Here is a 230,686-nt window from a genome sequence, read left to right on the forward strand (position 1 = left end):
GTACGGCCCGAACACGGCGACCACGCCATGGGGCTTGTGCCGCAGCACGGCGGTGGCGTCGCCCAGAGGGCCGCTCTTCTCGCCGGTGCGTTCGCGATAGCTCTGAATCGAGATCGCGACCTTGTTGACCATGCTGGTCACTTCCGTCGCCGATTCCCACAGCGGCTTGCCGGTTTCCTCACCGATGCAACGGGCGATGTCGTCGGCACGGCTTTTCAGCGTGGCAGCGAAGGCTTCCAGCACAACGATGCGCTCTTCCAGCGTGCGCGTTGCCCAGTCCGGGAAGGCCTGACGAGCTGCGATTACAGCTGCGTCGACCTGTTCGGCCGTGGCGCCCTGGCCTTTCCAGATCACCTGTTGCGAGACCGGGTTCAGCGACTCAAACGCCTCCCCCTGCCCGGCCAGCCAGGCACCTGCGATATACAACGTGTTCATCACACACCCTCCCGGGCTGGAGACAGCGGCACCGCGCGCACCTGATCACCTGCGGTCAGGCGCAGGCGCTTGGCGGTCATCGGATCGACCACCAGCGTTCCGGCTGCGAATCGCGCAGGTGCAGCCGTGATGCGGCAGTCTTCGCGCTTGCGGTTGTGGATAAGGAACGGCGTCGCGTCATCGCCCGGCGTGCCCACCGCAAGGACCAGCGCCTGACTGTCGCGCACGGCGCGGATCTTGGTGGTCTCGCATTCAATCGCAGGCCCTGCGTCGAAGATGTCGACGTAACCCTGATAACTGAAGCCTTCGGCCTTGAGCATGGTCAGCGCGGGCTCGGTGCTGGTGTGCACGCGACCGATGACGTTGCGCGCCGCTTCCGACAGGAAGCAGCTGTACAGCGGGAATTTCGGCATCAGCTCGGCAATGAACGCACGGTTGCCCACGCCGGTCAGGTAATCGGCCTGACTGAATTCCATCTTGAAGAAGTGACGACCCAGGCTTTCCCAGAAAGGCGAATGGCCCTGCTCGTCCGACATGCCGCGCATTTCAGCGATGATCTTGGCGCCGAACAATTCAGGGAATTCGGCGATGAACAGCATCCGCGCTTTCGACAGCAGGCGGCCGTTAAGGCCGTTGCGGAAATCGGCGTGCAGGAACAACGAGCACAGCTCCGAATTGCCGGTCAGGTCGTTGGCCAGAAACAGCGTCGGGATTTCACGATAGATGTTCAGTTCTTGAGAGGCGCTGACCGTCAGGCCGACCCGGTAGTTGTACCAGGGCTCACGCAGCCCCACCGCCCCCGCGATGGCGGAGATGCCGACCACGCGCTCGTCATCGTCTTCAAGCACGAACAGGTAGTCGGTGTCGCCCCGCTCGGCGTCGCCACGAAAGGTTTTTTCGGCCCAGCCGACCCGGTGCGCCAGGCGCTCTTCATTGGCTGGCAGCGTGGTCAGGCCTGCGCCGGTGCTGCGCGCCAAATCGATCAGCGCCGGTAGGTCACTGCTGCGTACGGGACGAACGATCATGCTTTCTCCTCAAGCCGGTCTCGATCAGACACCGGCGAACTCGCTAACCTGCGACACGGCAACCGGTGGCGGTCGCCGATGACTCAACTGTCAAACCGGGACGACGCGCACGCTGGCGCCTTCACCCACACCCAATGCCTCGGCGGCCGTCAGGCTCAGGGTCACGGGCTTGCCGGGGACCCAGTCCAGTTCCAGCATCACGGCGCGGTAATCCTGCAATTGGTTGTTGGCGACCAGATAAGGACGCCCGCCTTTCACGGCGTCGCCGCTGTCCACGGTGTCGACTTTCACCGGCACCACGCGGCTTTGCGCAATGGAGCGAATCCCCGACACCCGTGCGTGCAGCGTCGGACCGCCGTCAAAGATGTCGATGTAGTGATCGGTTTCGAAGCCTTCGCGCATCAGGATGTCGAACGTGATCTGGGCGCGAGGATGCACTTGGCCCATGGCCTCTTGCGCTTCATCGGGCAGCAGCGGCACGTAGATCGGGTAATGGGGCATCAGCTCCGCGAGGAAGGTCCGGCTTTTCAAGCCACAGATGCGCTCGGCCTCGGCATAGTTGAGGTCGAAGAAGTTGCGACCGATGGCATCCCAGAACGGCGAGTCACCGTTTTCGTCGCTGTAACCGACGATCTCGGTCACCACCGAATCAGCGAAGCGCTCAGGGTGCGCCGCCACAAACAGCAGGCGGGCCCGGGAGTTGAGTTCCGACCACAGCGTGCCCACCAGTTCCGGCAGCACATAGAAGCTGGTCAACAGGCTGTTGCCGGTCAGGTCGTGGCACTGGGAAAGCACGTGAATCTTGTTGTGGATCTTCAGTTCGCGGGAAGCGTGAACGAAAGTTTCGTTGCGGAAACTGTAGAACGGCTCGGAGTAACCCGCTGACGCGACGATCCCGGAACAGCCCACCAGACGCCCGGATTCGGTGTCTTCCAGCACGAAGAAATAGGTTTCCTCGCCATTGAAACTGACCTCGGCGGCAAACGACGCTTCGGACGCGGCGATCTTGTCACCCAGACGGCCAGCATCATCCGGCAGGGACGTGACACCAATCGGGCTGTCTGCGGCGAGTCGTTGGACCTCGCTCAGATCAGCCATTTGCGCAGGGCGCATTACCAGCATGGTGTCACTCCTTGAGAAAAACAGGCCGGTGCAATCCGGCATGGGAAAGAAAAAACAAATCTCGAGCTGCCTTGACCTTGTAGGAGTGAGCTTGCTCGCGATGGCTGTGTATCAGACAACATGGATGTCTCTGACAAACCGCTATCGCGAGCAAGCTCACTCCTACAGGAAATCTCTAGCGCTGGTTATACCTGGGTCAGCTTGGCCACGGCACGTTCAAAACGATCCAGACCTTCGTTGATGTCCGCGTCTTCGATCACCAGGCTTGGCGCGAAACGCACCACGTCAGGACCGGCTTGCAGGATCATCACGCCTTCATGCTCGGCGGCGTTGAAGAAGTCCTTGGCCTTGCCCTTCCAGGCATCGGTCAGCACACACCCGATCAACAGGCCCATGCCGCGCACTTCGCTGAACACGCCGTATTGCTGGCCGATCTTCTCCAGGCGCGCCTTGAACAGTGCGTGCTTGGCATTCACGCCGTTGAGGACTTCAGGGGTGTTGACCACGTCGATCACGGCCTCGCCCACCGCACACGCCAGCGGGTTGCCGCCGTAAGTGGTGCCGTGAACGCCGACGGCCAGGTGCTTGGCCAGTTTTTCGGTGGTCAGCATCACCGCCATCGGGAAACCGCCGCCGATGCTCTTGGCGCTGGAAAGAATGTCCGGCACCACACCGTAATGCTGGTACGCGAACAGGTGACCGCTGCGACCCATGCCGCTTTGCACTTCGTCGAAGATCAGCAGCGCGTTGTGTTCGTCACACAATTTGCGCGCGCCTTGCAGGTATTCCAGCTCGGCGGGCAGCACGCCGCCTTCGCCCTGAATCGGCTCCAGCACGACCGCGCAGGTCTTGTCGCTGACCGCCGCTTTCAACGCGTCGAGGTCGTTGAACGGAACGTGGGTGATGCCGGTGATTTTCGGGCCGAAACCGTCGGAGTATTTCGGCTGACCGCCGACACTCACGGTGAACAGGGTACGACCGTGGAAGCTGTTCAGCGCGGCGATGATTTCGTACTTCTCGGTGCCGTACAGATCGTGGGCCACGCGACGGGCCAGTTTGAAGGCCGCTTCGTTGGCTTCGGCGCCGGAGTTACAGAAGAACACACGGTCGGCGAAGGTGGCGTCGACCAGCTTCTTGGCCAGACGCAGCGCCGGCTCGTTGGTGAACACGTTGGAGACATGCCACAGCTTGTTGGCTTGCTCGGTCAGGGCGCCGACCAGCGCCGGATGGGCGTGACCGAGCACGTTGACCGCGATGCCGCCAGAGAAATCGACCCGTTCACGACCCGCCTGATCCCAGACGCGGGAACCCTGGCCGCGCACGGGGATGAACGCCGCAGGGGCGTAGTTGGGGACCATCACCTGGTCAAAATCGGCACGTTGCACCGGAACTTGCTCAACGGACATCGGAGTCTCCTGAAGAGGAACGCCTGCCTGGGACTGGCGAGCGATGGAAGGATTGTAAGGACTGATTTCGGTCCGGCCTTGCCGCCAAGCGACAACTTCTTATAGCGCAAAACCGGCTTTTTCCGAGGCTTTCGGCAATGCGACAAATAGCGTCGGAAAGGCGCAGTTTAAACGTTGGTGAGCGGTTGTAGCAGCGCCACGTCGAATTGAATTGATCTCCTGCACGCGCTATCACCTGTGGGAGCCGGCTTGCTGGCGAATGACGTTAGATCAGACCCATCTTGATTGACTGACACGGCGCATTCGCCAGCAAGCCGGCTCCCACGGCCTTCGGCCAGAAGCAGTGGTGGGTGCAACCTGAACAGACATCTTGCAGCTCAACCGCGCTCGGCAGGCACCGAGGACAGTTCAAACGGGCTGCTGCTGCGTCGCTGGTTGCGGTCTTCGCGGGGGGTGGCGCCGAAGAAGTTGCGGTAGGCGCTGGAGAAGTGCGGGCCGGAGGAGAAACCGCAAGAGAGGCCGATCTGGATGATCGATTTGCTGGTCTGCATCAGCATCTGCCGGGCCTTGTTCAGGCGCAGCTCCAAGTAATACTGACTCGGTACGCGATTGAGGTATTGCTTGAAGATGCGCTCCAACTGGCGTCGGGACACGCACACGTGTTGGGCGATTTCGTCGGTGGTCAGCGGCTCTTCGATGTTGGCCTCCATCAACAACACGGCCTGGGTCAGCTTCGGATGGCTGGAACCCAGTCGGTTTTGCAACGGAATGCGTTGACGCTCGCCCCCTTCCCGGATGCGCTCGACCACCAGTTCTTCCGACACCGCACCGGCCAGCTCGGCACCATGGTCGCGGGCCAACACGGCCAGCAGCAGGTCCAGCACCGACATCCCGCCACACGCGGTCAAACGATCGCGGTCCCAATCGAACAGATGGCTGGTGGCGATGACTTTCGGGAAGCGCTCGGCGAAATCGTCCTGCCAGCGCCAGTGCACGGCCGCACGATAACCATCGAGCAAGCCCAGTTGCGCCAAGGGGTAAACACCCGCCGACAGCCCGCCGATCACACAGCCTGCCCGCACGAGCTGCTTGAGCGCCCCGGCCAAGGCGGAAGCCATGGGCGCAGGCGGTTCGTCGGCAATGAGGAAAACTTTCTGACAGCCTTCAAGGCGACCGCCCCACGGCTCACCCGGCAATTGCCAGCCTGTGCCGACGCCTTCAACGGTTGGCTCGGCTTGCATGAACGTCAGCTCATATACTACGTCGGGGTGAACGCGCTGAGCGACACGCAGGGCTTCCTCCGCCAGCGCCAGGGTCAAGGCTTTGGTGCTGGGCCAGATAAGAAATCCGATTCGATGGGCAGTCATGGCGTGCAATCCGAAACGTGTCGCTGTTAGGGGTCACACGCCGGGCGTGTGAAGTGAATCTGTTGCGTTCAGTTCATGGCAGCGGTCAAGGTGACGCGCAGCATGAACTGTTCCGAGACAAAACGCACCGTTCGAGACGGCACCAATCGTTACTTCAGGCTGCCCGAAAGAAACTGCTGAAGGCGCTCCGATTTCGGGTTGACCAGCACTTCGCGGGGGTCGCCGCTTTCTTCGACCAACCCCTTGTGCAGAAAGATCAATTGGTTCGACACCTCACGGGCAAAGCCCATTTCGTGGGTCACCACCACCATCGTGCGGCCTTCTTGCGCCAAGGCTTGCATGACTTTCAGCACGTCGCCCACCAGCTCCGGGTCGAGGGCCGAAGTGGGTTCGTCGAACAGCATGACTTCCGGCTCCATCGCCAACGCCCGGGCAATCGCCACGCGTTGCTGTTCGCCACCGGACATGTGCCCCGGAAAGGCGTCCTTTCTGTGAGCGACGCCCACTTTGTTCAGGTAGTGCTCGGCCTTTTCCAGCGCTTCTTTCTTCGGCACGCCCAAGACGTGAATCGGCGCTTCAATGATGTTTTCCAGCGCCGTCATGTGCGACCACAGGTTGAAATGCTGAAAGACCATCGACAGGCGCGAACGCATGCGTTGCAGCTGTTTCGGGTCCGCCGCCTTCAAGCCGCCGTCCTTGTTGGCCACCAGTTTCAGCTCTTCGTTGTTGAGCAGAATGCGGCCGGATTTCGGCTGTTCCAGCAGGTTGATGCAGCGCAAAAACGTGCTTTTGCCCGAGCCGCTGGAGCCGATGATGCTGATCACATCGCCCGCCTTCGCCGTCAGCGAAACGCCTTTGAGCACTTCGTGACTGCCGTAGCACTTGTGCAGGTCCTGGACTTCCAGTTTGTTCATGATGTCGGTTCTCACAAGTAATCAGTCACTGAGCAGGCGGCCGCTGCGCAACGGGGTGCGCCCTGCCACTTTGGCCATCCAGAAGCCCGGCTGGGCGTAACGCAGTTTTTCGATGGCGAACAGCACGCCGGCCGTGCCCGCGCAGACGGTGGTCACGCGGTCGGTCAGCGGGTCGATGACCTCAAACAACGGCTCGCCGGGCTCGACCCAAGCGCCCGCTGGACGCAGAAAGGTCAGCACGCCGGGATGCGGCGCGTAGATCATTTCGGTGCCTTCGAACGGCATGCCTTCACAGGCCTCATGGGCCGGCTGCGGCCACTCGCCGCTGATCAGGCCCTGCTCGCCCAGGAACGCCAGAATCCCCTCGGCGTACGCTTCGGCTTCGGCCTTGCCAGTGTTGGACTGGCCACCCAGCTCCAGGGTGGTGGACATGCAGGCCAACGGAATCTGCGCGTCGGGAAACTGCTTTGCCAACCGTAACCATGGCAACGAACAGGCTTCGTCGAACGAGCTGCCGCCGGAGTCTTCCGCCAGCAAGCCGACGCTGACACCCAGACGCGCGGACAGCGATCGCCATTGTGGCCAATGCTGCGGCAGGGCGTACATGTGCAGAGACGCGTCGGTGTCGCAGTGCAGATCGAGCACGATGTCGGCGTTGCACGCGTGACTCAACAGCGTGCGCTGCATGCCCGCCAACTCACTGCCCGCAGGCGGCAGTTCGGCCAGCACATCGGCCATGGCCTGACGAATCAGCCGGACGTTGGCATGAGGATCATCGCCCAGCTTGCCTGCCAGCCGCTCGGCCACCGGTTCGCTCAGCTCGGTGAAATCACGGTTGAAATTCTTGCCACTGCCGTATTCGAAGCGGCCCTGATGATTGCCTTGCAGCAATTGTCCCAGACCGATCGGGTTGGCCACCGGCACCAGTTCGATGACACCGTTCAGCCGACCTTGGTCTTCCAGTTGCGTCAGGCGCTTTTTCAGCTCCCACGCCGTGCGCATCCCTGGCAGTTCGTCGGCGTGCAGGCTGGCTTGAAGGTAGGCTTTGCGCTCGCCCCGACCGAAACGGAACACGCTCAAGGTGCGCTGTGTGCCCAGGTTGCCCCACGGCAAATCATGATCAATGCGTTGCATATCAGTGCTTCCTCGGTGCGAGGTAACTGAGCCAGCGGCGCTCGGCCAGCTTGAACAGTTTCACCAGAATGAAGGTCAGGCACAGGTAGAACACGCCCGCCGTGATGTACGCCTCGAACGGCAGATAGAACTGCGCGTTGACCGTGCGCGCCGCGCCGGTGATGTCGATCAGCGTGACGATGGACGCCAGACTTGTGGTCTGCAGCATCATGATCACTTCGTTGCTGTATTGCGGCAGCGCCCGGCGCAGAGCCGAAGGCAGCAGGATGCGGCGGTACATTTTGGCCTTGGACATGCCCATCGCCCGCGCCGCTTCGATCTCACCCGGTGGCGTGGATTTGAGGCTGCCCGCGATGATTTCAGCGGTGTAGGCGCTGGTGTTGATGGCGAAGGCCAGGCAGGCGCAAAAGGTCGCGCTCGACAGCCATGGCCAGAAAATGCTCTCGCGCACGGCTTCGAATTGCGCCAGACCGTAGTAGATCAAGAACAGTTGCACCAGCATCGGCGTGCCGCGAATGACGTAGGTGTAACCCCAGGCCAGCAGGTTGACCCAGGCGACTTTCGAGACCCGCATCAACCCCAGTGGCAAAGCCGCCAGCAGGCCGAAAAACAGCGACAGCGCCAGCAATTTGAGGGTGATCAACAGGCCACCGAAGTACAGCGGCAGGTTATCCCAGACGACGTTGTAATCGAAGATCATAGGTCAGCCACCCTGACGCCCGCCGAGTAGCGTTTTTCAATGTAACGCAGCACCAGCAGCGAGACGCTGGTGATCACCAGGTACATGGCTGCCACGGCAAGGAAAAAGGTAAAGGGTTCACGGGTGGCATCGGCCGCCTGCTTGGCCTTGAACATCATGTCTTGCAGACCCACCACGGAAATCAGCGCGGTGGCCTTGGTCAACACCAACCAGTTGTTGGTGAACCCCGGAATTGCCAGACGAATCATCTGCGGCACCAGAATGCGGAAAAACACCCGACCGCTGCTCATGCCATAGGCCATGCCAGCCTCGGCCTGCCCTTTGGGAATGGCCATGAACGCGCCGCGGAAAGTTTCGGAAAGGTAGGCACCGAAAATGAAACCCAGCGTGCCGATACCGGCCATCAGCGGGTTTAAATCGATGTAATCGTCGTGGCCGAGCAACGGCGCGACGCGGTTGAGCAAATCCTGACCGCCGTAGAAGATCAGCAGGATCAGCACCAGGTCAGGAATGCCGCGGATGACCGTGGAATACAGGTCACCCAGCCAGGCGAGCCAGCGCACCGGCGACAAGCGCAACGACACGCCGATCAGCCCGAGCACGATGGCCAGCGCCATGGAGCACAGGGCGAGTTGCAAGGTCAGCCATGCACCGTCGAGGATGACGGCTCCGTAGCCTTTCAACATGTTGTTGGGCCCTCGAACACGGGATAGAAAAATGGCGCGATCAGAAGGATGAGGACCCTGCCGATTGCGCCATTACGGACGAACGTCGACTTACTTGCCGTAAATGTCGAAGTTGAAGTACTTGTCCTGGATCGCCTTGTATTTACCGTTCTCACGGATCGCTGCGATGGCGGCGTTGATCTTGTCCAGATCGGCCTTGTCGCCCTTGCGAACAGCAATGCCCACGCCGTCGCCGAAGTAGTTGACGTCGGTGAACGCCGGGCCGACGAACGCGTAGCCTTTGCCCGATTCGGTGTTCAGGAAGCCGTCTTGCAACAGCGTGGCGTCGGCCACGGTGCCATCGAGACGACCGGCGCCGATGTCCAGATAGATTTCGTTCTGCGAGCTGTACGGCTTGATTTCAGCACCCAGCGGCGCGAGGACTTCCTTGGCGAAACGCTCGTGGATCGAGCCACGCTGCACGCCGATGTTCTTGCCCTTGAGTTCGGTCAGGCCGTCACTGACGACCGTGCCTTGCTTCATGACCAGACGGGCCGGGGTGTTGTAGTACTTATTGGTGAAGTCCACGGACTTCTTGCGGTCTTCGGTGATGGACATTGAGGACAGGATGGCGTCGATCTTGCGCACTTTCAGCGCCGGGATCAGGCCGTCGAACTCTTGCTCGACCCATACGCATTTGACTTTCATCTCTTCGCACAGCGCGTTGCCGATGTCGTAGTCGAAGCCGACGATGCTGCCGTCCGGCGCTTTCGAGGCGAATGGAGGGTACGCCGCTTCGATGCCGATCTTCAGGGGCTTTTCATCGGCGAACACAGGCTGTGCCAATACGGACAGCGCCAGCGCACCCAGCAGCATGAGCTTTTTCATTCGTGGAACTCCATCGGTATAACGCGACAAGTGGCAGTGAGCGAAGCGCTCAATGTGCAGAAGGAATAACTGAAATTGCGACGCGAGGTGCCGTCGGGTCTCAGGGCTCGACAGGCCTTCGGCGAGTGGTCGGCATTTTAGCGGCAGGCTGGAAGTCGATATTTCTTCAATGCGACAACTAGTTACAGAAGCACCGAGAAAGCCGATCAACTTGATTGACAGCCCAGAAAGTTTGTGTCTGAGCCAGTAGGGCAAACCTATCAACGAAGCAAATAACGCGCCCATTATTGGCAAAGCCTTCTAATCCGGCAAGTCTGGCGTGTCGAACGGTGGTTGCGCAGCGATGAATTGCACGGATTCCGGGGTGATAGGCCTCATTTCGGGGCGTGAGGTTACATGTGCAAGATGGACGGTAACAAATCGATATATATCTCAGTAAACATCTCGCGCCGAAACACCGCTTTCGCTGCCGTCGTAACCTCCGGCGTCTCCCACAGCAATCCAGACAACTCAAAACTCCGTGGCGAACGCAGGACCTGTGGGAGCTTCCGGAGGTTACGACGGTGGCGAAAGCGGTGTGTCAGACAGGACGCCTTCGCCACTGTCGTAACCTCCAGAAGCTCCCTCAGGGGCAAGGCGCTCAGGCTGAATTTATGAACGACTGAAAACAAAAACGCCCCGCCCGGTTTTCACCGGACGGGGCGCTTCACAACCGCAAGCGTCAGGCGACGTTCATGGTCTTGTGGGTCTCGACCAGGTGCGCCACCACACCCGGATCGGCCAGCGTGGAGATGTCGCCCAGCGCGTCGTACTCGCCCGTGGCGATCTTGCGCAGGATGCGGCGCATGATCTTGCCGGAGCGGGTTTTCGGCAGGCCCGGCGCCCACTGAATGACGTCAGGCGAGGCAATCGGGCCAATTTCCTTGCGCACCCAGTTGCGCAGTTCGATGCGCAAGGCTTCGTCTGGCACTTCGCCGCCGTTCAAGGTGACGTAGACGTAGATGCCTTGCCCTTTCAGGTCGTGCGGCACGCCGACGACTGCGGCTTCCGCGACTTTCGGGTGGGCAACCATCGCGCTTTCGATCTCGGCGGTGCCCATGCGGTGGCCGGACACGTTGAGTACGTCATCGACGCGACCCGTGATCCAGTAATAGCCGTCTTCATCGCGACGGGCGCCGTCACCGGTGAAGTACATGCCACGGAAGGTCTTGAAGTAGGTGTCGACGAAACGATCATGGTCGCCGTACAAGCTGCGGGACTGACCCGGCCACGAATCGAGGATCACCAGATTGCCTTCGGCCGCGCCTTCGATCAGGTTGCCGAGGTTATCGACCAGCGCCGGGATCACGCCGAAGAACGGCTTGGTCGCCGACCCCGGCTTCAACGCCGTCGCACCCGGCAACGGGCTGATCAGCACGCCGCCAGTTTCTGTCTGCCACCAGGTGTCGACGATCGGGCAGTTCTGTTTGCCGACGGTGTTGTAGTACCAGTTCCAGGCCTCCGGGTTGATCGGCTCGCCCACCGACCCCAGCAGCCGCAGGCTCGAACCGTCCGCGCCTTCAACAGCCTTGGTGCCTTCGGCCATCATGGCGCGAATGGCGGTCGGTGCGGTGTAAAGGATGTTGACCTTGTGCTTGTCGATGATCTGCGACATGCGGGTGATGTCTGGGTAGTTCGGCACCCCCTCGAACAGCAGCGTGGTCGCGCCATTGGCCAGCGGGCCGTAGACGATGTAGCTGTGACCGGTGACCCAGCCCACGTCGGCGGTGCACCAGTAGACTTCGTCTGGTTTGTAGTCGAATACGCGCTCGTGGGTCAGCGCCGCGTACAGCAGGTAGCCTGCTGTGGTGTGCAGCACGCCTTTCGGTTTGCCCGTGGAGCCTGAGGTGTAAAGGATGAACAGCGACTCTTCGGCGCCCATTTCTTTCGGGGCGCAGGTGGTCGAAGCCACTTCCAGCAGCGTGTGGTACCAGATGTCGCGATGGCGGTTCCACTCGATGTCGCCACCGGTGCGCTTGCACACGATGACTTTCTGCACGCTGCTGGTTTCAGGGTTGGTCAGCGCGCGATCAACGTTGGCCTTGAGCGCGGTGCGCTTGCCGCCACGCAAACCTTCGTCGGCGGTGATCACGACTTTTGATTTGCAGTCGATGATGCGACCGGCCAGAGCTTCCGGCGAGAAGCCACCGAACACCACCGAGTGGATCGCACCGATGCGGGCGCACGCCAGCATGGCAACCACGGCTTCCGGGATCATCGGCATGTAAATGGTCACGACGTCGCCACGGTGCACGTCCTGGCCGCGCAAGGCGTTGGCGAACTTGCACACTTCTTCATGCAGTTCGCGGTACGTGATGTTGCGGCTTTCGGAAGGGTCGTCGCCTTCCCAGATGATCGCGACCTGATCGCCACGCTCGGCGAGGTGACGGTCCAGGCAATTGTAGGAAACGTTCAGGGTGCCATCGGCAAACCATTTAATGTCGACGCGGTGATCGTCGAACGAGGTCTGTTTGACGGTGGTGAAGGGCTTGATCCAATCCAGGCGCTTGGCCTGCTCACGCCAGAAGCCATCCGGGTTGACCACCGACTGCTGGTACATGGCCTTGTAGGTCGCCTCGTCAGTCAGCGTATTGGCTGCCACTTCAGGGCGGACAGGGTACAGGGAAGCCGCACTCATCTTTCTTACCTCGGTGGAAATGTTGTTTTTGTATGAAACCGTTGTATCCGCCGAGGGCCGCAAACGCCATTCGACGATGGTCTTACCGGCCTTCAGCATAACGCCGAAACGCGCTCACGGGCCCGGTTTGTGGCAAATCTTCATCTAAGTCCTACGACCAAAGAACGAGAGGCTTAGTGCGTTGCGGCGCGAAAAGCGCGATTGTTACCAGAATGCTCAACAGTCTTTATCAAAAGGGTTTCTATATAACCCGAGCGCAGGCGCCTAGAATTCATTTCGCCAACACGGCAAACGATTGACAACTAACAGCCCCCCACACCGGCCTGTCAATCTGCAACTAAACCTGCAAACAACTGACTTCACACAAAATCCCACAAGGGTTTTGCGCACCCTGCCGAACGGCATTCCTGTCTGGCAGCGTTGACGAAGCAACTTAGAGGAAATACCTAAATGAAAGCTGCACTGGTTGTAATAGCTCTTTGTGGTTTCAGCGCCATGGCAATGGCAGAAGAATCAGGTGCGAAAGTGGCCGCGCAACAGCAACGGGTCGAGCACTACAGCTACTCCACCAAACTGGACATCGCCAAAGTCATTTCCGTGGACGAAGTGCCGAACGTCTGCAGCGTCGTGCCACAGCACATGACCTACGAGGACTCCAAGGGCCAGCGCCATGTCATGGAATACATGGTCATGGGCAACGGGTGCAGTAACGGTTGATCAATAACTGATTGAAAACTGTAGCAGCACGACTGGCAAGCCGTGCTGCAACCGATCATCGTTACTTCTGCCCTACTTCATACTGTTTTAACTTATTGGCAATCGTCGTATGTGAAACACCCAATCGTTTCCCTAATAAACGGCTGCTCGGGTGTGTCGCATAAAGTTGCTCCAATACCGCCTTTTCAAAACGCCCGACAATCTCTTCCAACCCGCCCTCTAACGAAAAGTCTCCCAAGGGTTGGCGCACGCCATAATCCGGCAAACGAATATGTTCCGCCTTCACCACCCCGCCCTCGCAGAGTGAAACCGCCTGAAACAATACGTTCTCCAACTGCCGCACATTGCCAGGCCAGTGATAGTGATTGAGGCGGTCGATCGCGGCGGGTGCAATGCGCGGTAGCGGGCAGCCGATCTGCCGACTGGCCTGATCAAGAAAGTGCTGCACCAGCGGCTGCAGGCCGTCGAGGCATTCGCGCAGCGGCGGGATGTGCAGAGACAGCACGTTGAGCCGGTGATAGAGGTCCTGCCGAAACTCGCCGCGTGCGCACAGTTCGGACAGATCCACCTGCGTCGCACAAATGACCCGCACGTCCAGAAACACCTCTTCATCACTTCCGACACGGCGAAAGCAGCCTTCTTGCAGGTAGCGCAACAGTTTCGCCTGCAACCGGGCACTCATTTCCGCGACGCCATCGAGAAATAATGTACCGCCTGCGGTCAGTTCGAGCAGCCCAAGCTTGCCCTCGGCCCGTGCCCCTTCGAACGCACCCGGCCCGTAGCCGAACAGCTCGGTCTCGGCCATGGACTCGGACAATCCCGCGCAGTTGAGCGCCATCATCGGCGACTGACCGCGAGGGCTCGCCAGATGACAGGCACGGGCCAGGAGTTCTTTGCCGGTGCCGGTTTCACCTTCTATTAATAACGGGGCATCGAGAGGCGCCATGCGCCGTGCCTCTCGCACGACCGCGGCCATCACCTTCGAACTCTGGAAGATGCTGTCGAAGCCCCGCAACTCCTGCTTGCGCACGTTATAGATGTGCTCGCCCACGCGATCCGCTCGGTGCAGCGTCAAGACCGCGCCCGCCATGGCTTCGCTGTCTTCGTGCTCGGATTGCAGGGGCGCAATGTCGGCCAGAAAGATATCGCCCTTCACCTTGACCCTCAGGCCATTGATCCGTGACCGGTTGGCACGGACCAGTTGCGGCAGGTCGAAATCTTCGGCGTAACGGGACAGCGGAATGCCGGGGACTTCATCGACGCGCACCCCGAGCAACTGCGCCGCCGCGCGATTGGCCGCAACGATGGACCCGCCCATGTCGATGGACAGGACCGGAAATTCCAGCGCGCCCAGCAACGCGTTCAACTCCATGTGCCGACGCTCGCTGGGCATCAATCCTACGCGCTTGACGCCGAATACCCCCGGAATCGTTTCGAACTTGGGCACCAGCGCCTGGAATTGCAGGTTGATCAGGTTCGGACAGCGCAAGTAGATCGCATCTCCATGCTCACCGCCCACCTCGCCACCCGAGACGTTGACGCCGTAAGAGACCAACAATTCGAGGATGTCGCGCAGGATTCCGACGCGGTTCTGGCAGTGCACTTTGATACGCATGGCAGGTCGACTCTTGTCATCAGGCTGACTTTTTTGTGATGCGCGAAGTTTATCGTCAAGAATACGTTACAGCGCAAGCGGCCAAGCGCCCTAGAAAGCGCAGATTTCGGGCTTTTCACATTCAGCTGTCAGGTTTTCTTTACGACGCCGCGCGTTCACTGACCTCCACTTCCTGTGCAACGCTGCGGCACACGGCCTGAAACCGGGTATCTATAGCCTTACGCGGGCCATCGACCTGCAACCGAACGCTCCATATAAGAACAAGCCATTCAGGAGAGCAGCATGAGCACGCAGTACGTCGCCCGTGAACCGGACGCCAGCGGCTTCATCGAATATCCCGACGCTGAACATCGGGTGTGGAACACCTTGATCACTCGCCAATTGAAGGTGATCGAAGGCCGCGCCTGCCAGGAATACCTCGACGGTATCGAACAGCTCAACCTGCCCCATGATCGAATCCCGCAACTGGCCGAGATCAACACCGTGCTGGCCGCCACCACTGGCTGGCAAGTCGCGCGGGTTCCGGCGCTCATCCCCTTTCAGACGTTCTTCGAACTGCTGGCCAGCAAGCGATTTCCCGTGGCCACCTTTATTCGCACTGAAGAAGAACTGGATTACCTGCAAGAGCCTGACATCTTTCACGAAGTCTTCGGACACTGCCCGCTCCTGACCAACCCCTGGTTTGCAGAATTTACCCACACCTACGGCAAGCTCGGTCTGGCAGCCAGCAAGGAGCAACGCGTGTATCTTGCCCGCCTTTACTGGATGACCATCGAATTCGGGTTGGTAGAGACTGCACAGGGGCGCAAGATTTATGGGGGTGGCATTCTCTCGTCGCCCAAGGAAACGGTGTACAGCCTGTCCTCGACGCCGGAACATCAGGCCTTCGACCCGATAGAAGCCATGCGCACGCCGTACCGCATCGACATCCTGCAACCGCTGTATTTCGTGTTGCCGGACTTGAAGCGCCTGTTCGACCTGGCCCACGAAGACATCATGGGCATGGTCCAGACGGCGACTTCCATGGGCCTGCATGCGCCGCGCTTTACGCCCAAACCGCAGACGCCCAAAGCACAACCTTCGAAAACAACAGCCGCCTGAAAAAGGACCCTTAGTATGACTGCTCTTAGCCAAGCCCACTGTGAAGCCTGCCGCGCCGACGCCCCGCAGGTCAGTGAAGCCGAATTGCCAGAATTGCTGCGTCAGATTCCGGACTGGAACATCGAAGTCCGTGATGGCGTGATGCAATTGGAAAAGGTCTATCTCTTCAAGAATTTCAAATTTGCGCTGGCGTTTACCAACGCGGTCGGCGAAATTGCCGAGGCCGAAGGTCACCACCCCGGTCTGCTGACCGAATGGGGCAAAGTGACCGTGACCTGGTGGAGCCATTCCATCAAAGGGCTGCACCGCAACGACTTCATCATGGCCGCCCGCACCGACGAGGTGGCCACAGGCGCCGAGGGCCGTAAGTAAATGCATTTTTCACAGATTCAGCGCGTACCCGATGATCCGATCCTGGGCCTGATCCAGGCTTATGCCAAAGACCCGAACCCGAACAAGTTCGACCTGGGCGTGGGCGTGTACAAGGACGCGCAAGGCCTGACCACCATTCCCCGTGCGGTCAAATTGGCCGAGCAGCGTCTGGTGGACTCGCAGCCGACCAAGACGTACATCGGCGGTCACGGCGAGCCACGCTTCGGCACGCTGATCTGTGAACTGGTGATGGGGGCCGATTCGCTGCTGATTCAGCAAAAACGCGTCGGCGCGACCCAGACGCCGGGCGGAACAGGCGCACTGCGTCTGTCCGCTGACTTCATCGCCAATTGCCTGCCAGGCAAGGGCATCTGGCTCAGCGATCCGACCTGGCCGATTCACGAAACCATCTATGCCTCCGCGGGCTTGAAGGTCAATCACTACCCGTACGTGGGCAGCGACAACCGCCTCAACGTGCCGGCCATGCTGGAAACCCTGAACACCGTGCCGGAAGGCGATGTCGTGCTGCTGCACGCCTGCTGCCACAACCCGACCGGTTTCGACCTCAGCCACGACGACTGGCATGAAGTGCTGAAAATCGTCAAACGCCGCAACCTGCTGCCGCTGATCGACTTCGCCTATCAGGGGTTTGGTGACGGTCTGGAAGAGGACGCTTGGGCCGTTCGCCTGTTCGCTGCCGAATTGCCCGAATTGCTGATCACCAGTTCTTGTTCGAAGAACTTCGGGCTATACCGCGAACGCACTGGCGCATTACTGGTGTGCGCGGACAACAGCGAAAAACTGGCCGACGTTCGCAGCCAGCTCTCCGCGACTGCCCGTAACCTGTGGTCCAACCCGCCCGATCACGGCGCGGCGGTGGTGGCTGAAATCCTCGGCGACCCGGAACTCAAGGCACTTTGGGCCGATGAAGTCGAAGCCATGCGCAGCCGCATCGCGCAACTGCGTCAGGGGCTGGTTGAAGCGCTGACACCGCTGGGCCTCGGTGAACGTTTCGCCCACATCGGTGTGCAACGCGGCATGTTCTCCTACACCGGGATGAGCGACGATCAGGTCGCCAGGCTGCGCAAGGAGCACAGCGTGTACATGGTTGCCGCAGGCCGGGCCAACGTGGCGGGGATCGATGCCACACGGTTGGACGCACTGGCAGCGGCGTTTGCGGCGGTGTGTAAGGACTGAGCGCTTGAAACCCGCTTGCGCGCTACTGCGCAAGCGGGCCCCCGCAGAAGACTTTTCTCAAAGTATTGGAAAGAATTAAACATCTGATTTAACACCATTGGCGAACTGTAAGAAAAAAACCACCAAAAAAGTCGATCATCAAAGCCTAATTTCCGATTGCCACAACAACCCGCTTTAACCAAACTGGTGCCTCTCCAATTCAGGGATCGAGAGAGCATATGCGTACATTGGTCATAGTCGCCCACCCCAACATCGCCACTTCCAGAGTTAATTCCAGCTGGCTGAATTCGCTGGTTAACGAGAAAAAATTCAAGATCAAGAACCTGATTGAGCTTTACCCGAACTACGCCTTTGATATAGATCAAGAACAGCAAGACTTGTCTGAGGCAGAGCGCATTATTCTGCAGTTCCCGTTATTCTGGTATTCATGCCCGGCGATTCTGAAAAAATGGATGGATGATGTCTTTACACCCGGGTTTGCCTATGCTCGGCACGGTGACAAGCTGAAAGGCAAGGAACTTATGCTGTGCATTTCCGTGGGAGCGCCGGAGGACGGCTATCGCGCCACCGGGTTCAATAATTTCACTCTGGATGAATTACTGCGTCCGTTTCAGCAAACGGCTAATTACATCAAAGCCAGGTTTCTTCCCCCCTTCATATTCTACCAATCGGTCTTCGCCACTGACGAACAGATCGCCGATTCGACCCGAGCGATGGTCAATCATGTGACCGGTGCCTGCGAGCCGCCAAGTATTACCTACGAAAAACTGCTGTTAAGTGCCGAGGCCATGAACATCGCCTTGGTGTCATGATGGACAGCCGAAACGCCACAATCCACCGCAGCCAGCCACCTGCACCGGTCTCACTGGCCCAAGAGTATGACAGTGCGTACTACTCGGATTGCTTCGTATACTCACTGGGGTCATTGTCCGGCAGTTCCGCGCTGACCCTCTACCGGCAGATGACTCACCTTGCACCCCCTTGGGTCAACCGGTTGCTGCACATCCGCGATCTGGCAACCGGAATACTGGGTATGACACCCACCCGTGGGTTCCAAGAGGTAGGATATCCAACTCGCACGTTCATTCAGCCCGGTGAAAAACTGGACTTCTTTGAAGTCGTTGCCAACATTGAACAAGAGCTAGTATTGAGGTTTGACGACCCACACTTCTTCGTATCGATCTCACTTTACATACAAAGAGAGCTAGAAGAAGACCGGCTTTATATCACATCGATAGTCACGCCTTATAGCCAGAGAGGGAAACTGTACATCACTCTTATCGCTCCATTCCATCGCAAAATCGCGAAAACGATGATAAGCACGCTGGCCTGATTTAATTTTTACTGGAGCACCCGATGAAACTGCTAACGCTCGCCGACCCGTACGTGTCGGCGTGGGCAGGTGCTATTCAGCGCCGGCCAAAACTCATTGTGTTTATCTGCCTTCTAAGTACTTTACTGATGGGCATGGAATTGTCTGATCTGAAAATCGCCACTAACTACAAGGTGTATTTCTCAGACAGCAATCCCGAAGTTCTAACCTACGAAAGCTTTCAGTCCACCTACACCAAAGGTGACAACTTCTTTTTTGTGTTGATCCCCAAAAATGGCACTGTATTTTCCGAGCGAACGCTACAGCTCGCACGCGAACTGACCCGCCGGGCATGGCAACTGCCCTACGCAAGCCGTGTCGATTCTGTGACCAACTTTCAGCATAGCCAGGCCAGCGGAGACGACGTCCAAGTAGCCGATCTGGTCACTCACACCCATGGACTGACATCTGGGCAGCTTGCCAAGCTACAGGGCATCGCGGTCAATGAACCCTTGCTAAATGGCTTGTTGCTGAGCCCTGACGCCAGTGCGATGGCGGTCAACGTCTCGCTCAAGTACCCGGAGGTGTCATTGCAGGAGGTGCCACAAGCGGCCGCAGCCGCCCAAAGCATGATCGATGCCTTGAGCGTCGAGTATCCTGACATCGAGATACTGCTGTCCGGCACCTCAATGCTGAACAACGCTTTTGCACAGGCCGGGCTGTACGATTTGCTGCATCTGACCCCCGCCATGTACCTGCTGCTGTTCGTCGCCATGTGGGTCATGAATCGCTCAGCGCTACAGGCGTCGTTGATCGGCGTGATCGTACTGTGTTCGTCGATCATAGCCATGGGCTATGCGGCCATGGCCGGCATCGAAATGTCGCCCATTTCATTTTCTGCTCCGGTCATCATCGCCACCATCGCGGTGGCCAGCGCCAATCACATCCTGCTCGCAGCTCGGCAAAACATGCTACTTGGCGTGCCTGTGCACAGAGCGGTGCGCGAGGGTCTGGCGGAGAATTTTTTTGCTATCACCCTGACCGCCGCTTCAACGCTGCTGGGCTTCTTGGCGGTCAATGCGTCTGAATCCCCTCCGCTGCGGCATCTGGGGGTGATTACTGCGGTGGGCATTGCCGCATCCTGGGTGCTGTTGATGACGCTGTTGCCTGCGCTGCTGAAACTGACAGGCATTTCACCCCGCTCCCTCGACCGGAGCACGCCGAAAACGATGGAGCGCTACGCGAATGTCATCGTTGGCCATCGCAAGAAAGTCGCAGCTATCACATTGATGACGCTGTGCCTGCTGGCCTCCGCCACCACGCAACTGCGCCTCAGCGACGACTGGTTCAAGTACGTACAGGAAGGCAACAGCTTTCGTGAGCAGTCAGACAGAATCATGCAGAAGTTCGGCCTTTCGCCGGTGGAGTTTTCGATTCCAGCCCAAGGGCCGGGAGGCGTCAGCGACCCTGCGTACCTGGCCCGTTTGCAAGCTTTCGTCCAGCACCTACAAGTCCAACCAAATGTGGTGCATGTCTACGCCATCCCGGACATCCTCAAACGTCTGAACATGAACATGCACGGTGACGATCCCCTGGCACGACGCCTGCCGGAAACCAGCGACACGGCTGCGCAGTTCCTGTTGCTGTACGAAATGTCGCTGCCTTACGGCCTGGACCTGAATGACCGGATCAACATCGACAAATCCGCGTCCCGAGTCACGGTGATGCTGGGCGATGTCACCACTGAACAATCACGCGCCTTCATTCGCGATGCCGAGGCGTGGCTTGCCAACGCAGGCAACGGTATGCAGGCCCGAGCCACCGGCTCCACGGTCATGGTATCGATGATCTCCCAGCGCAACCTCGACAGCCTGGCCGAGAGCACGGTGTCAGCGGTGCTCGCCATCTGCGTGGTAATCGCCCTGCTCTTGCGCAGTGCGCTGATGGGCGTGATCTGCCTGGTTTCCACCACGCTTCCGATCCTTGCCGCCTTTGGCGTCTGGGCATTAATCGAAGGCACCGTCGGCTTTTCCATCGCCGCCGTAGGCTCCATCTCCATCGGCATCATCATTGATGACACCGTGCATTTCCTGACCCGTTACACACGCGCCAAAGCGGTGCCCGGGACCAGCAGCGAGGAAGCCGCGCGGCTAGCGCTCACAGGGGTGGGGCCGACGATCCTGGCCAACACCGCGATCCTGATGCTGGGATTCTTCTCGCTATTTTTCTCGACCTTCAAATTGAACGTCGACATGGGCGTACTGACGTTCATGGCCATCGGTCTGTCGCTGGCTTCGTGTTTCTTGCTTGTCACCCCGCTGCTGGCAATGCAGCGCAACCGCGTACCCTCCCAAAAACCAGAGGTTCTGTCCCATGCTTGACCACGCGTTAACCCGCCTGTTGCCCATGCTGTTGATTGGCCTAACGTGCCAGGCAGTCGCAAACCCTCCATCTGCGGTCGATGAAGGCTACGCCATCGCCGCCCTGTATGACATCAGCGATGCCGGATTCAAAGACAGTCGTGTGAAGATGGAGATGATCCTGCACAACGCCGCAGCAGACTCAGTGTCGCGCCATCTGACGCTCAGCACCCTGGAAAAGTCCTCACCAAACACCGGCGACAAGACGCTGGTGGTGTTTTCCTCGCCCGCTGATGTACGCGACACCGCGCTGCTGAATCACCCCAAGATCACCAGCACCGACGACCAATGGCTATACCTGCCTTCGATCAAGCGGGTGAAGCGCATTTCCACTGAAAACAAATCTGGCCCGTTCGTGGGTTCCGAGTTCGCTTTCGAAGATTTCACCTCCCAGGAACTGGATAAATACAGCTACCGCTTCCTGCGCCGAGATCATCTTCAGGAGCGTGAAGTCAATGTAGTGGAGCGTGTGCCGCTGGATGTCAATTCCGGTTACAGCAAGCAAGTAGTGCACTTCGACATCGAACACCGCCAGCCGTTGAAGATCGAGTTTTTCGACCGCAAGCAGGCACCACTCAAAACGCTGGTGCTGAGTGACTACCGCGAATACGACGGCGTCTGGCGTTCGCTGGATCAAAGGATGACCAACCACCAGACGGGCAAGTCCACCGACCTGCTACTCACCGACTATGAGTTCGACATCGGTTTGAGCAGCAATGACTTCGACAGCACAGCCTTGAAGCGCCTGACGCGATGACGCGCCCCCTGCCCTTGATCGGCATCAGCCTGTGGAGCGCAGCCACGGCCGCCAGCCCCGGCAGTTGGCAGTTACAGACGCAGGGCCATGTTGAATTGCAGAACCGCTCGTTCACCCATCAGGCAAAAGCACCGCAGGACAACGATGAGCAGTTCAGCTACGCGCTAAGCCCGCAGCTCAAGGCCGTCTCGACGGATCGGCAGACTCGCCTGACGGCGACGGCGTTCTATCGCAACGATCAAAGGGATGACTGCCGAACCCACTGGGATATACGCGAGCTGAAACTGGATCGGCAATCAGGAGCAACGTCGCTGACCGCAGGCGTGGATCGAGTTTTCTGGGGCAAGGCCGAGTCGCAGAACCTGGTGGATGTCATCAACACCTCGGACAGCGTCGAGGGCGTATTCACCGATGAGAAACTGGGGCAACCCATGTTACGCGCACAGTATGCTCTGCCCGACGGCAACTTGGAGTTGTACTACCTGCCGTATTCGCGCAAGGCCACCTTCTCAGGCGCCGATGGCCGTCTGCGTACGCATCCGGGAATTGACGGTAGCAAGGCGCAGTACACGACATCGGCAAGGCAGTGGACGCCGGGATTCGCATTGCGCTGGGATACCCAGAACGGGGATCTGGAGACTGGCGTCAGCGCCTTCCACGGGCTGTCCCGCGATCCATCGTTTATCGCCCTGCCTGAGCCCGGCGCGCTGGGTTACGCACCGGTGTACGGAGCGATCAGCCAACTGGGGCTGGATGCGCAATACGCTGGCACCGCCACGCTGTACAAACTGGAGAGTATCTACCGCTGGCGTCAATTGGACCTGCACCTGCGCGAACGCAATTACCTGGCTTGGACCGCAGGCCTGGAGCACACGATTGGCGCTGTATTACTCGGAACGGGGGATCTGGGCCTGATCCTGGAATACAACCGCGATTCGCTGGGCCGCGCCTCAATCAACGCATTGCAAAACGACCTGGTAGTGGGGGCCCGCTACAGCCTCAACGACAGTGCCGATACTGATGCGCTGTTCACCGCCAGTCTTGACCAGACCTACGGCAGCCGCTTGTACGCATTCAAACTGGGGCGACGAATCGGGCAAGCCACGAGACTGAGCTTGGAGGCGTTCGTTCCGAAACTCGATGCCCCAAGGGAATTCATCCATGGATACCGCGCCGACGCCGTGATCACCACTTCACTGCGCCACTACTGGTAAATGGACTCAAAAAACAAGGACGACCATGATCGACAGAAAACGTAAGATCGACAAAAACACCGTACACAAGACCCACGAAGATGACGTACTGCTTTATGACATGCGTCATCTGCTGCCCGCCTGGCTGCCATTGAACGTGCTGCAACAGGCGGCAGACCTTCCTGCGGCGCGGGAGGCGTTGGACGAGGCCTATCGTATCGAGTCCGAACGCCTGGTGCTGCGAACGCTGCCCGACTTTATCGGCCAAGAGCACGCCGACAGCACTGAACTCGCCGAACAGCTCCAATATCTGTACGAACCTTGCTTTCAAGGACTGAAGCTCAAGAGTCAGTGGGTGCTGGAACACATCCAGGCGCAGCTGTGCGTGCTGACTGACCGCCCGTCGATGCCCGACATTCCCAGCCGTCAGCGTCTGCACGAGAGCCTCAAGGCTTTGGCTGGCTATCCCCAAGGCGGTCCGCTGTACTTCACGATGTTCAACGACACCTCGAACTACTTCTTCTATCGCAAGCATCACGAACACGTACCCGGAATGATGCTCATTGAAGTCGCGCGCCAAGCCATGTATGCCGAGTTCTACCAGCACAGCGGCTTCGCTCGTGGGGAAGTATCGATCTCGATCCTGGACCTGACCTCGCGGTTCTCACGGTTTACCGAATCGTCCTACCAAGTGGACCTGGTGGTATCGGATAACGGGGCGCCCATGGAGCACAAACCGCGCAAGGTCGACAAGCGCGCGCAACTGTTTCAGAACGCGGCACAGGTAGCAGACATTCACCTGTACGGCGAGATCATCAAAATGCCGGTGTTCAAACGAATACGTAATATCAGCATTGATCCCGACCATTGGTTTCGACCGCTCAAGGGCATTCGCAAAGAAGTGCTGGTGCGCCTTGCTTGCGGTCGTCACCTAACTGGCGAGATGGTGCTGCTGTCAATGAACAGTTTACAAATCCTCTGCGCCGCCCGCGCAGGCACGCCAGCACAATCGGTCAACGGCCACATTTACCTCTATTTGGAGAGCGATGGGCTGATGAGCTTGCCGGTGACAAGCATTCAGGACGTCGAGGGGCAGGACACCACCCTGCATTTGGCACTGGGGGAACTGAACTCCTCGCTGCGCTTCAACTGGCGTGAAGTGCTCAAGCAGTACAGCTATTTCTCCCACAGCAAGACCGAACACAGCAATTCAGGTGTAAATCTGTTTCACCGGGCATATACCGCACCGAGAACACAGGCATGAGCGGCGATTATCCGCTGGCGACGCGACCACTGACCCTCAAGAATGGCCTGACGCTGAAAAACCGCCTGTTCTTCGCCTCCATGGGCGTCGACCTGGCAGACGAATCCGGTCGCGTCACCCCTGCACTGATCGATTTCTACCGGGGCATCCTGAGCGGCGGCTGCGGCTTGGCGTTCCTCGGTAACACAACGGTCAGTGCCGAGTCTCGTCTGCAAGCGCGCGGCTTGGGACTGTTCGAACAGGGCCAGCAGGCCTCGCTCAAACCACTTCTCCAAATGGCTGCGCAACTGGAGGTACCGTTAGGCGTGCAACTTCAGCACTACGGCGGTCAGGGCGTGCTGACGGACTCTGATCAGGCATTGCTCACACCCAGCGCAATCCCGTGTGCCCGGACCGCTAGCCTATATCCGGATTACCGGGTTCAGGCAATGACCGAGGTGCAGATCGCGCAGGTAGTTGACGATTTCGGGAACTGCGCATGGCGCGCTTGGAGTGCCGGCGCACGAATCGTGCAATTGCAGGCCTCCAACGGGTATCTGCTGAGCAGCTTTCTCTCCCCCAGATTCAACCAGCGCACAGATCACTACGGGGGCAACGAAGAAAACCGCTCACGGCTGTTGCTGCAAATCATCCGGGCCATCCGTCTGCGCACAAGCGACAGCCTGGCCATCACAGTGAGGCTGGGCATTGATGATTTGCTGGGCGATCAGGGGTTGCAGTTCACCGAACTTGGCGAAACCGTACAGGCGCTCTGCAACAGCGGTATTTCAGCCTTGGAATGTTCGTTTGGAGTGGGTGAGTCGTTCGGCCGACTGCTGACCTATTCCCAGGACATTGATGACTATCTGCAATGTGCGGTCAAAACCATCAAGGCTAGCGCCACGGTACCGGTAGGTTACGCAGGATTCATCGCCAGCCTAGACAAGGCTGAGCGTTTGCTGGCCGATGGTGTCTGCGACCTGGCTGGCATGTCCAGGGCCCTGTTCGCTGACAACGCGCTAATTGCCAAGACGCTTCAGGGGCGCAGCAACGAAATCAACCGCTGCCTGTGGGATGGCAAATGCTTTGGCGACAAAAGCAATCCTCATTTGAGCCGGGTGCACTGCTGCGTGAACCCGGCCTATCTGCGACCTTCATTCAATTAAAGGATTTTTCGATGTACGACTTCACAGGGAAAGTGTGCCTGGTCACGGGCGGCACAAGCGGGATAGGCCTTCGGGTCAGCGAACGGCTGATCGATGCGGGCGCACAACTGATTGTTCTAGGGCGCGATGCGTCCAAGGGCCAGGAGGTAGCACAGCGCCTGGGCGAGCGGTGCTTGTTCGTGCCTTGCGACGTAGCAGACGCGGCGCAGGTCGAGGACGTATTCCAAACTATCGACCGGCGCTACGGACTGCTCGATTGTGCGTTCAACAATGCCGGGGTGACGGCGCGCCATGCCGAGGTAGTCGAGTCATGCGCTCAAGACTGGGATAGGGTCATGGCGATTAACATCAGCGGCACGTACAACTGCATGAAACAGGAATTGCGGCTGATGCAGGCCCAAGGGCGACACGGTGCCATCGTCAATACCTCGTCCAGCGCCGGGGTGTTGCCGCTGGCCGGGCAAGTGGCCTATTCAGTCAGCAAGCAGGCGATTAACACCATGACCCAAGTGGCATCTATCGAAAATGCCCGCTTTGCGGACGGCGGTTGTATTCGGGTAAACGCCGTGGCACCTGGCCCGATTCTAGGCGGCATGAATACCCAGGAACGCCTGCTGGCGTCGCCGCGCAACACCCAACGCAAAATCGACGTCACCTCCATGAAACGCTTTGGCCGAGCCGATGAGGTTGCTAACGCAGTGCTGTGGTTGCTCAGCGAACAGTCCTCTTACGTCACAGGGCACATTCTGTCAGTGGATGGTGGTTATGCCAGTGGCAAGTTCTGAGATGAAGACCGCATTCGTAACTGGGGTCAGCCAGGGCTTTGGTAAGGCAATGGCGGAAAAACTTCTCAGTGAAGGTTTCAGAGTCTTCGGCTGCTCGCGCACTGCGCCAGAGGGGTTGCAGGCCCATGAACGGTTTCATTGGGCAGCCGTCGACTTGAGTCAGCTACGCTCGGTAGAGTTGCTTGTGTGCAGCATGCTTGAGGGGCATGGACGAATCGAATTCGATCTCGTGTTTCTAAACGCCGGACGATTCGGCCCTCCGCCTCGTCCGGCCACCGAAGTCCTACGAGATGAGTTCGTCGACGTACTGAACCTGAACCTTTTGGCCAATAAGGTGTTGCTCGATCTGTTGCTCAAAGAGCACGGAATTGCACAATGCGTGTTCTCGGCGTCAATTGCCGGGGTGAGAATGCGCGCAGGGATGTTGAGCTATTCGGTGTCCAAGGCTGCCCTGAACGCGCTCGCACAGATTTATGCTCTTGAACATCCCTCCACCTTTTTTGCTGTGCTGGGGTTGTGCAACCTGCATACCCAACTGTTACGCGATGCGTTGGCCGGAGAGTACGTCGACAGCTTTTCCGAAGTAGCGGCGCTTCGCGAGCGGGCCCGTGACGAGCGCTACCTAGCGTTGCCTTCGTTGCGCGCCGAGCAGGTGTGGGGACTGTATCAGGTGGGGTTCGACCGGTGCCTGACCTCGGGTGTATTCCAGGATATTCGCGGGGTGTTGCTTAGGGGATGATGACAGGCCGGACTTCTCTGATCGCCGCAATTGCCTGCTTTGGCAGGCGCGCTTGCCCGCGACGGCAATTCTTCAGCCAGCCGATGTAGCACAGAAAGATCGCGATCGCGGGTAGGCGTACTCCTACGGGGCTCAGGGGCGCCTGATGATTTTGGTTGTAGCCTCGCATCGCCACTACATGACCAACGGCCATCAATTAAAAGTCTGTTTGTCATTTGTTGTGGGGTATCCTCCGTTTGCGTTTTTTGGACGCGCTGCCTGATCGGCAGCTCAGGGCAGTTCGCAGATGGGCCCACAACGCCTCCTACGGACTGAACACAGCAACTTGTGAGGAGCGACAGACGATGCATGAAATCCCAAACTTCCCCTTCCCAAGCCAAACCCAGCAAAGCGCAGCAGCCCGTCAGGAACTCGGTCAGCCGATCGAGATGAAAGCCGGTGCGAAACAGAGTGATAGCAAGAAAGCCCAAGGCCAACGCTAAGGGTTGAATGTTCAGCCCCTATGCAAGAGCGTCTTCCAGGCGTACTTCCATAAGGGCTGAATGCTCCGAGACCAGAACCCATGACTGAATTCAAAGACCCCCAGGCTCAGGCCCTCATCGGCGCCGCCGAGAAGATGATCGAAATCTGGGCACGCCTCACCCCGGAAAAACAGCAGGCTTTGCTGGCGCGCTTCGGCACCCAGGAAAACGCCCTCGCTGCCTTGATCACGACTCAGCTTGTGACACCTGCCGACAAATAATCCCAAGCATCGGCACTGCAAAATTCGCGCTTGATTCAGCGCAGCGTCAACCTTCGACTGCCCTGAACGGGAAACCCTCGTTATCATGTGGCATCGCTTGGCTTTCAAGCGTCTACGCTTCATCCAGTTTCTGCCCCCGCTGCACTTCCCCAGTCGTAACCGTGGATCTAGCCCCATGCCAGACGCTTCAAGCGCCGAAACACAACGTCCTATCAAAGTCACCTTGCAGGTCGTTTCCATCGTTTTGTTCACCTTTATCGGTTACCTGAACATCGGTATTCCGCTGGCCGTGCTGCCGGGCTACGTGCACACGGATTTGGGCTTTGGCGCGGTGACGGCCGGTCTGGTGATCAGTGTCCAGTACCTCGCGACCTTGCTCAGCCGTCCCTACGCCGGGCGCATCATTGATAACAAAGGCCCCAAGAAAGCCGTGATCATCGGCCTGTTCGGCTGCGGCCTGAGCGGCGTGTTCATGTTGCTGGCGGGTTGGCTCGATGCGTGGCCAATGGTGAGCTTGATCAGCCTGTTCGTAGGCCGTCTGGTGCTGGGCAGCGCCGAAAGTCTGGTCGGTTCGGGTTCCATCGGCTGGGGCATCGGCCGTGTGGGCGCGGCGAACACTGCCAAAGTGATTTCCTGGAACGGCATTGCCAGCTACGGCGCGCTGGCCATCGGCGCCCCGCTGGGCGTGTTGATGGTCAACGCGCTGGGACTGTGGAGCATGGGCGTCAGCATCATATTGCTGGCCGCGCTCGGCATTGCGCTGGCCTGGAAGAAGACACCGGCACCCATCGTGCACGGCGAGCGGATGCCATTCCTGCACGTGCTGGGTCGGGTGTTGCCCCACGGCACCGGCCTGGCGCTGGGCTCGATCGGCTTCGGCACCATCGCGACCTTCATTACCCTGTATTACGCCAGCCACACTTGGCCGAACGCGGTGTTGTGCCTGAGCCTGTTCGGCGCCTGTTTCATCGGGGCGCGGCTGCTGTTTGGCAACATGATCAACCGCATTGGTGGATTTCGCGTGGCGATTGCCTGCCTGTCGGTTGAAGCCCTGGGTTTGTTACTGCTGTGGCTGGCGCCAAACCCTAATCTGGCGTTGGCCGGTGCCGCGCTGACAGGGTTTGGTTTCTCGCTGGTGTTCCCGGCTCTAGGGGTAGAGGCCGTGAATCTGGTGCCCGCTTCCAGCCGAGGCGCGGCGGTTGGGGCTTATTCGCTGTTCATCGACCTGTCGCTGGGCATCACCGGACCGGTCGCTGGCGCCGTGGCGTCGGGCTTTGGCTTCGCGTCGATTTTTCTGTTCGCGGCGATGGCGTCGCTGGGCGGGTTGGGGTTGAGCATGTACCTGTACAAGCAGGCCAAGGTGATGCGGAACAAGGCCACCGACTTGTAGGAGCCGGCTTGCTGGCGAAGGCGTAGGAACAGCCCTGAAACCCTCTCGCGTAGGAGTGTCAGGAATCCCCGAGATCACCCGATCTGCTGGCGCTTCGCACCAGATCGCGAGCAAGCTTGCTCCTACGGCCTTCGGCCAGAATCAACAGCAGACCGCGTTCAGATCACGAGCAAACGGCTAAAAGTCGACCTTCCCCCGCCCCGCTTTGATCGACCCGCGTTTGGATTTGGATTCCAGGCGACGGGTTTTCGACCCCAGTGTCGGCTTGGTCGGGCGGCGCTTCTTCTCGACCTTTCCTGCGCTGACAATCAGCTCGCTCAACCGCTCCAGGGCGTCGGCACGGTTCTGTTCCTGCGTCCGGTATTGCTGAGCCTTGATGATGACGACGCCGTCGGCGGTGATTCGACTGTCACGCAGGGCCAGCAGCCGCTCCTTGTAGAACGGCGGCAATGACGACGCGTTGATGTCGAACCGCAGGTGCACCGCGCTGGACACCTTGTTGACGTTCTGCCCGCCCGCACCCTGTGCGCGAATGGCCGTCAATTCGACCTCGCTGTCGGGCAGGTGAACGTTGTTCGAGATGATCAGCATAGGATGCCTGGCTAGAGATTCATGTTGCGACTGTGGGAGCGAACTCATTCGCGAGAGGATCGTACAGCCGATGCATCCATGTCGTCTGTGCCTAAGTCTCGCGAATGAATTCGCTCCTACAGGGTTCAGCGGCGTACTGAAATCAGTGCACCGCCGTCAGCTACTTAATGATCGACGTCCTTTGAGCCATCGATTCGGCTTCGGCGTGGCGTTTGTTCTTGATGAGGTAGAACACCCACATCGCCACCAGCCACACCGGAATCGCATACACCGAGACCTGAATCCCCGGAATCATCAGCATGATCCCAAGGATCAGCACCACGAACGCCAGGCACACATAGTTACCGTACGGATACCACAGCGCCTTGAACAGCGGTTGCAGGCCCTTGCGCGCCATGTGCTGACGGAACTTGAGGTGCGAGTAACTGATCATTGCCCAGTTGATCACCAGCGTCGCGACCACCAGCGACATCAGCAACTCCAGCGCATTCTGCGGGATCAGGTAGTTGAGCAGCACGGCGATCACCGTCACCGCAGCCGACACCAGAATCGCCCGCACCGGTACGCCCCGGCCGTCGACCTTGGCCAGCGAACGCGGCGCATCGCCCTGCTCGGCCATGCCGAACAGCATCCGTGCGTTGCAGTAGGTGCCGCTGTTGTACACCGACAGTGCGGCGGTCAGCACCACGAAGTTGAGAATGTGCGCCGCCGTGTTGCTGCCCAGCATCGAGAACACGTGCACGAATGGGCTGCCGCTGTAGGCATCGCCAGACGCGTTCAGGTCCACGAGCAACGCATCCCACGGGGTCAGCGACAACAGCACGACCAGCGAACCGATGTAGAAAATCAGGATGCGGTAGATCACCTGATTGATCGCTTTCGGGATGATGACCTTCGGCTGATCGGCCTCAGCGGCGGTAAAGCCAAGCATTTCCAGGCCGCCGAACGAGAACATGATGAACGCCAGCGCCATCACCAGACCGCTGACACCGTTGGGGAAGAAGCCGCCGTGTTCCCAGAGGTTGCTCACCGATGCATGAGGGCCGCCGCTGCCGCTCACCAGCATGTAGCTGCCCAGGGCGATCATGCCCAGAATGGCCACGACCTTGATGATCGCGAACCAGAATTCGGCCTCACCGAACACTTTGACGTTGGCCAGGTTGATGACGTTGATCATCACGAAGAACACGGCCGCCGAGGCCCAGGACGGAATTTCCGGCCACCAGTACTGCACGTATTTGCCGACGGCGGTCAGCTCGGACATACCGACGAGGATGTACAGCACCCAGCAGTTCCAGCCGGACAGAAAGCCCGCGAAACCGCCCCAGTAAGTGTGTGCGAAATGGCTGAACGAACCGGCGACCGGCTCTTCGACGATCATTTCGCCCAGTTGACGCATGATCATGAAGGCGATGAAGCCGCACAGGGCATAGCCGAGAATCATCGACGGACCCGCCGACTTGAGCACCCCGGCCGATCCCAGGAACAGGCCAGTGCCGATGGCACCGCCCAAGGCAATCAGCTGGATATGGCGGTTTTTGAGACCACGCTTCAAATCTCCCGAATGGGACATGTTTTTACTCATTGAATAGTCACCTTGTTGTTCTTGTCTGTGACGGAATCGAACCCGACGCGCTCATGACGCGGCGGAATGAAACGGAGTGGGTAAACCCCGAATTGGCTGGCGTACATACGCCGATGAATCACAGAAAAAACGCGCGGCATTGTACACCCTCAACCGCGCAGGTGGCCGTCAAAAAGCAGTGCGTCCTATCAGGTATGGGGTTGAAATGCCCATTCCCTGCGGGGGCGAATTCATTCGCGAGAGGGCAGTACAGCCGATGCATGTCTATTGACCGAACGATCTTTCGCGAATGAATTCGCTCCCACAGGTAAACCGCGCGCGCCGGGAGAACTCGGTTGAGCAGGGAACGACAAACGGGCCGCAAAAAAAAACGCCAGTCACAGGGACTGGCGTTTTTTACTTCAAGCCACGATCACTCAGGCTTGCGGCGACCGAAGCCTGGACGCTGACCTGCACCGGCCGGGGCGCCGCGACGCTTGCCCGATGGGGTCTTGTCGTCGTCGACCAGCTTGATGCCGGGACGCGAGGTCTTCGGTTTGGCCGGGCGCTTGTTCATCTCGCTCGGACGTTCCGCGACTGGCGTGCCACGGCTGCTGTCGCCACGGCTGTCACCACGACCGCCTGCGGCCGGACGCGGCGTGCGGGCCGGACGACCGCTTTCGGCAGGCTTGCGCGCTGGACGTTCGCCGTCCGCCACACGTGGCTCGCGAGGTGCACGCTCAACCGGTGCAGCATCCTTGGCCGGACGCAACTGACGCACGCGCTCGCCTTTGCCCAATGGACGCGAAGACTGGCGCTGCAAACGCTCCAGCTTGTCCTTGGTCTTCGCGGTCATTTGCGGCATGGCGACGGGTTTCAGGCCAACTTCGGCGCTGAGAATGTCGACTTCCTGCTGACTCATTTCGCGCCAGCGGCCCATCGGCAAGTCAGAGTTCAGGAACACCGGACCAAAACGCACGCGCTTCAGGCGGCTGACCACCAAGCCCTGGGATTCCCACAGTCGACGCACTTCACGGTTGCGGCCTTCCATCACCACGCAGTGATACCAGTGGTTGAAGCCTTCACCGCCCGGCGCTTGCTGGATGTCGGTGAAACGGGCCGGGCCGTCTTCGAGGATCACGCCGTTCTTCAGACGCAGCAGCATGTCGTCATCGACTTCTCCACGGACGCGCACGGCGTACTCGCGGTCCATTTCGAAGGACGGGTGCATCAGGCGGTTGGCCAGCTCACCGTCAGTGGTGAACATCAGCAGACCGGTGGTGTTGATGTCGAGACGACCGATGTTGATCCAGCGGCCTTCTTTCGGGCGCGGCAGGCGGTCGAACACGGTCGGACGGCCTTCCGGGTCGTCACGGGTGCAGATTTCGCCGTCGGGCTTGTTGTACATGATGACGCGGCGGACCGTTTCGGCAGCTTCTTCGCGTTTGATCACGCGGCCGTCGACGGTGATGGCGTCGTGCAGATCGACGCGCTGACCGAGACTGGCCTGTACGCCGTTGACCTTGATGCGGCCTTCGCCGATCCAGGATTCGACGTCACGGCGCGAGCCCACGCCAATGCGCGCCAGCACCTTTTGCAGCTTTTCGCCTGCTGGGCCGATCTCTTTGTCCTGCTTGTCTTGTTCACTCATCTGGGCACCTCCCGGTGTGTCGAATCAGGGCGTGCGCGAGTGGGCACGGCCTGTTGCCCTGCTCCTGAACAGAAGCGCGGGGCGGAAACTGAAAACGCTTCGGCGAGTAGGGATCGCCAAAAGGTCGCGAATTATACGCTCATGGCGCGCGTTGCGCATCAGAGAGTAGATGAAATCCGTCGGCTCATTTCTTTTTCCGCCGACCGGAGGATTTGAGCGTTTTCAGGCGCGAGGCCGATTCGGCAAGGACCGAGCGTTTCTCGTCCTTGTCCATCTTTTTCCACGACTTGATCTCGCGCTTGCTGCGCCCGCAGCCGATGCAGATGTCGTCGTCGAATTTACAAATGCTGATGCAGGGGTCTTTGGTGCTCATGGGGGGTCCTGATTGACTCAAGCCTGTAGGAGCCGGCTTGCTGGCGAAAGCGGCGTATCAGACGAAAAATGCCGCACAGCCCTACCGCATTCGCCAGCAAGCCGGCTCCTACAATCGGACATCATTCACTCGCACTTTTGGGTGGGCCTTACGCCGCCAAATCGGCATAGAAGCGCGCTTGCCCGCCGCTACAAGATTAAGTCGTCAGCGAGGCTCGTCTTCATCCTGCGGCTCTTCTTCCCATTCAGACCCTTTATCCGGCTCATCGACCCATAAATCGTCGAAGTCAATTTTCAGGCCGGTTTCCATGGTGTCCAGTTCGGCCAGCAGGCTGCGGAAACTGGTTTCGTCTCTCGGTGCTTCCGGTTCGGCGTCAGGGTCCGGTTCCAGGCTGGCGTCGGCCAACGCCTGCAAGTGCGCCGGGACCGGGGCGTCGTCGAAGTCGAGGATCGGCTCGGCTTCCATTTCCCGCAGGTCGGCCAGAGGCGGCAGTTCGTCGAGATTCTTCAGGTTGAAGTGATCGAGAAACGCTTTGGTCGTGGCGAACATCGCCGGTTTACCCGGCACGTCGCGATACCCGACGATCCTGATCCACTCGCGCTCCAGCAGGGTTTTGACGATGTTGCTGTTGACCGCCACGCCCCGCACGTCCTCGATTTCGCCCCGGGTGATCGGCTGGCGGTAGGCGATCAACGCCAGGGTTTCGAGCAAGGCGCGGGAATAACGCTGCGGGCGCTCTTCCCACAAACGGCCCACCCACGGCGCGAACTTTTCGCGGATTTGCAGGCGATAGCCCGAGGCGACTTCCTTCAGTTCGAAGGCCCGGTTGTCGCAGGATTTGTTCAACAGCGTCAGCGCCTTCTTGAACACCGCAGGCTCCGGACGCTCGCTCTCTTCGAACAGCTCGTACAGCCGCTCCACGGATTGCGGCTTACCGGAGGCCAGCAGAAACGCCTCAAGCAATGGCGCAAGGTCGCGGGGTTCGTTCAGGTTCATCGATCAGCTCTTGCTCTTTATTCGGCTCGCGCCCGCACATGAATGACAGCGAACGGTTCGTTCTGCACCAGCTCGACCAGTTGCTCCTTGACCAGCTCCAGCACCGCCATAAACGTCACGACCACACCCAGACGCCCCTCCTCTGCCGTGAACAACTCGGCAAACGGCACGAATCCGGCGCCTTTCAGACGTTCCAGCACATCGCTCATGCGCTCCCGGGTAGACAGGGCTTCGCGGCTGACCTGATGGCTTTCGAACATGTCGCCGCGACGTAGCACGTCGGCCATGGACACCAGCAATTCTTCCAGCGCCACGTCCGGCAACAGTTTACGGGCGCGGGCTTCAGGGGCGTCGAGCTTGGGCACCACTACGTCGCGACCGACCCGGCTCAGCGTGTCGATGCCTTCAGCGGCGGCCTTGAAACGTTCGTACTCCTGCAAGCGTCGGATCAGCTCGGCGCGAGGGTCGTCCTCTTCCTCTTCGGCGGTTTCCGAGCGCGGCAGGAGCATGCGCGATTTGATTTCGGCCAGCATCGCGGCCATCACCAAATATTCAGCCGCTAATTCGAGGCGCACGGTTTTCATCAGCTCCACGTAACCCATGTACTGCCGAGTGATTTCGGCCACGGGAATGTCGAGGATGTTGATGTTCTGTTTGCGGATCAGGTACAGCAGCAGGTCCAGCGGGCCTTCGAAGGCTTCGAGAAAGACTTCCAGCGCATCAGGGGGAATATAGAGGTCGAGCGGCATCTGCGTGACCGCTTGCCCATAGACCATCGCAAACGGCAGCTCCTGCTGGGCGTCGGCCTGCGGGTCCAGCGTCTGGGCGTCGGTCACTCGACTTCGACCTCGAATGGCGTCGGATCGCCACAGCCCACACGCACGACTTGCGGCTCGTCTTCGGACAGGTTGATGACCGTGGACGCCGAAATGCCGCCCTCGCCGCCGTCGATGATCAGATCGACGTGGTGTTCGAGGACTTGGCGCATCTCGTAGGGATCGCTCATGGGCAGGTCTTCACCCGGCATGATCAGGCTGACGCTCATCAACGGCTCGTTGAGCTCCTGCAACAGCGCCTGCGCAATGGGGTGCTGCGGCACGCGCAGGCCGATGGTGCGGCGCTTGGGGTGCAGCAACAGGCGCGGCACTTCGCGGGTCGCGCCGAGGATGAACGTGTACGGGCCGGGGGTGTGGGCTTTCAGCAGCCGGAACGCAGCGGTGTCCACCTTGGCGAAGAGCCCCAGTTGCGACAGGTCGCAGCACATCAGGGTGAAATTGTGCTTGTCGTCCAGATTGCGCAGGCGTCGAATGCGGTCCAGCGCGCCTTTGTCGCCCATCTGGCAACCCAGCGCGTAGGACGAATCGGTCGGATACACCACCAGCCCGCCAGCCCGAATGATTTCCACGGCCTGTTTGATCAGGCGCGGTTGCGGGTTTTCCGGGTGGACCTGGAAAAATTGACTCACGGTATCTTCCTGTTCAGACGGCAGTAGGCTGGTCATGTTTGAATCGTCCCCATAGTGGCGGCAGATCCTCCGGCAACGGGCGGTAGACGCCTATCTCGGACCAGGCGCCAGGCGCATGAAAATCACTGCCGGCGCTGACCAGCAGACCGAATTCACGGGCCAGAATGGCCAGGCTGCCCACCTGTTCGGCGGGTTGCAGGCCGTTGACCACTTCTATCGCATGACCGCCAGCCTGGATGAAATCGGCGACCAGTTTGCGACGCTTGCTGCGGGTAAAGTCGTAATGCCACGGGTGCGCCAGACTGACCCACGCGCCCGCTGCGCGCAACGTCGCGACGGTGTCTTCGAGAGTGGGCCAGTGCTGTTTGACGTCGCCCAGCTTGCCAGCGCCCAGCCATTTGCGGAACGCTTCGGCGCGATCCTTCACGAAACCTTCATTGACCAGAAAGTCGGCAAAATGCGGACGGGCCGGTGCATTGCCGCTGTCACCCAGTGCTTGCTGCACCGCACGGGCACCTTCCAGCGCGCCGGGCATACCTTTCATCGCCAATTTGCGACTGATTTCTTCAGCGCGCAACCAGCGGCCAGTGTGCAATTGCTCAATAGCGTCGAGCAAAGGCCGGGCATCGACATTAAAGCCGTACCCGAGAATATGGATGGTGGCACCGCCCCAAGTGCAGGACAGCTCGATGCCGTTGATCAACTGCATATCGAGTGCACGCGCCGCCGTGCGGGCTTCTTCGAGGCCTTCGATGGTGTCGTGATCGGTCAGCGCGAGCACCCGGACGCCGTTCTCATGGGCACGGGCGACGAGTGCCGCAGGCGCTAGGGCGCCGTCGGAAGCGGTACTGTGGCAGTGCAGGTCGACATTCATAGGGGCGCTTTCGCAGTCATTGATGTTTGTTATTATGCCGCCACATCCAGCTTCTGGCTCTTACTGTGAAACAATTCATCGATTTCATCCCGCTTATCCTGTTTTTCATCGTCTACAAAATCAGTCCCCAAGCCGTCGATATCCTTGGCCACAGCATCATGGTCGGCGGGATTTTCAGCGCCACCGCCGTGCTGATCGCCAGCTCCATCGTCGTCTACGGCATCCTCTACATCCAGCAAGGCAAGCTTGAGAAGAGCCAATGGCTGACCCTCGCCGGGTGCCTGGTGTTCGGCAGCCTGACCCTCGCCTTTCACAGCGAGACCTTCCTTAAATGGAAGGCCCCGGTGGTCAACTGGATCTTCGCGCTGGTCTTCGCGGGCAGCCACTTCATCGGCGACCGCCTGCTGATCCAGCGGATCATGGGACACGCGCTGACCTTGCCTCAGTCAGTCTGGATCAAACTGAACATCGCGTGGATCGTGTTCTTTCTGTTCTGCGGCGCTGCGAATTTGTACGTCGCGTTCACGTACCAGGATTTCTGGGTCGACTTCAAAGTCTTCGGCAGCCTAGGCATGACCCTGCTGTTCCTGATCGGCCAGGGCATCTACCTGGCCCGTCATCTTCACGATGCCGACCCATCGACCCAGCCTTCCACAAAAAAGACAGAGGACTGACATGCTCTACGCCATCGTCGCAACGGACGTCGCCAACTCGCTGGAAAAACGCATTGAAGCGCGCCCTGCGCATCTGGAGCGCCTGACCGCGCTGAAAAACGAAGGCCGCATCGTGCTGGCAGGGCCGCTGCCTGCGGTCGACAGCAACGATCCCGGCGCTGCGGGTTTCACCGGCAGCCTGATCGTCGCCGAGTTCGCCTCCCTCAGCGCCGCACAGGCCTGGGCCGATGCTGATCCGTACATCAAGGCGGGTGTTTACGACCACGTCGTCGTCAAGCCGTTCAAGCAAGTCCTGCCTTAACCTCGCTTTACGACCGGGCCGCTCTTGGATGCCCGGTCGCGTTCATACACCCTTCGGCCAGAATCAAATGCCCGAGCCAGCCGACCATTCGGCAGAAGCACATACCTCGCCACCCGCCTCCCGCCTTCACTCCTGTTGCTCATTATTCGCATCCCGATGCCGATAGCCTGCCAAACGCCCAATAAAACCGGCGCAGTCATCAGGTGCCGCCCGAACAATCAGGAGTTCAGATGCGTCCACGTCAATGGTGTGTACTGGCGGTCGCGCTGACCGTTTCAGCGATCAGCGTCGAGATTCGCGCCGACGATACGAACGATGCCGTCAGCCAGACGCTGCCCTTGCCCAGCACAGCGAGTCAGCTGACCGACCTGCGTCAGCGTCTGGCCGACAGCGAAAAACAACGGGAAGCGTTGACCCTTCAATTGCAGAATGCCGACACTGAACGTGAAAGTATTCTGGTCGGACGTCTGCGTCAGGAGAACCAAAGGCTTAAACTGCAGCTCAAAGAAGCGCAGTCGGTCATGCCTGCGCGCGTACTGACCGAGCAACAACAATGGTTCGTCACAGGGGGCGGCGTTGCAATGATCGCCCTGCTGTGCGGTATCTTTGCCAGCGGCTGGCGTAGACAGCGTCGGCAATGGCTAAATTGAGTGAGTCATGAGCGAGCTGTTACTTATTGATGATGACCAGGAGCTGTGCGAGCTCCTGAGCAGTTGGTTGAGCCAGGAAGGCTTCGTGGTGCACGCTTGCCACGATGGCCAGAGCGCCCGCAAGGCGCTCGCCGAATCCTCCCCTGCCGCCGTGGTGCTGGACGTGATGCTGCCCGATGGCAGCGGTCTGGAGTTGCTCAAGCAATTGCGCACCGATCACCCCGACCTTCCTGTGCTGATGCTCTCGGCCCGCGGCGAGCCGCTGGACCGCATCCTCGGTCTGGAACTCGGTGCCGACGATTACCTGGCCAAGCCCTGCGATCCCCGTGAGCTCACCGCCCGCCTGCGCGCCGTGTTGCGCCGCAGTCACCCGACGGCGGTGTCTAGCCAGATCGAGCTGGGCGACCTGTGCTTCAGCCCGGCCCGGGGCGTAGTCACCATCGACGACCAGGAATTCACCCTGACCGTGTCTGAAGCGCGCCTGCTCGAAGCCTTGCTCGGCCAACCCGGCGAGCCGCTGGAAAAGCAGGAACTCGCGCAACTGGCGCTAGGCCGCAAGCTGACCCTCTACGACCGCAGCCTGGACATGCACGTCAGCAACCTGCGCAAAAAGATCGGGCCCCATGCCGACGGCAGACCGCGAATCGTGGCGTTGCGCAGCCGCGGCTATTACTACGCCCCCTAGCGGGAAAGCTGCGAGTTTTAAGCTGCAAGCTGCAAGTAAAAGCAGAAGCAGAGCCGTGCGCGGACAGCTTGTAGCTTGCAGCTCGAAACTCGCGGCGCCCCCCTTCCCTTGCATCTGAGTAAATACGCCGGGGCGCCGTCTTTACTCAGGCTTTACGCACGGCTGACCTCGCTTGACCTTGATCTCCCTAAACTGGCCACAACCGGCACAGAGCCGGATTCGAGACAAGGAGATACACCATGCGTAAGACTCTGATGGCTTTGATGTTCGCCGCTGCCCTGCCTGCCGTTGCGATGGCTGCTGCGCCTACCGACGGCGGTCACATGGGTGGCCCTGGCGGTCCAGGCTTTGACGGTCCTGGCATGCACCACCACAAAGGCCCGTTCGACAAACTCAACCTGACCCCGGAACAGCGTCAGCAAGTCGGCAAGCTGATGGGCGATCAATGGCACAGCCGTTCCGACATCACCCACAAGTACCTGGCCAAGCTGTCGCCCGCCGACCAGAAAGCGATGAAGGATGAGATCGCGGCCAAACAGGCAAAAACCCAGGCCGACGTTCGCGCCCTGCTGACCCCGGACCAGCAAAAGACGTTTGACCAAATGCAGAAAGATCGCGAACAACGTCGCGCTGATCGCGCCGAGTTCGAAGCCTGGAAAGCGCAAAAGGCGCAGAAGACGCAGTAACCCGCACCGCGGCGCTGCTTTACACTCCCCCAACCCGACACGCTCTCCCCGGCGTGTCGGGCTGTTTTCATTGCGGGATCGGACCGAGGGCTACACGTGCGTTCATTATTCTGGCGAATCCTGGCGAGCTTCTGGCTCGCGATCGCATTGGTGGCGGGTCTCTCGATCCTGCTGGGGCACATGCTCAATCAGGACGCCTGGATTCTCAGCCGCCACCCCGGCCTGCACAACCTGCCGGAGAAATGGACGACGCTGTACGAAGACCAGGGCGAAGGCCCGGCGCAGGACTTTCTGCAAAACCTCAAGCGCAAATACCATATTGACGTTCAGGTGCTGAACGACAGTGGCGAAGCGGTGATCCCCGGCACCTTCCCTCCCCGCGCAGCGGCCTTCGAAGCCCGTCAGAAGGACGACCCACGGCAATTGCCATGGCGCCGCCTGACCGCTGAATACACCAGCCCGAAAACCAGCGAAACCTACCTGCTGATCTACCGTATCCCGCATCCCGAATTGGACGCGTGGCATCGAGGCAGCCTGATCTGGCCGCTCAGTGCGCTGGGCATCGCGTTGGTGGTGCTGACCCTGTTCAGCCTGTTCGTCACGCTGTCGATCACCCGCCCCTTGAGCCGTTTGCGCGGTGCCGTGCATGACTTGGGACAGACGACGTACCAGCAGAACAGCCTCGCGCAGCTGGCCAACCGTCGCGATGAATTCGGCGTACTGGCCCATGACTTCAACCGCATGGGCGCACGCCTGCAAAGCCTGATCAGCAGCCAGCGTCAGTTGCTGCGTGACGTTTCCCACGAACTGCGCTCCCCGCTCGCACGCCTTCGCATCGCCTTGGCCCTCGCCGAGCGCGCCGGACCGGATGAACGGGAAAAGCTGTGGCCACGATTGACCCGCGAATGCGATCGGCTGGAAGAATTGATCAGCGAGATTCTGGCGCTGGCACGACTGGACGCTGACATGGGTAATGCCGCGCCGATCGATCTGCCGGGGCTGTTGCATCACCTGAAAGCCGAAACCGAGCTGGGCGGCACCGAGCAAGTGGTGACGGTGAAATCGCAACCGGGGGCGCAGTTGCAAGGCTGGCCCAACGTGCTGGAACGGGCGCTGGATAACCTTTTGCGCAACGCCCTGCGCTTCAACCCGGCGGGACAGCCCATCGAGCTGAGCGCGCGGACCTCCGAAGAAGGGTTGCGTATCAGCGTGCGCGATCACGGACCGGGAGTGAGCGCCGAGCACCTGTCGCAGTTGGGCGAGCCCTTCTACCGGGCGCCGAACCAGACCGCGCCGGGTTATGGCCTGGGCCTGGCCATCGCCAAACGCGCTGCGGAAAAGCATGGCGGAGTTCTGGTGTTCGAGAATCACCCGCAGGGCGGGTTTGTGGCGAGTATCGTGGTGCCGCGCGAACCGAACACCCCATAACTGACACGCCCTGCTTCTGGCCGAAGGCCGTGGGAGCCGGCTTGCTGGCGAAAGCGGGAGCTCAGTAACATCGGCGGTGGCTGACACACCGCTTTCGCCAGCAAGCCGGCTCCCACAGGATGTCTGGCGTTTACCCCTGCCACGCACTCACGAAATCCGCCACATCCGGCTTTTGCGCCTCACGAGGCGGGTTCTGAGGGGTGCCGAGGTACAGAAACGCGACCACCTCTTCATCCGCCGCCAGACCCAATCCTTTCGCCACGTACGCCGAATACGAGAGCTCGCCCGTGCGCCAGACCGCGCCCACACCCAACGCATACGCTGCCAGCAGCACGCCATGGGCCGCGCAACCTGCGGTGATCACCTGCTCTTTCTTGGGCACCTTGTAGTGATCGGTCAGCTTGGCGATCACCACGACCACCAGTGGCGCACGCAATGGGCCGAGACGCGCTTTCTCCAGCGCCTTTTCATCCGCCGCGCCATCGCTTTCAAGCAGCGACTGAGCCAGCAGCTCGCCCATGCGATTGCGTGCGTCACCTTCCACGGTCAGAAAACGATAGGGCCGCAAGCCGCCATGGTCAGGTGCCCGCAGGGCTGCGCCGAAGAGAATCTCGCGCTGTGCAGCGTCCGGGGCTGGCTCGACCAGCCGGGGAACAGACACGCGATTGAGCAATACGTCGAGCGCTTCCATTGAGTCGTCTCCTGAAAATTGATGGGGCATTGTAGTGCCGCAAACGCCTTCTTGAACTTCAATAACGAATGACAGTAGCAATTACTTACACGACACTCGGAAAAGCCCTCGTTTTACACGATTCGACTGCCGGGTAGAATGTGCGGCCTCCTCCTTCACAGATCAGAGCGACTGCATGGCGTTGCCGACCCTCCGCATCATCGGCTTCATTATCGGCATCTTCCTCATCACCCTGGCCATCGCCATGGTCGTGCCCATGGTGACGCTGGTGATCTTCGACCGAACCCGCGACATGCCCTCGTTTCTCTGGTCGAGCATGATCACCTTTATCGCCGGGTTGGCGCTCGTGGGCCAGGGGCGGCCCGAACACGTGCACTTGCGTCCACGGGACATGTACCTGCTCACCGTCAGCAGTTGGGTGGTTGTCTGCATATTTGCGGCGCTGCCGTTTCTGTTGACCCAGCACATCAGCTACACCGATTCGTTTTTTGAGAGCATGTCCGGCATCACGGCCACCGGCTCTACGGTGCTGAGCGGGCTGGACACCATGTCGCCGGGGATTCTGATCTGGCGCTCGCTGCTGCACTGGCTCGGGGGCATCGGCTTCATCGGGATGGCGGTGGCGATTCTGCCCTTGCTGCGCATCGGTGGCATGCGGCTGTTTCAGACCGAGTCGTCGGACCGTTCCGAAAAGGTCATGCCGCGCTCGCACATGGTCGCCAAGTTCATCGTGCTGGTGTACGTCGGCTTCACCGTAATCGGCAGCGTCGCGTTCTGGTGGGCAGGCATGAGCCTGTTCGACGCGATCAACCACGCGATGTCGGCGATTTCCACAGGCGGTTTTTCCACCTCCGACCTGTCCCTCGCCAAATGGCCACAACCCTCCGTGCACTGGGTGGCGATCGTGATGATGATCCTCGGCAGCCTGCCCTTCACCCTGTACGTCGCGACGTTGCGCGGGCACCGCAAGGCGTTGATCAAGGATGAGCAAGTACGAGGTTTCATCGGTCTGCTGCTGGTGACCTGGCTGGTGATGACGCTCTGGTATTGGGCCACCACCGACCTGCCGTGGTACGACGCCCTGCGCCATGTGGCGTTGAACGTCACGTCGGTGATCACCACCACGGGCTTCGCGCTGGGCGACTACAGCCTGTGGGGCAATTTTTCGCTGATGTTTTTCTTCTACATCGGCTTCATCGGCGGCTGCTCGGGCTCGACAGCGGGTGGCGTGAAGGTGTTCCGGTTTCAGGTCGCCTACATCCTGCTCAAGGCCAACCTCAATCAACTGATTCATCCTCGGGCGGTGATCAAGCAAAAGTACAACGGCCATCGCCTGGACGAAGAAATCGTGCGGTCGATCCTGACATTCTCGTTTTTCTTTACGTTCACCATCTGCCTGATCGCATTGCTCCTGTCGTTGCTGGGGCTGGACTGGATGACCGCACTCACCGGCGCGGCAAGTACCGTGTCAGGCGTGGGCCCGGGCTTGGGCGAAACCATCGGCCCGGCGGGCAACTTCGCGACCCTGCCGGATGCGGCGAAATGGATCTTGTCGTTGGGGATGCTGCTGGGGCGGCTGGAAATCATCACCGTGCTGGTGCTGTGCGTTCCGGCGTTTTGGCGGCATTGAAGCCTCGATTGGCCCCTGCAGGAGTGAGCTTGCTCGCGATTGCGTCCGCCCGCTCACGGCATCTGTGACTGACGCACCGCGATCGCGAGCAAGCTCACTCCTACAAAACATCGACCGTCAGGCGATGGACTTCCTGATCCGATACTCCCCCGGGGTTTCATCGAACCAACGCCGGAACGCCCGGAAGAAGTTGCTCGGATCGGCAAACCCCAGCAGATACGCGATCTTCAGCAGGGTCATCTGTGGTTGAGCCAGGTACTGCTCGGATAACTCTCGTCGGGTGTCATCCAGCAGGGTCTGAAAACTGGTGCCCTCCTCCTGCAAACGCCGCTGCAACGTGCGCTGGGACAGATGCAGGCTTTGCGCCACGGCCTCGCGTTTCGGCTCGCCTTGCGGCAGCAGCCGGCACAGCACTTGCCGCGCCTGATGGGTGACACGGTTGCTGGCGAAGCGGGCCAGAAACTCCCCGGCAAAGCGATCGTGCAGCTTGGCCATGGCCTCGTCGGCAGTGGGCAGTGGCGCTTCCATATCTGCCCGCTCGAACACCAGCGCATCGTACGGCGCGTTGAAGGTCAGGGGCGCATGGAAGAATTTCTTGTAGGGCTCGACGTTTTTCGGCTGGTCGCCCTGGATCAGCACTTGGCGGGGGTGCAGCGGACGTCCGGTCAACCACCCACAAAACGCGAGGGCAAAGGCCAGTGAGGCCTCAGCACTTTGCCGCGTTGGCGGCAGCAGGTCGCCATGCACCGTCAAAATCAGCGCGTAGCCTTCCGGCAGGAGTTTGAAACTCAGGTCGGCGCTGTCGGCAATGATGCGCTGATACTTCACCAGCCGCTCGAACCCCTCTTTCAGGGTGCGACTCGACATCAAGGCATAACCGGCGACGCTGAAGGACGCAGGCCGCACCACTCGGGCCATGTTCAGGCCCACCGCAGGATTGCCAGACAGCTCGACGGCCCGCGTCCAGAGCCGGGTCATGGAATCCTGCGGGAAACGCGCGTCCGGGTTTTCGAGATCGGCGTACACCAGCCCCAGTTCGGTGAACAAGGCGCGACAGTCCAGTCCGTCCATTTCGAGCGACTTGACGATCCCCATCGCCCAGCTTGAAGAAGTCGTTTTTTCCATGGCAGCACTTCTACTTCCAGACCAGCCACCCCCTGCGACTGATAGCGGAAGGATACTACGTTGGCACCCATTGTCACTGACTGTCCGGAGTGCTGGTCTAGACTGAGGGCATTAAATCGACAAGAGAAGACCGCAGTGGATAACGTGAAGACGTTTGAGGGGTTCGCCGACTTTTACCCGTATTACCTGCAAGAGCACCGGGACAGCACGTGCCGCCGTCTGCACTTCATCGGCACGACGCTGGTGCTGCTGATTCTGGCAACCGCCCTGCTGAGCGCCAGCTGGCTGCTGCTGTGGGTGCTGCCGTTGGCGGGTTACACCTTTGCCTGGGTCGGTCATTTCTTTTTCGAGAAGAATCGCCCGGCCACGTTCAAGCATCCGTTCTATAGCTTGCTGGGCGATTTCGTGATGTACAAAGACATGCTGATCGGCAGGGTTCCGTTTTAAGCACCGAGCGCCTTTTAAACGGTTTCGGCCGCTGGTTGGGCGTCCAGGGTTTTGGCCTTGACGTGCGCGTCGGCCAGGCGAAACAGCTCGATGGTGCCGTCCCAGTGCTCGATCAGCGCGGTGCAGGATTCAACCCAGTCGCCGCAGTTGAGGTATTCCACCCCGCCCACCTGACGGATTTCCGCGTGGTGGATGTGTCCGCAGACCACGCCGTCCAACCCGCGCTTCACGCATTCATGGGCGATGGCTTCTTCGAAGTCGCTGATGAAGTTCACGGCCGTCTTGACCTTGTGCTTCAGGTACGCCGACAACGACCAATAGCCTTTGCCGTACTTGGCGCGCCAGTGATTGAGCCAGCGGTTGAGGGTCAGCGTGAATTCGTAGGCGGAGTCGCCGAGAAATGCCAGCCAGCGGTGATAGCGAGTGATGACGTCGAACTGGTCGCCGTGGATCACCAGCAGACGACGGCCATCGGCGGTGACGTGTTCGGCCTCGTCCACCAACTGGATATTGCCGAGGATCAGCTTCGAGTAACGGCGCAGGAATTCATCATGGTTGCCGGTGACGTAGATTACCTCGGTGCCGCGCTTGCTCATGGTCAGCAGGCGGCGGATAACGTTGGTATGCGCCTGAGGCCAATACATGCCGCCGCGCAGTTTCCAGCCGTCGATAATATCGCCGACCAGATAAATCCTGTCGGCCTGATACTGTTTGAGGAACGCGGACAGGTGTTCTGCCTGACAATCCCGGGTTCCCAGGTGTACATCAGAAATCCACAAGGTCCGGACACGCTGCTTACGACTGGGTTTCACGTTCTCGGCAATGCTCATGGATAGCCTCCACTCGGGTTTTCACAAGGGTGGACCGAGTGGGTGAAATGAACATGACGAGCAGATTGAAATTTGATGACAGCGGCTACAGTGCCGCCCTACAGGCACGCCGCAAGACACCTGTAGGAGCGAATTCATTCGCGAATCGGTTTTACAAACGACGCATCTCCATCGGATGTAACGGCTCTCGCGAATGAATTCGCTCCCACAGAGACCCCATCCGACCAGTGTCAGGGCGCGGCCGACGTGTCACGTCAACACGAAATCCACCGGTTCGAGCATCGGCGGCAGGGGCGTCACGCCCAGGGCATCGAGGACGTCGCGTTCTATCACCCGAACCAGCGCGTCCAGCGGCAGGTCGTTTTCGTCGTAGCCGAACGGGTCTTCCAGTTCGTTGCCGATGGCGTCCAGGCCGAAGAAGGTGTAGCTGACGATGGCCATGAACAGCGGGGTCATCCAGCCCAGCGGCTCGGCCATGGCGAAGGGCAGCAGAATGCAGAACAGGTAAATCGTACGGTGGAGCAGCAAGGTGTACGGAAACGGCAGCGGCGTGGTCTTGATGCGGTCGCAGGTAGCGATGACGCGACTGAGCACGCTCAGGTGATTGGCCAGCAAGGTGTAGCGCCACTCGTTGATCTCACCGTTTTCACTGGCGTCCGAGCATTGCCGGCCGACCTCGCGCAGGATGCGGTCGCAATAATTAGCGCTGTCCACCGACGGCGGGCGGCTCAGCCAATGCTGCGTGACCTTCTCGACATCCTGACGGCGCAACGTCGCACAGAGGGCGTGGGCAAAGCCGCACAGGTCTCGCAGGATGCTGCCCCGTAGCGCTTCGTCCTTGAGCACTTGGGTTTCCCGAATGATGGAGCGGGTTTCGGTGATCACGTCCCCCCAGGCCTTGCGCGCCTCGTACCAGCGGTCGTAACAGGCGTTGTTGCGAAAGCTCATGAAGATCGACAGCGACAGGCCGAGCAAGGTGAACGGCGTGGCGCTGACTTTCGCAAAATAGTCCGGGTGCAGGCTCTCGATCAGCACGATGCCGGCCGCCAGAAACGTCACCAGCGCCGCTCGGGAGGCAATGCGCCGGGCAATCGAACCTTTGAGCGTCAGAAGAACGCTCCGCAGATTGGGATGCGGTCGAACAATCATGGATCAATCCGGGGGTGGCGTGGCACTGCGGTCATTGTGTCCAAGGTCGCGATCCGGGTCGATCCGGTCGCGAACACGCTGCTTCAGTACCTTGGCTTCGGGAAAACCGCCGTCAGTCTTGCGCTCCCAAATCTGCACATCATCGCAAGTGATGCGAAACACTCCGCCCGTTCCCGGCACCAGGGAGACCTTGCCCAGATCGTCGCCGAAGGTGCTCAGCAGCTCCTGCGCCAGCCACGCCGCACGCAACAGCCATTGGCATTGCGTGCAGTAGGTGATGGTGATTTCGGCCTTGTCGCCCATGAATCAGCCCAGCCCCGCCAACAAATCGCGGGCTGTCTGTTGCGGACCGTCATCGGACTCGGCGATGACCTCTTCCAGCAGGCGCCGCGCTTCGTCGATGCTGCCCTCGTCGATCAACACCTGAGCTTCGTTGATCTTGCTCAGCGGCGCTTCGTCCTCGATGTCCATCAGATCGAACTCGGTGTCGTCGGTCATGAAACTGTCGAGAAAGGCGTCGTCCATCAAATCGCTGTTGCTCTGCGCCACCGATTCGGGCTCGGATTCGGTCTCGAAGCGCAGCTCCATGTCTGGCGACCCATCCTCTTCGGCGAAGTCGCTGAGGAACTGCTCCTCCGGCATTTCGAAGACTTCCGGCAGCTGCTTGAGGTCCGAGGCGAACAAGGGGTCCAACTCGGGCTCGGCATCCGGCGCAGGTTTGCGCGGGGCCGGGGCGCTGTCGAAGGGATCGACCAGGTCCCAATCGGCGTCCATGGACAAGTCGTCCAGGTTGAGCTGGAAGTCGTCGATCGGTTCGGGGTTGAGCGCTGCAGCCGCATTTTCGTCCAACTGCGCAGGCGCTTTCTCATGATTGACGGCGGCAGCGGCAGCCGCTGCGACCACCGCCGCCCCCGCCACGGCCGGTACGACCGATGAGGTTTTCTCGACCGAGACAGGCGCCAAGGCCGGTTTGAGTTTCGGATAACGGGCGCGAATTTCCTGCAACTTCTGAGGCTCGATGCCCTGGTTCAACAAGATCTTTTCTTCTTCGTCGAACCCGGCCAGGTCGCCTTGCTCGCCAAGCAACTCCAGGATGCGCAGGCGCACGTCGGTGCGTTGCGGCTGCCGATCAAGGGCTTCGCGGAGAATGGCCTGAGCCTCGGCAAAACGGCCATAGGCGATGTAAATGCTGGCGCCGTCGAGGGCATCCGTCGCCGCACCGGCCAGCCGCTGGCCGCCCGACGCAGCCGGGGTGGTGGCCGTTGTGGCCGCTGGACGTGGCGTGACCGCAGGCACTTCAAACACCGGGGTGACCGTTCCCTGCGCAGGTTTGATGATCGGTTCGACAGGCTCAAACCCTGCTCCCGGCTGAGCCCCTGACTCGACCAGCCGATTCTTGAGCCGATTGCGGCGCACCGACCAACCCAGCGCCAACAACAACACCAACAGCAACAGGCCAGCCAAAATCGTCGTCCACGGCAGCTCATCGTCCTCGACCACCGGCGCGGGAGCGGGCGCCGGGGCTGGAGCGGGTGTCGCCGCCGGTTCGGTTTTCTGCACCGGCGCAGTGGCAACGGGCGCAGGCGGTGGCACGGGTCTGGCCGCCAATGCCTTCATTTCGGCCAGTTGGGTCTGCAATTCGATGATCTGTTTGTTTTTCGCCGCGTCGTCTTCGGAAACCTGCGCGACCTGGGTTTTCAGGTCCTCGACCGTCTTGGCCAGTTGCTGGTTTTCCATGGCGGTGGCGGTCAACTGCTCGCCTGCGCTCTGCTTCACGGCGGGTGCGTTTGGCGCGGACACCGAAACGGAGGTTGGCGCGTTCGCCGCCGGAGCTGCGGCAGTTGCTGCACCCGCTGGCGCAGCAACCTTGGGTTCGGCGGCGTTGTCGGGGAGCAGCAGGCTCTGGCCGACTTTCAACTGGCTGCGGGTGCCTTGAGGGAACGCCTGGGGGTTGAGCGCTTGAAGCGCAACGATCAGCTCGGCACTGGACGCCTTGCTGCCCGGCGCCTGAATCTGCCGTGCGATACCGGCCAGGGTGTCACCGGACACCACGGTGTAATGCTTGCCTTGCACCGCTTTCGGCGGGGCAACGGGCAGGCGCGACGCATCCGTTTTAGCGGCCGTCGCAGGCGAGTTGGTGCGGCTGCGCGTGGCAGCCAGGCCAGCGGGAGAGTTTGGAGGGTCCAGCAGCACGGTGTATTCGTGGAACTGATCGCCGTTGGGGCGCGACAGGCGCACGACGAAATCCAGATAAGGCTCGGTGACAGCCTTGCGTGACTCCACATGGACGATGGCACGGTTGCCTCGGATCACCGGGGTGAAATGCAGGTCATTGAGGAAGAACACCCGCTCCACGCCCGCCTTGGCGAACGCTTCGGTCGAGGCCAGGGTGACCACGATTTCTTCAGGACTCAGGCCACCCGCCTCGATCAGCTCAATGTCCGCGTTGAAGGGCTGACCCTGCGCGGAATGCAGCGTGATATCGCCCAGGCCCAATGCAGCGGCCGTGGCGCTGTGCAGCATGGACGCTGAGGCGATTGCCAGCGTCAGCAACCCCGTGCGAAGACCCGACTGAACGCGAAATGATCCGTAACTCCCGCGCCGACTACCGGCCTGAAAACTCTTCAGCATGCGAACCCTTATGAGGCAGGCTTCCCTGCAAATTTCGTTGTGCGGACACCATGTCCGGGCAGAATCAGTATGGGTGCAAATAGAACAGGATGTTTCGACAGGTTCAATGTATTTGTCGCTGGCGCAGGGCCATATCGTCAGGATTTTTCCAGATTGCCCAGAATTGTCGAGTGCACACGCATGCAGACCCGCAAATCTGCCTCGTCGATGCCCTCGAACAGCTCATGGCGCAGTGCGGTGGCAATGGTCTCGATTTTTTCGATCAACGGCCGGGCGGTGTCGCTCAACAGGATTTTCTTCGCACGGCGGTCTTCGACGACGGCCTGACGCTTGACCAGGCCCTGGCTTTCCAGGCTGTCGAGCAAACGCGCCAGTGTCGGCCCTTCCACACCCACGCTCTGTGCCAGCTCGCGCTGGGTAGGCGCCGCGTCCTTGAAACGCGCCAAATGCAGCAGCACCAGCCAGCGGGCCTGGGATAACCCGAGATCGGCCAATCGACGGTCCAGCTCCGCACGCCAGCCACGGGACAGATTGGCCAGTTGCATGCCAAAGCGGTGTTCTTCTGTTAACGGCATAGGTAACTCGATGGTTAAAGATGATTCCTAATTAATAGGCAGCTAACCATGGAGCATGGGACGAGGCAAGAGGCCGGATGTGGCGTTTCGTCGCACAGGGGAATGGGAACAAGCGTTCTATCGCAATGCTGCCGAGGCATGGATCGCAAAATGGCAGGAGCAAATTCATTCGCAAGGCGGCGGTGCGTCCGATCGAGATGCGCAAGGTGCACTGGCCCCTCGCGAATGAATTCGCTCCCACAGAGGGTGCGCACGCCTGAATATCGGCGTCCGGGTCAGACTTCGAATTCCGACTGCAACGCCGCGCGCACGCAGTACAGCACGCCTTCCGGCACCCGTCCTGTGAACAGTTCGGCAATCGCAGCCACGGGCGGCAGTTCGCCTTCGCCGTCGAGGAAGGCGTCCTGGATTTCGGTAAGCAGGTCTTCTGGCAGGTCCAGCGCCTGTTCCAGCGACAACTGCTGCTTGCCGATCGCTTCGGCCAGCATCGTGTAGACGTTTTTTTCCGAGCATTGCAGTTGGCCGGCGATCTGCATCGGCGTCATGCCCGCGCGGGCGAGGCTGATCAGCTCGTGACGCAGGTCGGTGACCACCCGTGGCGCCGGGGCCGCGCCGCCCAGCACTTCGAGGAACGCCTCGCCATAACGCTCCAGCTTGCGCGCACCCACGCCGCTGACCCGCGCCATCTCGGCCATGGTGCCGGGCTGGCTGCGGAGCATTTCCAGCAGGGTCGAGTCCGGGAAGATGACGTACGGTGGCACGCCATGTTCCTCCGCCAGCTTGCGGCGCAGCGCACGCAGGGCTTCCCATTGCTCGCGTTCTTCGCCACGCACCAACTGGCTCGCGGGGCTGCCGGACGCTTTCGCGGTGGTCTGGGGTTTGAGGTCGCGGCGCAACTCCAACGTGACTTCGCCGCGCAGCAGCGGGCGGCAGGTGTCGCTCAGGCGCAAGCCGCCGTAGCCTTCAAGGTCGGTGTCCGCGAGACCACGGGCCACCAGTTGACGGAACAGCGTGCGCCATTCGTTCTCACTGCGGCCCTTGCCGACGCCAAAAACAGCCAGTTTCTGATGCCCGAAGCTCTGAACCTTTTCGTTGTCCTTGCCCAGCAACACATCCACCAGATGACCGACGCCGTAACGCTGCCCCGTCCGATAGATCGCCGACAGTGCCTGACGGGCAGGTTCGGTGGCGTCCCAGGTCTGCACGTCGTCGACGCAGTTGTCGCAGTGGCCGCAGGGGTTGGGCATGTCTTCGTCGAAATAGGCCAACAGTGCCTGACGCCGACAGCGGGTTTCTTCGCACAGTGACAACATGGCATCGAGCTTGTGTTGCTCCACGCGCTTGTGGCGCTCGTCGCCTTCGGAGTTTTGCAGCATCTGCTTGAGCATCACCACGTCTTGCAGACCGTAGGCCATCCACGCGTCGGCGGGCAGACCGTCGCGCCCTGCCCGACCGGTTTCCTGATAGTAGGCTTCCAACGATTTGGGCAGGTCCATGTGCGCCACGAACCGGACGTTGGGCTTGTCGATGCCCATGCCGAACGCGATGGTCGCGACCATGATCAGGCCTTCTTCATTAAGGAAGCGGCGCTGATTCTCGGAGCGGGTCTCGATGGGCAGACCGGCGTGGTACGGCAACGCCGGATAGCCGTTGTCGCTCAGAAACGCGGCGGTTTCCTCGACTTTCTTGCGCGACAGGCAATAGACGATTCCGGCATCGCTGCGGCGCTCGGACAGGAACGCCAGCAGCTGTTTGCGCGGCTGTTCCTTGGGCACGATGCGGTAAAAGATGTTGGGACGGTCGAAGCTCGACAGGAAACGCTCGGCGTTCTGCAGGTGCAGGCGGGTGACGATTTCTTCGCGGGTGCGCTTGTCGGCGGTGGCGGTCAGGGCGATGCGCGGAACGTCCGGGAACAGCTCGGCCAGTTGCCCCAGTTGCAGGTATTCCGGGCGGAAATCATGACCCCATTGCGACACGCAGTGGGCTTCGTCGATGGCGAACAGGGCGATCTTGAGGTTTTGCAGAAACGCCAGCATGCGCGGCTGCACCAGACGTTCCGGGGCGAGGTAGAGCATTTTGACTTCGCCCAGCCGGATGCGGTTGGCCAGGTCCCGCTGCTGTTCCGCGCTGAGCGTGGAATTCAGCGCCGCCGCCGACACGCCTAGTTCTTCGAGGGTCGCCACCTGATCGTCCATCAGTGCGATCAGCGGCGACACCACCACCGCCAGGCCATCGCGCAGCAGCCCGGGCACCTGAAAGCACAGGGACTTGCCGCCACCGGTGGGCATCAAGACCAACGCATCACCACCGCTGGCCACGCGCTCGATAATGGCACCCTGGCGACCACGGAAGCTGTCGTAGCCGAAGATGTCTTTAAGTACGCGTTGAGCCTGGTCGAGCATAAATACCCCGGATGGTGCCACGACAGCGGGTGAAACATCGCTGTTGAAATCGCAAAGCGCGGCAGTATACCGGAGCGTTTGAGTAGATAGGACAGCGGTGACACGAGCGGTCGAAATTATCAAAAAGCCGATTCCACGCGGGCTGTGTAAAACGTCGCGAGCGAAGGCAAGACAAGGCAAAAACAGGCAGGAAAGCGGAGTCTAGGGTTTTCTAAATGAGCATTTCCTGCCTGTTTTTAACGCAGTATTGCCGAGCGCAGCAGTTTTACGCAGTCCGCGAAGGCCTCGGCGCTGGCATCTACAAGCCCCAGAGCCTAGAATTCAGCATCGTTTATTTCCAAGGTAGTCCGTCCATGTCCTTCGCTGAGCAATTACACCGCCTGCAAGCCTTCCTCGATGCCGATGAGCTGCATGACGAAGCGCTGGACTATGTAGCCGCCCACGGCTACCTGACCGCGCTCTCGATCTGTGCTGAAACCGTGCCTGACCGGGAGTGGATCGACGCGCTGTTCGCCGAGCCGCCGCACTACGCGGACAAGGCTCAGCACGAGGAAATCGAATCGACGCTGATCCTGCTCAAGGCGCACATCGCCCGTCAGCTGGCGTCGGATGAAGAATTCGAACTGCCCTGCGATCTGGACCTGGGCGATGACCCGGACGACTCCGAACTGCGCGGCTGGTGCATCGGTTTCATGGAAGGTGTCTTCCTACGTGAATCGGCATGGTTCGAGAACGACGAGGAAGAAGTCAGCGAGATGCTGTTGCCGATCATGGTCGGTTCGGGTCTGTTCGACGAGCAGGCCGAGTTCGCTGACATCGCGGCGGATGCGAACCTGATGGACGACATGATCGTGCAGATTCCTGAAGCGCTGACCGCGCTGTATCTGCTGCTGCATGCGCCGGACGAGAAACCGGCGATCCTCAAGCCGCGTCACCACTGAGTCGCGCCTATGGCGCCAGGCAGTTCCAGTCATTCCCCTTCCCGCACGAGTCGGTCCCGGCTCGTGCGGTTTCTGCTGCAGGGTGTCGGCTGGCTGAGTGTGGCGCTCGGCGTGATCGGGATTTTTCTTCCCGTCTTGCCGACGACGCCTTTTCTTCTCCTGGCGGCCGCCTGCTTCGCCCGCAGCTCTCCCCGTTTTTATCATTGGCTGGTCGATCACCCTCGGCTCGGTCCGTGGATTCGTGGGTATCTGGAGGGGGACGGGATTCCGCTGAAGGGCAAGGTCTATGCGATCGGTTTGATGTGGCTGAGCATCGGGTTTTCGTGCTGGCTGGTGCCGATGATTTGGGCGCGGGTCGGGATGGTGGTGTGCGCGGTGGGGGTGTCGGTTTATATCGCGAGGCAGAAGACGTTGAAGCGGTAAAGGCGGCGGTACGTCCGGTACATCTCCATCGCCTGAACCTCTTCGCGAATGAATTCGCTCCCACAGGGGTGTTGCGGCGCGTTTGAATCCTGTGAACGACACAATCCCGCCTCAGCAGCACCGCTACAGACTGCACAACCCTTGAACCCTGCGCAGTCTCCACTGTGGGAGCGAATTCATTCGCGAAGGCGGCGGTACGTCCGATGCATCTCCATCGCCTGCCCATCCGTTCGCGAATGAATTCGCCCCTACAGAGGTGTTGCAGCGTGGCTGAATGGTGCGGTGTTCAAGGCACACCGCAAGCCTTGCCGCCAATCCTCACATCCTGCCGATCACACCGTGTCCACTTTCAGCGAATGATCCCCCAGCATCCCGTTGATAATCGATGCCGTGTCCGCCCCGCCTGCAACAGCGCCTCCGGCCCCTGGCGTGACGCCGTAGTGTTGGGCGAGGTTCACGCCGGCGAGGTCGATGGTTTGCGTTGCCGCACCACCCGCAATGCTGCTGACGTCGATGGTCGAGACCAGCGATGACCCATTCCCGCTCACGCTGAAGTGCAGGAAGTTCTCCAGCGAGTTCGCATCCCCATGCTCGCCCTGCAACAGCTGCGAGAGGTCCAGTTTGTCGATGCCGAAGTTGAAATCGGTGATCGTGTCGTGCCCGGTGTTACCGGCCTGGTAAAGGAAAGTGTCGTGCCCCGGCCCGCCGGTCAGGGTGTTGTTGCCCGGGCCGCCAATGAGGGTGTCGTCGCCCGCCCCGCCGTTCAGCACGTCGTTGCCCAGCCCGCCATTCAACACGTTGTTACCCGAATCACCGGTCAGGTGGTCGTTGTAGTTCGAGCCGATCAGGTTCTGGATGTTCACCAGTGTGTCGGTGCCCGCCCCGCCTGTGTGCTGCGGCCCGGTTTCGGCGGTACTCACGGTCACGCCTGCCGTCGCCAGCGAGTAGTTGGCGGTGTTGTTGCCCGCGCCGCCGTCGAGCAGGTCGTTGCCCGGTCCGCTGAAGAGCGTGTCATTGCCGTTGTCGCCAAACAGCTCGTTGTTGCCCGGCCCCGCCACCAGCACGTCGTTGCCGTCGCCGCCGTGGAGTTCGCTGTTGGCCGCGCCGATCAACACGTCATCGCCTGTCGTGCCCAAGACGGTGTGACCGTCCTGATGGCTGATGTCGATGGGCGCCGTGCTGCTGCCGCCGTGGGCATCGGTGACGGTGTAGATGCTGTGGACATCCGGCGTGGTGTTGACCGCCGCCGTGTCGATGGACAAATGCAGCTCGTAGTTGCCCTGCAGGTCAGGGTCGGCCTGGTTGACCACGATCAGCCGATAGGTCCCGTCTTCGGTCGCGGTGAAGCTGCCGCCGTCGCTGAGGGTGTGGGCCGCGCCGTCTTCGAATTTCCAGGCCATGCCCAGCACGTCGTTGGTCAGGTTGTGATCGACGGTGACGGTTTCCCCCGCTTTCAGCTGCACGCTGTACAGGTCCTGAGCATTGGAGGGTGATGCGTTGACAGCCCCGAGATAGCCGCTGATCACCAACAGCGCCGTGGTGGCGGTGTTGCTGAAGAAGTCGCTGCGGCTGAGGTTTTTCAGCTGATTGACGTCGGTGTCGGAGGTGCCGCTGAAGTTAATGGTTTTCAGCGAACCGGCCTTGAAGTCCGCGCCGCGCAACGTCCAGCCCGTGGCGAAACTGCCGGGCGAAACGGTCAACGCACCGCCATTGCCAGGCTGGTCATTGGCCGCCAGCGCCGCGCCGGGAATCACGATGCTCGACCCACTGAGGTTGGTGATGACGTTGTCAGCCACGGCCACCGGTGCATCGTAGACCGGGGTGGGTGTCACTGGCGCACTGGCTTCGACGTGCACAACAAGATTGGCACCGGCCAGGTCGCCGTCGTAGTCGCTGAGCACGTAGTGAATGTTGTCCGTCGCAGACTGCGTCAGGCCCGCCGCCGGGGTGTAGCTGTAGTCGCCGGTGTTCATGTTGACCACCAGCGTGCCGTGTTGGCCGGTCACGGTGAGGGTGTTGCTCATGCCCTCGAAGCTGCCGTGGTTCGGGCCGCCGCTGACGGTCACGCCGCCCTGATGGCTGTACGCCTGAGGGTTGAATGTGTAGGTCGTGCCCTCGACGCTGATGGATTTGACGAAGCCCTGATCCGCGCCAAAGGTCCCGCCTTCCAGCAGGCTGCCCTGCACGCCACCCTGCACCGTGCCGCTGAGCACGGCGTTCAACTGGCCGAGGTCGGTAACGATCACCGCGCTGGTGTTGCTGCCCGTGGCGCCGTTGTAGGCGACGGGGTTCAGGTATTGGCTGCTGATGTCAGTGCCGACGCCAATCGCGAAAGCGTTGATGCCGTGACTGTCGAGGAAGTGGGTCCAGACGACTTCTTCGCTCGGGCTGATGCCGTCGCCGCGCCCCGGATTCGGCACATGGCTCGGATCGGAATGCTGTGGCGATACGGTCGGGTTGCCGTCCGAGAAGAAGTACGCCAGGTTCTGTGCCCCGGCGAGTGCGCCCTTCTGCACGAACGCGGTTTGCGCAGACGCCAGCGCCGCGTCGTAGTTGGTGCCGTTGCCGGCGGTGATCGCGTTGACCATGTTCTTGGCCGTGGCCACGTCGACCCACTGATCGCTGGCGATGTTGGCCTGGCTGTTGAACGTCACCAGTTGCACGCGCACGTCGCCGAGGGCTTCGTACTTGTCGAGCAGCGCGACGATGGCTTGTTTTTCCAGTCCCAGACGGGTCAGTCCGTTGACCCCTGAGGCCTCGTTCATGCTCGCCGAGTTGTCGACGATAAGCATCAGGTTGCTGTTGACCGGGTCAGTGGTGACGGTTTTTTCAAGGTTTGCGGCCTGAGGTTGGTCGTCCACGATGTTGACCACGATTTGCGCCGTCGACGACTGGCCCAGCGAGTCGGTCACGGTGTAGTTGAAGGCTTCGTGGGTGACGTTGGCCCCATCGTTGGCGGCAGGCGTGGTACTCGGCGGCGAGGTCAGGGTGTAGGTGTAGCTGCCATCTGTGTTCAGGTGCAGGACGCCGTATTGCCCTTGAACGGTGCCGTTCTGCGCGCCTTCAGCGGTGAAGGTCAGCGCACCGGTGCCGCCCTGCACCGAGTTGGCGACGCTGCCGCTGCCGGTTTCTGCGGTGGAACCGGGATTGCTGCCGGTCACGATGCCGGGCGCCAGATCCTGCCCGTCTTTGTGGGTGTCGAGGGCGCTTTCCTGCACAGTGACGTCGTTGTCGTTGCAGGCCACCGGTGGGCACGGGGCGGCCACGTTGATGTTGACGGTGACGGTGGTGGTGCTGGTGTCGCCGTCGGCATCGCGAATGGTGTAGGTGAACACATCCTGCTCACCTTGCGGCCCGACGTGGGACGGGTCGCTGTGGTAGGTCGCGTTGCCCTGGTTGTCGACAATCAGCGTGCCGTACGCCCCGGTGATCACGCTGTTCAGCCCGCCGATGACAGGCGTGGTGGTGTCGCCACCGGCCCGTACGCCGACGATCAACCCGTTGGGACCGGCGCCATCCGCACCCGCGGTATCGTTGAGCAGCAAGTTGCCGCTGGTTTCGCCCCCTGCCACGACGTTGCCGATGTCGCTGTGCGCTTGGGGTGTGTCGTCGAGGATCTTGACCACAAGGGTGCCGTCACGCACGTCGCCATTGGTGTCCACGGCGTGCACGGGGATTGGGTCGCTCAGCGAAGTGCCGTCGCCCTGGTTGTGATTTTCCGCCTCATTCAGCGTGTAGGTGTAAGTCACGTCGCCGGTGGTGGGGTCGTAATGCAGCACGGTCAGCGAGTTGCCCGAGGGCAGCGTGGTGGACTGCGGTGACGACAGCGGCACGCCGTGATCGACCACGACGATGCCGCCAATGATCAGGTTTTGCACGCCGTCCGGCGCGGTCACCTTGATCGTGCCGGTCTGGGTCAGCGCATCGTGATCCGGGTGCGAACCGCCCGGCAGGTTGGCTTCATCGACCGTGCAATCGCCGCCGCCAATCATCGGGCCGTCGTTGTGGTAGACGTTGACGGTGATCGTGGTGGTGCTGGTGTCGCCGTCCGCGTCACGAATGCTGTAGGTGAAGATGTCTTTCATGTCGCCATGCCCGCCCGAATTCGGGTTGGCCATATAGGACGCCTGCCCGCTGGCGTCCACGGTCAGGGTGCCGTACAGCCCCTGAATCACGGTTCCGACGCCACCGGTGACCGGCGTCGACGTGTCCTCGCCCGCGCGAACACCGATAATCAAGCCACCCGCCCCCGGACCATCGGCCCCGGCGTGGTCGTTGGCGAGGATGTTGCCGCTGGTTTCGCCGCCTTCTTTTACATAGCCAATGTCGGCGGTGGCTTGCGGCACGTCGTCGGTGACGTGGACGTTGATGTTGCCGTCGGCGGTGTCACCGTCATTGTCCACGGCATGCACGGCGATCTGTTCGTTGTTGACCGTGCCGTCGCCCTGATTGTGGGTTTCCGCACCATTGAGGGTGTAGCTGTAGGTGACCTCGCCGGTGGCCGGGTCGTAATGCAGCACTGTGAACGTGCTACCCGACGGCAAGGTGACGGATTGCGGCGACGTCAGCGGGTGGCCGTTTTCCACGACGTTGATGCCGCCGACGGTCAGGGTTTGCAGGCCATCCGGAGCGGTGATCTTGACCGTGCCGGTCTGGGTCAGCGCGGCGGCGTTCGGGTCAGTGCCGTCCGGCAGGTTGGCTTCGTTGAGGGTGCAGTCGCTGCCGCCGATGATCACGCCGTCGTTGTGGTAGACGTTGACGGTGACCGTGGTGGTGCTGGTGTCACCATCCGCATCGCGAATGGTGTAGGTGAAGATGTCCTTCACGTCGTCGTGGCCACCCGAATTCGGGTTGGCGACGTAGGACGCCTGGCCGCTCGCATCCACGGTCAGGGTGCCGTAGAGCCCTTGAATCACCGTACCAACGCCACCGAACACCGGGGCAGAGGTGTTATCGCCCGCGCGCACGCCGACAATCAAACCGCCCGACCCAGGGCCGTCGGCACCGGCCACGTCGTTCCCCAGAATGTTGCCGCTGGTTTCGCCGCCCTCCTTGACGTAGCCGATGTCCGGATTGGCCTGAGGCACGTCATCGAGCACGTGCACGTTGATGCTGCCGTTGGCGGCGTCGCCGTTGCTGTCCACCGCGTGCACGGGGATCTGCTCGTCATTGACGGTGCCCGCGCCCTGATTGTGGGTTTCGGGGCCTGTGAGCGTGTAGGTGTAGCTGGCCTCCCCGGTGCTCGGGTTGTAGCCGAGGATCGTGAGGGTGTTGCCGGATGGCAGGGTGATGGTTTGCGGCGAACTCATCGGTACGCCGTTGACCACCACGTCGACGCCACCGATGGTCAGGGTCAGCAGGCCGTCCGGGGCGCTGACCTTGATCACGCCGTTCTGGGTCAACGCGCCCGAATTCGGCGCGCTGCCGTCCGCAAGGTTGGCCTCGTTCAGCGTGACCTCGCTGGCGCCCAGCGCGACGCCATAGTTCACGGGCGGCGGAGGCGGCTCGTCAGGCGGTGGCTGATCCGGTGGCGGTTGGTCAGGCGGAGGCTGGTCAGGCGGAGGTTGATCCGGCGGTGGCTGGTCGGGTGGCGGTTGATCAGGCGGCAGCGTCACCACAGGCGGTTCGTCCGGTGGGGTGACGATCGGCGGCAGGTTGTCGCCTGGGCTGCCATCACCAAAGCGGCCGACTTCACCCTCAGGCACGAGAAAAGTGGTGGTAATGCCGGCCGTCGGGAAGCCCACGACCGGGTTCACCACGCCAGCGGTTTCGGTCAGCAGCACGAAGGTGTGTCCGCCGCCCAGCGCGGAAGGTGAACCGCCAGGGTTGGCGGTGCCTGCGGCGGGCGCGTCTGTCACTTGGCTCGGGTCGGCACCGGCTGCGATCAGCTGTTGCAGCTGCTGCACGTCGGCCAGTTGCGACTGGCTCGGGGCCGTGGCGTCGGGGGTGTCCACATGGGTGGCGTGATTGGCGAGGATTTCCTGCGTCAGCGGCATGCTGCTGTCCCGTCCGAGGGTCAGTTCGCCCCCCTTGGCCAAGTGCACCGCCACGGCACCGGTCGCGCCGGTTTCCAGCAATTCACCGGCGAACACCTTGTCGCCTTCGATCACCAATCGCTTGGTGCCGTTGCTGGCCACCGCAAAAACATCCCCCACGACTGTCCGAACCGTACCGATCAACTTGGCCATATCCACTCCCTTGCTGCATAAACCGGATCAAAAAATGTTACGAATCCAACAAAAACTGTTCGATCGGCGCACAGAAATGGCTTGGAGCTACTATCCACCGACAATTTTATGTCGCTGAATCTTTTCAAGTTTTTTGCTCGAAAAACCACTTGATCAACCGCCGTCAAATTTCCGTTGAAACTCCCTTCGCAACCATAAGACGCCCGTAAAACGTTGAATACAGGCAATTCCTGAATTTCACCTTCGCCTGAATTCATAAAATGACATAAGTTTTTTTTGGAATAAGGGATATGAAAAAAACGTCTGAGCATTTCCGAAAGTTGTTCTTAGCTGTGATGTTACAAACCTGATACGGTTTTAACAGCACCAATCGCCGGTTTTTTGGCGTACGCAGCACGACAATTATCCAGGGAGAGTTTCCATGCGCGATTTGACCCCGCTCTACAGTGCAGTTGTGTTGGCGGTGGCCTGCGCCCAAGCGCAAGCCATGTCGCTGAATCAAGCGATTCAGAACACCATCGACAATCACCCGGAAATTCACTCCAACGTGAACAACCGATTGTCCGCCGACGAGGACGTGAAAATTGCCAAGGGAGGCTATCTCCCGACCGTGGATCTGGTGGCGGCATACGGTCGTGAACACACCGACAGCCCCACCACCCGTTTCGTGGGTAACCACAACGAAGAAACCCTGAACTACACCCAATCCGAGCTGCGTCTGCGGCAGATGCTGTTCGACGGGTTTAACACCAAGAACGAAGTCGGACGCACCCAGGCCGTCGTCAACTCCCGTGCGTATTACTTGCGCGGCACCTCGGAAGACCTTGCCCTGCGGGCCATTGAGGTGTACCTGGAAGTGCTCAAGCGCCGTGAGCTGCTGGATCTGGCGAAGAACAATCTGCAAGCGCACCTGCGCATCAACGACCAGATCGGTCTGCGCACCAATCGCGGCATCGGCAGCAACGCTGACAGCGATCAGTCCAAGGCCCGCCGCGCCCTGGCCGAGAACAACTACTACACCGCACAGGTCGATCTGGCCGACGCCGAAGCCAACTTCTTCAGCGCCGTGGGCAAGACGCCCGACGAGCTGGAAGCCCCGCCGTCCATCAGAGGGGAAGTGCCCAAGAGCCTGACCGACGCCAAGCAAAGCATGCTGGTGAACAACTCCTACCTGAAATCCGCCCAGGCCGACGTCAACGCTGCCGAGAAACAGTACGAGGTTGCCAAGTCGCCCTTTTACCCGCGTTTCGATGGCGAACTGGCTGTCGGCGCAAACAACAACATCGCCGGTGAGGAAGGCCACGACAACGAATGGCGCGCCGCCGTGGTGATGAATTACAACCTGTTCAACGGCAATCGCGACAAGGCCCGCCTCAACTCGGACGCCTACAAGACCGGACAGGCAATGGACATTCGCAATAACGCACTGCGGATGATCAACGAGAACCTGTCGCTGGCCTGGAACGCCATGAACAACGCGCGCGTTCAGACTCCGATTGCCCGGGAATACGCCGAAACCACCACCAAAGTCCGCGCCGCGTATCAGGATCAGTTCGGCCTCGGCCAGCGCACCCTGCTCGACTTGCTGGACAGTGAAAACGAGCTGTACAACGCCGCCCGTCGCTACACCGAACTGCGTTACACCGAGGAATATTCGATGTACCGCGTACTGGCCACCGAAGGTGAGCTGTTGAGCAAGGCGCGTGTGGTTTTGCCCGCGGCTGCTGTTGCTCTGACGGAAGTCAAGAGCGAAGCCCGGCTGCCCGACCTGAAGTAGTGAAGTAGCGATGTAGTCAAGCGCGCAAGCGCTGGGAGAAGTCTGTGACCAGCATGGAACTGCCTGATTTAGAACCGGCTCAGCCGTTCGACCCCCGTTCGAACTTCGACGACCCGCTGCTGGATGGCCTGCTCATCCTCTGTCGGCTCCACGATTGCAACGCCAGCCGCAGCAGCCTCAGCGCTGGCCTGCCCCTGGCGCAGCAATCCCTGAGCGTCGATCTTCTCCCCCGCGCCGCTGCCCGCGCCGGTTTGCAAGCGCGCATTCTGCGCCGCGACCTCAACGCCATCGACGGCCTCAACCTCCCGGTTCTGCTGCTGCTCAAGGGCAACCGCTGCGCGATTCTCCGACGTTGGGAAGACGATGGACGCGCGCTGATTCTTCCGAGCGAAGCCGATGGCGGCGAGCAACGGGTCACCCGCGAAGAGCTGCAAACGCTCTACACCGGCCAAGCCCTGTTCGCCCGCCCTCGTCATGAGCTGGAAAACCTGCGCGCGCCGCTGGTGCCGAGGGTCAACGCCTGGTTTCGCGACACGATAAAGCTGTCTCGCGGGCTGTATGGCGATGCGATTCTGGCGAGCCTGCTGATCAACTTGCTCGGCCTGATGGTGCCGCTGTTCGTCATGCAGACCTACGACCGCGTCGTGCCCAATCAGGCGACCTCGACCTTGTGGGTGTTGGCCATCGGGCTGTTGATCGGCACCGGCTTCGAACTGACCTTGCGACTGGTGCGTGCGCACCTGCTGGATCAGGCCGGGAAGAAGACCGACGTGATCCTCTCCGCGACCCTGTTCGAGCGCATCACCGGCATGGCGATGAAAGCGCGTCCGGCCAGCATCGGCGGCTTCGCCCAGAGCATTCACGACTTTCAGGGTCTGCGGGAATTCCTCACCGCCGTCACCCTGACCAGCATTATCGACTTGCCGTTCGCCGTGTTGATGCTGGCGGTGATCGGTCTGCTCGGCGGCTGGCTGGTGGTGATTCCGTTGGTGGCGTTCCCGGTCACCATTCTGTTCGCGTGGATCATCCAGATCCGCCTGCGCGACACCGTTGAACGCAGCCTGGCGCTCGGCGCAGAACGGCAAGCGCTGTTGGTGGAAACCCTCGGCGGCCTGGAAACTCTCAAGGCCTGCGGCGCCGAGAGCGAACGCCAGCACAAATGGGAATCGACCCACGGCGCCCTCACCCGCCTCGACAGCCACGCCCGTGACCTTTCGGCGCTGGCCAGCAACGGCACGCTGTTCATCCAGCAGTTTTCGGGCATGGCGACCATCGTGGCCGGGGTCTACATCATCATCGCTGGCAACCTCAGCGTCGGTGCGCTGGTGGCCAGCTACATGCTCGGCAGCCGCGTGCTCGCACCGCTCGGGCAAATCGCCGGGTTGATCACGCGCTACCAGCAGGCGCAGGTCACGATGAAAAGCACCGACGCGCTGATGGCCCTGCCTCAAGAACGCGAGCAAGGCAAAAACCCGCTGCAGCACACGCTGCTCAAGGGCGACATTCAGGTGGTCAACGCCAGCTTTGCCTACGGCGGGCCGGGCACAGCGGCGGCGTTGCACGACGTCAGCATCAGCATCAAGCCCGGCGAGCGCATCGGCATCATTGGCCGTAGCGGTTCGGGCAAAAGCACGCTGGCCCGTTTGATGATGGGGTTCTACGCCCCGGACGCGGGCCAGTTGCTGCTGGACGGCCTGGACCTGCGCCAGGTGGACGTGGCGGATTTGCGTCAACAAGTGGGATACGTCGCCCATGATCTGCCGCTGCTGGCCGGGAGCCTGCGGGACAACCTGACCCTCGGCGCCCGCTACGTCACCGATGCGCGGATGCTCGAAGTGGCGGAGCTGACGGGCGCGACCGAACTGGCGCGCAATCATCCCATGGGCTTCGATCGGCCGGTCGGTGAGCGTGGGCAGTTGCTGTCCGGCGGGCAGCGGCAGGCGGTGCTGATGGCGCGAGCCTTATTGCTTGACCCACCGATCATGCTGCTCGACGAACCCACCAGCCACATGGACAACGCCAGCGAAGACGTCCTGCGGCAGAAGCTGTTCGACCGGATGCAGGGCAAGACGCTGCTGCTGGTCACCCACCGCATGTCGATGCTCAGTCTGGTGGATCGGCTGGTGGTGCTGGACAACGGCAAAGTCGTGGCCGACGGCCCCAAGGCGCTGGTCGTCGAAGCACTGCGCAAGGGCCGCGTCGGCCCGTCTTCGGTTTAAGGAGCGTCAACCATGTCTTCCGCTCACCGTTATTTTCATCCGGGCCGTCAGGTCGATCTTGAGTTCATGCCCGAGGTCGCCGGCGTCGCCGCGCAGGATTCATCCCGAGGCGCCCGAATCACCGTGTGGATCGCCGCCGCGCTGATCGTCACCGCGCTGGTCTGGGCTAAATTCGCGGTGCTCGAAGAAGTCACCATGGGCGAAGGCAAGGCGATTCCGTCGAGCAAGGTTCAGGTGATTCAGAACCTTGAAGGCGGCATCGTCACCGAGATTTTCGTCCGTGAAGGACAGATCGTGAACAAGGGCGACACCCTGCTGCGCCTGGATGACACGCGGTTTCTGTCGAACAAGGGCGAGAGCGAGGTCGATAAATACACGCTGATGGCGCAAGTGGATCGGCTGTCGGCGGAGTCCGAAGGGCGTCCGTTCAAGCCGTCGGCCGTGGTGCTGAGCAAGGCGCCACAAGTCGCGGCGGACGAGCAGGCGTTGTACGACTCGCGCCAGCGGCGTCTGGCCAGCGAGCAGCGCACGTTGCAGGAACAGTTGCGGCAGAAGATGCAGGAAGTCGCCGAGTTTCGCTCCAAGCAGGATCAGTACCGCAATCAGCTGGGGTTCATTCAGCAGGAGCTGAGCATGTCGGCGCCCCTGGTGAACAGCGGCGCGGTGTCGCCGGTGGAAATCATCCGGCTCAAGGGCAAAGCGTCCGAGGCGCGCGGGCAAATGGACGCGACCTCGCTGGCGATTCCCCGGGCTGAAGCGGCGATCAATGAGATCAAGAGCAAGATCCAGGAATCCCTCGACAGCTTCCGCTCGGACGCTACAAAAGACTTGAACGACAAACGCTCGGATCTGGCCAAAGCCAGCGCCACCAGCATCGCCATCGACGACCGCGTGACCCGCACCACCGTCACCTCTCCGGTCAAAGGCATCGTGAAAACGCTCAAGGTCAACACCATCGGCGGCGTGGTCCAGCCTGGCAGCGACATGGTGGAAATCGTGCCGCTGGACGACAACCTGCTGATCGAAGCCAAAGTCCGCCCGCAAGACGTCGCCTTCCTCCACCCCGGCCAGAAAGCCATGGTCAAGTTCAGCGCCTACGACTACACCATCTACGGCGGCCTGCCCGCCAAACTGGAACTCATCGGCGCCGACACCACCACCGACGACAAGGGCAACACCTTCTACCTGATCCAGGTCCGCACCGACCGCAACCACTTGGGCAGCAACGAGAAACCCCTGCTGATCATCCCCGGCATGGTCGCGACGGTGGACATCATCACGGGTGAGAAGAGCGTGATGGATTATTTGCTGAAGCCGGTGTTGAAGGCGCGGACTGAGGCGTTGCGGGAGCGGTGAGCGCGGGGTGTCAGACAGACCGCCTTCGCTGCCGTCGTAACCTCCGGCGTCTCCCACAGGATGAACTGCCCCCAAGAAGTTGGACACCCATCCAACCCCTGGGGGATCTATGATCAAGTACACCGAGCAGTTCAAGCTCACGGCGGTCACCGCCTACCTGAACGGCACCAACGGCTTCCGAACAGTGGCCAGACATTTTGGCATCGACTTCAGTCTCCTTCGACGCTGGGTCGCCAGTTATCGGACTGGCAACAGCATCAAGCCAATGTCGTATGCGCGGCGGTACAGCGAGGATTTCAAGCGCCAAGTCTTGACCTACATGCATGAGCATCGACTTTCGCTACGCCAGACCGCTGCGCATTTTGACCTTGGGCGGTCCTCCCTGATAGGCATCTGGCAACGCCAGTATTACAGTGACAGTCCTGTCACCCCTACTGCCATCCAGCCAGCCGACACGCCCATGAAAATCAAACCCGCCAAACCCACCGACACCAACGATGCACAAAAGCCACGAGAGCAGTTGATGGCTGAACTTGAGTACATGCGCATGGAGAACGCTGTCCTAAAGGAGCTCAAGGCCCTGCGCGAGGAAAAGGAGCGAACACGGGGGAAAAAGTCCTGATCGTCCGCAAACTCAAGCACCGATTCCCATTGCCCGACCTCCTTGAGCTGGTCGGGCTGGCACGCAGCACCTTCTATTACCAGGTCAAGGCTGAGCAGAAACCGGACCGGCATGCGGCGCTCAAGGAACGGGTGCAGCAGGAATATCACAAGCAGAGAGGGCTGTATGGCTATCGGCGTATTGCGCTTGCGCTCAGAAAGGAAGGAACGCTGGTCAACAAGAAGGTCATCGAACGGCTGATGGCCGAACAGGGTTTGCAATCGGTCGTACGGCCCAAGAAATACCGTTCCTACCGGGGGACTGTTGGCAAAATCGCCGCGAACCTGCTGGAGCGTAATTTTCATGCACCCCGGCCAAAACAGAAGTGGGTAACCGACGTCACCGAGTTCAAAGTGGGTCAGCAGAAGCTCTACTTGTCTCCTGTGATGGATTTGTACAACGGCGAAATCATCGCGTACGAAACAGCCAGTCGGCCTTACTACGAATTGGTGGGGAACATGCTCGACAAGGCGTTGGCTTGCTTGGGAGACGCGCCCAAACTGGTCGTTCATTCGGACCAGGGGTGGCACTACCAACAGCCACGCTATCGCCACGCACTCAGCGAAAAAGGCGTGAAGCAGAGCATGTCCCGCAAAGGCAATTGCCTGGATAATGCGGCGATGGAGAGTTTTTTCGGCACGCTGAAGTCAGAGTTTTTCTACCTGAAGCGTTTCGAGAGTGTGGAAGAATTGAAGGTCGGCCTGGATGAGTACATTCATTACTACAACCATGACCGCATCAAGCTGAGGCTCAATGGCATGAGTCCTGTTGAATACAGGACTCAGGCTGCGGCGTAAACTGTCCAACTTTTGGGGGGCAGTTCAGGATTGGCGAAACCCTGGACGCTCGCGGCTGGCACCTGAGCGTTGTTGATTCTGGCAGAGGGCTGCGGGACTGACTGGCACGGTCCAGGCTCTTGATTCTGGCCGAAGGCCGTAGGAGCTGGCTTGCCTGCGATCTGTTGCGAAGCGACAGCAGAATCAGAGACCTCTGTTGTATCTGACACACTGTCATCCAATTTTGCGACTGCTGCGCAGCCGATCGCAGGCAAGCCAGCTCCTTGTATCTCGACTCTGGCGTTTCATCGCGCCATAGTTCTCGACTGATCATCGAGGGAGAGCCGGGAAGCTGTTCAGCTCCTAAGGCCTCAGAGCTTACAAAGTAGATAGAGCTCCGGTTCTCCAACCTCACTCGAAAAGTCCGAACGGTATCCAGTGCGCGCCTTCGGCGTGAGCACGCATGTACAAGGCAGGACCGGGTGACGCGATGATCGTGTGCAATCGACTCTGGAGAGCGCCATGTCTGCTTTTGTTGGCATCGATATCGCCAAAAACTCATTTGATATCGCCACCCCGCTGGATAACGGGAAGTTCAGGACCAAAGCCAGGCTGGCCAATAATCCCAAGGGTTATCAGGTGCTGCTCGACTGGCTTACCACCCACTCCGAGCCCCATGCCTGGGTCGTGATGGAAGCCACCAGCGTCTACCACCAGGGCGTTGCTGATTGCCTTCACGCTCACGGATACCGGGTGTGCATCGTCAACCCTGCGATCCTCCACCAGTACGGCAAGGATGAGCTGCGCCGGGTCAAAACCGACAAGGCCGATGCAAAGCTGATCGCCCGCTATGCGCAAGACAAGCACACCAGACTGCGCGAGTGGGTGCCGGAGCCCGCGCCACGTCGGCGCTTGCGCGCGTTGGTGCGTCGACTGGAAGATTTGCAGGAAATTCAGCAGATGGAAAGCAATCGTCTGGATGTCGCCGAAGACAAGGTCAAAGCGTCGATCGAGTCGGTGATCAGCCACGTCAAGCAACAGATCGACGAGACCAGGAAAGCGATCAAAGACAATATTGACGACGATCCTGACCTGCGCCAGAAGCGCGATCTGATCGTGACCATCGACGGGCTGGGGGATACGACCGCAGCGCTGATCCTGGCCGAACTCGGCGACCCATTGGATTACAAGGGCCCCAAATCTATCGTTGCCTTTGCGGGCCTGGACCCACGTTGTGCTAGCTCGGGAGAGTCGGTAGGCCCGACCCATATATCCAAAACCGGCTCGAAAAGGCTGCGCGCCGGGCTTTACATGCCAGGCATGGCTGGCCTAAAGCACAACGCGGTGTTGCGAGAGCTAAAGACCCGGATGCGCGCCAATGGGAAAGCCCCAAAAGAGATCATCTGTGCAGCAATGCGAAAGCTGCTGCATCTGGTCTATGGCGTGCTGAAATCGGGCAAGCCGTTCGACGCAGAAATTGCGCTTGCCCGGTGATGGGCAAGACGGTATCTACGCCTTCGGCAGAATCAAAAGCCTGGACCGCGCCAGACCTACGCCTTCGGCCAGAATTAAAGGCCCGGAACGCACCTTTCCCACAGCGTCCGGCAGAATCAAAAGCGGCCAGATGTCAGCCGCGAGCATTGCGGACGCCGCCAATCCTGTGGGAGACGCCGGAGGTTACGACGGCAGCGAAGGCGGTCGAGCTGACACACCTCACGCAGCCCAAACACCGATCACCTCTTCTTATCCCCCTTCTCAAACGCCGCCTCCAGCGCATCGTTGATCGTGCGCAGCACTTTCACCCGCGCCCAGCGTTTGTCGTTGGCTTCGACCAGCGTCCACGGGGCGATTTCGGTGCTGGTGCGGTCGACCATGTCGCCCACGGCCTCACGGTATTGCGGCCATTTGCTGCGGTTGCGCCAGTCGTCGTCGGTGATCTTGTGGCGTTTGAAGGGGATCTTTTCCCGGGCCTTGAAGCGCTCCAACTGGGTCTGGTCGTCGATGGCCAACCAGAATTTAACGACGACGATGCCCGCGTCAGTGAGCTGTTCTTCGAAGTCGTTGATCTCGCTGTACGCCCTCAGCCAGTCATCCTGTGAGCAGAAACCCTCGACCCGTTCCACCAGCACCCGGCCATACCAGGAGCGATCGAACACGGTGAATTTTCCCCGCGCCGGTATCTGTCGCCAGAAACGCCACAGGTACGGTTGGGCCAATTCGTCCTGTGTCGGCGCGGCAATCGGCACGATGTGGTACTGCCGAGGATCGAGCGCCCCGGCCACGCGTTTGATCGCCCCGCCCTTGCCCGCCGCGTCGTTGCCTTCGAACACCGCGACCAGCGCGTGACGGCGCATGCGTTTGTCGCGCATCAGGCCAGACAACCGCGCCTGTTCGGTGATCAGTTGCTCGTCGTAGTCGTCCTTTTCCAGCGACAGGGTCATGTCCAGATTGTCCAGCAGGCTCAGTTCATCGGTGTTGCTCGGCAACGGCCCGATGTTGACCATGTTGGCGCTGCCTTCCGGGGTCTTCAGCGCGTTCTGCAAGCCTTCCAGCAGCAGGCGGCCAACGGTCAAGCTGCGGTAGTTCGCGTCCACCCCTTCGATCACGTGCCACGGCGCATAGTCGCGACTGGTGCGGCGCAACACCCGCTCGCCGAAGCGCACGAATTTGTCGTACGTCTGGGATTGTTGCCAGTCCAGCGGGCTGATGCGCCAGCTGTGCAGCGGGTCGTCCTTGAGGGTCTTGAGGCGCAGCTTCATCTGCTTTTTGGACAGGTGAAACCAGAACTTGAAGATCACTGCGCCCTCGTCGACGAGCATCTTTTCCAGACGTTCGGCGCCGTTGATCGCCTGGTCGAGCACGGGGTCTTTGAACTGCTTGTGCACCCGGCCCTGAATCATCTGGCTGTACCAGTTGCCGAAGAAAATGCCGATGCGGCCTTTCGGGGGTAGTTGGCGCCAGTAACGCCAGACCGGCGGGTGGGCCAGTTCTTCGTCGGTCTGTTGGTCGAAGGTGCGCACTTCGATGTAGCGCGGGTCCATCCAGTCGTTGAGCAGCTTGACGGTCTCGCCCTTGCCCGCGCCTTCGATGCCGTTGATCAACACGATGATCGGGCGCTTGGCCTGTTCGTGGAGTTCGTATTGGGCTTCCAGCAGGGCTTCGCGAAGGGCCGGGACCTGTGCGTCGTAGGTCTCGTCGTCGATGGTGTGGCCGATTTCAGCGGATTCGAACATGTAGGGCTCCTTTCCAGATCGCTCAAGACTAGCGGATCAGTACAAACGATGTGGGTTGTGACAATGAAACCCTGCCATGGGTCAATCGTCATGCAGCAAGATCGAGGGCGCAGTGGGTTAATATGCCGACCTTGCACCTGCCCACGCGTCCTTTAGTAGCCCAACCATGACCACCCTCCAGCACGCCCAGCTCGACTGGGATGAAAACGGCAACCCGATTTCCCGGGCCTTTGCCGACGTCTACTTTTCCAACGAATCAGGTTTGGCCGAGACGCGTCATGTGTTCCTGACCCAGAACGCGTTGCAGGAACGCTTCACCGCGCTGCCTGCGAACGGGCGTCTGGTGATTGGCGAGACCGGGTTTGGCACGGGGCTGAATTTTCTCTGCGCCTGGCAACTGTTCGATGCCTGCGCGGCCCCCGGTGCGCGGCTGCACTTCGTCAGCGTCGAAAAATTTCCGCTCAGCCGCGCCGACCTCGTGCGCGCCCTGAACCTGTGGCCCGAGCTGAAACCCTTCGCCGACCCACTGCTCGCACAGTACGTCGCGATTCACGAAGGCTTTCAACGGCTGGTGTTCGACGGCGGGCGCGTGACCCTCACCCTGTTGATCGGCGATGCGCTGGAGATGCTGCCGCAACTGGACGGGCCCATCGACGCGTGGTTTCTCGACGGTTTCGCGCCCGCGAAAAATCCGGAAATGTGGACCCCTGAACTGTTTGCCGAACTGGCACGTCTGGCCGCGCCGAACTCGACCATTGGCACGTTCACCAGCACGGGCTGGGTCCGTCGCGCCTTGAACGCGGCGGGTTTCAAGATGAAACGGGTGCCGGGCATCGGGCACAAATGGGAGGTTTTGCGCGGGGTGTTCGTGGGCTGGCCTGAAGCTGCTGCCGCTCCTGCGGCGGCGAAACCCTGGTTTGCTCGCCCCTCTTTCAAGCACGCGGAACGCAAGGCACTGGTGATCGGCGCGGGGCTGGCGGGCTGTGCCACGGCGTCAAGCCTTGCGGCTCGGGGTTGGCAGGTCAGCCTGCTGGAACGTCATGACGACCTGGCGCAAGAAGCGTCGGGCAATCCGCAGGGCGTGTTGTACCTGAAGCTCTCGGCCCACGGCACCGCATTGTCGCAGCTGATCCTCAGCAGCTTCGGCCACACCCGGCGTTTGCTGGAACGGCTTGAGCGAGGCGTCGATTGGGGCGATTGTGGCGTGCTGCAGTTGGCGTTCGACGCGAAGGAAGGCGAGCGACAGGCGCAATTGGCCGAGGCGTTTTCCCCCGGTTTGCTGCATGTGCTGAGTCAGTCTGACGCCGAAGCCGCTGCGGGCGTGGCGCTCCCCAGCGGCGGGCTGTTTTACCCGGAAGGCGGCTGGGTGCACCCGCCCGCGCTGTGTCGGCACCAGGCCAGCATGTCGAACATTCAATTGATGACGCACAACGACGTGGTCGACCTGCGCCGTGACGGTGATGTGTGGCAAGCGTGGGAGGGCCAGCACCTGCTGGATTCGGCCCCTGTCGTGGTGCTGGCCGGAGCTGCGGAGGTCAAACGCTTCCCGGCCAGCGCCGATCTGCCGCTCAAGCGCATTCGCGGGCAGATCACCCGATTGCCCGAAACCGCCGCCAGCCAGTCGCTGAAAACAGTGGTCTGCGCCGAAGGCTACGTCGCGCCGGGTCGCCTGGGCGAACACACCCTCGGCGCCAGCTTCGACTTCAACAGCGACGACCTCACCCCCACCACCGCTGAACACTTGGGCAATCTTGAGCTGCTGCGGGAAATCTCCGCCGACCTGACCGAGCGTTTGCAGGCTGAGCAATTGCCTGTCGACCAGCTGCAAGGTCGCGCCGCCTTCCGCTGCACCAGTCCCGATTACCTGCCCATCGTCGGGCCGCTGGCGGATCGCGAGGCGTTTTTCGAGGCCTACGCGGTCTTGCGCAAGGACGCCCGACAAATCCCCAAAACCGAATGCCCGTGGCTGGACGGGCTGTACGTCAACAGCGGCCACGGCTCACGAGGTCTGATCACCGCGCCGTTGTCCGGGGAATTGATCGCGGCGTGGCTGGACAACGAGCCGTTGCCGTTACCCCGCAGCGTGGCCGAGGCGTGTCACCCGAACCGGTTTGTGGTGAGGCAGTTGATCAGGGGGAAATGAGAGTGATGTGATGCTGGGCGTTCAACCCGGAGCGCCCCCCTGTCCATTGAACGCCTGGATCAACGTAGCCGTCGAAAGCACTAGGCGAAGAGGATCGTGGATCGACGGCACGAATCCCAGCTTGACACGGTAATACTCAGCCGCGACCTGATCCTTTGCGTCAACCACCACGAACGCCACCCCGGAGTGCCTCGACACGGCATGGACGCGACGGAAAACGTCAGACATGAGCCGTCGCCCCAAGCCCGTCCCCTGGACGGTGCAATCGACTGCCAACCGACTCAACAGCACCGCAGGCACCGGGTAGCGAGGCATCTTGCGTTTCTGCTCGTCGGGGAGATCACTCAGTGCGACTGAGGTATTCGCCAGCGCATAGTAGCCTTGCAAAGCCCCGTTTCCGACGTACATGAAGGTGCGTGACACATGACGTTTTTCGTCTTGGCCCGCGTGTTGGGAAATATAGGTATTTAACGAGGGATGACTTTTGCAATCGAATCCGATGCGATCCACCAATCGGTCAAAGCTGACAGTGATGAACTCCATGAAGACCTCCTAACGCACGTTCAGAAGGTCGCGAAGCTCATCTGTAGGTTCTGGGGGGTTATCCAACAGGTTAAAGGCGGTCTCGGCATCCAGTACAGTCATGCTGTCATCGAGTGTCGTGGTCTTTTCCTCATGAGCCATAGAACGAATTGCCAACGCCGCAACGATCTTTCTGAGTTCCGCCAGCTCCCGCTCGACATCAGAAAGATGCGGTGCTCGCGTAGAACGCGGCTTGGACTTCCCGCTCGCCCCATGAGCGCTTTTGGCAAAGCTGTTCCTGGCGTGCTGCTCAATCACGGCACTGGCACTCGAAAGCGCATCGCTGAATGGGAGCTGGTTCCCTTGGGACATTGACGTCTCTTTACCAGCGCCGATCCGCTGACGACGGGATTGAAAAGGTTTGCTCACGATGATGTCTCCCTACAAGACTGCAATGTACAACGTGCCGACTTGATAACAAACAACGGCATCGACGCCAAAAAGAGCATTGGTTCTTGATATTGCCGGAAACAGGTCCCATACGATGACGCCCCGAAATATCCGGCTTAGCGAGGGTTACACCAGCCCCTGGCAAAATCAGCTGGAAATGTATCTATTTCGCTACCCATCTCAACCCGGCAGCTGTTTACATCTCCCCCAGCCAACCCGGTATGCTCCCCCCATCCTTCAATCAGGTGCCTGTCAATGCTGCAAGTCCAAGGCGTGTTCAAGAGCTATGCCACGGCCCAAGGCCCGTTGGCAGTACTGCGCGGGGTGGATTTGCGGTTGGGCCAGGGCGAAAGTCTGGCGTTGATGGGCGAGTCTGGCAGTGGCAAGAGCACGCTATTGCACTTGGTGGCCGGTCTGGATCAGGCGGATCAGGGCAGCATCGAGATCGCGGGCAAGCGTCTGGATCAGATGAACGAAGCGCAACTGGCCAATTGGCGGCGCACTGAAATCGGTCTGGTGTTCCAGCAGTTCAACCTGATCGGCAGCCTCAAGGTCGAGGACAATCTTGCGTTTCAGGCGCGGCTGGCGGGGCGTCATGACGCGGTATGGCAGGCCGAGCTGGTCGAGCGACTGGGCCTTGGCGACTTGCTCAAACGTTACCCCGAGCAACTGTCCGGCGGCCAACAGCAGCGGGTCGCCATCGGTCGTGCCCTCGCCTCGCGTCCCGGCCTGTTGCTGGCAGACGAACCCACTGGCAGCCTTGATGAAAGCACCAGCGACGAAGTCCTGCAATTGCTGCTGGACCTGCTGGTCGACAGCCCCACCAGCCTGTTGATGGTCACTCACAGCCCGAGGGTCGCGGCGCGTCTGAACCGTCAGGTGGTGTTGCACTTGGGCCTACTCGCCGCTGAAGGCGAACGCTGATGCCGGTGTTTTTCTGGACGCTCAAGGCGCTGCTTAGCCATTGGCGGCGCCACCCCGTGCAGTTTTTCAGCGTGCTGACCGGCCTGTGGCTGGCGACCAGTTTGCTCACCGGCGTGCAGGCCCTGAACAGTCAGGCGCGAGAGAGTTACGCCAAGGCCAGTCAGTTGATCGGTGGCGAGCCGCAAAAAGTGCTGGTCGCGCCCAACGGCGCAAATTATTCCCAAGAGCTGTTCGTCAGCCTGCGCCGTGCGGGTTGGCCGGTGTCGCCTGCGTTGCGCGGTCGCATCACCCTGAAAGACATCCCCGATCAACGGCTGGTCTTGCTGGGCATCGAGCCGGTGACGCTGCCGGTCAACACGGCGCTGGCCGGGCAGACGCTGGACACCGCGCAGATCGTCGAATTTTTTACGCCGCCCGGCAGCACCTGGATTTCCCCGCAGACGATGCAAGCGCTGGGGCTGCATGAAGGCGACCGGCCGCTGAGTGAATCCGGCCAGACTCTTCCGCCGTTGCATGCGCAGCCGGACATGGCCCCCGGTCTGCTGCTGATGGACATCGGCTTCGTCCAACAACTGCTGAACCAGCCCGATCAGATCTCGCGGATGATCCTGCCCAGCGACTTCGCCGAAGACCCGCCGCCCCTGCCGGACGACATGAAAGGCGAGCTGGTGATCCGCAAAAGCGGCGAAGACAACGACCTTGGGCGTCTCACCGAAAGCTTTCACTTGAACCTCGACGCGCTGGGTTTTCTGTCGTTCGTGGTGGGCCTTTTCATTGTCCACGCGGCGATTGGCCTGGCGCTGGAGCAACGTCGGGGGCTGCTGCGCAACCTGCGAGCCTGCGGGGTCAGTGCCCGGGGGCTTATCGCCAGTCTGGTGATCGAACTAGGTGCGCTGGCGTTGCTGGGCGGGATTGCCGGGGTCATCAGCGGGTATTGGCTGGCGAGCCTGCTGCTGCCCGACGTCGCCGCAAGCTTGCGCGGGCTGTACGGCGCGGAGCTGGCCGGGCACCTGAATTTGAGCCTCTGGTGGTGGCTCAGTGGTTTGGGTGTCTCGCTGCTGGGCGCCTTTCTCGCCGGGGCCAGCAGCCTGTTGCGGGCAGCGCGCCTGCCGTTGCTGGCCTTGGCCAACGCGCAGGCCTGGCATGACACCCACGCGGGCTGGTTGAAGCGCCAAGGCTGGATCGCGGGCATATCGGCCGTGATTGCGCTGCTCGCCGCGCTGTTCGGCAACAGCCTGGCGGTGGGCTTCGTGTTGATGGCGAGCCTGCTGCTCAGTGCCGCGCTGGGCCTGCCGGTGCTGCTCAACGCCCTGCTTAATGTGTTACTCGGCAAAAGCCGCTCGGTGCTGGGCCAGTGGTTTCTCGCCGATTGTCGTCAGCAATTGCCGGCCTTGAGCCTGGCGCTGATGGCGCTGCTGTTGGCGATGGCGGCGAACATCGGCGCGGGCAGCATGACGTCGGGTTTCCGCCAGACCTTCACCCACTGGCTGGAGCAGCGCCTCAGCGCCGAGCTGTACATCAACCCGCAAACCCCCGCTCAGGCCGCGCCGTTGCAAAAATGGCTGAGCGAACAACCCCTGACCCGCGCCGTGCTGCCCAACTGGCAAGTGTCGCTGCAACTGCGCGGCTGGCCCGCCGAGCTGTACGGCGTGATCGACAATCCGCATTACCGTCAGCACTGGCCGCTGCTGGAGTCTTCCGGGGAGGACCCTTGGGGTCAATTGGCCAAGGACAACACGCTGATGCTCAGCGAACAGTTGGCGCGGCGGCTCAAGGTCAGCGTCGGCGATGAAGTGAAGCTCCCCGCGCCGGACGGCGACTGGCCGCTGAAAGTCGTCGGCATCTACGCCGATTACGGCAATCCCAAAGGCCACATGCTGGTCAACGCCAACCACCTCCTCGAACATTGGCCGGACCTGACGCCCAACCGTTTCAACCTGCGCATCGACACCCGTGCTATCCCGCAATTACTGCGGGTGTTGCACAACAAATTCACCATCGACGACAACCGCATCGTCGATCAGATCCAGCTCAAGGCGTGGTCGCGGCAGGTGTTCGAACGCACCTTTTCCGCGACCGCTGCGCTCAACAGCCTGACCCTGATGGTCGCAGGGGTAGCGCTGTTCATCAGCCTGCTGACCCAGAGCCAGAGCCGCCTCGGGCAACTCGCGCCGCTGTGGGCCTTGGGCGTGACGCGCAAGCAATTGATGCTGCTGAACCTGGCGCAAACCTGGCTGCTGGCGGTGCTCACACTGGTGCTGGCGATCCCGCTGGGGCTGTTGCTGGCGTGGTGCCTGGACGCGGTGATCAACGTGCAGGCGTTCGGCTGGCGGCTGCCGTTGCAAGTGTTCCCGATGCAGCTGCTGCGCCTGATGCTGCTGGCGATGCTCGCGACATTGCTCGCTTCCGCGTGGCCGTTGTATCGCCTGTACCGCACCCGCCCTGCTGATTTGCTGAGGACGTTCGCCAATGAAAATTAAGGCGATGGCCCTGCTGACGGTCGTGCTGTTGATGGCGGGCTGTGACGAAAAAACCGAGGAAGAAAAAGGCTTCGCAGGGCTGGCGGACGATGCGGCGAGCTATGCCCAAGTCACACCGGACAAGCATTTCGTGTTTCCGCTGGACCACGGCGCGCACAACGACTTCCGCATTGAATGGTGGTACGTCACCGCCAACCTCAAGGACGCCGACGGCCAGTCATTCGGCGTGCAATGGACGCTGTTTCGCAACGCCCTGCCCCGCTCGAAAACCGGGCCGCAGGACAACCACGGCTGGAACAACCGCAACCTGTGGATGGGCCACGCCGCCGTGACCTCGGAGGACGAGCACTACGCCGCCGAGCGTTACGCCCGAGGTGGTGTGGGTCAGGCGGGCGTAACACTGGCGCCGTTGTCGGCATGGATCGACGATTGGGGTTTGACCAGCCATGCCAGCGTCGAAGACCCACTGGCCGACATGCAACTGGAAGCCCGTGGGCCGCATTTCAGCTATCGCCTGCACCTGACGTCGAGCAAGCCGCTGGTGCTGCAAGGCCACCAGGGTTTCAGCCAGAAATCCGAACAGGGGCAGGCTTCGTATTACTACAGCCAGCCGTTCTTTCAGGCCGAAGGCAGCGTCGAGATTGACGGCCAGACGTATCAGGTCTCCGGCCCCGCCTGGCTGGACCGCGAATGGAGCAGCCAGCCGCTGACGCAAAACCAGACTGGCTGGGACTGGTTTTCCCTGCACCTGAAAGATGGCTCGGACGTGATGCTGTACCGCATGCGACAACGGCACAACGACCCTTACCTGACGGGCACCTGGATCAACGCCGATGGCAGCACGGAGCAATTGGCGGCGAAGGACATCGAGCTGGAACCTGAAGACACCACCGATGTGCAAGGCCGCGACATGCCCACCCGTTGGTCGGTGAAAATCCCCGGCAAGGGCGTGGACGTGATCGTTGAAGCGCTCAACTCACAAGCGTGGATGGACCTGCAGATTCCCTATTGGGAAGGCCCGGTGCGGGTGAGCGGGAGCCAGAAAGGCGTGGGGTATCTGGAGATGACGGGGTATTGAGCCTTGCGCACATGCAGCTTCTGCCCAGAGCGCAAATCGCTATTGATTCTGGCCGAAGGCCGTAGGAGCGTTGCTTGCTCGCGATCTGTTGCGAAGCGACAGCCAACCCTGTACACGCGGTGCTGACAGACACAACCGAGTTGCCTGATTTTACTGCCCCTTCGCGCCAGATCGTTGGCAAGCCAGCCTCCTACGCCTTCGGCAAAATCACAAGCAGTTCGGCGGTGATCCGGCAGTCTCAGCACCCCCCTTATAACCGATCGTTCTAAAACTCTCGCAATCCGCACCGGTCAGTCTTTGGGTAGCCGGACTTCCCCGGCCACATTCCCCAACGGAAAACCGGTAAGGACTTATGTGCGGATTAGCTGGTGAACTACGTTTCGACAATCAACCTGCGGATCTCGCCGCAGTAGAACGCATCACCCATCATCTGGCGCCCCGTGGCCCGGATGCCTGGGGTTTTCATAGTCAGGGGCCGATTGCCCTGGGCCATCGTCGCCTGAAAATCATGGACCTGTCCGACGGTTCGGCGCAGCCGATGATCGACAGCCATCTGGGCCTGTCACTGGCCTTCAACGGTGCGATTTATAACTTTCCGGAATTGCGCGCCGAGCTGGAAAGCCTCGGCTATCAATTCCATTCCGGTGGCGACACCGAAGTGCTGCTCAAGGGCTATCACGCCTGGGGCGCCGACATGCTCCCCAAGCTGAACGGCATGTTCGCCTTCGCCATCTGGGAGCGCGACAACAAGAGCCTGTTCATCGCCCGCGACCGGCTCGGCGTCAAGCCGCTGTACCTGTCGCGTACTGATAAACGCCTGCGTTTCGCCTCGACCCTGCCTGCCCTGCTCAAAGGCGGCGACATCAGCCCGATGCTCGACCCGGTCGCGCTGAACCATTACCTGAATTTCCACGCCGTGGTCCCTGCCCCGCGCACCCTGCTCGCTGGCGTCGAGAAGATTCCGCCGGCCACCTGGATGCGTGTGAGCGCCGACGGCAAGGTCGAACAAAAAGTCTGGTGGACGCTGCCTTACGGCCCTCACGCCGATGAAGCGAACCTGACCCTAGAAGACTGGCGCGACCGCGTGCTCGACAGCACACGTGAAGCCGTGGCCATCCGCCAACGTGCCGCTGTGGACGTCGGCGTGCTGCTGTCCGGCGGCGTCGATTCCAGCATGCTCGTGGGCCTGTTGCGCGAAGTTGGCGTAAAAGACCTTTCGACGTTCTCCATCGGCTTCCAGGATGCGGGCGGCGAGCGTGGCGACGAGTTCCAGTATTCGGACTTGATCGCCAAGCACTACGGCACGAACCACCATCAGTTGCGCATCAAGGAAAGCGAGATCATCGAGCAGTTGCCTGCCGCGTTTCGCGCCATGAGTGAGCCGATGGTCAGCCACGACTGCATCGCCTTTTACCTGCTGTCCCGCGAAGTCGCCAAGCACTGCAAGGTGGTGCAGAGCGGCCAGGGCGCGGACGAACTGTTCGCCGGGTATCACTGGTATCCGCAAGTCGATGGCGCCAGCGACCCGTATGCGGCCTATCGCGAAGCGTTCTTCGACCGCAGCTACGACGAGTACGCAGCCACGGTTGCCCCGCAATGGCTGACCCAGAACGACGCTGCCGGTGATTTCGTGCGCGAACACTTCGCCATGCCGGGCGCCGATGCGGGTGTGGATAAAGCCCTGCGGCTGGACAGCACCGTGATGCTGGTGGACGACCCGGTCAAACGCGTGGACAACATGACCATGGCCTGGGGGCTGGAAGCACGCACGCCGTTCCTCGACTACCGCCTCGTTGAGTTGTCGGCCCGCGTTCCTGCGCGCTTCAAGCTGCCAGACGGCGGTAAGCAAGTGTTGAAGGAAGCGGCGCGTCTGGTGATCCCTTCCGAGGTCATCGACCGCAAGAAAGGCTATTTCCCGGTGCCGGGCCTCAAGCATCTGGAGGGCGACACGCTGAACTGGGTGCGCGACCTGTTGCTCGACCCGAGTCAGGACCGTGGCCTGTTCAACCCGACCATGCTCGATACGCTGCTGACCAACCCCGACGGTCAATTGACCCCGCTGCGCGGCTCGAAGCTGTGGCAGCTCGCGGCCCTGAACCTGTGGCTCAGCGAACAAGGACTTTGACCGATGAAAGCCAACGCTTCGATCTACAACCAGCGCCTGTTGCGCGGTCAGGCGCCGTCCTACGAGCGTTTGCAGGCGCGCTTCGCCGAAGACGGTAGCTCCCTCAATGACGAGCCCCTGGCCTTGCATTGCGGCTGGGGCCGTCTGCTGATCGGCCACACCTACCCTGATCCTGCGGCACTGGCGAACGAACTGCTTAACGAAAAACCCGGCGAGCGCGACATCGCGTTGTACATCGCGGCGCCGCAGCAGGTGCTGGCGCAATCGCCACAGCAACTGTTCCTCGACCCGTCGGACACCCTGCGCCTGTGGTTCAGCGATTACCGCCCTTCGCAGCGGGTATTTCGTGGCTTCCGGATTCGTCGTGCGCAGAACCAGGCCGACTGGGACGCGATCAACAACCTCTACATCGCGCGCGGCATGTTGCCGATCGACCCGACCCTGCTGACCCCCCGTCATCAGGGTGGTCCGGTGTACTGGATCGCCGAGGACGAGACCACTAATGCGGTGATCGGCAGCGTCATGGGCCTGAATCATCATAAGGCCTTCAACGACCCGGAAAACGGCAGCAGCCTGTGGTGCCTGGCCGTCGATCCGCAATGCACCCGGCCTGGCGTCGGCGAAGTGCTGGTGCGTCATCTGATCGAGCATTTCCAGAGTCGCGGTCTGGCCTACCTGGACCTGTCGGTGCTGCACGACAACCAGCAGGCGAAAAACCTTTACGGCAAGCTCGGTTTCCGCAACCTGCCGACCTTCGCCATCAAGCGCAAGAACGGCATCAACGAAAAACTGTTCCTCGGCCCCGGCCCGCAGGCGGATTTCAATCCGTATGCGCGGATCATCGTCGAAGAAGCCCATCGTCGCGGCATTGAGGTGCAGGTGGACGACGCCGAAGCCGGGCTGTTCACGCTGATTCACGGTGGCCGTCGCATCCGTTGCCGTGAGTCGTTGAGTGATCTGACCACCGCCGTCAGCATGACCCTGTGCCAGGACAAGCGCCTGACCAATAAGGTACTGAAAGCGGCGGGCCTCGAACTGCCGGTGCAACAACTGGCGGGCAATGCTGACGAAAACCTGGCGTTTCTCGACGAGCACGAACGGATCGTGGTCAAGCCGGTGGATGGCGAGCAGGGTCAGGGCGTTGCGGTCGATTTGCGCACCATCGAAGACGTCCAGGCGGCGGTCGAACGTGCGCGGCAGTTCGACTCCCGCGTGTTGCTCGAAAGCTTCCACGATGGGTTCGACCTGCGCATTGTCGTCATCGGGTTTGACGTGGTGGCCGCCGCCATTCGTCGTCCTGCAGAAATCATGGGCGACGGGGGTCACACCATCGGCCAGTTGATCGAAGCCCAGAGTCGTCGTCGTGCTGCAGCGACCGGGGGCGAAAGCAAGATTCCGATGGACGACGAGACCCGGCGTACCGTCGAAGACGCCGGTTTCACCTTCGACAGCGTGCTGCCTGCCGATCAGCGCCTCGCGGTTCGCCGCACGGCCAATCTGCACACGGGCGGCTGCCTGGAAGACGTCACCGCCATCCTCCACCCGGTGTTGAAAGACGCCGCCATCCGCGCCGCCCGCGCCCTCGACATCCCGGTGGTGGGCCTTGACCTGATGGTCCCGGCTGCCGATCAACCGGACTACGTGTTCATCGAAGCCAACGAACGCTGCGGCCTGGCCAACCATGAGCCACAGCCGACCGCCGAACGCTTCGTCGATCTGCTGTTTCCCCATAGCCTGCCTGTTCACGGGTAGACGCAAATCCCTGTAGGAGTGAGCTTGCTCGCGATTACGGTCTTTCAGTGACGAGTTCGTAGCTGACACGCCCCTATCGCGAGCAAGCTCACTCCTACAGAGGGTGATGTATACCGCTTAATTGAGGAGCCCCACCATGACCACTGCAAAGAAAATCCATGAACCGGATCTGAATTACCTGCAGAAAGTCCTGCTGGAAATGCTCGCGATTCCAAGCCCCACCGGCTTCACTGACACCATCGTGCGCTATGTCGCCGAGCGTCTTGAAGAGTTGGGCATTCCCTTCGAACTCACCCGTCGCGGGACCATCCGTGCGACGTTAAGAGGCAAACAGAGCAGTCCCGACCGCGCGGTTTCCGCGCACCTGGACACCATCGGCGCCAGCGTGCGCGAGGTGAAAGACAATGGCCGGCTGGGCCTGGCGGCCGTCGGTTGCTGGTCGAGCCGATTTGCCGAGGGTAGCCGCGTCAGCGTGTTCACCGACACCGGTGTGATTCGCGGCAGCGTGTTGCCGTTGATGGCCTCGGGGCATGCCTTCAACACCGCCGTCGACACCATGCCGATCAGTTGGGATCACATCGAATTGCGTCTGGACGCCTACTGCGCGACTCGCGCTGATTGCGAATCGCTGGGCATTAACGTGGGTGATTTCGTTGCTTTCGATCCGTTGCCCGAGTTCACCGAAAGTGGCCATATCAGCGCTCGTCACCTTGACGACAAGGCGGGCGTCGCGGCACTGCTCGCGGCACTCAAGGCCATCGTTGACAGCGGCGCCGAGCCACCCATCGATTGCCACCCGCTGTTCACCATCACCGAAGAAACCGGCAGCGGCGCGGCGGGCAGTCTGCCGTGGGATGTCAGTGAATTCGTGGGGATCGACATCGCGCCGGTCGCGCCGGGCCAGCACTCCAGCGAACACGCGGTCAGCGTGGCCATGCAGGATTCTGGCGGGCCGTATGACTATCACCTGTCCCGGCATTTGCTGCGTCTGGGTCAGGAAAAAGAGCTGTCGGTGCGCCGCGACCTGTTCCGCTATTACTACAGCGACGCGCACTCGGCGATCACGGCAGGTTACGACACCCGCACCGCACTTCTGGCCTTTGGTTGCGACGCGACGCATGGGTATGAGCGTACGCACATTGACAGCCTCAATACGCTGAGCAAACTGCTGACGGCTTACATCCTCAGCCCACCGGTATTTGCGAGCGATGCGAAGCCGGCCAATGCGTCGCTGGAGAATTTCAGTCATCAGCTGGAGCACGACGCGCAGATGGAATCGGACACGCGCGTGCCTGCGGTGGATACGTTGGTGGGTCAGCGCTAGTGTCCGGTGTCAGGTACGGAATCTGTGCCTGAAATACCGTCGTCGCTGCCGTCGTGCCTCCGGCGTCTCCCACAGATGAATCGGCGTAACGAAATTTCGTGAACGCCACTGGACCTGTGGGAGACGCCGGAGGAACGACGGCAGCGACTGGGGCGGATCAGGCCGCGACAAATGGCCTGACACAGCGCATCAGACGAATCGGAAATCCGACCTGCGTCTGTAGCCTCATTCCCCCGACCACGCTAGCATCCCCGCCATCTGCCCTTCGCAACGACCGAGAACCCCATGCTAATCCCCTACGACCAACTCGAAGCCGACACCCTGACGCGTCTGATCGAGGACTTCGTGACCCGCGATGGCACCGACAATGGCGATGACACACCGCTGGAGACCCGCGTATTGCGAGTTCGCCACGCGTTGAGCAAAGGTCAGGCGGTGATCTTCTTCGACCTCGACAGCCAGCAATGCCAACTCATGCTCAAGCACGAAGTGCCCAAGGAGTATTTCGAAGACTGAGCACGACGCTGTCGTGAAGGGATGTCATCAGGAACCGGAGGGCGGCGTCGCCATCTGCTGCAAGCGCTGGGCAATGCGCCGATAGACCTCGGCACGGTGGATCTTCACGTGCTGCGGGGCATCGATCCCCAAGCGCACCTGATTGCCAGTGATCCCCAGAATCTGCACCGTGATGTCATCACCGATGGAGAAGGTTTCTCCTATTTCCCGCGTCAATACCAGCATCTTTCCTACTCCCTGGGTGGTAACCGAGGGGGCAGGTTGCCGCGCTGGATCCAATGCTTCAATGCGCCTGGAACAAATCAGTCTTGCCCTTCAGAGGGTGGCGGCGGTTGCTGACAGACGCGTCCTACAAACACGTCATTTCGGTCATGAAACCGTTCCGCGGGGGCCCAACAGGATGATCGTCGCGCCGATCACGCAGAACGCGAGGCCGAGCCAGTCCGAGGTCAATGGCCGCGCACGTTCGACCACTGTGAGCCAGGCGATCGAGGTGACGATGTAGATGCCGCCGTATGCCGCGTACGCGCGTCCGGCGTAGGCCGCTTCGACGCGAGTCAGCAACAGTGCGAAAAGGGTCAGGCTGATCAGCGCAGGAATCACCCATAGCGCGCTTTTCCCCTGACGCAACCACAGCCAGAAGCCGTAGCATCCGGCGATCTCGAACAAGGCGGCGAAGAAGAACCACAAGTAATTGAGCACGATGGAATCCCTTCAAGGGTGGCCGGAAAGATGCGCGCCACCCTATCAGATAAATCAGACGTGAACGTCAGCCAACGGACTTGGCCTTGGCGCGCATCTTGTCGGCCATATTGGCCATTTCGTCGTAAATCGCGTGGGGGTTTTGCTGCTTGATCTGCCAGGCCACGCGGCCTTGTTCGTGGGGCAGGATCATGAATTCGCCCTTGGCAACCTGATCGTAAATGTAGGCAGCAATGTCGCTGGCGGTGATCGGCGAGCTTTCTAGCAACTTGCCGACCTGGGCTTTCATCGCCGGGGTCGGGCCGCGGAACGAGTCCAGCAGATTGGTCTGGAAAAACGACGGGCACACCACATGAACGCCCACTTCCTGTTGACGCAGTTCCACCAACAGGCTCTCCGACAACGCCACCACGCCCGCCTTGGCCACGTTGTAATTGCTCATCGCCGGGCCTTGCATCAGCGCGGCCATCGACGCGATGTTGATGATCTTGCCCTTGCTTTGCTCCAGCAGCGGCAGGAACGCCTTGCAGCCTTTCACCACGCCCATGAGGTTGATCGCGATCTGCCAATCCCAATCCTCCAGCGACAGTTCACCAAAGAACCCGCCCGACGCCACGCCCGCGTTGTTGACGATGATGTCGATGCCACCAAACCGCTGCTCACAGGCCTGTGCGAAAGCGGTCAGTTGGCTGTAATCGCGCACATCGCAACGCTGAATGAAACCGTCGCCCCCCGCTTCACGCACCCGATTCAAGGTTTCTTGCAGGCCTGCGTCGCTGACGTCTGACAACGCCAGTTTCCAGCCTTCACGTGCCCAGCGCAGCGCGATTTCACGCCCCAGGCCGGAACCTGCGCCAGTGATCATGATGCGATTTTGCATAGCCATTGCCTTGTCGATTGCGGGGAAGTGGCCTCAGTGTAAACAGACACATTGTCCGACAACCCCTCCATTGACTGGCTGAATATGCGAGGCAAACCGGCGCCTCAGGCTGCGCCGCGTCGGCCCCGCCAGCGGGTGATGACGCATAGGTAAGCAGCAAGATTGACCACAACAACGATGACGCCCAGGCCGATCTGAATCTGCGGGGTCAGGCCTGCGGGGTAGATCAGCGGGATGAGGTAGTGGCCGATGAAATCCCCTTCGTACCCGGCAGCACCAGCTTTGAGCCGCAGGCTGTTTTCCAGCGGGGTCAGCGGGCAGTACAGGTGCAAAAACTCCACCGCCATGCCCCAGGCGACGGCTGGCAGGTGCAACACGACCCATACACGGCGGTGCAACACCAGAAGTGCACCGAACATGACGAACAGAATGAACGTTAGATGGAAGACGACCACGGCATCCGCCATCACCGAATAAAACATAGCTTGCTTCCTAATTAAGGGGTTTTGGCAACTTCGTGACCGGCGCTGAAAATGTTAGTTCCGCGCTTATTGCCAGTACATGAGGTTAGCCGGGATCGAATACACGGGTTTTAATATTCACCCTTTCACTTCAAGCGATTGATTTTTATCACAATTATAAAAATGTTATTTTTTATTTCCTCTCATCCGAACCTTTTGTTCCGGGCCAGAGTCGGATTATTCAAGCACTACAACTTTTCACGAAGTTGGCGAACGCTTGAACGGCATTGCCATTTACCAAGATCACAAGAAGGAACTCGTCATGGGCATCGGCACAATTCTGATCATCATCCTCATTCTCCTGTTGGTCGGCGGTCTTCCGGTCTTCCCTCACTCCAGAAGTTGGGGTTACGGGCCATCGGGGATCATCGGTACGATCCTGGTGATTCTGCTGATTCTGGTGTTGCTTGGCAGGATATAACCGCCCCGCCGCCAGCGAAAAACCCCACTCTTTGTAGTGGGGTTTTTTATTGGGCTTCGGGTCTGGGCTGCTGGGTTTTGTGTGTATATCCAAATGCGGTGGTGTTGCTGATTACGGTTCTGCCTAGGGGCAGAAGATTTCGCCTCCGGCGAGTTACTTGGAAAAGTCGGATTGCCGCACCACCCCCAAGTAACCAAGGGTGCCTGCTCCTGGTTTGGCTTCGACTTCGTCGAAGTCCCCTCACTCCGGCGACGCTCCGTGGGCCCGCCGCGAAGGGCCATCCATGGCCCAGCGCGGCTCTCGCGGCATCCATGCCGCTCGACCCACTCCGCGTCGCCTGCGTTCAGCCTGCACCCAAGTCGCGTTCGGCAGCGTCTGGAATTTCTCGGTACAAGATCAAAAGCCAAAGCCAAAGCCAAAGCCAAAGCCAAAGCCAAAGCCAAGCGACGCGTCTGGCTCTTTTAGGTTGAGCGCAATCCTGTGCAGCTCCGCCATCCCCCTGTAGGAGCGAATTCATTCGCGAGACGGCGGTACATCCGATACATCTCCATCGCCTGTCCCTTTTTTCGCGAATGAGTTCGCTCCTACAGTTGCTCTGCGGCGCTCCGAAGCCTTCATCAACACCGACCCACCGCTTTCGCTGCCGTCGTAACCTCCGGCGTCTCCCACAGGGATAGCGTCAAGATTCGAACTTAGCGTTCGCTTTCGATCTTGATCTTGATATTGATCTTGATCTTGATCTTGGGACGCGCCCTCACAGACACCGCAGAACGCGACTTGGGTGCAGGCCGAACGCAGGCGGCGCGGAGTGGGTCGAGCGGCATGGATGCCGCGAGAGCGCCGCTAGGACATGGATGTCCGTTCGGCGCGGGCCCACGGAGCGTCGCCGGAGTGAGGGTACTTCGACGAAGTCGAAGCCAAACCAGGAGCAGAGCCTTTTGGTTACTTTTTGGCTCTTGAAAAAGTGACCCGCCGTAAGGGCGGAACCCATATCAGCAACACCACCGAAATTGGATATACCCCCAATCTCAGCCAATAAAAAAACCCCACTACAAAGAGCGGGGTTTTTCATTTCAAACGCTAACTCGGATCAGTGAGAAACCGCCCCACTCGCCCCCAGACCGGTCTGCGAACGCACGAACTGCGGGAAGAACAACGCACGTTCACCCTCGGCCGCTTTCGACTTGTCAGTGATCGAGAAGAACCAGATCCCTACGAACGCAATGATGATCGAGAAGAACGCCGGGTACTCGTACGGGAAGATCGCCTTCTCGTGATGCAGAATCTGCACCCAGATGGTCGGGCCAAGGATCATCAGCACCACGGCACTGATCAAGCCCATCCAGCCGCCGATCATCGCGCCGCGAGTCGTCAGGTTTTTCCAGTACATCGAGAGCAACAACACAGGGAAGTTACAGCTCGCCGCGATGGAGAACGCCAGGCCGACCATGAACGCAATGTTCTGACTTTCGAACGCGATGCCCAGCACGATGGCGACGATCGCCAGCGCAACCGTAGTGATCTTCGACACGCGGATTTCATCTTTCTCGTTGGCTTTGCCCGCCTTGATCACGCTGGCATACAGGTCGTGAGACACCGCCGACGCACCGGCCAGGGTCAGACCGGCTACCACCGCCAGAATGGTCGCGAACGCCACCGCCGAGATGAAGCCCAGGAACAGGCTGCCACCGACCGCGTTGGCCAAGTGCACCGCCGCCATGTTGTTACCGCCCAACAGAGCGCCTGCGGCATCTTTGAACATCGGGTTGGTGCTGACCAGCAGGATCGCGCCGAAGCCGATGATGAAGGTCAGGATGTAGAAGTAGCCGATGAAGCCAGTCGCGTACAGAACCGATTTACGGGCTTCTTTCGCGTCGCTCACTGTGAAGAAGCGCATCAGGATGTGTGGCAGGCCAGCCGTACCGAACATCAGGGCCAGACCCAGGGAGAACGCCGAGATCGGATCTTTCACCAGACCGCCGGGGCTCATGATGGCCTCGCCTTTCGGGTGAACCTTCACGGCTTCGGAGAACAGCACGTTGAAGTCGAAGTTGACGTGTTTCATCACCATCAGCGCCATGAACGAGGCACCGGAGAGCAGCAAGACTGCTTTGATGATCTGCACCCAGGTGGTCGCCAGCATGCCGCCGAACAACACATACAGGCACATCAGGATACCGACCAGCACCACCGCGACGTTGTAGTCGAGGCCGAACAGCAGCTGGATCAGCTTGCCTGCACCGACCATTTGCGCGATCAGGTAGAACGCCACGACCACCAGCGAACCACAGGCGGACAGGGTACGGATTTCCTTCTGCTTCAGGCGGTAGGACGCCACGTCAGCGAAGGTGTACTTGCCCAGGTTACGCAGGCGTTCGGCGATCAGGAACAGGATGATCGGCCAGCCGACGAGGAAGCCGATCGAATAGATCAGGCCGTCGTAGCCGGACGCGTACACCAGGGCCGAGATACCCAGGAAGGACGCTGCCGACATGTAGTCACCGGCGATGGCCAGACCGTTCTGGAAACCGGTGATCTTGCCGCCCGCCGCGTAGTAGTCCGCCGCCGATTTGTTTTTCTTGGCCGCCCAGTAGGTCACGCAGAGCGTGGCGCCGACGAAGATCACGAACATGACGATCGCGGCAACGTTGAGCGGTTGTTTTTGCACGGCACCGGTCAGGGCATCCGCCGCCCAGAGAGTCGGTGCGAAGGCCGCCAGGCCCAAAGCTGCAAACAGGCGCCGGATCATTGTTGTGCCTCCTTCAGGATCGCGTTGTTCAGCTCATCGAACTCGCCGTTTGCACGACGAACGTAGATGGCGGTCAGCACGAAAGCGGAAAGGATCAGGCCCACGCCGATTGGCATTCCCCAGGTGATGGATGAAGTGGCGCTGAGTTTGGCGCCGAGAATCTGAGGCCCATACGCAATCAAAAGAATGAAAGCGGAATAGAGCCCAAGCATGATCGCCGAGAGGATCCAGGCGAATCGTTCCCTTTTCGAAACCAGCTCCTTGAAGCGCGGGCTGTTCTGAATCGAGAGGTAAATGCTGTCGTTCATTGTTTTTGTCCTCGCAGCACAGATGGATGTCACGTATTCCACTTTAGCTGGCTCTAGGCCGCGCTCCAGACGACCTTAGTATTAGAACGGCATTAGTAGATGTGCGCGGGGCTGCACTCTGGGATGCGGCGGAAAAATCAGAGGCATATTTGGCGGGAGAGCCACACGTGAATGCGGCTTTTGATTCTGGCCGAAGGCCGTAGGAGCGCAGCTTGCTCGCGATCTGGCGCGAAGCGGCAGCAAACCCGATGTACGCGGTGTGTCAGGCAAATGGGGGGCGTCAGGTTTTACTGCTGCTTAGCAGCAGATCGCGAGCAAGCTTGCTCCTACGCCCTGCGGGCAGAAGCGGTTGTAGGCAAGTCAAAAAACCGCCCGGCGAGAGATCGCCGGGCGGTTCGGGTCACGCATGAATCTTTTGCGGCAAATTACTTACCGGTCCACTCTTTGACGCGATCCGGGTGCTTGGCGACCCAGTCTTTCGCAGCCTGTTCTGGCTTGGCGCCGTCCTGAATGGCGAGCATGACTTCGCCGATCTCGTCCTTGCTGCTCCACTGGAATTTTTTCAGGAAGTCAGCGACGTCTGGCGCTTTAGTGGCCAGCTCTTTGCTGCCGACGCTGTCCACGGTCTCAGCTGCACCGTAAACGCCTTTTGGATCTTCCAGGAATTTCAGTTTCCACTTGGCGAACATCCAGTGCGGCACCCAACCGGTGACGGCGATGGATTCTTTCTTGTTCTCAGCGCGGGTCAGCTCGGCAATCATGCCAGCGCCGGAACTCGCCTGAAGTTTGTAGCCGTCCAGACCGTAGTCTTTGATGGCCTGGTCGGTCTTGATCATTACGCCCGAACCCGCGTCGATGCCGACGATTTTCTTCTTGAAGGACTCATCGGTCTTCAGGTCGGCAACCGAGTTGGCTTTCACGTACTCAGGCACGATCAGGCCGATCTTGGCGTCTTTGAAGTTAGGACCGTAGTCGGTGACCTTGTCCTTGTTCTTTTCCCAGTATTCGCCGTGTGTCACGGGCAGCCAGGCGGACAGCATCATGTCCAGTTTGCCGGTAGCAACGCCCTGCCACATGATCCCGGCGGCGACTGCCTGCAGTTTCACGGGGTAGCCCAGTTTCTGTTTGATCACTTCGGCTGCGACGTTGGTCGTCGCAACGCTGTCGGACCAGCCATCCACATAACCGATGCTCAGCTCGGGTTTGTCGGCGGCAATGGCCAGCGTGGAACTGATAGCAAGGGCCAGCGCGGCACCCGCACCCAGGATATTTCGCATCTTCATCGTTACTTCCCCGGTAGTCCTGCACCCGACGGCGGTCGGGTATCGTTAACGTTTTTTTAAGCTCGCAGCCCGCGCACGCATTTGGCGCACCGCTTAACTTTCACGCTTCAACCACTTGCCTTCGCAGCAGCACTCGCTGCATCGACGAGCCGATCATCAACCCCCACCGACCTTGTGCCTTTCCTGTCAACGACACTCAGACAGCGGGAAACGACATCACAGGGCCATCAACGACAAACAGGTCGTAAAAGAGGGCCCGGTCCGTCCGAAACTTGCATGCTTTAAAAGCAGCGGCGAGTTTCGAGCCTTGAACGGCAAGAAAAAGCAAAGCGGCGATGCCCCAACGTGTAGCGTGAGGCCTGCCGTTTTGAGGGCCCCCTGAGCTATGCTGCGGTCCTCTGCTCCTTCTCGGCCCCGCCATGCCCGTCCCCTTCCGCTCGCCTGTTTTGACGTATCTCCTCTCCTGTCTGATCGCGCTGATTGCCCTGTGCGGTTACTGGTACACCCTTGGCAAACCCGTCGTGCTGCCGGATGCCGCGACGCCGACGCACAAGCTGCAATGCGCGTCCTACACCCCTTTCGATAAAGACCAGTCGCCCTTCGATCAGCCGTTCACGCCCCGACCTGCTCGAATGGATGCCGACCTGGCGTTGCTCGCCACGCGCTTCGAGTGCATCCGTACCTATTCAATGACCGGCCTTGAAGCGATCCCTGAACTGGCGCGCAAGCACGGGCTGAAAGTGATGCTTGGCGCGTGGGTCAATGCCAGCCCCGAGGACACCGCGCACGAGATCAAGGCATTGATCACCGCCGCCAATGCCTACCCGGACGTTGTCACCGCTGTGATCGTCGGTAACGAAACGCTGTTACGCAAAGAAGTGACGGGACCTCAGTTGGCCAAACTGATTCGTCAGGTGAAAGCCGAGGTCAAACAGCCGGTGACCTACGCCGATGTGTGGGAATACTGGCTGCAATACCCGGAGATCGCGCCTGCCGTGGATTTCGTGACCATTCACCTGCTGCCGTATTGGGAAGACGACCCCAAGGGTATCGACGACGCGTTGACCCACGTCGCGCAGATTCGTCAGCGCTTCGGCGAAAAATTCGCCCCCAAGGACATCCTGATCGGTGAAACCGGCTGGCCCAGCGAGGGGCGTCAACGTGAGACAGCGTTGCCGAGCCGGGTCAACGAGGCGAAATTCATTCGCAGCTTCGTCGCCCTAGCCGAACAGCACGGCTGGCATTACAACCTGATCGAAGCCTTCGACCAACCCTGGAAGCGGGAAGCCGAGGGCGCGGTCGGGGGCTATTGGGGCTTGTTCGACGCCGACCGACAGGAGAAAGGCGTGCTCACGGGGCCGGTGTCGAACCTGCCGTATTGGCCGTTCTGGCTGGCGGTCAGCGGTGTGATCGGCCTGCTGGCGCTGTTTTTGGCAGGCCGCGTGACGCAGTCTCGCAGCGCGTTGATCGTCCCGCTGCTCGCCGTATTCGGCGGCGCGTGCATTGGTACATGGGGGGAAGTGGCGCGGGTGACCAGTCGCTTTGCCGGGGAATACCTGTGGGCCGTCGCCTTGATCCTGCTGAACCTGTTGGTCCTGATGCACGCGGCATTGGTGCTCTCGGCCCGGCAAGGGTGGCGCGGCCGAGGCTTCGCCTGGTTCGAGTCCCGCGCCGGGTGGTGGCTGAGCGCGGCAGGCTTCGCGGGCGCGGTGATGATGCTGGCGATGGTCTTCGACCCGCGCTACCGCAGCTTCGCCACCCCGACGTTGTGGCTGCCTGCCCTCTTTTATCTGCTGCGACCGGTCAAGGCGCCGCGCAGGGAAGCCACGTTGCTGGCTTGCATCATCGGGATCGGGATCGTGCCGCAGTTGATTCGCGAAGGGCTGAGCAACCCTCAGGCTCTGGGGTGGGCGGCGGTCAGCGTGCTGATGACCCTCGCGTTGTGGCGCAGTGTGCATCTCAGCGCGGCGAGCCCCGAGCCAGAGCGTGCGCGCGAGTGACGGGGTGAGGAACACATTGTGTTACCGCTGACGTCATTCCAAAACAGAATACGGGTAACACGGAAACAGAATAGTCCTTTCGGATTAACACCTAGGCAGAGCGTATTTTCCAAGCCATTGATTTTAAAGGGAATTAAAAAGTTGGCACGCTGCCTGCTATATCTCCTGCATAACAAGAACAAAATGTGAAAACCCAATAAAAATAAGATGAATCGGCTCTGACATAACAAGAACAACGGCACAGAGACGCAGCCAACAGATTTTTTTGGAGTAGATGTGCTTTACAGAGGCCTTGGCCTCGCAGCCCGACAGAGAACAATAAAACTACCGTCAGGTAGCGTCCAGAACGGGTTGGATCCTCGCCTCAGGCCATGGATCGAAGCAGATAAGCGCTCAAAAAAATACGTTTGCTCTTGTATCCCGGATGGGGATCACTGAAGACGCTGGAAAGGGAACGGTTGCCAAAAACAACAACAGACCGCCCTAAAACAATAAAAAAAGAGCACGTGCAACGATTTAAAGGGGAGCCTCGGCTCCCCTTTATGCTGTCTGAGATTTGAAAAAGAGTGATCACATGTGTGGGACCCGGCTTGCTGCGGGCCGCGATCGGACGAATGCGGTGCGTCATTCAGCATAAGAGGTGGCTGGACAAGCGTTTTCGCCAGCAAGCCGGCTCCTACAAATCAGCGTCGTCTTGCCCGCACCAGCCGCAGCCCCGCAATCACCACCGCGAACACCGCCAGACTCGCCGAATACAACACCAACGCCAGCATCCCCAGCAGCAACCCAATTCCCGCCAGCACCCGCCCCACCTTGCCCGGCACGCAAAACGCGATCACCGCCGTCACCAGCGCACCCCAGCCGAACACGCCGAAATGAATCAGCCATCCCAGGTCCGAGCGCACCACGCATTGCCACTGCAACGCATGGTCAGAACACTGCCCGACCCACTGCACATCCTCCATCAGTCCGTAGCGCAGGCCATAGCTCAGCGTCAGCCATAGCACCAAGGCAAACACCGACACGATCAGCGGGAAACGACGCGACACGGAACACCCCAAGGCAGGAAAACGACGCCCAGCATATCCGCAGTCGACCCGGGACATGAAACGCCCCACATTAAACGCATAACCTCACACGCCACTCGAGCCAGAACGTGTATTGTCGCCTAGGATTTGTTCGGGTTGGCGAGGGATTAAATGCAAATTGCCACTACGGCACTTTTTGCACGCCCCCCGTGTCATAGCCTGCGTATCTCAACAGCACTTCTTTCCCAAGGGATTCAGTCATGCTTCGTTTTTTACGCCTCGCCGCCCTTTCAGGCGGCTTGTTCTTGAGTGCGTCCGTGATGGCGGTCGACATCGATCCGTCCAGCTATGGCTTCCCTCTGACCAACCCGTTCGAAGCGACCATCGCCACGACGCCTCCTGATTTGCGGGCGAAGGTGCCAGACGACGCCGACATCGATCAGGATGATTACAGCCTGACGCTGCGACCGGATCGCGAATTCACCCTTCCCGACAACTTCTGGGCCGTGAAAAAACTGCGTTACCGCCTCGCCAAGCAAGACCATCCCGCGCCACTGATCTTCTTGATCGCAGGCACCGGCGCCCCTTACAACAGCACCCTCAACGAATACCTCAAGCGTCTCTATTACGGAGCCGGGTATAACGTCGTACAGCTGTCGTCGCCCACCAGCTACGACTTCATGAGCGCCGCCTCACGATTCGCGACGCCTGGGGTGACGTCTGAAGACGCCGAAGACCTGTACCGCGTCATGCAGGCGGTTCGCGCGCAGCAGAACAAGCTGCAAGTCACCGAGTATTACCTCAGCGGCTACAGCCTCGGCGCACTGGACGCGGCCTTCGTCAGCAAACTGGACGAGACCCGTCGCAGCTTCAACTTCAAGAAAGTGCTGTTGATCAACCCGCCGGTAAACCTCTACACCTCGATCACCAACCTGGACAAAATGGTCCAGACCGACGTGAAGGGCATCACCAACAGCACCACCTTCTATGAACTGGTGCTGCAAAAGCTCACCCGTTACTTCCGCGAAAAAGGCTACATCGACCTCAACGACGCGCTGCTCTACGACTTCCAGCAGTCCAAGCAGCACCTGTCCAACGAGCAGATGGCCATGCTGATTGGCACGTCGTTCCGCTTCTCGGCGGCCGACATCGCGTTCACGTCCGACCTGATCAACCGTCGCGGCCTGATCACCCCGCCGAAGACGCCGATCAGCGAAGGCACCAGCCTCACGCCGTTCCTCAAGCGAGCGCTGCAATGTGACTTCGACTGTTACGTGACCGAGCAAGTGATCCCGATGTGGCGCGCCCGCACCGACGGCGGCAGCCTGCTGCAACTGGTGGATCAGGTCAGCCTGTACGCGCTCAAGGATTATCTGAGCACCAGCAAGAAAATTTCCGTGATGCACAACGCCGATGACGTGATCCTCGGCCCGGGCGACCTCGGTTTCCTGCGCAAGACCTTTGGCGATCGCCTGACCGTTTACCCGTATGGCGGTCACTGCGGCAACATGAACTATCGCGTCAACAGCGACGCCATGCTGGAGTTTTTCCGTGGCTAAACGTCTATTGCTCACTGCCGCTCTGCTTTGTGCAGGCGCTGTTCATGCCGCTGATGCGCCGATCATTTCCCAAGCCCAGCCGGTCAAGCGGATCGAGAACCCGGACGGTTTCACCGAGCCGTTGAAGTCGCTGAAATTCAACCCCGGTCTGGACGCCCAGGAATTCGAGCGCTCGTCGCTGAACGCCCTCAACGTCTACGACCCGCTGGAGTCGTGGAACCGTCGGGTCTACCACTTCAACTATCGCTTCGATGAGTGGGTGTTCCTGCCGGTGGTCGACGGCTATAAATACATCACCCCAAGCTTCGTGCGCACCGGCGTCAGCAACTTTTTCAGCAACCTGGGCGACATCCCCAACCTGCTGAACAGCCTGTTGCAGTTCAAGGGCAAGCGCTCCCTGGACACCACGGGCCGTCTGATCATCAACACCACCATTGGTGTCGCGGGCTTGTGGGACGCCGCGACGTGGATGGGGCTGCCGAAACAGAGCGAAGACTTCGGTCAGACCCTGGGGTTCTATGGCGTTCCGGCAGGGCCGTACCTGGTGCTGCCGATTCTCGGGCCTTCGAACCTGCGTGACACCGGCGGCCTGGTGTTCGACTTCACTGCCGAATCGCAGATCAACTTCCTGAACGTGGCGCAGGTCAGTCAGGACCATCCGGAACTGTACCTGCTGCGCGCGATTGACCGCCGCTACACCACCAGCTTCCGCTACGGCCAGATGGACTCGCCGTTCGAGTACGAGAAAGTGCGGTACGTGTACACCGAAGCGCGGAAATTGCAGATTCAGGAGTAATGAGTGCCTTGCGCGGGGTCTGAAACGCGTCACTCTCTGACACGCTGGATGACCCCTGTGGGAGCGAATTCATTCGCGAAGGATTGATCAGACGCAAGAGATGCGTCGGCTGTACCGGCCTCTTCGCGAATGAATTCGCTCCCACAGGGATTCCGCATCGCCATACAAAGCGGCGCCTGGCACAGGTTCAACTGTGGAAGCGGACTCAGTGTCGCCACGCAATGCTTCGTCTGACGCGGACTGAACTGTGGGAGCGAATTCATTCGCGAATAGGTGTACCAGGCGATGGAGATGTAGCGGCTGTACGGCCCTCTTCGCGAATGAATTCGCTCCTACAGGGATTCCGCTTCGCCATACAAAGCGGTGTCTGGCACAGGTTCAACTGTGGAAGCGGACTCAGTGTCGCCACGCAATGCTTCGTCTGACGCGGACTGAACTGTGGGAGCGAATTCATTCGCGAGAGGCCCGTACAACCGACAGAAATCTATCGACTGTACCGACGTCTCGCGAATGAATTCGCTCCCACAGGAGATCCCGCGGACCACAAATCCATCTAACAACCCGATCAATTCCTCGCAAAAACGTCACCCATCCATCGTCTCAACCGGCATACCATAGGCGCCATTCCCACCCTCTTCCGGAGTGCGCCCCATGACTCAATTTCGCAAAGTGCTGTCCATGCAGACCGGTCAACCGACCTCGGACGGCGCGGGCGTCAAGCTGACGCGGGTCTTCGGCGGCCCTGGCGTCGAGCTGTTCGACCCCTTCCTGATGCTCGACGAATTTGGCTCGGACAAGGCTGACGATTACATCGCCGGTTTCCCACCGCACCCGCATCGCGGCTTCGAAACCGTGACTTACATGCTCGAAGGCCGCATGCGCCATGAAGACCACATGGGCAACGTCGGTCTGCTGCAAGGCGGCGGCGTGCAATGGATGACCGCTGCGCGTGGCGTGATCCACAGCGAGATGCCGGAACAGGAAGAAGGCATGATGCGCGGCTTCCAGCTGTGGCTGAACCTGCCGGGCAAATCGAAGATGGGCGACGCCGGTTACGAAGACATTCAGCCAGAACGCATCCCGCGCATCACCACGCAGAACGGGGTGGACGTGGTGGTGATCGCCGGTCAGTTCGACGACGGCCAGGTGCAGCAGGCAGGCGCGGTGCAGCGGCCCGACACCGAACCGCAGTATTTCGACTTCCACCTTCCAGCCGGCAAATCAATCAGCCCGAAAGTCCCTGAAGGCCACCGGGTGCTGTTGTACGTGTACGAAGGCGAAATCGAGATCGCCGGTTGCGCGCAAACGCTCGGTCAGAGCCGTCTGGCTCGGTTGTCAGAAAATGGCGAAGTGCAGCTCAATTCAGCGACCGGCGCGAAGGTGTTGCTGATCGCGGGCAAGCCACTGAATGAGCCAATCGTGCAATACGGCCCATTTGTGATGAACAGCCGCGAAGAGATCGAACAGGCTCTGCGGGATTTTCGGGATGACAAATTGACGGCATAAACAATCGCCCGATCACTACGCCCCTGTAGGAGCGCGCTTGCCCGCGATGGCGGTCTGCCTGTGACACATGCGCCTCTGACCCACCGCAATCGCGGGCAAGCGCGCTCCTACACCAGATCCCAGCCTATCGGATGAATCCGTCTTCACGCGATCCCCAAAAACCGCATCAGCTCCTCTTTCTGGGCCATCGCATCGCGGCGGCCCAGTTCGATCAATTCGCTGCAATATCCCGACTCGAACAGCAGATAACTCAACACCCCTGCCCCGCTGGTCTTGGTCGCGCCGGGCCCGCGCAGAAAGGTGCGCAGGGCAGGCGGCAGTTCGCGACGGTGGCGAGCGGCGATTTCGTCGAGGGGCTGGCTCGGGGAAATGACCAGCACCTCCACCGGCGCCAGCGACTGCACCGGCGTCGGCTGCTCGGACACCTGCGGCGACGGCTCGGGTGGCGAGGGCAACATGCGACTCAGCAAATTCAGCCGCTCCAGCAACTCAATGTCGCTCTCCAGGCTGTCAATGAACGTGCTGTTGAGCATGTGCCCGCTGATCTGCGCCAGACTTGGCTGCGCGCCGCTCACGACCCGGTGCACGGGCTTGTTCGCCCCCGGCCCGCGAGGGTTGCCGCTGACGCCCACCACCAGCACCCGATTGGCGCCCAGGTGCAGCGCCGGGCTGATCGGCGCCGATTGCCGCACCGCGCCATCGCCGAAATATTCGTGTTCAAGTTTGACCGGGGCGAACAGCAGCGGAATCGCCGAACTCGCCAGCAGATGATCGACCGTCAGCCGCGTTGGCACGCCGACGCGCCGGTGCCGCAGCCAAGAATCGATGGTGCCTTTGCCCTGATAGAACGTGACCGCCTGCCCCGACTCGTAGCCAAACGCCGTGACCGCAACGGCCCGCAAATGCCGACCTTCGATGGCCTCATCAATGCCTTCGAGGTTCAGGCGCTCGGTCAGCAAATCTTTCAACGGCGAGCTGTTGAGCAACGCCACGGGGATCTGCTTGCGACCGATGCCCAGCAGGCTTCGCCCGAAGAACCGGGTCGCCTGACGAATCACCCCGGACCAGTCGCTGCGCAACACCTGATGGCTGCGAAAGCTCTGCCAGAAGACCGTGAGTTCATGAATAGCCGTGCGAAATTGCGCAGCCCCGCTGGCGAGTTTCACCGCGTTGATGGCGCCCGCAGACGTGCCGACGATGACCGGAAACGGGTTCTTCGCGCCCGCAGGCAGCAGGTCGGCGATCCCTGCGAGCACGCCCACCTGATAGGCCGCCCGAGCGCCGCCGCCGGAAAGGATCAGCCCGGTGATCGACTCGCGACCGACCGGAACCGTTGAAGCGCTGTTGACTGTTTTTTGTTCTGCTGCGCTTGTCGTCATAAAACCTCAGCCCTAGGTATCAGCCCCGCTTTTTATACAGCTTCGGCTCACCGGGCGGCCTGCTCTTGAACCGCCGGTGTGCCCACAGATACTGCTCGGGGCAGGCCGTCACGGCCCGCTCGACCCATTGATTGATGCGCAGGCAATCGGCCTCGTCGCTCTCGCCGGGAAAATCGGTCAATGCCGGGTGAATCACCAGCTTGTACCCGCTGCCGTCCGCCAGACGCTCCTGAGTGAACGGCACCACCAAGGCGCGGCCGAGGGTGGCGAATTTGCTGGTGGCCGGCACGGTGGCGGCCTGAATGCCGAACAGCGGCACGAACAGGCTCTGCTTGACGCCGTAGTCCTGATCCGGCGCGTACCAGATCGCGCGGCCCTTGCGCAGTTGCTTGATCATGCCGCGCACGTCTTCGCGTTCGACGGCGATGGAATCCAGGTTGTGCCGCTCGCGGCCCCGGCGCTGAACGTAGTCGAACACCGGGTTCTTGTGCTCGCGGTACATCCCGTCGATAGTGTGCTGTTGACCCAGCAACGCTGCGCCGACTTCCAGCGTGGTGAAGTGCAGCGCCATGAGGATGACGCCCTGCCCTTGCTCATGAGGCTGCTTGAGGTGTTCAAGCCCTTCGATGTGCGCCAGTTTGGCCAGGCGCGTAGGGCTCCACCACCAGCTCATGGCCATTTCGAAAAAGGCGATCCCGGTGGAGGCAAAATTTTCCTTGAGCAGGCGTTTGCGCTCGGCTTTCGAATACTGCGGAAAACACAGTTCAAGGTTGCGCGCCGCGATGATGCGACGATCGGTGGCGAAGTAATACATGACCCCGCCGAGCGCCCGGCCTATCGCGACCAGCGCCCGAAACGGCAACTGCACCACCAGCCAGAGCATTCCCAGTCCCAGCCACAGGAGCCAGAAGCGGGGATGAAGAAATTGGGCTCGAAAACGCGGGCGTTCCATTACAGCTTCCGTCAGGACAAAGGCGGGCATTCTACATCGGTTCGAGCACTTCGGTGACGCTTCGTCGGTTGCGGCTCCCTTGCGACTCGCGGGCGTTCTCGTTATAAGTCTCGGCACTTTTAGCGACAAGCCGCTGTATGCCGACATGAGCCAAATCGAATTGCAAGACAAGGACCCCGTGTTCCAGCTGAAGGGCAGCATGCTGGCCATCACCGTGCTGGAACTGGCCCGTAACAACCTTGAAGCGCTGGATCGTCAGCTGGCCGCCAAGGTCGCTCAGGCGCCCAATTTCTTCAGCAATACGCCGCTGGTGCTGGCGCTGGACAAGCTGCCGCCCAACGAAGGCGCCGTCGATCTGCAAGCGATGATGCGCATCTGTCGCCATCACGGCCTGCGCACCCTGGCCATTCGCGCCAACCGCATCGAAGACATCGCCGCCGCCATTGCCATCGATTTGCCGGTCCTGCCGCCTTCCGGCGCGCGTGAAAGACCCCTCGATCCGACGGAAGGTGAAATAAAGAAAAAGCCCGAAGTGGTGGAAAAACCACCGGAGCCTTTGATCAAGCCGACCAAGATAATCACGGCTCCCGTGCGCGGCGGCCAGCAGATTTACGCGCAAGGTTCGGACCTGGTGGTGATTTCCTCGGTCAGTCCCGGTGCGGAACTTCTCGCCGATGGCAACATCCATGTGTATGGCCCGATGCGGGGCCGGGCACTGGCAGGCATCAAGGGCGACACCAAGGCCCGGATTTTCTGCCAGCAAATGGTGGCCGAACTGGTCTCCATCGCCGGGCAATACAAGGTTGCGGAAGACCTGCGACGTGACCCTCTCTGGGGGGCCGGGGTACAAGTCAGTCTGTCCGGTGACGTGTTGAACATCATCCGTCTTTAACGGATACTGCGCCATTTTCAAAGCCACTCTGATTCGTCGCGAAAACGATGCAAAGGGAAAGGAAAACCGGGAAATTCATTTGTTTTCTCGAAACATGAGCATCGCAAGACGCTCGTTTCTTTCTCTGTTCGAAAAACGCTGCGTGATGAGGGGCTATTCAGGGACTAGCCGTCCTACTTTTAGGGGTGATACACCTTGGCCAAGATTCTCGTGGTTACATCCGGCAAGGGTGGTGTGGGCAAGACCACCACCAGCGCCGCTATCGGTACCGGCCTCGCATTGCGCGGCCACAAAACGGTCATCGTCGACTTCGACGTCGGTCTGCGTAACCTCGACCTGATCATGGGTTGCGAGCGTCGCGTCGTGTATGACTTCGTCAACGTGGTCAATGGCGAAGCCAACCTGCAACAGGCGCTGATCAAGGACAAGAAGATCGAAGGTCTTTATGTCCTCGCCGCCAGCCAGACCCGTGACAAGGAAGCGCTGACCAAAGACGGCGTGGAAAAGGTCCTGATGGAGCTCAAGGAATCCTTCGAGTACATCGTCTGCGACTCCCCTGCCGGTATCGAAACGGGCGCTCACCTGGCGATGTACTTCGCCGATGAAGCGATCGTCGTGACCAACCCTGAAGTCTCCTCCGTCCGTGACTCGGACCGCATGCTGGGCCTGCTGGCCAGCAAGTCGCGCCGTGCCGAGCGCAACGAAGACCCGATCAAGGAGCACCTGCTCCTGACCCGCTATAACCCTGAGCGCGTGAGCAAGGGCGAAATGCTGGGCGTGGAAGACGTCAAGGAAATCCTGGCCGTCACCCTGCTCGGCGTGATTCCTGAATCCCAGGCTGTGCTCAAGGCTTCCAACCAGGGCGTGCCTGTCATCCTCGACGACCAGAGCGACGCCGGTCAGGCGTACAGCGATGCCGTCGACCGCCTGTTGGGCAAAGACCGTGAGCATCGCTTCCTGGACGTACAGAAAAAAGGATTTTTCGAACGCCTGTTCGGGGGTAACTAATGAACATTTTTGACTTCTTTCGTGCCAACAAAAAGCCCAGTACCGCATCGGTCGCGAAAGAGCGTCTACAGATCATCGTGGCGCATGAACGCGGCCAACGCAGTACCCCGGACTACCTGCCCGCTCTGCAAAAAGAGTTGGTGGAAGTGATCCGTAAATACGTCCAGATCGAGGACGACAAAGTGCAGGTTGCGCTCGACAACGAGGGCAGCTACTCGATTCTGGAGCTCAACATCACCCTGCCTGATCGTTGATCGAACAGGCGGTCGCCACGGCGGCTCGGTTGCCCTGATCCCTTCGCGGGATTGCGGTGAGCGAGCCGCCGTTGGCGTTTGTAAACACACCGATTTTTGCTCTGAGAGTGCCACGAGGCTGTTCGATGCCGCTGTCCAATGTCCACATTCTCCATCAGGACGATGCCGTTCTGGTGGTGAACAAGCCCACCCTGCTGCTGTCGGTCCCTGGTCGTGCGGACGACAACAAGGACTGCCTGATTACGCGCCTGCAGGAAAACGGCTACCCCGAAGCGCGCATTGTCCATCGTCTGGACTGGGAAACGTCCGGGATCATTCTGCTGGCCCGCGATGCGGACACCCATCGGGAGTTGTCTCGGCAATTTCATGACCGGGAAACCGAAAAGGCCTACACGGCACTGGCGTGGGGACAACCGGCGCTGGACAGCGGCAGCATCGACCTGCCGTTGCGCTACGACCCGCCGACCAAACCTCGACATGTGGTGGATCACGAACTCGGCAAACATGCGCTGACGTTCTGGAAGGTCTTGGAGCGCTATGACACACACTGCCGGGTGGAGCTGACACCGATTACCGGTCGGTCTCATCAGTTGCGCGTGCATATGTTATCGATCGGGCATCCGTTGTTGGGGGATGGGTTGTATGCACATCCCGAGGCATTGGCGGCGTACCCGCGGTTGTGCCTGCACGCGAGCATGTTGACGTTTACCCATCCGGTGACGAAAGAGCGGCTGCGGTTCGAGTGTCCAGCGCCGTTTTGAGGGGTTGGGATCTGCTGGCTTGAGATGGTTACTCTGACGCCCTTCGGGCCTGATCGCGAGCAAGCTCACTCCTACATTTGCTTAAACGCGCCATAGCCTGACAGACCGAGTTGTAAGCCTTAAGAGCCTGGCACCAAGGCCAAACGCCCGGTCCAGCAGATGCGGCGCGTTGCAAAAGATGTAGGAGTGAGCTTGCTCGCGATCAGGCCCCGAAGGGCATCAAAGTAAGCGTCTAGAGCCAACCATCTCGCCCCGGCCCGCATACGCCTGTAAACTCCCGCCATTGCTGTCTGGAGTAACTTATGCGCGAAGAGTTGAACCAAGGCCTGATCGATTTTCTCAAGGCGTCTCCCACCCCGTTTCACGCCACCGCCAGTCTGGTGCAACGTCTCGAAGGCGCCGGTTATCAGCGCCTCGACGAACGCGAGCCTTGGCACACCGAAACCGGTGGCCGCTACTACGTCACCCGTAACGACTCTTCCCTCGTGGCGTTCAAGCTGGGTCGCCTGTCGCCCCTGATCGGCGGGATTCGCCTCGTGGGCGCTCACACCGACAGCCCCTGCCTGCGGGTCAAACCCCAGCCCGAGTTGCAGCGTCAGGGTTTCTGGCAGTTGGGCGTCGAGGTCTACGGCGGTGCGCTGTTGGCCCCGTGGTTCGACCGTGATCTCTCGCTCGCGGGCCGTGTCACGTTCCGTCGCGACGGCAAAGTCGAAAGCCAACTGATTGATTTCAAGCTGCCCATCGCGATCATCCCTAACCTGGCGATTCACCTCAATCGCACCGCCAACGAAGGCTGGCAGATCAACCCGCAGAACGAATTGCCGCCGATCCTCGCCCAAGTGGCCGGTGACGAGCGCGCCGATTTCCGTGCCCTGCTGACCGATCAGCTCGCCCGCGAACACGGCCTTAACGCCGACGTTGTGCTCGATTACGAGCTGAGTTTTTACGACACCCAAAGCGCGGCGGTCATTGGCCTGAACGGCGATTTCATCGCCGGTGCGCGACTGGACAACCTGCTGTCGTGCTTCGCTGGCCTGCAAGCGCTGCTCAATGCCGATGGCGAAGAGACCTGCGTGCTGATCTGCACCGACCACGAAGAGGTCGGCTCGACCTCCGCGTGTGGCGCCGACGGCCCGATGCTGGAGCAAGTGCTGCAACGTCTGCTGCCAGAAGGCGACGACTACGTGCGCACGGTGCAGAAGTCGCTGCTGATTTCCGCCGACAACGCCCACGGCGTGCACCCGAACTACGCTGACAAGCACGACGGCAACCACGGCCCAAAACTCAACGCTGGCCCTGTGATCAAGGTCAACAGCAACCAGCGCTACGCGACCAACAGCGAAACCGCCGGTTTCTTCCGCCATCTGTGCATGGCCGAGGAAGTTCCGGTGCAAAGCTTCGTGGTGCGCAGCGACATGGCCTGTGGCTCGACCATCGGCCCGATCACCGCCGGGCATCTGGGCGTGCGCACCGTCGACATCGGCCTGCCGACGTTCGCCATGCACTCGATTCGTGAGCTGGCAGGCAGTCAGGACCTGGCGCACCTGGTCAAAGTGCTGACCGCGTTTTATGCGAGTGCCGAGTTGCCGTAACGCTACTAGGCGGGCGCTGCCCGACCTGATGGTGAATGCCTCTTGTGGGAGCCGGCTTGCTGGCGAAGGCGGAGTATCAGTCAGTTCATCTGTGACTGATCCAGGGCCTTCGCCAGCAAGCCGGCTCCTACAATGGGATCAACGACCCGTCCCTAATCGAGGTTGATGACCCGGTGACTGCCCCTTCCCGTTTTACCCTGTCGCACCTGTTGCTGATTGTCTTGCTGGCCCTGTTTCCCGTCGCGCTGACCCAGGCGGCCGGATTGCCCAGCCTGCTCGGTGGCCAGAAGGCCCAACCTCAAGCCCAGGAACCCTTGGGCCAGTCCCTCGACGAGGTCATCACCTCGCTGGAAAACGATCAGCAACGCAGCAAATTGCTGGACGATCTGAAGAAGCTTCGCGACGCCACCAAGAAAGCCCAACCCACTGCCGAGCAAGGCGTGCTGGGGCTGATCGGGAGCACGCTTCACGATTTCGAGAAGCAGTTCACCGGCGATGACAGCCCGCTCAGTCGCTGGGGCGACGAGGTGTCGCTGGCCGAGCAAGAGTTGATGGACCTGCTGCTGCCGGCCAATCAGTGGTGGCCGATCATGTTCAGCTTTGCGGTGGTGATTGCGCTGTGGAGCTTGCTGGCCGGCGCGCTGATCTGGCTCAGCCATCGGGTGAGGGTGCGCTTCGGGCTGTCGGAAGAACTGCCGCAACACCCGCGTCCGACCGATATGCTGCGCTTCGCCCTACGTAAACTGGGGCCGTGGCTGATTGCGTTGGTCATCACGGTTTACTTGAGCTATTCCCTGCCGCCGTCGCTGGGCCGGGATCTGGCGATGGTGCTGGCGTATGCGCTTGTTGTCGGCACGCTGTTTTCGGCGATCTGCGTGATTGCCTTCTCGCTGCTCGACGGCCCTCACCGGCATCAGGCGCTGTACATCCTTCGGCATCAGGCGTTTCGGCCGCTGTGGTGGATCGGCAGTTTTGCCGCCTTCGGTGAAGCGCTGAGCGATCCTCGTCTGGTGGCCAGTCTCGGTGCCCATCTGGCGCACACCACCGCGACCCTGGCCAACGTCATGGCGGCGATTTCCACGGGGCTGTTCATCGTCCGCTTCCGTCGGCCCATCGCGCATTTGATCCGCAATCAGCCGCTGTCCCGCCGCCTGAAACGCCGCGCCCTGAGCGACACCATCGAAATCCTTGGCAGCTTTTGGTACTTGCCTGCGCTGGTGCTGGTGGGCGTGTCGCTGTTCGCCACGTTCTTCTCGGCGGGCGACACCAGCACCGCGCTGCGCCAGTCGCTGATTTGCACGGTGTTGCTGGTCTTGTGCATGGTTATCAACGGCCTGGTGCGTCGCCATTCGCAAAAACCGGCCCACGGTCATCGACGCCATGCGCTGTATTCGGACCGCCTGAAAAGCTTAGGTTATACCGTGGCGCATCTGGTGGTCTGGCTGGTGTTCATCGAGTTGGGGCTGCGGGTCTGGGGCCTGTCGCTGATCCGTTTTTCCGAAGGCGACGGCCACGACATCAGCGTGCGCATCATCGGCCTGGCGACCACGCTGATCTTCGCCTGGCTGATCTGGATTCTCGCCGACACCGCGATTCATCACGCCCTCACCCGCTCGCGCAAAGGCCTGGCCAACGCCCGTGCGCAGACGATGATGCCGCTGATCCGCAACGTGCTGTTCGTGACCATTTTCATCATCGCGGTGATCGTCGCGCTGGCGAACATGGGGATGAACGTCACGCCGCTGCTGGCCGGTGCCGGTGTGATCGGTCTGGCCATCGGTTTCGGCGCACAGTCGCTGGTGGCGGACTTGATCACCGGCCTGTTCATCATCATCGAGGACTCCCTCGCCATCGACGATTACGTGGACGTCGGCGGGCATTTGGGCACCGTCGAAGGGCTGACCATTCGCACCGTGCGCCTGCGTGACATCGACGGCATCGTTCACACGATCCCGTTCAGCGAGATCAAGAGCATCCAGAACTACTCGCGGGAATTCGGCTACGCGATCTTCCGCATCGCGATTCCGTCGAACATGAACATCGACGATGCGCTGAAGATGATTCGCGACGTGGGCCAGAAAATGCGCACCGACCCGCTGCAACGCCGCAACATCTGGTCGCCACTGGAGATTCAGGGGGTGGAGAGTTTCGAGTCCGGCAACGCCATCCTCCGCGCGCGCTTCAAGACCGCACCGATCAAGCAATGGGAAGTGTCCCGGGCGTTCAACCTGTCGCTGAAACGCTACCTCGATGAAGCTGGCATGGACCTCGCGACACCGCGCCTGAATGTGCAGGTGAATACCAGCGGTGGGAGCGTGAGCGGGGTTCGCGGGAAGAAGGATGAAACGGCGGGTTAACCCCGCATAAAAAACACGAAACCCCTGTAGCAGTCCGGCTCGCCAGCGCCATCCGTGTGGTCGCTGCCGCCGACGAGTCGGACTGCTGCAGGGGTTTCGTGTTTATTGTTGAGCTTCAGATCAAGGCGTAACCGCTGCCGTGGTGTTGTCCTTGAACATCGCCGCAAAGCGCTGTTTGTTGGCGGCGTAGTAATCGGCGGTGACCTTCTCGGCCGAGCTGGAGCGCGCTTCCAGCATCATCTTTTGCAGGTCGTCCTTGGGGATCGAATAATGGGCGAAGAACTGCGCCACTTTCGGGTATTGATCGCTGAATCCCTTGCGGGCAAAGGCGTGGATCTGCTCGGCGCCGCCAAACAGGTGTTCAGGGTCATCCAGATAACGCAGCGGGTATTTGGAGAACATCCAGTGCGGGCTCCAGGCGTTGACCAGTGACCACTTGCCGCGTTTCAGATTGCGGTCCAGCTCGCTCAGCATGCCGCTTTCCGAAGAGGCGACCATCTTGTAGCCAACGATTTTCTTGTCGTTGAGCACCTTCTCGGTGAGCTTGTACTGACCGTTGCCCACTTCGGAGGTCAGAATCTTGCCGTCGAATTTCTCACTGATCCCCGGCTTGTTCAGGTCTGCCAGGCTGGAGACTTCGCTGGCCGGAACGATGTCCGGCACCGCCATGCCGATCCGACCTTCATACAGCACGCCCAGGTCTTCGATCTTGTCCTTGTACTTGTCGTAGAAAGCCTTGTGGGTGCCCGGCAGCCAGACCATCGGAATCATGTCGATGTTGCCATTGGCCATGGCCTGAAACTGGATGCCGATGTCGGCCATGACCAGTTTCACCGGCTGCTTGAGCTGGTCTTCCAGCACCAGCGTGGCCAGCTTGACGGTGATCTCGGTGTCCGACCAGTTGACCCAGCCGATGCGCACCGGCGGCTGATCGGCGGCGTGGCTGAACAGACTCACAGTCGTCAAGGCGACCCCTGCTAACCAACCAATACTTTTTTTCTTATACGGCGAATAAGCAACCATCGTGCATCTCCCCTGTTGTGTATGGGTGTTACTGGGTGTGGCAGTGAAATGAGTGAATCGCGCCAGTCTTCGGCCAGCTGTTGCGCCGATCTTATCCACACATTGCGTGGGGTAGCAAGCGAAATGTACACCAGCGTCTGCGTCGATTGACACCTGTGTACATTTCACATACTTTCGCGTCAAACCTAGCCTGATGTTCCCTTCCAGGAGCGCACCACCATGTCCAGCGATCCTCTGCTGCAGCCCTATAAAATCAAGAACCTCACCCTGCGCAACCGCATCATCACCACCTCCCACGAACCGGCGTATCCGGTGGATGGCATGCCCAAGGACCTGTATCGCGCTTACCACGTGGAGCGGGCCAAGGCTGGTGTGGCGCTGACCATGACCGCAGGGTCGGCGGCGGTGTCCCGCGACAGCCCGCCGGTGTTCAACAACGTGCTGGCGTACAAGGACGAGGTGGTGGGCTGGCTCAAAGACCTGACTGACGAATGCCATGAACACGGCGCGGCGGTCATGATCCAGCTGACCCACCTCGGGCGGCGTACCCGTTGGGACAAGGCCGACTGGCTGCCAGTGGTGTCGCCGTCCCATCGCCGCGAAGCCTCCCACCGCTCCTTCCCCAAGAAACTGGAAGACTGGGACATTCAGCGGATCATCAAGGATTACGTCGACGCCGCCGAACGCATGAAAGCGGCCGGCATGGACGGCCTTGAGCTTCAGGCGTACGGCCACTTGATGGACCAGTTCTGGTCGCCACTGACCAACGACCTGGACGGCGACTACGGCGGTTCGTTGGATAACCGCCTGCGTTTCACCTTCGACATCCTGCGTGGCATTCGCAAGCAATGCGGCGAAGACTTCCTGCTCGGCGTGCGTTACACCGGTGACGAAGATTTGCCAGGCGGGTTTGGCGCAGCCGACGGCATCGAGATTTCGAAACGCTTGAAAGACAGCGGCCTGGTGGACTTCCTCAACGTGGTCAAAGGCCACATCGACACCGACGCCGGGCTGACCGACGTGATCCCGATTCAAGGCATGCGCAACTCTCCGCACCTGGATTTCGCGGGCGAGATTCGTGCGGCCACGGGCTTCCCGACCTTTCACGCCGCGAAGATTCCCGACGTCGCCACCGCCCGCCACGCCATCGCCTCGGGCAAGATCGACATGGTGGGCATGACCCGCGCGCACATGACGGACCCGCACATCGTGCGCAAGATCATCGAGAAGCGCGAAGAAGAGATTCGCCCCTGCGTCGGCGCCAACTACTGCCTGGACCGCATCTACCAGGGCGGCGCGGCGTACTGCATTCACAACGCGGCCACCGGTCGCGAAACCACCATGCCCCACGAGGTTCCCAAGGCAGCGGTCAAACGCAAGGTCGTGGTCATCGGCGCAGGCCCCGGCGGGCTGGAAGCAGCGCGGGTCGCGGGCGAACGCGGGCATGACGTGACGGTGCTGGAAGCGGCGGATCAACCGGGCGGGCAGATTCGCCTGACCTCACTCAGCGAACGTCGTCGCGAGATGATCAGCATCATCGACTGGCGCATGGCCCAGTGCGAGCGGCTGGGGGTGAAATTCCAGTTCAATACCTGGGCCGAAGGGCAAACGGTGCTGGACCTGGAGCCGGACGTGGTGATCGTCGCCACCGGCGGCCTGCCTGACACCGAGGTGTTGAAAGAGGGCAACGAACTGGTGGTCTCGGCCTGGGACATCATTTCCGGTGACGCAAAGCCGGGCAAGAACGTGCTGATTTTCGACGACGCGGGCGACCATGCCGCATTGCAGGCTGCCGAAGTGATCGCCCAGAGCGGTGCGCGTCTGGAAGTCGTGACGCCGGACCGCTCGTTCTCCCCGGAAGTCATGGCCATGAACCTGGTGCCCTACATGCGCAGCCTGCAGGACCTGGACGTGGTGTTCACCGTGACTTATCGCGTGGAAGCCGTGCAACGTCGCGACGGCAAACTCGCCGCGATCTTCGGCAGCGACTACGGGAAGGTCAACAAAGAGCGCATCGTCGATCAAGTGGTGATCAACCACGGCACCTTGCCGATGGACGAGCTGTATTTCGAACTGCGTCCGCTGTCGAGCAACCAGGGCGCGGTGGAACAGCACGATTTGATCGCGGGCAAGGCACAGAACCTGGTGACCAACCCTGAAGGGCGTTTCCAGCTGTTCCGGATTGGCGATGCGGTGGCGGCGCGCAACACCCATGCGGCGATTTATGATGCGTTGCGGTTGGTGAAGGATTTGTAAGCGATAACCGTCGCAGCGGCCACCACGTTGCGACGGGAAAAAATGCGGTCTTCTGTAGGAGCGAATTCATTCGCGATGCGATCGTACAGTCGAGACATTTCTGGCGCCTGATCGATTCTTCGCGAATGAATTCGCTCCCGCAGGGGGGCGTGTTTCATTCAGATAAACAGGGCCATCCAGCGATGTGAACACCGCGCATTACATGCCTTTCCGTGCGATATCAGCCCCCGCCTGCACTGCGCGGCCTATCTGCTCTTCAAACCCTGCCTCGATCAAGCTCTGCAACCCCGCGGCCGTCACGCCTTTGTACGCCACCAACGCATCAATCATCCCTTGCGGATCGTGATTGGCCAGCAATTGACTCGCCGACACCACCACTCCTTTCGCCGCCTGTCGTGCGACGTCTTCAGGAATGCCTGCGATCACCGCTTGCCGCGTCAACGCCGTCATCAACAGCGCAGGAAACGCCGGCCCGGTGCCCGACAGCGCACTCAAATAATCGATGCCGTCTTCCGTCGGCACCCGACTGGCTGTGCCCACGCACTCCAACAGCCCCTGAATGAACGCCACCTCAACCGAGCCCAACGTTTGCGCGCAATGCCAAGGCGTGAACGACTGGCGGATTTCAATCGCCGCATTGGGCATCGCACGAACAATGACGGAGGCCCCGGTCGCGGCACTGATCGCCTGAGACGTGACACCCGCCATCAGCGAAATCACCCGCTTGCCAGCTGCCTGAATGTTCAGTGCCTTGAATTGCTCGGGGCGCACGGACAGGATCACCACATCGCTGGCCTCCACCAACGCCTGATTATCGGCCAGCACCCGCGCGCCGGTGTTCGCCAGCGGGTGATTACCCGAGCGGTTTGAGACGATCAATTGATCTGCCGGGATGAACCCCGTGTCGAGCAAGGCCTGCGCCAATCCTCCACCCAACCAGCCCGTGCCGCCGATGATGCCGATGCGTTCAGTTGCCATGGGCGGTCTCTTCGAAGGTCTCGGCGAGGGGTACGAATTCCCCCGGTTCTTTTTCGGCGTAACCGAAGGCGCCATAGAAACGGTCCAGCTCCCGTCGTTTCGGGGCCTTGCCGGTAAAGATCGCCACGTAATGCGGGATGCGTCGGAAACGCTCGGTGATGTCTTCGCTGGTCTTCATCGAGATGTAGCCGATCTGCGTCAGATAAATCGTTCGCGCTCGTGTGTCAGCGGCGTCGGGGTCGTAGCCGAAGCGGCGGAACATGGCCGCCAGTGCGTTGATACGTGAGTCGTCCGCAGCGGCGATTTCCGAGGCCACTTCCTCGGACTGCAAGGCCCAACTGCGCACCGCGAATTCGAATTGGGAATCGAACAGCTCGGGGTTCAGCCAGCATTCAAAAACGTTGAGGATCGCTTCGGTGATGTTTTCGGCATACCCTTCGGACTGCTTGACCATGCCGCCGGTGTTGTTGTCCTTCCAGCGGGCCAGCAAGGCGGCCAGCAATTGTTCGCGGTCCTGAAAGAACCAATAAAAGCTGGTGCGGGAGAGGTTCAGGCGCTTGGCCAGCGGCATGACGCGCACAGCGTCCACACCGGACTCCTTCAAGGCGTCGTAGGCAGCTTCCAGCCATCCTTCCGGCGAACCGCGCCAGCCGGAGTCCTGGGATTTGCCTCGTTCCTTGCCTGTTACCGACATCTGATGTCGCCTTTGTTCGATTGTGAGTGAATGAACTGTACGCCCCCGCTTCTTTGATGTACATCCGTGTACATTCGAATGACGCTGTGTCAATCACCCCGCATCTGGCGCGCTTATGCAGTCCGACTCTCCCCCTCCAGCAGCGCCGCTAAAAGAAGAGCCCTCGAAGAAGGTCAAAGGCTACCGACGCCTGATTCCTTCAATGACGGCGCTGCTGGTGTTCGAGGCTGTCGCCCGGCTCAGCAGCTTCACCCTCGCCGCGCAGGAATTGGGGGTGACGCAAGCGGCGGTCAGCAAGCAGATTCGCTTTCTCGAAGAAACCCTCGGCACGCGCCTGTTCCATCGCTTGCACCGGGCGATCAAGCTGACCAGCGAGGGCTACACGCTGTTTTCGGTGACGTCCGAATCTTTGCAACGGGTCGCGGGGGTGTTCGACAAGATTCACGAAGGCATCAGCGAGCAGGAAATCGTCCTCGCCAGCACTTCGGCATTTTCCCAGCTGCGGATTCTGCCGCGCCTGGGCACCTTGCGACGGGAGCAACCGAACCTGCATTTGCGGTTGGTCACCCACATGCTCACCCCGGATTTGCGCAGCGATGACATTGACCTGGCCGTGCGTTACGGCGACGGCAAATGGGACGACGGCACGTCGATTTTTCTGCTCGACGAAGAGGTGTTCCCAGTGTGTTCGCCGGGGTGGCTCGCGACCCACACCGCGCCAGTTTCGGCGGAAGACTTCATGCACGTGGAGCTGATCGACTCCGACGCCACGCTGGAAGGCTGGATGACCTGGAACGGCTGGTTCAAAGCCTTGGGCGATGAGCGTCCCCGCCTCAAATACGCCCTGCGTTGCAGTTCCTACACCGACACCATCCAGGCTGCATTGCAAGGGCATGGCGTGGCGCTGGGCTGGAACCGGCTGCTGGAACCGTTGCTGGCCCGAGGGGATTTGGTGCGACTGACGTCCTACGTGGTCAGGCCCAAGGATGCCTATTACGTGGTGGTGCCCAACGGACGCAAAGCCACGCCGTTGGTGCAGGGATTGGTGGAGTGGTTGCGCGGAGACGCCTGACACCTTGCCCTGTAGGAGCGCGCTTGCCCGCGATAGCGAACTGTCTCATACGCCTGTGTCAGCCCGCCTGCCGGGTTCGCCAGCAAGCCGGCTCCTACAGGTTTTGCGTGTGGCAGAGGTCTTGGGCTTGACCCAATTCCTGTGGGAGCAGCCGGAGCTGTGCGACGGCCGCGAAGGCGATGCATCAGACAAAGATTGGCGTCCGACTTTCCGATTGACCTCCCATAACTTCCAGCTATGCGAACCTGAAAATATAGCGCGTTGACGCTTTTTTCTGCCCTCTCGATACTGGGCTCATCGAACACATCCCCTTATAAGATCCAGCCTCTGAGGTGCAGTCATGAGCATTGCCGCCGTCGAATCACATCGCCAGTTAGTTGCCACGCGAACGCCCGGTCATGGCATGAACGGCGCGTTATTCGGTCGTGAAGACATCTTTGAGAACGATGTCCATATCTTCTTTAACCAGCACTGGATATTGGTCGGTGTGACGGCGGATATTCCCGAGCCGGGCGATGTTTCGACCATCGACATTGGCAAATCCTCGATCCTGCTGGTACGCGATGACGACGAGCAGATTCAGGCGTTTCGCAACGTCTGCCGCCATCGCGGGGCACGGTTGAAACCGGCGGGCAAGTCCACGGTGGGGATGTTGGTCTGCCCTTATCATCAATGGACGTACGACCTGGACGGCAGCCTCAAACATGCCGCGCACATGGGCAAAGACTTCAACGCCAACTGCAGAAGTTTGATTCCCGTTCATACCAAAGTGGTCGGCGCACATATATTCGTGTGTCTCGGCGAACAACCGCCGGAAGATATCGCGCACCTTGAACAGACCATGAGCCCGCGGTTCGCGCCGTACAACATGACCCACACCAAAATTGCCCATGAATCGGAAATCGTCGAGAACGGCAATTGGAAACTGGTGATCGAGAATAACCGCGAGTGTTATCACTGCGCGGGCACTCACCCGGAACTCACCGCTTCATTCCTGCCGGAAGACTTCGGTTTTTGCGCAGATGGCTTGAGCGAAGAATCCCTTAAAGCCCTGGACGAATACGAACAGCGCAACGCCGCCGCGAAGAAAAGCTGGGAGGACGAAGGCTTCGTCTGCGACGCCGTCGAGCATCTGGACGCGGACGCCGTGACGCAATTTCGTACGCAGCGTTTGGTGATCGCTGGCAATGGCGAATCGCAAACCCTCGACACCCGCGTCGCCTGCACCAAGCTGTTTGGCGACCTGACTCGCCGCGACCTGGGCGATGTGCACCTGTGGACCCACAACTCCTGGACTCACGTCATGAGCGATCACGCAGTGATTGCCTACATCATTCCACTGGAACCGGGCAAAACCCTGGTGCGCACCAAATGGCTGGTGAACGCCGACGCCGTGGAGGGCGTTGATTACAACGTCGACAGGCTGGTGGAGGTGTGGAACGCCACCAACCTGCAAGACGCCGATCTGGTGGCGATCACCCACAGCGGCACGCAAGACCCTGCGTATTCGCCCGGCCCGTTTTCGGCGTTCACCGAATCCTACGTCGATCAGTTTTCGCGCTGGTACGCCGCGCGGCTTGCGGCCCACGGTGTGTGAGGAATGATCATGACCCGATTCGAGACATTGCCTACCAACTTCGGTAACGCGTCTTCGCAGCAACGCTTCACCGACGCAGACACCTGGGGGGCGTACGGCGCGCAATGGAACAGCGGCGAGCAGAAAAACCTGCTGTGCTGCGACGTGCGCGACGAAACCCATGACGTGAAGACTTTTAGCTTTCGCTGCCCGGACTTCAACGCGCTGAGTTTCGAGCCGGGCCAATTCATCACGATTTCGCCGGTCATCGCCGGGCAGACCATCGCCCGTTGCTACACGCTGTCGTCATCGCCCACGCGGCCTTTCTCGTTCTCGATCACGGTCAAGCGTGTGCCAAACGGGGTGGTGTCGAACTGGCTGCACGACAACCTGCGAGCAGGCGATACGCTGGGGGCTTCAGGGCCAGCAGGCAGTTTTACTCCAGTCGGTCATCCCGCCGCCAAGTTGCTGTACCTGTCGGCGGGGTCGGGCGTGACGCCGTTGATGTCCATGACCCGCGCCGGTTTCGACCTGTCGGCGCAGCTGGATGTCGTGTTCGTGCACAGCGCGCGGACGCCCGTCGATATCGTCTTTCACGACGAACTGACCCGCATGCAGGCGTTGATGCCCGGACTGCGGGTGCTGAATGTGTGCGAGGGCTTGGGGGCCGACGTGGACTGGAAGGGTTCGGTCGGTCGCTTGAGTCTGGAACAGCTGAGTGAGGCTGTGCCGGATTTCAAGGAACGCGAGGTGTTCACCTGCGGGCCGAAGGGCTACATGGACGCGGTGAAGGCGCTGCTGAAAAACGGCGGTTACGATTTCGCCCATTACCACGAAGAGAGCTTCGACATTGCGGCGCTGGTGGAAGAGCCGTTGATCGAGGCCGCCCCAAGTGTCGAGCAGGGCGAGAAGCTGTTCACCGTCACCCTGTCCCGCTCCGGCAAGACCTTCAGCATGCCCGCGACGCAGACCGTGTTGTCAGCAGCGAAAAAGGCCGGGGCCATCGTGCCGTCGTCGTGCAGCCAGGGTGTGTGCGGCACCTGCAAAACTTCGTTGCTGCAAGGGACGGTGGAGATGAATCACAACGGCGGGATTCGCCAACGGGAAATCGACAAGGGATTGCGGCTGTTGTGTTGCAGCAAGCCGACGTCGGATCTTGTGATTGATTTGTAGGTCACTGGACGATCCCGTCGGGCCTGCATGGGTCCCTCTGTGGGAGCGAATTCATTCGCGAAAAATGTGTCAGGCGATAGAGATGTGTGGCCTGCACGGGCGAATCGCGAATGAATTCGCTCCCACAGGGGCTCTGCGTACACCTGCCAGACCCCACGCGTTCAGCGCTCCCCCACCACCGCGCTCACATGAATCGCATCGTGTCGCCAATACTCCAGGTCGCAATCGATCAGCCGTCCGCGCTGGTCATGGTTGACCCTGGCAATGCGCAACCCCGGGCTGCCGATTGACACCTTCAGCGCCGCCGCGGCCTCAACAGGTAACGCCGTCGGCACCATCTCGAATCGCACCTGGCCGTAACGAATGTCGTAATGGCGGGCGTAGAGTTCGGTCAGGGACTGGTTCAGGTCGAAGTCCAGAATTTGCGGAAAATACTCGGGATTGAGGCAGTGCTCGACGTACAGCACCAAGCGCTCATCGATGCGTCGGGCGCGGCAGATCTGGATCACACTCGACAAGGCTGGCAGTTGCAGCAACCCGCAAATCGCTGCGGACGCAGGCTGCAATCGGGCAGAAATCACTTGGGTCGCCGGCACCCTGCCCTGCGCTTCGACCATCGCGTGGAAGTGGCTGCGGCGCATCAAGTCGTACGCGAGACGCGGGGGCGAGATGAACCAGCCTCGGCGCTCTTCACGGTAAATCAGCCCTTGAGCTTCCAGCTGCACCAGCGCCTCGCGCAAGGTAATGCGCGTGGTGTCGAAGACTTCGCTGAGTTTGCGTTCGGCGGGCAACTTGCTGCCAGGCGGCAACAGACCGTGTTCGATCTGCTCTTGCAGGGCATTGCAGATGGTCGTCACCGCACGGGGCACATCTTGGCGCATTGCGTTACCTATCTGGACTAGACCAGCGCTAATCGGGGGCAAAGCGTACCGCTCAAGAGCCCGCTTCAATCACCCAGAGCCTAGGCAGCCTAGATGACTGTTCCGTGACATTCCAGCGCGATCCGCTTGAAAAATCAGGCATTTAAAAGACATTAACCTTTTCAGATCAGCCACTTGGCCATGGTCTACGCTTATTCCACAGCCGTACCCCCTGCCTGGCGTCATTCAAGCAAAAGACGGTCCAGACACGAAAGTGTCATGAGGCTCGCCTAACTTGGCTCAGGTATTGCTGACCTAGACCAAACCATTAGAGACACCCACCCGCAACCACCGCTTCCCCGACCCTTTCCCAATCGAGGTCGAGAAGTGACCAAAGGAGCTTCGAATGAAACACCTTTTGCTGGCATCACTCCTGGGTTCGGCCATTGCGCTGAGCACATCGGCCATGGCCGCGGACACCGACCTTAAAATGCTGGAAGCTGCGGCCAAGACCGAAGGCGCGATCAACAGTGTGGGGATGCCCGATGACTGGGCGAACTGGAAAGGCACCTGGACTGACCTGACCGCCAAGTACGGCCTGGTGCACATGGACACCGACATGAGCTCGGCGCAGGAAGTCGCCAAGTTCGATGCGGAGAAAGACAACGCCAGTGCCGACATCGGTGACGTGGGTGCCGCGTTCGGCCCTATCGCTGTCACAAAGGGTGTGACCCAACCGTACAAACCGACCACCTGGAGTCAAATCCCGGATTGGGCGAAAGACAAGGACGGTCACTGGGCACTGGCCTACACCGGCACCATCGCCTTTATCGTCAACAAGAAGCTGCTGCACGGCTCCGACGTGCCGAAGTCCTGGGCTGACCTGAAAACCGGCAAATACAAAGTCACCATCGGTGACGTCAGCACCGCCGCTCAAGCCGCCAACGGCGTACTGGCCGCCGCCATCGCGATGAAAGGCGACGAGACCAACATCGCCCCGGGCCTGCAACTGTTCACCGAACTGGCGAAACAGAAACGCCTGGGCATCAACAACCCGACCATCCAGACCATGGAAAAAGGCGAAGTGGAAGTGGGCGTGGTGTGGGACTTCAACGGTCTGAGCTACAAGGCCAAGATGGCCAATCCGGATGACTACGTGGTGCTGATCCCGTCCGATGGTTCGGTCAAATCCGGCTATACCACCATCATCAACAAATACGCCAAGCACCCGAACGCGGCCAAGCTGACCCGCGAATACATTTTCAGTGACGAAGGCCAGATCAACCTCGCGAAGGGCAACGCCCGTCCGATTCGCGCTGAGACCGGCCTGAAACTGCCGGAAGAAATCGCGAAAAACCTGATCCCGTCCGAGCAATACGTCAAGGCCAATCCGCAGCCGATCAAAAACGCAGACGCGTGGGAAAAAACCTCGAAAGCCTTGCCGCAGCAGTGGAACGAGCAGGTCATCGTAGAGCTGCAGTAAGCCCCCAGTGGCGCTTCAGGGATGAAGTGCCATGTGTAACGCCACACGTCCCCTGTAGGAGTGAGCTTGCTCGCGATGAGGTTCGTCCAGAGACCTCAACAGAGCCTGACCCACCGAGATCGCGAGCAAGCTCACTCCTACAGAAAATCGGTGTCAGGTCTGCTGTAGAAATACAGAACCCCAGCCCCCCCTCCCGGAGCGCGCATGAAACACAACGTCATCCTCATCCTGCTGGACGGCCTAAGTTACAGCGTGGCGCAGCATGCGATGGGGCATCTGTTGGCGTACCGGAATGCAGGTCGCGCCGCGCTCTATAAGCTGGAATGCGAGCTGCCTGCCCTGTCCCGCCCCCTTTACGAATGCATCCTGACCGGCGTCGCGCCTATCGACAGCGGCATCGTGCACAACCACGTTTCCCGCCTGTCCAACCAGCGCAGCGTCTTTCACTACGCCGCAGCCGCCGGGTTGAACACCGCCGCAGCGGCCTATCACTGGGTCAGTGAGCTGTACAACCGCAGCCCTTTCATTGCCTCTCGTGATCGCCACACCGACGACGTCGACCTGCCGATCCAGCACGGTCATTTCTATTACGTCGATCACTACCCCGACTCCCACCTGTTCGACGATGCCGAGCATCTGCGAACCGCGCATCAGCCGAATTTCCTGTTCATTCACCCGATGAACATCGACGACGCCGGGCACAAGCACGGCCTCGACACCCCGCAATACCGCAACAGCGCGCGCTCGGCCGACATCATCCTCGCCGAGTACCTGCAACGCTGGCTCGACGCGGGTTACCAGGTGCTGGTGACCGCCGACCACGGCATGAACAACGACCGCTCCCACAACGGCATCCTGCCGGAAGAACGCGAGGTGCCGCTGTTCGTCATCGGCGACGCGTTCAGCCTCGACCCCGGCGCGCAACCGAAACAGACCGAGATCTGCGGCACCGTCTGCGAGCTGCTCGGCGTGCCCCACGACAAACCCGTCTGCAGAGAGGTGCTCAAGTGAATTCACAGAGTCGCGGCAAATGGCTGGGGCTTTTGTGCCTGGTGCCGTTTGCGATTTTCTTCATCGCGTTCCAGATCGCGCCGCTGGCGTGGGTCGCGATCAACAGCCTGCATTCGGACGTCGGCTGGGGCGTCGACAACTTCGTCAAAGCCTTCAACTCGCGCTTCTACCGACAGGCCATGCAATACAGCCTGGAGATCAGTTTCTGGTCGAGCCTGATCGGCATCGTCATCGCGATTCTCGGCAGTTATTCGCTGCGCAAAGTCCCCTCGCGGTTGCGGGATTTCGTCAGTGCCTTCGCCAACATGACCAGCAACTTTTCCGGCGTACCACTGGCCTTCGCCTTCATCATTCTGCTGGGCTTCAACGGCGCACTGACGCTGATCCTGAAGCAGGCCGGGATCATCGATGACTTCAACCTGTATTCGAAGACCGGCCTGATCATCCTCTACACCTACTTCCAGATTCCCCTCGGCGTGTTGCTGCTGTACCCGGCGTTTGATGCGCTGCGTGACGACTGGCGCGAATCGGCGTCGTTGCTCGGCGCCAGCGGCTGGGATTTCTGGCGGCACATCGGCATTCCGGTGCTGACCCCCGCCCTGCTCGGCACCTTCGTGATCCTGCTCGCCAACGCCCTCGGCGCCTACGCGACGGTCTACGCGCTGACCACCGGCAACTTCAACGTGCTGCCGATTCGCATCGCTGCGATGGTGGCCGGTGACATCACCCTCGACCCGAACATGGCCAGTGCGCTGGCGATGATTCTGGTGGGCATGATGACCCTCGTGACCGTCGTCCATCAGTGGCTGTTGAAGAGGAGCTACCATGTCTCGCGCTGAACACGGCCCGGTCGGGCTCTACCACCGCGTGGTGGTGTACATTCTGTTTCTGATCCTGCTGGCGCCGTTGCTCGGCACGTTTGTGTATTCGATCGCCACCAGCTGGTCGGCGACCATTCTGCCCGCAGGTTTCACCTACAAATGGTACGTGGCGCTGTGGAGCGACCCGCGCTTTTTGATGGCCTTCGCGCAGTCGCTGCTGGTCTGCGTCGGCGCGTTGATCCTTTCGGTGGTGCTGGTTCTGCCGCTGTTGTTCGTGGTGCATTACCACTTCCCGAAACTCGACGCGCTGATGAACATCCTCATCCTGCTGCCCTTCGCGGTGCCACCGGTGGTGTCGTCGGTGGGGCTGTTGCAGCTCTACGGCTCGGGGCCGCTGGCGATGGTCGGCACGCCGTGGATTCTGATCGGTTGCTACTTCACCGTGGCCCTGCCGTTCATGTACCGGGCGATCACCAACAACCTGCAAGCGATCAATCTGGTGGACCTGATGGACGCCGCGCAGCTGCTTGGCGCCAGCACCTTTCAGGCGGCGTTTCTGGTGGTGCTGCCAAACCTGCGCAAGGGCCTGATGATCGCCCTGCTGCTGTCGTTCTCATTCCTGTTCGGCGAGTTCGTGTTCGCCAACCTGCTCGTCGGCACGCGTTACGAGACGTTGCAGGTGTACCTCAACAACATGCGCAACAGCAGCGGCCACTTCAACAGCGCGCTGGTGATCTCTTATTTCTTCTTCGTGCTGCTGCTGACCTGGGCGGCCAACCGACTGAACAAGGACAAAGACTGACATGAGCCTCGTCACTGTCGAAAACCTGCAAAAGAACTACGCCAGCACCGCTGTGTTCAGCGACATCAACTGCGTGATCAACCAGGGCGAATTCGTCACCCTGCTCGGCCCGTCCGGCTGCGGCAAGTCCACGCTCCTGCGCTGCATCGCCGGGCTGACGTCGGTTACCAGCGGGAAGATCTTTCTCGATGGCAAGAACATCGTCCCGGTGTCGCCGCAGAAGCGCGGCATCGGCATGGTGTTCCAGAGCTACGCGCTGTTCCCGAACATGAACGTGGAGCAGAACGTCGCCTTCGGGTTGCGCATGCAGAAGGTCAGCGCCGAAGAAACCCGGCAGCGCGTGGCTGAAGTGTTGAAACTGGTCGAGCTGAACGAACTGGCCAAGCGTTACCCGCACCAGATGTCGGGCGGGCAATGTCAGCGTGTGGCGTTGGCGCGCTCCCTGGTGACCCGCCCTCGCCTGCTGCTGCTCGATGAGCCGCTGTCTGCGCTCGATGCGCGGATTCGCAAACACCTGCGTGAACAGATTCGTGCGATCCAGCAGGAACTGGGCCTGACCACGATTTTCGTGACCCATGATCAGGAAGAAGCACTGACCATGTCCGACCGGATCTTCCTGATGAACCAGGGCCGGATCGTGCAAAGCGGCGACGCCGAAACCCTGTACACCGCCCCGGTCGACGCGTTCGCCGCAGGCTTCATCGGCAACTACAACCTGCTCGAAGCCGACGACGCCAGCCGCCTGATGCAACGCCCGATCAACAGCCGCGTGGCGATTCGTCCGGAGGCCATTCAACTGAGCCTCACTGGCGGGCTGGAAGGCGAAGTGCGGAGCCACAGTTTGCTGGGGAACGTGATTCGCTACCGCGTCGAAGCGCGCGGGGTGGAACTGGTGGTCGACGTGCTCAATCGCTCCGCCGACGACTTGCACCCGAACGGCCGCCGCGTCACCCTGAACATCGAAGCGTCGGCGCTCTGCGCCGTGTAAAGCAGCTGAGAGCTGCAAGCTGCAAGCTGCAAGCTGCAAGAAAAAGCGGAATCACCGCTGCTCTTACTTGCAGCTTGTAGCTCGAAACTTGCAGCTGCGCGCCGAACCCCGATAAACCCACACTGAAAAAAGGAGAGCGCGCATGGCCTTGGCCATCTTCGATCTGGACGAAACCCTGATTCACGGCGACTGCGCCAGCTTGTGGAGCGAGCAGATGGGGCGTCTGGGCTGGGTCGACACCGAGTGGTTCATGAAGAAAGACCATGAACTGATGGAGGCCTACAGCAAGGGCGATCTGGCGATGGAGGACTACATGGCCTTCAGCCTGGAGCCGATGATCGGGCGCACGCCTGAAGAGGTGGATTTCCTCGTCGGCCCTTGGGTCGAGGACTACATCGAACCGATCATTTTCAGCGACGCAACCCGCACCATCGCCGAACACCGGGCCAACGGCGACCGCATCCTGATCATCTCCGCCTCCGGCGTGCATCTGGTAAAAGCCATCGCCGAACGCATTGGCGTCGACGAAGTGCTGGCCATTGATCTGGACATCGCCCATGGCGTCTACAGCGGCAAGACCCGAGGCGTGCTGACCTACCGCGAAGGCAAAATCACGCGGTTGATGGAATGGCTGGATCAGGAAAGCGAAAACCTCGAAGGCGCGAGTTTCTACTCCGATTCGCGCAATGACCTGCCGCTGTTGCAGAAGGTGGATTTCCCCCACGTGGTCAATCCCGACTCGGTGCTCAAAGAAACAGCAGAAAAAGCGGGCTGGCCAATTCATCAGTGGAAATGACCCCTGTCGGGCTGTACTCGCGCAACGCGATACAGTCCGACAAGCGGTAGCAAAACCTGTCATTTATGACAGTAGGCAAGAATCACAATCCAGCGCTGAATGACTTCTGAGTATCCATCGACAGGAGTCAATCAGCATGAACAGCGTGCCCTTCTCCACCCCGTCCACGCCCAAACTGTTTCTGATCCACAACGCACTGAAAACCGCGAAAAAAAACGTGGAGATGCGCGTGTCGCTGGATGGAGACACCCTCATGCAAAAATCCATCGAGGTTGCGGAGTTGGAGCGAGGGTTTCCAATTGATTTGGGGAGCGATGCATCTGCACACACGCTGCACGAAATTCGCGTGCTGCTGGATGATGAGCTGTGCGTGCATACGTTTCTCAGAACAGGCGCATTGAAACGCGGAATCGAAGTTCGCCTACAGCCAATAGACCCAGGAAAAATCAACGCCAACGGCACCTATACGTTAGCGTTGATCGAACTGCAGATTCCCGGCGCGGTAGGGCCACTGCCAAGCCCTCCGGCCGATGCTGGGCAAACGCTATTGGGCATCAACCACGGGGCAGCGCTGGACAACTTCCCGCAGCATGGGCTGCAGCTCTACATCCCCGCCTGGCAGCAGATGAACACCGGCGACGGTGTGGCCGTGCGGCTGGACGGCAAGACTGTACAGACCGAGACGATCACTGCTTTGGAAGTGGGCCAGCGCGTCACCACGTTCGTCGAAGCCAGGCACCTGACGCAGGCGCCTTTCAAGCACACCCTTGAATACATCGTCACACGCTTGGGCCAGACGCCGGATCCGTCTGCGCCAACGAACATTCTGGTCGAACTCGATCGTCCCGGCGGCCAGGATCAGAACGGCAGCATTCCGGGCCATTCCGAGCTGACATTCTCCCTGCCCGCAAACATCATCAGTGACGGCGTGGATGCGGAAGCGGCGGAAAAAGGTGTGCCCATCACCATTGACCCTTATCCCAACATGGCTGAACTGGACGTGATCAAACTGTCCTGGGGCGGCCGTTTCATTACCCATACCGTCACTGAAGCCCAAGTGGACCAACCGGTAGTGCTCACCGCTACCAAAGAGGACATCCTCGCGGCGGGCGATTCCGGGCTCAATGGTCTTGCCGTCACCTATGAGCTGTATGACGTTGTCGATAATCGCTCTGAAGACTGGGCGGCTGAAACCCGGATCGTTGTCGATGCTGGCAACTCGCGCCTGAGCAGCCCCTTCATCAAAGAGGCCGTCAATAATGTGGTGGACCTCGATACGCTCGGAACACAACCCGCAACCGCGCAAATCGTCGCCATGTCCAAAAGCGGCGTGCTCAGCGATGAAATCAAGGAGCTGGAGGGACAATTTCAGGCATCGACTACTCCACAGTCATTGGGCAAAGAAACACTCAAGCATTTGTCGACCCTTGCCGCGGATTTCAACCCGGGCGACAAGATCGTGGTGACGATGCGAGGCACCACAACCGAGGGCACTGAGGTGAGCTATACGGCGCCTGAAAAAATCGTGGACAACTTGCCATTCATTTACGAAGTGACCATTCTCAATGCCCAAGTGCGCAAACTGGCAAAGACCCAGGCGATATTTTCCTACGTTGTGAAGCACGCCGCCGGAGGTGAGTCAAAATCCCGGGGCGCGTTCATCAGCATCGTCGGTGAGGCCACCCGTCTCCCAGCCCCCATCGCCAAGGATGCGGCCCAAGGAGCTATTGACCCGGACTTGCCAAGCACCCGCGTCGAGGTGCCATGGGACAACACACTGGTCGCCGGAGACATGGTGACCCTGAAATGGCTCGGCACGCGCCCGGACACCGGCATCTACGATCCCGCCATCGAGCCCTGGTTCATCAGCGGCGGCGATGTCGCCGCCAAAAAGCCGCTGGTCTTTGTCGTGCAGGGAACGCACCTCAAGGCCATTGAGGGGGGCACGCTGCAGCTGTATTACCTCTTCGAACAAGAAGCGAACGGCACGATCCTTACCCGCGAATCGAATCGCACCCAGACCTTGGCCGTAGGCGCGCCCCGCAACGAATTGCCTGCGCCGACTGTGGAGAATGTCGTCGATGGCGTGATGGACCCTGACTTGGGCAGTACCAAGATGGTTGTCCCCAATTACCCCGGCAAGGCGAAAGGCGATCAGATCAAAACCACGTGGAAAGGCAGCGCGAGCGGCATCCTTAACAATGGAATGCCGGTGAACGACAACAACCTGGCAGATCCCATCGGCTTCACGGTCCCTGGCAGCGCGATTAAGCCCAACGATCAAGGTACGGTGGACGCCTCTTATGAGGTGCTGCGCGCAGAAACCGGATCTGAAGAAGAGCGCAAGACCAGTTATTCGGATATCAACCGCTTCGACGTGGGCGAGGCGACCCTTGCTCCGCCAATCATCACCAAAGTGTCGGAAACAGGAGGTGACGAGATCCCCGAAGGAGCTACGCGGGTCGCCACCAACGTGACGCTCCAAGGCTCCGCAGCACCCGGGGAGCAGGTCGAAATCAGGGATGGCAGCGCGTCCAAGGGCAATGCCAAGGCCGACGCAGACGGCCTATGGGAAAAGGATTTGCCAGGGTTGAGTTTTACCCTCCATACCCTCACGGCCAAAGCGCTCTATCAGGAGGGTGAGGTATCAGCGGCGCGAACCTTTACGTTGACGCGAGGGTTCGTGCCGACTATCGACAGCCTGGCTGACTCGAACGGCAACCTCCCACAAGGAGGCTATACGGTCGATGGCACCGTCACCGCGAAGGGAAAAGTCAATGCGGGCAGACAGGGCAACCTACGAGATAACGGTCAACACAGATACATCGTCAAAGGCAATGATGCAAATGAGTGGACAGCCACTATCGATAAACTGGCAGTGGGGCCTCACGTTTTTAAGGTTACTGCCATGTACAGTGATGAACCTGAGTCCGCAGAATATACGTTCAACGTCGTGCAAGCGGTGGACCCGACCATCGCCAGCATCAAGGACTCCAAAGGCGTCGAAATCCCCGCCAACGCCACCACCTTCGATACCAGCGTGACGGTGACTGGCAAGGCCTCGCCCAACCAGACCGTCGATGTACTCGACGGCACGACCTCCAAAGGCAAACCCAAAGCCGATGCCAGCGGCAACTGGACTTTGACCATCACGGGTTTGAGCGCCGCGGCCCACGCCATCAAGGCCGTGGCGCAGTACGGCAGCAACCCGGCGTCGGCAGTGCGCAACTTCACGGTAGCCGCTGCGGTTACGCCCACCATCGCCAGCATCAAGGACTCCAAAGGCGTCGAAATCCCCGCCAACGCCACCACCTTCGATACCAGCGTGACGGTAACTGGCAAGGCCTCGCCCAACCAGACCGTCGATGTACTCGACGGCACCACCTCCAAAGGCAAACCCAAAGCCGATGCCAGCGGCAACTGGACCTTGAGCATCACCGGCCTGAGTGTCGCGGCTCACGCCATCAAGGCCGTGGCGCAGTACGGCAGCAACCCGGCGTCGGCGGTGCGCAACTTCACGGTAGCCGCTGCTGTTACGCCCACCATCGCCAGCATCAAGGACTCCAAAGGCGTCGAAATCCCCGCCAACGCCACCACCTTCGATACCAGCGTGACGGTAGCTGGCAAGGCCTCGCCCAACCAGACCGTCGATGTACTCGACGGCACCACCTCCAAAGGCAAACCCAAAGCCGATGCCAGCGGCAACTGGACCTTGAGCATCACCGGCCTGAGTGTCGCGGCTCACGCCATCAAGGCCGTGGCGCAGTACGGCAGCAACCCGGCGTCGGCGGTGCGCAACTTCACAGTCATTGCCGTCAAGGCGGTCGCCATTACCGACGTCAAGGACTCCAAGGGAACGAGCATCCCCGACGGCGGGACGACCACCGACACCAGCGTGACGATTTCAGGGACGGTGACGTACACATCCTGACCCAGAGGTGTCCTCAAGTGACAGAGCCCACGCCTCCGCGTGCCTCTGTCATCCGGGCACATCACGGTCTGCGCACGCCCGAAGGGATCAGAAACCTCGAAAGGACTCACACTATGAAACGCCATACGCGCACGTTGTCATTTCCGCCACTCGACCGTGATTATTCGATTCTGGCCTTACGCCCGCCGTTGATCGCCGGAATGGTCACCCCGGTCGAAAACGGCGACGGGGGCGTCAATCTTTCGATGGTCACCGACAACGATTTGGGCCTGTTGACGGCGATAGACCCTTGGCAGCGCATGGCTGAGGGGGATCATCTCGACATCTACTGGGAAAACCAGAGGGTCGCCAGCCGAGATGTCGAAGCGGCGGATGTCGATCAGCGTCTGATCTTTTTCCTGCCCTCCGAGCCCATCGTGCCGGATTGGGCCGAGAGGGTGTTCTATCGCCTGACCCGCGCAGGGTCATCGACGGCGGAAGACAGTGTGCCCCTGCGCCTTCGCGTCAAACTCGACCTACCGGCGGGTGTCGACAAAGATCCGCACCTTCCCGGGCACTCGGAACTCGCCGCCCCGCGCCTGCCACAAGATGTGATCGACAACGGCGTCGATGCCAGTTGGGCGGCCCGCGGGGTGCCGGCTGAAATTGCGGCGTATCCAGGACGCGCCGCCCACGACACGATCGAGCTGCAATGGGGTGACGCCACGCTGACACACCGCGTGACGGAAGCGGAAGCGGCGGGAACGGCTCCGATCGTGATCACCGTGGATCAGGCCGCGATCCTGGCCGGTGGCGACTCGCCCAACCTGCTCGTGCAGTACCAGGTGTTCGATGAGGTCTGGAACTTTTCAACAGAGTGGTCACTGCGTACGTACGTGGATGTGGAGGCGGATGCTCAGCGCCTGACCGCCCCCATCATCAATGAATCGGTCAACGGCATTATCGACCTCGGGCAATTGGGCAGCGCCGATGTCACGGTGCAGATCGAGGTGCGCGGCGCGCCGTTCGAGCGAAACGACACAGTGACCCTGACATGGAAAGGCACGACCAGTGCGGGTGTCGTGCGCGAATACCGCGATAGCTTGATCCTGACGAATATCCCCTCCGTCGTGGAAATCCCGGTCCCCAACGCTGAGATACGCGCCATTCGGGACGGCAGTGGGATGGCCACCTACGTGCTGACCAAAGCCAACGGCGATCCTCCGCAATCGTCCAAACGGGCCACCGCGCGGGTCACGGGCAAGATCCCGCTCCCGGCCCCGTGGGTCTATGAGGCCGTCGGCGACACCCTCGACCCGACGCTTGAACGCGTGCACGTGGAGATACCCGTCTACGACAAAATGGCCAGCGGTGACCTCATCGACGTCATCTGGCTGGGCACACGGCAAAACGGCACGCCCTATCTCTATGAGGCACAGCATTTCGTTTCGTCGGGAGAAGTCGGCGAACCGATTTACATCGCGGTGACCGAAGAGCACATCGCCCTTCTCGCCAATGGGACGCTGGACCTGAGCTATCAGGTCTCCAACGATGACCCGGACACCTTTAACGTGCGCGCGTCGGATCACCTGTATCTGGGCCTTCATCCGCGTCACGCTGAACTGCCTGCGCCCTCGGTGGACGAAGCGTCCGAGGGTGTACTCGACCCCGAAAAGATCACCGACTACGCCACCTACCGCATGCCTTATACCGGCACAGTCGCGGGGGATATTCTGACGTGGTACTGGCAGGGGGAATCCCTGGAGGGCAGCGCCAGCGACTGGCTGCCCATCACCAGCGCGATTGCCGGCAAGCCGTTCACGTTCAACATTCCGAGGACGCTGATCGAGCCCAACATCAACAACATCGTGAAGCTCTATTACAGCCTCCAGTTGGCCAGCACCGGCGCCTACCAATACTCGGCGGTGCTGGACCTGACCATCGGCAAGCTGATCGGCGATCTGCCTACGCCCCAAGTGCTGGAAGCGGCTGGCGGCACGTTGAACCCGATGCAGGCCCAGACCGGCGCAACGGTGCGCGTGCAGTACGCGAGCATGGACCCGCAGGACATCATCACGCTGTCCTGGCTCGGCACGCCGGGCGTTGGCTCGCCGCCCGATCAGCAAGCGGCCGGCAGTGCGAGCGGCCAAGTCGATTTTTCGGTGCCCGCCAGTGTCATCGGCGCGAACATCGGCCAGCGCGTCAGCGTGGCGTATCAGGTCAAACGCTACGTCACCGAGAAGCAGTCCGAGATCCTGCTGCTGAACATCTCCACCCTCCCGGACAGCGAATTGCCCACGCCGATCATCACCCAGGCCAATGCGCAGACAAAAGTCCTCAATCTAGCGACCTTTGCGGGCAACGCGACGACCACCGTGGCTGTCTGGCCGTTCATTGCGACCGGGCAGCGCGCCTGGTTGCGGCTCGAAGGAGAAACCGCCAGCGGAGGGCCGCATTCGATCGTACTGCTTAATGGCGAAGCGCTCACCAGCGCACAGGCCGGCGCCGGGCTTTCTCAATCGGTGCTGCGCGCCGAGCTGGAAAAATACGGGCAGGACACCGCGCTCAACGTGATCTGCAATGTGGCGTTCAGCGGCATCAACGATGAAGTCGCCGCCCTCCCCCTGCCCGTCATGAAGTACCTGTTCAAGCTGCACCACGACTGGGTCACGCCCGTCATCGTCAGCGTCAGGGATTCGAAAGGCGAAGTCGCCAACGACGGGACGACCTTCGACACGACGCTCGATCTCAGCGGCACCGGCACCTTCGACACCGAACTTGAGATTCTCGACGGCACCACGGCGCTGGTTACCGTTCGCACGGATGGCGACGGCAACTGGTCGGCATCCTTGACCGGGCTGCTCCCCAAAGGCTACTCAGTCACGGCCAAGGCACTGGATGGCAGTGGCCTTGTATCGCAACCGCGCACGTACGAAGTACTGGCGAATGTCACACCTGTCATTGAGCAGGTAGTGGATTCCCGTGGCCCAATCAGCAATGGCGGCGGCACGGTCGACACCGCGGTGACGATTTCCGGCAACGCCAGCCCGGACCAAGAGATCGATTTGCTGGAAGGGACCGAACCTCTTGGCCGGGCCAGAACCGACGCACTCGGGGCCTGGTCGCTACGGGTCGAAAACCTGAAGGCGGCCACTCACGTCTTCAAGGCCAAGGCACGGTATGGCACCGAGCCCGAATCAACTCCTTGGCGCCTTGTCGTAGCCGCCAATGTCACGCCCACCATCACCAGCGTCAAGGCGGGTAACGACGAAGTGCCGCCAGGCGGCTTCACGATTGCCACCCGCGTCGTGCTGACGGGCAAGGCGAGCGCTGGTTTCGACGTGCAGATTTTCGATGGCAGCGCCTCGCAGGGCAACGCAGCCGCTAATGCCTCGGGTGTGTGGACACTGACGCTCGACAATCTGGCGGTCGCAGCACACGCCATCAAGGCCAAGGCCTTGTACGGTGGTGGAGACGAGTCGGCGGTGCGGAGTTTCACCGTGGTCTCATCGGTCAGCCCGACGCTCACCAGCGTGAAAGACTCCAGAGGGGTCGAGGTCCCTGATAATACCTCCACCGTTGACAACAACTTCAGGCTCACTGGCACCGCCAGTGCCCACCTGCAGATCGAGGTATTCGATGGCACTGTTTCCCAAGGCAAGGCCACTGCGAATGACAAAGGGATCTGGGAGTTGCCGCTCAACGGGCTCGCCGTCACGACACACCGTATCAAGGCCAGAGCCTTATATGGCGAAGGCGAAGAATCCGCCGTGCGCACCTTCACCGTCATCGCCTCCGTCGCGCCCACCATCACCAGCGTCAAGGCGGGTAACGACGAAGTGCCGCCAGGCGGCTTCACGATTGCCACCCGCGTCGTGCTGACGGGCAAGGCGAGCGCTGGTTTCGACGTGCAGATTTTCGATGGCAGCGCCTCGCAGGGCAACGCAACCGCTAATGCCTCGGGTGTGTGGACGCTGACGCTCGACAATCTGGCGGTCGCAGCACACGCCATCAAGGCCAAGGCCTTGTACGGTGGTGGAGACGAGTCGGCGGTGCGGAGTTTCACCGTGGTCTCATCGGTCACCCCCAACATCACCAACGTCAAGGACTCCAGAGGTACGGAGATCCCTGACAACGGTTCGACGGTAGACACCAATTTGAGCCTGACTGGCACCGCCAGTGCCAGCCTTCAGGTAGATGTGCTTGATGGCAGCACTTCGCTGGGCAAAGCCACGGCCAATGCCAGCGGGGTCTGGGGGCTACAGCTCAACGGTCTCGCCGTCAGCGCGCACAGTGTCAAGGCCCGGGCATTGTACGGCGACGGGGCAGAGTCCCGTGCACGCACCTTCACCATCTTCCGCGCAGTGACCCCGAGGATCACCAGCGTCAAGACTACGGTTGAAATCCCTCAGGGGGGATTCACCGTCGACACCAAGGTGACGCTGAGGGGAACGGCCGGCGCCCGCGACAAAGTGGAGATTCTCGACGGCGGTGCCCTGCAAGGCCATACGTACGCAGAGTCCAATGGTCAATGGCAGTACATATTCAACGGGTTGTCGGTGGCAACGCATCGGATAAGAGCCAGAGCTCCACATGGTGCTGAATCCGCTGAGCGCACGTTCACTGTCGTTGCTGTTGTGACCCCGGTCATCACTGCGGTGCTCGACCCGGCAAACAATCCGGTGAGCAATGGCGGTGCCACCTTTGCCAACCGCGTGACCGTCTCGGGGCGGGCCTCGAGCAATCACCAGATCGAACTGCTCGATGGGGGCGACAGCAAAGGCCTCGCCTCGACCGACAGTAATGGCAATTGGTCACGCGAGGCCAGCGGTCTTGCCCTCGGAGGACGATCCCTGACGGCCAAAGGCTACTATGCCGACAACCCGGTGTCTTCGGCCTGGACATTCACGGTCAAAGAACTCACCGTTCCAACCCTGACCAGCGTGCGTGACTCCAAGGGTGAAGTCGGCGACACCACGACCGATACCACCGTGACTGCATCGGGCAAGGCCGCTGCCAATGAGCAGGTCGAAGTGTTCGATGGCGGCGACTCAAAAGGCAAGGTGTCAGTGAACGGAAACGGTGACTGGAGTCATGCGGTGCCAGGGCTGGCTTTGGGCGCGCACAGTCTCAAGGCGGTGGCGCAATATGGCAGCGGTGCGTCTTCGAATGTGCGGACGTTTACCGTAGTTTCGCAGATACCACCATTTGTGCTCGACCCTTCCATCGTGAGCTTGAACGGGCGGGTCTATCGCCTGGCCGGGTATGGCACCGAGCCGGTGAGTTGGCCTGGCGGGACGACCTATGCCCGCGTTCCCAGCAGCGGTGTCCCGCCGTACACCTACACGTCAAGTAACCCGAGCGTGGTTATCGTCAATGCAAACGGGACGATCTTTTCCAACGGAAATGGCAACGCCACGATCACCGTTCGCGATGCACAAGGGCGCTCGGGCTCGTATGGCGTCAACGTGAGTAATGTAATCGAGGTTGTCGGACTGGGACGCTCTACCTGGAAAGATGCAAACAGCGCCGCTGGCAGCCGAGGCAAGCGTATCCCCAGCCACGATGAACTCAATCAGATCGCCGCGATGTATCTGGGGCGATGGCCGATGGGAGGTGGGCTGTACTGGTCCACCACAGCTGGGGCCGGACTCTACACCAAACGCTGCAAGGACCTGGCGTCGGGTGGATGGGGAGATGTTGTATATATCGGGCTGGGCAGCGCCGGGAACCACGCTAACGTCGTCGCGATCTAGGGGATATAGCCCACTGCGTGCAGTGGGCTTTTTTTCATTACCAGCTATACCGCAACCCGACATTCGCCCCGAACGGCTGCTCGATCTTGTCGCCGTTCGAGTAATCGAAATCCGCATGCATTTGCAGACGGTCATTGAACGCCACGGCGACACCCGCTCCCAATTCGCCACGGGAACCCGAGAGGTCGTTGTTGAAGGTGTTGTTGTTGACCTGGACCTCGTTGTTCTTCGCGAACTCATGCACGCCCGCGACACGCACGTACGGCTGCACCACACTGCCACCCGCCATCGCGAAGTTACGCCCCGCAGTCACACCGACTTTACCCAACAGCGAGCGGGTGCGATCCCCTTGCGCTTCCATGCCGTTGTCCAGGCCATAATCCTTGCCCTGAATGACCACGGTGGACCACTGCGTGTACGGCTCGACGAAATAACCGTCGTTCAGTTTGATGTGGCGACCGAACTCCACCGAGCCGCCCAGCCCGACGTTGTCGTAATCGCCCTTGGCGCGGGTGCCATCGCTCATGCTGACTTTGGCGTCGTTACGGAAGCGGTTGAGCTTGAGTACCCCGTCGAAGTAGTAGCCGGTGTCCTGATCCAGCCAGGTGGTGTACGCCCCCACGTAGTAACTTTTCACCGTGCCAGACGTGCCACGGCTGACGTCCAGATCCGAGGTGCTGTGGCCTGCCAGCACACCAATCAGCCACTGACCGTCACCGATGGGCAGCGGTGCATCGGCGCCCAGCGAAAAGCCTTGCTGGGTCTGTTGATAACCCAGGCCCGAGGACTCATTCACGTCGTATTTATTGCCATAGGTGCGTGCCCAGCCACCCGCCTTGCCACCATTGAACCGCAATTCCCCCATGCGACTGCGCAGGGACGTCAGCTCGCCGTACCAGACCGTAGGTGCGGTGTTGAACAGCGCCAGTACAGAACGCGTGCCGGGGCTGATGGTTTTGGTGGTGGGGTCGAGGAACCAGTCTGATCCCCCGCTGCCGTTGGCGCTGGACGCCAGGTCATAGGAGTAGGTGCCGACATCCACCGGACGGCCGTTGGCCAGGGCAAACGTCGCATCGCCGCCCGCCGTGTGGACAAGGTTGAGGGCCTGCGGCGACACCGGATCGACCCCGGAACCGGCGACCTGCAAGGTATGGTTGCCCGTTGCAGAACCGGTCACGTTCAAGGTGTCGTGCTCGTTGGTGGCGAAGTCGGCATCCATGATGAACGTACCGTTGCCGGACAGCGTACCGACATTGAGTTGATAGAACTCATTGGCGGCGCCGAACTTCACTGCGCCATCGGTCATCACCAGCGAGTTGACGGTGTTGGAACCGGTCATGTTCCACACCGAAGGATCGCCGATGGTGACTTGGTCGACATTGACCAGATTGCCCGTAAACACCGACTCGTTCTGCAACGAGACGATGCCCTTGCCGTCGATGGACGTGATATCCCCCGTCAGGGCACTGGCGCTCAGGTTGACGTTGTTACTGCTGACATTGCCGTTGAGCACCGCCCCATTGACCAGTGACACCTGACCCGAAGCACTGGCCGAGGTGACAGCGCCTTTCATCGAGCTGCCATCGAGGGTGACGGTGTCACTGCCCTTGATAACGCCTTCCAGTGCCGAACCGTTGCTCAGCGCCACGATACCGGCTGGCGTAGCTGACGTGATATCGCCCGTCATGGCACTGGCGTCCAGACTGACGTTATCGATGCCGGTGACATTGCCGTTCAGTACCGAACGATTGCGCAATGCCAGAGTGCTGGTAGTCGAGGTTGCGGTGACGTTACCGGTAATGGAGCTCGCATCCAGATTGACCGAGTTGACGCCGCTGACGTCGCCAGTAATGGCCGAACCGTTGGCCATGGCCAGCGTGTTCGTGCTGGTCTGATCGGCCGTGAGATTGCCGGTCAGCCGGCCTTGATCGAAGCGCAGGTCCGCCGTACTGCCGTTGGAGATCGCCACGTTGCCCACTACGTCGCTGGCTTGCAACAACACGTTGGCCGTGGCGTTGTTGGTCACCTCCAGCGCGTTGCCGTTGCCACCGGTGAGCGTCGTGCCATTGAGCAGGTTGAGATTGGCCGTGACGGCATCGCGCTGACCGGTGATCTGGATGGCGGCACCGGTTCCGCCTTCGACATGGGTGCCCACCAGATCGATCGTGCCCGAGGCGCCGGGGCTCCCCCGGTAAAGAATACCGTTGAGCCCGCCGGCCACCGTGCTGTTGCGCAGGGTCAGGTTCGAATTGAGTGCCTGAACGCCAAAACTGGTGGCGCCGGTGCCTTCGATCGTGGTGCCCGTCGCGTCCAGCGTGCTTTTCACGGACAAGGACATGCCACCTGTCCCACCCGTGATTCGCCCGCCATTGATCATGAACGCGCTGCCGGGGCCACCCCCTTCCTGCAGACCCGAGGCGCCAATGCCGTTACTGCGAAGTGTAGCGTCGGTCATTGTGACCGAGGTGCCGCTCGCAAAGAATGCAGGTGTGGTGCTGGTTGAGGTGATGGTCGAGCCGACGATGTTGGCGACCGACCCGGTATGCAGATTGACTGATCGCGCCGAGCTGCCCGCGTTGAGATTCAGCGTGCTCGCGCCGCTGCCTCCCACATTAAGAATTTGGGCCCCGGAATTGACCGTCAGTGTCGCGCCCTCCGCCATGCTCCAGGTCTCGGGGGTGTCGCCCTGGTTGACGGTGACAGATTCGTCCGGCAGAAGCGGCCGGCCGTTCGCAGCGGCACTGATGCACAGCGCAAGCGAGATGAAGGTGGAAGGTTTGAAATAGCGGGAAAGCAACAAACGCGATGGCTTCATGATCAGCTCCATGGAATAAACGCCATTCCTGCGGAACTGCCTGAAGCGCCGTAGGAGAGGAGGCGCGAAGACTACCTTCTTCAAATCCACAACTATGTAGGACTCTTCCTTGCTTATTGAGCGTAGCTTCCTACCGCTAAAGTTGATTGCCTTTCATCTTATAAATATGTCGTTTATATAAAAAACAAGACCGCATGGATGCGGCCTTGTCGGAACGATCAATGTCCAAGACTTCAGATATCACCCAACACAGGGCTGGCCGACCGAGTGAAGTTCGGGGGGCATGTGCCTCCCGCGTTCACGGAAGACACCCGAATCAGTAATGATCCCTCCATTGGCGGAACAGTGTCCGAGGTGTACGTCAACTTCACAGAACCGTTACGGCCCGCTGGCTCGATGTGCGTACTGAACGGGGTGAACACCTCGGCGAAACCATTCGCGGCCTCGTCGGCGGTGATGGTTTTGTCATGCTCGATGGGGCTTCCCGCCGGCGTGGCGCCCAATCTGTCGGTGTAGGGTTGCCAACTGAATGTGAGTGTCTCCCCACCTGCCAGCAGCGGCGCGTTGCCCGGCACATTGACGTTGACGGCTTGGTCGGGACCGACGAAGGAATCGCAGTTGAGGATGAGCTCACCGTTGGGCAGCGTGACAGCATCCGGGAACTGCGGCTCGGCCAGAATGATCGGCAACGCGGCCGTGACGTCGACCAATGTGGGAATGCACATTTCGATGTTACCGGTGCCATCCGCCAGCCCTACGGTGTAGAACACCGGCACCTCGGAGCTGCTGGGCAAGTCCTTGATGTCGTCCCACGCAACCGAAAAGGTGTAGACATCCCCTGGCGTCCCCGAGACAGGCGAAAACGTACCCACCGGGTGATCCAGCGAATACCAGTAAAGGATGATTTGCTCTCCGGTGCCGATCGGGCTGTAGAGATCGAACGACACATCAACAGGCAGATTGGCGTCATCAGCGCCCAGCACGTTGTCGCGAGGATTGGGCCCTGTGCCACGGGCCGTGACTTGAGCCAGGCTTGGGTTGACCGGTTTTGGCCGATCGGGGTTGACCGGACCGGGCACAAAGAAGTCGACATCAATGGGAGTGACGGCCGAGCCGAAAGTCCGGTTGCCGCGTTTAACGACATAACTGATGGGCGTTGCGACTTTACCAGGCCCGGTGCCATAGGCAGGCGCCAGGATCACCGTGTAGGAGACGTTCAGAACGATGGGGTCCTGCGCACTGGTCATCTCATGGACCACCTGAACCGGAGAGGTGCCCCACGTCAGAATGAGCTGATCGCCTTCCAGCCAATTACCGTACAAAGGAATTTCGACCAGGTTTTCCCCTAACAACACATCGTCCAGATTCAACACCTTGTCGTTGTCGATCCGCGGGACCAACGGCGCAGCCAGCGGCACCACGGGCAACGGCTTAATGAAAAGACCGGTTTCGGCGTTATCGGAAACAGCGCCGCGGTTCCCGACTTTATCTACCAGACGGTAATACATGTAGATCATCCCGTCCCTCAAACCGTCGAACGCGTTCGTAGGCACTTTGACCGTTTGGCTGGCGTCCAGCCCGCTGACAAACACAGGATCTGTCGGTACCGTGTTTTCGTTGTGGACGTACAGCTCCAACGAGTCCCCCAACTGTTTATCGCGGTAGGGAGCAATGGTAACGTCGACCCCGCCATTGGCGGCCAGGTACTCGGCAGTGATGCCGTTCGAAACGATCGAGGCATCCGAGAACGTCAACGCCGAGGGGGACTGGTTGGCATTGGGTGGTGTCTTGTCGATGATGAACGTCGTGGTGTCGGAAAGCGTTCTGGTTCCGTTCCAGAGGTCTACGTAATAGCGAAGTTCGAATCGCCCCTCGTCGGCAAAGTTGCTGCTCGACAAGTTCAATTCAATGGGAAAGTCTCCCGGATGGCCAGCGCCAGGCACATCAATCGGATCTTGCGCATCTTGCCAATCACTGGAAGCAGCAGGTTTCCACTGAAACTGCAGGCGGTCCGAATCACCCCCTTCGGCGAATTCAGGCCACTCGGCAATCGTGATCGGCATGTCCTTTTCCTGGTCGTCCTTAGGGACCAACCCTGCAAAGCTCGGATCCCCCGCCCACCAGTCCGGCGGCAGCGGTGCAACCAGCGCAACGACCTCGGCCTCCCGCGCCTGGCGCACGTTCTGACTGATCGGCGCATTTGGCTTTTTACGGATTACCGCGCCCGCCAATGCATACCCGAGAAAATTGGATTTGTTCGATGCTGTGCTGCTCATGTCATTTCTCCTTGAATTGACGCACCCGGTCGAGCCCGGTATGCCTTGAGTCCCTGCTATCGATCTATCTACCGCCACGCTTCAGTGCTCGAAACAGACGCGCGAGAAAGCTACGGCTTTTACGACACAACTCGCATTCCCTTGGGGATCTTGCGGATGAAGAAACGCTCTGCAGCATCAGCGGAACGGGGCCGCAGATCTCTCCACTCGGCAACTGCCGATTGATCTTCACCAGCCCCTCGTAAGAGCCCCCTGACTGGCCGCTGAATTTGGTCAGGCGATAGCTCGCCAATGCCGAACCCTCGATGATGGGTTCGATGTGCGGGATGAACGGCTCGACCAGAATGTCCATGTAGCCGTCCGTGACGTTCTGCACGCTCACCGTCCTGGCAAACACCCCTTCGGTTCCGGCAATCGGATCGTTGCCGTTCAACGTGCGGTAGCCCTGCCAGTGCAGCGTGATCTGATCCTGATACTCAAAAAGGTTGCGCACGAACGCGACTCTGACGCGGATGCCGTTCCAGGGCTCGTGGGCGCAATGGATGTAGCCCTGAAGCGTGGCGTCCGGAAACTCCGGCTCGGGCAGATCACCTCCCGGCAGCGGCTTGAGCATGACGGTGGCCGCGGTTTCTCGGGAAAACGTCTGGGTTTCATTACCGGCAAGATCACGCACCTTGTAGGTGGCGTAGAAATTCCCGTCACGGTCAGGCGCGCGAATCACGCTGCCAGGCAACAGGATGCGAATGTCGTCGGCATCGATTTCTGCCTGGCTCACGGTTTTGCTGGCCACGACACTGTTCGTGGGCGGGTTGTCGACAGACCAATAAAGGTCGACGACATCGCCCTCCTCTGCGTCCAGGTACACCGGGCTTGGCAGCCTCAGCTCGACCTGATCGCCGTGACTGAGCAGGTACGCTTCATTGATCACGCCATCGGGCATGTCCACAGGCAACAACAAGGCAAGCAACTGCTGGTTGTAGCTGGGGGGACGGGTGTCGATCGTCACGGTGCGACGGGCCGACGACACAGCGGCGCCATTGTCACCGGTCACCACGTACCAGACTTGATACTCGCCATCCGGCTGCAAGAGGTTTTCGTCCACCCTCAGAGCGAAGGGAAAGTCTGCAGGATCCACGGGGCCGTCGAACCTCTGGGTTGCCACGGGGGCGCCCGGGGCAGCACCGCTCCAGAACAGCGTCACGATGTCCCATTCGCCCGGGCCTGCTTGCTCGGGCCAGAGCGGAACGAGCACATCGAGATCAGTGAGTTGCGTGCCGGTGGCGACCAGACCTTTCGGGTCATTCGGGTCGATGATCGCTGGCACTTGGGGTACGTCGAGTATGAGGAGAGGGTTACCCCCTCTTCGCCAACTCGGTGTGAGATTGCTCCGATCCTTGGTCATGCGGCTCCCATCCCTGTCCGACGGGTCGCCATCGCCAAACCGGCGATAACGACGCGACAAGGTTTTATTGAGAACCCTTTACCCCGTGTTGGCTACTGTCAGAAATGACAGGTTTGGCGACCGCCGGTCGGATCCAGCGGCGCCTGATGCACTGCTCTGATCGAGAGGGCTGGTCTCAGGCCAAGGTGCCATCGATCACGAGTACCACTTTCCCAGAGACCTGATTGGTCGCCAGTTCCGCGTAGGCCTCTTCCGCCTCGGTGATCGGAAAGGTCCGCGCCAGTTGTGGGTTGAGACGGCCTTCGGTGAACAGCGGCCAGACGTGTTGACCCAGATCGGCCAGCAAGTCGGCCTTGAACTGGTCGTCGCGGCTGCGCAGGGTCGAACCGAGGATCTGGATGCGTTTGCCGAGGATCAGCGCCAGGTCGAGTTCTGCCTTGCGCCCGCCCATCAACCCGATCAGCACCAGACGGCCATCGGTGCCCAGCACTTTGAGGTTCAGCGCGGCGTAATTGGCACCCACCGGGTCGAGGATCACGTTGAACGGTCCGAAGTCGTTGAGGCCGTCCAGGCTTTCGCCGCGGATCACCCCGCCCTGTGCCCCGAGGTCTTCGCAATACTTCAGCCGCTCGGCCGAGCCAACGCTGACCCAGCACGGGCTGCCGAACGCCTTGCACAGCTGAATGGCAGCTGAACCAACGCCACTTGCTCCGGCGTGCAGCAAGACTTTCTCGCCGGGCTTCAGACCCGCCAACTGGAACAGGTTGAGCCACGCGGTTGCATAGACTTCGGGAATGCCCGCCGCTTCATGCAGCGACATACCCTCCGGCACCGGCAAAACATGCCGTGCGTCGACCACCACTTCCTCGGCCATCGCACCGCCTGCAACCAGCGCACAGACGCGGTTTCCCACGGTCCAGGACGTGCCGGGGCCCACTTCGGCGATCACCCCGGAACACTCCATCCCGAGGATTTCAGTAACGCCTGGTGGCGGCGGATACAGACCCGCGCGCTGCAACAGATCGGCCCGATTGAGGCCGGCCGCGGCGACCTTTATGCGAACCTGGCCCACATCGAGCGTCGGCGATGGCTGTTCAACCCATTCCACATGACCTTCAACGCCTTGCAATGCTTTCACGGTGCCTCCATAGTGAGTCTTGACTGAGCTCGACGTGCCTCACGGCCGTTCGGGCTTTTTGCATTATGCGACCGGGTTTCGCATCAGGTTGTGTGAATACACCACGTGCGACGGCAGGACAAGGCAGCCGAACGCAGTGGTTTTCACGGAGCCTGTAGGGAACCGGCGACCTCAAAGACGGCCTAATATGCGTTATCAATTGTCCCCGCGTCGAATCAGCATGAAGCATTTTTTGCCCAGCACCACCCTTGCATTCCTCATTGGCCTGGCTGCATTGCCACTGTCGGCCAGTTCGTTCGCAGCCAACAGCTGGGACAATCTTCAGCCTGATCGCGATGAAGTCATCGCCAGCTTGAATGTCGTGGAGTTGCTTAAACGCCACCACTACAGCAAGCCGCCGCTGGACGACAAACGTTCGGAAATCATCTACCAGAGCTACCTGAAACTCCTCGATCCTGCGCGCAGCTATTTCCTCGCCAGCGACATCGCCGAGTTCGACAAATGGCGCTTTCAGTTCGACGACTTCCTCAAGAGCGGCGATCTGAACCCGGGATTCACTATCTACAAGCGTTATCTGGACCGCATCAAGTCGCGTCTGGATTTCGCGCTGGCCCAACTGGATAAAGGCGTCGACAAAATCGACCTGACCACCAACGAAACGTTGCTGGTCGATCGCAAAGACGCGCCATGGCCGAAAAACGAAGCCGAGCTCGACGACCTGTGGCGCAAACGCGTCAAGGATGAAGTCCTGCGCCTGAAGATCGCGGGCAAAGACCCGGCGAAGATTCAGGAAACCCTGACCAAGCGCTACAAGAATCAATTGGCGCGCCTCGGTCAGACCCGCAGCGAAGACATCTTCCAGGCGTACCTGAACACCTTCGCGATGTCCTACGACCCGCACACCAATTACCTGTCGCCTGACAGCGCGGAAAACTTCGACATCAACATGAGTCTGTCGCTGGAAGGCATCGGTGCCGTTCTGCAAAGCGACAACGACAACGTGAAGATCGTGCGTCTGGTACCCGCAGGCCCGGCAGCGAAAACCAAGCAGGTCGCGACGGCTGACAAGATCATCGGCGTTGCCCAGGGCGACAAAGAAATGGTCGACGTGATCGGCTGGCGTCTGGACGAAGTGGTCAAACTGATTCGCGGTCCGAAAGGCTCCGTCGTGCGTCTGGAAATCGTCCCGGCCAGCAATGCGCCGAACGACCAGACCACCAAGATCGTGTCGATCACCCGCGAAGCCGTGAAGCTCGAAGAGCAAGCGGCCAAGAAGTCGGTCCTGCACCTGAATCAGGACGGCAAGGATTACAAACTGGGCGTGATTGAGATCCCGGCCTTCTATCTGGACTTCAAGGCCTACCGTGCGGGCGATCCGGAGTACAAGAGCACGACCCGTGACGTGAAGAAACTGCTGACCGAATTGCAGTCCGAGAAAGTGGACGGCGTGGTCATCGACCTGCGTAACAACGGCGGGGGTTCGCTGCAGGAAGCCACCGAGCTGACCAGTCTGTTCATCGACAAAGGTCCGACCGTGCTGGTGCGTAACGCTGACGGTAAGGTCGACGTGCTGGAAGACGAAAACAGCGGCGCGTTCTACAAAGGCCCGATGGCGTTGCTGGTCAACCGCCTCTCGGCCTCGGCTTCGGAGATTTTCGCCGGTGCCATGCAGGACTATCACCGTGCGCTGATCATCGGCGGCCAGACTTTCGGCAAGGGCACCGTGCAGACCATTCAGCCGCTGAACCACGGCGAACTGAAACTGACGCTGGCGAAGTTCTACCGGGTGTCCGGTCAGAGCACGCAGCATCAGGGCGTCCTGCCTGACATCGCCTACCCGTCGATCATCGACACCAAGGAAATCGGCGAAAGCGCGCTGCCGGAAGCGATGACCTACGACACCATCAAGCCTGCGATCAAGCCGGCGGTGGACCCGTTCAAACCGTTCCTGGCCCAGCTGCAATCGCGTCACGACGTGCGTTCTGCCAAAGACGCCGAGTTCGTGTTCGTCGAACAGAAGCTCGCGCTGGCCAAGAAACTGATGAGCGAGAAGACCGTCAGCCTCAACGAAGCCGAACGTCGCGCCGAACACGCCGACATCGATGCCAAGCAGCTGGTGATGGAAAACACCCGTCGCAAGGCCAAGGGCGAAGAACCGCTCAAAGAGTTGAAGAAAGAAGACGAGGACGCACTGCCGGTGGACGACGACAAGACCAAACCGGAAGACGATGCGTACCTGGCTGAGACCGGCCGGATTCTCCTCGACTACCTCGGTTTGAGCGGGACAGTGGCGAAGAAGTGAGCAAAGCAGAACGGGCGTACGAACCTTCGCCCTCCCTGTAGGAGTGAGCTTGCTCGCGATTGCGTCAGGCCGGTTCGCTAAATGCATCAGGCAGACCGATATCGCGAGCAAGCTCACTCCTACAATCCAGTGGGATCATGAAAGACGACGGGGTGATGTCAAAGCGTCATCAAACAGTCATGAATCTGTCGTGAAATACGGGGCTCGGCGCCAGGCGTCGAGCCCCTTTTTCTTGCCCCGAGATTGCCATGACCGTGACCGAACAGCTGAGCGCCTTGAGTGCGATTTTGACTCACCGCGACTTGCACAGCCTGTTCCAACCGATTGTGTCGCTGTCGGATCGCCGGATCCTTGGCTACGAAGCCCTGACCCGCGGCCCGTCCAACAGCGCCCTGCACTCCCCCATCAGCCTGTTCGCCGTTGCCCGTCAGACCGGTCGCCTGAGCGAGCTGGAACTCGCCTGCCGCGAATCGGCGTGTCGACGTTTCAGCGAGCAGAAGCTGGAAGGCAAACTGTTCCTCAACATCTCGCCCGAATCCCTGCTGGAGCCTTCGCACCCCCGGGACGCACCTTGCAGCTGTTGCAACGCTACGGCATTCCGCCGAGTCAGGTGGTGATCGAGCTGACCGAACAAACGCCGACCGACGACTTTGGCCTCCTTTACAACGCGCTGTATCACTACCGCGACATGGGTTTTTCCATCGCGCTGGACGATCTGGGCGCGGGGTATTCCAGCCTGCGCCTGTGGTCCGAGCTGCGCCCGGATTACGTGAAGATCGACCGCCACTTCATCGACGGCATTCATCAGGACGCCGTGAAGCGCGAGTTCGTCGGCTCCATGCTGCAGATGGCCAAGGCCTCCCGCGCGCTGGTGATCGCCGAAGGCATTGAGTTGCAGGAAGAGCTGGAGGTGCTGATCGACATGGGGGTCGAGCTGGTGCAGGGCTATCTGCTGTGCCGCCCGCAAGAACACCCACCCCGCGACGCTCGCGCGCTGCTGCCGATGCTCGGTCCGAGCGCAGGGAGTTTCAGTGGCGCAGTGGGCGACCTCGATTTGCTGCTCAACACTCAACCTGTGGTGCTTGAATCCACGCCGATTGCTGATGTGTTGGAACTCTTTCGTCGCCATGGCGATCTGCACGCCCTGGCCATCGTGGATGAAGGTCATCGCCCCGTAGGCGTCGTCCATAGGAATGCGCTGTCGGACCTGCGTGTAACCACTCGCTCCTGATGGGGCCACTGATCGATGGCGAACGCCGCCCTGCCGGGCCGCGATGATCTAACTCGGCTTGACCTCTTCCGCGTATTCAAACTCAAAAACTCGCACGACTTCAGCGGCGTGCCAGGAAGCAGCAGCGATGCCGTCGGAGGGGCCGGTGAAGCGGCCGAGGCGTTCAGCGCATTCGAAGAAGCCGGTGCGCGGCAGACGGCTGGCGCCCTGGCTGATGACCAGCGAGCTGCGCAACGGCTGTTCGGCGCGGGCGTCGAGGGCGGCGAGGTGTTCGAGGGCGGCGGTCAGGGTTTGCATCGCCGGAGTCGGCAATTGCAGGCGTTCAAGCAAGGCGCGGTAGGTGACCAGATGGCGTTGGCGACGGGCGAGGTCCAGCTCACTCAGGAGCGCCTCCCAATGCTGACGACTGATGCGCACGCTCATGCTTCACCTCGCCAGCCCGGCACGCCCAATTCCCAGGCGAGACTGCGCTGTATGGCGGCGTCGGGCTCGCGGTTTCCGCTTTCGATCATTTCCAGATAAGAAGGGCTGATCCCCACCGCTCGGGCCAGTACGGCCAGCTCGACACCCTTGGCCTGGCGCAGTGACCCCAGTTGGTCGAACGAGGGCAAATCCGAATCGGCATCGGCGGACGCGGCAGACTGGTCGGACGAGGCTGCCTCCGGTGCACGGGACACGCCCGCCGCCTTCAACAGCGCCTGATACTCCGCCCATGGCAACACCGCGTATTCTGGCTCTCCATCGCGAGAAATAACCTGAAGATCCATAACCACCCCCTGTAGGACGAATAGCCGTTTCTTGTAATCTTTTTCTCTGTATTGGCGGCATCTTACCAGCGGATGAGGGGCAAAGGCGTACGGGGGATCGACAGAGTTTTCTCATGAACGACGTTTTGGGGGATTGAGATGCCGGTGAGCTGACTTGTGGGAGCGAATTCATCCGCGAATCGGTTTTACAGACGCCGCATCTCCATCGCCTGCACCCCTTCGCGAATGAATTCGCTCCCACAGGTGGATCGGACGGGAGCAGATCAGCTGTCAGTCTTTCTTTTCTTGCTCCAGCACTTTCGGCGTCGAGGGCAAACGCCCGACCACGGCGAGCTTTTCCGGGCTCTGCCGCTCACGCCAAGCGCGGAATGCGCTGAGTTCTGCTTCCAGGCTCTTCATCACCCACGCCAGGACCGCGATGTCGTCTAGCATGCCCAATCCCGGAATCCAGTCTGGAATGGCGTCCAACGGGCTCAAAAAATACATCAGCCCCGCCACCACCGACAAAATCGCCTTGCCACTGATGGCCCGGTACTCACCGCGCCAGTACGCCAGACACAGGGCCTGCAAGAGCTTGAGGTCGTCCTTGAGTTTGCCCAGCCGGTTGCCATCGCTCGCGGCCTTACCCGCCACCGCGAACAACAATGCGGGCAAACGACCTGCTGCCATCAACCGCTTGGCCATGGGCAGGTAACGAATGAAATTCCAGGGTGCTTTCATATTCACTCCAGCGATATCGATAAAAATCGACCAAATGGCCCATCGCGCTCGATGGAAGAACCCGACCTGTAAACGCTCTTCATCACGCACAAAAGGTTATCCACACAAATTGTGGATAACCTTGTGAACAGAGCCGGTTTACGGCGCTGAAACGCCCGTTTTATAGGGCTCTGCCTTAAATCGCGCGTTTTTTACTCACATAAATAAACGCAAAAAATCGTTGACTTGAGGGTTCGCCGAGGCTACCCACGACAGTTAAAAACCTGACGCATCGTTCAGCAAATGCCGACATTGCTCCATCTGCCAACGGTATTGGGACTGCCCTCTCCCTGCCCCGTTCGATTTATTTTCGGCAAAAACGAAAATGCCCCGTCGAGACGGGGCATTTCTGTTCAAGCGGCAATCGACGGATCGATTACTTCTTGGCAGCAGGCTTGGCAGGTTCGGCTGCCGGGGCAGCTTCTTCTTCCTCGTCCGCTGCGTCAGCGGCGTCGTTGCCAGCAGCAGCCGGGTCCTTGATGCCCAGCAGTTCCAGGTCAAAGACCAGAACCGAGTTGGCCGGGATCATCGGGCTTGGGCTTTGAGCGCCATAAGCCAGATCGCTCGGGATGTAGAGCTTGATCTTCTCGCCAACGTGCATCAGTTGCAGGCCTTCGACCCAGCCTGGAATCACACCGCTGACCGGCAGATCGATCGGGCTGCCGCGCTCGACAGAGCTGTCGAACACCTTGCCGTCAGTCAGCTTGCCTTCGTAGTGAACGGTCACGACATCAGTCGGCTTGGGTACTGGGCCATCGGCTTGCTTGATGACTTCGTACTGCAGGCCAGAAGCGGTAGTGGTCACTTCTTTACGCTTGCCGTTTTCTTCGAGGAATTTTTTGCCAGCGGCTGCCGACTCTTCGCTCATCTTGGCCATGCGTTCTTCAGCACGCTTTTGCAGCTCGCCGAAGGCCGCAACCAGCTCTTCGTCTTTCAGTTTCTGTTCTTTCTTGCCGACGGCATCTTCGATACCCAGCGCTACGGCTTTGGAATCCAGATCGTCCATGCCTTCTTGAGCCAGGCTCTTGCCCATGTTCAGGCCGATGCCGTAGGACGCTTTTTGTGCCGGGGTTTTCAGCTCAACGGTGCTGGCTTGCTTATCACAGCCCGCGAGTACCAGACCGACCAGGGCAATCGCCGCTGCCAACCGATGCTGTTTCATCCTGTTTCCTTGTTCATGCGCCGAAAGGGCAAACGAGTAAAGCCGCGAGCTTATCAGGCCGCCGCGATCAATGGCTACCGGCATGAGAGGGGGAAAAGGTCGATAAGTTCAGGTAACCAAAGGTTTTCTCGTTCTATCGAGAAAACGGTTCAGTTTTGGTTCAGGCGGTCTTGGGAAGCGTAATTGTCGGCACAGCCCTTTTGCGGTGTCCAGGGCCTACCGCCAGACTCAGCCACTGCTTGCCCAACCTGTGGGAGATTCTATGTTTGGGGGGCAACCCCCAAACGTTTCGTAGAGTCGTACTCTTCCCGTTTCTTCATCAGCGAGAAGGCCACCCCTGCGAGCTTCCTGCTCAATATCGTCAACGCTTCAGTTCTGGCTTTCCCCTCGCCTATTTTCTTCTCGTAATACGGTTTCCATGTCGCCGATCGGCAGGCGGCCATTGAAGCGTTGTAGCCTAGCCGGCGTACCTCGGGGTCGCCTTTCTTGCTTAGCCGGCGGCGACCGGATTTGTTCCCGGAATCCGACACCCGCAAATCCAGCCCCAGATAGGCGATGTACGCATCTACGTTTTTGAATTCGCCTCGAAGGAATGCCGCAAACAGCGCTGTGGCGGTCAGGAACCCGACGCCTTCGATGCCCTGGCAACGTTTGACCTGATCCATTTCACCGGACTTGATCAGCACTTGCTTGAGCTGTTTCTCGATATCTTTGATCAGATGGCTGAAGCGACGCATCAACTTCTCGAACCCCTTCCTGAGGTCTTTTTCATCCTTCCAGCCTTGGCGCAGTGACGTCTGGCTATTGACCAGCGAGGCCCTGCGATGCAGCAGATGCTTGAGCTGGGTGTGCAACTGGGGTGGCGGGCTCCACTGACGCAGCTCGTCACCTTCCTTTTCCAGATAGCGAGCCAGCAGATGTGCATCGCACGCATCTGTTTTGGCGCGCTTGCCCAGACTTTCTCGATATTTGCTTACGCGTGCCGCATCGACGACAAACACCAGGTGCCCCATGTCATGGGCCATTTCCACTAGGTCCAGATGGTAGGTATTGGTCGCCTCGAGGGCGATGGCACTGCCTTGAGGCAATGTCTTGAGCCAGTGGTGAATCGAAGTTCGCTCATTGACCAAACAATGAGTTTTATCCACACCACGCTGAGCGGTGACAAGTTCCGCCATCGCCACATCGACACCCACAATCGCCGCTGCATCAAGGATTGCCATGTCACACCCTCCGAGTTAGGGTTGAAGAGCTTGCTGGGGGTTCACCGTAAGCGCTGGCTTGCTTCTATCGTCGGTCCAGGCCGATGCATTCCATATCGGCGCTTGTAGGTGACAGGGTGGGGCTGGAAGTCTCCCAACGGTCTGTACTGGCTAGAGTCAGATTCGGCTTTCCGTCCCTCCCACCCCATCAAGTCTAAACATACAAGCCGGCTTGCTGGCGAAAGCGGTAGAGCTGGCGCTGACCATTTTGATAAATGGCCTCAGTACACGTCCCGAACGTAGCGCTTCTGCTCGGCCATCTGCCGCAGGTGCTCGACGGCCCGCTCTTCACTCATCCCACCCTGCGTCACGATGACGTCGCGCAAGGCGTGATCGACATCCTTGGCCATGTGCGTGGCATCACCGCAGACATAAAGGTGTGCCCCCTCCTGCAACCAGCGCCACAGCTCGGCGCCTTGTTGCCGAATGCGGTGCTGGACATAGATTTTTTCGGCCTGATCGCGGGAAAAAGCCAGGCTGAGTCGGGTCAGCAGCCCGTCCTTTTGCATCCCTTGCAGTTCATCGCGGTAGTAGAAATCGGTGGCCGCGTGCTGCTCGCCGAAGAACAGCCAGTTGGCGCCCCGATCCCCTCTCGCCTGCCGCTCTTGCAGGAAAGCCCGAAACGGCGCCACGCCGGTGCCCGGTCCGATCATGATCATCGGCACATCGCCGTCGCGGGGTGGGCGAAAGTGCTGCGTCGGTTGCAGGAAAATCGGCACCGGGCTGGCGTCCGCTCGATCGGCGAGAAAGGTCGAGGACACGCCTTTGCGTTGGCCGTACCGAACCGCAGACACCGTCAGATGGACCTCGTCGGGATGGGCTTTTGAACTGGAGGCGATGGAATACAGGCGCGGCTGCAAAGGTTTGAGCTGTTCCAGTAGCGCCTGCGCTGAGCACTGGATCGGATATTCGCGCAGCACATCTGCGAGCTGCCGCCCCCATAACCAGCTTTTCAGCTCGCCCCTGAGGGATTCACCGAGCAGGACCTTCAGTTCCTGACTGCCGCTGCGCTCGGCAATGAAATTCAGCATCTCCGGAGTGGGCCGGGCGATTTCCAGATGCTCGGTCAACGCGTGCCGCAGCGAAACCTCCCCGGCCTTGGCGACGTGCACCGCTTGCTCGCCCTTGAGCTGTGTGAGATCGAGCATTTCATCGACCAGCGCAGGGCAGTTGCGCGGCCACACACCCAAGGCATCGCCCGCTTCATAGGTCATGCCCGAATCCCCGAGCGTGAGCGCGAACTGGCGCGTGTCTTTGCTTGCGCCCTGCCCGTTCAAGCGCCGATTGATCGAGAGCCGGGCGTAATGAGGACGTGTGCGAGTCGGCTGATCGCTGATCGTTTCCTGCACCTCGGCAGCAGGCAGCTCCAGCTCCAGCGCCTGCTGCAATGCCTTGAACCACATTTCGCCCGACGCCTGAAAATCCCCGTCACAATCGACCCGGTTCACCAGCGGCGTTGCGCCCAGTTCCGACAAGCGCTGATCAAGATTCCGACCGTGCTGGCAGAAGCGGTCATAACTCGGATCGCCCAACGCCAACACGGCGTAGCGCAGCGATTCCAGTCGCTGTTGTTGCGCACTCAGGGCCTGCCAGAAACCTTGGCCGTTGTCTGGAGAGTCGCCGTCGCCGAAGGTGCTGCTGATCAGCGCGATGTTGCTGACTTCACCCAAGCGCTTCGCCGAAAAACTGTCCATCGCCGACACTTGAACCGGCACGCCTGCCGAGCGCAAACGTGAGCCGAAACCTTTGGCCAACGTCTCGGCATTGCCGGTCTGCGAGGCCCACAACAGGGTCAAGAGTGGCTCGCCCTCAGCCTCGTCCACGGCGTCATCTTCTGTCTGCGGCAGGTCGAGAAAGCGATGACCGATCAGCTCGACCTTTTTCAATGCAACCGCGCAGAACTTGAATTCCGGCTGCCGGGAAATCGGGTCGATGGCGTCGCTGGTCACAACGTTTATAGCGAGGTGTTCACCGTACACGTCATTCCAGTGAAACGGCGCGAAGCAATTGCCGGGACGCACGCGGTCGGTGATCACGGCGGGCAACACGGCGTGGCCTCTCGCTGAGCGGATTTCCACCGCATCCTTGTCGGCGATGCCCAACGCAGCGGCGTCGTCCGGGTGAATCTCGACGAAGGGGCCGGGGTTGAGTTTGTTCAGGGTCGCGACCTTGCCGGTCTTGGTCAGCGTGTGCCATTGGTGCTGCACGCGGCCCGTGTTGAGCACCATCGGAAAGGTATCGTTGGGCAGTTCGGCGGGCGGCATGTGCGGACGCGGCAGAAACACCGCCTTGCCGTTTTCGGTGGCAAACACAATGGCGGGACGCTGGCCGCTCTCGTCCTGTTTCAGCGTCTGACTGACGCCATCGTTTAGGTAACGATTCGGGTTGCGGGTGCCTGGGTCGTCCGGCGCGCAGGGCCATTGCAGTGGCTGTTGGCGCAAGCGCGCATAGCTGGCGCCACGAATGTCGTAGCCGGTTTTCGGGTTCCAGGCCTGTTTGATTTCCTCGAACACGTCTTCCGCCGAGGTGTAGCCGAAGGCGTCGGCAAAGCCCATTTCACAGGCCACGTGGGCGATGATTTGCCAGTCGGGCAAGGCCTCTCCCGGCGCATCGACGGCCTTTTGCGTGAGGTTCAGGTTGCGCTCGGAGTTGATCATCACCCCTTCGGATTCTGCCCATAGCGCGCCCGGCAGAAGAATGTCAGCGTAGCGGTTGGTTTCGGTGTCGAGGAAGGCGTCCTGAGTAATGACCAATTCGGCAGACTGCAACGCTTCGATCACCGTAGCGCGGTTGGCGACGCTGGCGACCGGGTTGGTGCAGATAATCCAGCAGGCTTTGATCGCGCCGTCGCGCATCTGCTCGAACATATCGATGGTGCCGCCGCCAACGGTCTGGCCGAGGCTACTCTGGGGGATCGACCACAGCGCTTCTATAAAGGAACGGTCCTGTTCAACGAGGACCGAGCGCTGTCCGGGAAGTCCCGGCCCCATGTAGCCCATTTCCCTACCGCCCATGGCATTGGGCTGGCCGGTCAGGGAGAACGGGCCACTGCCCGGCTGGCAAATCGCGCCGGTCGCCAAGTGCAGGTTGCACAACGCGTTGGTGTTCCAGGTGCCATGGGTGCTCTGGTTCAGGCCCATGGTCCAGCAGCTCATCCAGTCCGGCGCCAGGCCGATCATCGCAGCCGCCTGACGAATATCGGCCTCGGCCAGTCCCGTCATTCGCGCCACATGGGCGGGCGTGTAATCGGCCAGAAACGATGGCATCGCCTCCCAGCCCTGGGTATAGGACGCGATGAAGTCGGCATCAATATCGCCATTTTCGTACAGCAGGTGCAGCAGGCCGTTGAGCAACGCGAGGTCAGTCCCCGGCTTGATCTGCAAAAACAGGTCGGCTTTGTCCGCCGTGGCACTGCGACGGGGATCGACGACAATCAGCTTCGCCCCCGCCTTGACCCGATCCATCATGCGCAGGAACAGGATCGGGTGACAGTCGGCCATGTTCGCGCCGATCACGAAAAACAGGTCGGCCTTATCGAAATCGTCGTAGGAACCGGGCGGGCCATCGGCGCCCAGCGACAGCTTGTACCCGCTGCCCGCACTGGCCATGCACAGCCGTGAGTTGGACTCGATGTTGTGGGTGCGCACGAAACCCTTGGCCAGTTTGTTGGCCAGGTATTGCGCTTCAAGGGACATTTGCCCGGAGACATAAAAGGCCAGCGCGTCCGGACCGTCGCGATCGAGGATCGTGCGCAGGCGCTGAGCGGTTTCGCGGATCGCCACGTCGATGGGTGTGCGCACGGGGTCTTGGCGGCGCTCGTGACGCAGGTAAGCTGACTCCATGCGTCCGGATTCGGCAATCGCCTGGCCGCAGGTGGTGCCCTTGGTGCACAGGCGACCGTGGTTGGTGGGGTGGTCTTTGTCGCCGCTGACCTTGATCACGCGGTTATCTTCGACCTGCATGACGATGCCGCAGCCGACGCCGCAATAAGGACACACACTTCGCACGCTGCTGCTCGCCATCTGCACGTTTCCCGAGGCCAAAAAAAAGGCGCCCTGTCCTCCTCCGTCTTTAGAACGGGGAGTACACGGCGCCTTTGTCGTGAAGGACGGCAATCTGCGTTGATTGCCTTTGCAGGTGACATTGCAAGGGACAGGCCAGCGGGTTGAATATCGCCGGGAGGGGCGCAGGCGCTCGGCGATGGAGGCTTTGGGCGTGCTGCCGCGGGCACGGCGTGCTGCCACAGGTTGGGGCGATTGGGGCGAAATCGCACCGATTGCGTGCCGGTCGATCACCGTGTAGGAGCGTGGCTTGTCCCGCGATCGGCGACGCAGTCGACGTGAAAATTGGCGACTCTGTCCTGTCAGATACACCGTATTGGCCGGGTTTGCTGCCGCTGCGCGCCAGATCGCGGGACAAGCCGCGCTCCTACAACCGTCCCTGCGCCAGCGGTATGGCACACCCATTGCTACATCCCTTCCAAGTCCAGCCACACATGCGCGGCTGGCGGCTCTGGCGGGTCAACGACGATCTGCCGCCGGGCTCAGCACGTTGCCGGCGACACCGCTGTCGCGACAACCCATAAAGAACAGGCAAAGGCGCCTGGAACCGAGAGGTTCCGGGCGCCTTTTTTTGCGTTTGAAAAACCTGATTGGCTTAGGCCGGGAATCGATATGAACACTACTGTCGCCTCGCTTGATGATCTGCAAACCCTGATCGTGGTCGGCAACGGGATGGTCGGTCATCACTGCGTCGAGCAACTGATCGCCGCCGGTGCCCTCTCGCGCTATCGCGTTCACGTCTTCGGCGAGGAAGGCCAGCGCGCCTACGACCGCGTGCACCTGTCCGAGTATTTCGGCGGTCGGGATGCCGAGTCGCTGGCACTGAGCGACGCCTCGTTATATGAACAGCTCGGGCTGACCCTGCATCTGGGCGTGCCGGTGCTGGAGATTGACCGGGTGCGCCGCGAGGTGATCACCGCCCAAGGTTGCTTCGGCTACGACAAGCTGGTGCTGGCGACCGGGTCTTACCCTTTCGTGCCGCCCATCGAAGGCGCCGAGGGTCATTCGCGTCTGGTCTATCGCACGCTGGACGACCTGGACACCATTCGCGCCGCTGCCTGTCAGGCGAAGCGCGGGGTGGTGGTGGGCGGCGGCTTGCTCGGCCTCGAGGCCGCGAACGCGCTGAAATCCTTGGGTCTGGAAGCCCACGTCGTCGAATTCGCCCCGCGCCTGATGCCGGTGCAACTGGACGACTTCGGCGGCGCGGCCTTGAAAGCCCGCATCGAAGCTCTGGGCGTGGGTGTGCATCTTTCCCGCGCCACGCAGTCGATCAGCAAGGGTGAGCAGTACCGTTATCGGATGAATTTCGCAGGCGACGAATTTCTCGAAACCGACTTGATCGTATTTTCCGCAGGCATTCGTCCGCAAGACGCCCTCGCCCGCCACTGCGCGCTGGAACTCGGTCCACGGGGTGGCATCGCCATCGACGAACATTGCCGCACCAGCGATGCCGACATATTCGCCATCGGAGAATGCGCGGCCTGGAACGGCAGCGTGTTCGGCCTGGTCGCGCCGGGGTATCAGATGGCGCGCAATGTCGCCGCGCAATTGTGCGATCTGGACGCCGAGCCATTCTTCGGTGCCGACATGTCCACCAAGCTCAAGCTGCTGGGCGTAGACGTCGGTTCGATTGGTGACGCCCATGGCGCGCTGACCGGCGCACGCAGCTACCGCTTCATCGACGAAGCCACGGCCAGTTATCGTCGTCTGGTGGTTTCCGCCGATGGCAAACAGGTGCTCGGCGCCGTGCTGGTGGGCGACAACAGCTATTACGACACCCTGCTGCAATACGCGCAGAACGGCATCAAGCTGCCTGCCGACCCGTCGAGCCTGATCATGCCGCAAAGCGCAGGCGTGCCGACGCTGGGCGCCGACGCATTGCCCGCCACCGCGACCATCTGCTCCTGCCACAACGTCAGCAAGGCCGCGATCTGTTCGGCCATCGACGGCGGCTGCACCGACCTCGCCGGACTCAAAGCCTGCACCAAGGCGGCGACCGGGTGCGGCGGGTGTGCGGCGCTGCTGAAAAGTGTCTTCGAACACGAACTGACGGCCCGTGGCGTGGCCGTGGACAAGAGCCTGTGCGAACACTTCGCCTACACCCGGCAGGAGCTGTACGCCTTCGCACGGGTGGAAAACATCGAGACGTTCGAGCACATGCTAGCTCTCCACGGCAAAGGCCATCTTGGTTGCGACATCTGCAAGCCAGCGGTCGGCTCGATCCTTGCGTCTTGCTGGAACAAGCCGATCATGGACCCATCCCTGGTGCCGTTGCAGGACACCAACGACACGTTCATGGCCAACATGCAGAAGAACGGCACCTATTCGGTGGTCCCGCGCATCCCGGCGGGAGAAATCACCCCGGACGGTCTGCTGGCGATTGGTGCGGTGGCAAAGAAATACGACCTGTACACCAAAATCACCGGCGGCCAGCGCATCGACCTGTTTGGCGCGCAGCTGCATGAATTGCCGGACATCTGGGCCGAGCTGATCGCCGCCGGGTTCGAGACCGGGCATGCGTACGGCAAGTCGGCGCGCACCGTGAAGTCCTGCGTGGGCAGTACATGGTGTCGGTATGGCGTGCAGGACAGCGTGAGCATGGCGTTGCGCATCGAGGACCGTTACAAGGGCCTGCGCTCGCCGCACAAACTGAAGTTTGCCGTATCGGGTTGCACCCGCGAATGCGCCGAAGCCCAGAGCAAGGACATCGGCGTGATCGCCACCGAGAACGGCTGGAACCTGTACGTGTGTGGCAACGGCGGCATGCGCCCGCGTCACGCCGAGCTGTTCGCCACGGACCTGGATGACGAGACGCTGATTCGCTACATCGACCGGGTGTTGATGTTCTACATCCGCACTGCCGACAAGCTGCAACGCACGTCGGTCTGGCGCGAATCGCTTGAAGGCGGGCTGGATTACCTGAAAGCCGTGGTCATCGACGACAGCCTGGGGTTGGCCGTCGAGTTGGAGGAACAAATGCAGCTGGTGGTCGATCGTTATGAATGCGAATGGGCGAATGCGCTGAAGAGCCCGGAAAAGCTCAAGCGCTTTCGCACTTTCGTCAACGACAAGAGCGCCGATCCGGATATCCATTTCGTCAAGGAACGCAGCCAGCGTCGCCCGGCCCGCAGCCACGAACTCAACCTTATCCCTGTCGAGGAGATCGCACGATGAACCAGGTCCACGCGTCGATGAAAGACCTTTCGCACACCCAGGCCTGGCGCGCCGTCTGCGCTCGTCAGGATCTGGTGCTCAATTCCGGCGTCGTGGCGCTGATGGGCAACGTGCAAGTGGCGCTGCTGTACGTCGCCTCCATCAGCGGCACCCCGCAGTTGTTCGCCGTGGACAACCGCGACCCGGTGTCGGGCGTGAACGTGATCGGACGCGGATTGATCGGCAGCCTGGCCGGGGATCTGGTGATCGCCTCACCTTTATATAAGCAGCATTATCGGTTGGACGACGGCACATGCCTGGAAGACCCGGCGCTGAAGTTGCGGACGTGGCCGGTCAGATTGTCGGGGGATGTGGTGGAAGTGGATGTGGGGTAACGCAGCCTTTAGCCAGAATCAAACGCGAGCGTGTGCGCACATCGATCTGCTTCTGCCGAAGGCGTAGGAGCAAGCTTGCTCGCGATCTGCTGCGAAGCAGTAGCAAAATCGGACAACTTGGTTGTGTCAGACATACCGCGTCCAACGGTTTTGCTGCCGCTACGCGCCAGATCGTAGGCAAGCCAACTCCTACGAATCGAGGGCAGCACAGGTCGAGCATCGGCGTCTGGCGAGAGCCCGCTCTTCGGCCAGAATCAAGAACAGACCGAAGGGATTACCAAATCTCAGGCACAAAAAAAGCGACCCTAAGGTCGCTTTCTCTGTCGTTACGAGGAGTTCAAGGGCCTCGTAACTCAATATGGCGCAGCGGACGGGACTCGAACCCGCGACCCCCGGCGTGACAGGCCGGTATTCTAACCGACTGAACTACCGCTGCGCGTAACACCTTTCAACGAGTGGTGGGTGATGACGGGATCGAACCGCCGACCCTCTGCTTGTAAGGCAGATGCTCTCCCGGCTGAGCTAATCACCCTTGTCTCTCGGTGTGGCGCGCATTCTACGGAGCGATCAAACCTCTGGCAAGCACTTTTTCAAATAATTTTTATAATCCAACCAAAGGGTTACATCAGGGTTGGCCGCAGGGTCGCAGCAGCGAATAATGCCCCCCTTTGTATAAAGGAGAGCTGTCCCCCATGTGGTTCAAAAACCTGCTTGTCTATCGCCTGACCCAAGACCTGCCGTTTGACGCCGAGGCGCTGGAAACCGCATTGGCGACCAAGCCTGCACGCGCTTGTGCCAGCCAGGAGTTGACCACTTACGGTTTCATCGCCCCGTTCGGCAAGGGTGAAGACGCGCCATTGGTGCACGTCAGCGGCGATTTCCTGCTGATTTCCGCGCGCAAGGAAGAACGCATTCTCCCTGGCAGCGTGGTCAACGACGCGCTGAAAGAGAAAGTCGAAGAAATCGAGACCGAGCAAATGCGCAAGGTCTATAAAAAAGAGCGTGATCAGCTCAAGGACGAAATCATCCAGGCCTTCCTGCCGCGCGCCTTCATCCGCCGCTCGGCCACCTTCGCCGCCATCGCGCCGAAGCAAGGCGTGATCCTGGTCAACGCCTCCAGCCCGAAACGCGCCGAAGACCTGCTCTCTACCCTGCGTGAAGTGGTCGGTTCGCTGCCGGTGCGCCCGGTGACCGTGAAGACCGCGCCGACCGCCGTCATGACCGATTGGGTGAAGACCGGCCAGACCGCCGACAACTTCTTCGTCCTCGACGAATGCGAACTGCGCGACACCCACGAAGACGGCGGCATCGTGAAGTGCAAGCGTCAGGACCTGACCAGCGACGAAATCCAGCTGCACTTGAGCACTGGCAAGGTCGTCACCCAGCTGTCTCTTGCCTGGCAGGACAAACTGTCCTTCGTACTGGATGACAAACTGGGCATCAAGCGTCTGAAGTTCGAACAGCTTCTGCAAGATGAAGCGGAACAGGACGGCGGCGACGACGCCCTAGGCCAACTGGACGCCAGCTTCACCTTGATGATGCTGACCTTCGGCGAGTTCCTCCCGGAGCTGTTCGAGGCGTTGGGTGGTGAAGAGATTCCGCAAGGTATCTGACGGCCCGACGCGGTATAAAGCATCACCTGCTGCGCCGTCGCTCATCGACGGCGCAGTGCTGATCAACACTTATAAATAGAGAAACCTAAGGAGCAAGCCATGCGTGCCCTGGCTGCGTTGAGTCGTTTTGTCGGTAATACCTTCGCGTACTGGGTGCTGCTGTTCGCCGTGTTGGCGTTCCTGTTCCCGGGCTGGTTCATTGGGCTGAAAACCCTGATCGTCCCGCTGCTGGGGCTGGTCATGTTCGGCATGGGCCTGACCCTCAAGCTTGAAGACTTCTCCGAAGTCGTGCGCCATCCGTGGCGTGTGGCGTTGGGCGTGGTTGCGCATTTCGTGATCATGCCGGGTGTGGCGTGGTTGCTGTGTCAGGTGTTCCACCTGCCAGCGGAAATTGCCGTCGGCGTGATTCTGGTCGGTTGCTGCCCAAGCGGCACGTCGTCCAACGTCATGACCTGGCTGGCCAAGGGCGACCTGGCGCTGTCGGTGGCCATCGCCGCCGTCACCACCCTCCTCGCCCCGCTGTTGACGCCGGCGCTGATCTGGCTGCTGGCGTCCGCATGGCTGCCAGTGTCTTTCATGGATATGTTCTGGTCGATCCTGCAATTCGTGATGCTGCCGATCGTGCTCGGCGTCGTTGCGCAAAAGCTCCTGGGCGAGAAGGTGCAATACGCCGTCGACGTGCTGCCGCTGATTTCGGTGGTGAGCATCGTGATGATCGTCTGCGCGGTGGTGGCGGCCAGTCAGGCGAAGATCGCCGAGTCGGGCCTGCTGATCATGGCCGTGGTGATCCTGCACAACACCTTCGGTTTCGGCCTGGGCTATTTCACCGGCAAGCTGTTCAAACTGCCGCTGCCCCAGCGCAAATCCCTGTCGCTGGAAGTCGGCATGCAGAACTCCGGCCTCGGCGCCGCCCTGGCCGCCGCGCACTTCTCGCCACTGGCGGCGGTGCCGAGCGCGCTGTTCAGCGTGTGGCACAACATCTCCGGCGCGCTGCTCTCGACGTACTTCCGGAAGATGGAACCGGATGCGGTGGTGACGGAAGACAAGCCGGTGGTGGGCTGATCGGCCATGTGTCAGAGCGGGCGGCTTGTCTGACACACCACCGATCAGCAATGTGTCAGAGAAGGCATCTGGTCTGACACACCACCGATCAGCAATGTGTCAGAGAAGGCATCTGGTCTGACACACCCCAATCACCCTGTGGGAGCGAATTCATTCGCGAAGGTATTTCAGGCGGCACATTCCTATCGGCTGAACCCTTTTCGCGAATGAATTCGCTCCTACAGGAAACCGCACTCCGCATCAGAACCTCAGCGCCTGATTAGCGCATTTCCCCTCTCAATTCAGCCACCCGCTCACGCACCAGCGCAGGTTGCGACTCCTCCCCCACCAACGCAGGCCCTGCCACCAGGGTCACGCGCGACCACAACCGACGGAACACACCCTTGTTCGGATCGCGGCTGAAAAAGCTGCCCCACAACCCCTGCAACGCCAGCGGAATCACCGGCACATCGGTCTCTTCCAGCACGCGGGTCATGCCGCCTTTGAATTCGTCGATGTCGCCCGTGGTGGTCAGTTTGCCTTCGGGGAAGATGCACACCAACTCGCCTTCCTTGAGGTATTCGGCGATGCGCTTGAAGGCAGCGCCGTAGATCAACAGGTCTTCGCCACGCCCGGCAATCGGGATCGCGCCAGCGGTGCGGAAGATGAAGTTCAGCACCGGGATGTTGAAGATTTTGTAGTACATGACGAAGCGGATCGGCCGACGCACCGAGCCCGCGATCAGCAACGCATCGACGAACGACACGTGGTTGCAGACCAGCAAGGCCGCGCCTTCGTCGGGGATCTGTTCGAGGTCGCGGTGCTCCACGCGGTACATGGAATGGCTGAGCAGCCAGATCATGAAGCGCATGGTGAATTCCGGGACGATCTTGAAGATGTAGGTGTTGACCGCGATGTTCATCAGCGAGACGACGAGGAACAGTTGCGGGATCGACAGCTTCACCACGCTGAGGAAGATGATCGAGACAATCGCCGAGACCACCATGAACAGCGCGTTGAGGATGTTGTTCGAAGCGATCACCCGCGAGCGCTCTTTCTCCGGCGTACGCGACTGGATCAGCGCGTACAGCGGCACGATGTAGAAGCCACCGAACACACCGATGCCAAGGATGTCGAGCAGCACCCACCACGCCTGACCGTAACCCAGCACGGCCAGCCAGTTGTTGGCCTGAACGTTCTGCGGGAAGCCTCCGGAATGCCACCACAGCAGCAGGCCAAACACGGTCAGGCCTGCCGAACCGAAGGGCACCAGGCCGATTTCCACTTTGCGTCCCGACAGCCGCTCGCAGAGCATCGAACCTGCGGCAATGCCGATGGAGAACACGGTGAGGATCAGGGTGACGACGGTTTCATCGCCGTAGAGAAATTCCTTGGCGTACGCCGGAATCTGCGTCAGGTAGATCGCACCGACAAACCAGAACCAGGAGTTGCCGACGATGGAGCGCGACACCGCTTTGGTCTGGCCGAGGCCCAGTTTCAGGGTGGCCCAGGATTCGCTGAAGATGTTCCAGTTCAGGCGCATTTCCGGGCTGGCGGCTGCGGCGGGAGGAATGCCGCGACTGGCGAGGTAACCCAGGCACGCCACCAGTACCATCGCTGTCGAGACGATGGGTGCGTAATGGGTGGCCGACATCATGATCCCGGCGCCGATGGTCCCGGCGAGAATCGCCAGGAAGGTGCCCATTTCCACCAGACCGTTGCCGCCCACCAGCTCGTTTTCGTGCAGGTGCTGGGGCAGGATCGAGTATTTCACCGGGCCGAACAGCGCCGAGTGGGTGCCCATGGCGAACAGCGCGGCGAGCATCAACGACAGGTGATCGAACAGAAAGCCGACAGCGCCGACCACCATGATGCCGATCTCCAGCACCTTGATCATGCGGATCAGCTTGTCTTTAGGGTATTTCTCGCCGAACTGCCCCGCCAGCGCCGAGAACAAAAAGAACGGCAGGATGAACAGCAAGGCGCAGAGGTTGACGTAGATCGAGCGGTCACCGTCGATGGTGAGCTTGTAGAGGATAGCGAGGATCAGCGATTGCTTGAAGATGTTGTCGTTGAAGGCCCCGAGGGACTGGGTCACGAAAAACGGCAGGAAACGCCGTTTGCCCAACAAATTGAACTGCGACTGACTCATCGTCCAGGGTCCTGAATGGCGCCGCTATCGGCTTTTGGATTGGAACGCTGGAGAGCCGATCCGAGCCACATTGAAGACGTTCAAGGCCAGATTGTCGATAAGCGAGAGAATTCAGACACTGTAGGAGCCGGCTTGCTGGCGAAGGCGGCGTGTCATTTGCCGTAGAGGTGTCTGACACACCGCATTCGCCAGCAAGCCGGCTCCTACAATGGGATTGCGTAGAGACTGAGAGCGATGTTCAACCCTTTAGACCCGCAATACACGGCGAGACGAACAGCGTTCCTTTATAGGCACCTACCACGGTGCGTTTCATGATCACCAGCCACAGCGCCGCCAGACCGGCGACCAGCACGCTGCCAAAGACCGAAAAGAACCCCAGATTCAACACCGCCCCCAGCTTCAGCGTGGTCAACGCAAACACGCCCAACGGAAAGGTAAAGCCCCACCAGCCGAGATTGAACGGGATGCCGTTGCGCAGGTAACGCGCCGTGATCAGCACGGCCATCAGCAGCCACCACATACCGACGCCCCAGAGCATGATCCCTGCGATCAACCCCAATCCCGCCGCAATCTCGCCCACACCGGGCAATCCATTGGCGGCGAAGATCAGTGGCGAATCAGCGCCCAGCACCATCAAGCCGAACGCGCCGGTGCTGATCGGCCCCAACGCCAGCCAACTCGACGCCGCCATGTTTTCGTGGGGCAGTTTGTGCAACGCCATGCGCAGCAGAAGGATCGTCAGAATGCTGAACGCCACGGCCACCGACAACGCCCACAGCACGTAACTGGTGATCAACACGCTGAATTGGCTGTGGGTGTCCGTCAGATGCGGCGCCAGCAACCCCCCACTGGCCGCCGCCACTTCCGCCGCGACCACGGGCAGCAACCAGACGGCTGTCATTTGGTCGATGCTGTGCTGCTGGCGGGTGAACATCATGAACGGGATCAATACGCCGCAGCCCACCGACATCGCCACGTCCAGCCACCAGAGCAGTTCCGCGACTGGCACCACAGCGACGCCCCAGCGCGGCAGGCCGAAGGTCAGCAGCCCGTTGATGATCGTCGCCAGCCCCATGGGGATCGTGCCGAAGAACATCGAGACCGTGGAATGCCCGAACACCCGCCGCGCTTCGTCGAAGAACATCATCCAACGAGCGGTGTAGAGGACGCTGAAAGTCAGAAACAGCGCGATGTTCAGCAGCCACAGGGCCTCGGCCAACGGGAACAGGCCGGGGACATGAACAGGCAATTGCGTGAGCACGGCCGAGAGAATCCCGGTGCCCATGGTCACGGCGAACCAGTTGGGCGTGAATTGGCGGATGACCTCGCGCGGGTGGCTCAGTTGGCTGAAGGGCCTGTGCGCGGCGACGAAAAGACTGTGACTCATGGGATGGCTCCTGTCCTCGTGTGAGGTGATCTCCATGGTAGGGCGTCAGGTGATATCGACTAAGCGGGTAATTTCTGTATAGGTCATAGATTTCTCAGATATACGCAATTCCCCGCGCTCGCCACCGACCTGTAGGAGTGAGCTTGCTTGCGATGGCGATTCCCCGGTCGGGATGGGTTGACAGGTAACACGCGATCGCGAGCAAGCTCACTCCTACAGGTCATCACGGTAGCCGGAATCAGCGGCAGCCTCGGAAAACCCCGCGCCCGCTCCGACCTTGGTCGAAACAGACGAACGTCACCCGGCGTGCGAGACTGTGTGACCTGCGAAGGATCGCAGCCGAAACCGCACCTGCTTGAGTCTGGAGTTCCCATGTCGCTGTCCAGCGGACTGATCGCTGCCGTCGCCCTGGCCTATATGGCCATCATGTTCGCCATCGCCTTTTACGGTGATCGTCGCAGCGGTGCCTTGCCGCCGCGCTTGCGTGCGTGGGTGTACAGCCTGTCGCTGGCGGTTTACTGCACCAGTTGGACGTTTTTTGGCGCAGTGGGCCAGGCGGCCGAGCAGTTGTGGTCGTTCCTGCCGATCTACCTCGGGCCTATCGTGATGCTGGTGCTGGCGCCGTGGGTGCTGCAAAAAATGGTGCTGATCAGCAAGCAGGAAAACATCACCTCCATCGCCGACTTCATCGCCGCGCGCTACGGCAAATCCCAGTCTCTGGCCATTGTCGTGGCGTTGATCTGCCTGATCGGCGTGCTGCCCTACATCGCCCTGCAACTCAAAGGCATCGTGCTCGGCGTGAACATCCTGATCGGTGCAGGCGCCGACGCCACGGGCACGCGGGCGCAAGATACCGCGCTGATCGTGTCGCTGGTGCTGGCGCTGTTCACCATCGTGTTCGGCACGCGCAACCTCGACGCGACCGAACACCACCGGGGCATGGTGCTGGCGATTGCCTTCGAGTCGCTGGTCAAGCTGTTCGCGTTCATGGCCGTCGGCGTGTTCGTGACCTTCGGCCTGTACGACGGCGTGGACGACCTGTTCAATCAGGCGATGCTGGCGCCGCGTCTGGAAGAGTACTGGAAGGAAACCATCAACTGGCCGTCGATGGTGGTGCAGACCGGCGTGGCGATGATGGCCATCGTCTGCCTGCCCCGGCAGTTCCACGTGACGGTGGTCGAGAACATCGAGCCTCAAGACCTGCGCCTGGCCAAATGGGTATTCCCGATTTACCTGCTGCTGGCCGGGCTGTTCGTGGTGCCTATCGCGCTGGCGGGGCAGATGCTGCTGCCCAGTTCGGTGCTGCCGGATTCGTTCGTGATCAGCGTGCCGCTGGCCCACGCGCACCCTGCGTTGGCCATGCTCGCCTTCATCGGCGGCGCCTCGGCGGCGACGGGCATGGTGATCGTGGCCAGCGTCGCGCTGTCGACCATGGTCTCCAATGACATGCTGCTGCCGTGGCTGTTGCGCCGCAAGACCGCTGAGCGCCCGTTCGAAGTGTTCCGTTACTGGATGCTGTCGGTGCGCCGGGTCAGCATCGTCGCGATTCTGCTGCTGGCCTACGTCAGCTATCGCCTGCTCGGCTCGACCGCGAGCCTGGCGACCATCGGCCAGATCGCCTTCGCCGCGATCACGCAATTGACCCCCGCGATGATCGGCGCGCTGTACTGGAAACCCGCCAACCGACGAGGCGTGTTCGCGGGCTTGGCCGCCGGCGTGTTCATCTGGTTCTACACCCTCGTCCTGCCGCTCACCGCCCACAGCATGGGCTGGGCGCTGAGCAGTTTTCCATTGCTGGGCTGGCTGCACAGCAACCCGTTCAACCTGCCGATCAGCCCGTTGACCCAAGGCGTGCTGCTGTCGATGGCGGGCAACTTCGCGCTGTTCGTGTGGGTCTCGCTGCTCTCGCGTACGCGGGTGTCGGAACACTGGCAGGCCGGGCGTTTCATCGGGCAGGAGTTACAGGCACGGCCCAACAATCGTTCGCTGCTGGCCGTGCAGATCGAGGATTTGCTCAAACTCTCGGCGCGTTTTGTGGGCGAGGAACGGGCGCAGCAGAGCTTCATCCGTTTCGCCTACCGTCAGGGCAAGGGCTTCAACCCGAACCAGAACGCCAACGGCGAATGGATCGCCCACACCGAGCGGCTGCTGGCGGGTGTCCTCGGCACCTCCTCGACCCGCGCCGTGGTGAAGGCGGCCATCGAAGGCCGCGACATGCAGCTCGAAGACGTGGTGCGCATCGCCGACGAAGCGTCCGAGGTGCTGCAGTTCAACCGCGCGCTGTTGCAGGGCGCCATCGAAAACATCACCCAGGGCATCAGCGTGGTGGACCAGTCGCTGAAACTGGTGGCCTGGAACGACCGCTACCTCGAACTGTTCAACTACCCGGAGGGCCTGATCAGCGTCGGGCGCCCGATTGCCGACATCATCCGCTACAACGCTGAACGGGGTTTACTCGGGCCGGGAGAAGCGGAAGTTCACATCGCCCGCCGCTTGCACTGGATGCGTCAGGGGCGCGCGCACACCTCCGAGCGCCTGTTTCCCAACGGCCGGGTGATCGAGCTGATCGGCAACCCGATGCCGGGCGGCGGGTTCGTCATGAGTTTCACCGACATCACCGCGTTCCGTGAGGCCGAACAGGCGCTCAAGGGCGTCAACGAAAGCCTCGAACAGCGCGTGGCCGAACGCACCCGCGAGTTGTCGCAACTCAACGTCGCCCTGACCGAAGCCAAGGCCCACGCCGAGGCCGCGAACCAGTCGAAAACCCGCTTTCTCGCGGCGGTCAGTCACGACCTGATGCAGCCGATGAACGCGGCGCGGCTGTTCTCCGCCGCGCTGCTGCACGTGGATGACAGCATTCCCGATGAGGCGCAGAAACTGATTCAGCACCTCGACAGCTCGCTGCGTTCCGCCGAAGACCTGATCAGTGACCTGCTGGACATTTCCCGCCTGGAGAACGGCAAATTCACGCCGACGATCGCGCCCTTCCCGCTCAACAACCTGTTCGACACGTTGGGCGCGGAATTCAAAGCGCTGGCCCAGGAACAGGGTCTGAACTTCCGGGTGCGCGGCAGTCAATTGCGGGTTGCCAGCGATGCGAAGCTGTTGCGCCGGGTGTTGCAGAATTTTCTCACCAACGCGTTCCGTTACGCGAAAGGCCCGATTCTGCTGGGCGTGCGGCGCAGAGGGGCGAACGTGAGCCTGGAAGTGTGGGATCGCGGGCCGGGCATTCCCGAAGACAAACGCCAAGTGATTTTCGAAGAATTCAAACGCCTCGACAGCCACCAGACCCGCGCCGAAAAAGGCCTGGGCCTGGGGCTGGCGATTGCCGATGGTCTGTGTCGCGTGCTGGGCCATACCCTCGAAGTGCGTTCATGGCCGGGCAAGGGCAGTGTGTTCAGCGTCACCGTGCCGCTCGCCCGCACCCAAGCCGCGCCGCAAGCCGTGGCGGTCGAGCCGAAACGCGCCGCCTTGAATGGCACGCAGGTGCTGTGCATCGACAATGAAGACAGCATTCTGATTGGCATGAACAGCCTGCTCAGCCGTTGGGGCTGTCAGGTATGGACGGCGCGCAACCGCGAGGAATGCCAGACCTTGCTCGACGACGGCATCCGCCCGCATCTGGCGTTGGTGGATTACCACCTTGACCACGGTGAGACCGGCACCGAGCTCATGGCGTGGCTGCGCACGCAATTGGGTGAGCCGGTGCCTGGGGTGCTGATCAGCGCCGACGGGCGCCCGGAGTTGATCGCGCAAGTGCACGCGGCCGGACTGGATTACCTGGCCAAGCCGGTTAAGCCCGCCGCCTTGCGGGCGCTATTGAGCCGACACGTGAGTTTGAGTTGATCCGGCGCCCGCATTGGCCGACTTCACCCCTGTAGCCGATCGCGCAACGCTGCCGGGGAACGATGACCTTCACTCCCCCTGACGGTAGGGCAACGCGCCTCGCGCTTCTTCGGCATACGCCAGAATCCCGGCCCGTTCCTGCTCCAGAAACCCCGCCACCGCCTCGCGCAAACCGGGATGGGCCAAATAGTGCCATGAGTGGGTGATCACCGGTTCAAAGCCCCGAATCAACTTGTGCTCGCCCTGTGCACCGGCGTCGAATCGCTGGATGCCATGGGCAATTGCGTAATCCATGCCCTGATAGAAACAGGTCTCGAAATGCAGCCGGTCGAACTCGGCGAGACAGCCCCAGTACCGCCCATAAAAGCTGTCGCCGCCGATCAGGCTGAACGCCATGGCCACCGGCCGTGAACCCTGCTTCGCCAACACCACGCGAATCGCCTCGGGCATGCGCTCGGCCAACAGGCTGAAGAACTCGCGGGTCAGGTACGGCGCCTGGCCGCGAATTTCATAGGTGTTGGAATAGCAGGCGTAAACGAAATCCCACTGCGCCTGGCTCAGTTCGTGGCCTTCGAGCCACTCGAAATCGAAGCCCTGCCCCGCCACTTGTTCGCGCTCCTTGCGCATCTGCTTGCGCTTGCGCGAACTCAGGGCGTCGAGAAAATCCTGGAAGTCCCGATAGCCCCGGTTCTGCCAGTGGTACTGACAGCCAATGCGTTGCAGCCACTCCGGGTGTTCGGCGAGCAAGGCATCGGCCACGGGGTCGGTGAAGTTGACGTGCACACTCGACAACGCTTCTGCCTCTGCGTACCCCGGCAAGCAGGCGATCAACTCGCGGCCGTCTTCCGGGGTCTTCGCCAACAGTCGTGGACCGCTGACCGGGCTGAACGGCACCGCCACCAGCAACTTGGGGTAGTACGCAATGCCTGCACGGCGACACGCATCGGCCCAACCGTGATCGAACACGTACTCGCCGTAGGAATGCCACTTGCGATAGGTCGGCAGCGCGGCGATGAGCGTGTCGTTTTCGTAGTGCAACAAATGCTCCGCACGCCATCCGGACCGAGGTCCGAGGCTGCCACTGTCTTCCAGCGAACTGAGAAACCCGTGGCGCAGAAAGGGCGACTCGCCGGGTATCAGCGCGTCCCATTCGGCAGGTGCCAGATCCGACAACTTATCCAAGCGATGCAACGACATCGATCTCTCCCGAGCTCTTCAAACCACTCACGCCAACGTTTGCGCTCTATCACTTATTGAAAGTATTTGCACATGAAACTTGGGCCGACAGCGCTCTAGCCCGCGGGTTCAACAGAATTTTCACATGTCATCGACATGCCATCACCTAGCCATCTCTCTGTCATAAACGATGGTGATACTGGCGCCTGTTTTTAGAGCCCCCGGTTCTTAAAAACACAGACTTTTTTCCCGCCCATTTCCGGTCGGTCGTTCCCAGGATGGCTTTGTCATCCCTTCTCATCTACGGAGATTGATATGCGTCTTGCTTCCACCAAAACTGCGGCAGCCCTGTGTGGCGGTCTGTTGCTGGCCATGAGCGTTCCGGCCAGCGCCGCAGTCGACGCGAAACTGCTCGACATGCTCAAGGCCAACGGGTCGATTTCTCCAACCCAGTACGCCGAACTGCAAAACGAGCTGGCCAAAGATCAGCAGGCTCAGCAACAAGCCCAGAAAGCGACAGCCGACCAGATCGCTGCCGCTACTGCTGCCAAGTCCTCGGAACTGTCGGCATTCGAACAGAAAGTGGCGTGGGCCGCCAAGACTCAGTTCAAAGGCGACGTTCGCGTTCGTCAGGAAACGGTCAAAATCGACGACCAGAACAACAGCCAGGACAAGAACCGCCAGCGTATCCGTGTTCGTCTGGGCGCGTACACCGACATCAACCCACAAGTCAGCACCGGTATTCGTATCGCCACTGGCGGCGACAACAAGGCCAACTCCACCAACGTCGACCAGAACGACTACTTCACCAAGAAAGACCTGTGGCTGGATCAGGGCTACATCGACTACCACCCGACTGCGATCCAGAACCTGCACATCATCGGCGGCAAGATGGCCCAGCCTTGGGTCAGCGAAGGCGACGTGATCTGGGATAGCGACATCAACCCGGAAGGTCTGGCAGCCACTTACAGCTTGCCCATCAGCAAATCCTTCGAGCTGTTCGGTAGCGCCGGTACTTACACCCTCAAAGACAACATCAGCGGCGACGGCACCCAATTCAAGAACGACCTGCGCCTGAACGCGGCTCAGTTGGGCACGCGTATCGGTGTCGCCGATGCCATGAAACTGACCCTCGGCGGTTCGGTTTACCAGTACCAGCACTCCAACGACTGTAATCCGGCTGCTGCCAGCACCGCGACCACCTTCTGCGGTCTGAGCATCAACGGCAACAACACCAACGACTTCCGCCTGTATGAAGGCTTCGGTCAACTGGACTTCACCGGTCTGGTCGTTCCTCTGAGCCTGTACGGTCAGTACGTGGTCAACAGCGCCACCGACAGCGATCAGGACACCGCATGGCTGGCCGGTGCCAAGACCAAGGTGTTTGGTTTCGGTCTGGACTACAACTATCGCGATACTCAGCGTAACGCCGTGGTGGGCGCCTTCACCGACTCCGACTTCGCCAACGGCACCACCGGTTCGCGCGGCCACAAGCTGAGCGTTTCGTACGATGTCGACAAGAACTTCACCTTGGGCGCCACGTACTTCCTGACCAAAGCAGACTTCGCCTACGCGAACGCTCCGCGTGACCAGGATGCCAACACCCTGCAACTGGACGTGATGGCCAAGTTCTAAGAAAAGCAGCCGCGCGTTTCGAGCGGCAAGCTCCAAGCTGAAAGCGTCAGGCCTTGAGTGCTCCCTCAAGGTCTGAAGTGACTCTCACAGCCCGCCGTTGCCCTGTCGGATCCCCATCATCCGTTCCGACAGTTCAATGCCGGGCTGTTTTTATTTTGGGCGCCGAACACTTTTTTATACGCAGAAACCCCTGTAGGCGCGAATTCATTCGCGAGAGGCCTACACAACCGACACAACCATGTCGCCTGACAGATCTTTCGCGAATGAATTCGCTCCTACAGTTTCAGACCTCGCCCACCACTACCTTAGGTGGTGGCGTTTGTAAGGTTGAACGTTCTCGATGCAGAACGCCCAACCCCCTGTAGGAGCGAATTCATTCGCGAGAGGCCTACACAACCGACACAACCATGTCGCCTGACAGATCTTTCGCGAATGAATTCGCTCCTACAGTTTCAGACCTCGCCCACCACTACCTTAGGTGGTGGCGTTTGTAAGGTTGAACGTTCTTGGTGCCGAACGCCCAACCCCTCTGTAGGAGCGAATTCATTCGCGAAAGGCCCACACAGCCAACACAGCCATGTCGCCTGACAGATCTTTCGCGAATGAATTCGCTCCTACAGTTTCAGATCCCGGTCTGATCCGAGAGCGGAGTCGTTACTTCTTGCGCAGAATCACGCTACCAATCGAATACCCTGCCCCAAACGAACTGAGCACGCCCAGTGCGCCGGTCGGCAGGTCGTCCTGGTAGGTGTGAAACGCAATCACCGAACCCGCCGAACTGGTGTTGGCGTAGCGGTCGAGAATCACCGGGGCCTCTTCGACAGTGGCGTCGCGGTCCAGCAGTTTCTTCACGATCAAATGGTTCATGCTGAGGTTCGCCTGATGCAGCCAGAAACGCTGCACGTCACTGACGTTGAGGCTGTTCTCGGTCAGGTGCGTGCCCACCAGTTCCGCCACCATCGGGCAGACTTCGCGGAACACTTTGCGGCCTTCCTGCACGAACAGCTTGTCCGGCTTGCCTTCGCCTTCTTCCGCCGCGCGGTTGAGGAAGCCGAAGTTGTTGCGGATGTTGTTGGAGAAGCTGGTCAGCAACTTGGTGCTGACGATGTCGAACTGATGCTCGGACGTCGCCAGATCAGCACGCTCAACCACCACTGCCGTCGCCGCATCACCGAAGATGAAGTGGCTGTCGCGATCACGGAAATTCAGGTGCGCGGTGCAGATTTCCGGGCTGATCACCAACAGCGCACGGGCCTGGCCGAGTTTGACGCTGTTGTAGGCGGTCTGAATGCCGAACGTGGCCGAGGAACAGGCAACGTTCATGTCGAAACCGAACCCCTGAACGCCCAGCGCCGCCTGAATCTCGATCGAGATGGCCGGGTAAGCCCGTTGCAGGTTGGAGCAGGCGACGATCACACCGTCGATGTCAGCAGCCGTTTTGCCTGCGCGCTGCAACGCCTGTTCAGCGGCGGCGACGCCCATCTCGCAGAGGATCGACCATTCGTCGTTCGAGCGTTCCGGCAGACGAGGCTTCATGCGATTCGGGTCGAGAATGCCGTCCTTGTCCATGACGAAGCGGCTTTTGATGCCGCTGGCTTTCTCGATGAACGCCGCGCTGGATTCGGTCAACGCCTGCACCTCACCGGCCTCGATGGCGGCGGCGTTTTCAGCATTGAATTGCGCGACGTAGGTGTTGAAAGAATGCACCAGCTCATCGTTGGAAATGCTGTTGGCCGGGGTGAAAAGCCCTGTGCCACTGATCACGACGTCGTACACGGTCGTTCCTCTCTTTTTGATTGGCAGCAGACAAAGCGTCTGCGCAAGCACGGTGCTGGCTATTTCTGGAACGACAGTACCAATGCAACGATAAAATCCCCCGTGGGCGGGAGCAGTGTTTTTGTAACGCTTGGGGTTTTAACCGCGAAGTTTGCCATAACGGCCGGAATTTGGCGCTATCGGGCCGCTGGAATGCAGGACCGCGGCATCGCAATTCCCTGTGGGAGCGAATTCATTCGCGAATGGCCCGTACATACGACACATCTCTGCCGTCTGAACCTTCGTTTCGCGAATGAATTCGCTCCCACAGGGGAACGCGGTGATTCAGATAAACCGCGAACTATTTACCCCTCCACTGCCGCCCACTGCTTGCTCAATCGCTTGTCGGAAATCGGCACCTTGGTCCCCAATTGCTGGCCGAACAGCGAAACGCGGTATTCCTCCAGCCACCAGCGGTACACCGCCAGTTCGGGATCGCGCTTGCCTTCCTGGGCGTGTTTGTCGGCGCGGGTCTGGTATTGCGCCCAGAGGTTGCCGAGTTCGATGCTCCACACCCGGTCTTTCTGCACCTGGCTGCCCAGCTTCTCAAGGCGCAACTCGATCGCCTTCAGATAACGCGGCAGCTCCTTGATCCAGAGCGCCGGGGTTTCGCGCACGAAGCCCGGGTACACCAACTTGCCCAACTGCGCCTTGATGTCGTTCAACGCCACGGCCTGGGCCAGATCGATCTTGCCCTTGAAGCGCTTTTGCAGGCCGTGCCACAGCTTGAGAATGTCCAGCGTCAGCCTTGCCAGGCGTTCGGCGTGTTCCGTGAGCGCGCCGCGCTTGCGCTCGGCCAGCGACATCAGCCCCGCGCCATCCCGTGGCAATGTGGCTTCGCCTTCGAGAATGCAGCTGTCCAGACTGGCCAACAAAATGTCTTCGATCAGCGCGTCGACCCGGCCCATGTCGCGGTACAGCAAGGCCAGCTCGGTTTGACCCGGCAATTTACTGCGCAGGAATTTCGTCGGCTCGGCCAGTTGTTGCAGCAACAAGCGCTGTAGAGCGCGGCGGTGCTGGTACTCGGCTTCGGTCTGGGTCGAGAACCGCCCTTCCTTGACCGCGCCACCCTCTTCCACCAGCGCGGGATACACCGTCATCGACAGCCCGGCGATCTTTTGCTGGGTTTTTTCTTCCACCTTGGCGAAGCCTTTGGCCTCAACCGGCTGCTGGCTCTTCGCTGTTTGCGGCACGGCCAAGGCGGCTTGCCCGGCTTCAGCGAAGCGTGCCGTCAGTTCGTCCAGGTCGCGACCTTCGCCCAGAAACTTGCCCTGAGCGTCGACCACTTCGAGGTTCATCTTCAGGTGGCTTTCGACCTGCTGCGCAGCCTCGGCCCACGCCTCGTCGGTGACCCGAGCGCCGGTCATGCGCAACAGCTCACGACCCAACGCCTGCGGCAGCGAGCCGTCGGCGAAGGCCATACGCTGCAGCGCCGCCTTGACGAAGTCCGGCACCGGCACGAAATTCTTGCGCAGAGCCTTGGGCAGGTTCCGCACCAGCGCCACGCATTTGGTTTCCAGCAGTCCCGGCACCAGCCACTCCAGACGCTCGGCAGGCAGCGACAACAGCAGCGGCGCAGGCACGCGCAGGGTCACGCCGTCCCGTGGATGGTTCGGTTCGAAGTGGTACGTCAGCGGCAGGGTCAGATCGCCCAGACGCAACGTGTCCGGGTAAAGATTGGCCGTGACTTCGCTGGCTTCACGGGCGAGGACGTCTTCCTCGCGCATGATCAACAGCTGAGGGTTCTTCTGGCTCTCCATCCGATACCATGCGTCGAACGTCGCGGTCTGGTGAATCTCGGCGGGCAGGCGCTCGTCGTAGAAACGGAACAGCGTTTCCTCGTCCGCCAGGATGTCGCGACGACGGGCCTTGGCCTCCAGTTCGTCGAGCTGTTCCAGCAACTTGGTGTTGGCGGTCAGGCATTTGGCGCGGGATTGAATTTCGCCGCGCACCAGCCCTTCACGAATGAAAAACTCGCGGGACACCACCGGGTCGATCGGCCCGAAATGCACCGGACGACGCCCGACGATGATCAGGCCAAACAGGGTGATCTGTTCGAACGCCACCACCTGCCCGCGCTTCTTCTCCCAGTGCGGTTCGAAATGGTTTTTCTTGACCAGATGCCCGGCCAGCGGCTCGATCCAGTCCGGCTCGATCTTGGCCACCATGCGCGCATACAGCTTGGTGGTCTCGACCAGTTCAGCGGCCATGATCCATTGCGGGCGTTTACGGCCCAGCCCCGACGACGGGTGCACCCAGAACCGTCGCTGACGGGCGCCGAGGTAGTCGCCTTCCTCGGCCTTCTGGCCGATCTGGCTCAGCAGACCCGACAGCACCGCCTTGTGAAATTTCGGGAAGTCCGCGGGCTCTTTGTTCACCGTCAGTTGCAGGTCGCGACAGATCAGGCTCAACTGGCGATGGGAGTCGCGCCACTCGCGCAGCCGCAGGTAATTGAGGAAGTTGCGGCGGCACCAGTTACGCAAAGGACTCGCGGTCAGCGCCTGACGCTGCTCTTCGAAACCGCGCCACAGATTGACCAGCCCGGCGAAGTCCGAGTCCTGATCCTTCCACTGCGCGTGGGCCTGATCGGCAGCCTGTTGACGCTCGGGCGGACGCTCGCGCGGGTCTTGAATCGACATGGCGCTGGCGACGATCAGCACTTCCTGCAAGCTGCCCTGCTTCGCCGCTTCCAGCAGCATACGGCCCATGCGCGGGTCCACCGGCAGGCGCGCCAATTGACGACCGAGCGGCGTCAGCTGGTTCTCGCGGGTGACCGCCGACAACTCTTGCAGCAGGTTGAACCCGTCGCTGATCGCCTTGCCATCCGGCGGTTCGATGAACGGAAAATCGGTAATTTGCCCCAGACGCAGGTGCAGCATCTGCAGGATGACCGCCGCGAGGTTCGTACGAAGAATCTCGGGGTCGGTGAATTCCGGGCGCGAGAGGAAATCTTCTTCGCTGTACAACCGCACGCACAAACCCGGCTCTACGCGACCGCAACGCCCTTTACGCTGGTTGGCGCTGGCCTGGGAAACCGCCTCGATGGGCAGGCGCTGAACCTTGGCGCGGTAGCTGTAGCGGCTGATGCGCGCGGTGCCGGTGTCGATCACGTAGCGGATGCCGGGAACGGTCAGCGAGGTTTCCGCGACGTTGGTGGCCAGCACCACGCGGCGACCCGGATGCGACTGGAAGATCCGCTGCTGTTCGGCAGGCGACAGACGCGCGTAAAGCGGCAGGATTTCGGTGTGCTTGAGCTGGGCCTTGCGCAGCATTTCGGCGGCGTCGCGAATCTCGCGCTCGCCGGGCAGGAACACCAGCACGTCGCCGGGTGATTTGCGCTCCGAACGTTCGAGCGCGGCCAGTTCGTCGAGGGTCGCGAGGATCGCCTGATCGACGGTCAGGTCGTCCTCGACGCTGTTGCCCTCTTCGTCCTGCTCGGCGGTCATCGGCCGATACCAGGTCTCCACCGGGAACGTGCGACCCGAGACCTCGATGATCGGCGCTTTGTCGAAATGCTCGGAAAAGCGTTCGAGGTCGATGGTCGCCGAGGTGATGATGATTTTCAGGTCCGGACGACGGGGCAGCAGGGTTTTCAGGTAACCCAGCAGGAAGTCGATGTTCAGGCTGCGCTCATGGGCTTCGTCGACGATGATCGTGTCGTAGCGCTCAAGAAAGCGGTCGTGCTGGGTTTCGGCGAGCAGAATGCCGTCGGTCATCAGCTTGATCAGGGTGTTCTGATCGCTCTGGTCTTCGAACCGCACCTGATAACCGACCAGCGCGCCCAACGGCGTGCCGATTTCTTCCGCGACCCGGCTGGCCACGCTGCGCGCTGCGATGCGACGGGGTTGCGTATGGCCGATCAGACCGTGCTGACCGCGCCCGATTTCCAGGCAGATTTTCGGCAGCTGCGTGGTTTTGCCCGAGCCGGTTTCGCCCGCGATGATCAGCACCTGATGCTTGAGCAGCGCGTCCTTGATCTCGTCGCGCTTGGCGGCGATCGGCAGGTTTTCGTCGTAGCGAATCGTCGGCACGCTCTGCTTGCGCGACGTCACCTGCGCACACGAAGCCTGCACACGCTCGACCCACTGCGCCAGCTTGCCGTCGTCGGGCTTCTTGCGCAGCTCGTGCAACTGACGGCGCAGGCGATGACGATCACTGATCATCGCGTGGTCGAGGTTCTTGAACAGCTGGTCGATGGAAGGCGATTCGTCGGTCATCAGGGCGCGAAGTCTTTTCTATTCTGAATGCAGGGCGCGGATTGTCGCAGATTTGGTGGGCATCATGCATGTCCGCGGCCGGCACATCGCTTTTGATTCTGGCCATCGGCCGTAGGAGCGCAGCTTGCTCGCGATCTGGCGCGCAGCGGCAGTAAAATCTGCCACCCTGGTTGTGTCAGACGTATCGCGTTTGCAGTATTTGCTGCCGCTTCGCGCCAGATCGCGAGCAAGCTGCGCTCCCACGCCCTCCGGGCAGAAGCAGTTCTGCGGTGTATCCGAAAACAATAAACCCCGCACTGGGCGGGGTCTGGTGGCATCGCAACGCTTACGCCGGTTTCTTCAGCGCCAACTTCTTCAACTCTTCGTCCCGCAGTTCGCGGCGCAGGATCTTGCCGACGTTGGTGGTCGGCAACGCATCGCGGAATTCCACGCTGCGCGGCACTTTGTACGCCGTGACGTTGGCGCGCATGTGCTCCATGACCTGCTCTTTGGTCAGGGTTGCGCCGGGTTTGACCACCACGAAAATCTTGATCGCCTCACCCGACTTCTCGTCCGGCACGCCGATGGCCGCGCATTGCAGCACGCCGGGCAGGGTCGCTAGCACGTCTTCCAGTTCGTTCGGGTACACATTGAAACCGGACACCAGAATCATGTCCTTTTTGCGATCAACGATACGGATGTAGCCATTGGGCTGAATCACCGCGATGTCACCGGTCTTCAACCAGCCTTCGGCGTCCAGCATTTCGTCGGTGGCCTCCTGGCGCTGCCAGTAGCCTTTCATCACCTGCGGACCTTTAACGCACAGCTCGCCCACTTCGCCCAGCGGCAGCTCCTCGCCCGCGTCGTTGATGGTCTTGCACAGCGTAGAGGGCACCGGGATGCCGATCGTGCCCATCTGGATGTTCTTGAACGGGTTCACCGTTGCCACCGGGCTGGTTTCAGTCATCCCATAGCCTTCGCAGATCGAACAGCCCGTCACGTCCTTCCAGCGCTCCGCAGCGGTCTGCTGCAGCGCCATGCCGCCGGACAGAGTGACCTTCAGCGCAGAGAAGTCCAGATTGCGAAAATCAGCGTTGTTGCACAACGCCACGAACAGCGTGTTCAGACCGACGAACCCGCTGAACTTCCATTTCGACAATTCCTTGACCATTGCCGACAGGTCCCGGGGGTTGCTGATCAGGATGTTGTGGTTGCCACTCAGCATCATCGACATGCAGTGAAACGTGAACGCGTAGATGTGGTACAGCGGCAGCGGCGTGATCAGAATCTCGCAGCCTTCGTTGAGGTTGGAGCCCATCAGCGCCTTGCACTGCAGCATGTTGGCGATCAGGTTGCGGTGGGTCAGCATCGCGCCCTTGGCCACGCCGGTGGTGCCACCGGTGTATTGCAGCACAGCGACATCGCTGCTTTTTGGCGAGGTTTCATTGACCGACTTGCCCTGCACCATCGCCAGCACGTCGTTGAATTTGACGGCCTTGGGCAAGTGAAACGGCGGGACCATTTTCTTCACGTACTTGATGACGCTGTTAACCAGCAGGCGCTTGAGTGGCGGCAGCAGGTCAGCGACTTCGGTGACGATCACGTGCTTTACGTGGGTTTTCGGCACGACCTTCTCAGCCAGGTGCGCCATGTTCGCCAGGCACACCAGCGCCTTGGCCCCGGAGTCGTTGAACTGGTGTTCCATTTCCCGCGTGGTGTACAGCGGGTTGGTGTTGACCACGATCAGGCCGGCGCGAATGGCACCGAATACCGCGATCGGGTATTGCAGCACGTTGGGCAATTGCACGGCGATGCGGTCGCCCGGTTGCAGGTCGGTGTGCTGTTGGAGATACGCGGCGAACGCGCCGGACAATTCGTACATCTCACCGTAGGTGAGTGTCTTGCCCAGGTTGCTGAACGCAGGTTTGTTGGCGAAACGCTCGCAGGACTGTTTCAATACCGCCTGAACGTTTGGATACGCGTCCGGATCAATATCGGCAGCGATACCAGACGGATATTTATCCTTCCAGAAGTTTTCGATCATGGAAGCCGACTCCTCAGCGACAGCGTTTCTACACACCGCTCGATGCGATGATTTCTTGTGTTTGGAATGTTCGTAGCAACCGCTTTCTGCGTATCGACTGTACAAAAAGCGGGCCGAGCGTAGCAGCTTTGCCAAAGGCCGACCAGAGGCAAACGCAGCCTCTACAGTCATAAACATGACTCTTGAACATTCATTAGTCACGTTTAGAGCAATGAACCTAAATGTCGAAATTTCACACAGTTTTCCGTCTGTTCGTACAACCCTGTAGGAGTGAGCTTGCTCGCGAGGCGTTAGAGCAGACGGCTCAACAGTGCCTGTATACACGCTTCGCGAGCAAGCTCACTCCTACAGGTATGGGCGTTAAACAATAAAAAAACGGCGTGTTTCTCAACACGCCGTTTCTTTATATAGCCGTTTCAGGCCGGATCGCGCAGCTCGCGTCGGAGGATTTTGCCCACTGGCGTCATCGGCAACGACTCCCGCAGCACGATGTGCTTGGGAATCTTGTAGCCCGTGAAGTTTTCTTTGCAGTACGCCTTTAACTCGTCGGTGGTCAGGCTTGCATCCCGAGGCACCACGAACAGCTTCACCGCCTCCCCCGAACGCTCGTCCGGCACACCAATGACCGCGCAGTTGGCGACCTTCGGGTGATGCGAAACCACGTCTTCGATCTCATTGGGGTAGACGTTGAAACCCGACACGATAATCAGATCTTTCTTACGGTCGACGATGCGAATAAAACCGTCAGGATCGATCACTGCGATATCGCCCGTCTTCAGCCAGCCTTCGCTGTCGATCACTTCGGCGGTGGCATCGGGTTTGTGCCAATAGCCGAGCATGATCTGCGGCCCTTTCAGGCACAGCTCGCCCCGCTCGCCCACTGGCAATTCGTTGCCTTCGTCATCGATGACCTTGGCGGTGGTGCCGGGCACAGGCATGCCGACGGTCCCCAGCTTCGACTGGTCGCCGTAGGGGTTGGCGGTGGCCACGGGCGAGGTTTCGGTGAGGCCGTAGCCTTCGACGATGGGGCAGCCGGTCAGTTTCAGCCAGCGCTCGGCGGTGGATTTCACCAACGCGGTGCCGCCGGAGTTGGTCAGGCGCAGGTGGGAGAAATCCAGATTCTTGAACTCAGGATGGTCCAACAGCGCCACAAACAGCGTGTTGAGGCCGAGCATCGCCGAGAACTTCCATTTCTTCAGCTCTTTAATGAAGCCACCAATGTCACGCGGGTTGGTGATCAGCACGTTGTGATTGCCGCTGACCATCATGCACATGCAGTTACAGGTGAACGCGTAGATGTGGTACATGGGCAGCGGCGCGATCATGATTTCGCCGCCTTGCTTGAAGATCGGCAGCCCGTCCGGGCCGTGCTGCAACATGCAGGCGTAAACCTGCTGCATGTTCGCGACCAGATTGCCGTGGGTGAGCATCGCGCCTTTTGGCGAGCCAGTGGTGCCGCCGGTGTATTGCAAGACGGCGATGTCGTCCAGGTCGAGCTTCACCTGTTGCACGTGATCGCCACGGCCGAGCTTGAGCACGCTCTTGAACGCGACCGCTTGGGGCAAATCGTAGGCCGGAACCATCTTCTTCACTTTCTCGACGACGGTGTTGATCAGCCACCCCTTGGCCGCCGACTGCATGTCGCCCATCTTCACTTCGATGAGGTACTGAATGTCGGTGTCGGGCAGCACTTCCTGCACGTTCTTGCCGAACACATTGAGGTAGACCAGCGCGCGCACACCGGCGTCCTTGAACTGATGGCGCATCTCGCGTGCGGTGTACAGCGGGTTGGTGTTAACCACGATGAGACCGGCGCGCATGGCACCGAAGACGGCGATGGGGTACTGGATCAGATTGGGCATCTGGACGGCGATGCGGTCGCCGGGTTTGAGCTCGGTTTGCTGCTGAATGTAACCGGCGAAAGCCGCTGAATGACGCTCCAGCTCGGCGTAGGTCAAGGTCACGCCCATGTTGCTGTAGGCCGGGCGATCCGCGTACTTCTTGCAATTGCGCTCGAAGACCTCGATCACCGATTTGTACGCGTGAAGGTCCACTTCAGAGAGGACGCCCGCCGGGCGTTTGTCATTCCAGAATTCAGGTTGCATGTTCTTTTTATCCTCTTACCTGAGAGTACCGGCCCCGCAGCCTGGGTGCGGGTGATTGCCGGACGTTAGCAGCTAACCCCGAGAAGGCAAATAGGCCCCCGGGCGTCATCAATGACGTGAATCTCGCGGGTGATCGGCCCGTCATTCCGCAACGGCTATACACTGCTGGATAAGGATGACTACAGCGCAATTTCGCGACAATTTTATACAAGGCCAGGGAAACACCATGAAACATGATGCTTTTTGGCTGGACACCACGGATCACCACCGCGTGTACGTGAATGCCTGGCTGACGCTGGGCGATCCCAAGGCGGTGGTGATGCTGTCCCATGGCATGGCGGAACACAGCGGACGCTATGAGCGGCTTGGCTCCGCGCTGACGGGAGCAGGTTTTGCGCTGTACGCCCATGACCAACGCGGGCATGGCCGCACCGCCGCGCACGGCGTTCTCGGGCATTACGCCGATCAGGATGGCTGGAACAAAGTGGTGGGCGATCTGGCCCTGCTGAATGCCACGATTGGCGAGCGTCACGGAGACGTGCCCGTTTTTCTGCTGGGGCACAGCATGGGCAGCTACATCGCTCAGGCGTACTTGCTGCACCACAGCGCCAGCCTGCAAGGCGCGGTGCTTAGCGGCTCGAACTTCCAGCCAGTTTCCCTTTATCGCACCGCCGCAGTCGTGGCCCGCATGGAGCGTTGGCGTCAGGGACCGACCGGGCGCAGCGCGTTGATCGAGTTTCTGTCGTTCGGCTCCTTCAACCAGAAATTCAAGCCCGTGCGCACGTCATTTGACTGGCTCAGCCGTGATCCGGAGGAGGTGGACAAGTACGTGAGCGACCCGCTGTGTGGGTTTCGCTGCACCAATCAGTTCTGGCTGGACATGCTCCGTGGCATGCAGCAAATCAGCAAAACGTCGAATCTCGCGCAGATCGACAAAAGCCTGCCGATGCTGATCATGGGTGGCGAATGTGATCCGGTGAGCGAAGGCAAGCGTCTCAAAGATCTGGCTGAGGCGCTGACAGGGACCCATCATCCGTTCGTGACCCTGAAGATCTACCCTCAGGCCCGGCATGAAATTCTCAACGAGACCAACCGCGAGGAGGTCACTCATGATTTACTCGCCTGGCTCGAAGAGGCGCTGAAGGAGCCCCGGCCACCCCGCATCGAATGACGCCTTTTCATTTCTTTTGAACGTTACAGGACCGCCACATGACTGAAGTCACCAACACCCCGTACGAAGCCCTTGAAGTCGGCCAGACCGCCAGCTACAGCAAAACCGTCGAAGAACGTCACATTCAGCTGTTCGCCGAAATGTCCGGCGACCGCAACCCGGTGCACCTCGATGCGGAATTTGCGGCCAAGACCCTGTTCAAGGATCGCATCGCCCACGGGATGTTCAGTGGTGCGCTGATCAGCGCAGCGGTGGCCTGCGAGTTGCCTGGGCCGGGCACGATCTATATCGGTCAGCAGATGAGCTTTCAAAAACCGGTGAAGATTGGCGACACGTTGACCGTGCGGTTGGAAATTCTGGAAAAACTGCCGAAGTTTCGCGTGCGGATCGCGACACGGGTGTTCAACCAGGATGAAGAATTGGTCGTTGATGGTGAGGCGGAGATCCTGGCGCCGCGCAAGGAACAGACCGTCAGCTTGACGGAATTGCCGGCGATTACGGTGGGGTGATGCTCTCCCCCCCCTGCCTGGCCCCTATGCAGGGGCTCTGCAGGGTCTCCACGGTGGGAGCGAACTCATTCTGGGCGGCATTCCGACGATGGGCCGGTACAGTCAACCCATCTCGGTTGCCTGATCGAAATTCGCGAATGAATTCGCTCCCACAGGAACTCTGCGGTGTAACCGCCTCAGCGCCCTTCCCAGAAAAAACCCAAAAAAATGGGCAACCGAAGTTGCCCCAAATGCCTTGCGTGCTCTTTTTATAAGAGACTCAATCTTCACCGCGCGTCCGCGAGTCTCTCCAGATGAACAGTGCCAATGCTGCGAAAAAACTCAGTATCAGCATCACCGTGACCACACCCGCTATCACCGCATGATCGAGAAACATGGAAGCCCCTCCCACCGTCATCTGTTCGATGGGTGCAGATTAGCCAGGGGCGGACAGGGAAGTATTGACCCACATCAATCCCCCGCACCGTTGAATGAAGGCACGCGCAGATTGATCAGGTCAGAGGGAGAACGGAAACGGGGAGCTAGCGCTTTTTCGGCTTGTTCTTGCTTTTCTTCTTGGCCTTGGCCAGCGGCATCGCCTGCTCGAAGGCCTGGCGCACTTCGTTAAGCCGCTTGTCGTTGAGGTCGTGAACACGCTTGGCGCGCTCGACGCTCAGGTCTACCAGTTTGTCATCGCTCATGGCGGGGTGCTCTCGAATGCCCAATGGCGACAATAATGCGCAATCGGACCGGCGCTGACCAGCACCTCACACCTTCAGGTCCACCCACAACCCCTGACGTGGCTCATCATCGATGATCGGGACCACGGGCACGGTGTTGTCCGCGTTCAGGAAATCACCTGGAATCGCCGGGCCGCTGTGAACCGGCGGCGCGCCTTCCTCTTCTTCATTGAGATCAGGATGACGATCGGACGTGCGTCGATCGCGACGGCGCCGTTGCTGGCGGCGCTGCTCTTCGCGCAGCAGCAATTGAGCCTGCTCCGGGTCGCGCTGGCCCATGTTGATGGTGCTCTCGCTGGAGCTCGGCTGCACCGGCGCGACAGGCGGGATGTCAGGCGTGGGTTTGACCGGGTCCTGCTGCGAGGTAACGGGGGCCGCGCTCAAGGGGATCAGCGGTGGCAGCATGGTAATGGTCTCCTGTTATCAGGCTGTCGGCTGCCGTTTCGTCGACTTGAGCCGTAATGCGAGGAAGTTTCGACTATGTTTCTCGCAACAAGTGCCCGTCCGGCGGTTTATACCCAACAAATGCAGGGCTTTTTACAACATGGGCCGCACAAGCGCTTTGGCTGCGCGGCGTGTTCCGTTACCATAGTCGGCTTTTTCAAGGCGGGAGTCAGGCAGCATGGCGCAGCAGTATCAACCGGGGCAACGCTGGATTAGCGACAGCGAAGCCGAGCTGGGTTTGGGCACCGTTCTGGCACAGGACGGCCGCTTGTTGACCGTGCTCTATCCGGCCACTGGCGACACCCGCCAGTATGCATTGCGCAACGCGCCCCTTACGCGGGTGCGGTTCTCGCCGGGTGACACCATCACCCATTTCGAAAACTGGAAGATGACCGTTCGCGAAGTCGAAGATGTCGATGGCCTGCTGGTCTATCACGGCCTCAACGCGCAGAACCAGCCGGTGACACTGCCGGAAACCCAGCTCTCCAACTTCATTCAATTCCGTCTGGCCAGCGACCGCCTGTTCGCCGGGCAGATCGACCCGCTCGCCTGGTTCTCGCTGCGCTACCACACGCTGGAGCACACCAGCCGCCAGCTGCAATCCTCGCTGTGGGGCCTGGGCGGTGTTCGCGCTCAGCCCATCGCTCACCAGTTGCACATCGCCCGTGAAGTCGCCGACCGTATCGCCCCTCGCGTTCTGCTGGCGGACGAAGTGGGTCTGGGCAAGACCATCGAAGCCGGTCTGGTCATCCATCGCCAACTGCTGTCGGGTCGCGCCAGCCGCGTGCTGATCCTCGTGCCGGAAAACCTGCAACACCAGTGGCTGGTGGAAATGCGCCGCCGCTTCAACCTGCAGGTCGCGCTGTTCGATGCCGAGCGCTTCATCGAAAGCGATGCCAGCAACCCGTTCGAAGACACCCAACTGGCGCTGGTGTCGCTGGAATGGCTGGTCGAAGACGAGAAGGCCCAGGACGCGCTATTCGCCGCTGGCTGGGATCTGCTGGTGGTCGATGAAGCACACCACCTCGTCTGGCACGAAGAAAAGGCCAGCCCGGAATATTCGCTGGTTGAACAACTGGCCGAGGTCATTCCTGGCGTGTTGCTGCTCACCGCGACCCCGGAACAACTCGGTCAGGACAGCCACTTTGCCCGTCTGCGCCTGCTCGACCCTAACCGTTTCCACGACCTGAAAGCCTTCCGCGCCGAGAGCGAAAACTATCGCCCGGTGGCTGAAGCCGTTCAGGAACTGCTGGATCAAGGCCGCCTCTCGCCCAAGGCACACGAGACCATTCAAGGTTTCCTCGGGGCTGAAGGCGAAGCGCTGTTAGGCGCTGTGGCCGATGGCGACACCGAAGCCAGCGCCCGCCTGATCCGCGAATTGCTCGACCGTCACGGCACCGGCCGCGTGCTGTTCCGCAACACCCGCGCCGCCGTGCAAGGGTTCCCGGAGCGCAAACTGCATCCGTACCCGCTGCCGTGCCCGGCCGAATACCTCGAATTGCCCATTGGCGAACATGCCGACCTGTACCCGGAAGTCAGCTTCCAGGCTCAGGGCGAGACCAGTGAAGAAGAACGCTGGTGGCGCTTCGACCCACGCGTCGATTGGCTGATCGACACGCTGAAGATGCTCAAGCGCGTCAAGGTGCTGGTGATCTGCGCTCACGCCGAAACCGCGATGGACCTGGAAGACGCTCTGCGCGTGCGCTCCGGCATCCCGGCGACCGTGTTCCACGAGGGCATGAACATTCTGGAACGTGACCGCGCCGCCGCGTACTTCGCCGACGAAGAGTTCGGCGCGCAGGTGCTGATCTGTTCGGAAATCGGCAGTGAAGGCCGTAACTTCCAGTTCTCGCACCATCTGGTGCTGTTCGATCTGCCGGCGCACCCGGACCTGCTGGAGCAGCGTATCGGGCGTCTGGACCGGATCGGCCAGAAGCACATCATCGAGCTGCACGTCCCGTACCTGGAAACCAGCCCGCAAGAGCGTCTGTTCCAGTGGTATCACGAAGCGCTGAACGCCTTCCTCAATACCTGCCCGACCGGCAACGCGCTGCAACACCAGTTCGGTCCGCGCCTGCTGCCACAACTGGAAGGTGGCGACGAAGACGACTGGCAAGCGCTGGTCGCCGAAGCCCGTGCCGAGCGTGAGCGTCTGGAAAGCGAGCTGCACACCGGCCGTGACCGCCTGCTGGAACTCAACTCCGGCGGCGCGGGCGAAGGCGATGCACTGGTCGAGGCGATTCTGGAGCAGGACGATCAGTTCACCCTGCCGATCTACATGGAAACCCTGTTTGACGCCTTCGGCATCGACAGCGAGGACCATTCGGAAAACGCCCTGATCCTCAAGCCGAGCGAGAAGATGCTCGACGCCAGCTTCCCGCTGGGCGACGACGAAGGCGTGACCATCACCTACGACCGCAATCAGGCGCTGTCCCGCGAGGATATGCAGTTCATTACCTGGGAGCACCCGATGGTGCAAGGCGGCATGGACCTGGTGCTGTCCGGCTCGATGGGCAACACCGCCGTCGCGCTGATCAAGAACAAAGCGCTGAAACCTGGCACCGTGCTGCTCGAATTGCTGTACGTCAGTGAAGTGGTCGCCCCGCGCTCGCTGCAACTGGGCCGTTACCTGCCGCCGGCCGCCTTGCGCTGCCTGCTGGATGGCAATGGCAACGATCTGTCGGGCCGCGTCTCGTTCACCACCCTGAATGACCAGTTGGAAAGCGTGCCTCGCGCCAGCGCCAACAAATTCATCCAGGCTCAGCGTGACGTGTTGAACCCGCAGATCAACGCCGGTGAAGCCAAGATCGCACCGAAACACGCCGAGCGCGTGGCCGACGCCCAGCGTCGCCTGGCCGCAGACACCGATGAAGAACTGGCGCGCCTGACCGCCTTGCAAGCGGTCAACCCGACCGTGCGCGACAGCGAAATCACGGCACTGCGCGAATTGCGTGAACAAGGGCTGGCGATGCTGGAAAAAGCAGCGCTGCGGCTTGAAGCGATTCGGGTATTGGTCGCGGGTTAAGCCCAAGTCGCCGCAGATCGTGCGGCGAACCCAAATCCTGTAGGAGTGAGCTTGCTCGCGATCACGCTTTGTCAGTCGAGCTATCCGTCTCAGTCAAATCGCGATCGCGAGCAAGCTTACTCCTACAAGGGGATGTGTTCGCTCACAGATCTTCACGCCACCGACGGCTTCACACCGCCTGCAACCGGCTCATCCGCCGCCATCCCCTCTCGCATCCGCCGCGCATCACGGCTGAAGCATTTCGACGCAATCACCAGAAACACCAGCGTGAAAAACAACGCGCCGGGAATCAGGTACATCATCGCGTCATGCAACCCCACCGCCTTGAACGCTTCGGTCACTTCCTCGACCTGGGCAGCGGCCATCGCTGTGTGGGCGAAATGATCGGACAGCAACCCCGCCACCACCGGCCCCAGCCCACCGCCCAGCAAATACAGTCCCGCGAAGAACAGCGCCATCGCCGTGGCACGCAAACGCGGCTGCACCACGTCCTGAATCGCGGTGTAAACACAGGTGTAAAAGTTGTAGGAAAACAGCCAGCCCACGCTGAAAACCGCGACGAACAGACCGATCTCGATGCGCCCGGCATGCAGCGCGAAACCGGTGCACAGGCAGGCGACGGTCATGCTCGCCGCCGCGAACATCAGACGACCATTGGCCCAGCGTTGATGCAGCTTGTCGGCGACCCAGCCCCCTGCCGTCAGGCCGACCAACCCTGTCACGCCAACGATCAACCCGGTGGCCATTGCCGCTTCCTGCAACGGCAGCAAAAAATAGCGTTGCAGCATCGGGACCATGAACGAGTTGCAGGCGTAGGTCGCGAAATTGAACGCCAGCCCCGCCAGCACCAGCCAGCGAAACGTCGGGATCGACAGCACGCGACGAATCGGGCGGTCGATTTTTTCTTGAGAGGTCGCGACACTTTCAGCCGCACCACGGGCGGGTTCGCGAATGAAGAACATGAACACCGCCAGGATCAGCCCCGGCACAGCGGCGATAAAAAAGGGGGCGCGCCAGCTGTCGAACGCCTTGACCATCGCGCCGATGGTGAAAAACGCCAGCAACAGGCCCAATGGCAAGCCGAGCATGAAAATGCCCATGGCGCGGGAACGTTTGTGCGCGGGGAACAGATCACCGATCAGCGAGTTGGCAGCAGGTGCGTAACTCGCCTCGCCTATGCCCACGCCCATGCGCACCAACAGGAAGGTCCAGAAACTGCCGACCAGGCCGTTCACGGCCGTCAGCCCGCTCCAGACCGCCAGCCCCCACCCCATCAATTTGCGGCGCGAGCCGTTGTCAGCCATGCGTCCCAACGGCAATCCGGCTACGGCGTACACCAGGGTGAAAGCCGTGCCGATGATGCCCAATTGAAAATCGCTCAGCAGCCATTCCTTGCGGATCGGCTCGATGATGATGGCCGGGATCGTGCGGTCGAAAAAGTTGAACAGGTTGGCCAGAAACAGCAGGAACAGGACGCGCCACGCGTTAGTCGCTTGAGTGGAATGATGCATGTGTCGTCTCTTTTTATTGTTGTTGGGCCAGACGCCCCCGCCGAGACCCTGAATCTAGTCAGGCTGATCGAAACTGTCTTGGACCATTCGCCAAACTGATACCCGCCCATCGCTTCAGCAGGCTGAAAATGGCCCCTGTCGCTCTACCTCTGCCCGCCGAATTATATTTTCGGCCCCCACTTCCCAACGCCATCCGGAAGCCTAGAATAGCGCCGGATCGCTCCCCCCTTCCTGATCCATTCTCCGGTTTACATCCATGTCCGACGTCAGTCCGTGCCTGAATTGTGGTGCCTGCTGTTCACACTTTCGCGTGTCTTTTTATTGGGGTGATTGCGAATCCGCAGGTGGGACGGTGCCCGACGAATTGGTCAGCAGCATCAGCCCGAGCCGCGTGGCAATGCTCGGCACCGACTGCAAATCGCCGCGCTGCGCAGCCCTGCAAGGCGAAGTGGGCCAAGGCACACGCTGCTCGATCTATGAAAAACGCTCCAGCACCTGCCGGGAATTCGAGGCTTCATGGACTGACGGCGTGCACAACCCCGACTGTGACGCCGCCCGCGCCGCATTCGGTTTATTACCGGTGGAACCGATGGACAGTGGCAAAGTCACATCACTGATCGTCGCCTGTGCATAGAACCTTTCGCGATAAATGTTATTGCGAAATAGTTGGTACGTCCGTCTCCCAACGTGTGTTTAAAAATAGGCGACTCCTATAATCATCGCAAAGTGCCATCAGTTGCCCAGACTGAGGTATCTCCAGCAGTGGACACATGGAGCGTGCTATGGATTGGCTGGGTTTGCATTTTTTGACGTCGATGCCCGCGCATGGCGGGATGATGCTTCATGGCACTCATAATCCCGTCCTCATCGTCCTCGCTTATGTGGTGGCCTGCGCCGCCAGCTTCGCAACGCTGAGCATCGCCGAGCGCGTCGGCCACGTGGACCGCGTGAATGCACGCCTTCGCTGGCGCGCCCTCGGGTCGCTGTGTCTGGCCGTGGGCATCTGGGCCATGCATTTCATCAGCATGTTGTCTTTCCAGGCCCCACTGGACATGCATTACGACCTCGCCGTCACCATCGCATCATTGGCCATTGCCCTGGTCTCCGGCATGGTGGCCATGGAAGCCCTCGGCCATCCGCGGTTGCGCGTCAGTCAATACCTGGTCGCGTCGGTGTGCATCGGCCTGGGGATTATCGCCATGCATTACCTCGGCATGTCGGCCATGCGTTCGAGCGCCACGCAGTATTACGAACCGTGGCGCTTCGCGGGTTCAATCGTGGTCGCCATTGCCAGCAGTCTGACCGCGCTGGTGCTGGCCATTCGTCTGCGTAAAGGCAGCGGCACCCGGCATCAGTTGCTCAAATACGGTGCGAGCCTGGTGCTGGGTGCGGGGATCGTCGCGACGCACTTCATGGGCATGTGGGCCTTGCAGTTGAGGGTGCCTGACGACATGCCGATGGAGATGCATGCCACGGGCAACAGTCTGCAACTGAGCCTCACCATCGCATTGATTGTGCTGCTGATCATCGCGGGCAGCATCAGCGCCGCCCTGGCAGACAAGAAACTGCAAGCCAAGGAACGCGACCTTGCCAGGGTCAACGCTTTGCTGAGCCAGCTCGATCAGGCGCGGGCGTCATTGCAACAGGTCGCCCACTACGACGCCCTGACCAACCTGATCAACCGTCGCGGGTTCAACCAGATCTTTGCCGAACGCCTGACGGAACAGAAGCAGGCGCACGGCAAGCTCGCGGTGATGTTTCTCGACGTCGACCATTTCAAGCGCATCAACGACAGCCTGGGGCACGACGCGGGCGACGAGCTGCTGAAAGTCATTGCCGACCGCATCCGGGGCGCGACCCGGGCCAATGACGTCGTGGCACGTTTCGGGGGTGACGAATTCTGCATTCTCATCGAGCTCGAAAACGTCGAGGAAGCGCGACACATGGCGCACCGGGTCATGGCCAAAATGAAAGACCCCATCGCCTTGAACGGCCGGCGCATGGTGATGAGCACCAGCATCGGCATCAGCCTGTTTCCCGAGGACGGTGAGACCTGCGATGAGCTGCTCAAGCACGCTGACCTGGCCTTGTACCAATCCAAGGGCAATGGCCGTAACACCCTGCACTTCTTCAATGAAAGCCTGAAAACCCGCGCCAGCATGGAGCTGCACCTCGAAGAACAGCTGCGCCATGCGTTGACCGAAGGACAGGGCCTGCAACTGTATTACCAACCCATCGTTGATCTGCGCACCGGTCACGTTGCCAAACTGGAAGCCTTGGTCCGCTGGCAGCACCCGACTCAAGGCCTGTTGACCCCGGATCGTTTCATCACGATTGCTGAAACCAACGGCTTGATCGCCGATCTGGACAATTGGGTCTTGCGCCGCGCCTGCCAGGATTTGGCGCAACTCTGTGACAACGGCTTTGAAAACCTTGTGATTGCCGTGAACTGCTCGGCGCTGAACCTCGCTCGCGAGGAACTGGTGCAAGAGATGGACTCGGCGCTCAAGGAAGCGGGTGTGGCGCCACAACGGCTGGAACTGGAGGTCACGGAAAACGCGTTGATGGGCAACATCAGCAACACGGTTTTGCTGCTCAACGAAATCCGCAAGCTGGGCGTGGCCTTGTCCATCGACGATTTCGGGACAGGCTATTCTTCACTCGCCTACCTCAAGCGTCTGCCGCTGGACACTGTGAAGATCGACCGTTCGTTCATCATCGACATCCCCAAATCCCCGCAAGACATGGAAATCGTCCAGGCGATCATCGTCATGGCCCACACGTTGCGCCTCAAAGTGGTGACCGAGGGCGTCGAGACGCCGGCACAGCTGGAATTCCTGAGCGAATACGGCTGCGATTTCGTCCAGGGCTACCTCTTCAGCAGACCTGTGCCGCTGGAGACACTCAAGCCATTGGTACAACAACTCAATCAGCGCCAGCCCTCGCAACTCTGGCCGTCCACTCACCTCCTGGAAGCAGTGGAAATGACCGTCGGCCAGCCCATTACCGAAGAAGGCCTGCGTGAAACCGAACATCCACGCCCCGATCGCTTTCGTTCTCGCCCGCAACGCTGAGCGTGTGAAGCAGTCCTCACATCGAGGGCTCAACGTTCAAGTCGCCCGCCATGACGCCGATCAGCAAGGGGAATCCCTTAGACGGTGCTAGGGTTGGGCCCTATCGCTCGTTGCCGATAGCCCACTGTACAGTCGGGTTCTCTTTTTGGTGATGGCGCGTTGACACCCCTGCGTCGTCCTTCAGGCGTGGCGTGCAATGACCCATAAAACCGAGGCTGCAGGCGCAGTATCCGAACTTCTGCAAACCGTACTCAATGAGCACAGCGCGTTGCCACCCGTCGATTATCGACCGCAGCCCGTGCCCGCGCAGTCGTATCTCTACTTCACGGAAACCGACACGGATCGCATTCTCGACAACCTCGACGGTCTGCGCGACATGGTGTTTCCGCCATCGATTCATTTCGAAGAAACGGAAAACCGCGCCGACCAACAATTCCCGTCCGTTTGCCTGATCGGACTGGGACGTTGCGGTTCCAACATCGCGCTGGACGTTGCTGAACTGGTCTACAACGCGCGCACGTTCTACCTCGATCAGCTGAACAATGACGAGCGTCTGCGCGACGACAAGGGTTATAGCCCTGCCCGCTGGATTCGTAACAACCTGCGTCTGGGGCAAAACAAGTCGAGCAAGCCGGTGTTTCTGGTCGAGCCTCTGGTGATGCTCGGCGATCTGGATAAAGACATTGCGGGACGCATCCGCTTCTCGCGCAAAGGCGACAAGAGCGGCTTCATCAAGGACTACTCCAAGATGAAGATCATGGACCTCTCTGAAGTCCACGCCGGGGGTGCGGGCAACGCGCCGATCCTGGGTCAATACCTGGCCAAGATCATCCTGAACAAAGACACCAACCACTTTTCCAGCGCTGACTGGAAACTGATCCACTCCTACCTGATCGATTCCTGCGGCATCAAGGCCAACCAGTCGCGGCTGTATTTCTACATTTTCAGCGCGGGGGGTGGCACGGGTTCGGGCATGGCCTCGGAATTTGGCCTGGCGCAGCAGTTCTCGTACATGAACAAGACCTTCGACACCAAGCCTGCCAGCGAAAACGATGGCAAGCGGGGGCGCTCTTTTGTGTTCGAGCCGATTTTCACCAGTGGCATCTGCGTGTTGCCGAACATCTCCGACCATCGCAGCGAAATGTCTGAAGCCCTGCACATCAACGCCGGACGGCTGCTCTGCAAGTACCTGGCAGAAGAGTGGGACTTCTCGTACAACTTCGAGAACGAAGACAGCAGCGAAGCCAGCGTCATGGGCCGCATTCGCCCGTGGAACGCGATGATGCTGATCTCCAACGACATCATGCGCTACGCCGAAGAAAGCGATGACGGGACCATCGAGAACATCGACGTCAACGCCATGGAGCGTCACGCCAACCAGTACATCTCACAGCAGATTTTCAACATTCTGACAGCGCAGGCCGTCACCACGGACTACGACCAGAATTACTTCCGGCGTGCAGGGATAGACATCGGCGAGACCATTCGCCTGGATGCCAACGACCTGTTCATGAGTCTGGCGGGGCCTGTGGCGATTGCCTACGCCGAATCAGTCGTGCCGGAGACGCCGCCGCCAGGCTCGGACAAGCTCAAGTTGTTCGAGAAAGAGCCGCCGCGCCTGGACATCGACGACCTGTTCTACCGCTCCATCGACCTGCCGCATTTCAACAAAATGACCCAGGCCATCGAGGGCATCAGCCTGCTGCCCATCGAGTCACGACGCTATCGCGCGGCGCTGGAGCAGTATAAGGCGTCGGGGTATGACGCGGCGGCGTTGCACGATTTGCATTTCTTCAAGAACTGCTCGTCGGTGGTGTCGATCGTTTCGCTGCCCAAGGATTACAAGCTGTCGTACATGGACCTGAACCGGTTGAAGACGCACCTCAACAGCCTGTTCCCCAACACGACGCTCAAGCGTTACGCGCTGGTGATCGGCGCGTCGGCCAACCTGTCGCTGACCACCCTGATCGCCAAGAGCCCGTGCCTGTCGGACGACTTCCTGACGCTGATCGTGGCCTTCATCAAGCGCTGTTTCGCCAAACAGCCGTATCGCTTCGATGACACGCTGGACAACTCGATTCTGGATTTCATCATGAGCGATGAGTTCGACGAAGCGCGCATCGACGACCTGCTCAACGAATACGAAAACCCGGCAAAGATCCTGGACACCAACTGGTACGCGATCAAACCGATGTACGAGAAGAAATACCGCGAGCTGATCGACGACAAGGCGCGGTTCATCTCGATCAACGACATCCGCATTTCCCGCGAGAGCGTGAAGAAAGCGGTGAAATACCTGCGAGAGATTTACCGTCACCGGATTGGAAAGACGCGGGTTATTTCGCTGAACCAGCACACGGGCAAGACGGGGTATCTGGGGTGAGGGTGTTGGGTTGGGTTGGGTTGGGTTGGCGTTGAGTTGAGTTGAGTTGAGTTGAGTTGAGTTGAGATTGCTACATCGATGCCCTTCGGGCCTATCGCGAGCAAGCTCACTCCTACATCGTTTGCAACGTGCCACATCCTAATGGACCGAGTTACCAGCCTTTTGAGCAAGCCTTGAAATTGTGCGGCGAACACCAAGGCTAACGGCTCGGTCCATCAGGCCATGGCACGTTTAAACAGATGTAGGAGTGAGCTTGCTCGCGATAGGCCCGAAGGGCATCAAAGTAATGATCTCAAGCCAAACAAGACCTGCTACCCCACCACACTTAAAGTTACCGACCTACCCACTTTGCCATCATCCTACGCACCAAAAATGCACACGATCGGCGATCACGCCCTTTCCTGGATCAACACCCAAGGTGCCACGACGACCGCCCACAACGCCGGATCGCGGGTCAGGAGGTCCAAAGCCGTTGATTCAGAGAGCTTGCTGACCTCCCCGCTCTTCAGCCAGGCGGCCACTTTCAGCTCAGCGTTTTCGGCGAATGCTTCGGCCACGGCAATCAAATCCTGCGATTGCTCGACCCACAACAGGGCACCCTTGGCAAAGAACGGTTCGAGTTCCTTCCAGGTAATAGAAGCCGTTTCGCCAAGCAATTTGGCATAGAGGGTGCTAGGTGCTTGCGTCATGGGTTTCACCGTTTGGAAAATCGGCGTAAATGATACCGCCGCCTTTCCCGCGCACAAACCCGGATACAAGTGATTGATTGCAGAGAACTTCGCTCAAGCCGATAGAAAGATGACCCGGTTGGGGAATCGGCCGGCTTGATTATGTATCTTTCTTTCGATTAAGCGACATCAACAGGTTTTGCCCCCTGCAGCCAGCTTTTCAAGCGCTCGACCGGCGCTCTAAACTGTTCCGGTACAGTTGCCGGGGGTGTGGCCTGGATGAATCAATCCGGTCCTGCAGCTTTGGCCGTCAGGATTATAAAAACTACAAACGCAAGAGTGGAGCATCATGACTAAGGGTATTAATCAGATTTCCAAGCTGTTTGCCGCACTGGTTCTGGCGGGGGTTGCCAGCCATTCGTTCGCAGCTGACACCATCAAGATCGGCATCGCCGGCCCGAAAACCGGCGCGGTTGCCCAATACGGCGACATGCAGTTCAGCGGTGCCAAAATGGCCATCGAGCAAATCAACGCCAAAGGCGGCGTGGATGGCAAGAAGCTCGAAGCCGTTGAATACGATGACGCCTGTGACCCTAAACAAGCGGTCGCGGTCGCCAACAAAGTGGTCAACGACGGCGTGAAATTCGTGGTCGGCCACCTGTGCTCCAGCTCCACTCAGCCAGCGTCCGACATCTACGAAGACGAAGGCGTGATCATGATCACCCCAGCCGCCACCAGCCCGGAAATCACCGCGCGTGGCTACAAGCTGGTGTTCCGCACCATCGGTCTGGACAGCGCCCAGGGCCCTGCAGCTGGCGAATACATCGCCAAGCAAGTCAAGCCGAAGATCGTCGCTGTGATCCACGACAAACAGCAATACGGTGAAGGTATCGCCACCGCCGTTAAACAAACCCTGGAAAAAGACGGCGTCAAAGTCGCCCTGTTCGAAGGCATCAACGCCGGCGACAAGGACTTCTCGTCGCTGATCGCCAAAATGAAGCAAGCCAACGTCGACTTCGTCTACTACGGCGGTTACCACCCAGAGCTGGGTCTGATCCTGCGTCAAGCACAGGAAAAAGGCCTGAAAGCTGGCTTCATGGGCCCAGAAGGCGTGGGCAACGCTTCCATCTCGCAGATCGCTCAGGACGCTTCCGAAGGCCTGCTGGTGACCCTGCCGAAATCCTTCGACCAGGACCCTTCGAACAAGGCGCTGGTTGACGCGTTCAAGGCGAAGAAAGAAGACCCGAGCGGTCCTTTCGTGTTCCCGGCCTACGCCGCTGTTGAAGTGATCGCCGAAGGCATCAAGACCGCCAAGTCCGAAGACACCGCCAAAGTGGCAGCCGCCATCCACGCCGGTACCTTCAAGACCCCTACCGGCGATCTGTCTTTCGACGCCAAGGGTGACTTGAAAGACTTCAAATTCGTCGTTTACACCTGGCACAAAGATGGCACCAAGACTGAAGCCCCTGTGAAGTAATCACAACCTTCATGCTTACCCGGAGCCCACTGCAACCGCAGTGGGCTTTGTTTTAGCTGGGACGCGGGATTTCACAAGAATCCTGATGCCCTGAACATCTTGAAACCGCACCAGTGAATCACTGGGCTCGTGCCGGACGCGGACGTAGATCACGACGCGCGAGCGGGAAAAAGACTCAACCAGTGAAACACCGCCAAGGTTTTTAGGAGCGCGGCAATGCCCGAGATAGATCTCTATCATTTTTTCCAACAGCTGGTTAATGGCATGACCATTGGCAGCACTTATGCCTTGATCGCCATCGGCTACACAATGGTCTACGGCATCATCGGCATGATCAACTTCGCCCACGGCGAGGTGTACATGATCGGTTCGTACGTGGCGTTCATCGCCCTCGCGGGCCTGACCATGCTGGGTCTGGACAATCTGCCGCTGCTGATTACCGCAGCGTTCGTCGCCAGTATCGTGGTGACCAGTGCCTACGGTTACGCCATCGAACGGGTTGCCTACCGTCCGCTGCGTGGCAGCAATCGCCTCATCCCTCTGATTTCCGCGATCGGTATGTCGATCTTCCTGCAGAACACGGTGTTGTTGTCGCAGGATTCCAAAGACAAATCGATCCCCAACCTGATTCCCGGCAACTTCGTGTTCGGCAGCGCCAGCACCCATGAAGTCGTGATCTCGTACATGCAGATCCTGATCTTCATCGTGACCGTAGTGGCCATGCTCGGTCTGACCTGGTTCATCTCCCGTTCCCGCCTGGGCCGCGCCTGCCGCGCCTGCGCAGAAGACATCAAGATGGCCAACCTGCTGGGGATCAACACCAACAACATCATCGCCCTGACCTTCGTCATCGGCGCCGCGCTGGCGGCGGTCGCTGCGGTACTGCTGAGCATGCAGTACGGCGTGATCAACCCCAACGCCGGTTTCCTGGTCGGCATCAAGGCCTTCACCGCAGCGGTTTTGGGCGGTATCGGCAGTATCCCGGGCGCGATGCTCGGCGGTCTGGTGCTGGGTGTGGCTGAAGCGTTTGGCGCCGATATTTTCGGCGACCAGTACAAGGATGTGGTGGCGTTCGGTCTTCTTGTCTTGGTGTTGTTGTTCCGGCCAACCGGCCTGCTCGGCCGTCCGGAGGTTGAAAAAGTATGACCAGAAATCTCAAATCGGCCCTGTTCAGCGCTGTACTGGTGCTGCTGGTTGCCTACCCGATCCTCGGGCTCAAACTGGACATCGTCGGTGTCAATCTGGCGGTTGTCGGCGCCAGCACCACGACCGTGATGGTGATCTTCGCCGCTGCATTGCTGATGTTCCTGCGCGTGCTGTTCAACCAGCAGATCAGCGCCATGTGGCGCTCGCGCCCACAGCATCAATTGGTGTCGGACAAGGCCAGCAATTTCCTGACCCTGCCATCGACCCAGCGCTGGTTCCTCGGTGCCATCGTGGTCGTCGCCCTGATCTGGCCGTTTTTCGGCTCGCGCGGCGCAGTAGACATCGCGACCCTGATCCTGATCTACGTGATGCTGGGCCTGGGCCTGAACATTGTGGTCGGTCTGGCGGGCCTGCTGGACCTGGGTTACGTCGGCTTCTACGCCGTCGGCGCCTACACCTACGCCCTGCTGCAACACTACTTCGGCTTCGGTTTCTGGATCTGCCTGCCCCTGGCCGGTCTGGCCTCGGCGACGTTCGGCTTCCTGCTGGGCTTCCCGGTGCTAAGACTGCGTGGTGACTACCTGGCGATTGTGACCCTCGGCTTCGGGGAAATCATCCGCCTGTTCCTGCGTAACCTGACCGACATCACCGGCGGTCCGAACGGCATCAGCAACATCGAGAAACCGACCTTGTTCGGCTTGAGCTTTGAGCGTAAAGCCGCTGAAGGCATGCAGACCTTCCACGAGTTCTTCGGCCTGGAATACAACTCCATCAACAAGGTGATCTTCCTCTACCTGATCGCCCTGCTGCTGGCGCTGTTGGCACTGTTCGTGATCAACCGCCTGCTGCGCATGCCGATCGGCCGTGCGTGGGAAGCGCTGCGTGAAGACGAAATCGCCTGCCGCGCGCTGGGTCTGAACCCGACCGTGATCAAGCTTTCTGCGTTCACTCTGGGTGCCGCGTTCGCGGGTTTCGCCGGTAGCTTCTTCGCCGCGCGCCAAGGGCTGATCACCCCGGAATCGTTCACCTTCCTGGAATCGGCGATCATCCTCGCCATCGTGGTATTGGGCGGCATGGGATCTCAGCTGGGCGTGATTCTCGCGGCGGTCGTGATGATCCTGCTGCCTGAACTGCTTCGCGAATTCAGCGAATACCGCATGCTGGGCTTCGGCGCCTTGATGGTGCTGATGATGATCTGGCGTCCTCAGGGTTTCCTGCCAATGCAGCGTCCCGTCATGAAACTCAAGGGGGAACGCTGATGAGCCGCCCACTTCTGCAAGCCTCGGGCTTGAGCATGCGCTTTGGCGGCCTGTTGGCGGTCAATGGCGTGGGTCTGACCGTCAACGAGAAACAGGTCGTGTCGATGATCGGCCCGAACGGCGCCGGCAAGACCACGGTATTCAACTGCCTGACCGGTTTCTACAAGCCGACGGCGGGCACCATCCTGCTGGACGGCGAGCCGATTCAAGGCCTGGCCGGTCACGAAATCGCCCGCAAAGGCGTGGTGCGAACCTTCCAGAACGTGCGCCTGTTCAAGGAAATGACGGCCGTCGAGAACCTGTTGGTGGCCCAGCATCGTCACCTCAACACCAACTTCCTGTCCGGCTTGTTCAAGACCCCGGCCTACCGTCGCAGCGAGCGCGAGGCCATGGAATACGCCGAGCACTGGCTCGAAGCCGTCGACCTGAAAGCCTTCGCCAACCGCCCTGCCGGTACGTTGGCCTACGGTCAGCAACGCCGCTTGGAAATCGCCCGCTGCATGATGACGCGCCCGCGCATCCTCATGCTCGACGAACCGGCTGCCGGCCTGAACCCCAAGGAAACCGAAGACCTGAAAGCGCTGATCGGCGTGCTGCGCAACGAACACAACGCCACGGTGTTGCTGATCGAGCACGACATGAAGCTGGTCATGAGCATTTCCGACCATATCGTGGTGATCAACCAGGGTACGCCTTTAGCCGACGGCACACCCGAGCAGATCCGTGACAATCCTGAAGTGATCAAAGCCTACCTGGGGGAAGCGTAAATGCTGCAGTTCGACAACGTTTCCACCTTCTACGGCAAGATTCAGGCGCTGCACGGCGTCAGCATCGATGTGCAACAGGGTGAGATCGTCACCCTGATCGGCGCCAACGGTGCGGGCAAATCCACCCTGCTGATGACCCTGTGCGGTTCGCCGCGCGCCCACAGCGGGAGCATTCGCTACATGGGCGAAGAGCTGGTCGGTCTGGAGTCGTCGGTGATCATGCGCAAGAGCATCGCGGTGGTGCCGGAAGGCCGTCGCGTGTTCGCCCGCCTGACCGTCGAAGAGAACCTGGCCATGGGCGGGTTCTTCACCGACAAGGGCGATTATCAGGAGCAGATGGACAAGGTCCTGGAACTGTTCCCGCGCCTGAAGGAACGCTTCAACCAGCGCGGCGGCACCATGTCCGGCGGCGAACAGCAAATGCTCGCCATTGGCCGTGCGTTGATGAGCAAGCCGAAAATGCTGCTGCTCGACGAGCCGTCTCTGGGGCTGGCGCCGATCATCATTCAGCAGATTTTCGAGATCGTCGAACAGCTGCGACGTGAAGGCGTGACGGTGTTTCTGGTTGAACAGAACGCCAACCAGGCCCTGAAAATCGCCGACCGCGCCTACGTGCTGGAAAACGGCCGGGTGGTAATGCAGGGCACGGGCGCCGAGTTGCTGGTCGATCCGAAAGTGCGGGATGCGTATCTGGGCGGGTGACAGAGCGCATTTGCTTGAGAAAGCGGTGGGTCAGTTATAGGGGTAAGGACTGACACACCGCGTTCGCTGCCGTCGTACCTCCGGCGTCTCCCACAGGTGATGCAGTGGATCGAAAATCTGTGGCACTTTCCGACAATGCCGTGTCGATCGCCCTCAGCGTAACGCCACGAATCTTGTAGGAGACGCCGGAGGTACGACGGCAGCGAAGCGAGATTCATGGCGTTAGTCAGACCGCTGATCTACACGGCATAGTCGGCAAGTATCACAAGCCTTCGATCCACTACATCACCTGTGGGAGACGCCGGAGGTACGACGGCAGCGAAGCGGTTCGCCTGACACGCCTTGTCTATGAATCCCTCACTTCAAAGCTTCTCCAACGCCGCCGTACTGCGCTCGAACCATTCCGTCAGATAGTCCGCCATCACCTGAATCCGCCTCGGCAAGTGCCCTTCGAACGGGTGGACCAGGAACAGCGACGACACCGGCGTCTGATAATCGCGCAACAGCCACTCCAACCGCCCGTCATGCAATTCATCGTGAACCATGTACGACGGCAAGCGCGCAATCCCGGCCCCCACCAACGCCGCCCTCTTCAGTAGCCCGTAGTGATTACTGGCAAAGGTCCCCCGTACGTTCACCCGGCTCAATTCGTGGTTCTGGTGATACACCCACGTCTCACGACCGGCGTAGTGGCTGTTCAACAGGCAACGATGCACCCGCAGCGCTTCGGGGGATTGCGGTTTGCCGTGCTGTTCAAGGTACGCAGGGCTGGCGCAGGTGAGCTCTTGCAGCGACAACAGCGGCTTGGCCACCAGCCGCTCGTCGATGCCGACACTGGAGCGAATACCCAGGTCAAACCCGTCCCGGCGCATGTCGCGGAACTGATTGTTGAGGTCCAGTTCGACCTGCACGTCAGGGTATTTCGCGCTGAACTCGGTCAGCAGCCCCTCGAAAAACGTCTCGCCCAACGATACCGGCACGGTCAGCCGCACCGTCCCCACCAGGCTCTCGCTCAGGTACGCCATGGCATCGCGCACCCGGTCACGTTGCGCCAGCAGCGCCCGCGCCTCGGGCAACAGAATCGCCCCCGCCGAGGTCAGCGTCAGGCTGCGGGTGGTGCGATGCAACAGCGTCACGCCGAAGTTCTTTTCCAGCTTGCTGATGCGCTTGGACAGCTGGCTGGTGCTGGTGTCCAGCCATTGGGCCGCCAGGGTGAAGCTGTTGGCTTCGACCAGCAGGGCAAACGCCGCCAGATCGTCCATTTCGCTCATGATTGTTTCCTTTCTGACAAACCGGGAATGCCGTTTAGCCCATTTATCTGTGGGAAAAGGCAGCTCACACTGAGCGCCTGATCCATTAACGGAAGGACTGCACTATGAAAATTCTACTGATTGGCGCTGGCGGAACCATTGGCACGGCCATTGAGAAAGAACTGGCGCCACGCCACGACATCGTTCGCATCGGCCGAAACAGCGGTGACGAGCACGTCGATATTAGTGACAGCGCGTCGATCCGCAAACTGTTCGAACGGGTAGGTCCTTTCGACGCATTGATCTGCGCGGCCGGGAACGTCACCTTCGCGCCGCTGGCCGACATGACCGAAGACTCGTTCGCGCTGGGCCTGCGCGACAAGCTCATGGGTCAGGTCAACCTGCTGCTGATCGGCCGCGAATTCGCCAACGACGGCGCCTCGTTCACCTTCACCACCGGCATCACCAGCCACGACCCGATCCGCACCGGCGCCTCGGCCAGCCTGGTAAACGGCGCCATCGACGCATTCGTCTGCGCAGCGGCCATCGAGATGCCACGGGGCATGCGGGTTAACTCGGTGAGTCCGAACGTGTTGGTCGAAGCCATGGGCGCCTACGCACCCTACTTCAGGGGTTTCAAACCGGTGTCGGGTGCGGACGTCGCGCTGGCCTACGCCAAAAGCGTCGAAGGCCTGCAGACTGGCCAGACGTATCACGTCGGCTAATCCCCTCTTGTGATGCGCGAGCAGCCTGAGTAACGTGGCGGCACTTGTCTGGAGACCGCCCCATGTTCGCTGCTCGTTCCGTCCTGATGTTCGCCCTCCTGCCTGTTTTTGCGGGCTGTCAGTTGCTGCCCTCGCACACCGAGCAAGCCTCGGTTTCCAAGGCCGGCATGATCCGCATGCAAGGCACTCTCAGCGGCGATAACGGCAAACTGTTTTTCGAACCCTGCAACGAACAACGTCGCTATGCCGTCACTGACAAAGGCAACACCGGCGTGCTGCAGGAAGCCGCCTCCGTGGTGGACAAAAGCGGCAAGGCGTTCGCTGATGTCCGCGGCAACTTCGTCGCGAGCCGGGCGCAGGGCAGTGACGGACAGGCCGATGTTTACCAGCTCTATCGCGTCGAGCGCCCGAACGGTGCCTGCGAAGATGCCAACTTCAAACGCCTGACCATTCATGCCAGCGGCAACGGCCCAAAATGGAACCTCAACGCCAGCGGCAAGGGTCTGGTGCTCGAACGTGAAGGCATGGAGCCGTTTGCCGTGCCGTATCTGGAAGAGCAACTGCCAGAGGGCCGCTTCAATCTGGTGACCGATGCCAACGACCAGCATGTCGAACTGTACGTCGCCCCGCAGCGCTGTGTGGACCCGGCCAACGGCTCGGTGCAGCACCTGACGGCCGAGTTGCGGGTCAATGGGCAGGTACGCCGTGGGTGTGCGTATTTCGGCGCGATGCGCAACGACTGACGCGCCAGCGATACCCAAACCTGTAGGAGTGAGCTTGCTCGCGATAGCGGTGCGTCAGTCAATAGTCATGTGGCTGAAATACTGCTATCGCGAGCAAGCTCACTCCTACAAGGACAATGTGGCTTATAATCGCCGGTTCTTGTAGCGCTGCCGGGCCGATCCTGCGGCCCGAAACCGGACCTTTCAATGTTACGAATCACCGAACTCAAACTGCCGCTGGACCACGCGGACGAAGCGCTGCGCCCCGCGCTCTTGCAACGCCTGGGCATCGACAGTGCCGAGCTGCTGAATTTCACCCTGTTCAAGCGCAGCTACGACGCGCGCAAGAAATCCAGCGAACTGCAATTCATCTACACCATCGACTTCGAAGTCCGTGACGAGGCCGCGTTGCTCACCCGCCTGAGCCACGACAAACACGTCACCTTGGCCCCGGACGTCAGCTACAAAGTCGTTGGCCATGCCCCGGCTGATCTGGCCGAGCGGCCCTTGGTGGTCGGTTTCGGCCCGTGCGGCATTTTTGCCGGGCTGCTACTGGCCCAGATGGGCTTCAAGCCGATCATCCTCGAACGCGGCAAGGAAGTGCGTCAGCGCACCAAGGACACCTGGGGCCTGTGGCGCAAGAACGTGCTCAACCCCGAATCCAACGTACAGTTCGGTGAAGGCGGCGCAGGCACGTTCTCGGACGGCAAGCTCTACAGCCAGATCAAGGACCCGAAATTCCACGGCCGCAAAGTGCTGCACGAGTTTGTGAAAGCGGGCGCGCCGGAAGAAATTCTGTACGTCAGCAAACCGCATATCGGCACGTTCCGCCTGACCGGCGTCGTGGAAAACATGCGCCAGCAGATCATCGCGCTGGGCGGTGAAGTGCGCTTCGAACAGAAGGTCACCGACCTGCTGATCGAAGACGGCCAACTGCAGGGCGTCATGCTGGGCAACGGCGAGCGTATCGACTCGAAACACGTGATCCTCGCGCTGGGTCACAGCGCCCGTGACACCTTCCGCATGCTGCACGGCCGTGGCGTGTACATGGAAGCCAAGCCGTTCTCGGTGGGCTTCCGCATTGAACACCCACAGGGCCTGATCGACCGTGCGCGACTGGGCAAATACGCCGGTCATCCGAAACTCGGCGCCGCCGATTACAAACTGGTGCACCACGCGAAGAACGGCCGTTCGGTCTACAGCTTCTGCATGTGCCCGGGTGGCACCGTGGTGGCCGCGACGTCTGAGCCAAATCGCGTCGTCACCAACGGCATGAGTCAGTATTCGCGCAACGAGCGCAACGCCAACTCGGGCATCGTGGTCGGCATCACCCCGGACGAAGATTATCCGGGCAGCCCATTGGCCGGTATCGAGCTGCAAGAGCGGCTGGAATCCCACGCTTACATCATGGGCGGCGAAAACTACGAAGCCCCTGCACAGTTGGTCGGTGATTTCATCGCAGGCAAGGCCTCGACCCAACTGGGCGAAGTCGAGCCTTCCTACAAGCCCGGCGTGAAACTGACTGATTTGGCAGACGCCCTGCCCGCCTTTGCCATCGAAGCCATCCGTGAAGCGCTGCCCGCGTTCGACAAGCAGATCAAAGGCTTTTCGCAACACGACGCAGTGTTGACGGGCATCGAAACCCGCACCTCGTCTCCGCTGCGCATCACCCGCGGCGCGGACATGCAAAGCCTCAACGTCAAAGGCCTGTTCCCTGCCGGTGAAGGCGCAGGTTACGCCGGTGGGATCATGTCGGCAGGTGTCGACGGGATTCGCATTGCCGAGGCGTTGGCCAAGAGCGTGTTGGGGATCGTTGATTAACCGATAGCGCCCTGTTCCCTGAGGGCGCGGTATTACCCTATGGGAGCGAATTCATTCGCGAAAAATGTGTCAGGCGATAGAGATGCACTGTCTGCACTGACATATCGCGAATGAATTCGCTCCCACAGAATCATGCGCGTGAGACAACTCCGAAGTCTTCCTTCAAAAATCAGAAAATTCCTACAACCCACACCGCTCGCGCCTCGCAGCATCTTGTAACGAAAATTACAGATGCGTTGTATACAGGTTTCACATCGATTTTTAATAACAAAATCGAATATAACTTTTGTTTTCAGACATAAGAACACAGGGTACGGTGTCGCTCCTTTTGCGCATGTCCATGGAGAGTGACCTTGCCCGTACGCAATACATTCAAACGTTTCTTCCAGCTGGAAGCGGCTGGCGGTCTGTTGTTGATCGCTGCGGCTGCCCTCGCCCTGCTCGTCAATAACTCGCCGTTGTCCTGGCTCTACACCGGCTTTCTGGACGTGCCCGTCGTCGCACAGATCGGCACCTTGAAGATCGCCAAACCCTCACTGCTGTGGATCAACGACGGCCTCATGGCGCTGTTCTTTCTGTTGATCGGGCTGGAGGTCAAGCGCGAAGTGATTCAGGGGCACCTTTCTCGTCCCTCGCAGATCGTCCTGCCCGGAGCAGCGGCGATTGGCGGCATGGTGGTGCCCGCGCTGTTCTACTGGGCGCTGAATCAGGACAATCCCGCAGCGCTGGGTGGGTGGGCGATCCCCATGGCCACCGACATTGCCTTCGCCCTCGGCGTCCTGGCCCTGCTCGGCAAACGCGTTCCGGTGTCGCTCAAGCTGTTTCTGATGACCCTCGCGATCATTGATGACCTGGGCGCAATCATCGTCATCGCGCTGTTCTACTCGGGCGAACTTTCCACGCTGTCCCTGACCTTGGCGGCAGCCTCCATCGCCTCATTGATCGCGATGAACCGGCTGGGTGTGGCGAAGCTTGCGCCGTATTTGCTGGTCGGATTGGTGCTGTGGGTCTGCGTGCTCAAGAGCGGCGTACACGCGACGCTGGCGGGGGTGATCCTGGCGTTCTGCATTCCGTTGAAGACCCCGAAAGACGTGCCGTCTCCCTTGCAGCAGCTGGAACACACGCTGCATCCATGGGTGGCTTACGGCATCCTGCCGTTGTTCGCGTTCGCCAATGCGGGGGTGTCGTTGAACGGCGTGACTCTTGAGAGCTTCACCCATCACGTGCCCTTGGGCATCGCGCTGGGTCTGCTGCTGGGCAAGACGCTGGGGGTGTTTGGCTTGACGTGGCTGGCCATCAAGACAGGCATGGCCGCCTTGCCCACCGGCGCAAACTGGGGTCAGGTGTTGGGGGTGTCGATTCTGTGTGGAATAGGCTTCACCATGAGCCTGTTCGTGGGCTCGCTGGCGTTCGTGCCAGGGCAAAGCGAGTTCGCCGGGATGGACCGCATGGGAATCCTCACCGGCTCAATACTCGCCGCGATCATCGGCTATGGCGTAACGGCCTTGGCCAGTCGAAACGTGTCAGCTGTCGACACTCAGGCCACGGCCTGAACGAAAAACGCCCCGACAATGCGGGGCGTTTATTTTGTTAACGGGTGTTACATAAACCCCGCTTCCAGCTGTTCAGCAGGGAAACTGCCTCAGTGGGCAACCCGGCTGGTGCCGTTGACGGTCATGATACGAACGCGCTCACCGACCCGGAAAATCTCGTTTTCCTGAACCTGCTGAACATAAGCGCGCATGGTGCCGTCATCTTCACGCACGGTGATTTCAACGCCTTGGGCACGGGTCAGGCCTTCTTCCGTCATCGAACCGAGCAGACCACCTGCCACAGCACCGATCACGGCGGTCACGATGCTGCCACGACCGCCGCCAATGGCGCTGCCGCCTACACCGCCCACGATTGCACCGGCGCCAGCGCCGATTGGGGTCTTGGTCCCTTCGATCTTCACAGGACGCAGGGATTCGACGGTGCCCAAACGCACGGTCTGAACCTGGCGAGCTTCATCGCGCGAATACGAGTCGCCGGTCAGGCTCGAAGTACAGCCGCCCAGCGTCAGCGCCATGGCGGTGAACGAAGCAACCAACAGAACAGACTTACGCATAACATTTGCCTCCAGGGGAACAGGTAGCCATTAGACTCCCCGGCACCGAGCGGTGTCACGGGCCTGTTCCGGTAATTTACGTTTATTCAGGCGCTATACAGATTGTCGCCACGTCTATGAGTATGGACGACGGCCCGTTGGATAGATTCAAAGAGTTGCGACCCGCGCCGCCAAACCGTCAGGGCGCCAGACGCTCACGCGTCCACTGCCCATCGACCAGACGATAATTCAGCCGGTCGTGCAAACGGCTCGGGCGACCTTGCCAGAATTCGATGCGATCCGGCACAAGTCGATAGCCTCCCCAGTGATCAGGACACTCCGGTTGCGTGTCGCTGAAGCGCGCTTCGGTGGCTTTTAGCAAACCTTCCAGCGCTTCACGATCTGCAATCACCTGGCTTTGCGGCGACGCCCATGCACCCAGGCGACTGCCCAGTGGGCGGACCTGGAAATAGGCGTCGGATTCTTCGTGGGAGACCTTGGCAACACGACCTTCGATGCGCACCTGGCGCTCCAGGGTCGGCCAGAAGAAGGTCATGGCAGCGAAAGGCCGGGCTTCCAGCTGCTGACCTTTCGCGCTTTGGTAATTGGTGAAAAAGGTGAACCCTTGGGCATCCAGCCCTTTGAGCAACAGGATTCGGCAGTGAGGGCGACCGTCTGCGTCGACAGTCGCCAGTGTCATGGCATTGGCTTCGACAGGCGCTTGCTCGGTCTTCACCGCTTCGTCGAACCATTGACGGAACAACAAAAAGGGTTCTGCCGGCGCCTGCGATTCGGTCAGACCCTCGCGAGCGTAGTTACGACGCATATCAGCCAGATGCTGGCTCATCACTGCCTTCCTTAATCGGTATCCGGAAACGGGACACCGATATTACCCTCAGTTGGCACTCGCTTGGGCGTCCGCAGCCGGTTTCTTGGCCGCTGCTTTTGCCGGTGCAGGCTTGGCCTTGGCAGGGGCTGCTTTTTTCACCGGGGCTTTTTTCGCGGCAGGCGCTTTGGCAGCGGTCGCCTTCTTCGCAGGCGTTGCGGATTTAGCCGGCGCGGCGGCCGCTGGAGCAGGCGCTACGGCAGGCTTGGCTTGTTGCTGCACGGCCACCAGCGTCGGGGATGGCGGCAGGTTGTACTTGGCCATCAGCGCGACCATGGTGTCCTGCGGCGTCATGATGATTTCAACACGACGGTTCAGCGCACGACCCGCAGCGCTGTCATCCGCTGCACGAGGCATTACCGCCCCCATGCCGCGCAGGTTCAGACGATTACGCTCAAGACCGCTCAAGCGGAAGATCGCCGCGACCGACTGGGCGCGCTGCTGGCTGATTTTCAGGTTGGTGTCGCTGGCAACGTCGCTGTGCCCCAACACCAGAATCGCGGTTTTCTGATCGCCTTCGACGACCTTGGCCATGCGGGTGATCGGGCCAAGGTTGATCGGCAGCAGCATTTCCGGACGATCCGGATTGAAGGTACTGTCCACGGGCGCAGTCACGACCAGCACGTCTTCACGGCGCTCGAACTGGAATTTGCTGTCCTTGATCGCTTCACGAACTTTTGGCTCGTATTGGTCAAGCCAGGCTTGGGTGACTTTCGGGTCAACCTTGGGAATGGCAGGCGCTGCGTCTTTCTTCGCTTCGCTGGTGCCGAACGGCCACCACCACTTGCCACCATCGTCAGCTTTCGCGACGTCCGGCTTGGCGGCAGGCTGAGTGGCTGCCAGTGCAGGCTGCTTGTCGGTCTTGCCGTGGTCGGAGCCGAACGGCCAGTACCAATGCGAGCCACTCTCGGCTTCGGTTTTGGCCACTTCAGCGATCGCCGGGCTGGGTGCTGGCTTAACAGGTGCGGCGTCTGAGCCTTTGCTGGAGCCGAACGACCACCAGTGATCGTTGCTGGCCGATGAATCCTGAGGGGTTTGTGCGCAGCCGGTAACGGCGAGGCACAAGGCAAATGCGAGACTTTTATTGGCAGACATGGTGACTCACACAAATAATTGATCAGAAAATGAACGAAGCAGCGCCCATATAACACGCATAAACGCCGATTTGGAAAAGGAAACCGCTCTACGGTTCCGATATGAGCGGTTTAACTGACAGTCGGTAGAACAAGCACTTATCGCCGATAGTTATTGCAAACACTCAGCAAGCGTCCGAACCAGACCTTGTGCGCGCGGGTCCATCAGCACATAGGGGCCCAAGGTGTTGGTGACGAAGCCAAAGGCCACATCGCGCTCGGGGTCGGCGAACCCTACCGACCCTCCCGCCCCCGGATGACCGAAGGATTTCCCGCCCAGCCCGAACGTGGCGTTGGGCACGGTTTGCTGATCGAGCATGCAGCCCAACCCAAAACGTGTCTGGGTGAGCAGGGTCTTGTCCTGACCGATGCTGTGCTCGCGGGTCAGCTCGTTGATCAGGTCGGCTTCCAGCAGGCTGCCGTCAAGCAGCGCGCTGTAAAAACCGGCCAGACTGCGGGCGTTACCGTGGCCGTTGGCAGCCGGTTGTTGCATGCGCCGCCACTCGGGTTTGTTAGTGCTGGTCATCACCGACGGCGGATTGGTGAACGCTCGGGCGGTCATCGACGTGGGCTCGCGCATCGTCGTCTGAACCAGACGCTGAGCAGCCTCGTCACCCATGTTGCCCTTGCCCCGCGCGATGTGTGCGACGCGATGGAATTCCTCGTCCGGCAGGCCCACATGGAAATCCAGGCCCAACGGTCGCGTGATGCGCGCAGCGATGGCCTCACCCGGCCCGCGTCCGTCGGCGCGACGAATCACTTCGCCCACCAGCCAGCCGTACGTGATCGCCGCATAGCCATGGCCCTGCCCCGGCGTCCACCACGGCTCCTCCGCCGCCAGTGCATCCGTCATGGCCTGCCAGTCGTACAGCGCTTCGGCCGGCAGCAGGTTGCGAATGGCCGGAAGCCCCGCCTGATGGCAGAGCAACTGCCGCAAGGTGATCGACTGCTTGCCCGCTGCCGCAAACTCGGGCCACAGGCGCGACACCGGTTCATCCAGATTCAGCTTGCCTTCACCCACCATCTGCAGGGCAGTGACAGCGGTAAACGTCTTGGTGCAGGAGAACAGGTTGGCAATCGTGTCGGTGTGCCAGGCCTGCGCGCCGTCCTTGTCTGCCGTGCCCGACCACAGATCGAGAACAGTCTCTCCGCCAATCTGCACGCACAGTGCCGCGCCACGCTCCTGAGGATCGTCGAACAGCGCGGCGAACGCGTCGCGCACGGCTTCGAATTGAAGCTCGAAATGACCTTGAATCTGCACGGTGTCACTCTCCGGCTCGGGCTGCACAAAATGGCGTGCATTGTTCCAGCGATTGGTGGATTTGGGAACCGCGCTGCACCGTCAGACGCACAGCACGGGCTGTAGGCGCCGAGGCAGGCGACGCCCTTCAGACCCTTAGGAAATTTCCCGTCGAAACGGCGGCAGCGCGTTGAGGATGGCTTTGCCGTAACGCTGGGTCACGACGCGCCGGTCCAGCAGCGTGATGATGCCGCGGTCTTTCTCGGTGCGCAGCAGCCGCCCGCAGGCCTGAATCAAACGCAGCGAGGCATCGGGCACGGCGATTTCCATGAACGGATTGCCACCCCGCGCTTCGATCCATTCCGCCAGAGCCGCTTCGACCGGATCGTCGGGCACCGCGAAGGGAATCTTGGCGATGACCACGTGTTCGCAGTAGGCACCGGGCAGGTCGACCCCCTCGGCGAAACTGGCGAGGCCGAACAGCACGCTCTCATCGCCGCCGTCGACCCGCGCCTTGTGCTTGTTGAGGGTCTCTTGCTTGGACAGGTTGCCCTGAATGAACACCCGCTTGCGCCAGTCGCGTTCAAGCCCATCGAAGACTTCCTGCATCTGCTTGCGCGATGAGAACAGCACCAGCGTGCCTTTGGAGCCTTCGACCAGATCCGGCAACTCGCGAATGATTGCAGCCGTGTGTTCCGCAGCGTTGCGCGGGTCCGCCTTGAGGTCCGGGACCCGCAAGACACCGGCATCAGCGTGATGAAACGGGCTTGGCACCACGGCCGTGACTGCATCTTTGGGCAGACCGGCGCGCATGCGGTAGCGGTCGAACTTGCCCAAGGCGGTCAGCGTCGCGGAAGTGACCAGCGCGCCGTAAGCGACATTCCACAGATTGCGACGGAGCATTTCCGCCGCCAGGATCGGGCTGGCATTGACTTCGATGTCGAACAGCGAACCGCTGTCGGCCAACGTCAGCCAGCGCGCCATGGGCGGGCTGTTTTCCGGGTCTTCGGCGGTGAACGCGGTCCACAGTTCCCAGTTACCATGTGCCCGCGCCAACAGGCTGCCGAACAACGGATACCACTCCTCCGCCTGATGGCTGGCGATGCCGATGTTGACCTCGCCGTCCATGCCTTCCTTGAGGAGTTCAGTGAGGCGGGTGAACAGGTCGTCGAGCCGCGCAAAACCCTTCTTCAGCTCGATGCCCATCTCGCGCATGTGCTCGGGCACCACGCCGCCAACGAAACGATGGCGAGGACGCTCACGGCCTTCCATGTCTTCGCCGGCTTTGAAATCGGCCAGTTGCTCACACGCCGTGAACATGAACTGCTGGTGGGTCTTGATCTCGCGGGCCAGTTCCGGCACCTGCTCGATGAGCTTGCCCAGATCGCCGGGCAGCGGGTGCTGAGCCAGCAATTTGGTGAGGTTTTTGGCGGTCTGTTCAAGCCAGTCGGCGGTGGAACGCAAACGGCTGAAATGGGCGAAATGGCCGATCGCCTTGTCCGGCAGGTGATGGCCTTCGTCGAACACGTAGAGGGTGTCGCGAGGATCGGGCAGCACGGCACCGCCACCCAACGCCAGGTCGGCCAGCACCATGTCATGGTTGGTCACGATCACGTCGACTTTGCCCATGCCTTCACGGGCTTTATAGAAGGCGCACTGCTGAAAGTTCGGGCAGTGCCGGTTGGTGCATTGGCTGTGATCGGTGGTCAGTCGTGCCCAGTCCTGATCCGCGAGTTCCTGGGGCCAGCTGTCGCGGTCGCCGTCCCACTTATTGCCCGCGAGCTTTTCGATCATGGTGGTGAAGAGTTTCTGACTGGCCTCATCGACCTCGATCTTGAAGCCTTCTTCCTCGAACAATTGTGCGGTGGCGCTTTGTGCGTTGCCTTCCTGCAACAACACGTCGAGCTTGGACAGGCACATGTAGCGCCCTCGCCCCTTGGCCAGCGAGAAGGTGAAGTTCAGGCCGCTGTTGCGCATCAGGTCGGGCAGGTCCTTGTGGACAATCTGCTCCTGCAGCGCGACGGTTGCAGTCGCAATGACCAGCCGTTTGCCCGCTGCCTTGGCCGTGGGAATCGCCGCGATGGCGTACGCCACCGTCTTGCCCGTACCCGTTCCGGCCTCAACCGCAACCACCGCGGGGTCACCCGTGCGGCGCCCCTCTTCATCGGTGTCGATGTCCCCCAGCACCTTGGCCACCTCGGCAATCATCAAACGCTGGCCGTAGCGAGGCTTGAGGCTTTTGGCTTCGAGGAAACGCGAATAGGCGCCCTGAATCTGGGATTTGAGTTCGGTACTGATCATGGGCTGGGTCGTTGGCTCGGCATCGCAGGGTAACAAGTGAAAAAACCGCTGGATAAATTATCAGTGGTTGCAGCGGGCGGCTATCATACCGCGCTAAATCCTTCTGCGCAGATCGGAGTTGTCGATGTCACCTGTAGCCTTTGTCTACGTACTGCACGTATTTTCTGCCGTCCTGTGGGTAGGCGGGATGTTTTTTGCCTGGATGATTCTGCGACCAGCGGTCATCGCCGCCCTGGAAGGCCCGGCCCGCCTGAAGCTGTGGGTGCAGGTGTTTCCGCGTTTCTTCGTCTGGGTGTGGTGCGCGGTGATTATGCTGCCGGTCACCGGGATCGGCATGATCAACCTCAACTTCAGCGGCTTTCAGACCGCGCCTCGCTACGTGCAAGTCATGATCGGGCTGTATGTGGTGATGGTGGCGTTGTTTCTGCGCATCTCGACGCTGAACCTGCCGAACCTGCGCAAAGCCGTCGCGGCGGAGCAATGGGCCGACGGTGCCGCTGCGTTGGGTGGAATTCGGCGGTTGGTGGGGATCAACCTGATCGTGGGGATTGCCGTGATTGCCATTGCTGCGGCACGGCCCGGGTTTTGACTGTCCCCGCTAGCCTGCGGACGGACGGTGTGGGAGCGCATTCATTCGCAAATGGCGTTCGCAGGCGCCACATCCCGGCTGGATGCACCGCCCTCTCGCGAATCAATTCGCTCCCAGAGTGAATTGCGGGGTGGCGTTACAGCTTGCGAACGCTAACCGATCCCGCAGGCCCGGTGGCCCCAGTCTGGCCTTTATCGCCGTTCTTGCCTGACTTGGCGCCATCGGCACGGTAAACCACGCAACCCTTGGAGGCGCCGCCCTTGCCACCGCGACCGCCCTCGCCGCCTGCGCCACCGGCACCGCCTTGCACGTTCACCTTCACGCGGTCGTCCGGAAATGCCTGAGGCAGCTCCAGTCGCACCAAAGCCCCCGGCGCACCGTCACGGCCATTGCCGCCGTTGTCGCCGTCATACCCCCGGCTTGCCGATCCCCACGTGCAACCAGGGTCCTGGCCATTGCCACCGTCAAGACCGACATACCCCGGCGAACCTGCACCGCCGCGCGCATCAATCGACAAGACGTCAGCACTCAGTTGCTCAATGCGCACGTTCAGGTTGCGACCCGGCAGCGGCGATTTCTGGAAGGTCCCCGGTGCACCACGGGCGGTGATTTGAGCACCAGAGCCCAGGTTGCCCTGTTTGACGTCCAGCTTGAACGGCTCCGCGCTTGGCACGATGGCGATGCGCGACTCATGCCCCATCACCAACTGACCGACCTGCACTTCGACCAGGCCTGCCGGGATCAGCAAGGTGCCGTAATCGGCCACGTCCAGACGGTCCAGCTTCAACACACTGGCGTTGCTGGGCAGGCGCATCAGCGAATGCGGCTCAACCGTGAGAGCCTGGGCCATCACCAGAGAACTGCTCAGGGCCGACAGCAGGCTCGCCGTCATCAGTAACGCGTTACGCATGGTGAACCTCTGCCTGGCGGCGACCGAAGGATTGCAGGTGGAAAATACCGAAAATCAAAATCTGCAAGCGGTCGGACCATGGATGCAAACGCCCCCGCAGGCTGCCGTTGAAGAGAAACAGTTCCATCACATGCGTCAGCAGCAAGAGGCTGCCCGCCAGCTTGAGCAACATACCGAAAGGCACCGGCAAAACGGCGGCCTGACTGACCAGCACCACCGCCCAGAACCCCAACGTCAAGACTTTACCCAACCCCCAAACCACCTTCATGACACGCCCCTGCTGTATTTTTATTGCTGTGCCGAAAAAGCTTTGCGCACAGTACGGCGACGGGAGCGACTATGCCAGAGGATGTTGCCAAATGCCGCAGGTTTGAGAGGTCATCTAGGGATCTTCATCCGAGAACGGATCTGGCGTTCGATGAAGATCCCTGTGGGAGCGAATTCATTCGCGAAAGGGGGTTTAGACGATAGAGATGCGGCGGTCATGCGCGCCTTTCGCGAATGAATTCGCTCCCACAGTCAGGGCCGTGTGCATGCCTCGAAAGCGCTGTCTTTTCCGGGACTCATCAACCTATCAATCCCAAAAAAGAAAACCCCGGCACAAAGGCCGGGGTTTTCTGACAACGCGCAATCAATCAACGATTGATTTTGATCTCGACACGACGGTTCAACGCACGACCTTCAGCCGTTTTGTTGTCCGCTACCGGACGGGCTTCGCCATCGCCTTCAACCGACACGAACGAACTGCGCGCGATACCCGAGCTGATCAGATAATCCGTGACCGAATGCGCACGTTTTTCCGACAGCTTCTGGTTGTAGGCGTCGCTGCCCACGCTGTCCGTGTGACCACTCACGTGCAGCTGCACGTTCGGTGCCTCGGTTTTCAGCTTGGTCGCTACCATGTCCAGCTGTTGCTTGTCGCTTGGGGTCAGGGTTGCTTTGTTGAACTCGAAATGCACATCACGGATCGTGATCACTTCTTCCTTAGGCAGCACGACCGGGGCAGCCGCTGGCTCAGGCGCCGGGGTCACGATCGGGCAACCCGTCGCATCCACTGGCGTACCTTTCGGCGTGTTCGGGCACTTGTCGACGCTGTTCAGCACGCCATCGCCGTCATCATCACCGTCGCCGTGAGCGTAGCAATACGCGCCGGCCATCACGCCCACTGCCGCGCCGAAGCCCGCCGCCACCGAAGCGGACTGGAAGGCGCCGATCGCGGCACCACTCAGCGCGCCACCGGCAGCACACAGAGGCCAGTCGGTCTTTTGCAAGCCGGCACAGCCCGTCAATACACTGGTAACCAAAATCAGAGGTAACGCTGTCCGAATCATGCTCATACAGTTCTTCTCCTTTGGTATCGGCTAAAACCGACTGAAATGCAGTAAAGACGTCGCTGGGGCCATTTGCCACCCTAAAACCGGGGGTTTCTTGGTTTTCAGCGCACTATGTGGCTTGTTCTTTTACAAATAGCCTTTTGCCTTCACTCCGTACGCTTTGTCATGGCGACGGAGAAAAAAGTTCAGGCACTAGGCCATAAAGATTCGGCGCGCTAACCTTGCTGGCTTGATCGAGGGATTCAGATGACCGACAGTTTCTCCACCCGCACGCCCCAGCAAGCGCTCGCCGCCCTGCTCGACCGCTATGCACCCAAGCGTTTGTTGCTGATTGGCGCGACGACTTTTCCTGCGCTGCAAGCGTTTCAGGATGCCCATCCGGACACCGAACTGACGCACGCCGCGCCAGGGGCATTGCCCACTGAAATCGCCCGTCAGCGTTATGATCTGGCGCTGGCCGTCGATTGCCTCGAACACCTCCCCAAACGCGCGGGTCTGGAATTGCTCGGCGGCATACGCAACCTCAACGCCAGCCGCATCGCCGTGCTGGCGGACATGACGGCCTGCGGCTGGCAGACGACGGATTTCTATTCGCTGGCCTTGCAAGCAAGCGAACGCTTCGCCCGGGACAAGCAGGTGCTGACGCTGTTCACCTACGATCTGCGGGAATACAAACAGGTGCCGGACTGGCTGAACGCGAAGTTCTGGGCCAACCCGGAAAACTTTGGCAAATATTGGTGGTGAGACCTGCATCATGAGCAGTGCAATTTGTCCCTGTGGCAGCGGCGACCTTCTGGATGGCTGCTGCGGTCGCTATCACGCGGGGCTGCCCGCGCCGTGCGCCGAGGCGTTGATGCGCTCGCGGTACAGCGCTTATGTGTTAGGTCTGGTGGATTACCTGCTGGACACGACGTTGCCGGTGCAGAAAAACAGCCTGGACCGCGACTCGATTCAGCAGTGGAGCGCGCAAAGCACGTGGTTGGGGCTTGAGGTGGAAAGCGCCGAGTTACTGGGCGGCAAACCCGAGCACGCGTTCGTCACCTTCACCGCACGCTGGCATGACGCGACAGGCGAACACAGCCATCGCGAGCGCTCGGCGTTCGTGCAGAACAATGGCCGCTGGTACTTCATCGACCCGACCGTGCAACTCAAGGCCGGTCGCAACGACGCCTGCCCGTGCGGGAGCGAGCAGAAGTTCAAGAAGTGCTGCTCGGCCTACATGGCCTGAAACGCGCGGTCTTCTGTAGCCGTTCGAATTGTCAGGCTGCTACAGGGTTTGAACTCACGCGAGTTTCAGGTGAGAAATATCCGGCACGATCACGTGCTTAACCTGCTTCGCCTGCCCCATGTCACTTCCGGCAGGCGCGAGGCTCAGCCCGGACAAATCCAGCCGAGGCGCAACCGGCGCCGCTTTCGGGTCCTGCACGTTGCGCCCCAGCTCCGACAGTCCGAAGTCCGGCGCTTCGACATCAACGAATGCCGCCATGTAGACATCCCGAGGTTCAAGCCTTGAGGTCTTGCCGGACGTACCGGGCGTGCCTTCAGGGCCGGAGGAAGCACGTGGGCCCCGACGCGTCCAGGTGGGCTCATCCGGGGGCGGCGCCAGTTCGACTTCTTCCACTTCCATCGGTTGAGGCTGCGGCTCACGCTCGGGCTCGGCCTGAACCTGCCCCGCCATTTCCACGACCTCAGCCAGCGCCCCTGCCCGTTCCAGCGTGGAACGGTATTTTTCGGCACCGGCCTGGTCGAGATTATTCTTCAGTACCAGACGCCGACCGGAGAACAGCAGTGCGATGCGCTGCGCGTCGGCCTGAAACAATTTGGCCAGGTTGGCTTTGACCCGGTCCAGTTGTGCACCCGGTATCAATTGGCCGGAAAAAACGATTTCGTACAGCTTCATGGGTCAATACTCCTTCGACACATGGCGTGAGTATGGCGCAGGCTTTGTGGAACAGCGAGTTGCCCTGAAATGGCCACTTGCTAGACTGCAAGCCGAACAGGGAGTGAACCATGGTGTTTCAGGCAAGCATATTCAGAATCGTCGCCCTTTTCGTGGCGCTGGCGGTGTCGGGCTGCTCGACGTTTTCCAGCAGCGATGTCAGAGACCCGGACGTCAAACTGCTCAAGGTGGACGTGGTCAAGGCCAGGTTACTGAAGCAAGACATGAAACTGCGCTTTCGCATCGATAACCCCAACGACTCCGATCTGTGGGTACGGGGGCTGCGATATAAGGTCATTCTTAACGACATCCTGATTGCGGACGGCGAATACAGCGACTGGTTCATCGTCAAGGCCAACGGCCACAAGAACTTCTCGGTGCCGATCCGCACCAACCTGTGGGAACACCTCAAGGATGTCACCCGGATGCTCGGCAAGCCCAAGCAGCCTATTCATTACCGACTGGAAGGCAAGCTCAAGACCGGATTTTTATTCGGAGACAGCGTGCGTATTGGTCGCGATGGCGACATAATTCCCGGCGATTTGATTCCGGAGTAACCCCATGAGCAACCAACCCCACGTGCACGGTCCTGATTGCGACCACGATCACGACCACCACGACCACCATCATGACCACGGTCACGGTCACGTGCACGGCCCGCACTGCAACCATGAGCCTCAAGAGCCTGTGCGCAACGCGCTGAAAGACGTGGGCCGCAACGACCCGTGCCCGTGCGGCAGCGACAAGAAATTCAAGAAATGCCACGGCGCCTGATGACCGCTCCAAGGTCGCAGCATCCTTTGTAGACGGTCTATTGCCGAGCAAGGTTTCTGTGGGAGCCGGCTCGCTGGCGAATGAGGTCTGTCAGACTGCCTATCCGTAGCTGACCCACCGTCTTCGCGAGCAAGCTCACTCCTACAGGGATTTGCGAAGCTGCCTAAGTTTGAAAAATCCTGAAATAAACTCCCTGCCCCCGCTTGCGTGGCGCCTGCCTGCTCTCTAACGTAGCGCGTTTCCAAACGCCTACCCCCGCAGGAGCTACAACATGGCCTCGCCCGCCCATTCATCCCTGAAGTCGCGACTCAGCACAGCCGCTGCCATGTTGGGGCTGTTGAGCCTTGCAGGCTGCCAGCTGGGCGGCGAAGACCGTGACAACCTGCCGCCCACCAGCGGCGTCTACGCCATCAAAGGCCTGGCGCAAAACGTGTCCGTGCGTCGCAACAACCTGGGCATGCCGCTGATCGAAAGCAGCACATTCCACGATGCGTTGTTTACCCTCGGCTATGTCCATGCCAGCGACCGCGTCTCACAAATGGTGCAAATGCGCCTGTTGGCTCAGGGCCGCCTGTCGGAAATCGCAGGGCCCGGCGCGCTGGACCTGGACCGCATGATGCGCGCTGCCAACCTCAAGCAAACGGCGGGCGATCTGTACAACGCCTCGTCGCCGCGCCTGAAACGCTTCTTCGAGGTGTATGCACGGGGGGTCAACGCGTATCTGTTCCGCTACCGCGACAAGCTGCCGTCCGACCTCGCGGATGCGGGCTACAAGCCGGAATACTGGAAACCCGAAGACTCGGCGCTGATCTTCAGCCTGCTCAATTTCAGTCTGTCGGTGAACCTGCAGGAAGAAATCTCTTCGCTGGTATTGGCGCAAAAGGTCGGCGCGGACAAGCTCGCCTGGCTGCTGCCGACGTATCCGGACGAGGAGCTGCCGTTCGCTGAAGCTGACAAGCTCAAGGGCTTGAACCTCGGCAGCCAGATGCCGGGCCTGAGCGAGTTGGACAAGGCCGCGTTGCAACTCTCCGACCTCAACCTGCTGGGCGTTTCAGCGTCCAACAACTGGGTGATCTCGCCGCAACGCGCCCGTGCAGGCAAGAGCCTGTTGGCCACCGACAGCCAACTGCCGGCCACGCTGCCGTCGATGTGGAATTTCGTGCAGATTCGCGCACCGAAATATCAGGCGGCGGGCGCGACGGTCGCGGGACTGCCATTGGTTCTGTCGGGCTTCAACGGCAAGTTGGCGTGGGGCATGGGCCCGGCCATGGGCGACAATCAGGACCTGTTCCTCGAAAAGCTCAAGCGTGAAGGCAATCGGCTGATGGTCATGGCCGACGGCAAATGGGTCGCGGCGGGCGCTCACGAAGAAACCTATTTCATCAAGGGCCAGAGCCCGGTTCGTGAAGCCGCTTACGAGACCCGTCACGGAGCGCTGCTCAACGGCAGCTCGGCGCAAGTGGCCAACGGCCTGGGCATCGCCTTGCAGACTCCAACCGCCAAGGATGACAAATCCCTTGATGCGCTGTTCGACCTGACCCGCGCGCAGAACGTCGAGCGTGCCTTCGACACGACGCGGGAGATTCGTGCGATCACGCTGAACATGGTCTTTGCCGACGCCACCAACACCGGCTGGCAAGTCACGGGACGTTACCCGAACCGCCGCGAAGGCCTGGGCCTGATTCCGTCGCCGGGCTGGGAAGGCCGTTACGACTGGGACGGTTACGCCGACGCGATGCTGCATCCCTATGACCAGGACTCGCAGCAAGGCTGGATCGGCACCGCCAATCAGCGCACCGTGCCAAAAGGCTATGGCATGCAGCTGTCCAATTCCTGGGATTACCCGGAGCGGGCCGAGCGCATTGCCGAACTGGCCAACAGTGGCAAGCAGGACACCCGCAGCACCATCGCCATGCAGTACGACCAGACCACGACCTTCGCGGCCAAGCTGAAAAAGATGTTCGAAGCGCCGGGTATGTCCAAACCGCTGAAGCAGGCCATTGACGCCCTCCCCCCGGCTGACCGCGACAAGGCACGGGAAGCGTTGAGCCGACTGATGGCGTTCGACGGTCGCCTGTCGCCTGTATCGAGCGATGCGGCGATTTACGAGCTGTTCCTGCAAGAAAGCACGAAGCAGATTTTCCTCGACGAACTCGGCCCGGAAAGCAGCCCGGCGTGGAAAGCTCTGGTGCAAAGCGCCGACCTTTCCTACTCGCCACAGGCCGATCACCTGCTTGGGCGTGAGGACAGTCCGTACTGGGACGACGTCAAAACGCCGCAGAAAGAAGACAAACCCGCCATCCTGGCGCGCAGTCTCGCCGCCGCGATCGGCGCAGGGGAAAGTCAGTTGGGTGGCGATCACAAAGCCTGGCAATGGGGCAAGTTGCACCAGTACACCTGGAATTCGCAAAGTGGACAGTTGAGCGCAGCGTTGGGCGGCAGCAAGGCCAGCGTGATCAAGGGGCCGATGGCAGCGGGCGGCGACCACACCACATTGAACGCGTCGGGCTTCCATTGGGGTCAGGACTTCAACGCAGCGGTGATTCCGGCCATGCGCATGATCGTCGACTTCGCCCAGCAAGAGCCGCTGATGGCGCAAAACGCCGCAGGCCAATCCGGCAACCCGTCCAGCCCGTACTTCGCCAACGGCATCGACCCGTGGGTGAAGGGCCTGTACATGTCAATCCCGATGCAGCCTGAGAACCTGGAGAAGGTGTACGGCAAACAGCGCTTGACCCTGACGCCGGGGAAATAAGGCCAGGCAATACACACCCCCTGTAGGAGTGAGCTTGCTCGCGATGCGTCCTTTCAGGCACATCACCGCTGCCTGACACACCGCAATCGCGAGCAAGCTCACTCCTACAGAACGTAGCGCTCTAGCGTGATCGGGCACGCCGCCATACCTGTGGGAGCGAATTCATTCGCGAAGGCGGCGGCAAATCCAGAACACCTCTATCGCCTGAACCTCTTCGCGAATGAATTCGCACACAGGGGGGTTGCGGCGTGTCTGAATCCTCCCACATGGATCAGCGGTGCGCCTATGATTTGGCGACAACCCCATTGCTCCAGAAAACAAACCGAACTTCCCCCAATCCCCACCGCTCTACCTGACAAGCCCCCCATCCGGTCAAATCCATGGACCTTGTCATCGCCCGCCCCGAAGGCCTCTACTGCCCGCCGGGGGATTTCTACATCGATCCCTGGCGCCCGGTCGAACGCTCCGTCATCACCCATGGCCACGGCGATCACGCCCGCACCGGCAACCAGCACTACCTGGCCGCCGCCCCCGGCGAAGGCATTCTGCGTTCGCGACTGGGTCAGGACATCAACCTGCAGACCCTGCAATACGGCGAATCCATCACCCACCACGGCGTGAAACTGAGCCTGCACCCCGCCGGGCATGTGCTGGGTTCAGCTCAGGTCAGGCTGGAATACAAAGGCGAAATCTGGGTCGCATCGGGGGATTACAAAGTCGAACCCGATGGCACCTGCGAACCCTTCGAGCCGGTGCGCTGCCACACCTTTATCACTGAATCCACCTTCGGCCTGCCAATCTACCGCTGGCAGCCGCAATCGGAAATCTTCACCGGCATCAACGACTGGTGGCGCGCCAATGCCGCCGTCGGCAAAGCCAGCGTGCTGTTCGCCTACTCCTTCGGCAAAGCCCAGCGCATCCTTCACGGCATCGACCCGAGCATCGGCCCGATTCTGGTCCACGGCGCTGTTGAGCCGTTGAACCGGGTGTACCGCGCAGCCGGTGTGCGGATTCCTGAAACGCAATACGCAGGTGACTTCAAAAAAACCGATCCCGCCCTGCGCCAAGCCCTGATCGTCGCGCCGCCTTCCGCAGGCGGCAGCACCTGGATGCGTCGGTTTGGCGACTTCAGCGACGCCTTTGCCAGCGGCTGGATGATGCTGCGCGGCACCCGTCGTCGGCGCGGCGTGGATCGCGGCTTCGCCCTCTCCGACCACGCCGACTGGCCCGGCCTGCTGTGGGCCATCGAGAACACCGGCGCCGAACGGGTGATGGTCACCCACGGCTCGGTGGCGGTGCTGGTGCGCTACCTGCGCGAACTTGGGCTCGACGCCCAGGGCTTCACCACCGAATACGGCGACGAAGAAGACGATGCCCCCGCCAAGCCGGAAACCACGTCAGAAGAGGCGGCCTCATGAAGGCCTTCGCCGAACTCTACGGTTTGCTGGACGCCACCACCTCCAGCAACGCCAAACTCGCGGCCATGCAGCATTATTTCGCCCATGCCGCCCCGGAAGACGCGGCGTGGGCAGTCTACTTTCTGTCCGGCGGTCGGCCTCGGCAACTGGTCCCGACACGCCTGTTGCGGGAACAGGCAATGCTGCTCTCTGGCCTGCCCGAATGGCTGTTCGAAGAAAGCTATCAGGCGGTGGGCGATCTGGCGGAAACCCTTTCGCTCTTGCTGCCGCAAGCCGAACACAGCTCTGACGAAGGCCTCGCCCTGTGGATGGAAAACAAGCTTCTGCCCCTGCGCGGCCTGCCCCCTGAAGAATTGCTGGAACGGCTGCCGACGTTTTGGGCGCAGCTGGACCGTCAGAGCCTGATGGTCTGTTTGAAGCTGATCACCGGCAGCTTTCGCGTTGGCGTGTCGAAACTGCTGGTCACGCGCGCCCTCGCCGCACTGGCCGACATCGACAGCAAGCGTGTGGCGCAACGGCTGGTGGGCTATACCGATCTGTCCCATCGCCCGAGCGCAGAAGGCTATCTGAAGCTGATCGCCCCAGAGTCCGAAGATGAACACGCTCAGCGCGGCGGCCAGCCGTACCCGTTCTTCCTCGCTCATGCGTTGCAGCAGCCGGTGGACCAATTTGAAACATTGCTTGGCCCCGTTGACCGCTGGCAGGTGGAATGGAAGTGGGACGGGATTCGCGCACAGGTGGTCAAGCGCGAGGGACGGCTGTGGATCTGGTCCCGAGGCGAAGAGCTGGTCACCGACCGTTTCCCCGAATTGCACAGCCTCGCGCAATGCCTGCCCGATGGCACCGTCATCGATGGCGAAATCGTCGTGTGGAAAGCGCCTACACCTTCCCCGGAAGCGGATGACGACTTTGAACTGAACACACCTGCGCCGGGCACGCCCAATGAAGAGACGCCGTCGGTCCAGCCATTCGCGCTCCTGCAACAGCGCATCGGTCGCAAGACCCTGGGCAAGAAGATCCTTGAAGATGTTCCGGTGGTGGTGCTGGCTTATGACCTGTTGGAGTGGGAGGGCCACGATTGGCGCAGCCGCCCGCAACATGAACGGCGTACGCAATTGGAGCAGGTGATCGCCGAGGCGCGCAGCCCGGTGCTGATGCCATCCCCGGTGCTCAGCGGCAAGGACTGGCTCGATCTGGGCCAACAGCGCGAGGCATCCCGCAGTCTCGGTGTCGAGGGCATGATGCTCAAGGCCCGGGATTCCTTGTACGGCACCGGCCGAACCAAGGACATGGGCGTCTGGTGGAAGTGGAAGATCGACCCGTTCAGCGTCGACGCCGTGCTGATCTACGCCCAACGTGGCCATGGCCGGCGCGCCAGTCTGTACAGCGATTACACCTTCGCGGTGTGGGACGGGCCGCCGGAATCCAGCGAGCGCACGCTGGTGCCGTTCGCCAAGGCCTATTCCGGGCTGACTGACGAAGAGATGCGCAAAGTCGATGCAATCATTCGCAAGACCACGGTGGAAAAGTTCGGCCCGGTAAGAAGTGTTACCCCGACCCTTGTTTTTGAACTGGGGTTCGAGGGGATTGCGCTGTCGAAACGTCACAAGAGCGGGATTGCGGTACGGTTCCCCCGCATGCTGCGCTGGCGACTGGACAAGCCCGTGGCCGAGGCTGACAGCTTGGCGACGCTGCAGGATTTGCTCGCTTGAGCACCAACATGGTGCGTACCGCCCTCCAGGCATGCCCTTTCTAGCAGCACGGATTGCCAGCGTTGATCTATCCGGGATCGCTACCGACAGCGGGCGGACTGCTACGAATCTAAGCATCCTCGTCGGCGGTGGCCGCTGCGCCATGGAAAACAGGAATTTTTACCGCGCCCTTTTCGATCGTTTCGGCTACTCTCCCCCTGCCTCCGGCGCCCTGAAAAAAGACAAGAGATGGCTCAAAGTCATCATTGCGACAACTCCGTACATTTAAAACGCACGTTCGTCTCTTTGGTTCGGAAATTGCTATCTTTTTGCGGTCTGGCACCTGCCGGTAGCAAGCCTTCGCGTGTTCCCAACGCTCAATTTGGTTTTAAGGACTGAACGATGAAAAAAGCATGGCTGACCCTTTCCGCACTCGCCATCTGTCTGGCCGCTGGCAACGCAATGGCCAAGGAATACAAGGAGCTGCGTTTCGGCGTCGATCCTTCGTACGCGCCCTTCGAATCGAAAGCCGCTGACGGCAGCCTGGTAGGCTTCGACATCGACCTGGGCAACGCGATCTGTGCTGAACTGAAGGTCAAGTGCAAATGGGTCGAGAGCGATTTCGACGGCATGATTCCTGGCCTGAAAGCCAACAAGTTCGACGGCGTGATCTCCTCCATGACCGTGACCACAGCGCGCGAGAAAGTCATCGACTTCTCCAGCGAACTGTTCTCCGGCCCGACCTCGCTGGTTTACAAAAAGGGTTCCGGCATCTCGGCTGACACCGCTTCGCTGAAAGGCAAGACCGTCGGTTACGAGCAAGGCACCATTCAAGAAGCCTACGCCAAGGCCGTTCTGGACAAGGCTGGCGTGAAAACCCAGGCCTACGCCAACCAGGACCAGGTTTACGCTGACCTGGTATCGGGTCGCCTGGACGCCTCCGTACAAGACATGCTGCAAGCCGAACTGGGCTTCCTGAAGTCGCCACAAGGTGCTGATTACGAAGTCAGCAAGCCAATCGACGATCCACTGCTGCCAGCCAAAACGGCCGTCGGCATCTCGAAAGGTAACAAAGACCTGAAAGCGCTTTTGGATAAAGGTATCAAAGCGTTACACGACGACGGCAAGTATGCCGAGATCCAGAAAAAGCACTTTGGTGATCTGAATCTGTACAGCGGTAAATAAGTAAACTAACGCCCATCGACTTCAGAGGTCATCCGAATCCCCCTCTGATATCGATGGGCGTTTTTATTGACTGTATAGGTTCCACATGCTCGATACTCTCCTGCAAAACCTGGGACTGTCCGCGTTCAGCCTCAAGGGCTTCGGCCCGTTGCTGCTTCAGGGCACCTGGATGACCGTCAAATTATCGGTAATGTCGCTGCTGCTGGCCATCGTGCTTGGCTTGCTGGGCGCCAGTGCCAAACTGTCGAAAAGCGCCGTGCTGCGCGTTCCGGCGCAAATCTACACCACGCTGATTCGGGGCATTCCGGACCTGGTGTTGATGCTGCTGATCTTCTACAGCCTGCAAACCTGGCTGACGAGCCTGACCGAAATCATGGAATGGGATTACATCGAAATCGATCCCTTCGCTGCAGGCGTCATCACCTTGGGCTTCATCTATGGTGCGTACTTCACCGAGACGTTCCGTGGCGCGATCCTCGCCGTGCCCCGTGGACAGGTCGAAGCCGCCACGGCCTATGGCCTGAGCCGCTCTCAGCGGTTCCGCTTCGTGGTCTTCCCGCAGATGATGCGCTTTGCCCTCCCCGGTATCGGCAACAACTGGCAAGTGGTGCTCAAAGCCACGGCACTGGTGTCGATCATCGGCCTGGCTGATCTGGTCAAGGCGTCGCAAGACGCCGGCAAAAGCACGTATCAACTGTTCTATTTCCTGGTGCTCGCGGCATTGATCTATCTGGTCATCACCAGCGTCTCCAACTTCGCCCTGCGCTGGGCCGAACGGCGTTACGCCGCTGGCAGCCGGGAGGCTCAACGATGATCGAATTGCTGCAAGAGTACTGGCGCGCCTTCCTTTATACGGATGGCCAGAACATCACCGGGCTGGCCATGACGATGTGGCTGCTCAGCGCCTCCATCGCCATCGGCTTCATCGTGTCGATCCCGCTGTCCATTGCTCGCGTGTCGCGCAATCCGCTGGTTCGCTGGCCGGTGCAGTTCTACACCTACCTGTTCCGGGGCACGCCGCTCTACATCCAGTTGCTGATCTGCTACACCGGCATCTACAGCATTGCCGCCGTACGCGAACAGCCGATGCTGGGCGCGTTCTTCCGTGACGCGATGAACTGCACCATCCTCGCCTTCGCCCTCAATACATGCGCCTACACCACCGAGATTTTCGCCGGTGCGATTCGCAGCATGAACCACGGCGAAGTCGAGGCAGCCAAGGCCTACGGCCTGACCGGCTGGCGCCTGTACACCTACGTGATCATGCCGTCGGCGCTGCGTCGTTCGCTGCCGTACTACAGCAACGAAGTGATCCTGATGCTGCACTCGACGACGGTGGCCTTCACCGCCACGGTGCCGGACATCCTCAAGGTGGCCCGCGACGCCAACTCCGCGACCTTCATGACATTTCAGTCGTTCGGCATCGCTGCGCTGATCTACCTCACGGTCACGTTCATTCTGGTGGGCCTGTTCCGCCTGGCCGAGCGCCGCTGGCTGGCCTTCCTCGGCCCGTCTCACTAGGACCTGCCCATGCGACACCAGACTCATGACTTGCTGTCGCCGGTGCCAGGCACTGCGCGACAGATTCACAGCTTTCATTACGGCCCCGAAAACGGCGCCTGCAAGATTTACATCCAGTCTTCCCTGCACGCCGACGAACTGCCCGGCATGCTGGTGTCGTGGTATTTGAAGCAGCGCCTGGCCGAGCTTGAAAAGGCCGGTCAACTGCTCGGGGAAATCGTCATCGTGCCGGTCGCCAATCCGACCGGGCTGGAACAGGTGCTGATGGACATCCCGCTGGGCCGCTATGAGTTGGAAAGCGGACAGAACTTCAATCGCTGGTTCGTCGATGTTGCGCAACAGGTGGGCGATGAAATCGAGCCGCTGCTGAACGACGACGCCGAACGCAACGTCAGCCTGATCCGCACGCACCTGCGGGCCGCCCTGCTCGCCCGCACTGGCGCCACTCAGCTGGAATCGCAACGCCTCGCATTGCAACGACTGGCCTGTGATGCCGACATGGTGCTGGACCTGCATTGCGACTTCGAATCGGTGGAGCACCTGTACACCACGCCGGAAGCTTGGTCTCAGGTCGAACCGCTGTCCCGTTATCTGGGTGCGCAAGCCAGCCTGCTGGCCACCGATTCGGGGGGACAGTCGTTCGACGAGTGCTTCACGCTGGTCTGGTGGCAGCTGCAACAACGCTTCGAAAAGCGCTTCCCGATTCCGTTGGGCAGCTTTTCGGTGACCCTGGAATTGCGCGGTCAGGGAGACGTGAGTCACGCTCTTGGCAGCCGCGACTGTCAGGCGATCATCAGCTACCTGATGCATTACGGTGCGATTGCCGGAGAGCCGGTGGCGCAACCCGAACTGATTTATCCGGCGACGCCTCTGGCGGCGGTCGAACCGGTTGCCACGCCTGTCGGCGGCCTGCTGGTGTTCTGCACCTTGCCGGGCGAGTACGTCGAAGCGGGGCAACTGATCGCTGAGGTCATTGACCCGATCAGCGATGACGTGACCCCGATCCACGCGGCCAACGCCGGCCTTATGTACGCCCGCTCCTTGCGACGCATGGCAACCGCCGGCATGGTCATCGCCCATGTCGCCGGTACCGAGCCCTTCCGCAGCGGCTACTTACTTTCTCCTTAAGGATTGCCAGTCATGTACAAACTGACCATCGATGGCCTGCACAAAAGCTACGGTGACCACGAGGTGCTCAAAGGCGTGTCGCTCAAGGCCAACGTCGGTGACGTGATCTGCCTGATCGGCGCCAGCGGCTCGGGCAAAAGCACCTTCTTGCGCTGCATCAACTTCCTCGAACAACCCAACGACGGCGCCATGAGCCTCGACGGCCAGCAGGTCCGCATGGTCAGCGACGCCACCGGCATGCGCGTGGCTGACCCGGCCGAACTGCAACGCATCCGCACCCGCCTGGCGATGGTGTTCCAGCATTTCAATCTGTGGAGCCACATGACGGTGCTGGAAAACATCACCATGGCCCCGCGCCGGGTGCTGGGCGTGTCCAAAGTGGAAGCCGAAGACCGCGCGCGCAAGTACCTGGAAAAAGTCGGCCTGCCTGCACGCGTGGCCGATCAGTACCCGGCGTTCCTGTCCGGCGGCCAGCAGCAGCGCGTGGCGATTGCCCGGGCGCTGGCGATGGAGCCGGAAATCATGCTCTTCGACGAACCGACGTCGGCCCTCGACCCGGAGTTGGTGGGTGAAGTGCTGAAGGTGATTCAGGGCCTGGCCGAAGAAGGCCGCACGATGATTCTGGTGACTCACGAAATGGGCTTCGCCCGAAAAGTGGCGAATCAGGTCGTGTTCCTGCACCAGGGCCAGATCGAAGAAATCGGCCACCCGGACGACGTGCTGGGCAGCCCGAAAAGCGAGCGGTTGAAGCAATTCCTGAGTGGCAATCTGAAGTAAAAACGCTGACTCCACAGAGCGACACGTTCACCTGTGGGAGCGAATTCATTCGCGATGGGCCGGTACATTCCATACATCTCTGTCGGATGTACCCTCGCATCGCGAATGAATTCGCTCCCACACAGATTCCACCCCACAGATCACCCTGCCGCATCAATCCAACCAAACTAATCCCCTCCCCCAACGGTCTCTGACTTAAACCCCATCAGAGCCCGCGCATGCCCAAGACCGTGAATTTTGCCCAGCGCTGGTTCGACACGCGCGGCTGGAAACCTTTTCCTTTCCAGAAAGAAGTCTGGGCAGCTGTCGCCCGAGGAGAATCCGGCTTGTTGCACGCCAGCACCGGCGCGGGCAAGACCTACTCGGTATGGTTCGGCGCCCTCAACCGCTTTGCCCGACTGCCTACAGAAAACGCGGAAAAACCGCGCAAACGCAAAGTCCCGCCGACGCCGTTGACGGTCCTGTGGATCACCCCCATGCGTGCATTGGCCGCCGACACCGCCCGCGCACTCGAAGCGCCGCTGCTGGACCTGCAAATTCCCTGGAGCGTCGGCTTGCGCACCGGCGACACCAGCAGCAGCGAGCGGGCCAAACAGGGCCGACGCCTGCCGACCGCGCTGATCACGACGCCTGAAAGCCTCACCCTGCTGCTGACCCGCGCTGACGCGGAGGCGACGTTCTCGACGCTGAAAATGATCGTCGTCGATGAGTGGCACGAACTGATCGGCAACAAACGCGGCGTGCAACTGCAATTGGCAATCGCCCGCCTGCGTCGATGGAATCCGGCCCTGATCGTGTGGGGGCTTTCCGCGACGCTAGGCAACCAGACCCACGCACAACAGGTGTTGATCGGCGACAACGGCACGACGGTTCAAGGCAAAGTGGTTAAAGAGCTGATCATCGACACCCTCATTCCCCAGGGCATCGAACGTTTCCCGTGGGCCGGGCACATGGGGCTGAAGATGCTGCCCCAAGTGCTGGCCGAGGTGGACAGCAGCACCAGTTGCCTGCTGTTCACCAACACCCGGGCGCAGTCGGAAATCTGGTATCAGGCGCTGCTGGAAGCCCGTCCGGACTGGGCCGGACTGATCGCGCTGCACCATGGCTCGCTGTCCCGCGAGGTGCGTGACTGGGTTGAACGCGCGCTGAAGGAAGGGCATCTCAAAGCCGTGGTCTGCACCTCCAGCCTCGATTTGGGGGTGGACTTTCTGCCCGTGGAGCGAGTGTTGCAGATCGGCTCGGCCAAAGGCGTCGCACGCCTGATGCAACGCGCCGGACGTTCAGGCCACGCCCCCGGTCGACCTTCCCGCGTGACGCTCGTGCCGACACACAGTCTGGAGCTGGTGGAAGCGGCCGCCGCCCGCGACGCTGTGAATGCGCGCCTGATCGAACCCAGAGAATCCCCCCACAAACCGCTGGACGTTCTCGTACAGCATTTGGTGAGCATGGCGCTCGGGGGCGGCTTTCTGCCTGACGAACTCCTGGCCGAAGTCCGCACCGCGTGGGCCTACCGCGACCTCACGCAAGCGGAATGGGAATGGGCGTTGGCCTTCGTCCGGCATGGCGGCCTGTCATTGACGGCCTACCCGGATTACCGACGCGTCGAGCCCGACGAACACGGGGTCTGGCGTGTGCCGGATGCGCGTCTGGCCCGGCGTCACCGCATGAGCGTCGGCACCATCGTCAGCGACGCCAGCATCAACGTGAAGTATTGGAGCAAAGGTGGCGGGGGCGGCTCGCTGGGCAGTGTCGAAGAGGGATTCATCGCCCGCCTGAAACCGGGCGACGGCTTTCTCTTCAGCGGCCGCTTGCTGGAACTGGTGCGCGTGGAGAACATGACCGCCTATGTGAAACGGGCGACAACCAAAAAAGCCGCCGTCCCACGCTGGAATGGCGGACGGATGCCACTCTCCAGCGAATTGGCTGACGCGGTGGTCGACAAATTCGACGCAGCCGCTCATCACCATTACGACAGCCCGGAAATGCACACCGTCAGCCCCTTGCTGGAAGTGCAGCGGGAATGGTCAGCCCTGCCTCGAAAGGACACCTTGCTGGCAGAAGTCTTGAAGTCTCGCGAAGGGTGGCACCTGTTTCTCTACCCCTTTGCCGGGCGTCACGTGCACCTGGGGCTGGCGAGCCTGCTGGCGTGGCGGCTGAGTCGCGACACGCCGTTGACCTTCTCCATCGCCGTCAACGACTACGGCTTCGAGCTGCTGAGCGCGACGGAGTTGGATTGGTCGCGACGCATGAGCGGCGGGCTCTTCAGCGAGGACAATTTGCTGGCAGACATCATCGCCAGCCTGAACGCGGGCGAACTGGCCCTGCGTCGCTTCAGGGAGATCGCCCGGATCGCCGGGCTGGTGTTCTCTGGCTACCCAGGAGCACCCAAGAGCAATCGTCAGCTGCAGGCCTCCAGCGGATTGTTCTTCGAAGTGTTCAAGCAGTACGACGCCGGTAATCTGCTGCTGACCCAAGCCCAAGAAGAAGTGCTGCGTCAGGAACTGGACGTGAGCCGACTGGAACACACGCTCCGCCGCATCAACGGCAAAACGCTGGACCTGCATGTGATCAAGCGCCCGACGCCCATGGCGTTTCCATTGCTGGTGGAGCGCATGCGGGAAAGCCTGAGCACTGAAAAACTGTCCGATCGCATCGCGCGCATGGTGCAGGATCTGGAAAAAGCTGCTGGACCTGAGGTAACCGTTTGAGACCCTATTTATCGATTCAACTGGCCGATGCCGAGCTGTGGCTGTTGGCGGATAAAGCCGTGTACTACCCCGCCGAACGTGCGCTGCTGATTGCCGACGCGCATTTCGGCAAAGCCGCTGCCTATCGCCGGCTCGGGCAGCCTGTCCCCCATGGCACGACCGACGACAACCTCCAACGGCTCGATGCCTTGCTGGCGGGGTACGACTGCGACCACCTGATTTTTCTCGGCGACTTCTTGCACGCTCCGGAATCCCACGCGTCAGGGACGCTCTCGGCGATACACGCATGGCGCGAGCGGCACGAGGGACTGGCCATCACGCTGATCCGGGGTAACCACGACAAACGGGCGGGCGACCCTCCTCCCACGCTGGCGATCAACGTCGTACCCGAGCCCCTGTTGCTGGGCCCGTTTTCGCTGCAGCATGAACCGGACCCGCATCCCTCGCACCACGTGCTCGCAGGCCATGTGCATCCTGCCTACAGGCTTTTCGGACGGGGACGACAACGGCTGCGGCTGCCCTGCTTTTACGTTCAGCCACACGTCAGTCTGCTGCCTGCATTCGGCGCATTTACCGGCGGGATGAATATCGAGAGAGCCGAAGACAGCAGGGTTTACGTCGTCGGGGACGGCGCAGTGTGGGAAGTGTCTGAATAACGCGTCGGACTGGAGGTTTGAAGCAGATCCTGCCGGTACCGAAGCACCGGCAGGGGGCTTCGTTATGCGACGGGGGCAGGCGGCGGCTGATCAGGTTCAGTAGGCGATCCTGGCTCTTCCGGCTGCGGGTAATCGTTGGGTGTGTCAGGGTTCGGCTGACCGGGAATGCCCCCGGCAACCATGTTGTTCAGATGAGGATGCGCTAACAGCGACCACGCCAGCAGCCCGACTTGATTCTGTCCCGGGTCGGATTCCTTGGTGCTGGTCTTGATTTGTCTCTTCATAGGGCACTCCTGAGCGTTGGCCCCATCCGCCTGGTGCGGATGGGAACGGTTCAGTCAGTAGAGTGCAGTTTTCGAGACTAATTCAGTTTCGAGATGACCAACGGCGAAAATCAGGTGCGTGGCAAAGTGACACCGCGCTGACCCTGGTACTTGCCGCCGCGGTCCTTGTACGAGACTTCGCATTCTTCGTCAGATTCCAGGAACAGCATCTGTGCGACGCCTTCGTTCGCGTAGATCTTGGCCGGCAGCGTGGTGGTGTTGGAGAACTCCAGGGTCACGTGGCCTTCCCATTCCGGCTCCAGCGGCGTCACGTTGACGATGATACCGCAGCGGGCGTAGGTGCTTTTCCCCAGGCAGATGGTCAGCACGTTGCGCGGAATTCGGAAGTATTCGACGGTGCGCGCCAGCGCGAAGGAGTTCGGCGGGATGATGCAGACGTCGCTCTTGACGTCGACAAAACTTTTTTCATCGAAATTCTTCGGATCGACGGTCGCCGAGTTGATGTTGGTGAACACCTTGAATTCGTCGGCGCAACGCACGTCGTAGCCGTAGCTGGAGACGCCGAAGGAGATCAGACGGTCGGCGCCCTCGCCGCGCATCTGGCGTTCGACGAAGGGCTCGATCATGCCGTGCTCTTGCGCCATGCGGCGAATCCACTTGTCCGATTTGATGCTCATGGCGGTGTCCTGAATAGCGAGGTGAAAAAAGATGTCCGGCATCTTACCGGGCTGGGGCGCAGGGTTCAAAGATTGCGCGCGGCGAGGGGTACAAACCGTCGGTCATCCTCCGAAATAAACGTCGACCAACCATTGGCACACTCTGGAAAAAGGGTTAAGGTGGCGCCACTGTGTTGCTTGTGTCACTGAGAATCTCTACACGATGTTGAATTTCGATCCAACCATCTCCATGAATTTTCCTGCTCTTTGCACTCAGTCTCGGCCAGGGCTCTTCCTGAGTCGCAGTTAACTTTGTCCAAGGAGATACACCATGTCCAATCGCCAAACCGGTACCGTTAAGTGGTTCAACGATGAAAAAGGCTTCGGCTTCATCACTCCACAATCCGGTGACGACCTGTTCGTACACTTCAAAGCTATCCAATCCGACGGCTTCAAAAGCCTGAAAGAAGGCCAACAGGTTTCTTTCATCGCTACCCGCGGTCAGAAAGGCATGCAAGCTGAAGAAGTTCAAGTTATCTAACTTGTACTGAATCGCTTCAAAAAACCCCGCTCTCAAGGCGGGGTTTTTTTATGCCTGCCAATAACAGCTCCGCAAAAAACTGTGGGAGCGAATTTATTCGCGATAGGTCAGTGCATTCGACGCATTCCTGTCGTCTGTACCAACGTCTCGCGAATGAATTCGCTCCCACAGGGTTCAGCACGCCACCTGCAATCAATCGTCGCTGACGGAAATGTTCGGCATCGCAGGCGACGCAGCTTCCTGCAACACAATGCGCGCCCCCACGTGACGCGCCAGCTCCTGATAGACCATGGCAATCTGGCTTTCCGGTTCGGCAATTGCTGTCGGCTTGCCGCCGTCCGCCTGTTCGCGAATCAGCATCGACAACGGCAACGAAGCCAGCAGCTCCACGCCGTATTGCGACGCCAGCTTTTCGCCACCGCCTTCACCGAACAAGTGCTCGGCATGGCCGCAATTCGAGCAGATGTGCACCGCCATGTTCTCGACGACGCCCAGCACTGGAATGTTCACCTTGCGGAACATTTCCACGCCCTTTTTCGCATCCAGCAATGCCAGATCCTGAGGAGTGGTGACGATGACGGCGCCCGCAACCGGGACCTTTTGCGCCAGGGTCAACTGGATATCGCCCGTGCCCGGCGGCATGTCGATGACCAGATAATCCAAGTCATTCCACGCTGTCTGGGTGATGAGCTGCAACAGAGCGCCGGAAACCATCGGACCTCGCCAGACCATCGGCGTGTTGTCGTCGGTCAGGAACGCCATCGACATCACTTCGATGCCATGGGCCTCGACCGGCACGAACCATTTCTGGTCTTTGACCTTCGGCCGCGTGCCCTCGGGAATGCCGAACATCACGCCTTGGCTCGGGCCGTAAATGTCCGCATCGAGAATGCCCACCCGTGCGCCCTCGCGGGACAGCGCCAGCGCCAGGTTGGCGGCCGTGGTGGATTTGCCCACCCCGCCTTTGCCCGAAGCGACGGCAACGATATTCTTGACGTTGGCCAGACCCGGAATTTGCCCTTGCGCCTTGTGCGCAGTGATCAGAGTATCGATCCGGACGTTGGCGGACGAAACGCCTTCCAGGCCCTCAATGGCCATTTGTAGCATCTGCGCCCAACCGTTCTTGAACAGCGCGGCGGCGTAGCCCAGCTCCAGCTGCACGCTGACGCGATCACCCTCGATGTCGATGGCTCGCACGCAACCGGCGCTGACCGGGTCTTGGTTCAAATAAGGATCGGTGTACTGGCGAAGGACGGCTTCCACCGTTGCGCGATTCACAGCGCTCATGGGTCACTCCCGAAAAAAGACTGAGCAAAACAGGCGGCTATCCTACCGCGTCTGTCGGATCAGAGGGGGTGGCTTTTGCTTTCACGTGGCGGGGCGAATTCCGACACGCTGTGCGGGATGAAAAAAAACGTTCAGACCTTTATAGTGGCCGATCTTCGTTTCACTTCAAGTAGCCGAGCCCCATGTCCGAGCCACGCAAGATCCTCGTCACCAGCGCCCTGCCCTATGCCAACGGTTCCATCCACC

182 protein-coding genes, 2 tRNA genes and 1 pseudogene (2 of these 185 cut by a window edge) are annotated in these 230,686 nt (G+C 60.4%); 102 read left to right on the top strand and 83 right to left on the bottom strand.

Going from position 1 to position 230,686, the window contains the following annotated elements; all coding sequences use genetic code 11:
* The 11 genes from astD to acs all read right to left on the bottom strand — a co-directional run.
* Positions 1-438, bottom strand: the start of a protein-coding gene (gene astD, locus AAEO81_RS23320; RefSeq protein WP_341959403.1) for a succinylglutamate-semialdehyde dehydrogenase. 1,032 nt of this gene lie to the left of the window's left edge; only the first 438 of its 1,470 coding nucleotides appear in the window; it begins with the start codon at positions 436-438; the stop codon falls past the left edge of the window.
* Positions 435-1,460 (bottom strand): arginine N-succinyltransferase, encoded by a 1,026-nt coding sequence (gene astA / locus AAEO81_RS23325; RefSeq protein WP_341959405.1) that lies wholly within the window; start codon positions 1,458-1,460, stop codon positions 435-437. Before astA ends, astD begins: the two co-directional genes overlap by 4 nt.
* Before the next feature lie 90 nt (positions 1,461-1,550).
* Positions 1,551-2,582, bottom strand: a complete 1,032-nt coding sequence (gene aruF, locus AAEO81_RS23330; protein ID WP_341959407.1) for an arginine/ornithine succinyltransferase subunit alpha — start codon at positions 2,580-2,582, stop codon at positions 1,551-1,553.
* Positions 2,583-2,767: 185 nt separating this feature from the next.
* Complete coding sequence (locus tag AAEO81_RS23335) at positions 2,768-3,988, bottom strand: aspartate aminotransferase family protein (protein WP_341959409.1); 1,221 nt, start codon at positions 3,986-3,988, stop codon at positions 2,768-2,770.
* A gap of 377 nt (positions 3,989-4,365) precedes the next feature.
* Positions 4,366-5,355: a transcriptional regulator ArgR gene (gene argR / locus AAEO81_RS23340; RefSeq protein WP_341959411.1), complete on the bottom strand. Its 990-nt coding sequence runs from the start codon at positions 5,353-5,355 to the stop codon at positions 4,366-4,368.
* Between the two features lie 149 nt (positions 5,356-5,504).
* Positions 5,505-6,269 (bottom strand): ATP-binding cassette domain-containing protein, encoded by a 765-nt coding sequence (locus AAEO81_RS23345; RefSeq protein ID WP_081569194.1) that lies wholly within the window; start codon positions 6,267-6,269, stop codon positions 5,505-5,507.
* Positions 6,270-6,290: 21 nt separating this feature from the next.
* Positions 6,291-7,403: a succinylglutamate desuccinylase/aspartoacylase family protein gene (locus AAEO81_RS23350; protein ID WP_341959413.1), complete on the bottom strand. Its 1,113-nt coding sequence runs from the start codon at positions 7,401-7,403 to the stop codon at positions 6,291-6,293.
* 1 nt (position 7,404) lies between these two features.
* Positions 7,405-8,103, bottom strand: a complete 699-nt coding sequence (locus AAEO81_RS23355) for an ABC transporter permease (RefSeq protein ID WP_341959415.1) — start codon at positions 8,101-8,103, stop codon at positions 7,405-7,407.
* Positions 8,100-8,789, bottom strand: coding sequence for an ABC transporter permease (locus AAEO81_RS23360; RefSeq protein WP_166593304.1), 690 nt, complete (start codon positions 8,787-8,789; stop codon positions 8,100-8,102). The genes AAEO81_RS23355 and AAEO81_RS23360 overlap by 4 nt, the downstream gene beginning before the upstream one ends.
* 90 nt (positions 8,790-8,879) lie before the next feature.
* Positions 8,880-9,656, bottom strand: coding sequence for an ABC transporter substrate-binding protein (locus AAEO81_RS23365; protein ID WP_341959418.1), 777 nt, complete (start codon positions 9,654-9,656; stop codon positions 8,880-8,882).
* 721 nt (positions 9,657-10,377) lie between these two features.
* The gene (acs, locus tag AAEO81_RS23370; protein ID WP_341959420.1) at positions 10,378-12,333 is read right to left on the bottom strand and encodes an acetate--CoA ligase; all 1,956 of its coding nucleotides are present in this window, start codon (positions 12,331-12,333) and stop codon (positions 10,378-10,380) included.
* Positions 12,334-12,783: 450 nt separating this feature from the next.
* Here acs and AAEO81_RS23375 point away from each other — a divergent pair, with 450 nt between their 5' ends.
* A complete protein-coding gene (locus tag AAEO81_RS23375) occupies positions 12,784-13,050 on the top strand; it encodes a DUF2790 domain-containing protein (protein WP_341959421.1) in 267 nt (88 codons plus the stop codon).
* Positions 13,051-13,111: 61 nt separating this feature from the next.
* On the opposite strand, the gene AAEO81_RS23380 is transcribed toward AAEO81_RS23375, so the two are convergent.
* Positions 13,112-14,665, bottom strand: coding sequence for a sigma-54-dependent transcriptional regulator (locus AAEO81_RS23380; protein ID WP_341959422.1), 1,554 nt, complete (start codon positions 14,663-14,665; stop codon positions 13,112-13,114).
* Between the two features lie 282 nt (positions 14,666-14,947).
* Here AAEO81_RS23380 and phhA point away from each other — a divergent pair, with 282 nt between their 5' ends.
* The 15 genes from phhA (at position 14,948) to AAEO81_RS23455 (ending at position 29,082) form a co-directional block, all read left to right on the top strand.
* Positions 14,948-15,766, top strand: a complete 819-nt coding sequence (gene phhA, locus AAEO81_RS23385) for a phenylalanine 4-monooxygenase (RefSeq protein ID WP_341959423.1) — start codon at positions 14,948-14,950, stop codon at positions 15,764-15,766.
* 15 nt (positions 15,767-15,781) lie between these two features.
* Positions 15,782-16,138: a 4a-hydroxytetrahydrobiopterin dehydratase gene (locus AAEO81_RS23390; RefSeq protein ID WP_166593310.1), complete on the top strand. Its 357-nt coding sequence runs from the start codon at positions 15,782-15,784 to the stop codon at positions 16,136-16,138.
* Positions 16,139-17,335: an amino acid aminotransferase gene (locus AAEO81_RS23395; RefSeq protein WP_341959424.1), complete on the top strand. Its 1,197-nt coding sequence runs from the start codon at positions 16,139-16,141 to the stop codon at positions 17,333-17,335. It abuts the gene before it with no gap.
* Positions 17,336-17,553: 218 nt separating this feature from the next.
* Positions 17,554-18,147 (top strand): NAD(P)H-dependent oxidoreductase, encoded by a 594-nt coding sequence (locus tag AAEO81_RS23400; protein WP_341959425.1) that lies wholly within the window; start codon positions 17,554-17,556, stop codon positions 18,145-18,147.
* Entirely contained in the window at positions 18,147-18,668 is a 522-nt protein-coding gene (locus tag AAEO81_RS23405; protein ID WP_341959426.1) for a DUF2867 domain-containing protein, read from the top strand. The genes AAEO81_RS23400 and AAEO81_RS23405 overlap by 1 nt, the downstream gene beginning before the upstream one ends.
* A gap of 23 nt (positions 18,669-18,691) precedes the next feature.
* A complete protein-coding gene (locus tag AAEO81_RS23410) occupies positions 18,692-21,028 on the top strand; it encodes an MMPL family transporter (RefSeq protein ID WP_341959427.1) in 2,337 nt (778 codons plus the stop codon).
* Positions 21,021-21,824 carry an outer membrane lipoprotein-sorting protein gene (locus tag AAEO81_RS23415; RefSeq protein WP_341959428.1) on the top strand — a complete coding sequence of 268 codons (804 nt, stop codon included), beginning with the start codon at positions 21,021-21,023 and terminating at the stop codon, positions 21,822-21,824. The genes AAEO81_RS23410 and AAEO81_RS23415 overlap by 8 nt, the downstream gene beginning before the upstream one ends.
* On the top strand, positions 21,821-23,038 hold the full coding sequence (locus tag AAEO81_RS23420; RefSeq protein WP_341959429.1) for a hypothetical protein: 1,218 nt from the start codon (positions 21,821-21,823) through the stop codon (positions 23,036-23,038). The genes AAEO81_RS23415 and AAEO81_RS23420 overlap by 4 nt, the downstream gene beginning before the upstream one ends.
* A 100-nt stretch (positions 23,039-23,138) precedes the next feature.
* Positions 23,139-24,281: an AfsA-related hotdog domain-containing protein gene (locus tag AAEO81_RS23425; protein ID WP_341959430.1), complete on the top strand. Its 1,143-nt coding sequence runs from the start codon at positions 23,139-23,141 to the stop codon at positions 24,279-24,281.
* Entirely contained in the window at positions 24,278-25,426 is a 1,149-nt protein-coding gene (locus AAEO81_RS23430; protein ID WP_341959431.1) for an NADH:flavin oxidoreductase, read from the top strand. Before AAEO81_RS23425 ends, AAEO81_RS23430 begins: the two co-directional genes overlap by 4 nt.
* A gap of 11 nt (positions 25,427-25,437) precedes the next feature.
* A complete protein-coding gene (locus tag AAEO81_RS23435; RefSeq protein ID WP_341959432.1) occupies positions 25,438-26,211 on the top strand; it encodes an SDR family NAD(P)-dependent oxidoreductase in 774 nt (257 codons plus the stop codon).
* 1 nt (position 26,212) lies between these two features.
* Positions 26,213-26,950: an SDR family NAD(P)-dependent oxidoreductase gene (locus tag AAEO81_RS23440; RefSeq protein WP_341959433.1), complete on the top strand. Its 738-nt coding sequence runs from the start codon at positions 26,213-26,215 to the stop codon at positions 26,948-26,950.
* A gap of 344 nt (positions 26,951-27,294) precedes the next feature.
* Complete coding sequence (locus tag AAEO81_RS23445; protein ID WP_341959434.1) at positions 27,295-27,432, top strand: hypothetical protein; 138 nt, start codon at positions 27,295-27,297, stop codon at positions 27,430-27,432.
* 80 nt (positions 27,433-27,512) lie between these two features.
* The gene (locus AAEO81_RS23450; RefSeq protein WP_166593313.1) at positions 27,513-27,692 is read left to right on the top strand and encodes a hypothetical protein; all 180 of its coding nucleotides are present in this window, start codon (positions 27,513-27,515) and stop codon (positions 27,690-27,692) included.
* Positions 27,693-27,867: 175 nt separating this feature from the next.
* Positions 27,868-29,082, top strand: a complete 1,215-nt coding sequence (locus tag AAEO81_RS23455; RefSeq protein WP_341959435.1) for an MFS transporter — start codon at positions 27,868-27,870, stop codon at positions 29,080-29,082.
* A 177-nt stretch (positions 29,083-29,259) separates the two neighbouring features.
* Here the strand turns inward: AAEO81_RS23455 and arfB are convergent, their stop codons facing one another.
* From arfB to AAEO81_RS23495, 8 genes are all read right to left on the bottom strand, one after another.
* Positions 29,260-29,673 carry an alternative ribosome rescue aminoacyl-tRNA hydrolase ArfB gene (gene arfB, locus AAEO81_RS23460; RefSeq protein WP_341959436.1) on the bottom strand — a complete coding sequence of 138 codons (414 nt, stop codon included), beginning with the start codon at positions 29,671-29,673 and terminating at the stop codon, positions 29,260-29,262.
* Between the two features lie 160 nt (positions 29,674-29,833).
* Positions 29,834-31,258, bottom strand: coding sequence for an amino acid permease (locus AAEO81_RS23465; protein WP_341959437.1), 1,425 nt, complete (start codon positions 31,256-31,258; stop codon positions 29,834-29,836).
* Positions 31,259-31,670: 412 nt separating this feature from the next.
* Positions 31,671-32,888, bottom strand: coding sequence for a 23S rRNA pseudouridine(2605) synthase RluB (gene rluB / locus AAEO81_RS23470; protein ID WP_341959438.1), 1,218 nt, complete (start codon positions 32,886-32,888; stop codon positions 31,671-31,673).
* A 184-nt stretch (positions 32,889-33,072) separates the two neighbouring features.
* Positions 33,073-33,261, bottom strand: a complete 189-nt coding sequence (locus tag AAEO81_RS23475) for a DUF1289 domain-containing protein (RefSeq protein WP_341959439.1) — start codon at positions 33,259-33,261, stop codon at positions 33,073-33,075.
* A 204-nt stretch (positions 33,262-33,465) separates the two neighbouring features.
* On the bottom strand, positions 33,466-34,257 hold the full coding sequence (gene scpB, locus AAEO81_RS23480; RefSeq protein ID WP_341959440.1) for an SMC-Scp complex subunit ScpB: 792 nt from the start codon (positions 34,255-34,257) through the stop codon (positions 33,466-33,468).
* 17 nt (positions 34,258-34,274) lie between these two features.
* Positions 34,275-34,973, bottom strand: coding sequence for a ScpA family protein (locus AAEO81_RS23485; RefSeq protein WP_178115694.1), 699 nt, complete (start codon positions 34,971-34,973; stop codon positions 34,275-34,277).
* A 116-nt stretch (positions 34,974-35,089) separates the two neighbouring features.
* Positions 35,090-35,722 carry an L-threonylcarbamoyladenylate synthase gene (locus AAEO81_RS23490; RefSeq protein ID WP_166593321.1) on the bottom strand — a complete coding sequence of 211 codons (633 nt, stop codon included), beginning with the start codon at positions 35,720-35,722 and terminating at the stop codon, positions 35,090-35,092.
* A gap of 13 nt (positions 35,723-35,735) precedes the next feature.
* A complete protein-coding gene (locus tag AAEO81_RS23495) occupies positions 35,736-36,596 on the bottom strand; it encodes a PHP domain-containing protein (protein ID WP_341959441.1) in 861 nt (286 codons plus the stop codon).
* A gap of 65 nt (positions 36,597-36,661) precedes the next feature.
* Between AAEO81_RS23495 and AAEO81_RS23500 the strand changes: the two genes are divergently transcribed.
* The 6 genes from AAEO81_RS23500 (at position 36,662) to AAEO81_RS23525 (ending at position 41,020) form a co-directional block, all read left to right on the top strand.
* A complete protein-coding gene (locus AAEO81_RS23500) occupies positions 36,662-37,270 on the top strand; it encodes a septation protein A (protein WP_341959442.1) in 609 nt (202 codons plus the stop codon).
* A 1-nt stretch (position 37,271) separates the two neighbouring features.
* Positions 37,272-37,571 carry a YciI family protein gene (locus tag AAEO81_RS23505; protein ID WP_341959443.1) on the top strand — a complete coding sequence of 100 codons (300 nt, stop codon included), beginning with the start codon at positions 37,272-37,274 and terminating at the stop codon, positions 37,569-37,571.
* Between the two features lie 230 nt (positions 37,572-37,801).
* Entirely contained in the window at positions 37,802-38,221 is a 420-nt protein-coding gene (locus AAEO81_RS23510; RefSeq protein ID WP_341959444.1) for a translation initiation factor 2, read from the top strand.
* A gap of 7 nt (positions 38,222-38,228) precedes the next feature.
* Complete coding sequence (locus AAEO81_RS23515; protein WP_166593326.1) at positions 38,229-38,906, top strand: response regulator transcription factor; 678 nt, start codon at positions 38,229-38,231, stop codon at positions 38,904-38,906.
* 239 nt (positions 38,907-39,145) lie between these two features.
* Positions 39,146-39,592 carry an LTXXQ domain protein gene (locus tag AAEO81_RS23520; RefSeq protein WP_166593327.1) on the top strand — a complete coding sequence of 149 codons (447 nt, stop codon included), beginning with the start codon at positions 39,146-39,148 and terminating at the stop codon, positions 39,590-39,592.
* A gap of 96 nt (positions 39,593-39,688) precedes the next feature.
* Positions 39,689-41,020 (top strand): HAMP domain-containing sensor histidine kinase, encoded by a 1,332-nt coding sequence (locus AAEO81_RS23525; protein ID WP_341959445.1) that lies wholly within the window; start codon positions 39,689-39,691, stop codon positions 41,018-41,020.
* Positions 41,021-41,150: 130 nt separating this feature from the next.
* On the opposite strand, the gene AAEO81_RS23530 is transcribed toward AAEO81_RS23525, so the two are convergent.
* The gene (locus AAEO81_RS23530; RefSeq protein WP_341959446.1) at positions 41,151-41,711 is read right to left on the bottom strand and encodes a nitroreductase family protein; all 561 of its coding nucleotides are present in this window, start codon (positions 41,709-41,711) and stop codon (positions 41,151-41,153) included.
* A 175-nt stretch (positions 41,712-41,886) separates the two neighbouring features.
* Here AAEO81_RS23530 and AAEO81_RS23535 point away from each other — a divergent pair, with 175 nt between their 5' ends.
* Positions 41,887-43,341: a TrkH family potassium uptake protein gene (locus AAEO81_RS23535; RefSeq protein ID WP_341959447.1), complete on the top strand. Its 1,455-nt coding sequence runs from the start codon at positions 41,887-41,889 to the stop codon at positions 43,339-43,341.
* A gap of 117 nt (positions 43,342-43,458) precedes the next feature.
* Here AAEO81_RS23535 and AAEO81_RS23540 read toward each other — a convergent pair whose 3' ends face one another.
* Positions 43,459-44,466 (bottom strand): AraC family transcriptional regulator, encoded by a 1,008-nt coding sequence (locus tag AAEO81_RS23540; protein WP_341959448.1) that lies wholly within the window; start codon positions 44,464-44,466, stop codon positions 43,459-43,461.
* Positions 44,467-44,601: 135 nt separating this feature from the next.
* On the opposite strand from AAEO81_RS23540, the gene AAEO81_RS23545 reads away from it, so the two are divergent.
* The gene (locus AAEO81_RS23545; RefSeq protein ID WP_166593332.1) at positions 44,602-44,913 is read left to right on the top strand and encodes a DUF962 domain-containing protein; all 312 of its coding nucleotides are present in this window, start codon (positions 44,602-44,604) and stop codon (positions 44,911-44,913) included.
* 14 nt (positions 44,914-44,927) lie between these two features.
* Here the strand turns inward: AAEO81_RS23545 and AAEO81_RS23550 are convergent, their stop codons facing one another.
* The 6 genes from AAEO81_RS23550 to recQ all read right to left on the bottom strand — a co-directional run bounded on the left by AAEO81_RS23550 (position 44,928) and on the right by recQ (position 52,500).
* Positions 44,928-45,743 (bottom strand): UDP-2,3-diacylglucosamine diphosphatase, encoded by an 816-nt coding sequence (locus AAEO81_RS23550; RefSeq protein WP_341959449.1) that lies wholly within the window; start codon positions 45,741-45,743, stop codon positions 44,928-44,930.
* A 249-nt stretch (positions 45,744-45,992) separates the two neighbouring features.
* The gene (locus AAEO81_RS23555; RefSeq protein WP_341959450.1) at positions 45,993-46,892 is read right to left on the bottom strand and encodes a bestrophin family ion channel; all 900 of its coding nucleotides are present in this window, start codon (positions 46,890-46,892) and stop codon (positions 45,993-45,995) included.
* Between the two features lie 3 nt (positions 46,893-46,895).
* A complete protein-coding gene (locus AAEO81_RS23560; RefSeq protein WP_341959451.1) occupies positions 46,896-47,195 on the bottom strand; it encodes a SelT/SelW/SelH family protein in 300 nt (99 codons plus the stop codon).
* A 3-nt stretch (positions 47,196-47,198) separates the two neighbouring features.
* Complete coding sequence (locus tag AAEO81_RS23565) at positions 47,199-49,523, bottom strand: FimV/HubP family polar landmark protein (protein ID WP_341959452.1); 2,325 nt, start codon at positions 49,521-49,523, stop codon at positions 47,199-47,201.
* A 137-nt stretch (positions 49,524-49,660) separates the two neighbouring features.
* Positions 49,661-50,098 (bottom strand): MarR family transcriptional regulator, encoded by a 438-nt coding sequence (locus AAEO81_RS23570; protein WP_341959453.1) that lies wholly within the window; start codon positions 50,096-50,098, stop codon positions 49,661-49,663.
* Between the two features lie 275 nt (positions 50,099-50,373).
* Positions 50,374-52,500: a DNA helicase RecQ gene (gene recQ, locus AAEO81_RS23575; RefSeq protein WP_341959454.1), complete on the bottom strand. Its 2,127-nt coding sequence runs from the start codon at positions 52,498-52,500 to the stop codon at positions 50,374-50,376.
* 353 nt (positions 52,501-52,853) lie between these two features.
* On the opposite strand from recQ, the gene AAEO81_RS23580 reads away from it, so the two are divergent.
* Both AAEO81_RS23580 and AAEO81_RS23585 read left to right on the top strand, forming a co-directional pair.
* Entirely contained in the window at positions 52,854-53,441 is a 588-nt protein-coding gene (locus AAEO81_RS23580) for a YecA family protein (protein WP_166593339.1), read from the top strand.
* Between the two features lie 9 nt (positions 53,442-53,450).
* The gene (locus AAEO81_RS23585; protein WP_341959455.1) at positions 53,451-53,864 is read left to right on the top strand and encodes a YbaN family protein; all 414 of its coding nucleotides are present in this window, start codon (positions 53,451-53,453) and stop codon (positions 53,862-53,864) included.
* A gap of 332 nt (positions 53,865-54,196) precedes the next feature.
* Here AAEO81_RS23585 and AAEO81_RS23590 read toward each other — a convergent pair whose 3' ends face one another.
* Positions 54,197-60,052: a retention module-containing protein gene (locus AAEO81_RS23590; protein ID WP_341959456.1), complete on the bottom strand. Its 5,856-nt coding sequence runs from the start codon at positions 60,050-60,052 to the stop codon at positions 54,197-54,199.
* Positions 60,053-60,473: 421 nt separating this feature from the next.
* Between AAEO81_RS23590 and AAEO81_RS23595 the strand changes: the two genes are divergently transcribed.
* The 5 genes from AAEO81_RS23595 (at position 60,474) to AAEO81_RS23615 (ending at position 68,335) form a co-directional block, all read left to right on the top strand.
* Positions 60,474-61,829 (top strand): TolC family outer membrane protein, encoded by a 1,356-nt coding sequence (locus AAEO81_RS23595; protein WP_341959457.1) that lies wholly within the window; start codon positions 60,474-60,476, stop codon positions 61,827-61,829.
* A 53-nt stretch (positions 61,830-61,882) separates the two neighbouring features.
* Positions 61,883-64,048 (top strand): type I secretion system permease/ATPase, encoded by a 2,166-nt coding sequence (locus tag AAEO81_RS23600; RefSeq protein ID WP_341964605.1) that lies wholly within the window; start codon positions 61,883-61,885, stop codon positions 64,046-64,048.
* Positions 64,049-64,060: 12 nt separating this feature from the next.
* A complete protein-coding gene (locus AAEO81_RS23605) occupies positions 64,061-65,404 on the top strand; it encodes an HlyD family type I secretion periplasmic adaptor subunit (RefSeq protein WP_166593343.1) in 1,344 nt (447 codons plus the stop codon).
* A gap of 109 nt (positions 65,405-65,513) precedes the next feature.
* A protein-coding gene (locus tag AAEO81_RS23610; RefSeq protein WP_341958632.1) for an IS3 family transposase occupies positions 65,514-66,862 on the top strand; the annotation gives its coding sequence in 2 pieces (ribosomal slippage) (positions 65,514-65,978 and positions 65,981-66,862; 1,347 coding nt in all).
* Positions 66,863-67,363: 501 nt separating this feature from the next.
* Entirely contained in the window at positions 67,364-68,335 is a 972-nt protein-coding gene (locus AAEO81_RS23615; protein ID WP_341958838.1) for an IS110 family transposase, read from the top strand.
* 239 nt (positions 68,336-68,574) lie between these two features.
* On the opposite strand, the gene pap is transcribed toward AAEO81_RS23615, so the two are convergent.
* The gene (gene pap / locus AAEO81_RS23620) at positions 68,575-70,074 is read right to left on the bottom strand and encodes a polyphosphate:AMP phosphotransferase (RefSeq protein ID WP_341959458.1); all 1,500 of its coding nucleotides are present in this window, start codon (positions 70,072-70,074) and stop codon (positions 68,575-68,577) included.
* Between the two features lie 166 nt (positions 70,075-70,240).
* On the opposite strand from pap, the gene mnmC reads away from it, so the two are divergent.
* Positions 70,241-72,217 carry a bifunctional tRNA (5-methylaminomethyl-2-thiouridine)(34)-methyltransferase MnmD/FAD-dependent 5-carboxymethylaminomethyl-2-thiouridine(34) oxidoreductase MnmC gene (gene mnmC, locus AAEO81_RS23625; RefSeq protein WP_341959459.1) on the top strand — a complete coding sequence of 659 codons (1,977 nt, stop codon included), beginning with the start codon at positions 70,241-70,243 and terminating at the stop codon, positions 72,215-72,217.
* Positions 72,218-72,238: 21 nt separating this feature from the next.
* On the opposite strand, the gene AAEO81_RS23630 is transcribed toward mnmC, so the two are convergent.
* Positions 72,239-72,760 carry a GNAT family N-acetyltransferase gene (locus AAEO81_RS23630; RefSeq protein WP_341959460.1) on the bottom strand — a complete coding sequence of 174 codons (522 nt, stop codon included), beginning with the start codon at positions 72,758-72,760 and terminating at the stop codon, positions 72,239-72,241.
* 9 nt (positions 72,761-72,769) lie between these two features.
* Complete coding sequence (locus AAEO81_RS23635; protein ID WP_341959461.1) at positions 72,770-73,168, bottom strand: hypothetical protein; 399 nt, start codon at positions 73,166-73,168, stop codon at positions 72,770-72,772.
* A gap of 276 nt (positions 73,169-73,444) precedes the next feature.
* On the opposite strand from AAEO81_RS23635, the gene AAEO81_RS23640 reads away from it, so the two are divergent.
* The 7 genes from AAEO81_RS23640 to AAEO81_RS23670 all read left to right on the top strand — a co-directional run bounded on the left by AAEO81_RS23640 (position 73,445) and on the right by AAEO81_RS23670 (position 83,388).
* Positions 73,445-74,113, top strand: a complete 669-nt coding sequence (locus AAEO81_RS23640; protein ID WP_341959462.1) for an ABC transporter ATP-binding protein — start codon at positions 73,445-73,447, stop codon at positions 74,111-74,113.
* Positions 74,113-76,593 (top strand): FtsX-like permease family protein, encoded by a 2,481-nt coding sequence (locus AAEO81_RS23645; RefSeq protein WP_341959463.1) that lies wholly within the window; start codon positions 74,113-74,115, stop codon positions 76,591-76,593. The genes AAEO81_RS23640 and AAEO81_RS23645 overlap by 1 nt, the downstream gene beginning before the upstream one ends.
* Complete coding sequence (locus AAEO81_RS23650; RefSeq protein ID WP_341959464.1) at positions 76,583-77,671, top strand: lipocalin-like domain-containing protein; 1,089 nt, start codon at positions 76,583-76,585, stop codon at positions 77,669-77,671. Before AAEO81_RS23645 ends, AAEO81_RS23650 begins: the two co-directional genes overlap by 11 nt.
* 352 nt (positions 77,672-78,023) lie before the next feature.
* Complete coding sequence (locus AAEO81_RS23655; protein WP_341959465.1) at positions 78,024-79,796, top strand: N-acetylglutaminylglutamine amidotransferase; 1,773 nt, start codon at positions 78,024-78,026, stop codon at positions 79,794-79,796.
* 3 nt (positions 79,797-79,799) lie between these two features.
* Positions 79,800-81,548, top strand: coding sequence for an N-acetylglutaminylglutamine synthetase (gene ngg / locus AAEO81_RS23660; RefSeq protein ID WP_341959466.1), 1,749 nt, complete (start codon positions 79,800-79,802; stop codon positions 81,546-81,548).
* Between the two features lie 136 nt (positions 81,549-81,684).
* Positions 81,685-82,872 (top strand): osmoprotectant NAGGN system M42 family peptidase, encoded by a 1,188-nt coding sequence (locus tag AAEO81_RS23665; RefSeq protein ID WP_341959467.1) that lies wholly within the window; start codon positions 81,685-81,687, stop codon positions 82,870-82,872.
* A 285-nt stretch (positions 82,873-83,157) separates the two neighbouring features.
* Entirely contained in the window at positions 83,158-83,388 is a 231-nt protein-coding gene (locus AAEO81_RS23670; protein ID WP_341959468.1) for a YheU family protein, read from the top strand.
* Positions 83,389-83,415: 27 nt separating this feature from the next.
* Here the strand turns inward: AAEO81_RS23670 and csrA are convergent, their stop codons facing one another.
* From csrA to AAEO81_RS23690, 4 genes are all read right to left on the bottom strand, one after another.
* Positions 83,416-83,613: a carbon storage regulator CsrA gene (gene csrA / locus AAEO81_RS23675; RefSeq protein WP_341959469.1), complete on the bottom strand. Its 198-nt coding sequence runs from the start codon at positions 83,611-83,613 to the stop codon at positions 83,416-83,418.
* A gap of 144 nt (positions 83,614-83,757) precedes the next feature.
* Positions 83,758-84,090 (bottom strand): YnfA family protein, encoded by a 333-nt coding sequence (locus AAEO81_RS23680; RefSeq protein WP_341959470.1) that lies wholly within the window; start codon positions 84,088-84,090, stop codon positions 83,758-83,760.
* 67 nt (positions 84,091-84,157) lie between these two features.
* Positions 84,158-84,970, bottom strand: coding sequence for an SDR family oxidoreductase (locus AAEO81_RS23685; RefSeq protein ID WP_341959471.1), 813 nt, complete (start codon positions 84,968-84,970; stop codon positions 84,158-84,160).
* 104 nt (positions 84,971-85,074) lie between these two features.
* Positions 85,075-85,452 carry a DUF2784 domain-containing protein gene (locus AAEO81_RS23690; RefSeq protein WP_341959472.1) on the bottom strand — a complete coding sequence of 126 codons (378 nt, stop codon included), beginning with the start codon at positions 85,450-85,452 and terminating at the stop codon, positions 85,075-85,077.
* 301 nt (positions 85,453-85,753) lie between these two features.
* On the opposite strand from AAEO81_RS23690, the gene AAEO81_RS23695 reads away from it, so the two are divergent.
* Positions 85,754-85,912: a DUF3309 family protein gene (locus tag AAEO81_RS23695; protein WP_020290439.1), complete on the top strand. Its 159-nt coding sequence runs from the start codon at positions 85,754-85,756 to the stop codon at positions 85,910-85,912.
* A gap of 1,090 nt (positions 85,913-87,002) precedes the next feature.
* On the opposite strand, the gene AAEO81_RS23700 is transcribed toward AAEO81_RS23695, so the two are convergent.
* The 3 genes from AAEO81_RS23700 to AAEO81_RS23710 all read right to left on the bottom strand — a co-directional run bounded on the left by AAEO81_RS23700 (position 87,003) and on the right by AAEO81_RS23710 (position 90,252).
* Positions 87,003-88,661: a cation acetate symporter gene (locus AAEO81_RS23700; protein ID WP_341959473.1), complete on the bottom strand. Its 1,659-nt coding sequence runs from the start codon at positions 88,659-88,661 to the stop codon at positions 87,003-87,005.
* Complete coding sequence (locus AAEO81_RS23705; protein ID WP_166593358.1) at positions 88,658-88,969, bottom strand: DUF485 domain-containing protein; 312 nt, start codon at positions 88,967-88,969, stop codon at positions 88,658-88,660. Before AAEO81_RS23705 ends, AAEO81_RS23700 begins: the two co-directional genes overlap by 4 nt.
* Before the next feature lie 425 nt (positions 88,970-89,394).
* Positions 89,395-90,252 carry a glycine betaine ABC transporter substrate-binding protein gene (locus AAEO81_RS23710; protein ID WP_166593359.1) on the bottom strand — a complete coding sequence of 286 codons (858 nt, stop codon included), beginning with the start codon at positions 90,250-90,252 and terminating at the stop codon, positions 89,395-89,397.
* A gap of 419 nt (positions 90,253-90,671) precedes the next feature.
* On the opposite strand from AAEO81_RS23710, the gene AAEO81_RS23715 reads away from it, so the two are divergent.
* The gene (locus AAEO81_RS23715; protein ID WP_341959474.1) at positions 90,672-92,252 is read left to right on the top strand and encodes a glycosyl hydrolase family 17 protein; all 1,581 of its coding nucleotides are present in this window, start codon (positions 90,672-90,674) and stop codon (positions 92,250-92,252) included.
* Between the two features lie 683 nt (positions 92,253-92,935).
* Here AAEO81_RS23715 and AAEO81_RS23720 read toward each other — a convergent pair.
* Positions 92,936-93,301 (bottom strand): hypothetical protein, encoded by a 366-nt coding sequence (locus tag AAEO81_RS23720; RefSeq protein ID WP_341959475.1) that lies wholly within the window; start codon positions 93,299-93,301, stop codon positions 92,936-92,938.
* Between the two features lie 239 nt (positions 93,302-93,540).
* Between AAEO81_RS23720 and AAEO81_RS23725 the strand changes: the two genes are divergently transcribed.
* From AAEO81_RS23725 to AAEO81_RS23735, 3 genes are all read left to right on the top strand, one after another.
* Positions 93,541-94,839, top strand: a complete 1,299-nt coding sequence (locus tag AAEO81_RS23725) for a serine/threonine protein kinase (protein WP_166593362.1) — start codon at positions 93,541-93,543, stop codon at positions 94,837-94,839.
* Entirely contained in the window at positions 94,832-95,635 is an 804-nt protein-coding gene (locus tag AAEO81_RS23730) for a VacJ family lipoprotein (RefSeq protein WP_341959476.1), read from the top strand. The genes AAEO81_RS23725 and AAEO81_RS23730 overlap by 8 nt, the downstream gene beginning before the upstream one ends.
* A 651-nt stretch (positions 95,636-96,286) precedes the next feature.
* Positions 96,287-97,141, top strand: a complete 855-nt coding sequence (locus AAEO81_RS23735; RefSeq protein WP_341959477.1) for a pirin family protein — start codon at positions 96,287-96,289, stop codon at positions 97,139-97,141.
* Positions 97,142-97,284: 143 nt separating this feature from the next.
* Here the strand turns inward: AAEO81_RS23735 and AAEO81_RS23740 are convergent, their stop codons facing one another.
* Together AAEO81_RS23740 and AAEO81_RS23745 are read right to left on the bottom strand one after the other, a co-directional pair.
* Positions 97,285-98,520 (bottom strand): patatin-like phospholipase family protein, encoded by a 1,236-nt coding sequence (locus tag AAEO81_RS23740; protein ID WP_166593365.1) that lies wholly within the window; start codon positions 98,518-98,520, stop codon positions 97,285-97,287.
* A gap of 19 nt (positions 98,521-98,539) precedes the next feature.
* Entirely contained in the window at positions 98,540-99,472 is a 933-nt protein-coding gene (locus AAEO81_RS23745; RefSeq protein WP_341959478.1) for a lipid A biosynthesis lauroyl acyltransferase, read from the bottom strand.
* Between the two features lie 145 nt (positions 99,473-99,617).
* Between AAEO81_RS23745 and minC the strand changes: the two genes are divergently transcribed.
* From minC to AAEO81_RS23775, 6 genes are all read left to right on the top strand, one after another.
* Entirely contained in the window at positions 99,618-100,364 is a 747-nt protein-coding gene (gene minC, locus AAEO81_RS23750) for a septum site-determining protein MinC (protein ID WP_166593367.1), read from the top strand.
* A gap of 195 nt (positions 100,365-100,559) precedes the next feature.
* Positions 100,560-101,372: a septum site-determining protein MinD gene (minD, locus tag AAEO81_RS23755; protein WP_081565987.1), complete on the top strand. Its 813-nt coding sequence runs from the start codon at positions 100,560-100,562 to the stop codon at positions 101,370-101,372.
* Positions 101,372-101,626 carry a cell division topological specificity factor MinE gene (gene minE, locus AAEO81_RS23760; protein ID WP_166593368.1) on the top strand — a complete coding sequence of 85 codons (255 nt, stop codon included), beginning with the start codon at positions 101,372-101,374 and terminating at the stop codon, positions 101,624-101,626. The genes minD and minE overlap by 1 nt, the downstream gene beginning before the upstream one ends.
* Positions 101,627-101,751: 125 nt before the next feature.
* Positions 101,752-102,387: a pseudouridine synthase gene (locus AAEO81_RS23765; protein WP_341959479.1), complete on the top strand. Its 636-nt coding sequence runs from the start codon at positions 101,752-101,754 to the stop codon at positions 102,385-102,387.
* 302 nt (positions 102,388-102,689) lie between these two features.
* The gene (locus AAEO81_RS23770) at positions 102,690-103,979 is read left to right on the top strand and encodes a M18 family aminopeptidase (protein WP_166593370.1); all 1,290 of its coding nucleotides are present in this window, start codon (positions 102,690-102,692) and stop codon (positions 103,977-103,979) included.
* A 173-nt stretch (positions 103,980-104,152) separates the two neighbouring features.
* A complete protein-coding gene (locus tag AAEO81_RS23775; protein ID WP_341959480.1) occupies positions 104,153-106,336 on the top strand; it encodes a mechanosensitive ion channel family protein in 2,184 nt (727 codons plus the stop codon).
* Between the two features lie 120 nt (positions 106,337-106,456).
* On the opposite strand, the gene AAEO81_RS23780 is transcribed toward AAEO81_RS23775, so the two are convergent.
* Positions 106,457-107,359, bottom strand: a complete 903-nt coding sequence (locus tag AAEO81_RS23780) for a glycine betaine ABC transporter substrate-binding protein (protein ID WP_341959481.1) — start codon at positions 107,357-107,359, stop codon at positions 106,457-106,459.
* Between the two features lie 219 nt (positions 107,360-107,578).
* Between AAEO81_RS23780 and AAEO81_RS23785 the strand changes: the two genes are divergently transcribed.
* The gene (locus tag AAEO81_RS23785; RefSeq protein ID WP_166593373.1) at positions 107,579-109,615 is read left to right on the top strand and encodes an NADH:flavin oxidoreductase; all 2,037 of its coding nucleotides are present in this window, start codon (positions 107,579-107,581) and stop codon (positions 109,613-109,615) included.
* Positions 109,616-109,813: 198 nt separating this feature from the next.
* Here AAEO81_RS23785 and AAEO81_RS23790 read toward each other — a convergent pair whose 3' ends face one another.
* Together AAEO81_RS23790 and AAEO81_RS23795 are read right to left on the bottom strand one after the other, a co-directional pair.
* The gene (locus AAEO81_RS23790) at positions 109,814-110,593 is read right to left on the bottom strand and encodes a pyrroline-5-carboxylate reductase dimerization domain-containing protein (RefSeq protein WP_341959482.1); all 780 of its coding nucleotides are present in this window, start codon (positions 110,591-110,593) and stop codon (positions 109,814-109,816) included.
* Entirely contained in the window at positions 110,583-111,287 is a 705-nt protein-coding gene (locus tag AAEO81_RS23795) for a TetR/AcrR family transcriptional regulator (RefSeq protein ID WP_341959483.1), read from the bottom strand. Before AAEO81_RS23795 ends, AAEO81_RS23790 begins: the two co-directional genes overlap by 11 nt.
* A 115-nt stretch (positions 111,288-111,402) precedes the next feature.
* Here AAEO81_RS23795 and AAEO81_RS23800 point away from each other — a divergent pair, with 115 nt between their 5' ends.
* The 3 genes from AAEO81_RS23800 (at position 111,403) to AAEO81_RS23810 (ending at position 115,108) form a co-directional block, all read left to right on the top strand.
* Positions 111,403-112,359: a LysR substrate-binding domain-containing protein gene (locus AAEO81_RS23800; RefSeq protein ID WP_341959484.1), complete on the top strand. Its 957-nt coding sequence runs from the start codon at positions 111,403-111,405 to the stop codon at positions 112,357-112,359.
* Positions 112,360-112,699: 340 nt separating this feature from the next.
* Positions 112,700-113,956, top strand: a complete 1,257-nt coding sequence (locus AAEO81_RS23805) for an aromatic ring-hydroxylating dioxygenase subunit alpha (RefSeq protein WP_341959485.1) — start codon at positions 112,700-112,702, stop codon at positions 113,954-113,956.
* Between the two features lie 9 nt (positions 113,957-113,965).
* A complete protein-coding gene (locus AAEO81_RS23810) occupies positions 113,966-115,108 on the top strand; it encodes a hybrid-cluster NAD(P)-dependent oxidoreductase (RefSeq protein WP_341959486.1) in 1,143 nt (380 codons plus the stop codon).
* Positions 115,109-115,269: 161 nt separating this feature from the next.
* Here the strand turns inward: AAEO81_RS23810 and AAEO81_RS23815 are convergent, their stop codons facing one another.
* Positions 115,270-115,989, bottom strand: a complete 720-nt coding sequence (locus AAEO81_RS23815; protein ID WP_341959487.1) for a UTRA domain-containing protein — start codon at positions 115,987-115,989, stop codon at positions 115,270-115,272.
* Between the two features lie 385 nt (positions 115,990-116,374).
* Between AAEO81_RS23815 and AAEO81_RS23820 the strand changes: the two genes are divergently transcribed.
* The 8 genes from AAEO81_RS23820 to AAEO81_RS23855 all read left to right on the top strand — a co-directional run bounded on the left by AAEO81_RS23820 (position 116,375) and on the right by AAEO81_RS23855 (position 131,535).
* Positions 116,375-117,451 (top strand): ABC transporter substrate-binding protein, encoded by a 1,077-nt coding sequence (locus AAEO81_RS23820; protein WP_341959488.1) that lies wholly within the window; start codon positions 116,375-116,377, stop codon positions 117,449-117,451.
* A 204-nt stretch (positions 117,452-117,655) separates the two neighbouring features.
* Positions 117,656-118,462: an alkaline phosphatase family protein gene (locus AAEO81_RS23825; protein ID WP_341959489.1), complete on the top strand. Its 807-nt coding sequence runs from the start codon at positions 117,656-117,658 to the stop codon at positions 118,460-118,462.
* Positions 118,459-119,301 (top strand): ABC transporter permease subunit, encoded by an 843-nt coding sequence (locus AAEO81_RS23830; RefSeq protein WP_341959490.1) that lies wholly within the window; start codon positions 118,459-118,461, stop codon positions 119,299-119,301. Before AAEO81_RS23825 ends, AAEO81_RS23830 begins: the two co-directional genes overlap by 4 nt.
* The gene (locus AAEO81_RS23835) at positions 119,288-120,085 is read left to right on the top strand and encodes an ABC transporter permease (RefSeq protein WP_166593383.1); all 798 of its coding nucleotides are present in this window, start codon (positions 119,288-119,290) and stop codon (positions 120,083-120,085) included. The genes AAEO81_RS23830 and AAEO81_RS23835 overlap by 14 nt, the downstream gene beginning before the upstream one ends.
* A 1-nt stretch (position 120,086) precedes the next feature.
* The gene (locus tag AAEO81_RS23840) at positions 120,087-121,073 is read left to right on the top strand and encodes an ABC transporter ATP-binding protein (protein ID WP_341959491.1); all 987 of its coding nucleotides are present in this window, start codon (positions 120,087-120,089) and stop codon (positions 121,071-121,073) included.
* A gap of 142 nt (positions 121,074-121,215) precedes the next feature.
* A complete protein-coding gene (locus tag AAEO81_RS23845) occupies positions 121,216-121,869 on the top strand; it encodes an HAD family hydrolase (RefSeq protein ID WP_341959492.1) in 654 nt (217 codons plus the stop codon).
* A 136-nt stretch (positions 121,870-122,005) separates the two neighbouring features.
* On the top strand, positions 122,006-125,800 hold the full coding sequence (locus AAEO81_RS23850) for a hypothetical protein (protein ID WP_341959493.1): 3,795 nt from the start codon (positions 122,006-122,008) through the stop codon (positions 125,798-125,800).
* Between the two features lie 113 nt (positions 125,801-125,913).
* Positions 125,914-131,535, top strand: coding sequence for a hypothetical protein (locus tag AAEO81_RS23855; RefSeq protein ID WP_341959494.1), 5,622 nt, complete (start codon positions 125,914-125,916; stop codon positions 131,533-131,535).
* A 37-nt stretch (positions 131,536-131,572) separates the two neighbouring features.
* Here AAEO81_RS23855 and AAEO81_RS23860 read toward each other — a convergent pair whose 3' ends face one another.
* From AAEO81_RS23860 to AAEO81_RS23875, 4 genes are all read right to left on the bottom strand, one after another.
* Positions 131,573-134,350: an autotransporter outer membrane beta-barrel domain-containing protein gene (locus AAEO81_RS23860; RefSeq protein WP_341959495.1), complete on the bottom strand. Its 2,778-nt coding sequence runs from the start codon at positions 134,348-134,350 to the stop codon at positions 131,573-131,575.
* Between the two features lie 233 nt (positions 134,351-134,583).
* On the bottom strand, positions 134,584-136,626 hold the full coding sequence (locus AAEO81_RS23865; protein ID WP_341959496.1) for a hypothetical protein: 2,043 nt from the start codon (positions 136,624-136,626) through the stop codon (positions 134,584-134,586).
* Between the two features lie 64 nt (positions 136,627-136,690).
* Complete coding sequence (locus AAEO81_RS23870; protein ID WP_341959497.1) at positions 136,691-138,028, bottom strand: hypothetical protein; 1,338 nt, start codon at positions 138,026-138,028, stop codon at positions 136,691-136,693.
* A 175-nt stretch (positions 138,029-138,203) separates the two neighbouring features.
* Positions 138,204-139,166, bottom strand: coding sequence for an NAD(P)H-quinone oxidoreductase (locus AAEO81_RS23875; protein ID WP_341959498.1), 963 nt, complete (start codon positions 139,164-139,166; stop codon positions 138,204-138,206).
* Between the two features lie 220 nt (positions 139,167-139,386).
* Here AAEO81_RS23875 and AAEO81_RS23880 point away from each other — a divergent pair, with 220 nt between their 5' ends.
* Positions 139,387-141,468: a carboxy terminal-processing peptidase gene (locus AAEO81_RS23880; RefSeq protein ID WP_341959499.1), complete on the top strand. Its 2,082-nt coding sequence runs from the start codon at positions 139,387-139,389 to the stop codon at positions 141,466-141,468.
* A gap of 248 nt (positions 141,469-141,716) precedes the next feature.
* A pseudogene (locus AAEO81_RS23885) lies at positions 141,717-142,675 on the top strand (EAL domain-containing protein); the annotation flags it as partial.
* A gap of 72 nt (positions 142,676-142,747) precedes the next feature.
* Here AAEO81_RS23885 and AAEO81_RS23890 read toward each other — a convergent pair.
* From AAEO81_RS23890 to AAEO81_RS23915, 6 genes are all read right to left on the bottom strand, one after another.
* Positions 142,748-143,122: a hypothetical protein gene (locus AAEO81_RS23890; RefSeq protein ID WP_166593390.1), complete on the bottom strand. Its 375-nt coding sequence runs from the start codon at positions 143,120-143,122 to the stop codon at positions 142,748-142,750.
* Positions 143,119-143,466, bottom strand: coding sequence for a helix-turn-helix transcriptional regulator (locus AAEO81_RS23895; protein WP_341959500.1), 348 nt, complete (start codon positions 143,464-143,466; stop codon positions 143,119-143,121). Before AAEO81_RS23895 ends, AAEO81_RS23890 begins: the two co-directional genes overlap by 4 nt.
* 270 nt (positions 143,467-143,736) lie before the next feature.
* Entirely contained in the window at positions 143,737-144,186 is a 450-nt protein-coding gene (locus AAEO81_RS23900; protein WP_341959501.1) for a YkvA family protein, read from the bottom strand.
* 415 nt (positions 144,187-144,601) lie between these two features.
* Complete coding sequence (locus tag AAEO81_RS23905) at positions 144,602-145,387, bottom strand: FKBP-type peptidyl-prolyl cis-trans isomerase (protein WP_341959502.1); 786 nt, start codon at positions 145,385-145,387, stop codon at positions 144,602-144,604.
* A 260-nt stretch (positions 145,388-145,647) separates the two neighbouring features.
* Positions 145,648-146,610, bottom strand: coding sequence for an IS110 family transposase (locus AAEO81_RS23910; RefSeq protein WP_341958274.1), 963 nt, complete (start codon positions 146,608-146,610; stop codon positions 145,648-145,650).
* A gap of 260 nt (positions 146,611-146,870) precedes the next feature.
* Positions 146,871-150,671 (bottom strand): bifunctional nitrate reductase/sulfite reductase flavoprotein subunit alpha, encoded by a 3,801-nt coding sequence (locus tag AAEO81_RS23915; RefSeq protein ID WP_341959503.1) that lies wholly within the window; start codon positions 150,669-150,671, stop codon positions 146,871-146,873.
* A gap of 651 nt (positions 150,672-151,322) precedes the next feature.
* Here AAEO81_RS23915 and nirB point away from each other — a divergent pair.
* The gene (gene nirB, locus AAEO81_RS23920) at positions 151,323-153,884 is read left to right on the top strand and encodes a nitrite reductase large subunit NirB (protein WP_341959504.1); all 2,562 of its coding nucleotides are present in this window, start codon (positions 151,323-151,325) and stop codon (positions 153,882-153,884) included.
* On the top strand, positions 153,881-154,258 hold the full coding sequence (gene nirD, locus AAEO81_RS23925; RefSeq protein WP_341959505.1) for a nitrite reductase small subunit NirD: 378 nt from the start codon (positions 153,881-153,883) through the stop codon (positions 154,256-154,258). Before nirB ends, nirD begins: the two co-directional genes overlap by 4 nt.
* Before the next feature lie 359 nt (positions 154,259-154,617).
* Here the strand turns inward: nirD and AAEO81_RS23930 are convergent.
* Positions 154,618-154,694: transfer RNA gene (locus tag AAEO81_RS23930), tRNA-Asp, on the bottom strand.
* A 20-nt stretch (positions 154,695-154,714) separates the two neighbouring features.
* Positions 154,715-154,790: transfer RNA gene (locus AAEO81_RS23935), tRNA-Val, on the bottom strand.
* A 160-nt stretch (positions 154,791-154,950) separates the two neighbouring features.
* Between AAEO81_RS23935 and rdgC the strand changes: the two genes are divergently transcribed.
* Both rdgC and AAEO81_RS23945 read left to right on the top strand, forming a co-directional pair.
* Positions 154,951-155,871, top strand: a complete 921-nt coding sequence (gene rdgC, locus AAEO81_RS23940; RefSeq protein WP_341959506.1) for a recombination-associated protein RdgC — start codon at positions 154,951-154,953, stop codon at positions 155,869-155,871.
* Positions 155,872-155,970: 99 nt separating this feature from the next.
* A complete protein-coding gene (locus AAEO81_RS23945) occupies positions 155,971-156,933 on the top strand; it encodes a bile acid:sodium symporter family protein (RefSeq protein ID WP_341959507.1) in 963 nt (320 codons plus the stop codon).
* A 259-nt stretch (positions 156,934-157,192) separates the two neighbouring features.
* Here AAEO81_RS23945 and AAEO81_RS23950 read toward each other — a convergent pair whose 3' ends face one another.
* Positions 157,193-159,064: an MFS transporter gene (locus AAEO81_RS23950; RefSeq protein ID WP_341959508.1), complete on the bottom strand. Its 1,872-nt coding sequence runs from the start codon at positions 159,062-159,064 to the stop codon at positions 157,193-157,195.
* Between the two features lie 238 nt (positions 159,065-159,302).
* Entirely contained in the window at positions 159,303-160,451 is a 1,149-nt protein-coding gene (locus tag AAEO81_RS23955) for a TDT family transporter (RefSeq protein WP_341959509.1), read from the bottom strand.
* A gap of 372 nt (positions 160,452-160,823) precedes the next feature.
* Here AAEO81_RS23955 and AAEO81_RS23960 point away from each other — a divergent pair, with 372 nt between their 5' ends.
* A complete protein-coding gene (locus AAEO81_RS23960) occupies positions 160,824-164,297 on the top strand; it encodes a NahK/ErcS family hybrid sensor histidine kinase/response regulator (protein ID WP_341959510.1) in 3,474 nt (1,157 codons plus the stop codon).
* Positions 164,298-164,366: 69 nt separating this feature from the next.
* Here the strand turns inward: AAEO81_RS23960 and AAEO81_RS23965 are convergent, their stop codons facing one another.
* Positions 164,367-165,494, bottom strand: a complete 1,128-nt coding sequence (locus AAEO81_RS23965) for a GNAT family N-acetyltransferase (protein ID WP_341959511.1) — start codon at positions 165,492-165,494, stop codon at positions 164,367-164,369.
* A gap of 294 nt (positions 165,495-165,788) precedes the next feature.
* On the opposite strand from AAEO81_RS23965, the gene AAEO81_RS23970 reads away from it, so the two are divergent.
* Positions 165,789-167,108 (top strand): putative porin, encoded by a 1,320-nt coding sequence (locus AAEO81_RS23970; protein WP_341959512.1) that lies wholly within the window; start codon positions 165,789-165,791, stop codon positions 167,106-167,108.
* Between the two features lie 654 nt (positions 167,109-167,762).
* On the opposite strand, the gene AAEO81_RS23975 is transcribed toward AAEO81_RS23970, so the two are convergent.
* The 4 genes from AAEO81_RS23975 to fadD2 all read right to left on the bottom strand — a co-directional run bounded on the left by AAEO81_RS23975 (position 167,763) and on the right by fadD2 (position 177,268).
* Positions 167,763-168,884 carry a beta-ketoacyl-ACP synthase III gene (locus AAEO81_RS23975; protein WP_341959513.1) on the bottom strand — a complete coding sequence of 374 codons (1,122 nt, stop codon included), beginning with the start codon at positions 168,882-168,884 and terminating at the stop codon, positions 167,763-167,765.
* A gap of 344 nt (positions 168,885-169,228) precedes the next feature.
* Positions 169,229-173,140, bottom strand: coding sequence for an ATP-dependent RNA helicase HrpA (gene hrpA / locus AAEO81_RS23980; protein WP_341959514.1), 3,912 nt, complete (start codon positions 173,138-173,140; stop codon positions 169,229-169,231).
* A 325-nt stretch (positions 173,141-173,465) separates the two neighbouring features.
* Positions 173,466-175,163, bottom strand: coding sequence for a long-chain-fatty-acid--CoA ligase FadD1 (gene fadD1, locus AAEO81_RS23985; RefSeq protein WP_341959515.1), 1,698 nt, complete (start codon positions 175,161-175,163; stop codon positions 173,466-173,468).
* Between the two features lie 416 nt (positions 175,164-175,579).
* Positions 175,580-177,268 carry a long-chain-fatty-acid--CoA ligase FadD2 gene (fadD2, locus tag AAEO81_RS23990; protein WP_341959516.1) on the bottom strand — a complete coding sequence of 563 codons (1,689 nt, stop codon included), beginning with the start codon at positions 177,266-177,268 and terminating at the stop codon, positions 175,580-175,582.
* Between the two features lie 226 nt (positions 177,269-177,494).
* Between fadD2 and AAEO81_RS23995 the strand changes: the two genes are divergently transcribed.
* Together AAEO81_RS23995 and AAEO81_RS24000 are read left to right on the top strand one after the other, a co-directional pair.
* On the top strand, positions 177,495-178,439 hold the full coding sequence (locus AAEO81_RS23995; RefSeq protein ID WP_341959517.1) for a lysophospholipase: 945 nt from the start codon (positions 177,495-177,497) through the stop codon (positions 178,437-178,439).
* Positions 178,440-178,477: 38 nt separating this feature from the next.
* Positions 178,478-178,948, top strand: coding sequence for a MaoC family dehydratase (locus AAEO81_RS24000; RefSeq protein WP_341959518.1), 471 nt, complete (start codon positions 178,478-178,480; stop codon positions 178,946-178,948).
* A 259-nt stretch (positions 178,949-179,207) separates the two neighbouring features.
* Here the strand turns inward: AAEO81_RS24000 and ccoM are convergent, their stop codons facing one another.
* The 3 genes from ccoM to AAEO81_RS24015 all read right to left on the bottom strand — a co-directional run bounded on the left by ccoM (position 179,208) and on the right by AAEO81_RS24015 (position 180,072).
* Positions 179,208-179,324, bottom strand: a complete 117-nt coding sequence (gene ccoM, locus AAEO81_RS24005; protein ID WP_306167747.1) for a cytochrome c oxidase subunit CcoM — start codon at positions 179,322-179,324, stop codon at positions 179,208-179,210.
* A gap of 145 nt (positions 179,325-179,469) precedes the next feature.
* Positions 179,470-179,628 (bottom strand): hypothetical protein, encoded by a 159-nt coding sequence (locus AAEO81_RS24010; protein ID WP_341959519.1) that lies wholly within the window; start codon positions 179,626-179,628, stop codon positions 179,470-179,472.
* 66 nt (positions 179,629-179,694) lie between these two features.
* Positions 179,695-180,072: an aspartate-semialdehyde dehydrogenase gene (locus tag AAEO81_RS24015; protein ID WP_166593411.1), complete on the bottom strand. Its 378-nt coding sequence runs from the start codon at positions 180,070-180,072 to the stop codon at positions 179,695-179,697.
* Positions 180,073-180,289: 217 nt separating this feature from the next.
* Between AAEO81_RS24015 and rapA the strand changes: the two genes are divergently transcribed.
* Complete coding sequence (rapA, locus tag AAEO81_RS24020) at positions 180,290-183,136, top strand: RNA polymerase-associated protein RapA (RefSeq protein ID WP_341959520.1); 2,847 nt, start codon at positions 180,290-180,292, stop codon at positions 183,134-183,136.
* Between the two features lie 152 nt (positions 183,137-183,288).
* On the opposite strand, the gene AAEO81_RS24025 is transcribed toward rapA, so the two are convergent.
* Positions 183,289-184,701, bottom strand: coding sequence for an MFS transporter (locus tag AAEO81_RS24025; RefSeq protein WP_341964606.1), 1,413 nt, complete (start codon positions 184,699-184,701; stop codon positions 183,289-183,291).
* 202 nt (positions 184,702-184,903) lie between these two features.
* On the opposite strand from AAEO81_RS24025, the gene AAEO81_RS24030 reads away from it, so the two are divergent.
* The 3 genes from AAEO81_RS24030 (at position 184,904) to AAEO81_RS24040 (ending at position 190,104) form a co-directional block, all read left to right on the top strand.
* Positions 184,904-185,281, top strand: a complete 378-nt coding sequence (locus AAEO81_RS24030; RefSeq protein WP_341959521.1) for a YkgJ family cysteine cluster protein — start codon at positions 184,904-184,906, stop codon at positions 185,279-185,281.
* Between the two features lie 148 nt (positions 185,282-185,429).
* Positions 185,430-187,721: a bifunctional diguanylate cyclase/phosphodiesterase gene (locus AAEO81_RS24035; protein ID WP_341959522.1), complete on the top strand. Its 2,292-nt coding sequence runs from the start codon at positions 185,430-185,432 to the stop codon at positions 187,719-187,721.
* A gap of 196 nt (positions 187,722-187,917) precedes the next feature.
* Complete coding sequence (locus tag AAEO81_RS24040) at positions 187,918-190,104, top strand: hypothetical protein (protein ID WP_341959523.1); 2,187 nt, start codon at positions 187,918-187,920, stop codon at positions 190,102-190,104.
* Between the two features lie 389 nt (positions 190,105-190,493).
* Here AAEO81_RS24040 and AAEO81_RS24045 read toward each other — a convergent pair whose 3' ends face one another.
* Positions 190,494-190,793: a DUF2288 domain-containing protein gene (locus AAEO81_RS24045; protein WP_341959524.1), complete on the bottom strand. Its 300-nt coding sequence runs from the start codon at positions 190,791-190,793 to the stop codon at positions 190,494-190,496.
* 328 nt (positions 190,794-191,121) lie between these two features.
* On the opposite strand from AAEO81_RS24045, the gene AAEO81_RS24050 reads away from it, so the two are divergent.
* The 5 genes from AAEO81_RS24050 to AAEO81_RS24070 all read left to right on the top strand — a co-directional run bounded on the left by AAEO81_RS24050 (position 191,122) and on the right by AAEO81_RS24070 (position 196,123).
* Complete coding sequence (locus tag AAEO81_RS24050; protein ID WP_166593418.1) at positions 191,122-192,249, top strand: branched-chain amino acid ABC transporter substrate-binding protein; 1,128 nt, start codon at positions 191,122-191,124, stop codon at positions 192,247-192,249.
* A gap of 216 nt (positions 192,250-192,465) precedes the next feature.
* Positions 192,466-193,395 carry a high-affinity branched-chain amino acid ABC transporter permease LivH gene (gene livH, locus AAEO81_RS24055; protein ID WP_341959525.1) on the top strand — a complete coding sequence of 310 codons (930 nt, stop codon included), beginning with the start codon at positions 192,466-192,468 and terminating at the stop codon, positions 193,393-193,395.
* On the top strand, positions 193,392-194,654 hold the full coding sequence (locus AAEO81_RS24060; protein WP_341959526.1) for a high-affinity branched-chain amino acid ABC transporter permease LivM: 1,263 nt from the start codon (positions 193,392-193,394) through the stop codon (positions 194,652-194,654). The genes livH and AAEO81_RS24060 overlap by 4 nt, the downstream gene beginning before the upstream one ends.
* On the top strand, positions 194,654-195,421 hold the full coding sequence (livG, locus tag AAEO81_RS24065; RefSeq protein ID WP_166593421.1) for a high-affinity branched-chain amino acid ABC transporter ATP-binding protein LivG: 768 nt from the start codon (positions 194,654-194,656) through the stop codon (positions 195,419-195,421). Before AAEO81_RS24060 ends, livG begins: the two co-directional genes overlap by 1 nt.
* The gene (locus AAEO81_RS24070) at positions 195,422-196,123 is read left to right on the top strand and encodes an ABC transporter ATP-binding protein (protein ID WP_166593422.1); all 702 of its coding nucleotides are present in this window, start codon (positions 195,422-195,424) and stop codon (positions 196,121-196,123) included.
* Positions 196,124-196,485: 362 nt separating this feature from the next.
* Here AAEO81_RS24070 and AAEO81_RS24075 read toward each other — a convergent pair whose 3' ends face one another.
* Positions 196,486-197,394, bottom strand: coding sequence for a LysR family transcriptional regulator (locus tag AAEO81_RS24075; protein ID WP_341959527.1), 909 nt, complete (start codon positions 197,392-197,394; stop codon positions 196,486-196,488).
* Between the two features lie 104 nt (positions 197,395-197,498).
* Between AAEO81_RS24075 and AAEO81_RS24080 the strand changes: the two genes are divergently transcribed.
* The 4 genes from AAEO81_RS24080 (at position 197,499) to nhaA (ending at position 202,194) form a co-directional block, all read left to right on the top strand.
* The gene (locus AAEO81_RS24080; RefSeq protein WP_341959528.1) at positions 197,499-198,098 is read left to right on the top strand and encodes a short chain dehydrogenase; all 600 of its coding nucleotides are present in this window, start codon (positions 197,499-197,501) and stop codon (positions 198,096-198,098) included.
* A gap of 62 nt (positions 198,099-198,160) precedes the next feature.
* On the top strand, positions 198,161-198,841 hold the full coding sequence (locus AAEO81_RS24085; RefSeq protein ID WP_341959529.1) for a hypothetical protein: 681 nt from the start codon (positions 198,161-198,163) through the stop codon (positions 198,839-198,841).
* A gap of 186 nt (positions 198,842-199,027) precedes the next feature.
* On the top strand, positions 199,028-200,641 hold the full coding sequence (locus AAEO81_RS24090; protein WP_341959530.1) for an NAD(P)/FAD-dependent oxidoreductase: 1,614 nt from the start codon (positions 199,028-199,030) through the stop codon (positions 200,639-200,641).
* Positions 200,642-200,994: 353 nt separating this feature from the next.
* Positions 200,995-202,194: a Na+/H+ antiporter NhaA gene (nhaA, locus tag AAEO81_RS24095; RefSeq protein WP_341959531.1), complete on the top strand. Its 1,200-nt coding sequence runs from the start codon at positions 200,995-200,997 to the stop codon at positions 202,192-202,194.
* An 89-nt stretch (positions 202,195-202,283) separates the two neighbouring features.
* On the opposite strand, the gene AAEO81_RS24100 is transcribed toward nhaA, so the two are convergent.
* From AAEO81_RS24100 to dinG, 5 genes are all read right to left on the bottom strand, one after another.
* Positions 202,284-202,748, bottom strand: a complete 465-nt coding sequence (locus tag AAEO81_RS24100; protein WP_166593428.1) for a glycine zipper 2TM domain-containing protein — start codon at positions 202,746-202,748, stop codon at positions 202,284-202,286.
* A 178-nt stretch (positions 202,749-202,926) separates the two neighbouring features.
* Complete coding sequence (gene pdxH, locus AAEO81_RS24105) at positions 202,927-203,574, bottom strand: pyridoxamine 5'-phosphate oxidase (protein ID WP_341959532.1); 648 nt, start codon at positions 203,572-203,574, stop codon at positions 202,927-202,929.
* Between the two features lie 48 nt (positions 203,575-203,622).
* Positions 203,623-204,708 (bottom strand): OmpA family protein, encoded by a 1,086-nt coding sequence (locus tag AAEO81_RS24110; protein ID WP_341959533.1) that lies wholly within the window; start codon positions 204,706-204,708, stop codon positions 203,623-203,625.
* 150 nt (positions 204,709-204,858) lie between these two features.
* Complete coding sequence (locus AAEO81_RS24115; protein ID WP_341959534.1) at positions 204,859-206,007, bottom strand: serine hydrolase domain-containing protein; 1,149 nt, start codon at positions 206,005-206,007, stop codon at positions 204,859-204,861.
* 135 nt (positions 206,008-206,142) lie between these two features.
* A complete protein-coding gene (gene dinG / locus AAEO81_RS24120; protein ID WP_166593432.1) occupies positions 206,143-208,287 on the bottom strand; it encodes an ATP-dependent DNA helicase DinG in 2,145 nt (714 codons plus the stop codon).
* 124 nt (positions 208,288-208,411) lie between these two features.
* Here dinG and AAEO81_RS24125 point away from each other — a divergent pair, with 124 nt between their 5' ends.
* Positions 208,412-208,876, top strand: a complete 465-nt coding sequence (locus AAEO81_RS24125; RefSeq protein ID WP_341959535.1) for a DUF2269 family protein — start codon at positions 208,412-208,414, stop codon at positions 208,874-208,876.
* Positions 208,877-209,012: 136 nt separating this feature from the next.
* On the opposite strand, the gene AAEO81_RS24130 is transcribed toward AAEO81_RS24125, so the two are convergent.
* From AAEO81_RS24130 to AAEO81_RS24140, 3 genes are all read right to left on the bottom strand, one after another.
* The gene (locus AAEO81_RS24130; protein ID WP_341959536.1) at positions 209,013-209,786 is read right to left on the bottom strand and encodes a collagen-like protein; all 774 of its coding nucleotides are present in this window, start codon (positions 209,784-209,786) and stop codon (positions 209,013-209,015) included.
* Positions 209,779-210,054, bottom strand: a complete 276-nt coding sequence (locus AAEO81_RS24135) for a DUF1145 domain-containing protein (RefSeq protein WP_341959537.1) — start codon at positions 210,052-210,054, stop codon at positions 209,779-209,781. The genes AAEO81_RS24130 and AAEO81_RS24135 overlap by 8 nt, the downstream gene beginning before the upstream one ends.
* Before the next feature lie 367 nt (positions 210,055-210,421).
* A complete protein-coding gene (locus tag AAEO81_RS24140) occupies positions 210,422-211,123 on the bottom strand; it encodes an OmpA family protein (protein ID WP_341959538.1) in 702 nt (233 codons plus the stop codon).
* Positions 211,124-211,366: 243 nt separating this feature from the next.
* Between AAEO81_RS24140 and AAEO81_RS24145 the strand changes: the two genes are divergently transcribed.
* Both AAEO81_RS24145 and AAEO81_RS24150 read left to right on the top strand, forming a co-directional pair.
* Positions 211,367-211,864: a DUF6231 family protein gene (locus tag AAEO81_RS24145; protein ID WP_341959539.1), complete on the top strand. Its 498-nt coding sequence runs from the start codon at positions 211,367-211,369 to the stop codon at positions 211,862-211,864.
* 10 nt (positions 211,865-211,874) lie between these two features.
* Positions 211,875-212,348, top strand: coding sequence for a YchJ family protein (locus tag AAEO81_RS24150; protein WP_166593438.1), 474 nt, complete (start codon positions 211,875-211,877; stop codon positions 212,346-212,348).
* A 54-nt stretch (positions 212,349-212,402) separates the two neighbouring features.
* Here the strand turns inward: AAEO81_RS24150 and AAEO81_RS24155 are convergent, their stop codons facing one another.
* The gene (locus AAEO81_RS24155) at positions 212,403-213,020 is read right to left on the bottom strand and encodes a hypothetical protein (RefSeq protein WP_341959540.1); all 618 of its coding nucleotides are present in this window, start codon (positions 213,018-213,020) and stop codon (positions 212,403-212,405) included.
* Positions 213,021-213,130: 110 nt separating this feature from the next.
* On the opposite strand from AAEO81_RS24155, the gene AAEO81_RS24160 reads away from it, so the two are divergent.
* The 12 genes from AAEO81_RS24160 (at position 213,131) to pdeM (ending at position 227,672) form a co-directional block, all read left to right on the top strand.
* Complete coding sequence (locus AAEO81_RS24160; RefSeq protein WP_341959541.1) at positions 213,131-213,616, top strand: LEA type 2 family protein; 486 nt, start codon at positions 213,131-213,133, stop codon at positions 213,614-213,616.
* A 4-nt stretch (positions 213,617-213,620) separates the two neighbouring features.
* Complete coding sequence (locus tag AAEO81_RS24165; protein WP_341959542.1) at positions 213,621-213,833, top strand: SEC-C metal-binding domain-containing protein; 213 nt, start codon at positions 213,621-213,623, stop codon at positions 213,831-213,833.
* 271 nt (positions 213,834-214,104) lie between these two features.
* Positions 214,105-216,588 carry a penicillin acylase family protein gene (locus tag AAEO81_RS24170; protein WP_341959543.1) on the top strand — a complete coding sequence of 828 codons (2,484 nt, stop codon included), beginning with the start codon at positions 214,105-214,107 and terminating at the stop codon, positions 216,586-216,588.
* 380 nt (positions 216,589-216,968) lie between these two features.
* Positions 216,969-218,006, top strand: a complete 1,038-nt coding sequence (locus AAEO81_RS24175) for a ligase-associated DNA damage response exonuclease (RefSeq protein ID WP_341959544.1) — start codon at positions 216,969-216,971, stop codon at positions 218,004-218,006.
* A complete protein-coding gene (locus tag AAEO81_RS24180; RefSeq protein ID WP_341959545.1) occupies positions 218,003-219,718 on the top strand; it encodes an ATP-dependent DNA ligase in 1,716 nt (571 codons plus the stop codon). The genes AAEO81_RS24175 and AAEO81_RS24180 overlap by 4 nt, the downstream gene beginning before the upstream one ends.
* Before the next feature lie 381 nt (positions 219,719-220,099).
* Complete coding sequence (locus tag AAEO81_RS24185) at positions 220,100-220,882, top strand: transporter substrate-binding domain-containing protein (protein WP_166593445.1); 783 nt, start codon at positions 220,100-220,102, stop codon at positions 220,880-220,882.
* An 85-nt stretch (positions 220,883-220,967) separates the two neighbouring features.
* Positions 220,968-221,696, top strand: a complete 729-nt coding sequence (locus tag AAEO81_RS24190) for an ABC transporter permease (protein WP_166593446.1) — start codon at positions 220,968-220,970, stop codon at positions 221,694-221,696.
* Complete coding sequence (locus AAEO81_RS24195; protein ID WP_166593447.1) at positions 221,693-222,403, top strand: ABC transporter permease; 711 nt, start codon at positions 221,693-221,695, stop codon at positions 222,401-222,403. The genes AAEO81_RS24190 and AAEO81_RS24195 overlap by 4 nt, the downstream gene beginning before the upstream one ends.
* Positions 222,404-222,412: 9 nt before the next feature.
* Entirely contained in the window at positions 222,413-223,531 is a 1,119-nt protein-coding gene (locus AAEO81_RS24200; protein ID WP_341959546.1) for a succinylglutamate desuccinylase/aspartoacylase family protein, read from the top strand.
* 12 nt (positions 223,532-223,543) lie between these two features.
* A complete protein-coding gene (locus tag AAEO81_RS24205) occupies positions 223,544-224,308 on the top strand; it encodes an ATP-binding cassette domain-containing protein (RefSeq protein WP_166593449.1) in 765 nt (254 codons plus the stop codon).
* Positions 224,309-224,526: 218 nt separating this feature from the next.
* Positions 224,527-227,016, top strand: a complete 2,490-nt coding sequence (locus tag AAEO81_RS24210) for a ligase-associated DNA damage response DEXH box helicase (RefSeq protein ID WP_341959547.1) — start codon at positions 224,527-224,529, stop codon at positions 227,014-227,016.
* The gene (gene pdeM, locus AAEO81_RS24215; RefSeq protein ID WP_341959548.1) at positions 227,013-227,672 is read left to right on the top strand and encodes a ligase-associated DNA damage response endonuclease PdeM; all 660 of its coding nucleotides are present in this window, start codon (positions 227,013-227,015) and stop codon (positions 227,670-227,672) included. The genes AAEO81_RS24210 and pdeM overlap by 4 nt, the downstream gene beginning before the upstream one ends.
* Before the next feature lie 62 nt (positions 227,673-227,734).
* On the opposite strand, the gene AAEO81_RS24220 is transcribed toward pdeM, so the two are convergent.
* Both AAEO81_RS24220 and dcd read right to left on the bottom strand, forming a co-directional pair.
* Positions 227,735-227,956 (bottom strand): hypothetical protein, encoded by a 222-nt coding sequence (locus AAEO81_RS24220; protein ID WP_341959549.1) that lies wholly within the window; start codon positions 227,954-227,956, stop codon positions 227,735-227,737.
* 110 nt (positions 227,957-228,066) lie between these two features.
* Complete coding sequence (dcd, locus tag AAEO81_RS24225; RefSeq protein ID WP_003184751.1) at positions 228,067-228,633, bottom strand: dCTP deaminase; 567 nt, start codon at positions 228,631-228,633, stop codon at positions 228,067-228,069.
* A gap of 310 nt (positions 228,634-228,943) precedes the next feature.
* Here dcd and AAEO81_RS24230 point away from each other — a divergent pair, with 310 nt between their 5' ends.
* On the top strand, positions 228,944-229,153 hold the full coding sequence (locus AAEO81_RS24230; protein WP_002554837.1) for a cold-shock protein: 210 nt from the start codon (positions 228,944-228,946) through the stop codon (positions 229,151-229,153).
* A 192-nt stretch (positions 229,154-229,345) separates the two neighbouring features.
* Here AAEO81_RS24230 and apbC read toward each other — a convergent pair whose 3' ends face one another.
* Positions 229,346-230,440, bottom strand: a complete 1,095-nt coding sequence (gene apbC / locus AAEO81_RS24235; RefSeq protein WP_341959550.1) for an iron-sulfur cluster carrier protein ApbC — start codon at positions 230,438-230,440, stop codon at positions 229,346-229,348.
* A 182-nt stretch (positions 230,441-230,622) separates the two neighbouring features.
* On the opposite strand from apbC, the gene metG reads away from it, so the two are divergent.
* Positions 230,623-230,686, top strand: the 5' end (the start) of a protein-coding gene (gene metG / locus AAEO81_RS24240) for a methionine--tRNA ligase (protein ID WP_341959551.1). It continues 1,985 nt past the right edge of the window; only the first 64 of its 2,049 coding nucleotides appear in the window; its start codon is at positions 230,623-230,625; its stop codon lies off the right edge, out of view.

The organism is Pseudomonas sp. RC10, assembly GCF_038397775.1.
In the GTDB taxonomy this organism is placed as follows: Bacteria; Pseudomonadota; Gammaproteobacteria; order Pseudomonadales; family Pseudomonadaceae; genus Aquipseudomonas; species Aquipseudomonas bambusae.

What these genes read in the sequence shown, in the direction of transcription:
- astA (WP_341959405.1), bottom strand. Translation starts at nt 1,460, where the DNA reads ATGATCGTTCGTCCCGTACGCAGCAGTGACCTACCGGCGCTGATCGAT.
- aruF (WP_341959407.1), bottom strand. Translation starts at nt 2,582, where the DNA reads ATGCTGGTAATGCGCCCTGCGCAAATGGCTGATCTGAGCGAGGTCCAA.
- AAEO81_RS23335 (WP_341959409.1), bottom strand. Translation starts at nt 3,988, where the DNA reads ATGTCCGTTGAGCAAGTTCCGGTGCAACGTGCCGATTTTGACCAGGTG.
- argR (WP_341959411.1), bottom strand. Translation starts at nt 5,355, where the DNA reads ATGACTGCCCATCGAATCGGATTTCTTATCTGGCCCAGCACCAAAGCC.
- AAEO81_RS23345 (WP_081569194.1), bottom strand. Translation starts at nt 6,269, where the DNA reads ATGAACAAACTGGAAGTCCAGGACCTGCACAAGTGCTACGGCAGTCAC.
- AAEO81_RS23350 (WP_341959413.1), bottom strand. Translation starts at nt 7,403, where the DNA reads ATGCAACGCATTGATCATGATTTGCCGTGGGGCAACCTGGGCACACAG.
- AAEO81_RS23355 (WP_341959415.1), bottom strand. Translation starts at nt 8,103, where the DNA reads ATGATCTTCGATTACAACGTCGTCTGGGATAACCTGCCGCTGTACTTC.
- AAEO81_RS23360 (WP_166593304.1), bottom strand. Translation starts at nt 8,789, where the DNA reads ATGTTGAAAGGCTACGGAGCCGTCATCCTCGACGGTGCATGGCTGACC.
- AAEO81_RS23365 (WP_341959418.1), bottom strand. Translation starts at nt 9,656, where the DNA reads ATGAAAAAGCTCATGCTGCTGGGTGCGCTGGCGCTGTCCGTATTGGCA.
- acs (WP_341959420.1), bottom strand. Translation starts at nt 12,333, where the DNA reads ATGAGTGCGGCTTCCCTGTACCCTGTCCGCCCTGAAGTGGCAGCCAAT.
- AAEO81_RS23375 (WP_341959421.1), top strand. Translation starts at nt 12,784, where the DNA reads ATGAAAGCTGCACTGGTTGTAATAGCTCTTTGTGGTTTCAGCGCCATG.
- AAEO81_RS23380 (WP_341959422.1), bottom strand. Translation starts at nt 14,665, where the DNA reads ATGCGTATCAAAGTGCACTGCCAGAACCGCGTCGGAATCCTGCGCGAC.
- phhA (WP_341959423.1), top strand. Translation starts at nt 14,948, where the DNA reads ATGAGCACGCAGTACGTCGCCCGTGAACCGGACGCCAGCGGCTTCATC.
- AAEO81_RS23390 (WP_166593310.1), top strand. Translation starts at nt 15,782, where the DNA reads ATGACTGCTCTTAGCCAAGCCCACTGTGAAGCCTGCCGCGCCGACGCC.
- AAEO81_RS23395 (WP_341959424.1), top strand. Translation starts at nt 16,139, where the DNA reads ATGCATTTTTCACAGATTCAGCGCGTACCCGATGATCCGATCCTGGGC.
- AAEO81_RS23400 (WP_341959425.1), top strand. Translation starts at nt 17,554, where the DNA reads ATGCGTACATTGGTCATAGTCGCCCACCCCAACATCGCCACTTCCAGA.
- AAEO81_RS23405 (WP_341959426.1), top strand. Translation starts at nt 18,147, where the DNA reads ATGGACAGCCGAAACGCCACAATCCACCGCAGCCAGCCACCTGCACCG.
- AAEO81_RS23410 (WP_341959427.1), top strand. Translation starts at nt 18,692, where the DNA reads ATGAAACTGCTAACGCTCGCCGACCCGTACGTGTCGGCGTGGGCAGGT.
- AAEO81_RS23415 (WP_341959428.1), top strand. Translation starts at nt 21,021, where the DNA reads ATGCTTGACCACGCGTTAACCCGCCTGTTGCCCATGCTGTTGATTGGC.
- AAEO81_RS23420 (WP_341959429.1), top strand. Translation starts at nt 21,821, where the DNA reads ATGACGCGCCCCCTGCCCTTGATCGGCATCAGCCTGTGGAGCGCAGCC.
- AAEO81_RS23425 (WP_341959430.1), top strand. Translation starts at nt 23,139, where the DNA reads ATGCGTCATCTGCTGCCCGCCTGGCTGCCATTGAACGTGCTGCAACAG.
- AAEO81_RS23430 (WP_341959431.1), top strand. Translation starts at nt 24,278, where the DNA reads ATGAGCGGCGATTATCCGCTGGCGACGCGACCACTGACCCTCAAGAAT.
- AAEO81_RS23435 (WP_341959432.1), top strand. Translation starts at nt 25,438, where the DNA reads ATGTACGACTTCACAGGGAAAGTGTGCCTGGTCACGGGCGGCACAAGC.
- AAEO81_RS23440 (WP_341959433.1), top strand. Translation starts at nt 26,213, where the DNA reads ATGAAGACCGCATTCGTAACTGGGGTCAGCCAGGGCTTTGGTAAGGCA.
- AAEO81_RS23445 (WP_341959434.1), top strand. Translation starts at nt 27,295, where the DNA reads ATGCATGAAATCCCAAACTTCCCCTTCCCAAGCCAAACCCAGCAAAGC.
- AAEO81_RS23450 (WP_166593313.1), top strand. Translation starts at nt 27,513, where the DNA reads ATGACTGAATTCAAAGACCCCCAGGCTCAGGCCCTCATCGGCGCCGCC.
- AAEO81_RS23455 (WP_341959435.1), top strand. Translation starts at nt 27,868, where the DNA reads ATGCCAGACGCTTCAAGCGCCGAAACACAACGTCCTATCAAAGTCACC.
- arfB (WP_341959436.1), bottom strand. Translation starts at nt 29,673, where the DNA reads ATGCTGATCATCTCGAACAACGTTCACCTGCCCGACAGCGAGGTCGAA.
- AAEO81_RS23465 (WP_341959437.1), bottom strand. Translation starts at nt 31,258, where the DNA reads ATGAGTAAAAACATGTCCCATTCGGGAGATTTGAAGCGTGGTCTCAAA.
- rluB (WP_341959438.1), bottom strand. Translation starts at nt 32,888, where the DNA reads ATGAGTGAACAAGACAAGCAGGACAAAGAGATCGGCCCAGCAGGCGAA.
- AAEO81_RS23475 (WP_341959439.1), bottom strand. Translation starts at nt 33,261, where the DNA reads ATGAGCACCAAAGACCCCTGCATCAGCATTTGTAAATTCGACGACGAC.
- scpB (WP_341959440.1), bottom strand. Translation starts at nt 34,257, where the DNA reads ATGAACCTGAACGAACCCCGCGACCTTGCGCCATTGCTTGAGGCGTTT.
- AAEO81_RS23495 (WP_341959441.1), bottom strand. Translation starts at nt 36,596, where the DNA reads ATGAATGTCGACCTGCACTGCCACAGTACCGCTTCCGACGGCGCCCTA.
- AAEO81_RS23505 (WP_341959443.1), top strand. Translation starts at nt 37,272, where the DNA reads ATGCTCTACGCCATCGTCGCAACGGACGTCGCCAACTCGCTGGAAAAA.
- AAEO81_RS23510 (WP_341959444.1), top strand. Translation starts at nt 37,802, where the DNA reads ATGCGTCCACGTCAATGGTGTGTACTGGCGGTCGCGCTGACCGTTTCA.
- AAEO81_RS23515 (WP_166593326.1), top strand. Translation starts at nt 38,229, where the DNA reads ATGAGCGAGCTGTTACTTATTGATGATGACCAGGAGCTGTGCGAGCTC.
- AAEO81_RS23520 (WP_166593327.1), top strand. Translation starts at nt 39,146, where the DNA reads ATGCGTAAGACTCTGATGGCTTTGATGTTCGCCGCTGCCCTGCCTGCC.
- AAEO81_RS23530 (WP_341959446.1), bottom strand. Translation starts at nt 41,711, where the DNA reads ATGGAAGCGCTCGACGTATTGCTCAATCGCGTGTCTGTTCCCCGGCTG.
- AAEO81_RS23535 (WP_341959447.1), top strand. Translation starts at nt 41,887, where the DNA reads ATGGCGTTGCCGACCCTCCGCATCATCGGCTTCATTATCGGCATCTTC.
- AAEO81_RS23540 (WP_341959448.1), bottom strand. Translation starts at nt 44,466, where the DNA reads ATGGAAAAAACGACTTCTTCAAGCTGGGCGATGGGGATCGTCAAGTCG.
- AAEO81_RS23550 (WP_341959449.1), bottom strand. Translation starts at nt 45,743, where the DNA reads ATGAGCATTGCCGAGAACGTGAAACCCAGTCGTAAGCAGCGTGTCCGG.
- AAEO81_RS23555 (WP_341959450.1), bottom strand. Translation starts at nt 46,892, where the DNA reads ATGATTGTTCGACCGCATCCCAATCTGCGGAGCGTTCTTCTGACGCTC.
- AAEO81_RS23560 (WP_341959451.1), bottom strand. Translation starts at nt 47,195, where the DNA reads ATGGGCGACAAGGCCGAAATCACCATCACCTACTGCACGCAATGCCAA.
- AAEO81_RS23565 (WP_341959452.1), bottom strand. Translation starts at nt 49,523, where the DNA reads ATGCTGAAGAGTTTTCAGGCCGGTAGTCGGCGCGGGAGTTACGGATCA.
- AAEO81_RS23570 (WP_341959453.1), bottom strand. Translation starts at nt 50,098, where the DNA reads ATGCCGTTAACAGAAGAACACCGCTTTGGCATGCAACTGGCCAATCTG.
- recQ (WP_341959454.1), bottom strand. Translation starts at nt 52,500, where the DNA reads ATGCTCGACCAGGCTCAACGCGTACTTAAAGACATCTTCGGCTACGAC.
- AAEO81_RS23580 (WP_166593339.1), top strand. Translation starts at nt 52,854, where the DNA reads ATGTCCTTCGCTGAGCAATTACACCGCCTGCAAGCCTTCCTCGATGCC.
- AAEO81_RS23585 (WP_341959455.1), top strand. Translation starts at nt 53,451, where the DNA reads ATGGCGCCAGGCAGTTCCAGTCATTCCCCTTCCCGCACGAGTCGGTCC.
- AAEO81_RS23590 (WP_341959456.1), bottom strand. Translation starts at nt 60,052, where the DNA reads ATGGCCAAGTTGATCGGTACGGTTCGGACAGTCGTGGGGGATGTTTTT.
- AAEO81_RS23595 (WP_341959457.1), top strand. Translation starts at nt 60,474, where the DNA reads ATGCGCGATTTGACCCCGCTCTACAGTGCAGTTGTGTTGGCGGTGGCC.
- AAEO81_RS23600 (WP_341964605.1), top strand. Translation starts at nt 61,883, where the DNA reads ATGGAACTGCCTGATTTAGAACCGGCTCAGCCGTTCGACCCCCGTTCG.
- AAEO81_RS23605 (WP_166593343.1), top strand. Translation starts at nt 64,061, where the DNA reads ATGTCTTCCGCTCACCGTTATTTTCATCCGGGCCGTCAGGTCGATCTT.
- AAEO81_RS23615 (WP_341958838.1), top strand. Translation starts at nt 67,364, where the DNA reads ATGTCTGCTTTTGTTGGCATCGATATCGCCAAAAACTCATTTGATATC.
- pap (WP_341959458.1), bottom strand. Translation starts at nt 70,074, where the DNA reads ATGTTCGAATCCGCTGAAATCGGCCACACCATCGACGACGAGACCTAC.
- mnmC (WP_341959459.1), top strand. Translation starts at nt 70,241, where the DNA reads ATGACCACCCTCCAGCACGCCCAGCTCGACTGGGATGAAAACGGCAAC.
- AAEO81_RS23630 (WP_341959460.1), bottom strand. Translation starts at nt 72,760, where the DNA reads ATGGAGTTCATCACTGTCAGCTTTGACCGATTGGTGGATCGCATCGGA.
- AAEO81_RS23640 (WP_341959462.1), top strand. Translation starts at nt 73,445, where the DNA reads ATGCTGCAAGTCCAAGGCGTGTTCAAGAGCTATGCCACGGCCCAAGGC.
- AAEO81_RS23645 (WP_341959463.1), top strand. Translation starts at nt 74,113, where the DNA reads ATGCCGGTGTTTTTCTGGACGCTCAAGGCGCTGCTTAGCCATTGGCGG.
- AAEO81_RS23650 (WP_341959464.1), top strand. Translation starts at nt 76,583, where the DNA reads ATGAAAATTAAGGCGATGGCCCTGCTGACGGTCGTGCTGTTGATGGCG.
- AAEO81_RS23655 (WP_341959465.1), top strand. Translation starts at nt 78,024, where the DNA reads ATGTGCGGATTAGCTGGTGAACTACGTTTCGACAATCAACCTGCGGAT.
- ngg (WP_341959466.1), top strand. Translation starts at nt 79,800, where the DNA reads ATGAAAGCCAACGCTTCGATCTACAACCAGCGCCTGTTGCGCGGTCAG.
- AAEO81_RS23665 (WP_341959467.1), top strand. Translation starts at nt 81,685, where the DNA reads ATGACCACTGCAAAGAAAATCCATGAACCGGATCTGAATTACCTGCAG.
- AAEO81_RS23670 (WP_341959468.1), top strand. Translation starts at nt 83,158, where the DNA reads ATGCTAATCCCCTACGACCAACTCGAAGCCGACACCCTGACGCGTCTG.
- csrA (WP_341959469.1), bottom strand. Translation starts at nt 83,613, where the DNA reads ATGCTGGTATTGACGCGGGAAATAGGAGAAACCTTCTCCATCGGTGAT.
- AAEO81_RS23685 (WP_341959471.1), bottom strand. Translation starts at nt 84,970, where the DNA reads ATGCAAAATCGCATCATGATCACTGGCGCAGGTTCCGGCCTGGGGCGT.
- AAEO81_RS23690 (WP_341959472.1), bottom strand. Translation starts at nt 85,452, where the DNA reads ATGTTTTATTCGGTGATGGCGGATGCCGTGGTCGTCTTCCATCTAACG.
- AAEO81_RS23695 (WP_020290439.1), top strand. Translation starts at nt 85,754, where the DNA reads ATGGGCATCGGCACAATTCTGATCATCATCCTCATTCTCCTGTTGGTC.
- AAEO81_RS23700 (WP_341959473.1), bottom strand. Translation starts at nt 88,661, where the DNA reads ATGATCCGGCGCCTGTTTGCAGCTTTGGGCCTGGCGGCCTTCGCACCG.
- AAEO81_RS23705 (WP_166593358.1), bottom strand. Translation starts at nt 88,969, where the DNA reads ATGAACGACAGCATTTACCTCTCGATTCAGAACAGCCCGCGCTTCAAG.
- AAEO81_RS23710 (WP_166593359.1), bottom strand. Translation starts at nt 90,252, where the DNA reads ATGAAGATGCGAAATATCCTGGGTGCGGGTGCCGCGCTGGCCCTTGCT.
- AAEO81_RS23715 (WP_341959474.1), top strand. Translation starts at nt 90,672, where the DNA reads ATGCCCGTCCCCTTCCGCTCGCCTGTTTTGACGTATCTCCTCTCCTGT.
- AAEO81_RS23725 (WP_166593362.1), top strand. Translation starts at nt 93,541, where the DNA reads ATGCTTCGTTTTTTACGCCTCGCCGCCCTTTCAGGCGGCTTGTTCTTG.
- AAEO81_RS23735 (WP_341959477.1), top strand. Translation starts at nt 96,287, where the DNA reads ATGACTCAATTTCGCAAAGTGCTGTCCATGCAGACCGGTCAACCGACC.
- AAEO81_RS23740 (WP_166593365.1), bottom strand. Translation starts at nt 98,520, where the DNA reads ATGACGACAAGCGCAGCAGAACAAAAAACAGTCAACAGCGCTTCAACG.
- AAEO81_RS23745 (WP_341959478.1), bottom strand. Translation starts at nt 99,472, where the DNA reads ATGGAACGCCCGCGTTTTCGAGCCCAATTTCTTCATCCCCGCTTCTGG.
- minC (WP_166593367.1), top strand. Translation starts at nt 99,618, where the DNA reads ATGAGCCAAATCGAATTGCAAGACAAGGACCCCGTGTTCCAGCTGAAG.
- minE (WP_166593368.1), top strand. Translation starts at nt 101,372, where the DNA reads ATGAACATTTTTGACTTCTTTCGTGCCAACAAAAAGCCCAGTACCGCA.
- AAEO81_RS23765 (WP_341959479.1), top strand. Translation starts at nt 101,752, where the DNA reads ATGCCGCTGTCCAATGTCCACATTCTCCATCAGGACGATGCCGTTCTG.
- AAEO81_RS23770 (WP_166593370.1), top strand. Translation starts at nt 102,690, where the DNA reads ATGCGCGAAGAGTTGAACCAAGGCCTGATCGATTTTCTCAAGGCGTCT.
- AAEO81_RS23780 (WP_341959481.1), bottom strand. Translation starts at nt 107,359, where the DNA reads ATGGTTGCTTATTCGCCGTATAAGAAAAAAAGTATTGGTTGGTTAGCA.
- AAEO81_RS23785 (WP_166593373.1), top strand. Translation starts at nt 107,579, where the DNA reads ATGTCCAGCGATCCTCTGCTGCAGCCCTATAAAATCAAGAACCTCACC.
- AAEO81_RS23790 (WP_341959482.1), bottom strand. Translation starts at nt 110,593, where the DNA reads ATGGCAACTGAACGCATCGGCATCATCGGCGGCACGGGCTGGTTGGGT.
- AAEO81_RS23795 (WP_341959483.1), bottom strand. Translation starts at nt 111,287, where the DNA reads ATGTCGGTAACAGGCAAGGAACGAGGCAAATCCCAGGACTCCGGCTGG.
- AAEO81_RS23800 (WP_341959484.1), top strand. Translation starts at nt 111,403, where the DNA reads ATGCAGTCCGACTCTCCCCCTCCAGCAGCGCCGCTAAAAGAAGAGCCC.
- AAEO81_RS23805 (WP_341959485.1), top strand. Translation starts at nt 112,700, where the DNA reads ATGAGCATTGCCGCCGTCGAATCACATCGCCAGTTAGTTGCCACGCGA.
- AAEO81_RS23810 (WP_341959486.1), top strand. Translation starts at nt 113,966, where the DNA reads ATGACCCGATTCGAGACATTGCCTACCAACTTCGGTAACGCGTCTTCG.
- AAEO81_RS23815 (WP_341959487.1), bottom strand. Translation starts at nt 115,989, where the DNA reads ATGCGCCAAGATGTGCCCCGTGCGGTGACGACCATCTGCAATGCCCTG.
- AAEO81_RS23820 (WP_341959488.1), top strand. Translation starts at nt 116,375, where the DNA reads ATGAAACACCTTTTGCTGGCATCACTCCTGGGTTCGGCCATTGCGCTG.
- AAEO81_RS23825 (WP_341959489.1), top strand. Translation starts at nt 117,656, where the DNA reads ATGAAACACAACGTCATCCTCATCCTGCTGGACGGCCTAAGTTACAGC.
- AAEO81_RS23835 (WP_166593383.1), top strand. Translation starts at nt 119,288, where the DNA reads ATGTCTCGCGCTGAACACGGCCCGGTCGGGCTCTACCACCGCGTGGTG.
- AAEO81_RS23840 (WP_341959491.1), top strand. Translation starts at nt 120,087, where the DNA reads ATGAGCCTCGTCACTGTCGAAAACCTGCAAAAGAACTACGCCAGCACC.
- AAEO81_RS23845 (WP_341959492.1), top strand. Translation starts at nt 121,216, where the DNA reads ATGGCCTTGGCCATCTTCGATCTGGACGAAACCCTGATTCACGGCGAC.
- AAEO81_RS23850 (WP_341959493.1), top strand. Translation starts at nt 122,006, where the DNA reads ATGAACAGCGTGCCCTTCTCCACCCCGTCCACGCCCAAACTGTTTCTG.
- AAEO81_RS23855 (WP_341959494.1), top strand. Translation starts at nt 125,914, where the DNA reads ATGAAACGCCATACGCGCACGTTGTCATTTCCGCCACTCGACCGTGAT.
- AAEO81_RS23860 (WP_341959495.1), bottom strand. Translation starts at nt 134,350, where the DNA reads ATGAAGCCATCGCGTTTGTTGCTTTCCCGCTATTTCAAACCTTCCACC.
- AAEO81_RS23865 (WP_341959496.1), bottom strand. Translation starts at nt 136,626, where the DNA reads ATGAGCAGCACAGCATCGAACAAATCCAATTTTCTCGGGTATGCATTG.
- AAEO81_RS23870 (WP_341959497.1), bottom strand. Translation starts at nt 138,028, where the DNA reads ATGACCAAGGATCGGAGCAATCTCACACCGAGTTGGCGAAGAGGGGGT.
- AAEO81_RS23880 (WP_341959499.1), top strand. Translation starts at nt 139,387, where the DNA reads ATGAAGCATTTTTTGCCCAGCACCACCCTTGCATTCCTCATTGGCCTG.
- AAEO81_RS23890 (WP_166593390.1), bottom strand. Translation starts at nt 143,122, where the DNA reads ATGAGCGTGCGCATCAGTCGTCAGCATTGGGAGGCGCTCCTGAGTGAG.
- AAEO81_RS23895 (WP_341959500.1), bottom strand. Translation starts at nt 143,466, where the DNA reads ATGGATCTTCAGGTTATTTCTCGCGATGGAGAGCCAGAATACGCGGTG.
- AAEO81_RS23900 (WP_341959501.1), bottom strand. Translation starts at nt 144,186, where the DNA reads ATGAAAGCACCCTGGAATTTCATTCGTTACCTGCCCATGGCCAAGCGG.
- AAEO81_RS23905 (WP_341959502.1), bottom strand. Translation starts at nt 145,387, where the DNA reads ATGAAACAGCATCGGTTGGCAGCGGCGATTGCCCTGGTCGGTCTGGTA.
- AAEO81_RS23910 (WP_341958274.1), bottom strand. Translation starts at nt 146,610, where the DNA reads ATGGCAATCCTTGATGCAGCGGCGATTGTGGGTGTCGATGTGGCGATG.
- AAEO81_RS23915 (WP_341959503.1), bottom strand. Translation starts at nt 150,671, where the DNA reads ATGGCGAGCAGCAGCGTGCGAAGTGTGTGTCCTTATTGCGGCGTCGGC.
- nirB (WP_341959504.1), top strand. Translation starts at nt 151,323, where the DNA reads ATGAACACTACTGTCGCCTCGCTTGATGATCTGCAAACCCTGATCGTG.
- nirD (WP_341959505.1), top strand. Translation starts at nt 153,881, where the DNA reads ATGAACCAGGTCCACGCGTCGATGAAAGACCTTTCGCACACCCAGGCC.
- rdgC (WP_341959506.1), top strand. Translation starts at nt 154,951, where the DNA reads ATGTGGTTCAAAAACCTGCTTGTCTATCGCCTGACCCAAGACCTGCCG.
- AAEO81_RS23945 (WP_341959507.1), top strand. Translation starts at nt 155,971, where the DNA reads ATGCGTGCCCTGGCTGCGTTGAGTCGTTTTGTCGGTAATACCTTCGCG.
- AAEO81_RS23950 (WP_341959508.1), bottom strand. Translation starts at nt 159,064, where the DNA reads ATGAGTCAGTCGCAGTTCAATTTGTTGGGCAAACGGCGTTTCCTGCCG.
- AAEO81_RS23955 (WP_341959509.1), bottom strand. Translation starts at nt 160,451, where the DNA reads ATGAGTCACAGTCTTTTCGTCGCCGCGCACAGGCCCTTCAGCCAACTG.
- AAEO81_RS23960 (WP_341959510.1), top strand. Translation starts at nt 160,824, where the DNA reads ATGTCGCTGTCCAGCGGACTGATCGCTGCCGTCGCCCTGGCCTATATG.
- AAEO81_RS23965 (WP_341959511.1), bottom strand. Translation starts at nt 165,494, where the DNA reads ATGTCGTTGCATCGCTTGGATAAGTTGTCGGATCTGGCACCTGCCGAA.
- AAEO81_RS23970 (WP_341959512.1), top strand. Translation starts at nt 165,789, where the DNA reads ATGCGTCTTGCTTCCACCAAAACTGCGGCAGCCCTGTGTGGCGGTCTG.
- hrpA (WP_341959514.1), bottom strand. Translation starts at nt 173,140, where the DNA reads ATGACCGACGAATCGCCTTCCATCGACCAGCTGTTCAAGAACCTCGAC.
- fadD1 (WP_341959515.1), bottom strand. Translation starts at nt 175,163, where the DNA reads ATGATCGAAAACTTCTGGAAGGATAAATATCCGTCTGGTATCGCTGCC.
- fadD2 (WP_341959516.1), bottom strand. Translation starts at nt 177,268, where the DNA reads ATGCAACCTGAATTCTGGAATGACAAACGCCCGGCGGGCGTCCTCTCT.
- AAEO81_RS23995 (WP_341959517.1), top strand. Translation starts at nt 177,495, where the DNA reads ATGAAACATGATGCTTTTTGGCTGGACACCACGGATCACCACCGCGTG.
- AAEO81_RS24000 (WP_341959518.1), top strand. Translation starts at nt 178,478, where the DNA reads ATGACTGAAGTCACCAACACCCCGTACGAAGCCCTTGAAGTCGGCCAG.
- ccoM (WP_306167747.1), bottom strand. Translation starts at nt 179,324, where the DNA reads ATGTTTCTCGATCATGCGGTGATAGCGGGTGTGGTCACGGTGATGCTG.
- AAEO81_RS24010 (WP_341959519.1), bottom strand. Translation starts at nt 179,628, where the DNA reads ATGAGCGATGACAAACTGGTAGACCTGAGCGTCGAGCGCGCCAAGCGT.
- AAEO81_RS24015 (WP_166593411.1), bottom strand. Translation starts at nt 180,072, where the DNA reads ATGCTGCCACCGCTGATCCCCTTGAGCGCGGCCCCCGTTACCTCGCAG.
- rapA (WP_341959520.1), top strand. Translation starts at nt 180,290, where the DNA reads ATGGCGCAGCAGTATCAACCGGGGCAACGCTGGATTAGCGACAGCGAA.
- AAEO81_RS24030 (WP_341959521.1), top strand. Translation starts at nt 184,904, where the DNA reads ATGTCCGACGTCAGTCCGTGCCTGAATTGTGGTGCCTGCTGTTCACAC.
- AAEO81_RS24035 (WP_341959522.1), top strand. Translation starts at nt 185,430, where the DNA reads ATGGATTGGCTGGGTTTGCATTTTTTGACGTCGATGCCCGCGCATGGC.
- AAEO81_RS24040 (WP_341959523.1), top strand. Translation starts at nt 187,918, where the DNA reads ATGACCCATAAAACCGAGGCTGCAGGCGCAGTATCCGAACTTCTGCAA.
- AAEO81_RS24045 (WP_341959524.1), bottom strand. Translation starts at nt 190,793, where the DNA reads ATGACGCAAGCACCTAGCACCCTCTATGCCAAATTGCTTGGCGAAACG.
- AAEO81_RS24050 (WP_166593418.1), top strand. Translation starts at nt 191,122, where the DNA reads ATGACTAAGGGTATTAATCAGATTTCCAAGCTGTTTGCCGCACTGGTT.
- livH (WP_341959525.1), top strand. Translation starts at nt 192,466, where the DNA reads ATGCCCGAGATAGATCTCTATCATTTTTTCCAACAGCTGGTTAATGGC.
- AAEO81_RS24060 (WP_341959526.1), top strand. Translation starts at nt 193,392, where the DNA reads ATGACCAGAAATCTCAAATCGGCCCTGTTCAGCGCTGTACTGGTGCTG.
- livG (WP_166593421.1), top strand. Translation starts at nt 194,654, where the DNA reads ATGAGCCGCCCACTTCTGCAAGCCTCGGGCTTGAGCATGCGCTTTGGC.
- AAEO81_RS24070 (WP_166593422.1), top strand. Translation starts at nt 195,422, where the DNA reads ATGCTGCAGTTCGACAACGTTTCCACCTTCTACGGCAAGATTCAGGCG.
- AAEO81_RS24075 (WP_341959527.1), bottom strand. Translation starts at nt 197,394, where the DNA reads ATGAGCGAAATGGACGATCTGGCGGCGTTTGCCCTGCTGGTCGAAGCC.
- AAEO81_RS24080 (WP_341959528.1), top strand. Translation starts at nt 197,499, where the DNA reads ATGAAAATTCTACTGATTGGCGCTGGCGGAACCATTGGCACGGCCATT.
- AAEO81_RS24085 (WP_341959529.1), top strand. Translation starts at nt 198,161, where the DNA reads ATGTTCGCTGCTCGTTCCGTCCTGATGTTCGCCCTCCTGCCTGTTTTT.
- AAEO81_RS24090 (WP_341959530.1), top strand. Translation starts at nt 199,028, where the DNA reads ATGTTACGAATCACCGAACTCAAACTGCCGCTGGACCACGCGGACGAA.
- AAEO81_RS24100 (WP_166593428.1), bottom strand. Translation starts at nt 202,748, where the DNA reads ATGCGTAAGTCTGTTCTGTTGGTTGCTTCGTTCACCGCCATGGCGCTG.
- pdxH (WP_341959532.1), bottom strand. Translation starts at nt 203,574, where the DNA reads ATGAGCCAGCATCTGGCTGATATGCGTCGTAACTACGCTCGCGAGGGT.
- AAEO81_RS24110 (WP_341959533.1), bottom strand. Translation starts at nt 204,708, where the DNA reads ATGTCTGCCAATAAAAGTCTCGCATTTGCCTTGTGCCTCGCCGTTACC.
- dinG (WP_166593432.1), bottom strand. Translation starts at nt 208,287, where the DNA reads ATGATCAGTACCGAACTCAAATCCCAGATTCAGGGCGCCTATTCGCGT.
- AAEO81_RS24125 (WP_341959535.1), top strand. Translation starts at nt 208,412, where the DNA reads ATGTCACCTGTAGCCTTTGTCTACGTACTGCACGTATTTTCTGCCGTC.
- AAEO81_RS24130 (WP_341959536.1), bottom strand. Translation starts at nt 209,786, where the DNA reads ATGCGTAACGCGTTACTGATGACGGCGAGCCTGCTGTCGGCCCTGAGC.
- AAEO81_RS24135 (WP_341959537.1), bottom strand. Translation starts at nt 210,054, where the DNA reads ATGAAGGTGGTTTGGGGGTTGGGTAAAGTCTTGACGTTGGGGTTCTGG.
- AAEO81_RS24140 (WP_341959538.1), bottom strand. Translation starts at nt 211,123, where the DNA reads ATGAGCATGATTCGGACAGCGTTACCTCTGATTTTGGTTACCAGTGTA.
- AAEO81_RS24145 (WP_341959539.1), top strand. Translation starts at nt 211,367, where the DNA reads ATGACCGACAGTTTCTCCACCCGCACGCCCCAGCAAGCGCTCGCCGCC.
- AAEO81_RS24150 (WP_166593438.1), top strand. Translation starts at nt 211,875, where the DNA reads ATGAGCAGTGCAATTTGTCCCTGTGGCAGCGGCGACCTTCTGGATGGC.
- AAEO81_RS24155 (WP_341959540.1), bottom strand. Translation starts at nt 213,020, where the DNA reads ATGAAGCTGTACGAAATCGTTTTTTCCGGCCAATTGATACCGGGTGCA.
- AAEO81_RS24160 (WP_341959541.1), top strand. Translation starts at nt 213,131, where the DNA reads ATGGTGTTTCAGGCAAGCATATTCAGAATCGTCGCCCTTTTCGTGGCG.
- AAEO81_RS24165 (WP_341959542.1), top strand. Translation starts at nt 213,621, where the DNA reads ATGAGCAACCAACCCCACGTGCACGGTCCTGATTGCGACCACGATCAC.
- AAEO81_RS24170 (WP_341959543.1), top strand. Translation starts at nt 214,105, where the DNA reads ATGGCCTCGCCCGCCCATTCATCCCTGAAGTCGCGACTCAGCACAGCC.
- AAEO81_RS24175 (WP_341959544.1), top strand. Translation starts at nt 216,969, where the DNA reads ATGGACCTTGTCATCGCCCGCCCCGAAGGCCTCTACTGCCCGCCGGGG.
- AAEO81_RS24180 (WP_341959545.1), top strand. Translation starts at nt 218,003, where the DNA reads ATGAAGGCCTTCGCCGAACTCTACGGTTTGCTGGACGCCACCACCTCC.
- AAEO81_RS24185 (WP_166593445.1), top strand. Translation starts at nt 220,100, where the DNA reads ATGAAAAAAGCATGGCTGACCCTTTCCGCACTCGCCATCTGTCTGGCC.
- AAEO81_RS24190 (WP_166593446.1), top strand. Translation starts at nt 220,968, where the DNA reads ATGCTCGATACTCTCCTGCAAAACCTGGGACTGTCCGCGTTCAGCCTC.
- AAEO81_RS24195 (WP_166593447.1), top strand. Translation starts at nt 221,693, where the DNA reads ATGATCGAATTGCTGCAAGAGTACTGGCGCGCCTTCCTTTATACGGAT.
- AAEO81_RS24200 (WP_341959546.1), top strand. Translation starts at nt 222,413, where the DNA reads ATGCGACACCAGACTCATGACTTGCTGTCGCCGGTGCCAGGCACTGCG.
- AAEO81_RS24205 (WP_166593449.1), top strand. Translation starts at nt 223,544, where the DNA reads ATGTACAAACTGACCATCGATGGCCTGCACAAAAGCTACGGTGACCAC.
- AAEO81_RS24210 (WP_341959547.1), top strand. Translation starts at nt 224,527, where the DNA reads ATGCCCAAGACCGTGAATTTTGCCCAGCGCTGGTTCGACACGCGCGGC.
- AAEO81_RS24220 (WP_341959549.1), bottom strand. Translation starts at nt 227,956, where the DNA reads ATGAAGAGACAAATCAAGACCAGCACCAAGGAATCCGACCCGGGACAG.
- dcd (WP_003184751.1), bottom strand. Translation starts at nt 228,633, where the DNA reads ATGAGCATCAAATCGGACAAGTGGATTCGCCGCATGGCGCAAGAGCAC.
- AAEO81_RS24230 (WP_002554837.1), top strand. Translation starts at nt 228,944, where the DNA reads ATGTCCAATCGCCAAACCGGTACCGTTAAGTGGTTCAACGATGAAAAA.
- apbC (WP_341959550.1), bottom strand. Translation starts at nt 230,440, where the DNA reads ATGAGCGCTGTGAATCGCGCAACGGTGGAAGCCGTCCTTCGCCAGTAC.